Here is a 222,723-nt window from a genome sequence, read left to right on the forward strand (position 1 = left end):
GAACCGGCGGAACCGGAGCCGACGATGACGTAATCCGCCTCAAGCATGGCGTGTGCCTGGGTTGCGGGGCGGGAGTACGCTATTCAGGGGCGATGCTATGGGTCGCCGGCTGTCGAAAACCGTGCATGTCAGGTTACCCCCACCCCTAACCCCTCCCCACAAGGGGGAGAGGGATCTTGCTGCAGCCATGCCGGACAAAACCATTGAAGGCTGGGACCTGACGAACATGCAGCCGGGTCTTCCTCCCCCTTGTGGGGAGGGGTTAGGGGTGGGGGTAAATTGACGGACAAATCTCTCAAGCATCAGCGACATGCCTCCCGAAATCGGCGAGGGCGACGTTGCCGCCTGTGGCGATGACGACGACCGTCTTGCCGGCGACGTCGAGCCCGCCTTCGAGCAGCGCGGCGAGCGATGCCGCGCCGCTGGGCTCCAGCACCAGCTTCAACCGCTCGAAGGCGATCTTCATCGCGCGGCGCACGGCGGCGTCGGACACGGCGAGGCCCGAGACGCCGGAAGCCATGACGGCCTCGAACGGCGCTTTGCCGGGATAGCGCGACATCAGCCCGTCGCAGATCGAGCCCGGAGCCGCCGGCATGGTCTCGATCCGGCCGGCGTCGAGCGAGACGCCCATGCCGTTGAAGCCTTCCGGCTCGACAGCGATGATTTTCGTCGCCGGCGACAGATAGTGGAAGGCGAGCGCCACGCCGCCGATCAGCCCGCCGCCGCCGACCGAGCAGAAGACGTAATCGGCGCTGGCGTCGCGCGTCTTGAGCTGGTCGATCGCCTCGAGGCCGGTCCCGGCCTGGCCGGCGACGATCTCCGGGTCGTCGAACGGGTGGAGCAGCACCAGCCCTTCCGTCCCGGCGATCTCGCGCGCCCTGGCGGAGGCCACGTCCTCGCGCGGCCGCTCGCCGTGCTCGGTGAGGACGACGCGCGCGCCATAGCCGGCGGTCGCCTCGCGCTTGGCGGCCGGAGCATCCACCGGCATGACGATGGTGACCGGGATGCCGAGCGCCTCGCCGGCCGCTGCGAGCCCTTGCGCGAAATTGCCGGAGGAATAGGCGACGACGCCGCGCTTCGCCTCGTCGGGCGTCAGGCGGGTCAGCCGCCAGTAGGCGCCGCGCACCTTGAAGGAGCCCGCCCATTGCAGGGATTCCGCCTTGACGAACACGTCGGCGGCGCCGGTCAGCTTCGCAAGGGCCGGCGACCTGAGAAGCGGCGTGAGCTGGGTCGCCTGCGAGGTGACCGCGTAGGCGCGCCGGAGATGGGCGAGGTCGGGGATCATTTTGCGCGCAGGCTCTCGTAGGAGACCATGGCGTGCCTCGCGTAGGCCGGCCGCTCCGACAGGCGGTCATAATAGGCGCGAAGGTGCGGGGTCCCGGCCCGGTCGAAGTCGAGCGTGAAGTAGCGGTAGAGCAGCGTGCCGACGATGATGTCGGCGAAGCAGATGTCGTTGCCGCCGAGATAGTCGCCCTCGGCGAGGCGGGCGTCGAGCATCGACGCGAGCGGCTTCATCTTCTGCGTGGCCGCTGCAATCGCCGCCGTATCGCGCTGTGCGGGCGGCACGCCGATCAACGGCCAGAAGAGGCCGGTGAGCAGCGCGGGCCCGAACGTGGTCTTGATCCATTCCGCCCACATGTCGACGGGAGCGCGGGCGGCCGGGGAGGAGGGCCAGAACTGCTCGTCGCCATAGGTGGCGCCGAGATAGCGGACGATCGCCGCGCTTTCCCACAGGAACGGACCGTCGCCGTCCTGGATCACCGGCACGAGGCCGTTGGGGTTCATTACCTTGTATTCCGGCGTGTCATTGCCGCCGAATGCGCCGCCGACGTCCAAGCGCCGGTGTTCCAGCCCGAGTTCGGCGATCGCCCACATCGCCATCTGCACATTGCCGGACGTCGCGCGTCCCCATACCGTGATCATGTCATTCTCCTCTTGGAAAGCGCTTCTTCGCTTCGAGCGTGTCGAGATCCATATGATTGCGCATATAGCGCTCGGATGCTTGCCGGAGCGGCTGGAAATCCCAAGGAAAATAGTTGCCGTTGCGCAACGCCGGGTAGACCACCCAGCGGCGCGCCTGGCTTTCGCGCACCGCCGCGTCGAAGGCGGCCATGTCCCAGCGGGCGCCGACGCTCTCACGCAGCGCCGCCACCGCGCCGGCATGGGCCGGGTCGGCGGCGAGGTTCTTCAGCTCGTGGGGATCTGATTCCAGATCAAAGAGTTGCGGCGGGTCGATCTCGCAATGCACGAACTTGTAGCGGCCGCCGCGCACCGCCACCATCGGCGCATACGAGCCCTCGGCGGCGTATTCCATCAGGACGGGCGCGGTGCGTTCCTCGCCGTTGGCGACCGGCAGCAGCGACTGCCCGTCCGTCCACGGCGCGATGCCGGCCATGTCGATGCCGGCAAGGTCGCAAAGCGTCGGGCAGACGTCGAGGTTGGAGGTGGGCGCGTCGTGACGGCCGGCGGGTATCCCCTTGCCGGCGATCATCAGCGGCACGCGGGCCGAGCCTTCGTAAAAGCACATCTTGAACCACAGGCCGCGCTCGCCGAGCATGTCGCCATGGTCCGAGGCGAAGACGACGATCGTGTCGTCCGCCATGCGCGTGCGTTCGAGGATGGAGAACAGCTCGCCGATCTTGTCGTCCAGATAGGAGATGTTGGCGAAATAGCCTTGCCGGGCGCGGCGTACATGCTCCGGCGTGATCTCGTAGGAAGCATAGTCGCTGGCCCGGCAGAGGCGCTGCGAATGCGGGTCCTGCTCCTCGCAGGGGATGAAGCCGACCGCCGGTTCCAGCGCCGGGCAGTCCTCGTAAAAGTCCCAATATTGCCGGCGCGCGACATAGGGGTCGTGCGGATGGGTGAAGGAGACGGTGAGGCACCATGGCCGGCGCGACGGATCGTCCGAGGCGCGGGCGAAGTCGAAAAGCTTCTGGCCGGCGAGGAAGGCGACCTCGTCGTCATATTCCATCTGGTTGGTGATCTCGGCGACGCCCGCGCCGGTGACGGAGCCGAGATTGTGATACCACCAGTCGATGCGCTCGCCGGGCTTGCGGTAGTCGGGCGTCCAGCCGAAATCCGCCGGATAGATGTCGGTGGTCAGCCGCTCCTCGAAGCCGTGCAGCTGGTCCGGACCGACGAAGTGCATCTTGCCGGAGAGCACGGTGTGGTAGCCTGCGGCGCGCAGATGATGGGCGAAGGTCGGGAGCGAGGAGGCGAATTCGGCGGCGTTGTCGTAGACGCCGGTGCGGGACGGCAACTGTCCGGTCATGAAGGAGGCGCGGCCCGGCGCGCAGAGCGGCGAGGCGGTGTAGTTGTTGCGGAAGCGCGCCGAACGCGCGGCAAGCGCCTTCAGGTGCGGCGCATGCAGGAAGTCTGCCGGCCCGTCGGGAAACAGCGTGCCGTTGAGCTGATCCACCATGATGACGAGGATGTTGGGACGGGAATCGCTCTCAGTCATTGGCCGCCCGCATCTTCCTGAGTTTCGCCTCGACATAGTCCTCGACCAGCGCGGCCGCGCTTGCCGGGTTGGGCAGGCCGTCGCGCAGCGCCCGGCGGATGTAGAGGCCGTCGATCATCGCCGCGATCGCCTCGGCCATGCGCTCGGCCTCCGCGCGCGGCACGAGCGGCAGGAGCCCGCTCATGAGATTGGAATGCAGGCGCCGGGCGTAGACGCGCAGCAGGCGGCGCAGCTCCTGCGACTTCTGCGCCTCGACATAGAAGGCGAGCCACGCATGGACGATCTCCTCGCGGAACTGCCCGGCGGAGAAGTTCACGGCGATGACCGCGGCGAGCCGGGCGCGCGGGGTGGGCGCCTTGCGCAGCGTTTTGACCGCATCCGCGCCGAGATCGGCCAGCAGCTTGCGCATGGTGGCTTGCAGCAATTCGCCCTTGCCGCCGAAATAATGATGCGCCAGCGCGGAGGACACGCCGGCGCGGCCGGCGATATCGGACATGGTGACGTCCAGCGAGCCGCGCTCGCCTATGGCCGCGATTGTGGCGTCGATGAGCGCGCGCCGGCGCAGCGGCTCCATTCCGATCTTGGGCATGAAAGGCCTCGGACTCTCCCTGTTTCCTTAATTGACTGGCCAATCAAAAAAAGCGTGTCGAAAACCGGCGCGGAAAGAGCGGTTTGCGTCACGCTCTTCATTTGATTTCCGTTCAGACTTGAACAATATTGACGGAAGATCGAATTTGCGGCCCGGCCGCGAGGGAGAGTGTCATGACAGCATGCATCGTGGGCTGGGCGCATTCGCGTTTCGGCAAGCTGGAAGGCGAGACGCTGGAGAGCCTGATTACCAAGGTCGCCACCGATGCGCTGGAGCACGCAGGGATCGGTCCCGAGGATGTCGACGAGATCGTGCTCGGCCATTTCAATGCGGGCTTCTCGGCGCAGGATTTCACGGCGAGCCTCGTCCTGCAGGCAGACGACCGGCTGCGCTTCAAGCCGGCTACGCGGGTCGAAAATGCCTGCGCCACCGGTTCGGCGGCCGTTCGGCAGGGCATCCGCGCTCTCTACGCGAAGGCGGCGCGCATCGTGCTTGTGGTCGGCGCTGAGCAGATGACGACGACGCCCGGACCCGAGATCGGGCGGAACCTGCTGAAGGCCTCCTATCTGCCCGAGGACGGGGATACGCCGGCCGGATTCGCGGGAGTTTTCGGCAAGATCGCATCGGCCTATTTCCAACGCCACGGCGACCAGTCCGACGCGCTGGCGGCGATTGCCGCCAAGAACCACAGCAACGGCGTGGAAAACCCTTACGCGCAGATGCGCAAGGATCTCGGCTACGAGTTCTGCCGCACGGAGAGCGACAAGAACCCCTTCGTCGCCGGGCCGCTGAAGCGCACCGACTGCTCGCTCGTCTCCGACGGCGCGGCGGCGCTGGTGCTGGCCGATGTGGACACGGCGCTTTCCATGCGCCGCGCCGTGGCCTTCCGCGCCAACGAGCATGTGCAGGACTTTTTGCCCATGTCGAAGCGCGACATTCTGCTGTTCGAGGGCTGCGAGGAAGCCTGGGGACGCGCGCTGAAGAAGGCGGGCGTTGCGCTGGACGACCTCTCCTTCGTCGAGACGCATGACTGCTTCACCATCGCCGAGCTGATCGAATACGAGGCGATGGGGCTGGCGAAGCGCGGCGAGGGCGGCAAGATCGCAGTGGAAGGCCAGACCGAAAAGGGCGGCCGCCTGCCGGTCAATCCATCGGGAGGGCTCAAGTCGAAGGGCCATCCGATCGGCGCGACGGGCGTTTCCATGCATGCGCTGACGGCGATGCAGCTCACCGGCGAGGCCGGTGGCATACAGGTGCCGGATGCGAAGCTCGGCGGCATCTTCAACATGGGCGGCGCGGCCGTCGCGAACTACGTCTCGATCCTCGAGCGGATAAAATAGCGCCGGCCGCGCGGCTGGCGCTTTTGTGACCGGTCAAACTCTTGCCGCCTGCCTCGAATTGAATGAGGGAGGATAGGGGCGCGCACGGCAGGAGAATCGCGGCATGGCATCGAAACGGTTTCTCGCGACGGCTCTCCTCGCCGCAATGCTGCCGATGACCGCTTTCGGCCAGACCGAAACGCCTGCTGCGCCGGAAACGCCAGCGCCGCAGGCGCAGACGCCCGCGCCCGAAACGCCGTCTGCTGAAACGCCGGCACCGCAGGCGCCCGCCGCCGAGGCTCCCAAAGCACCGGCAGAGCCGATCACCTCGCAGGCTGCGATCGCGGCCGCCCAGAAATTCTGCGACACGCATCTGCCCGGCACGATCGAGGCCGAGAACGCCACGATGGAGCTTCTGACGCCGTCGCTGCGCGCCGCCATGGACGAGGCGACGAAGAAGAACGATGCATGGGAGGCGGCGCATCCGGGCGAAAAGCCGCCGCTCGGCGACGGCGTGCCGTTCCAGTCCTATCCCGACTCTCCGGAGAAATGCGTCGCCGGGCCGGCAATGGCCGACAATACCGAGGTCGATATCGAGTACCGTTTCGACGACCATCTGGCGAACTGGACGGACCGTGTGCGTCTCGAAATGGTCGACGGCAAGGTGCTGATCGACGACGTGTTCTATGGCGTGAACGGCTTCGAGGAGAGCCTGCGCAGCGCGCTCGAAAGCGTCGGACAGGACGTTGAAATCGAGGAATGACGCCTCAGGTCACGAGGGCCAGAGGTTCAGGCGGCCGAATGCGGGAATGAGCAGGCCGGGTTCCCGGAAGTCGACGCCTGCGACAAGCCCGAGGAACTGGAGTTCGACGCCGCTCAGCCCCGCGCTGAACCCCAGCAGTCCGGCGACGGAACCGTGCAAATCCTTCGTGCGCGGCAGCCATTCGAGGTTCCAGAGACCGGACGGAAAATCCCGTCCCACCGCATTGGACGGCATGCGCGCGCCGAGTTCCGGAACGGCATGCACGACATGGGCGACGAAGCTGTTCGAGTTCGGCCCGGGCCAGACGCGATAGTTTCCGGCTTTCGAGAACGGATAGGTGGCGATCGCGGTCTCGACCTGCGGGATCAGCCTCCCGGCCTCCGGCCCGCGCAGCGAATAGACCACCGCCGGCGCGTTCGAATACAGTATCCGTCGGCCGGGCGTGTGTTCTTCCGGACCGGCATGCCCCAGCCGACCTTGTCGTAGCGATCATAGGAATCCGCGCCCTCGCGCTTCAGCACGATCCATGTGTGGAGCGAGAAAGCGCCCTTGAGACCGCCGGTGCGCGCGCCGAGAATGTAGATCGCGGCGTTCCGGTCGGTGTCGGGTTGCGGCAGCAAGCCGCTCGACGACCAGTCCGCCGAGCGCCAGTTGGCCGGGCGGTCCGCCGAAATCCACCATGCGGCGGTCGCCAGCGCGGGCATGACGAAGACGATGAAGATCGCGAGGACGATGCGAAGCAGCCAGTGAACCAATCGAAATCCTTTGCCAGAAGTCATCGCGAAGATTAGGTGCACGGCAAATCAGCGCAGGCAATTTGGTGAAAGCATGGCCGATCCGGTTCTGGTCGAGGTCACACGCGGAACGAGCGTCGAGAGCGTGCATCGGGGCGCGGTGGCGGTGTGCGACGCCAGCGGCAAGATGGTGCTGCAACTCGGTAACATCGAGCGCCCGGTCTTCCCGCGCTCGGCCGTGAAGGCTATCCAGGCGCTGCCGCTGGTGGAAAGCGGCGCCGCCGACGCGCTGGGTTTCGGCAATGAGGAGTTGGCGCTGGCCTGCGCGTCCCATTCGGGCGAGCCGGCGCATGTGGAGACCGCGCGGGCCATGCTCATCAAGGTGGGGTTGAACGTCGGTGCGCTGGAATGCGGCGCGCACTGGCCGACGAACCAGAACGCCATGGTCGAGCTGGCGCGTGCGGGCGGCAAGCCCTCGGCGCTGCACAACAATTGTTCCGGCAAGCATGCCGGCTTCATCTGCCTGTGTTGCCATTCCGGCGTGGAGCCGGCCGGCTATGTGAAGCCGCAGCACTGGCTGCAGGAGACGGTGCGCGGCGCGATGGAGGATGTGACCGGTGCGCGCCACGGTGCGGAAAACCGCGGCACCGACGGCTGTTCGATCCCGACCTATGCCGTGCCGCTGAAAAGCCTCGCGCATGGCTTTGCCAGAATGGCGAGCGGCGAGGGGCTGGGCAGGCAGCGCGCCAGAGCGGCGAAACGCTTGATGGACGCCTGCATGGGGGCGCCGTTCCACGTCTCCGGCACCGACCGGATGGACGCCAGGCTGATGCAGGCCGCGCCGGGCCGTATCTTCGTCAAGACGGGCGCGGAAGGCGTCTACTGCGCTGCCCTGCCGGAGCTCGGTCTCGGCATCGCAGTGAAATGCGACGACGGCGCGGGCCGCGCGGCGGAAGCCGTGGTCAGCGCGGTGCTTGCAAAAATGCTCTCCGACGATGCCGAACTCGCGAAAAAGCTGCGCGCGCTTTCCCGGCCCACGCTGACCAACTGGAACGGCATCGAGGTCGGCGGCCTGCGGGTGACAGCCGCGCTCGGCTGAGTGTTCAGGCGACGCGGTTGCGTTCCACGACGAGGTTTTTGCGGCTCCCGATGCCTTCGAGCGCAAGGTCGCCGGTGACGGGATTGGCCCATTCGTGGCCGACGATTGCGCCGAGCGGCGTATCCTCGAAGACATTGTCGGAGATGACGGCGGACCCGGTGCCGCGCACGACGGAAACAGCCACGCCGGTGCGGGCGCGCCGCACGACGTTTCCCGTCGCCACCACATTGCGCATGAACGGTCCCCAGCCGATATTCATGCCGAACAGAGGCGCGCCCTCGATCACATTGCCGGTGACGGATGTATCCGCCTCCACGCTGATGCCGACGCCGAAGCCCGGCGCGTCGGCGGGATAGGGACCGCTGCCGGTAAGATTGCGCACGATGTTGGCCGAACAGACGGCCATGCGCCCGCCTTCGTTGAAGTTGACGATGGAGATGCCGTTCGCCGCGCCGTCAACAATGTTGCCGCTGATGATTGCGCCTTCGAAGGCGAATTCGGCATAGAGCGCGGTCTCGCCCGAGCGCAGGCAGGTGTTGCCGGAAATCTGGAGATTGCTGGCGCTGTTCGCCCGGATCGCCGAAAAGGCGCAGTCGGACACCATGTTGCCGGAAACGATGACGTTAGCGGCGCGGAAGACGTTGATGCCGTTGCCATGCTGCCCGGTGCCGCCGTTGCGCGCCGCGATGCGCTCCACCCGGTTGCCCGTCACCTGCGTGCCTTCATCGCCCGGTTGCCAGCGATGGACCAGTATGCCGCCATTGGCGCAATCCGACACTGTGTTGCCAGAAATGGCGAGCTGCGTGCTTTCGACGGCATAGATGCCGACATCGGCGGCGCCGGCGATCGTGGTGTTGGCGATGCGCCCGCCGCAGCGTTCGAGCGCGATGCCGCTCTTGCCCGAGCCGACGATCTCGCAATTGTCGATGACGACGCGCGCCGCGCTGCGCAGGTCGACAAGCGCCTGCGTCCGGTCGTCGAGCCACCCGTTGACCCCGTCGATCACGATGCCGGAAAGCTCCACGCGCTCCGCCCGCTCGGCGAGGAACAGGTGGCCGCCGCCGCCATAGACGATGCGGGTTGCACCCGGAACGCCCGAGAGCCGCACGCGCGGCGGCAGCTTGAGATTGGACACGACATAGGTGCCGGCCGGGAGGAACACCGGAACGTCCGTGTCCGACGACTTTTGCAGCATCTCCCCGAAGCCGCGGCTCTGGTCGTCATAGGCGACCGGACGCATGTCGAAATCCACCGCGTCGATCGAGCCGCGTAGCGGAACCGTCTGACCCGGGCCGGCATCTGCAACTGGCGGAGCGACGGCAGAACCCGCCAGCGCGCCGCCGGCCGCGGCAAGGAATGTCCTTCTGTCCAACATTGGCACACCTTCGCGTCGATCGATACCGCGATGCATGGCGTGTGCCAGATGTAACGACCCACCATCGGAGCTTGCGGCGGCCGGTTGAGTTCCATAAGTTGTCCGTATGAGCAGAGCCTTTACACGCGAAGACGACAACGAAGCGATTGTCGACATCGGCGACCTGCCAATCAGCCCGCACCGCAATCTGGTGACGGAAGAAGGCATCATGCAGATGGAAAAGCATGTGAACCGTCTGCGAAGGGAATTCGCGGAAGCCGAGAAGAAGCAGGAGCGCGAGGGGATGGCGATCGCCACGCGCAATCTGCGCTACTGGCAGACGCGTCGCGAGAGCGCCGAGCTTTCGGTGCCTGATCCCGACGAGAAAGTGGTCCGCTTCGGCATGACGGTGGGTCTCGAAGGCGGGGACGGCAGGCATGTGACCTGGAAGATCGTCGGAGAGGACGAGGCGGACCCGCATGCCGGTAAGATTTCGCATGTTTCGCCAATGGCGCAGGCGATGTTCGGCAAGGGCGTCGGCGACACGTTCACGTTGAACGACAAGGAATGGGAGATCGTGGCGGTGGGGGTTTAGGCGGGTGGCAGGGCGAGGCGCAGAGCGTTTTGCCATCGGCAGCGCCGAACTTCGACCCGACGTTCCAATGCTCGCTACGAGCCTATTTGGATAGAGCGCGATACACCGTACGATATTTCTCCATCCGCTCGCGCGCGACTTCCATCTTCCGTTGCAGTTCGGGACTGATCTCGTTTCCGGCAAGCGCCGACAGGGCCTCTCGATGCTTGTCCATGACTTGACGGGCAGCAATCATCTGCTGTGACAGCTTTTCATCGTCATCGTTCATTGCCGGGCTTCCCTTATGTGCAGTGATGCTCACGCGGCTTGCTGCGTCTGCTCGTAGTTCTCGATTGCCGCCAATTCCTTCGACTTGGCCTTGGCCTCGGTTGCCAGGTCGAATGAGCTCTGCATGTTCATCCAGAATTGCGCGGTAGTTCCGAAAAACTTGCCGAGCCGCAGCGCGGTGTCGGGAGTAACCGGAGTTAGTTCCGCCGCAAGACGCTCGATGCGGGTGCGGGGAACCCTCAGCCTTTTGGCAAGCGTGTACGCCTTCAGGCCGAGAGGGATCATGTACTCCTCGCGAAGGATTTCGCCGGGGTGAATGGCAACAAGTTCGAAGTTGCGCATGGCTGATCCTCTCAATGGTAGTCCACGATTTCGACATCCTCCGCATTTCCGCCCACCCAGCGGAAGCAGAGACGGTACTTATCATTGATCCGGATCGCGTGCTGGCCGTTTCGATCCTCCTTCAGAGGATGAAGCTTGTTGCCCGGTGGGGATCTGAGGTCATCAAACTCCGCGGCATTATCCAGCATGAACAGTTTGCGACGGGCAACTTTCAGCAGATCTTTGGGAAAGCCTTTTGGACTTTGCCCTTCCGCGATCGCTTGTGTCACTCTGTCCTTGAACGTCCGGATCACTAGCGTATCATGTAGTGATACGAAATGGTTGTCAAGTCATGCGTATCGCCAGATGATACGCAGTCCGGCAATCGTTCGGCAGCCATTCAGCCGGACAGCAGCCCATCCAGCAGCCTCTCCGCCGCTTCCGGGATCACCGTGCCGGGCGGGAAGATTTCCGCCGCACCGGCTGCGCGCACCGCGTTGAAATCGTCGGGCGGGATGACGCCGCCGGCGACGATGACGACATCGTCCCGGCCGAGCTTCTTCAGCGCTTGCTTCAATTCGGGGATCAGCGTCAGGTGGCCGGCGGCGAGCGAGGAGGCGCCGACGATGTGCACCGCATGCTCGTCGGCGAGCTTCGCGATCTCCTCCGGCGTCTGGAACATGGCGCCGACGACGACGTCGAAGCCGAGATCGGCGAAGGCCGTCGCGATGACCTTCTGGCCACGGTCGTGGCCGTCCTGTCCCATTTTGGCAACGAGGATGCGCGGCTTCGATCCGGTCTTCTTCGCGAAGAGATCGACCTTCTCCTGTACCCGGTCGACCACCGGATTTTCGCCCAGCGCCTTGCGGTAGACGCCGGAAATGGTCTGCACGGACGCGACATGGCGGCCGAAGGCCTTTTCGATGGCGAGAGAGATTTCGCCGACCGTGGCGTTGGCGCGCGCCGCGCGGATCGCGAATTCCAGCAGATTGCCGTCGCCTTCCGCCGCGGACCGCAGCGCGTCGAGCGCGCTCTCGACGGCGCCGACGTCACGCGTGCCCTTGAGCTGCTGGAGCTTCGCCAGCTGGCGGGCGCGCACGGCGGCGTTGTCGACCTTGAGCACGTCCACCTCGATGTCCTGCTCCGGCTGGAAGGCGTTGACGCCGACGAGCACCTGCTCGCCGGAATCGATGCGGGCCTGCGTGCGGGCGGCCGCCTCCTCGATACGCATCTTGGGAATGCCCTTCTCGATCGCGGCGGCCATGCCTCCGAGACTTTCGACCTCCTCGATATGCTGCATGGCGCGGCGGGCGAGATCGTGCGTCAGACGCTCGACGAAAGCCGAGCCGCCCCATGGATCGATCAGGCGGGTGATGCCGGATTCCCTTTGCAGCACGAGCTGGGTGTTGCGGGCGATGCGGGCGGAATGGTCGGTCGGCAGCGCCAGAGCCTCGTCGAAGGCGTTGGTATGCAGCGACTGGGTATGGCCCTGCGTCGCCGCCATCGCCTCGATCATGGTGCGGATGATGTTGTTATAGGGGTCCTGCGCGGTAAGCGACCAGCCCGACGTCTGCGTGTGGGCGCGCAGCGCCAGCGACTTCTCGTTTTTCGGCGCAAAGTTCTTCTGGATGAGCTGCGCCCAGATGAGGCGGCCGGCGCGTTGCTTGGCGACCTCCATGAAGAAATTCATGCCGGCGTTCCAGAAGAAGGAAAGGCGCGGCGCGAAGCGGTCGATGTCGAGCCCGGCGGCGACGCCCGCGCGGGCATATTCGATGCCGTCGGCGATGGTGTAGGCGAGTTCGAGGTCGACCGTCGCCCCGGCCTCCTGGATGTGGTAGCCGGAGATCGAGATGGAGTTGAACTTCGGCATGTTCTTCGCCGTATAGGCGATGATGTCCGACACGATCCGCATCGAGGGTTTCGGCGGATAGATGTAGGTGTTGCGGACCATGAACTCCTTCAGGATGTCGTTCTGGATGGTCCCGGCCAGATCCTTCTGAGCGACGCCCTGCTCCTCGCCTGCCACGATGTAGAGCGCCATGATCGGCAGCACGGCGCCGTTCATGGTCATGGACACGCTCATCTCGCCGAGCGGGATGCCGTCGAAGAGCTGACGCATGTCGAGGATGGAATCGATTGCCACGCCGGCCATGCCGACATCGCCCGCGACACGCGGATGGTCGCTGTCATAGCCGCGATGCGTGGCGAGGTCGAAGGCGACGGAAAGTCCCTTCTGGCCGGCCGCGAGGTTGCGGCGATAGAAGGCGTTGGATTCCTCGGCCGTGGAGAAACCGGCATATTGCCGGATCGTCCATGGCTGGTTGACATACATGGTCGGATAGGGGCCACGGATGAAGGGCGGCAGCCCCGGAAAGGTGTCGAGATAGGGCAATCCGCGCCGATCGGCGTCGCCATAGGCGCGCTTGACGGCGATGCCTTCCGGCGTCTGCCATTGCGCTTTGCCGACGGCCGCCGGAACGGATGCGGGCTCGCTCCAGTCGATCGTCGTGAAATCAGGGATCATGCGCGCTCCCCGAGACAATCGTCGATCCGTGCCGGCAGAAGCGGCTCGCATGTCGCTGCCGCCTCGATGGCGATTTCGGGTGCGGACGCCGACAGAACGGAGACGGGGCGTTCAGTGGCGGGCGGAAAGGCGGTCGTGCCGATGATGCTGCGCTTTCCTTCGCGGTAGCGCCGCGCGCGGGTCTCGCGCGCCTCGGCGACGCGCCGCTGGACATGGCCATCGGAAAGGCTCTGCAAGACGCCGCCTTCGCGCTCGATCTGCTGGAATTCGGCCCAGCCCGCGGCGCAGAGAGAGCCGGTCAGTCCCTCCACCGCGCCTGACCCTGCCGCCGGATCGCTGACGAAACCGGCATGGCTTTCATCCGCCATGATGATCTGCGTGTTGCGGGCGACGCGCCGGGCGAAGGCATCCGGCAGCCCGTGCGTGATCGTGTGCGGCAGGATGGAAATGGTGTCGGCGCCGCCGGCCGCTGCGGCGAAGCAGGCGATTGTGGAGCGCAGTATGTTCGTCTCCGGATCGCGTTTCGTCATCATGCGGTACGACGTTTCGGCATGAACGGCCGCGACCGTGGGCGGCACGCCGCAGCTTTCCTGCACCCTGGCCCAGAGCTTTCGCAATGCGCGGATCTTCGCCATCGACAGGAACTGGTCCTGATCGACGCTCAGCGAGAAGCCGATATGCGGCACAGCATAGACGAGCGGCTGGCGCGCTTCGGAGAACATGCGCAGGTAGAGCGCGGCCGAGGCGATCATCACGCCGAGTTCCTGCGCTTCGGTCGCGCCCGCATTGTGGAAGACGCGGCCGTCGGCTTCGAGCAGGATGCCCGGCGCGCCCATCGCGAAGAAATGGCCGAGCGACTGCGGCATCGAGGCCTGCAGCGCCGCGATCGACATGCGCAGCGCGCCCGTGCCGGCGAAGATCGCGGCAGGGTCAATGCCGAAGGAAAGGCTGAGCCTGGTAATATCGGCGCGCTTTCGGCCGAGCAGCACCGCCAGCATCTCCGCAGTCGTGCGGCTTTGCGGATGCGCGTCGATCCTCAGATGCACCTTGCCGGCCGGCAGATCGCCGAGCACCATGTTCAACGTTTCCTGCGTCGGCGGCAGCCCGTAGCCGAATGCGTTCGGCGCACCGGCGAAGACCATGGCCACGCCCGTCGCGCCATGCTCGACATCGTCGTGAAGCTGCGCCCTGGCGCGCGACAGGTCGGGATCGTCGACGCGCTGAACGATGGTCCATCTGGCGGCGTTGCGGGCAGAGGCGAGGGGCTTCGCGGCGGCGCGGTCGGACAGGGCTGCGACCGGCAATCCGTCGTCCGTGCGGGACGTCAAGGCTTCTTCGACGGACTGTCCGCCGAGCGCCTTCGCGGCAAGCGCCGCCCATTGCTCGCGCGTTGCAGGCGGAAACTCCGGTCCGCCGCTATCCGGACCGACGTCCATGAAGCCTCCTCACCGACTTTGCTCGGCATCGATTTCCTGACAAGTGTAGGGTGCTCGCAGGGTCATCGCAATGCGCCAAAGAGATTTGTGACGGCATTGTCGGCACGGCGGGGCGTAGACTATACCAGAGGTCACGAAATGCAGCGGGAATGAGCCGAGAGGTTGGAATGGCTGAAGACGACAGGATTTTCATCGGCGCCAGCCGCAAACCCGACGACTCGTACCAGCAGCCGGAAAACCTGCTGCTGAAATACGGCAACCGCCATGGACTTGTGACGGGCGCGACGGGCACCGGCAAGACCGTGACGCTGCAGATCCTCGCCGAAGGCTTTTCGAATGCCGGCGTGCCGGTGTTCTGCGCCGACATCAAGGGCGACCTTTCCGGCATCGCCATGATGGGCGAAGCCAAGGATTTCCTCGTCAAGAGAGCCGAGCAGATCAAGCTCGAACCCTATGAGTTCCAGGAATTCCCGGTCATCTTCTGGGATCTCTTCGGCAAGCAGGGCCATCCCATCCGCGCCACGGTCTCGGAGATGGGGCCGCTGCTGCTCTCGCGGCTGATGAACCTTTCGGAGGCGCAGGAAGGCATCATGAACATCGCCTTCCGCATCGCCGACGAGGAAGGCCTTCTTCTGCTCGACCTCAAGGACCTTCAGGCGCTCCTCGCCAACATCGCCGAGCGCGCCGACGAGATCGCCGGCCGCTACGGCAATGTGACGAAGCCGTCAGTCGGCGCGATACAACGCTCCCTGCTCATTCTCGAGCAGCAGGGCGCCGCCAACTTCTTCGGCGAGCCGGCGCTCAGGATCGCCGACATCATGCGCACGACGCGTGACGGCCGTGGCGCCATCAATGTGCTGGCGGCCGACAAGCTGATGATGAATCCGCGCCTCTACGCGACGTTCCTGCTGTGGCTGATGTCCGAGCTTTTCGAGGAGATGCCCGAGGTGGGCGACCCGGACAGGCCGAAGCTCGTCTTTTTCTTCGACGAGGCGCATCTGCTGTTCGACGACGCGCCGAAGGCGCTGGTGGAACGCGTCGAACAGGTGGTGCGGCTGATCCGCTCCAAGGGCGTCGGCGTCTATTTCGTCACGCAGAATCCGCTCGACGTTCCCGAAACGGTGCTGGCGCAGCTCGGCAACCGCATCCAGCACGCGCTGCGCGCCTATACGCCGCGCGAGCAGAAGGCGGTGAAGACCGCGGCCGACACGTTCCGGCCGAACCCGGATTTCAACTGCGCCACGGCCATCACCCAGCTCGGCACCGGCGAGGCGCTGGTCTCGACGCTTCAGGAAAAGGGCGCGCCTTCCATGGTGCAGCGGACGCTGATCCGACCGCCATCGTCGCGGCTCGGCCCGATCACCGAGCAGGAGCGCCAGAAGCTGATCAACGAAAGCCCGGTCGCCGGACAGTATGACCAGACCGTCGACCGCGAATCGGCCTTCGAGATCCTGCAGAAGAAGGCGCGTTCGCAGCAGCAGGAACAGGCTGAACAGCAGGAAACGGGACAGGGAGAGGGCGGCCGCTGGACCTTGCCGGATTTCGGCAACGGCAGCAGGCAGCGAACCGACGACGGCTATGCGCCGACCCCCCGCCGGCAGCAGCGCGACACCGGCTATCGTGCGCCGCGGCCGTCCAACCGGCAAACCGTGGCGGAGGCGGCGATCAAGTCGGTCGTGCGCTCCGTCGGTTCGCAGGTCGGCCGCGCCATCGTGCGGGGGATTTTGGGCAGTTTGCGGCGGTGACAGGCTCGGCGGGCTCTTCGCAGTGAAAGGCTTTTCCGCTTGCCTGGCGCTTATCCCGCCTGCGAGTGGAAAACCGCCTCAGGTCTGTCGGGCGATGCGGCAACGGCTGCCGATCCGTGCTGAAGGAGGCTACGACGCCTCTTCTCCCGATAATTCGAAGAGCGGACCGGCGCGTTCAACGATGGGTTTGGGAAAGCTCTTCAGCGCGTTGGATTCGAACGGCAGGTGTTGAAGATATCGAGCAGTGATTTGCGCCGCCGTCTCGGCTTGCTGACGGTCGCGCCTGCGCTTCGCGGGGTTTCGGTCAGACTGCTCTGAAAGCCACAATTTGTGCACCGCGAATGCCCGCGGGTCCGGTACGACCAGACGCACCGGAAAGCCACGTGCGTCGATCGCCAAAGCTTCGAAGGGCGGCGCACTTTCGTGCCATGCCAAGCCGTCGATCGGCGAAGCCTCAAGATCGAATCGATCATCCGATATCGAACTCGCTTCAATCGTCCAAGGCGGATTTCGCTCGGGTTTGATCAGATCCACCAGGTAGCCTTCCGCGTTTGCGGCCTGGAAGGTTCGTGATGTTCGCGCGAACGATTTGTCCGCCTGGCGAAGCAGGCCGAGCAAGGTCCGTTCCTCGACGCCTTCCTCCAATGCCAGCCGGATGCGCGCCCGCGCGTCGAACAGCATGTCCATGTCTTCCGTGGTGGTCAGTTCGGAGGCAAGGTGGACCCCGGCGGCGGCTTCATAGGCAAAAAGAGCATTTGTGCCGACGATCTTGATGCCACGACCCAGCAAACCTGCTTCCTCCAGTTCGCGTGCGATCCTGGCGGCAATTTCCGGCACGCGTCCAAGCCGCAGGGCTCTGTTGACTGCCGCCTGTCGCTGTAGCGTGTCTGATGCGGCACGCCTTCGATCCGCGGATTCGACCTTGCCCTGCGTGAAGGCTTCGAAGATTCGTTCCGTCGAGGAATCCCGCCGGCCCAGCGATTTCTGCCGACGCACGCCCGATTTCGGATCATAATAGTCGCGCAACAAGTACTCGACGCCATTCCGAGTGACGAAGGACATGGAGCCGCGATAGCCTTCGTAACGCTTTCGCGCCTCGGCCCAGACGGAATAGCGTTGCGCCGTATTGATCAGTTCGCGGCTTTGGTCTCCATTAAGCTCTTGTAATTGCATGATTTCAGCAATTTATTCAGAATTAAGGGGGAATTGCTGAAAACAGAGAACCATCAATTGCCCAAGAGCGCAATAGCGCCAGCATTACACCCGTCCGAGCAGCACCGAGCCCAGCGGCACGCCGGAATCGATCGGGATGCCCTGACCGTCGAGCGGCTGCGACGCCATCGGCGCGCCGACACCGCCGGTCACGATGATCGGCGATTGCTGCGGGACACGGTCGTAAAGATCGATCACGTCCTGGTTGATCATGCGCACGCAACCTGACGAGACCGACTTGCCGATGGACCACCATTCCGGCGAGCCGTGGACGCGATAGAGCGTGTCCTCGTCGCCCTGGAAGATGTAGAGCGCGCGGGCGCCGAGCGGATTCGTCAGCCCGCCAGGCATGCCGCCATTGTCGGCGCTCCACTTGGCCAGCGAGGGATCGCGCGCGATCATCGTGTCCGGCGGCGTCCATTTCGGCCATTTCTGCTTCCAGCGGATTTCGGCGCGACCGGCCCATTCGAAGCCGGCGCGGCCAAGCCCCACGCCGTAGCGGATGGCATAGCCGCCTTCGCGCACGAGATAGAGGAAGTGCGAGGACGTATCGACCACGATGGTGCCGGGGCGCTCGCCGGTCGGATCGTCCACGACCTGCCGCAGGAATTGCGGCGGAATCTTCTCGACGGGTATGGCCGGCAGGTCGAAACCGTTGTCCGATACCGGCCCGTACATCATCATATAGTCTTCCCCGACTTCCGGGCGCGGCGGGCGTGCCGGCTGAGGCGGCACGTCCCTGCTCGCCGTGGTGCAGGCGCTGAGGACGGCGCCGGCGGCGACCGCGGAAGCTCCGCCGAGGAAACGACGGCGGGAGAGGACGGGAGAACGAAAGGTCATGGGGCAGTCAATCCAGTTCACAGGTTCAGGCGCCGCAACGCCATTCAGTCGCGATCCCCTCCCATAAGGATCGCCGGGCATACGTGGTTCCGAATCTGTCCCGAGAGTGGATAAAGAAAGGCAAACGTGTGGCCGGACGGCACTGTGGCGATTTCGCCACAGTGGCGCTTGGCGCCGGCTAGCTGCCGAGCAGGCCGCCGAGCGAAGGCAGGATGAGCGCGGGCGGATAATCCCGATATTCGTCGGGCTGGTCGCTGCGGTTGATCCACACCGTCCTGAAGCCGAACTTCGTCGCGCCCGCCACGTCCCATCTGTTGGAAGACTGGAAGGATACGGCATTGGGATAGAGCCGCCAGTTCGTCGTCAGCAGGTCGTAGACCGCAGGATCGGTCTTGTAGCGTCTCACTGCATCGACCGAGATCACGTCGTCCAGAACCTGATCCAGCGCGGCGGACCTGACGGCCGAATCCAGCATCGCCGGGGAGCCGTTCGAGAGAATGGCAAGTCTCGCGCCATCGGCCTTCAGCGCCTTCAGGACGGCCGGAACTTCCGGATAGCAGTCCAGCCGCCAGTAAGCCTCCAGCAGCTTCGTGCGCAGGGCCGGATCGACGCTCGGCACCTTCTTCAGGGCGAAATCGAGCGACTGTTCGGTGAGCTGCCAGAAATCGGCATAGGCGCCCATGAGCGAGCGGACCCACGAATATTCCAGTTGCTTGGCCCGCCAGAGCTCGGAAAGCAGCCCGCCCTGCGGGCCAGCCTCGTCGGCGTGACGGCGCACCGCTGCGTGCACGTCGAAGAGCGTGCCGTAGGCGTCGAAAACATAAGCCGTGTAGCGCATGGACTCCCGCTTCCTTCACGCAAAGTTCAACCCAGAGTTATCCGGGGGTCAAGCGCGGACCATTGCGCCAACGATTCTTCCCGGCAGACGGTTGACGCGTTGCCGTCAAAGGTATTTTCCATACCGGCGAAACGGAGCCGTTGAAACAATGAGCCTGATCGAGCCTGCGCAATCCGTCACCTGGACCTATGCCGGCGGTGACTGGCACGAGGGGAACGTCGCGTTGATCGGTCCGCGCAGCCACATGATGTGGCTGGCTTCGAGCGTCTTCGACGGCGCGCGCTGGTTCGAGGGCGTCGCTCCGGACATCGAGCTGCATGCGGAGCGCGTCAACAATTCCGCCATCGCTCTCGGCCTCAAGCCGACGCAGACGGTCGAGGAGATCGTCGGACTGACCTGGGACGGCCTGAAGAAATTCGACGGCGGGACAGCCGTCTATATAAGGCCGATGTATTGGGCCGAGCATGGCGGCTATATGGGCGTGCCGCCCGAACCCGCGTCGACGCGCTTTTGCCTGTGCCTCTATGAAGCCCCGATGATCGCGCCTAGCGGCTTTTCGATCACGGTCTCGCCATTCCGGCGGCCGACGCTCGAGACGATGCCGACCAACGCCAAGGCGGGCTGCCTCTATCCCAACAACGGCCGCGCCGTCGTCGAGGCGCGCATGCGCGGCTTCGACAACGCGCTGGTTCTCGACATGCTGGGCAATGTCGCCGAAACGGCGACGTCGAACATTTTCATCGTCAAGGACGGCCAGATCTGCACGCCGGCCGCCAACGGGACGTTTCTCGCCGGCATCACGCGCGCCCGCACGATCGCGCTTCTGACCGAAGACGGCATGCGTCCGGTCGAAAAGGCGCTTTCCGTGCGCGATTTCCTGGAGGCGGACGAGATCTTCTCCACCGGCAACCATTCCAAGATCGTTCCCGTGGTCAAGATCGAGGATCGCGACCTGCAACCCGGCCCGGTGGCCCGGCGGGCGAAGGAACTCTACTGGGATTTCGCGCATGGTCGCCGCAGGCATTGACGAGAATTAGGGCGCGCCGGCCGTTGTCTCCATGCGGCCCGAACCTATGTAATCTGGATATTCAAGCCCGGATCTATCGAAGAGGGAGTACATTCCATGGCTTTTGAACTGCCCCCGTTGCCTTATGATTACGAGGCGCTCCAGCCCTATATGTCGAAGGAGACGCTGGAGTATCACCACGACAAGCACCACAAGGCCTATGTCGACAACGGCAACAAGCTGGCTGCCGAAGCCGGGATGGACGGGCTGTCGCTGGAAGAGATCGTCAAGCAGTCCTACGGCAAGAATCCCGGCCTCTTCAACAATGCCGGCCAGCACTACAACCATATCCACTTCTGGAAATGGATGAAGAAGGGCGGCGGCGGCAACAAGTTGCCGGGCGCGTTGCAGAAGGCGGTCGATTCTGATCTCGGCGGCTACGACAAGTTCAAGGCGGATTTCATCGCTGCCGGCACCACGCAGTTCGGCTCCGGCTGGGCCTGGCTTTCGGTGAAGAACGGCAAGCTGGAGATTTCCAAGACCCCGAACGGCGAGAACCCGCTGGTTCATGGCGGGTCGCCGATCCTCGGCGTCGACGTGTGGGAGCACTCCTATTACATCGACTATCGCAATGCGCGCCCGAAATATCTCGAGGCCTTCGTCGACAACCTCATCAACTGGGACTACGTCCTCGAAATTTACGAGAAAGCGGCCTGACCGGCTGCAGCTTCGGACGCGGCAAGCCCCGGTTTTACCGGGGCTTTTTCGTGACGATAACGCAGGCGTGAAGCGATTTCCGGGAAGAGATGAGGCAGCCTGCGCGTTGCAAGCCTGAGGCAGCATTTCGCAACCGGAGGTCATTTCGTGAGAAAGTTCGCAGTCGTCCTGTCCCTCGTCGCGCTCGGTACGGGCGTTGCCATCGCCGATCCCGCAGAGGATCGCGAGGCTCTGATGAAGACCTTCGGAAAATCGATGGGCGATCTTGGACCGTATGCCAAGGGCGAAAAGGCCTATGATGCGCCTGCCGTGCTCGCCGCCTTGACGACGCTGAACGAGAATGCGCAGAAACTCGACGTCGTGGCGCTGTTCCCGGAGGGCGTGACCGGCGAGCGGGCGTCGCCGAAGATCTGGGAGAACTTTGCAGACTTCCAGGCGCATGCCGAGAAGCTGAAGGCCTCCACCGCGGCGGCGGTTGCGGCGGCGCCGGCCGATCAGGCAGCTCTCGGCAAGGAAATGGGCGCCATCGGCGGCGTCTGCGGCACCTGCCACGAACTCTATCGCATCAAGAAATAGACTGTGCTCGGGCAACTTGGCGTTGCGGCAATCGTGCTGGTGGCCGTCGGGGCCGCCGGCTTCTGGTTCCTGACCGCCCCCCAGCGCATCGGGGCGCAAGAGGTCGCTGCGCTGGGCAGCGGCGACGCGACGCGCGGGGAACGCATCTTCTATGCGGGAGGCTGCACGTCATGCCATGCGAAGCCCGGCGCGCAAGGCGACGAGGCGCTGCAGCTTGCCGGCGGGCTGGAACTGAAGACGCCCTTCGGCACTTTCGTCGCGCCGAACATTTCCAGCGACCCGAATGACGGGATCGGCGCGTGGTCGGCCGAAGATCTCGCCAACGCCATGCTGAAAGGCACGTCGCCCGACGGATCGCACTTCTATCCGGCCTTTCCCTATGCGTCCTATGCGCGGATGCAGCCTTCCGACATCGGCGATCTCCATGCCTTCATGAAGACGCTGCCGGCGGTCGCCGGCAAGGCGCCGGACCATCAGCTCGGGTTTCCGTTCAACATCCGGCGCGGTCTCGGGCTCTGGAAGCTGCTGTTCCTGAGCGACGAGCCGGTCGTCGCGCTGCCGGCCGACGCATCGGATGCTGTGAAGCTCGGCCAGTACCTGACCGAGGGGCCGGGCCATTGTGGCGAGTGCCACACGCCGCGCAACGCCATCGGCGGCACGGACAAAGGCCGCTGGCTGGCGGGCGCGGTGGCGGCGGAGGGCGAGGGCAAGGTGCCGAACATCACGTCGGGCGAAGGCGGCATAGGCGACTGGTCTGAAAACGACATCGCCTATTTCCTCGAATCCGGCTTCACGCCAGAGTTCGACACGGTCGGCGGCTCGATGGCGGCCGTCCAGCGCAACATGGCGAAGCTGCGTCCAGAGGACCGGGAAGCCATCGCCGCCTATCTGAAGGCCGTGCCGCCACATCCGAACGGATATTAGGCTTGGCATAGCGTCCGTGTGAAAGCTGCGGCACAATGGATCGCGATACAGGCCCACCTTGGCTGCCTACTCGACGATCTTCCAGTACGAGTCCTTGAGGATCACCTTGCCGTCGCGAAACACGTAGAAATCGCAGCCCCGGACCTCGATGTTCTTTCCATCGCGCGTACTGCCAGTAAGGGTCCATTTCGATATGCCGGTGCTGCCGGCTTCATCCACGAAATGCTCGTCATTGCCGTAGTGGACGTCAGGCAGTCCCTCGAAACGTGTCGCAAGCGCCGCCCGCACATCCGGCTTGCCCTCGAAACGCGCACCCCAGGGCTTGCTGCCCCTCGGCATCTGCAAGACGCAATCCTCGGCGAAGAACGTCATGATGCGGTCGAGGTCATGCGCGTTGAAGGCTTCGCAGAGCTGCTTCAGCGTCGATCGAATGTCCATCGCCGGTTTCCCTCCGATGCCCGTTCGCCTGGAGTTCGAGTAGGTCACTGACGACAGGACAGGTCAAGATCGGGTTCTTGGGATCACCGACGGCAATCCGCCGGCCATCGGGCCGGCAGCAACCTTCGGCATGACGAAGGAGCGGAGCCCCGGGCCGTCAGGCGCCTGCCTTGCCTGTCACCTTCAGCGCGAAGGCATGGGTGAAGGCGACCTCTTCCAGCCGAGAGAAGCGGCCGGACGCGCCGGCATGGCCGGACTTCATGTTGATCTTGAAGAGCACCGGATTGTCGTCGGTCTTCATGGCGCGGAGTTTCGCCACCCACTTCGCCGGCTCCCAATAGGTGACGCGCGGGTCGGTGAGGCCGGCGACGGCGAGGATCGGCGGATAGGCCTGCGCCGACACATTGTCGTAGGGCGAATAGGCGGCGATGGTCCGATAGTCCTCGGCCGAGGCGATCGGATTGCCCCATTCGGGCCATTCCGGCGGGGTCAACGGCAGCGTGGCGTCGAGCATGGTGGTCAGCACGTCGACGAACGGAACTTCGGCGATGATGCCGCCGAAAGCTTCCGGGGCCATGTTGGCGACAGCGCCCATCAGCATGCCGCCGGCCGAGCCGCCATGTGCGACGATGCGATCATGGCTGGTGAAACCTTCGCGGACCAGATGCCGCGCGACCGCGATGAAGTCCGTAAAGGTGTTCATCTTTTTCGCGCGCTTGCCGTCCTCGTACCAGGCGTAGCCCTTGTCCTTGCCGCCGCGGATATGGGCGATGGCATAGACGAAGCCGCGATCGACCAGCGACAGGATGTTGGTGTTGAAGGAGGCCGGGATCGAGGAGCCGTAGGAGCCGTAGCCGTAGAGCAGGGCAGGGGCCGTGCCGTCGAGCGGCGTGCTACGGTGGTAGACGATGGAAACCGGCACCAATTCGCCGTCAGCGGCCGGCGCCATCAGACGGCGGGTGACGTAGTCGTCAGGATCGTGGCCGGAGGGCACTTCCTGCGTCTTGAGCAGCGTCCGCTCGCGCGTGCGCATGTCGTAGTCGAAAAGCTGCGACGGGGTCGTCATCGACGAGTATGAGAAGCGGATCGTCTCCGTGTCGTATTCGTATGAGCCCGACAGGCCGAGGGAATAGGCTTCCTCGGCGAAATCGATCGCATGTTCCTCGCCGGTCGCGCGGTCGCGGATGACGATGCGCGGCAGGCCGTCCTTGCGTTCGAGGCGGACGAGGAAATTCTTGAAGGCGAGGATCGACAGGATGAGCCGGCCTGGCTCATGCGGCACCAGTTCCTTCCAGTTGGCCGGATCGGGATCGGACACCGGCGCGGTGACGATCTTGAAATCCTTGGCGCCGTCGGCATTGGTCAGGATGAAGAAGACATCGCCGCCTTCCTCCAGATCGTACTGGCGTTCGGTCAGGCGCGGCGAGACGATCCTCGGTTCCGCCAGCGGATCGTCTGCCGGGATGATGCGGTACTCCGATGTCTCGTGATCGTGGATCGAGATGAAGATACAGCGGTTGTCGCGCGTGCCGCCGACGCTGACGAAGAAGCCGGGGTCGGTCTCCTCGAAGATCAGCCGGTCTTCCGACGCAGGCGTGCCGACCTTGTGCAGGAAAACCTTGGACGGCCGATGGTTCTCGTCCATGCGCGTGTAGAAGAACGCGCTGTTGTCGGCTGTCCACACGCCGTCGCCCCCGGTGTCCGGCACCTCGTCGGAACCGTCCGCGCCGGTGGCGAGGTCGCGCACGCGCAGCGTGAAGAACTCCGATCCCTTGTCGTCAAACCCCCACAGCAGCCGCTTGTGGTCGCTCGAGTGGCCGACGCCGCCGATGCGGAAATAGGGATGCCCCTCGGCCTCCGCGTCGCCGTCGAGGAAGATGGCCTGCTCGCCGCCGTCACGCGGCGTGCGGAAATAGCGCGGATGCTGGCCGCCGAGCTTGAACGACGTGCCGTAGGCATAGGGGCCGTCCTTCATCGGCACGGAGGAGTCATCCTCCTTGATGCGGCCCTTCATCTCCTGGAACAACTTCGCCTGAAGCTCGGTCGTGTCGGCCATCAGCTTTTCCTGATAGGCGTTTTCGGCCTCAAGATGCGCGCGGATGTCGGACGCCAGGACGTCTGGATCGCGAAACACCTCCTGCCAGTTGCCGGCGCGCAGCCATGCATAGTCGTCCGTGCGACGGATGCCGTGATGCTCGTCCACGACGGGTCGACGGTCGGTTCCTGGAGCCGCCGGGGAAGCAAAGATGTGTCGAGGGGCCATTGTGCTCCTGCCGTGGTTTCGATCTGAACGCGTGGTGAACGGCGAGATCAGGAAGGGTTCAAGCAAAACCGTTTAGGCGTTTGCCGGAGCAATAGATAGCTATGAGGATCAACCAGATGAAGACCACCCTTTTTCGAACCGCCGCCGCGCTCGTCGTCGCTTCGACGGTGGCCTTCCTCGCCGGCCATGTGCAGGCGTCGGCTTTCGCGGCATGGCAGGTGAAGAACGTGGCGTGGGGCGACACGCTGAATGTCAGAAAATACCCGTCGAGCGGATCGCAGAAGCAGGCGGCCTATCCGAACGGCACGGTGTTGCAGATGACGGGAAAATGCACCGGCGGGATCGACCTGTTCGACATTTCCGGGCTGCCCGACCACAAGCAAAGGCAGCTTGTCCGCTACGAATGGTGCCAGATCTGGCACGATCCGAGGAATGACGGCCACTACGTCACGGGATGGGTCTACGGGCGATACATCGCGCCATACTGACTGCCGGCCCGCACACAAAAAATGGCCGCAATTTCGCCTCAACTATGACAACCGGAAGTCTGACGGCCATATGCCGCCCGCATCTGCGACGACGAGGTTTGTCTGTCCAAGATGAACAAGGCGGATTTGATGATCTGATTTCGTTCCGACCGCTGAGGGGATGTTGTCGCGGCAAGGCTACTTGATCTCGATATCTATATCGACGCGCGCCCATGTAGTCCCTTGCCGACAGATGAATGCTCTCAGAAACTTCATGTGCCTTTTCGAAACAGACGTATGAGAACGACCAAGTATATTTATCGGAAGAACAAAAAAAATCAGTGCTTTCATGACGAATTTGCATATCGAGCAATTGACTTGACGCCGGGCTCACTCCATTGAGTGGAGCGCGCGTGATTCAAGCCAACAAGCACATAGAGCGTGCATCCCCCTAACTGCCGGGGGTCAACTGCAACTTCCTTATATTGGGGCCAACCAACATGGAAACGTCAGAACCCTCTGCAGCGGATTCGGAGATGCTGATCGAGTTGACGGCGGATGTCGTAGCCGCCTATGTCAGCAACAATCCCGTGCCGATCGGCGAATTGCCCAACCTCATCGCCAATGTTCATATCGCGCTGGGCCGCGTCGGCGGCGCGCCCGAACAGCCCGCGGCGGAGAAGCTCAAGCCGGCGGTGAACCCGAAGCGCTCCGTCCATGACGACTATATCGTCTGTCTCGAGGATGGGAAGAAGTTCAAGTCGCTGAAGCGCCACCTGATGACCCACTACAATCTGACGCCCGAGCAGTATCGCGAGAAGTGGAATCTCGACCCCACCTATCCGATGGTCGCGCCGAACTATGCCGCCGCGCGTTCGCAACTGGCGAAGAAGATGGGCCTCGGCCGCAAGCGCAAGGGCCGCTGATTCCGGCCTCGCATCACCTGCGACGGCGCCTTCGGGCGCCGTTTTCGTTTGCGGCGATGCTCTGGGCGCCACCTGCAAGTCCGAGCGCGCGTTCGATCTCGTCGCATGCCTCCTTCAGCGCAATATGCCGATCGAGATCGTAGCTCCAGTGCCTGTGGAGCGCCTTCATTCTCTCCCGTTTCATCGCACGTCTTGCCTTTCCGAGCGCGTCCATCGTCGTCGCACGGTCCGCCTGCGCCGGATCGGGCAGATCCATGCCGCATGAAAGCCGCAGGGCGACCCGCCGCCGCGCTTCCGACAATTCGGCAGCCTTGCGCTCCGCGAACGCGACGATTGTTGTTGGACACTTGGTTCTGACAGGCGGGATTAGGTGGGATTTACCGGGAACAGCCGAGAAAAGGTGAGGAAAACCGGGCGGTTGCGGGGCGTCGCGGGTGTCTAAATGGGCGGGCGCCTTAGACACTTGGTTTTGACAGCCGGCGGCGCGGCGGACACTTGGTTTTGACAGCCGGCCGGCAGAGCGGGGAGGCGTTCAAAGGCCTTTCAAAAACCCTTCAAACCGCAGAAATCCGCCTTTTAAGGGCTGGCCGATTGCCCGGCGTAGGGCTCGAATCAACCAAGTCGCAAACTGCTAATCGTGGAAATGATTGCCGCGATCACCGGCGAAGGCCAGAACAGGCGGCTTATCTAGAAAAATCAATGCGCTAGCTGAAAGCGAGGGCGGTCGCGATCGCGGAACAAATTTTCTACCGGCGAATGCACCGCGTTATTGCCACTCGGCCGGAAGGTCGCGGTCGTAAACGACCCGGAACAACTGGCCGGCCTGTGCCCTGGCTATCGCGAATTCGGCCGGATCGAGCTGGCCGGCACAGGAGCGCAAGTTCATGAGGTCGGTATCGTCGACCTTGGCGCTGCCGGACGCGGCGATGACGATTCGCCACGCACATCCAAGCGTCTTTGCGGGCTGGATGGCGCCCTGGCAGCCGTCCCAGAGACAGTAGCTGACATTGCGCTGCGCCTGATAATTGCCCTTGTAGGCGAAAGGCAGCTCTATCGCCAAGGTTGCCTGGGAATAGTGGCATTGCGAGTCATCGTCCTCGCAGGAGCCATAGCTGAACGCGAAACCATCAGGAACTTCAGGCCACCGATGCGCGTCATCCTCAAGGTAGGAAATGGCAGCTTCTATGCTGTTGATCTGCTTTCGAGCGTCATCGAGTTCGTCGGCCATCGCGTTGGCAAAAGCGGTGAAAACGGCCGCCAACGCGAACAGTCCGATAGCAGTAGCGCGATGCATTAATTCTCCTCCTGCGCTAACCCACCGCGCCGCTGCCATGCTGTCAAGGGTTCCCTCAGCGTCGGCGGGGGCACCGGGCCGTTGCAGGTTGCGGCCCAGGGCGGCGGGCCTTCGCCGAAGACGGCGCGATGCGCGTGGGTGACCGCCACGCAGAGGTCGCGAAACGCGGCATAGTGGGGCGAGCCGACGCGAACACGGGAACTGTGCGCGCAAGCGATGTTCATCATCTTGATGAGATCGTCCTGCAGTTCACGGGTTGCGAGGAGGTACGGCGGCAGTCGACGGCGTCCCATGTGAGCCTCCGTCAGTGAATCGTGTCGAGCGCCGGCACTTCGCCGAGCTGGTGGACGATCGAGACGTCGAAGCTCTCGCCGGTGACGTCGTCATAGCGGAATTCAACGGTCGCGACGCCGGCATAGCGCGCCGCCATGGCCTTGGCGCGACGTAACGCGCTCTCTCGCGTCTCGGCTCGGATAGACTGGTCGGGCTGCAGGCGTCCGCGCAGCTTGCGGAAAGGCAGGATAATAACGCGCTTGTCCTCGGACATTTTGTTCTCCCTATTGCTGATGTTCCTATTTTGTTCACCATGGTGACCGGGAGTCAACGGGGAGAGGAAAAGATTCTTATCGACCGAAAGCACGGGGCTTCCCGCCAGCGAAAAACACCATGCCATGGATGCGGACACGATGCTGGATGTCATCGTAAGGGATCGTCTCCGGCGCATAGGCGGGATTGTCGGAAATCACCTTGAGATCGCCGTTCATCAGCACCTGCAGGCGTTTCAGCAGAAGGCGCTCGTCGTCGAGAGAGAAGACGAAGATGCCACCGCGCTCGACGATGCGCCACTCGACGTCCTGCACAACCATCAGCACATCGCCGTCACGGATAGTCGGCTCCATGGAATCGCCGGACCCTTCGAGTACGCCCACAACAGCGTTGGGCGGCGCCCAGGCCGGCAGGTTGCGGCGAAGCCAGTCTCTGCCCACCGCGAAATAATCACTGATGTCCTGCTTGGGGACCAAGCCCCCACCTGCCGAGGCGCGCGCCTCATATCGTGGGAGCATCACCATGTCGCCCACCGATCCGACCAAAACCATTTCCGTTGAACGGGAGGTTTCCTCGCCCGTCAGCAACCAGTGAATATCTGTGCCGAATCGTTCTCTCAAACGTACGAGAAAATCTACGTCGGGAGCCCGATCGCCCCGCTCATAGTTACCTAGAGTGCTGTCAGAAACACCCAATTCCTTCGCGAACTGCAGGCGGGAAACACCTGGGTGAAGGCTCTTAAGTCGATGCCCAATATCGCGTTTTTGGGTTTGAGCTTCCTCGTCCATCCTTTTGATGCACATTTGGGACAATTGTAATTGAAAATTATCCCAAACGTGCGTATTCTCCGTCCCCATAGTGATTTGACACCCCGAAAAAACCCGCGTGGCGGCGGGTCAAACGGAGACGAGGATGCAGAGCACCGGACGTGTCTGGGACAGGCACGCAATCCGCGAGGAAGTTTGGCGGCGCGGATCGACCCTGAACCGCATCGACCGCAAATACGGTCTCACCCCTTCATCGGCGCGCGTCGCGCTTCGCAGACCGAACAAGGCCGGCGAGCTAGCGCTCGCCGACTTCCTCGGCGTGCCTGTCGAAGACCTGTTCCGGTACCGGACCGCCTCTTCGCCGGAAAACGGTAGCGCGAGCGAACACGGCAAGTCGAGTCGAAACGGCAACTCCGTTTCGACAGGGGGGCGTTGATGCCGGTGAACGTCGCCAGCAGTCTGCTCGTCGGCTCACTTCTCGTCGCCTTCGCAATCGGCGGCGCGGCAATCCTCGGAGTGTGGTGATGCGCCGTCCCCAAAACCATCGCTGGCCCGACCGCCTGCCGCTCGACGACGATGCGGCGATCGCCGCGCGCCTGCCGGAGAAGGCTTTCGCAGCCACTGTCGCGGTCATTCGCGGCGTCAGCCCGCCCATGACCCACGAATACCTGATCTGCGGACCTCGGGCCGGTACGGCGACCACCGACTGGCTCCGCCAGTGCGTCATCTACATGATGGTGGGCCGCCTCGGCCACACGCTCGCCGATTGCAGCCGGCTGATGCGCCGTGATCGGAAGAGCGTCCGCTACAGCGTCTACCGTGTCCTGGAAGCCGTCGAGGAGTCTCCGGCTACAGCGCAATTCCTCGATTACCTCGAAGGCCAGCTCGTCGGCGAGTTGCGCCGCATGACCTATGACGGAGAGATTTAGTGGCAGCGTTCAAAACCATCCCGTTGGCCGATATACGGGTGCCCGAGCGCCTGCGTGCGGTCGAAGACGATCATGCGCTGGCCATCCAGGCGTCGATCGTCCAGCACGGCCTGCTCAATCCGATCACGGTTCGCCTGCTTGAGGGCGGCACGGCGTATGCGCTGGTCGCCGGCGCGCATCGGTTGCGTGCCATAGAGCTTCTCGGCGAGGCCGAGATCGACGCCGTCATCGTCGAGGCAGACGACGACGAAGCCGTCATGCTTGAGGTCTCGGAGAACCTCTTCCGCAACGAGCTTTCCGCACTCGACCGGGCCGTGTTCGTCCTATCCTATCGCGAAGCGTGGGAGCGGAAGCACGGCAGGGTCAGACGTGGAAATCCCAATTCCGCCAAGTTGGCGGAATTGCCGGAAAGCCCGCTCGACCAAGTCCAGCAAGAGGCAGCAACGGGCTTTTCGAAGCACGTCGCAGAGAAACTCGGCTTATCTCCGCGCGCCGTGGAGCGCGCGCAATTCCTCGGGCAGCACCTGCATCCGGATCTGCGACGAGTGCTTCGCGGTACGGCCGAAGCTGAGAACCAGAGCCTTCTGGAGAAGCTCGCTCGTCTCGGGGAGGGCATGCAGCTGAAGGTGGTCGCCGACGTGAAGGCGTCGGTGCCGCTGTCCTACGTCCTCGAACACGCGATGGGCCGGCCGGCCGCCGTTGATCCCGATCGCGACTACACGGCGCTCGTGGCTGCATGGGAGCGGGCGGGCAAAAAGGACCGCGACCGTTTCCTTCTGGCGATCGGCGCCGCCATCAAGACGACGCGCAACCGTCTGCCGACGCTGTCCGACCTGATGTCGGAGGTGGAAGACTGACGATGTCGCCGCGCCGGACACAAAAAGCTGGGGGCGGTCAAGGCGATCTCTTCGCCGGGATCGATCCCTCGCAATTGTTTCCGGTGCGCCGGCCGGCCGATGCATGCCGCCCGCTCGACGTCTCGCTGCGCATCAAGACCGCGCTCGGCAGGGCACTGAAGGAATGCCCGGACAGCGCCAACGTCATCGCCGCGCGGATGAGCGACATACTCGGCCGCGAGCAGAGCGTGGACATGCTCTACGCCTATACGGCGCCGTCGAAGCCGGAACACGACATCCCGGTGACGCGGCTGATCGCCTTCGTGCGCGCGACCGGCGCGACGTGGCTCTACGACGAGATCGTGCAGGACGAAGGCCTGATCGTCATGGGCGGGCGCGAGGCGGAACTCGCGCAGCTCGGTCTGCTCCGCCAGGAGAGCCAGGCCATCCAGGATCACATCAAGCAAATCGAGAAGAAGCTCAAAATCGAGCCGATCAGGGGCACGGACGCACGTCGTCCGGCGGGCGGGGGCAGCGCGTGCGCGAATTCTACACGATGAACGACCTCCTCGCATTGGGTCACCCGTCGTTGCCGAGCAGCTACCGGGGATTGAATGCCTTCGCCGACCGGAACGACTGGCGCAAGGACCCGCGCCGCTTTCGTATCGAGCCGGGCAGGGGGGATGCTGGCGGCACGTTCGCCTATCACATCTCGCTATTCCCGGCAGATGTGCGCTCTGCGCTGACGGCGCAAACCGCCAAACCCACCGCGCGGCCGGAGGTGCTTTCCGAGGCATGGCTCGCCTATGACAGCCTTCCGGAAAAGGCGAAGGTCGAGGCTGAAAGCCGGCTCAAGGCGGTCGACCGCGTCGAGTTCCTGCAGCGCAGCACCGTGCTCGAAGCGGCTCTTGCACTGGTGTCCTCCGAGATCGGTGTTTCGGCATCGACGCTGCGGGGGTGGCTCCGCGCCGTGAAGTTTGTCGCCAAGGCCGACCGCCTGCCGGCGCTCGCTCCCCGATACAAGGGCAGGACGGCAACGGCGGATTGCGACCCGCGCGCCTGGGACTTCATCGTCGCCGACTATCTGCGGCCGGAGGAGCCCTGCTTCTCGGCATGCTTCGGCCGGCTGCAGGACGCGGCCAAACTCAACCGATGGTCGCCGGTACCATCTGCGAAGACGCTGCAGCGCCGGATCGAGAAGGAGATCCCGCGTGGCGCCCGCATGCTGGCGCGCAAGGGCCGGTCGGAAGCGCAACGGCTGTTTCCGCACCAGACGCGCGACCGCTCGGTGTTCGCACCCATGGAGGCGATCACGGCGGACGGCCACAAGTTCGACGTGTTCGTGCGGATGTCGGACGGCGAAATCGGACGCCCGGTGCTTCTCGCCATCCAGGACCTCTATTCCGGCATGATCGTCGGGTGGCGGCTCGGCGAGACCGAATGCTGGCCGCTCGTCCGGCTAGCCTTCCTCGACATGATGGAGAATTTCGGCATCCCGACCGATGCCTATCTCGACAACGGCCGCGCCTTCGCCAGCAAATGGCTGACCGGCGGCATGGTCAACCGCTACCGCTTCAAGGTGAAGGAAGGGGAACAGGAGGGCCTGCTGCGATCGGTCGGCATGGAGGTCCACTGGTCGACGCCCTACCATGGCCAGGCCAAGCCGATCGAGCGCGCCTTCCGCGATCTTTGCGAGGAAATCGCGAAACATCCGCGCAATGCCGGGGCCTATACCGGCAACAACCCCAACGCCAAGCCCGACAATTACGGCTCCCGCGCGGTGCCTTTCGAGGATTTCGAGGCGCTCGTGGCCAGCGAGATCGCCCGGCACAATGCGAAGCCGGGGCGCGCGGCCGCCAATTGCCGGGGTCGCTCCTTCGCCGAGACGTATCGCGTCGCGGCCGAGACGGCGATCATCCGCCGGGCGGGTCGCGAGCAGCTGCGCCTGTTCATGCTCGCTTCGGACTTCATCAAGTGCCGCGAGCCTTCCGGCGAGGTCCAGATCGGCGGCAACCGCTATTGGTCGGAGCCGCTGGTGGAGCTTGCCGGCAAGCGCGTCGTCGCCCGTTTCGATCCGCAGGACCTGCATGCCGGCATCGCCATCTACAGCGTCGACGGGCGGTTTCTTGCCGAGGCCGCCTGCATAGAGGCGACCGGCTTCAACGATGCCGAGGCGGCCCGCCGTCATGCGGCCGACAAGCGGCGGCTGATGAAGTCCTACGCGGCCATGCTGGACATGGAGCGGCGCCTGACCATCGAGCAGGTCGCCGAGCTGATGCCGCAACCGGCGGCGCCCGAGACCGAACCCGTTCGCCCTGCCGCCGTGCGTCTCGTCGCCAGCGGCGGCTCGCGGCCCGTCATCGAAGATTGGAGTTCCGATTTCTCACGCGCGATCGACCTGATCGACCGCGGCGTGATCCCCTTTCCGGGGCGCGACTAGCCCCGGAAGCAGTGCGGCCCACGGAGGGTGAGAGCTCCGCAGGCCGCCTGAAAAATCCGCCCCGCAAGGGGCGAAGCAACGCGAGGACAGTAGCATATGAGCAACGACACACAACCCAACTGGCAGCCGCCGCGCTCGACGCCCGGCGGCCAGATTTCCGCCGAGCAGCTCGACGAGTGGCGCAAGACCACCGCCGATCTGCGGGAGCTGGCGATCGCCGAGGGGCTGACCCGCTCGGAAGCGAGCCGGCGCGCCGACGTGCCGCTAGGCACGCTCTCGCCCTGGTACGACGGCACCTATAACGGCGTCTACGCCAACGTCACCGAGCGGGTGCGCAAGTGGCTGAACGCCTATGCGGAGGCGAAGGCCGCCCAGCTGTCCCTGCCGACCGGGCCGGGCTTCATCCAGACGCCCACGGCGAAGCGGCTGACCGAAGCGCTGCTCTATGCGCAGACCATGCCGGAATTCACGGTCGCCACTATGGGCGCCGGCGTCGGCAAGACCATGACGGCGCGCAACTACGTCGCCACGCGGCCCCATGCCTATCTCGTGACGATGCGTCCGAGCACGGCGGCACGGCACGCCATGCTGCAGGAGCTGGCGCTTTCGCTCGACGTGTTCGAGCGCAACCCGGCCCGGCTCGACCGCGCGATCGGCGCGAAGCTGAAGCGCAACGGCCGGCACACCCTGCTGATCCTGGACGAAGCCCAAAACCTCAGCGACGAGGCGGTCAACCAGCTGCGCTATCTGAACGACGAGTTCGGCTGCGGCATCGCCCTGCTCGGCAACGAGGCGGTGTATCGCCGCTTCGGCACCATGCTGCACGACGACCGGCATGACGATGCCAGCGCACAGATCCAGCGTCGCATCGGTCTCCGCATCCTTCAGCGCCAGGCGATCGCAGGCGACGTCGACGCGTTTCTGGACGGCTGGTCGATTGACGATCCCGAATGCCGTCGTCTCGGCCACGCGATCGCCCGCAAGCCCGGCGCCATCGGCCAGCTCGACAAGGTTTTGCGCCTCGCTCACATGATCGCGGTCGGCGCCGACGAGAGACTGTCGGCCATCCATATCCGGAAGGCCTGGTCGAACCGTAGCGGGGAGGAACTCCGCTGATGGCCAAGTTTTCCCTCGCCCTGTCGGACGGCCTCCGCGATCTGTCGGCGCTGTTCGACGACTACACCCACGAGCCCCGCACCCTCGATCCCGCTGACGCGCGCGCCTTCAAGGAGTGCATCAAGCTGCTCTACCGGGAAGCCCGCAACCTCGAAAACGAGCTGTCCCGGCGTCACTGGAACGAGATCGCCAGCGATGAGCAGGCCACAGACGCGGTGCTGTCGGAGGTCTACCGGCCCGGCAGCAACGTCCGGCTGTTTCCAGTGATCGCTCGGCCTTTCCATGACGGCCGTCCTGCCGGAGGCCGCCGGTGAAGCACGAGCGCCTCGACACCGCACAGGTCCGCACCACGCTGCTCGTCGAGCAGCTGCAGCCGCTCATCCTGCGTGAGATCGCGGCGGCGGAGCGGCGTGCGGCGGATGCCGAGGCGGAGACACGGGCGATGATGGCCGTCTGCAGGGAGGTCGGCAAAGCGACCGACCGGCTGCTGCAGGCCATGCATTCCCGCCAGGAAAGGCCGGCCAGGGCGGCGCTGGAGCGCGCCGTCTTCCGGCTGCGCGAACAGATGAGGAAGACCGATGGCCGATGAACGCTTTTCGCAGGCCGTGGCCTCGGTCGACGTGCTCGACCTCTGCGGCCGCATCATCGCCAATCCCGACCGGGCGATGGTCAGCCTCGCCGGCAAGGTGGCGATGGCCCACGCCGTCGAGCGGCTTTGGGAGGTCTGCCTGGAGGCAGAGCTGCTCGTGCGGGCGCTCGCCATGCCGCCGACGCCGGATCTGATCGGCGAGACACAGTTCACCGCGCGCGTGCACGCCATCCAGACGCAGGCCGACACGGTCGCACGCCTGCTGGCCGCGCTGCGCGGGGAAACAAACACCGAAACAAACAAACAGGAGACGGAAGATGGAAGCTGCAATTCTTGAGGACCGGCCCGAGGCCGGCGTCACGCTGATCAACGGCAAGCCCTACATGGCCGACGCTAAGGGCGGCTTCGTGCCGGCCGAGCTGGTGAAGCCGGCGGAGAAGCTCGAAGACGAAACCGTGCGTAAGATCATGGCCTATGCCCGCGATCTCTCCGCCCAGGTCGCGCGGTTCAAAGGGCATACCTTCGATGACCTCGGCGCTTTCGAGGCCTTGCTTGCCCAGGAATACGGTGCAGCGAAGGGCGGCGCGAAGGGCAACAAGACCTTCATGACCTTCGACGGCTGCCAGAAAATCCAGGTGCAGGTCGCCGACGCGATCGACTTCGGCGCGCAGCTCCAGATCGCCAAGGGCCTGATCGACGAGTGCCTGACCGAGTGGGCGGCTGATAGCCGGCCGGAGATCCGCGCGATCGTCACGCGCGCCTTCAACACGGACAAGGAAGGCCAGATCAACCGCGCGGCGATCTTCATGCTGCTGCGGCTCGACATCGAGGACGAGCGCTGGCAGCGCGCCATGTCCGCAATCCGCGACGCCATGCGCGTCGTCGGCTCGAAGCTCTATGTCCGCTGCTACGAGCGCGACCGGCCGGACGGCGAATGGCGCGCCGTCACCATCGATCTGGCGAAGGCGTGAGGGGGCGGCGATGAAGGTCCATTCCTCACACGATGTCGAGTTCGACATTGCCCGCTGGGACAGAAGCGCCCGCTCCACCAACAGGCTGTTCTTCCGCGAACAGATCGCGACGGCCGACCTAGGCGACGTAGTGCTGGACATCTCTCAGTCGGCGAACCGGATGGTCTTCTTCGTGGAACACCCGAACGGAGACATCGTCCTCTTCAACATCAAGCCGCTGCTCGACGTCGCTGCGCACATCCTGCTCGAAGGCCATCCGGCTGAACGCTCCGATCCGATCAATCTGGCGGGCTCCGGCCCCGTACCAATCGAGCCAAGGGAGAATTGAAATGGACGATATGGCGATGACGGCGGATTTCGACGAGGCGATGGCCGAGATCGAGAAGGAAGGTTTTCAGCAGCCGCTCGGCGACGAAGTCGAGCAGTTCCTGGACGAACAGCAGCGCACCGTGCTGCGGGCCGAGCAGCGCATGGTTCATGCCCGCCGCCGGGGCAACAGCACGCTGTCGGCGATCGCGGCGGAGAAGAAGCGGATCGAGGCGGAGTTCCTCGCGGCGAGCACACGGCTCAACGAGGCCGAGGCGAAGGCCCGCGCGGACATGCAGCGTGAGATCGCGACGGCGCAGAAGCTGGCTGCGGCAGGGCGTGCGGCCCTGCAGGCGGTGCAGCCGTGAACGATATCCGTGAACTGCAGAGATTGGCGCGGCTCGTGCAGCAGAAGCTGATCGATGCCGACGACGAGATCGGAGACCTTCCCTCCAGCCGCTATCACGAATGGCGCCAGCGCCGGGACCGTGCCGATGCAGGCCTCATGTCCTTCTTCGTTTCGCGCGCGGGCGCGAAATTCACGTCGCGGCCGGGCGGCGAGTTCACGGTGAAGATGGCCGGTATCCGTTCAAGCTCAACGGGTGGCTGGTCGGCGGCGCTGCGGAACTGGCAGACGGCGGCACATAAGAAGATCGATGCCGGACAGGAGGGCTGAGGGATGGCCGATCTCTCCTGCGTGCTGCACCCCATGGGCATCACCAATCCGGCCGACGCGCTCGTGATCCTCAACGCGATCGACCTCCTGCGCGAGGACGAGGGGAACACCGTGACCTTCGTCTGCGACAACCCGGATTTCAACGGGCTGCCGAACGCTCGGATCGTCTGCAACGGCAACTGGACCGGCTGGGAAGACAGGGTCTTTTCCGCCGATACCGTGATGGCCGCGCTGCAGATGGCCGTCGCCGAACAGATGAAGGGAGGCTGAGGCGATGAAGCCTTCGTTCTTCCAGATCGAGCAGGCCCTTATCGAAACAATCGGCCGCAGCGGAAACGTCGATCTCAGAAACGAGGACGGCGAACACATCGCTCGAGTGCTGGATTTCAGCACTGTCTCTGACGAGCTGGGCGGCTTCGCCTTCGGCCAGATCAACCTGACGCGCATCGCACGCGACATGGAGCGCTATTTTTCATGAGCAAGCAGAAAATCCGCGACCGCATCCGGCAGCTGCGCGAGATGACCTCCGCGCGCGGCTGCACGGAGGCCGAGGCGCTGGCGGCGGCCGACAAGGCCGCGCAGCTCATGCGCGACCACGGCCTGTCCGAGGCCGACATCATTATGGAGGAGAAGCGCTCCGGGCGGGCCGGCGCGGGCAAGGCGATCAGGGCCAAGCTCTGGCCGGTGATCGCCACCTGCACCAACAAGGCGGCCATCATCCTCGAAGATGCAACCGGAACGACCGTCAGCTTCATCGGCGTGACGCCCGGCCCGGACATCGCCGTCTATCTCAGGGACGTGTGCGAGCGCGCCCTCGACCGGTCGATCCGCGAGTTCAAGGCCGGCAAGTTCTACCGACGGCGTCGCGGCCTCGCCTCGAAGCGGGCGGCTGTGGCCGACTTCTCGGCGGGCTTCGTCAACCGGTTGTCCTATCGGCTGATCGACACCTTCAGGCCGGTGATGGATCGCGCGGCGCGCGATACGGCGATCGCCACCCGCGACCAGCGTTATAGCGGCGGCGTCAGCGTTGCACCGGCATCAGCGCCGCTGCGCCACAACGAGGCCCGCGCGGCAGGCTGGATCGCCGGGAAGGACGTCACGCTTGCGCATGGCGTCGGCGGAAGCGCGGCACCGCTGCAGATCGGAGCCAGATCATGACCGATCGTCGCTGCCGCGAGTGCGGCATCACCCATATCGAACCCGGCATGGAGATCGACGGCGAGCCGCTCTGCTGGTTTGACGTCGATCTTTGCTCGCGCTGTCAGGACTTCCTGCATGAGCAGCTGGTGAAGGATGCGGCGCGGTATCGCCATCTGCGCAACCGGCAGACGCGACCCGTGGACATCGCGCTGGGCGGCGTGTTCGGCGGACGGGTGCCGGAGAACCTGATCCTCGGCGGCGAGGACCTCGACCGCGCCATCGACGCCGAAATGGGCGCGGCCGTGCCGGAGATCGAGCCGCTGGAAAAGCGGCTGGCGGAATGCCTCGCCGCAATTGTCGACGAGCCGCTTCTTTCCGGCCGGGACGAGTGCGGCGATTTCAGGTCGCCGCTGGAAATCCGTCTCGGCTTCTTCAAGCCGGAGCTTTCCTGTCGCGCGGCCGAGTTGGTTGAGGAGGCCGGGGTATGATCCATGCCGGGACGGAAATCGAGAGCGACATCCTTGACCTGTTGGCGGATGAGGACGGTGAACTTGATCTCGGAAACTCACTGACGGCACTGCTCTATGTCACCGCCGGGCTTTGCTGCCAAGCGACGGAGCAACGTCCCGCCGACCTCGCGATCGAGTTCGCCACCAAGCTCTTCCGACTGATCGAGCAGGAACAATCCAAGCCGAGGCTGGTGTCATGAGCGCGATCGCCGCCATCCACGCCGGCCTGCGCCAGCTCGGCATCGACCAGGATGATGCGCGGGATCTCTACGAGCGTCAGACCGGCAAGCGCTCGCTGCGCGAAATGAACGGCCGGCAGCATCAGGCCGTTGTCGACGAACTGCGCCGGCTGGGCTTTCAGAAGGCTTCCAGACCCGGTTCGAAGCCGCTTCAAGGCCCGTTTGCGAAGAAGCTGCAGGCGCAGTGGATCGCTCTCTGGAACCTCGGCGTCGTCGCCGATCGCACCGACGCCGCGCTGCTGGCCTTCGTGAAGCGCCAGACCGGCATCGACCACGTCAACTTCCTTCGCGACCCGGCTGAGGCCCGCAAGGTCATCGACGGTCTGAAGGGCTGGATGGCCCGCGAAGGCGGCGTCGAATGGGGGTGGTCGCACGGATACGACTTCCTGAAGCACGATGCCGGCAAGGTCGCCTGGGCGCAATTCCGCAAGATCCTGCCGGGCGCCACGCTTATCGGCAACAAGCTGGATTTCGCGCGCGCCGTGGAGGCGATCGTCGGCGACCATCCGGCCGGGCTCGGCTCGCTGACGCCGGCAGAATGGCGGGCAGTGATGAACGCGTTCGGCGAGCGCATCCGCAGGGCGAAGGCGGTGGCGTGATGGTGGCCTACAGCTTCCACAAGATCTTCGCCCCGCAGGTCGCCGCTCTGACGAAAAGGCAGACGATTCGCGCCAATCGCCGGCGGCATGCGCGGCCAGGCGAGCCGGTCCAGCTCTATACCGCGATGCGGACCCGTCACTGCCTGAAGCTCGTGGACCGAGATCCGCTTTGCACGGACGCGTTGCCGATCGTGATCGAGGTGACCACGCTGATCGACGAGTTCATCGCGTCGATCGAGATTGACGGGCGATCCCTGCATCGCGACGAGATTGAACCGTTCGCGGCGGCAGACGGGTTCGCGCCTATCGATTTCGGATGGTGGTTTCCTCCGGCCTTTGCAGGACAGCAACTGCGGGCCGCTACGGCACGCTCGAACATGGGCGTCTTCTGGCTGAAGACCCACGGTGTCGGTCGGTTCACCGGCGTGCTCATCAAATGGGAGCCGGCGCCATGACCGGGATGCGCGTCTCCGACCACGCCGTGCTCCGCTATCTCGAACGCGTTGTCGGGCTCGATGTCGAAGCGCTGCGCGCGCAGATCGCGCTGGACTGCGCGCGAGCCCAGGGCGCGCCATGCGTGCGCACCGAACATGCCCGCTATCTGGTGCGCGGCCGTCTCGTCGTCTCCGTGCTGGACGGCGAGACGGTGCCGCATTTCAAGATTCTCGCCAGCCTCCTGCGAAGTGGAGTGCGGCGATGAACAGGCGCGATTCGACTGCTGTCATGGCGAGGCGCGCCAACAACAAGCAGGCGCTCGACTTCTTCCCGACGCCGCCGTGGGCCGTCCGTGCCCTCGTTGAAGAGGTTCTGCGCCGGCATCTTGTGCAGGACTCCGGCATGACCTGCTGGGAGCCGGCCTGCGGTGCCGGCCATGCTGCGATTCCATTGCAGCGCTATTTCCGCAGCGTCCATGCGACCGATGTCGCGGACTGGGGATTCGGCGATCGTCGCAATCTGGACTTCACTTTCTGCAGCGCGGCGGACGCTCCATGGCCGGTCGACTGGGTCATCACGAATCCGCCTTTCAATATCGCCGAGCAGTTCTTCGATCGCGCATACAGCATCGCCCGTGTCGGCGTCGCGCTTCTCGTGCGCCTGCAATGGCTGGAATCGGAAGGTCGCTACAACCGGATCTTCGGGACCAACCTGGCGCCGCATTTTGTCTGCCCCTTCGCCGACCGCGTGCCGATGATCGAAGGGGCCTGGGATCCGGAAGCGAGTTCGGCAACAGCCTATGCATGGTTCGTATGGATCCGCGACGAACAGGACGACATGGGCGCCCGGCTTTCGCAGATCCAGCATATCCGTCCCGGCGCCAGTTGGCGGTACTCGCGTCTCGGTGACGAGGCGCTCGCCAGCCCCGGTGAGGCCGCGCGCCGGAAGCGCCAGCGAAAGGCCGCGGAGGGATGATGGCTCGCGGCGCAGAGACCACCCCGATCCTGCCGCTTCTCGTCTGGCACGAGCTGGCGGCGATCGAGGATCTGCGTCGCGAGCGGTCGGAACTCAAACGCCGTCTCGACCTCTACCCGCCGCACGCGCATCGCCGTGTCGTGCTAGAGGCGCGGCTGCGGGAACTCACCCACCGGCTGATCACGGCCGAAGCGGCGATCGGGTTGAAGCCGTGAGCGCCGCCGAAAAGCATTCGTCGTTGCCCGGATTCCTGGGCGAAGTCGCGGAGATTGCTGGCGTCGACGCAGCATATGCGATCCTTGACACCTGCGGCGGCACGCGCGTGGACATCCCGGCGAAAGCCCGTCCGGACCACTGGTTGAGCCGGCTGGTCGGCTTCGAGACTGCTGATCTGATCTGCAAGCACTTTGCTGTGCAGCAGGTGAAAGGCGTGCGGCATGAGATGATTCCGCTCGCTCACCGATCGCATGCCCGCCAAGCGCGCAAACACATCGCCCAGGCGATTGCGAGGGGCGTCGACGTGCGCTCCGCCGCACGTCAGGCCGGCGTTCACGAGCGGACGGCATGGCGCGTAAAACAGCGAATGAAGGGCGATCCGGACGGCGACCAGGGCGAACTGTTCTAGTCCTCTTGCGGCGAACGCATTTTCGGAACAGCATAGCTGCATGGATGGCGTCGGGCTGACAAATGTCAGCCACACGCGGTTGCGGCGGCGCGACCATGGTGACCGGGAACAATCCCGGTGAGAACCATGGCAAACCCCGCCTCGAAATGGCCGCTGCAGCGCGATTGCGATACCTTTTATGGCAATCCGCGCAATGGTGCGAAATACTCCCTGACCTGGTACCGCCAGAACATCGTGATGGTGGTCCCGCCGTTCCGCATGGCGATGGGCGCGATCCCGATCACGCGGATCCCGTTCCATCGCAAATGCGCCGGTGCGCTCGAACAGGCGCTGGCCGACATCTGGCAGCGCTCCGGTCGCTCGCAGAAGGTTATCGACGACTGGGGCATGTCGGTCTTCTCCGGCTCGTTCAACTATCGGCCCATGCGTGGCGGCACGGCTTTGTCGATGCACGCCTATGGCTGCGCCGTCGATTTCGATGCGCCCCGCAACGGCCTTGGCAATCGCCGTCCGAGGTTCGCGACCATTCCTGCCGTGTTGTCGGCCTTCGCTTCGGCCGGCGCTGTGTGGGGCGGCGACTGGAACGGCAATGGCGACACGCTCGACGAGCGCCGCTGCGACGGCATGCACTGGCAGTTCGCGAGGCTCGGCTGAGATGGCCGCGCTCTCGTTCCTTCTTCTCGTGGTCGGCAGCCTCATGCTGCTGGTCGGTACGGTGCTGGGCGCGTTTGTGTGGTTTGCCGGCGCCAACCATCCGCTGGGCGGTGGAGCCGACGAGACCGTTTGCTCCGTGCGCCGGGACGCAAATCTGCTCATCTGCCTCGGCACTGCCTGCCTGCTCCTCTTCCTCTTCATTCCGGCTTCCGCGCGCGCCCATGATGCTCCCACAGGCTGGCGCTATCCGTGGGCGTGCTGTTCGAACCAGGACTGCCGCATGGTGCCGTACCAGGCCATTCGCGAGGGCGGGCATGGTTATGTGATCGAAGCCACAGGGGAGGTCATTCCCTACGCCGACAAACGCGTTCGCGAGTCGCCGGACGGCGAGTTTCACTGGTGTTCCGAAGCGGGAGGCGAGCACAGCCGCACGATCTGCCTCTTCGTGCCGCCCAGGAGCTATTAGGTGGGGGATCAGGCGGGACAGACGATCGCCGCGATCGGTCGGCCACCCTGGAAGGTGCGCCGGCTGATCGTCTATCTGGCGCTCTTCTTCTGCGCGGCCATGGTCGTGATCGTGTTCGTCACTTCCAGCTTCGCTCAGTTCGGCGGCGTCGCGGTGGACAACGAACTGAACCGGACGATCGTCACCAGCTGCTTCTTCCTCGCCGGCAGCGTGATCGGCGCGTTCGTGTTCGGGGCGGTATGGGACGATCGCAACGTGATGCAGATCCTCGGCCCGCAAGCCTATCAGGATCAGCTGCCTTACCAGACCTATGGCTATGGCCCGTCGACGGGCGGGTATCCGGTCGGACCCGACCATGACGGCTACGGAGCCCGGCAATGATCGGCGCGCTGTTGTTCTCGAAGGCAGCCGCCTTGCTGCGGTGGCTGGTCATGCTGACGATCCCGGTCCCTGTCGTCGTCATCGGCGCAGGCGTCGTCTGGGCGAAGCTCGACAAGGCGTCTGCGGTGCGGCGCGCGGTCGACGAGGCGACCGTGGAGTTGGTTGCCGGAGCGCGCATCAAAGCGCTGGAAGCAACGGCCGACGCGGAGCGGCGGCTGCGGATGTATGCCGAGGGGAAGGCGGCAGCGGCGGCATCCGCCAACGAAGCCTTCCTCGACAAACTCACGATCGCGGAACGCGAAAAGGAAGGCCTGGTTGATGAACTGGCAGAGCTGCAGAAGCGCCCTGCGCCTGACGGCTGCGTCGTCACTGACGATCTGCTTGGCCGCCTGCGCAAGTGATCGCGCCGTGCTGGAAAGGGCGGCGGTCGACATGGCGAAGTCCGACATCGTCGACGCGGCGATCGCGGTGGCGGAGCGGCAGCCGGAACGCCCGGCCGATTGCCGCAAGAAGGAGTGGAGCGGCGTCGCCAGCGGCGAGCGGCTGGACGTCGCCTGGCTGAAGGCGGAGCGGGCCCTGGAAAGAACGCGCGCCCGGCAGAACCGGTGCAACGCCTGGGACGAAGATCGAAAGACCGGTGCATACGATGATTGATTTGTCAGTGCTGACGCAATGGCTGGGCGCAGCCGCGCTCGTGATCTCGCTGGTCACCACGATCTACACGCTGATGACGCAGAGCTCGAAGAAGACGGGCGCCGCGCTTGAGGCGTTCCAGAAGAGAACGGGCGAAGTGCTGGAGAAGCTGGAAGGCAGCCTCAGCGCGCAGGCAAGCCGCATCCAGGCGCTCGAAAGCGAGATGAAACACCAGCCGGACAAGGATGACGTCCATCGGCTGGAGATGAAGCTCGGCGAAATCCAGCTCGACATGGTGCGCATCGGCGCCGTGGCGGAGCAATCCGCGCGTACGACCCAGCGGATGGAGAATTTCCTTCTCGAACAGGCAAAAGCAGCATGAGCTACGCATCATTCATGGAAGAGGACGCGCGCCTCGTCATCCTCCGGGAACTCGCAAAGCAGTTCGACGGCCGCCTCAACGAAACCGTGTTGACCACCGTGCTGGAAGCCTTCGGCTATCGTCGTTCGCGGGAGTGGGTGCGCACGCAGCTGCGCAAGCTTGAGGAGCTGGGGGCCGTCAGCATCCGCGCGATCGACCGGCCCGAGGCCGATCCGATCCTGGTCGCCACCATCACGCGAGCCGGCGCCGATCATGTCGAACGCCGCAGCGTCATCGTAGGCGTTGCCCGTCCGTCACTCGGAGGCTGACCATGGCTGGTCGCGGCCGTCTGTCGTCGATCGACCTGCTTCCCGAGGAAGCGGCCGACGATATCGTCTGGGCATGCGAGCAGCTGTACCAGCGTGAACGCACGCAGGCCGACATCCTCTTCGAGCTGAATGACCGGCTGGAGGCAAAAGGGCTGGAGCCGGTTTCGAAGTCCGCCTTCAACCGCAAGGCCATGCGGCTTGCCGCCGCCCAGCGGCGCATGCAGGAAGCGCGCGCCATGTTCGACGGCCTTTCCAGCCAGTTCACGGCCAGGGACGTCGATGACAACACCGTCATCCTCGGCGAGTTCATCAAGACGCTGATCGTCGAGCTGATCGACGACAGCGCCGGGCGAAAGAGCCCGAAGGATGCGATGGAGCTGGCGCGCGCTTATCAGGCCACAGTTTCCGCACAGAAGATGTCGACTGATCGGCGGCAGAAGGTGGAAGCCGAAGCCCGGAAGAAGCTCGACCATGCCGTTGAGAGCGCGACAGGCGCCGTGGAAAAGGCCGGGCATCAGGTCAATGCCTTCGAAGTGCTCGAAATGATCCGCAAGGCTTACGAGAACGGGGCATGAGCCGCGCGCCGATCCTTTACCCGTATCAGGCGCGCTGGTTCAAAGACCGGCGGCGCTTCAAGCTGGGCAAGTTCGCCCGCCAGACGGGCAAGACCTTCACGACCACGCTGGAAACGGTCGACGACAGTTTCGAGCATGTCGTCAAACAGGCGCGGACACGCTGGGTCATCCTCTCGCGCGGTGAGCGGCAGGCCAAGGAAGCCATGGACGAGGGCGTGAAACTGCACGCAAAAGCCTATGGCGTGCCGTTTGAGTACACCGAACCGGAGTTCGACATCGGTGCGGTGAAGTACAAGGCGCTGGAGGTCGAGTTCCCTCACGGCTCCCGCATCACGGCGCTGCCGGCCAATCCGGACACGGCTCGCGGTTTCTCGGCCAACGTCTTCCTAGACGAGTTCGCGTTTCACAAGGATTCGGGTGCGATCTGGAAGGCGCTCTTTCCCGTCATATCCGCCGGCTGGAAGCTGCGCGTTACCTCGACGCCTAACGGCAAGTCCGGCAAGTTCTATGAACTAGACACTGCCGTCGACGACACATGGTCCCGCCACGTGGTCGACATCTACAAGGCCGTCGCGGATGGCCTGCCGCGCAACATCGAGGAACTGCGTGCCGGCCTCGCCGACGAGGACGCCTGGGCGCAGGAATACGAGCTCAAATATCTCGACGAGGCGAGCGCCTGGCTGTCCTACGATCTCATCTCCTCGGTCGAGGACGAGAAGGCCGGCGACCCCGATCTCTACCAGGGCGGGCCATGCTTCGTCGGCGTCGACATCGGCCGGCGCAACGACCTCTTCGTGATCTGGGTCTTCGAGCTGATCGGCGACGTCCTGTGGACGCGCGAGATCGTCGAGCTGAAGCGGGCCACCTTCGCCTCGCAGGATGCGGCGCTGGACGAGGTCATGCGTCGCTACCATGTCGCGCGCGTCTGTATGGACCAGACCGGCATGGGCGAAAAGCCGGTCGAGGATGCGCAGCGCCGTTATGGCGCCGGTCGCGTCGAGGGCATCCTGTTCACCGGGCCGAACAAGCTGGTGCTGGCGACGGCCGGCAAGGAACGGTTCGAGGATCGTACCGTCCGGATTCCGGAGGGCAAACCTGCCTTGCGCGCGGATCTGCACAAGCTCCGCAAGGTTGCCTCGGCGACCGGCGCGCCACGCTTTGTCGCGGAGCGCGACGACGATCACGCCGACCGGACGTGGGCTGGATTCCTCGGCATCCATGCGGCCGGAACACCGCGCACCTACGGCTACATGACGCTGAAAGACCTCGGCCGGCTGCGCGCCGACGATGACGATGACGACGGGTCCAGCTTCGGGAGACGCCTGTGGTGAAGTCCACCATCCTCGGGCCGGATGGCCGCCCGATCGAAAAGAAGCTGCTTGCCAGGGAAGTGGCCGCGCCGACGATCTCCGGCGTGCGGCGTGTCCATGAGGAGCGTGTCGCCACCAGCCTCACGCCCGAGCGCCTTGGCTCGCTGCTGCGCGATGCCGCGCTCGGCCAGGCGCGCGCCTATCTGACGCTCGCCGAGGAGATGGAGGAGCGATACCTCCACTACGCCTCGCAGCTGCAGACGCGCCGGCTGGCGATCGAGAGCGTGGACGTGACTGTCGAGGCGCCCAAGGGCGTGCCGTCCAAAATCATCGAAGCCGTCGAGGAACTCACCGAGGAGAGCGCCTTCGAGGAAGCGATCGGCGCGCTGACGGACGGCATCGCCAAAAGCTACGCCGTCTCGGAAATGATGTGGGAATATGAGCGCGGCGCGCTCCGCCCGGTCGAGTACATCTGGCGCGACCAGCGCTTCTTCCAGTTCGACCGGCTGGCGCTCTCCGAATTGCGGCTGGCCGTCGACGGCTCGATTGAGGGCGAGGAGCTGCCGCCCGCGAAATTTCTGCGGCATCTGCCGCGATCGAAGATGGGCATTCCGCTCCGGCGCGGCGTCGCCCGGCCGGCGGCATGGGCCTACATGATCCAGCAATTCGCGCTGCAGGACTGGGCTGGTTTCGCCGAGGTCTATGGCATGCCGCTCCGCGTCGGCAAATACAATGCCGGCGCTTCCGAGAGCGACAAGCGGACCCTGCTGAAGGCAGTCGCTTCGATCGCCAACGACGCCGCCGCGATCATACCGGACGGCATGGCCATCGATTTCCACGAGGTCAAGGGATCGCAGGGCTCGGACGTGTTCGGCGGCTTGCTCGAATATGTCGACAAGCAGATCTCCAAGCTCGTCGTCGGGCAGACCATGACGTCCGACGACGGTTCGTCGCTCGGGCAGGCGAAGATCCACAATGAGGTGCGGCTGGACATCTTGCGGGCCGATGCCAAGCAGCTCGCGGCGACCGTCAACCGCGATCTCGTCCACGCCTTCGTCGCCATGAATTTCGGGCCGCAGGACGTCTATCCGCAGATCAAGATGCCGGTCCCGGATCCCGAGGATCTGGAAGTGCTGACCAAGGCGGTGCAGGCGATGGTGCCGCTGGGCCTCAAGGTCAAGCAGAGCGAGATGCGCGAAAAGATCGGCCTCTCGGAACCATCCGACGAAGACGAGCTGCTCTCGGCGCCTAGACCGGCCGCGTCGCCCAATCCGGAGGATGACGACGAGGAGCCCGCGAAGGTTCCCGCTCCGAAGCCCGGCAAGGACAAGGCGAAGGAACAGCCGAAGAAGATCGCCGCCCTGTCGGCCGAGGTGGCCGATCACAAGCGGTCGTGCCGCTGCCGCTCCTGCGTGTCGCTGCTGGCGGCCGAGACGGTCGCGGCCAGAGCAGACGCCCAGGACGATGTGGATGCGCTCCTCGAGGAGGCGTTTGGAGATTGGGAGCAACTCACGGCGCCGATCGTCGATCCGCTCTTCGCCATTATCGAGAAGGCAACCAGCTTCGAGCAGGCGCTCGCCATGCTCCAATCCGCCGGGCCGGATGCGACGAAGCTCGCGGAGCGGCTGGCGGTATTGACGGCGATCGGGCGCGGCATCGGCGACACGAAAGACTGACGTGGCCGAGATCGCCAAGGGCTTTTCCACGCCGCCGGAGGTCACAGCCTATTTCGACGGCAAGAGCCTGCGACCGGCCTTCTCCTGGCTGGACGTGTGGGCCGAGGAGCATGCCTACGCCTTCACCGTCGCCAAGGCGACCGAGCTGGAGCTGCTCACCACGTTTCGCGATTCGATCGGCAGCGCCATCCGCAAAGGTCAGGGTTTCGAGACGTGGAAACAGGACGTCCTGAAAGACCTCACGCGGATCGGCTGGGCAAGGCCGCGTATGGTGTCTGACCCCGAAGGCATCGATCCCGACCGGATGGTGAACTTCGGCTCGTCGCGCCGGCTGAAGACGATCTTCTGGTCGAACGTCAATTCCGCCCGCGCGGCCGGCCAGTGGGAGCGCGCCCAGCGGACGAAGCGGGCGCTGCCCTATCTGCTCTACGTCCGCACCACGTCTGCGGATCCGCGCCAGGAGCATCTCGGCTGGGTCGGCATCATTCTTCCGATCGACCATCCGTTCTGGCGGACACACTTCCCGCCCAACGGCTGGCTGTGCAAATGCCAGGTACGCCAGATCTCGGCGCGGGAGGCGGAGCAACTGCTCGGCCGCGCGCCGGCGGAAGGCGGCGTCATCTATCGCGACACGCCGCCGGACCTCGGGCCGGACATCCCGTTCGTCAACCGCCGCACCGGCGAGGTGACCATGGTGCCGCCGGGCGTCGACGCGGGCTGGCACACCAATCCCGGCCTCTCACGATCTTCGACGTTGCTGCAGAACCTCGAAGCCCGCCTTCGGACGGCTGACGCCGGCGACGCGGAGCGGGCGTTGGGCGATCTTTGGGCTGACCCGTTCCTGCGCGTCGCGCCGAAGCTGCCGGAGAAGACCTGGTTGCCGGCCGGCGTCTCGCCCAGGCTGGCGTCGGAGTTTCCGGCGGCGCGTAACAGCATCGTGTCGATCGCGACCGAGGACATCGTATCGCGCAACGTGCGGCACGGCATGACACTGGACGAGTTCGCGCTGCTGCCCAGGATCATCGCCGATGGCGCCATCCTCCCGGATGAGCGTGGTGACGGCAGCGTGCGGACCATACTGGGCCGCATCGGCAAGACGTGGTGGCGGTTGTTCATCAAATTCTCGTCGGGTGGGTATCTGCGTGTCACCAGCATGCACCAGCGACGGTTCCAGGACATTCAGAAGACGCTTGATCGTTTCGGCCTGACCGTCGACGACATCAATGATCTGGGCAAGGAATGACGCGCGGCGGGGAGGGTCGGCAACTCCTCCAGCGGCCATCTAGGGCACCCGAATTCGCCGCCGCGCTGCGTGAAAGATGCGCCTTCCGCGTCAGGATTTCAAGCGATCGTAAAGGAGCCTCGTAGAGCGCGTTCATCGATCCGGACGGCCCGTCATGGCTCAAGACGTTGCAGCGCGCGCTAGCGGCCTTTTAATCGCCTTCTAATTTGATGTTTGTCGGCGTCGCTCGGTCTCGATCGGCCATTGTGGCGGCGGATCAGAGCTGACAGCTGTCAGCCACATCAGGCTCGCTGACTTCGGCAATTGTGCGCCGATGACGCGAGTTTCCGCAAGCCTGAATTTGAGACTGGTCAATCTCGCCGGTGAGCCGGCCGAGCCGATCGCCACGGGCGTGACCGTGTTCGACGTGATGACGCTCGACGCGGCCGCCAATCCCGAGGTCGGCCCGGCCTGGATCATGCTGGCGCCGCGCGGTCGGTTCACGGCCCGCGACGGTCGCTCCTTCGAGGTCAACCCGGAGCAGCTCGTCGAGCGCTTCAACGCCGAGCGCGTCGATGTCCCGATCGACATCGACCACGCCACCGTCAAGAAGGCGATGTTCGGCGACGCGGCCCCGGCCATCGGCTGGATCAAGGAACTCGCGGCAAAGCCTGACGGTCTCCATGGTCGCGTCGAATGGCTCGCTGCCGGGCTCGCAACGCTCGCCTCCCGCAGCCACCGTTACGTTTCCCCGTCGCTCAAGGCGGATGAGAACGGCGTGGTGAGCTGGCTGCATTCCGCCGCCCTGGTCGCGGCGCCCGCGCTCTCCATGCCGGCCGTCGCGTCGGTAGACCCGCACAAACCCACGAAGGACACTCCCATGCTCAAGAAGATCGCCGTCGCGCTTGGCCTCGCTGAAGATGCGGGCGAAACCGCCTGCCTCAACGCCATCGCTGGCCTTGCCACGCGCGTCGACAAGACGGTGCATGAGCAGACGCTGGCGACGCTGTCGGCGACCACGGCCGAGCTGGAAGCCATCAAGAAGGCCGGCCATGACAAGGAGGTCGCCGATCTGCTCGACGGGGCGTTGACGGCGAAGAAGATTACGCCGGCGCAGCGCGCCGAGCTGGAGCCGCTCTGTGCGACGGTGGACGGCTTCGCCCAGGTCAAGAAGCTGATCGATGCCACCGCCGCCGGCCTCGGCGCATCCGGGCTCGATAAGAAGCCGATGCCCGGCGAAGTCCACACGCTCTCGGCCGAGGATCGCGCCATCATGAAGGAAATGGGCCTGACCGAGGAAGCCTACCGCAAGGCCAACGGCCTCGCGGCCGCCTGACTTCGCCACCGCCTGAACGAAACCGGAGAGTTTTTCGATGACCGCATTGTCTGGCCCGCGCGTCCCGACCCGCAGGGAAGGGAACAAGAGCAGCCCGCCCATGAAGGGCTCCACCAAGATCTGGAACGGCGCCATCGTCGTCATGGACAGCGGACTGGCGGTCCCGGGCAAGACGGCCACCGGCCTTGTTACGCTCGGCATCGCGACCGACACGGTGGACAACACCGGCGGCGACGGGGCGGCGAAGATCACGGTCGAGCGCGGCACCTTCAAGTTCGCCAACTCCGCCTCGGGCGATGCGATCGCCGGGGCCGACATCGGCAAGGATTGCTACGTCGTCGACGATCAGACCGTCGCCAAGACCAACGGGTCGAGCACCCGATCGATCGCAGGCAAGGTCATTGATGTCGACAGCGACGGCGTCTGGGTCGCGCTCGGCTAGTCCAGGCGCGGTCTTCACCTTTCACCCACCTTTCAACGGAACCTAGAACATGGCCCGCGTGATAACCGCAGCTCTTCTCGAGGCCGCACAGCGCGGCTTCAAAACCTCCTTCCAGATCGGCTTCGACGGCCACAAGGCGTTGCTCGAAAGTGTCGCCACCGTGGTGCCCTCGACTGCCGGCGTGGAAGACTACGGCTGGCTCAACACCATCCCGAAGCTGCGGGAATGGATCGGCGACCGCCATGTCCACGGCCTCGGCACCAAGCAGTACTCGATCCGCAACCGCAAATTCGAGCTGACAATCGGCGTACTGCGTGACGACATCGAGGACGACAAGCTCGGGCTCTATTCCAAGCGATTCGAGATGATGGGGCAGTCGGCCTCGTCGCATCCCGACGAGATCGTATTCGAGCTGATCAACAGCGCCTTCGCCACCAACTGCTATGATGGGCAGTACTTCTTCGACACGGACCATCCGGTCGGCAAAGACGGCAACGTCGCCTCCGTTTCCAACATGCAGTCGGGCTCGGCCGAGAAGTGGATCCTCGCCGACCTGTCGAAGCCGCTGAAGCCCTTCATCTTCCAGAAGCGCCGCGACTACGAGTTCAATTCGCTCGACAACGCGAATGCGACCGAGAGCGTGTTCATGCGCGACGAGTACAAGTACGGCATCAACGCCCGCGTCGCCGCCGGCTTCGGCTTCTGGCAGATGGCCTTCGGCTCCAAGGCGACCCTCGACGCCACGAATTTGCGCGCGGCCTATACGGCCATGACCAAGTTCGCCGACGATGAGGGCCGGCCGCTCGGCATCCGCCCGACGCACCTGATCGTCGGCCCAACCAACCAGTTCACGGCCCGCGACATCCTCCTGTCCGAGCAGATCAGCGGGTCGACCAACACCAACCGCAACCTAGTGTCGCTCATCGAAGCGCCGCTGCTCACCTGACACGCCCTCCTAGACGCGATCCGCCGGCCTCGGCCGGCGGGTCTTTGAAAGCCGGCACCCCTGCCTCCCACGGGCGCCCGCTCTCCAAGACCCGAGAGGACCATCATGGCCAAGACCCCGAAAAAGACCTTCGCCCAAGGCGAACTCGATCCGATGCTGATGCGCGTGCGCATCGTCGCGCCGCAGGGCGAACGCCGCCGCGCGGGCATTTCCTTCACGTCCGTGCCACGCGAACTTACCTTCGCCGACCTGGGCGACGACGTCGAGGCCGCCCAGGAGACGCTGAAGATCCTGATGGCCGACCCGCATCTATCGGTTTCACCGGTGATCGAAGAGGGCTCGATCGAGCCGAAGGACGAAGAACCGGCCGCCTGATTTTCCGAACACGCCGCGCCTCGCGTCGCGGCAGTGTGGCGGGAGGCGGCGAAAGTAGGGGGTAGCCGCCTCCCGATTTCCCCGACGCGAGATGACGCGAGGACATGACCAGCTACGCCACCCTTTCCGATCTGCAGTCGCGCTATCCGAACGAGCTGACGCTTCTGGCTGCGAGCGAGGCGACCGGCCTGCGCGATGATGTGCGCATCGGCCTGGCGCTCGCCGACGCCTCGTCGGAGATCCGCGCCATCCTGCAGGCCCGCTATTCGCCGGCCGATCTCGCCGCGCTCGACGCCCCGTCGCTCGATCTGCTCAAGATCTACTGCATGGACATCGCGCTCTACCGCATCTCGCTGTCCTTCACGCGGTCCAACGAGGCGATCAAGGAACGCTACGACGCCTCCATAAAGCGGCTGGAGGCGATCGCCGCCGGCAAGGGCGCGTTGACCGCCACGACGGGCGGCAATGGCGGCGGATCGGGTACCGGACCCGATGTCGGATCGGTTGGACAGAACGAAGTCGTGGTCGTGGCTCCGGAGCGCATGTTCACCCGCGAGCGGCTGGGGCGCGTCTGATGAGCGTCCAGATCGTCGTCGACGTCGGGGATTTCGACCGCGCCTTCCGGGCGCTGCGGCCGATCTTCGATTTCCAGCCGGAAGAGCTGATGTCCACCATCGGGGCTCTTGGCGAGAGCCAGACGCGACGGCGCATTTCCGAGGAGAAGACGTCGCCGGACGGCGAGCCATGGGCGCCCAACCGGAAGGGCACGTCCATCCTGATGGAGTCCGGCCAGCACCTTCTCGCTTCGGTCGCCTGGACGGCCTCGGCCGACGAGGCGGTGTGGGGCGCCGCCTGGGAATTCGCCCATGTGCATCAGTTCGGCGCGACCATCGTGCCGAAGAACGCGGAATTCCTCGCCGTGCCCAACCCGGCCGGCGGCATCTTCCGCTCGAAGGAAGTCACCATCCCGGCGCGCGAGTTCGTCGGCATCTCGGCTGAGAACGCAGCCGAGATCATCGACGTCGTCACCGATCATTTCGGGATCGCGCAATGATCTCCGCACGCACCATCGGCCAGATGCTTGCCAGCAATCCGCTCGCCGACACGCATGACGCGATCGTCGCGACGCTGAGGGCGCTGCTACCGGACGTTTCCATCCGCAAGCATCCTGGCAAGGTCGACCTCTCCGAACTCGTAGCGAAGGCGGTTGTTCCGGCGCCCGGCATCGGCCTCGGCTGGAGCCAGGTGAAGTATGTCGGCATGGCGGACGGTTCGTTCTGCATGGCCGTAGGCTGGACCGCCTACATCGTCGCCGAGGCGATGGTGAACAACGATCGCCGCGTCGAGAAGGAACAGGTCGGCATGGCGATCGGCTCGCAGCTGATCAAGATCCTGGGCGACGACGAGGCGCAGTTCTGGAACCGCACCGGCGTGCTCCCGATCGGCGTCAACGGGCTGCCCGAACCCGAGCTGAAGCCGTTCTTCACGGTGCGCGACGCCGCCCAGGGGACGGCCTACTACGTCGTCACCTGGACGCAGATCGTCGCCGATGTCGGCGAGACGACGTTCCCGACCGCGACCGGCCGCGTCCGCTCGGCCGACGACATGGTCATCGACTATCAGTCGGAGGCCGATCTGGAGCATGTCGGCCACTGGATTCCGGCGCGGCAGGTCCCGGAGGATGAGGATGCGTGACCTCTACGCCTCCGAGATCCGCCGTCTGCGCCAGCACCTCGCGCGCGCCGAGCGGCGCATCGCCGTGTCGATGCTGCCGGGCAAGGTGAAGCAGAAGGATCCCGACAAGCGCCAGCTCCGCCTGCAGATCGGCACGTCTTCGAACGGCACGCCTGTGTTCGGGCCGTGGTCGCGCTGGCAGGAGGCGACGGCGGGTCAGGGGCGGTGGCATGCCGAGCCGGACATGGACGAGCAGATGGTGCTGTGGAGCCAGTCCGGCACGGTGGGCGCGCAGTCGATGGCCGTTCCCTCGACCTACGACAAGGACCACGGCGCGCCGTCGACCGCGTCGGACAAGGCCGTCTTCATGTGGGGCGGCGGAGGATTCGAGGTCGGGGATTTCGGCGTCCGCTTCTTCGGCGGAACGCTGGAGCACAACGGCGTCTACATCGGCGAAGACCACGTCCACACCAGGGTTGAGACGGGCGGAGGACTTTCCGGTCCGCCGCCCGGCAGTTGAGGAGCGCACATGGAAAAGAGACCCTACCAGATAACCGAACATGCCGGCACGCATGTCGCCGGCCGGCGGATCGAGGATCGCGACGCGCCTCTCCACCTCACCGAGGCGGAGGCGGCCTACGAGTTGCAGATCATGACGATACGGCCATGGCCGGAGGGCCTGCACATCGGCGAGGCCACCGGCGTCGAGAGGATCGGCATCGAGGCGCCGGCCGACGGTGTCGTGCGCGAAGTGCAGCTCGGCGAACCCGGCGCCCTGCCGGCGCTCCCGGCCGCGCCCGTCAAACCCCGTTCGAAGAAGCGTTGAAGGGGCTTTGAACGCATGGCGCGTGCCATCCGATACAGGGTCGACATCGACCGCAGGACAGGCGCGGTGCTTGTAGGCATCCCCGCGCTGCTGCAGGCGCTCGACGTCATCTGGATGACCAGGACGAACCTGCGCGTCATGCTGCTCGACTTCGGCTCGAACCTGCGCTCCTGGCTCGCGGAGGATCTGACGCCGGCGCTGGCGCTGCAGATCTACGGCGACCTCGCCTCGACGGCGCATCGATGGGAGCCTGAGTATCGGGTCAGGGAGTTCCAGTTCGTGCGCATGAGCCAGAGCGGCACGCTCGGGCTGAAGCATGGCGGGCTGTATTTCCCCGAGGGCCGTTTCGGCAATTACGACATCGCCATCCCGCTCAACGCCACGCCGCGCAATCTCGGCCGGTATATCCCGGAACTGGCGGCATGACCGACTACACCGCCGAGACGCTCGATCTTTCCCGGCTGGATCTCGGGCCGCTGTTCGACCTCGACTATGAGGCCTGGCTGCAGGCCCGCATGGCGAAGTATGTCGAGATCTGGAACGGCAAGCGCGCGATCGACCCGACGCTGCCCGAACTCGACCCGGCGCGCCTGGAGGCGTCGACGCGGCAGATCATCCAGGAAGAAGCGGCCGACGCCGACACGAAGATCATCGCCATGATCAACGATGCGGCGAAGGCCTTGCGTCTCGCCCAGGCGAACAGCGACGCCCTCGACCATCTCGCGACCACTTTCCACCGGACCCAGCGCAAGGTGCTGATCCCGGCGACCGAAAGCACCGCCGCCGTGATGGAAAGCGACGACGATCTGCGCAGCCGCGCCCAGCTCGCGCCCGAGGCGCTGGCGGATCTCGGGCTGACCGCCGGCGGCTACATCTATTTCGTGCGCAGCGCCTTCGCCGCGCAGATCAAGGGCGTCCGTCCGATCCGGCGCGGCGGCGGCGCGGTGGAGCTGCGCCTGCTCGGCCGGACAGGCAACGGGCATGTCGACAGTCCGCTGCTGGCGGAGGTCATCCGGGCTTTCCAGCCCGAGGATATGACGCAGTCGACCGACATCCTCACCGTGTTCTCGGCGGAGATCGACGAGCTGGTGCCGGAGATCCGGTTGCGCATTCCACGAGGGCCTGATCCGGAGGAGGTCAAAGCAGCGGCCCGCAAGTCGCTGCTCGCCTATCGCGACGACGTCCACAGGATCGGCGCCAGCGTCTGGCTCGAAGCGCTGGCTGCAGCCGCGAAGGTCGGCCCGGTCATCCGGCCGATCGTGGTCTATCCGACCGCCCATGTCATCGGTGCGCCGGAGCGGGCGCCGTGGCTCGCCGACTTCGTCCTGACGACGGAGGTGGCGTCATGACCGTCTTCGTTCCTCAGCTTCCACGGCCGGCGGCGTTCGAGCACACGCATTCACTGGTCAACGCCTGGTTCAAAGCGCAGCTGGCGCTCTATGCGGAAACGCTGCGGACGCTCTGGTCGCCCTGGGATTGCCCGGTGGACATGCTGGACGAGCTGGCCTGGGCATGGTCGGTCGACTTCTGGCGCGACGAATGGATGGAGTTCCGCAAGCGCCAGGTCATTGCCGAAAGCCGCGCCTTCCATCGCCTCAAATCGACGATCGCGGCCGACCGCATGGCCTGCCGCTACGCCGACGCCGAGCTGATCTCCTACCACCTGCCGCGCGACGGCTTCGCCATCGGCCGGGGCGTGACGCCGGAAGCCTTTGAACGCTGGGTGGCCGGCTTGCCGGAGATCCGCGTCTACCAGTTGCCGCCGCGCGAGAACAGGCAGGGCGACCGCATCGTGCCGCTCGTCGTCTCCGGCGAGACTACCGGCACGGACGGCGAGACGCTGTCCGACATCGAGCGCGTCTCCGTTCCGAAGCCGCCGGCCGCGACGCTGGCGGTCGGTCGCGGGCCGTTCTCGCTGCCGATCGGCAAGGCGCCGTCGACCCGCCGCGTCTTCTCCTTCCGCTGGCGGCCGACGTCGCGCGATCCGTTCGACCTGGTGCCGGGCGTGCCGTCGCTGATCCCGGTCGAGGCGACGCCGCGCAAGGTCGGCCTCTTCCGTCCCCATCGGCCGTGGCGCTTCGTCGTCGGGCGCACGCCGGTGACCGGCTCCTTCGGCTATCCGCGCCCTGACGACTGGTATCTGGCGCTCCGCGTCGCGGACGGCTCGGGGCCTTCCGGCACGCGGCCGCGATCGGGCGCCATCGGCCGCGATCGCCTGCCGCGCGAGCGCTATTCGAAGGAACTGGCGGTGCTGCTCACGCGGCCCGCACGGCGGGGCTTTCCCTTCGCCTCCGCCCGCATCGTTCCGTCGCCCGACGCCAAGGTCGCCGACATGCTGGAGGCGATCGCCTCGGCGCAGGCGCTGCGCGACCAGGTCGCCGTGAACTTCAACGTGTACCGGCCGCTCACCGTGGCCGACCTCGACACCGTCACCGACGAAACCCGCGTCGGCGACTACCGCCTCATGACCAGGAGATAGAGCATGTTCCGTCGCGTCGTCGCCGAGCAGGACCAGCATTTTCGCATTGACGATGTCACCAACCTCAACAAGTTCCCGCAGGAAGGCGCGGAGCAGACGACGAAGGACTGGCTGGGGACGCTGCGCTATCGCGGCCTGACCGTCGTCAAGGACAATTCCAACCAGGTCACCGTCGCGGTGGGCGCGGCCTATATCGACTATCGCCAGTTCGCGTTGACCAGCTCATGGCAGGTGACGCTGACCGACGAGAAGCCGCTGATCGCCGGCCAGAAGCGCGTCGTCATCCTTTGCGCGCAGGGCAGCCCGGACGTTCCCGCCCCGGCCGTCACGCGCGACAAGACCGTCGAGGTGCCGGACGGCAATGGCGGCTCGGTGGTGCAGGACACGACGCAGTCGACGGCGCCCTATGTCGAGAACAAGGTGCTGGTCGCCAAGGTCGCCGGCGGCCTGTCGACGCAGGAGGTCGAGCCCTCGGTGCCGGCGAACGTGGTGCCGTTCTGCCGCATCGTGCTCGATCTGAACGGCATCGTCGGCGATCCGGCCATGCTGACCGCGCACCGGATCAACACGGTGTCCGAGATCGACGCCATGCTCAACCAGGCGAACCGGCGCATCGACAATATGTGGGACGAGGTGCTGGCGCTGCGCAACGACGTCGTCGGCCTGCAGGGCTGGCTCCGCTCGACGGTCAGCCACGAGACGCTGGGACAGCTCATCTACGACGTCGCCACGCTCAAGGACATGCAGGACATCGACGATGCCGGCGCGCCCTACGCCATCGACCGTTTCGACAGGGCCAGCGAGAGCGCGACAGGGCACCCCGATTTCAAGGGCCGCGTCACCGACCAGGGCTTCCAGCTGCCCTACGCCAACGAGAACCGCTCGGCGCTGGCGCTCTACAACGTCAACGACCCGCGTTTCATGCACGCCAATGCCGGCGTGCTGTTCGCGGCCTACGATCCGGTCGTGGGCTTTGCCGTCCACTCCTCCGGCGACACCGCGCCGCTCGGCGGAACGGTAACGCAGACGCTCGAACTGGTGCAGATGACCCGGACGCGCGTCCGCGTCCGCTACGGCGGATATTTCCACTACCACTACCTCAACGTCGTGGCCTACCACCCGCTGCGCGGCACCACCGATGTCGTTCACCAGGTCTTCCGCAAGCACAACGAGGTGCTGGCCTATCCGGTCGGCTTCTTCGCCACGGCCTATCTGCTCTGGGCGTCGATCTTCCGGCCGCGCGTCATCGTCGACACCTATCAGGAGCCCTACGACGTCTGGCAGAAGTCCGACGTCACCATGAACGGCGTCATCAAGGCGCAGTCCTTCCTGCAGAGCCAGGAGCGATATGTGCCGGCGATCCGTCTCGGCATCACCGCCTGGGAGCCGGGCTCGGAGGTGACGCTGGCGCTTTGCGAGTGCCGCGAGGACGGCACTCCCGATCCGAAGAAGGTGCTGGCGACCAAGACGGTGGCGGCTGCGGCCTTCCAGAAGTACACGGCGGGCAATGTCGACAGCATGACCCGCTTCGCGTTCGCGGTGCCGGTGTTCACCAAGCGCGCGCGCTTCGCCGTCATCTCGTCCGTGACCGGGCAGGTGACGATCGCGCAGGCGTCCGGCGATCGCTTCCTTGGCGGCAACAATTTCGAGAGCACGGACGGCAATCTGTTCGTGGCCTCGATCCTGAAGGATTGGGCCTTCGCCGTCGAATATTGCAACTTCCGGCTGACGTCCTTCGAGGGCCGTCTCACCAACCTCAACCTCGACGGCGGCATCCAGAACGTCGACATCGTGGTGCCTGCCACCATCCCCGACAACAACAGCGCCAAGTTCCGCGCGTTCAGCACGGGGTCGTGGAAGCAGGTGGCCGAGGTGCCGGAGGACCCGAACGCCGTCGCCGCGGAGACGGACGAGGTCTTCGGCAACGGCCTGACCGCCACCTACGACTTCCAGGTGGTGCTGTCGGGCAACGAATGGGTCATGCCGGTGCTCGACCTCGGCAACTCGGAGGTGACGGTCTTCCGTTCCGACGACGACTGGCACCATGTCGGCATCGTCCGCGACGTGCCGTCCGGCCCGACATGGGTGCGGGTCCGGGCGCGCGCCCGCATCGCCGGCTACGATCCGGCCCGCCACACGCTCGACGCCTGGATACAGCATGGCGCGACGCTGGCGACGCAGACCCTGAAGGACGGCGCGCCCACCATCACGCCGGTGCCGGGCAACAATGCCGTCGATGTCGAATGGACCTTCACCGCCGATCCGGCCGACAACAAGTACCAGCTCCACGTCACCGGCGCGACGAACAACATCGCCTTCCCGCTGACCATGCTCCAGATCTACTCGACGGTTGAAGACTAATGGCGAAGAACCCGGCCGAGAGGTTCGCGGCCAGCACCGCGAACCTCCGGCAAGCCCTCAGTGCTGCTTTCACCGACGTCCACGAGCGGCTGATCGCCAGCGAGACGAGCGTTGCGTCTCTGCTCGCAAACCAGTCGGACGTCGTGGACAGCCTGGTCGGGCAGATCACGCAGAACTTCTCGGAACTGTTTACCTCGGCCGACGAACTGGTGACGGCGATCCGCAACGCGGACTTCCTGACGGCCACGACGGCGACGCCGGTGACCTTCACTGTCGGCGCGGAGGCGACGCTGCTGCTCGACGCCGGCGACAGCTTTCCGTTCGTGCCGTCGTCGGTCGTCGGCCTTTCGCTGCCCGACAACATAGATGACTACGCCTTCGCCAGGGTGACGGCGTGGGCGCCGTCGACGCGGTCGCTGTCGATCGAGATCTTCGCCGCCTCCGGCGCGGCCGGCCCGCACACCGGCGTCGCGGTAGAGATCGCGGCGATCAACACGCTCGCGATGGAGGCGATGCGGGCAGAGATCGAGGCCAAGCGCGCGCTGATCCAGGGCTATGCGACCCAGATCGCCATAGACCGGGGGCTCATCCATGACGACATGGAGGCGATCGACGACGATCGCGCCGCGATCGCGGCCGACAAGGCCGCCATCATCCTGCTCAAGGCCGCCGCAGAGGCCGCAGCCGCAGCCGCGGCGACCTTCGATCCGGCGAATTTCTGGACCAAGGCGCAGTCCTACTCGGCCGCGCAGATCGACGCGCTGCGCAGCCTCGACCGCGATCCGCTCGACCGGCTGGCGATCCAGCCCGTCAGCTATCTGGATTTCAGCGGCGATTATGCGGTCGCATCCGGATGGTTCACGCGCTCGGGGAGCGCGCTTTCGCGCAAGGTCAACGGCCTGCTGGCTTCCGTCGCGGCCAATACGCTGCGCATCGACCATGCCCAGGGCAAGGTGAAGGGCGCTCTGCTGGAGCCGGCCGCGACCAATCTGGCATTGCACAGCCAGGACCTGTCGGACGCGGCATGGGCGAAGGTCCGGTGCTCGATCTCGGCCAATACCGGCCTCGCATCGGACGGCGCCACGACGCTCGACAAGATCGTAGAGGACGGCACGGCCGGCAACACCCATGTCGCCGAGCAGAGCGTCAACTTCGGCTCGGCCGGCTACAAGACCATCAGCGTCGAGGCGCAGGCGGGCGAGCGGACATGGTGCTACCTATCCGCCTTCGACAGCACGTCGGCCACCGTGGCAGGCGTCTATTTCGATCTCGCCAACGCCGTGTTGGGGACCGTCGTCTCCGGCAGCGGCGTGATCGAAAGGCTCGACAACGGCAACTGCCTGATCAGCGTGTCCGGCAACTTCGCGGCCGGCACCGGCGGCGTGGACATCATGCTTGCATCAGGCGACGGCGCGGCCGTCTACAGCGGCAACGGTTCGTCGGGCACATATTTCGGGGAGGTCCAGGTCGAGGACGGCCGGGCCGCCACCTCCCGCATCCGCACGGCCGGCGCGACGGCCACCCGCAACGCCGACGTCCTGACGATCTCCGGCACGGATTTCTCCGAGGACTGGAACGCGCTGGAATGCAGCGTCGTCATCGACTTCGAGGTCCGCACCAGTCTCGGCGCGTCCGTCGCCTACATCTGGTCGATCACGGACGGCACCGGCGGCAATCTGCTCGGCCTGCGCATCAACGGCGCGACCGGCAACCTTGAGCTGATCGTCCTTCAGGCCGGCAGCGCCAACGCCTACCTGCCGGTCTCGGCCGTCGCGCCGGGCCAGCGCCATCGCGTCGCCGCGTCGTTCGCCAAGGACGCCTACCACGTTTCGCTGAATGGCGGCGCGGTGCAGTCCGACACAGCCGGCGCCATGCCGGCCGGGCTCAGTCAGGAGTGCATCGGCCATCTCAACGGCGGCACGCATCTTTATGGCGGCGGCCATATCCGTCGCCGCGCCCGCTACGGCAAGGCGATCCCGGCCGTCGATCTTCCGAAGGTGTCCGCGCTATGACGAACCGGATCGCGACCGCGAAGAACGCCGGGCTGTTTTCACCCGGCCTCTGGCAAAGGGTGTTCGACACCTACCGCAAGGGCGAGGCGGACGCGCTGCTGGCAGCGCGCATCGCCACCTCGGCGCTGGCGGCGATCGGCGACGTCCGCGCGGCCGCCGCCGGCAAGGTGCTGACCGCCGACCTGCTGGAAGCCGCGAGCGCGCCGGTAAGCCTGACCGACGCCGCCACCATAGCCATCGACTGGGACGCCTTCCTCTTCGCCGATGTCACGGTGACCGCGAACCGCGCCTTCGGCAACCCGACCAACGTCCAGCCCGGCACCAGCCGCTCGATCGTGGTGAAGGGCAGCACGTCGACCATGCGCACGCTGTCCTATCCGTCGAACTTCAAGGGCGCGCTGCCGGTGCAGACGGTGAACGACACGAGCTGGCTCCTGCTGGTGCTGTCGGCCTACACCACGTCGCACGTCATCATCTCCTACGCGCGGGCGCTCTGATGTTCGGCCTGCCCGCGCCGCTCGTCGAGGCGAAGCCGTTCGTCGGCGCTGTCGGCACGCCGGCCGAGGGCTCCGGCACGTCCGTCAGCGTCAGCCCGCCGGCGGCGCACCGGCCGGGCGACCTGCTCGTCTACGGCATCTCGACCGAGGTCGGCTTCGCCACGGAGGCGAGCGGCTACACCGATCCGCAGGGCAGCTCGGGCAACGGCGTCGGCGCGGCCAGCGCGCGCGTCAACGCGCTGCTGAAGACGGCCGGCGTGTCTGAGGGCGCCGTCAGCGGCGGCCTCGGCTCCTCGCATGTGCTCGAACAAGTCCTCGCGCTGCGCGACGTCGACGCCACGCCGAACGCCATGGGCAAGGCCGGCGGCAGCGGCGCGACCGTCAATTTCCCGACGATCACGACGACGGTCGACGGCTGCCTGATCCTGCTCGTCGCCGCCCACACGCTGGCCAGCCCGATCTCGGCCTGGGCGGGCGCCAATGTCGGTAACGGCATCTCCAGCATCGCCGAGATCGCGAACAACGTGACGCTGGTCGATGACGACGGCGGGCTGGCCTTCGCCATCGCCTATCAGGAGAAGGCGGGTGCGACCGGAACCTTCACCGCGACGCTGGCCTCCAGCTCGAATTGGGGCGGCCACATCTACGCCTTCAAGCTCGCCGGCACATAGGAGACACCATGCCGCTTTTCCGAGAGACCGAACCCGAAACCTTCGTCCAGTGGCTGGGCGAGCCTCTGTCGACCACGCTGCAACGCGAGGTGCCGGTGCTGGACGGCGAGGGCGAACCCGTCGTGGACGACGACGGAAAGCCGCTCATGGAGATTGAGGACTATCTGGACGACGTCCGTCATCCGCTCGCCGTCGAGCAGCTCTGGAGCGACGAGGAGTTGCTGGCGATCGGGCTTTACCGGCCGGCGGCCGCCGATGCGGTCCCGGAGGGCAAGAGCGTGATCGCGACTGGCGTCCAGCGCGTCGCCGGCGTCGTGAAGTATTTGCATGAGCTGGCGGACGCTCCAGCGCCAACGGCCGAGCAGGTCGACATGGAGCGCGATCGCCGCGTTGCAGGCGGCTTCGACTTCTCGGGAGTGCGCTACCAGTCGCGTCAGGGCGACCGCGAGAACATCGCCGGAGCATCGGTCGCGGCGCTCGCCGCGATGATGGCCGGCGTCCAGCCGGGGAACCTGCGCTGGCATGGCGGCGATTCGGATTTCGCCTGGATCGCCGAGGACAATAGCCTCACGCCGATGGACGCCCAGACCATGTTCGTGTTCGGCCAGGCCGCCATGGCGCACAAGCAGCGGCTCATCTTTGCCGCGCGAGCGCTGAAGGACGCCGATCCGATCCCGGCCGACTACACCGATGATGCTTGGTGGACCGCGTGAATCCAGCGGAAAGGATGATCAGTTGCCGCCGAGAATCTCGCCGCGTCGGGACACTGGCAAATCGTGTAGATGCATTCTCAAGGCCTCGATCGCGGTGACTGCAGCTTCGCGCTCGGCCGCGAAGGCGCTTTCGTTCTGGGCGATGGGCAGCCTGCGGCTGTAGCCGTCCGCGACCGCATCGCAAGCCTCGACGACGCGTCCGGCAAGCTGCTGCGCGGTGGAATCCGCATTAACCCAAACAAGCGCATTTTCCACGTTCGCGCGTGCATTCTTCCGCAGCGACTTGGGCGAAAGAAGGTTCGATTGCTCGACATTCCTTCTCAGGATGTTCAATATCGGGTCAAAGCTGCGGCTGGCCATTTGTCTCCTACGTTGCAAAAGGCGGCAATGCGGCGCATCATTTCGAGATTCCTCACATACGGCAAGTAGGGCTGACAGCTGTCAGCCACATGCTGCTCATCCGACCCTGCCAATGTCCGGTGAAACTTCGTCACCGTTCCGCAGGGTCTTTTCATGGCTGGTGCAACCACGAATTTCGTCGGCGTACGCGTCTTCACGGATCTGACCGGGACGCTCGCCAGGATCGACACGCGCGACGGCACCATCATCGGCCTGACCGGGCCGATGCCGCTGGCCGACGCCAGCGTTTTCGGCCTTAACGCCAAGGTCCGCTTTACCACCGACGACGCGGCCAGGGTCCTCGCCATGGGTGCGGGCCTGATGCAGGACGCCATCAAGCAGATCGGCTCCGAGGGCATCGTCACCACCGTCCAGGTGGTTCGCACACAGCATTCGACGCTGCTCGACGCCAACGCCAGGCGCGCCGCCGAGATGTCGGCGGTCGTCGGCTCGGCCGCTCTGCACACCGGCGTCTGGGCGCATGCGCAGGTCGATGCGGACGGACGCTATCCCGGCCTTCTGATCAGCCCCGGAAATACCGAACACCGGCCGACCACGGGCGTCGCCGGCATCACGCTGTCGGATGGCGGCGAGGATTACACCGAAGCGCCAACTGTCGAGATCGTCGGCGGCGGTGGTGCTGGCGCGACCGCCATCTGCTCCATCAACGAGGCCGGCCAGGTCGAGGCGATCGCGATTTCCAACCCCGGCGTCGGCTATCAGAACAGCGCTGCCAAGGCGACGGGCGAGATCACCTTCGTTTCCAACCCGGTCGCCGACACCACGGTGACGATCGCCGGCACGGCGGTGACCTTCAAGGCGTCAGGCGCGGCCGGCAACCAGGTCAATATCGGCGTCGACCTCGCCGCCACGCTCACGGCGCTTGCGCTGATGCTGAACGGCTCTGCCGATGCCGGGCTCGTGACCGTCGACTACACCGCGACCCCGACGAGGCTCCAGCTCACGGCCGCTGCTGCCGGCGCGGCGGGTAATGCGATCGCGTTTTCCACCACGGTGGCGGGCGCCACCGTTTCCGGCGCGACGCTCGCCGGCGGATACGATGCGCCGTCCGTCGTTTTCTCGGGCGGAGGCGGAAGCGGCGCGACCGCCACGCTGACGCTCGGCACCGTGCGCAACCCGGTTATGGTGGCGATGGATGCAGTCGCCACGCGCCTGATCGACTGCTTCCCGATCGGCGACGCCGACCAGTCGAGCGAGGCGGCAGCCAAGCAGTGGGCCATGGACTTCAAGCTCTCGACCAACGTGCAGGGCATGTATCCGGCGGCGATCGTCAATCTCGGCGCCGGCAACGTCACCCGCCCCCTGTCTCCGCATGTGGCCGCCGCCATCGTGCGGCGCGACAAGGAAGCCGGCAACCCCTACAAGGCTGCCTGGAACCGGCCGCTGAAGGGTATTCTCGGCACCTCCGTGCCGATCGGCTACACGGACGGCGATCCGAACTCGCAGGCCAACCAGATCGTCCAGGCCGGCCTCGGGACCGTCATCGAGGGCAATCTGTTGTGGTCGCCCTATACGACCGCGACCGACCCGACCACGATCGGCTACCGCTCGCTCAAGATGATCCGCACCCGCCGCACCGCCGACAAGGCCATGCTGCGGCCGATGCGGAAGTACATGGCCAGCGATATGAGCCCGCACGAGGCGACGCAGGTCTATCTGTCGCTGGACGCGTTCTACAGCGACCTTTTGGTGCTCGGCCCGATCGTCGGATACGAGATCCTGTGGTCGCCGACGATGAACCCCGGCGAGCTGCTTCAGGCGGGCGCCATGCGCGTCAAGGTGCGCTACGCCGAGACGCCCGACCTCACCGACCTGCAGATCTACAGCGAGACGATGCCGGAAGCCTACGACGCGCTCGCCGCCGCCATCGCCGCCGCCATCAACGCACTCGGCCGACCCAACATCCGCGTCGCGGCCTGAAGCTAGGAGCCTTCCATGGACAATATCATCCGGGGCAAGAACTGGTACTGCGACGAGATCAACATGCGCCTGCGCGCCGACTCGACGAAGCTGCCCGTGCTAAGGCGCGAGATGGTGCAGTACATGCTCGGCGGCGGGTTTTTCGGTATCGAACTCCCCGCAGAAATCCAGCCGCTCACGGCCGAGATGTCGCTCAACGCGACGCCACCCGAAATCCGCTCGCGCTTCGGCCGCGAGCCGGGCGACTGGACCACGATCACCTACTACGAGAGCCTGCTCAACGTGTTTCCGAACAGCGCCAACGGCAGCTCGACCGGCGCGACCACGGGCGGTCCGAAGCTCAAGGGACGCGTCGTCATCCTCAAGGGCCTGTTGAACGAGGTCGAGCAGCCGAGCGTGAAAGGCATCAAGCCGGATGGCCCGGCACGACTGCGCTGGTCGAGCATCATCCAGTACCAGGACGTGGTCGACGGAACGACCGTCCACAAGTTCGACGTGCAGAACAACACGCTCATCATCAATGGGGTGAACTACACGGCCGAGCACAACAGGCTCATCGCGGCGTGAGCCGTGGTCTCGCGGGATAGCTCAGCCTGGTAGAGCACGAGGCCCATAACCTCGCCGTCGGCGGTTCAAATCCGCCTCCCGCAACCAGAATAAAAGGGGAAGCCGCTGCGCCCCGTATTTCGGACCCGAGGCCCCCAGGCGGCACAAGCCGTGTCAGGGCGGGCCTCCCAGCGGACAGCCGGGCGGGAGACCGGCACCTCAACGCGAGACCCTCATGACCAAGAAATCCATCACGATCCAGACGCCGGTCACCCTCGATCCGAAAGGGCCGACCGTCTCGGAAGAAATCCCGCTGCCGCCCGAGCATATGTGGGCGGAGCTGGAGAACGGCGCGACGCCGGAAGCGCCGGCGGCACCCGCAGAAACACCCGCCGCGTCGGCCGCGACGGCCGCCCGGCCGGTCGTCAAGGTGCCGGTGCGCGAGGTGGCCGAGCTGGAATTCACCGGCGCGAAGAAGCCCTGGCGGGACATTCCACTGGAATATCCGTTCCCGTTCGGCGGGCGGGAGGTCACCGAGATCCGCGTGCGCCGGCTGACGGTGAGCGAGGTTGGGGACCTGCTTGAGACTGTACCGGATGACCGGCCCGATAATTTTGACATCTATGCCGTGATGGCCGGCCTTCCGGCGCCGGTGCTGCGCGGGCTTATCGACGTCGACGGTGAGCGGGTCGTGGGGGCCTGCTGGGATTTTTTGCCCCGATCGTTCCGTCCGGCCCAGGCGCCGGCGGACGTGTCGTCATAGAGCTGCGCGACTGGCGGTCGTTCATGGCGCGCATCTCGCACACGCTGAATACGGCGCTGCCGGACCTGCTCGCCTTGTATTGGGACGAGGCACTGCTGTGGTGGCCGCACGCCCGCGCCATCCATGAGGAACTGAGGGGCCGTCCATGAGCGATCTCGACGTCGCGCTCCGCCTTCGCTTGGTCAACCAGCTCTCGGGGCCGGCCGAGCAGGCCGAGCGCGACCTGAAAGAGCTGCATCAGGCGGCCGAACGCCTCGGCCGGACGCGCGGCGGCGATCAGCTCGGCGCGGAAATCCGCAAGATCGGCGCTGCAGCCACCGGCGCGAAAGCCGACGTCGCCTCGGTCGGCGCCGAGGCCGATCAGCTGCGCCGCGCCCTCGGCCGGCTGAACAGCACGGCCGGCATGTCGGCGGTCGGCGTCGATGCCGAAACCGCCAAGCGCAAGATCGGCGAGGTCGGCAGCGCCGCCAGCGAGTTGCGGCGGCAGCTCGGACGCCTCAACGACACCGGCGGCATGAGCGGGCTGAAGGGCGATGCCGACGCGGCAAAGCGCGCGCTCGAAACCATTGGAACGGGCGCGAGGGAAGCCCGGCAGAAGATCGAATGGCTGGACGCTGCGCCCCTCGACAAGCTGAAGGGCGAGGCGGCGTCGGCCGAGGCGGCGATCAAGGAGATCGGCCAGGCCGCAGATGCCGCCCAGGGCAAGCTCAAGGGGCTCGGCACCGGACAGCCGGCTCCGGGTACACGGCCCGGCGACGTCGTGACGCCGCACCCGGACGCGCGGCGGCGTGTCGGCAAGGTGACGGGCGGCGTGGAAGGTTTCGTCGACCGCTCCGGCCTCGACGCCTACGTGCCGATCGGCGTTGGCATCGGCGCGGGCTATCTCGTTGGCGGTGGCGCCGGCGCTGCCGCCATGGGGGTCGGCCGTTCCTACAAGCGCTTTGCCGGTGATGACCGGGAGACCGAGTACATCCTCATGAACATGGGCGTGTCGGAGGCCGATTCGGACGAGCGCCGGAAACAGGTGCGCAACATCGCCCGCGATACGAAGGCTCCCTACGCCAAGGTGATCGCGGGGCTCGACACGCTGGCTGCGACTGGCCAGCCCGTCAACGACGTCATGGACCTGCTGCCGCCGGTGATGCGCACGGCAATGGCATCCGGCGCGGAGCCTTCCGACGTCGCCAAGGCGGCGTTCACCATGAGCACCAAAATGGGCGTCGCACCGAAGGACATCCAGCAGGCGCTCGATCTCATGGTCGCGGGCGGCAATGCCGGCATGTTCGAGGTGCCGGCGATGGCGGCCAAGCTGCCCGACATCCTGACCTATGCTTCGGGCGCCGGTTTTAAGGGGTTGGAAGGACTGAAGAAGGTCATCGCCCTGATGCAGGGCGCCGCCGAATCGACCGGCGGCAACACCGATGCCGCCGCCACCAACCTGCAGAACGTCTTCGCGAAGATGCGCTCGGAGGAAACCGAGCGGAATTTCAAGGAGTACGGCGTCAACCTGCCGAAGGCGTTCAAGACGGGCCGAGCGGAGGGAAAGGATGATATCCAGATCCTCTACGACGCCGCCATGAAGGCGTCCAAGGGCGGCAATCCCGACATCCTTGCACGGCTCTTCACCGACATGCAGGCGTTCCTCGGCTTGCAATCACTGATCCAGCAGCGCGGCAAGATCGAGAGCACCGAGGCCGAGCTGGCGGAGGCGGGCGGCACGTCGCAGCGCCAGTACGACCGCATCAGGAACGATCCGCAGGCCTCGCTCGACAGTCTTGCCAACGCCACCGATCGGGCGTCCGTCGCGCTGGGCGGGCTGGCGGACAAGCTCGGCATGACGCGCGAGATAAACAATCTCGCGGAAGGCACCGAAAACCTGCTCGACGATCCGGCCCGCCAGTTGAAGCTGCTGCTGCTCGGACCTTCCGGCACGACGATGCGCGACCTCTGGGACAAGATCTTCGTCGGATCCGCCCATGCACAGGAGCGCGAACGCGACGACAGCCTGTCCGGCTACGTCGCCACGCCCGGCGCAGGCGGCATCCATGCCGCGACCGGAGCCGACGCAGCCGAAATCCAGAATCTCAAGCAGAAGCTCGGCGCGCCGATGGACGCTGCGGCCGAGCAGTCCATGGACGGCTACAACAAGGCGCTGCAGGCCGAAGGCCAGGAGGCGGTCAGCATCGCCCAGAGCATCGCCGACAGCATCCGGTCCATGCTTGGCTTCACCGTCTCGCCGACCATCCAGCCGCGTCTCGTCGCGCCGGGCGGTGGCGGACAGGCTGGCGGCGCCGGCAATGGCGGCGCCCCGCGCGGTGTCGGCGGCAGGCAGACGGCGTCGGCCTCGCCGGGCGTCACCGTGAACAACAACATCCGGACGTCGAATCCGCAGCTCGCCGCGCGCCGGTCCCAGGCCGAAGCCAATCGCCGCGTGCGCCTGGCGCAGTGGAATGGCATCGGCGACATGGGGAACGCGTTCGGATGAGCGTCTTTCGGCCAGTCGGAGCCCTGTTCTCGATCGGCGGCGCCGTGCTCTACACGGTCGGCGGCCTCAACCCGCAGCGCGTCCGCAAGGCCAGCGAAAGCCGCGTGCCCGGTCACGCAGTCCAGGGCGGCATGGAGTATCAGAAAACGGGCATGGGCGAGCGCGCCATCACGGTCGAGGCGCGCACCGTGCCGCAGGTCATGGGCGGGCTGGACGCGTACGCCATCCTGGAGGCGCAGCACGAGATGCAGGCCGAGGTGCCGTTCATCCGCCTGCACGGCAATTACCTCGGCATCAGCGGCGGCCTGGTCCTGATCCGGTCGCTCGACGCGGACGAGGATCGGCCGCATCCTTTCGACGGCGTCGGGCGCGTCGTCGACGTGACCATGGATCTTGTGCAGCTGCCGGGCCTCGGCGGCATCGCCGTACCCGACCTCGCGAGCCTGCTGCGATGAGCGCCTACACCGTCGAAGCTCTTGACGGCGAGCGTCTCGATCGCATCGCCCGCAAGGTTTACGGCACCGAGAAGAACGGCACGGTGGAAGGCTTGCTCGCCGCCAATCCGGGGCTTGCCTCCCACGGCACCATCATCCCGCTCGGCACCGTCATCCGGACGCCCGTCGAACTGGCGGTGAAGCCGGCGACAACCTACCAGCTGGCGTGGGAGTAGGGCATGGCGCGGAAGCCGATCGTCCAGATCCTGACGCCGAGCGGTGCCGATCTCGTCGGCCGCCTCGGCAGCAACCTTGCCGGCGTCACCATCGTCGATCAGGCCGGTGGCGAGAGCGACACGATGGAGATTCGTGTCCGCGTTCCGATGCCCGCGCCGGCGGGGCCGGCCAAGGGCATGAAGTATGCGCCGCTTGTCGGCTGGGAGCTGGGCGGCATGCGGCCGTCCGGCGTCTACACCGTCCAGACGACGTCGCTCGGCGGCGATCCGGACAGCGGCTACGAGATGACCATCTCCTGCCGCGCCGCCGATTTCGTCGACAAGCTGAAGGAGGTCGACAGCGAGCATTTCGACGAGATGACCGCCGGGGCTATTTTCTCGCGCATCGCAGCCAGGGCCGGCACCACGGCGATCGTGGATCCGGAGCTGGCCTCGATCCAGATTCCTTACCGGCTACGCTGGAAGGAGCCGGCCGGCGAGTTCGCCGAGACGCTCGCCCAGGAGCTGGGCGGCACTATCAAGGTCGCCGGCGGCAGGATGGCCGTGCTCAAGCGCGGGGCGGGCCGGGCGGCTTCGGGTGCGCTGCTGCCGCCGATCCGGATCGACTTTGCGTCGTGCCACCGCTTCGACGTCTCGATCGAGCAGCGCGGCCTGTTCGCCGAATCGGATGGCGGGTGGTTCGACTTTGAGGACGGCATCGAGAAGCTGGAGCAGGGCAAGGGCCTCGGCTCGGCAAGCCGCTATCTGCCGGTGCACATCTTCTCGACCCAGCCGCAGGCGAAGCTGGCGGCCGACGCCGGCGGCCGTGAGGAAGGCCGCAAGAGCATCTCGGGCAGCTTCGACGTCGCCGGCAACCTCTCCGCCACGGCCGAGGCGCCGGTCATCTGCAGCGGCTTCGGGCCGGACATCGATGGCGCCAGCATGGTGGCCGCCTGCGTCACCCACGAAATCACGTTCGACGAGGACGGGGGCTGGATCACGACCGTCGAGGTAGAGGCGAAGGAGGCATCATCGTGAATTGGTAGCAGCGGAGGCCGCGTCGTTTCGCGGCTGCGGGTCCGGCGCCAACCAAGGCCCGCATGGCTAGCTCAACGCATCATCGCCACCCCGGCGGCCGAGGCCGCAGCGGCAAGGTGGCGCGAGTCGGATGCAGGACACCATGACGAAATACGAGATGCGGGACGTTATCCCCGTCAAGCCCGCCGCACCTTGGGTTGGCGGCAAGAAGCAGCTGGCAAGGCGGCTTGCCTGGATGATCGAGGCCGCGCCGCACGATGCCTATGTCGAGGTCTTCGCCGGCATGGCCGGCGTGTTCCTGAAGCGTCGCCGGGCGCCGAAGACCGAAGTCATCAACGACCTCAACCGCGATGTGGCGAACTTCTTTCGAATCCTGCAAAACCACTACGAGGCGTTCATGGACATGCTTCGGTGGCAGCTTACGAGCAGGGCCGAGTTCGAGCGCTTGAACGGCATGGATCCTGAGCGCCTCACCGATCTTCAGAGGGCAGCGCGCTTCCTTTACCTGCAGAAGACGGCCTTCGGCGGCAAGGTCGCCGGCCGGAGTTTCGGCGTCTCCGACAATGGCGGCCGCTTCGACGTGACCAAGCTGGCCGAAATCCTCGCGGCCGTGCACGAGCGCCTCGCCGGCGTCGTCATCGAGTGCCAGCCCTGGTTGAAGCTGATCGACCGCTGGGACCGGCCGGGCACTCTCTTTTATCTGGACCCGCCTTACTACGGCACGGAGCACTACTATGGCCGTGGCATGTTCGAGCGGTCGGAATTCGAGGCGATCGCGGCCCGTTTGAAGACCCTTCGAGGGGCCTTCATAATGACTTTGAACGACCTTCCAGAGGTCCGCGCGATCTTCGACGGCTTCTCGATCGAGCGCGTCGAACTCACCTATACCGTCGCCGGCAACAACAACGCCAAGCACGCCGGCGAGATCATCATCACGGGAGGCGGCGGTGCCTGACACCCGGCGCTGTAGGACATGCGATGACGAGGGTGTCGTGACGGACATTCTCGGCAATCCACGGCCGTGCAGCCGGTGTCGCTCTGACGACTTCCATGCGTGGTATCGAGCCCGTGTCGAGACCGAGCGCAAACGAGACGTGAGGAAGGAAAGTGCCTAGCTATCAGCGTTGCACCTATTGCGGGTCGAGCCTGCATCCGGCGAGCCATTGTCCGGGGACATGGGAGGGCAGCATGCGCCGCGCCGATCTCCGCTGCCACTACTGCGGCGGCACCGACCACAACTATGAGGGCTGCACCAAGCATGCCGGCGGCGGCAGGATGAAGGGCGCGGTCAGGATCGGGGACCGGTGGCGGCGACGCTAGCGCTGCCGCCGCGTGCTACAAAACCAAGTGTCCGAGGTGTCAAAACCAAGTGTCCGGCTACAACGATCTCCTGTTGAAACGCGTGCATTCCCGTTCTCCTGTCGACTTGCATCGCAGGATGATCGCCCGGCTTTCGGCGGCGGGGAGAAAAGTTGCCAAAAAATTCCAGCGGAAAAGAAAAGAAACAAAATATATCAGATAGTTAGATTTCCACGGCGATTCATTTTGTTCTTATTTTGTTCCCATGTGCCGATGAAGCCCTTATAAGAAATCCTTCCTATCGGTGAAGGAGTTCGTTGGCGGTGGCGGCTGCGGTTCGGAGGATTGAAGTGGAGGGGCCGCCGGCTGACAGTCCGGCTGCCGGAACGGGGGTCCTGCTCCGCAAGGAAGAGATCGCGCTCGAACTGTGCGAGGGGATGACCGACCTGGCCGCGGCATTTTTCAACGTCTCCAGCAAGGAGATGCGCCGGCCGGGCCGCTCGGCTCTGGAGGTCTCAAGGGTCCGGCAGGTGGCGATGTATGTCGCTCACGTCACCCTTCGCCTGACCATGGCGGAGGTCGGCCGCGGCTTCGGCCGGGACCGCAAGACCGTTCAATATGCCTGCCACACGGTCGAGGATCTGCGCGAGGATCGCGAGTTCGACGGGATCATCAGCCAGATGGAGCGCGTGGCGACAGCCATGCTCGGCAATCGTACCACGGGGTGAAAGATGACGGAGACAGCGGAGATCAGCAGGGACATGCGTCGCGTCGCGCGCTTCATCGGGACGGGCAAAGCCTCGGCCTCACGCGCCGCGAGCGCGCACATGATGCTCATCGAGGCAGCCGACAAAGGCGCGATCTCGGTGCCCGGAAGGGTGATCGAGATGATGGTCGGCAACAGCCTGATCGAGGCCGGCGGCGGAACGCTGACTCTCACCCCGGCCGGGCGCGCGCTCGATGCGAGCCCGCGAAGCGCGGACGTGGTGCCGGAAGGCATCGGCGATCTGGCGCTGATCGTCGTCAACGACGGTTCGGGCGGGCAGCAGACGATGGTCGACCTTTCGGAATCGCCGCTCGCGCAGATCGCGCGTCACCGCACGCGCGACGGCAGGCCGTTTCTGGACGTCGGCGAGGTCAATGCAGGCGAGCGACTGCGTTCGGACTATACGCGCGGACAGATCATGCCGCGCCTCGGGGCCAACTGGATCGCGTGCGTGGCATCGGGCCGTCGCGCCGGCGCCGGCGGCTCGGTGGAACTGACCGAAGCAGCGCTCGCGGCTCGCATGCGCGTTGAAAGGGCGATCGCCGCCGTGGGGCCGGAGCTTTCCGGCGTGCTGATCGACGTCTGCTGCTATCTCAAGGGCCTGGAGCGGGTGGAAGCCGAACGGGGCTGGCCGGTGCGGTCGGCGAAAATCGTGCTCAAGTCCGCTCTCGGAGCGCTGAACCGCCACTACGATCCCCGCGCGGGCCGTTCCATGCGACCGCGAGCGCTTCACTGGGGAACGGAGGATTACCGCCCGAGCATGAACGGCTGAGCGTCAGGCCGCAACGCCCAGCGCGACCTGCGCGTCGCGCTGGATGCGCCTGACCATCGACCGCAGACCGTTGGAGCGCTGCGGCGTCAGATGTGCGTCGAGGCCGAGTTCGCGCAGCGTGGCCTCGGCATCCGTCGCGAGGATCTCGCTGGCGCGCCGGCCGGAATAAAGCGCCAGCAGGATTGCCACCAGGCCGCGAACGATATGCGCATCGGAATCGCCGTCGAAATCGAGAACCGGGTCGGCGCCCTCGCCGCGTCTCGTATTGAGCCAGACCTGGCTGACGCAGCCCGGGACCTTGTGCGCGTCGTCGCGCGCCGCCTCGGGAAAGGGCGGCAGCTCCTGGCCGAGCTCGATCACATAGCGATAGCGGTCCTCCCAGTCTTCGAGGAGGGTGAAATCGTCGCGAATGGTGTCGATGGCCGTCATTATGATGCGCATATAGGCCTGAGACGCGTCAGCGTCACCAAAAATGCGATTCGGGGGAGAGTGCAGGCCTATTCGGTCGGGCGTGCCGTTGGCAGAACCATTTCCTCGGCAGGCAGCACGCTGCCGGTCGGGATGTCATCCGTCTCGACCGGCTTTCCGGCTGTCTGCTGCGCGTCCGCCTTGCCCTCGTCGAGCGTCTCATAGGCGATGCGCGACACCTCGCGGGCGCGGACGCCAATGGTGGAGATGGCCGAGCGGCCCGTCTCGCATACGGCCGGCTTGCGCTCGCACATGCCGGCGATGTCCGTCACGGCCTCGCCGGCGGCGATGATCGCCTCGATGGCGTTCACCTGCCGCTGTCCTTCATTCTGCCCGGCGCTGTCCAGCGGCAGTGCCAGCAGCACCAGAGAGAACCAGAAGGTGGTCCGGATCAGAAAACCCATGCCCGTTTCCTCATGCCGCGTCCCCGGCGGCATACGTCTTTTCCCTGGCATCACCTTCGCACGAACGCACAAAGCAAGTGTTGCGGGCTTGAGGCAAATTTTTCGGGAATTTGATTCGAATTTTACCGATTCGGTTTGCGCGAAAATTCGCCGCAAATGCCGGCGTCGGAATTGACGTTTTCGAAACCATCCAACTCATTGTAATAATTCGCGAAATTTTTGCGCCTAGGCGACTGTGGGCGGATGCGGCGCAAAAATGCCGGACGTGCGCGCCTAACCCGTCGTTTACCATGCGCGGAAAAGGCCGCGCCGGGCGAGGCCCGATCCCCAATATTTGCCGCAGCGCGGGCGTCAAATCGTCGGGCCTTATCCATTCTTTAAAAGCTGGATGCGAGGTTCAGAATTAACCAAGAGGACCCGGCGAGCGGGCGTGTCGCGAGTGCGTTGAGTTGAATCCTGTCCCGACCAGATACGACGATCTGTCGAGCGCGATTGCCTCGGCCTGCGATCGTTTCGTGCCTCCGCAGGTGGAGGGCGAAGAGGCCCGGCTCCGGACCCGCCGCCTTGTCGGCGTGATGCTTTTCGCCCCTATACTGATCGCCGCTTCTGCGGTGGCGCTTTTCAGCAACCATCTGGGCGCTTCGGCGACCCTCGCGACGGTGCTTTTCATCTTTGCGGCGAGCTGGCTCGGCGTGCTGGCCGCCGCAAACATGGGAGCCGGCCGCTGGCTGGGGCCCATAGCGCTGTCTTGCGGCACCGCGATCGCGGCCTCGATCCTGTTCGCGGCGGGAGGATTGGCATCGCCGGCTGCCCTGCTGCTCCTCGCCCTTCCGATCGAGGCGTGCTGGGTGGCGCGCAGCCGTGTCGCCGCCATAGCGGGCGGGGTTGCGGTGGCGCTCGCCGGCGGTCTCGGCGTGATGGCCGATCTCATGTGGCCTTCGATGGCGGGTACGGCGGCACCGTGGCATTGGCTCCTGCCGCTGGCCTATGCGGCGACGGTTCTGCCGCGCGTCCTCAGGCCGGCTGCCCTGACCGTCGGGCCGGATGAGTTCCTCGCAGTCGACCGCGCCGCGGCGATCTGCGGGGGTATGGTGCTGGAACTGGCGCGCGGCGGCGATGTGGTCGGCGTGCGCGGGGGCGACGAGACCGTGTCCGGCCTGACCGCCGATCTGGTGCGCGGCGCCGGGCTGTTCGAGCGCATCCACGTCGCCGATCGTGTCGGCTATATGTGCGCGATGAGCGAAGTGCGCGATGGCCGGAGCAAGGCGGCGGCCGCAATCCGGCTGCGGGTGCCGCGAAGCGCCGAGACTGTCGGCCCCGACGACTATCAGCCTTTCGCCATCGAACTCCATGCGACAGGCGAGGGCGGCGGCTTCATCGCCGTGCTGCGCGACAACGCGGAGATCGAAGGACTGCGCGCCGCACTTCACGACGCGAAGGAGGAGAACGCGGCGCTCGAGGTGGCGAAAGGCCGCTTCCTGGCGGCGGTCAGCCACGAGCTGCGCACCCCTCTCAACGCCATCATCGGCTTCTCCGACATATTGCTGCATCGCGAATTCGGCGGCTTCATAGACCAGCGCCAGCGCGAATATGCCGAACTGATCAAGGAATCCGGCCACCATCTGCTCGGTATCGTGAACTCGATCCTCGACGTATCGAAGATCGAGGCAGGCACCTACGCGATCCAGACGGAGGCCTTCGCTTTCGGTGAAGCGGTCGACATGTGCCGCTCGATGATGTCGCTGCAGGCCGAGAAGAAGCGCGTCGATTTGCGCACGGAGATCGGCCGCACCATCGGCGACATTGTCGCCGACCGTCGCGCGGTGCAGCAGATCCTCATCAACCTCGTCTCGAATGCCGTAAAATTCACGCCGGAAGACGGTTCGGTGACCATCGGGGCGCGGCGCGTCGGCTCGCGCCTGCATTTCTGGGTGGAAGACACCGGCATCGGTATTTCCGAGGAGGATCTGGAACGCATCGGCAAGCCGTTCACGCAGGTCCGCAACGACTATACGCGGCAATTCGAGGGCACCGGACTTGGATTGTCGCTGGTGAAGGGCCTGGTCGCCCTGCATGAAGGCACGATGTCGATCGAAAGCATGCCGGGCGAGGGGACCAAGGTCGCGATCAGCATGCCGGTCGAAGGTCCGAGGAAGGCCAGCAACGACAGCGCGCCTGCGGCTGCGCCGCAAGAGGTGAAGCATGACACGCTCCGCAAAACGGCCTAAACGCCAGCCGGAGCCATCCCGCCCGCTCGCAGCGGCGGCCTCGGGCGTGGCGGGCGCGATCTCGCGCAACCCGGCGCTCGTCGGCGGCTCGACCGCGTTTCTCGTCGCGCTTTCCTTCGTCTCGGCGAATGCGCTCTGGTACCAGCCCTTCGCGCATCCCGACGCGTTCTTCTCGACCCGCGAGATCGAGCATGGAGAGGCGCTTCCCAGGCTGTCGGAAACGACCATCAACATCGAACGGCCGGAAGAACCGGTGGTGCGCAAGATCGAAGGCGATCCGGTCACCAAGTCCGTTCAGGCCGTGCTCAAGGAGCTCAATCTTTATCAGGGGACGGTCGACGGACTGTCAGGCCCGAACACGCGCAAGGCGGTCGAGGCTTACCAGCGCACGGTCGGGCTGCCGGTGACCGGCACGATCGACCAGACGCTCCTCGAGCAACTGGACACCAATCCGACCGCCGCCATCAATCCCGTACCGGCCGCCAAGCCTTCGGCGGCGGTCAAGCAGCAGCCGAAGCGGGCTTCGATCGAGGATATCATCTCGGAGCCGCTGGCCGCGCGTTTCGAGGGGCCGGACAATTCGGAAGCCGGGCGGATACGCAAGCTGCAGGCGGGTCTCAAGCAATCCGGCCGAAAGGACATCGAGGTCGACGGGATAATGGGCAGCCGCACCCGCTCCGCGATCGAGGATTTCCAGGCCAGGAACGGCCTGCCAAAAACCGGCCTGCCGGATGAGGCCGTGTTCGCGGCCATGCGGAAAAAGGGCCTGATCGACTGAGAGCCAATTCTGCTCGGGTTTGGCAGCGAATTGTCGAACGGGCTCCGGGGCGCTTGCATCCGCACGCGCGGCGTCGCACATCGGCCTGATGCGTCTCACCACCGACTTCTGGGTATCCGCGCTCATGCGCAACGTCTTCAGGCAGGGCGGCTTCGCGGCCATCGTCCGCCGGGGCGCGACCGAGGCCGGCGCGGTATTCGTGACGGTGCGTAACCGGCTTGGCCAGACGACGCTCTACGGCCCGGCGCCGCAGGCAAGCTACGACAGCGCCCGGCCCGAAGACCGCCTGTTCTCGGTATTGATGCGCGACGAGGAGGGCGAGGCGGTCGAGCAGCGCCTTGCCAGGGAAGCGCGGTTCGATCCCGACATATGGGTGGTTGAACTCGAACCGGGTGATCGCGACGCGGCGGAACTTATTTCCATCGCGCCGTCATAGGCGCCTCACGAGGCGCGCAGATGATCGGGCTTCTGCGGCTTTTCGTCGGAATTGCTAGCGGCCGGCGGCTGGGCGCGCAGGAAGTGACGCGCCGCCGTTTCGGCCCGCCAGCCGCGCAGCATTTCGAGTGCGGCTTCCCGGTGGAGCAACTGATAGCGCTCGACGAAAAGGCGCACGGCTTCCGCATGCGAAAAGAACGTCGGATAGATCGCCGAGGTGATGAGATAGGCCTGTTCGTCGTTTAGCCCGACCGCTTTCAGGGCGGCGATCAGGCTGCTGTAGCCGCCGCTCGTCGTGATGTCGCGGGCGATCGAGAACTCGATGTCCAGTGCGTCGGCCAGCGCCGTCTGGAAGAAAGCCGGATTGCCGGTGAGGGCGGTCATCTTCAGGCGCGCGAAGATCTTCTCGCGGTGTCCCGTCTCGGGCGCAGCAGGGCCGGGCAACCGGGCGGCCGGAACCATGAAGCCGCGCAGGCGGTCGCGCATGCGTTCGGCCGCTTCGCCGGACGGCTGGGGCTGCGGAGCGACCGGAGGCTGCGCGCTCGCGCTTGCGGGTTGGACGAGTTCCAGCGTCGGGCGCTGCGGGCGGATGTCTCGCAACATGGGGGCCTCCTCTATCTGTTCGTTGACGGGCGTATGCTGCGCTTCGAGCGCGCGGATGAGCGCGGCGATCGTAGGATGCAGATGGTCGCGGCGCGCGATGGCGCGCGCATGGGAAAGGCCGTGGCGCCCGATCAGCGCGATCAGGTCGATGTCGGTCAGCGCCTTGCAGCGGATGAGCAGCGGCGCGGAGACGTCAACGCTCTCGTCGCACAGCCTGTGGATCAGCGCGTTGGAGGTCTGGGCGGCATCCGAGAGCGCTGCCGCGGCGAAGCGCTTCGCGTCCTTCGGCTGCGCGTCGAACAGCCGGAGGCCGAGTTCCTCGAACTGCGCGATCTCGCTTCGGCCGGGACGCGTCAATGCACAGAAAGCGGAGACGGCAGCCCGGAAAAGGCGCTCCGACCTCTGCACTTTGCCCCTGACGGCAATATGTCTGAAATCAGCAGACGACACGCACGCTACGCCAAACGCTACACTCCCGCGCCGGTGCTGCCGAAGGCATCTCCCGCGCGTGGCGTCCAGACTAGCGCCGACCGGTTAGCGGACCGTTAACAGTGTGTTAAGGCGTGAGGCGGAATTCGAACGATGCAAGGATGCCACACATGCCCGCTGCGCCCCGGTCGCATCGCGCGCTTCTGCATTTTTCTGCAAATGAACGGTATCTCGTAAACCTGTCGTTAACCTGTGCGGCGCGTTGATGTCAAAAAGGGAGGCGTTGCGTTCTTTGCTCCGGTGAAACCGAGAGGGGTTTACGTAACATGGGCAAGGTCCTGTCTTTCCAGCCGAGACGCAAGTCGGTTTCGAAGCCGCTTGCAACCAAGCCATCCGCGTCGTCCGTCGTGATCTTTCCGGGAATCCGCTACGAGCGGCTGACGTCAGCGGAAACCGTCGCCTCGAAGCTCAGGCTTCCGGATCTCGGTCCGATGCCGTCGCCGGTGGCGCCATAGCGGCAACTCGCGGGGATCATTCGCGGCGGCAGATCAGGCCGTCGATGTAGCGTGTCATCTGCGGCGCCCAGCTCGCGTCCGGGACGAAGACGCGGACAAGCGCGATGCCCTGGTCGATATCCGCTTCGACGAACACCGACGACACCAGCGCCTCCGGCAACTCCTTGCGCACGTCGATCATCTGCGGCGGGGTGAGCACGACGAAATCGAGTTGTCCGCTCGTCGCCGTGCGGTCGTTGAAGCTGTAGATGTTCTGGCCGCTGCGGTCATAGACGGACACGGACCAGTAAGGCACGCGACCCGGCGCCGTGATGTGCGCATAGCCCTCCTCCAGGTCGAAGCGGCAGGCGGCAACATAGAACAGAGGATCGGCGGAACGGTGGATGACCTCGGCGGCGGCGGGCGTGCCGTCGATGCGAATCATCCGATAGAGCTCGCCGCGGCTCTCCAGCCGGGACCAGGCGTCGCGCTCCGAAAAATCGGGCAGGAGCAGAAGCACGACGATGTGGACGATGCCGGCGCCCACGAGACCGACCGCAACGGCATAAAGCAGCCTACGCATCGCAGCCCTGCCGGATGACCTGCGGCATCTCGATATCCGTCAGCGCGCTGCCGCCGGCGATCTGCGTGTCGTAGAGCGTCAGCACGATCGCCATGCCGCCGCTGCCCGATGTCGCGATCCAGTTGCCCGGCGCCGCCGAGCGGCTGAAATTGACGGAGACGACATTGCCGGGAAGGCGCAGAACCTGCTGCGAGTGCAGCGCCTGCGGGCGCTTGTCCTGCACGGGAAGCGGCGCCAAAGCCCCGTCGGCGGCGTGGAGCGTCCAGAAGCGCGCCGGCGGTATCGTGCCTTCGACCACGTACCGGCATTCGCGGCGCAGGCCGACGCCGGTCGAATCCGTCGTCGCGGTGAAGATCAGGCCTTCTGCGCGGCCAAGCGCCAGCTCGCCGTCGCGCGCCACGCGCGCCTTGGAATAGGGATCGGCGTTCGGGCTGCCGAGATCGGGAAAGCTCGTCCAGGGCCCGATGGAAAGCGCGCCGATGCCGTGTTCCAGACGCAGGAGGTACCAGACGCTGCCCGCGCCGCCGAAGATCGCGATCGCAACGGACAAGGCGGTCAGGAATATTGTGCGGAGCATGCGCGCGCCTTGCGGCCAGACAGGCCAGAGGCCCGGGACGGATCAGATACGGGATAACGTCTGGAATGCGGGAGGTGCAAGCGCCTTGAGCCGTTCTGTCCGTTCACAGACGGGAGAGCGTTTCGGACTTGCCGGGCAAGTCGATCGGCGCGGCGGAGCGGAACGTCTCGCTCATCTGCCGCAACAGCCGCGTGGTGGCGGCGGAAAGGACCGGCGGGCGCTCCGCCTCGGCGGCGTTCGGCTGCTCCGCATCGCCCGCCGGTTTCTTCGCGGCGACGGCGTTGGCGGGCGACGCCTTGTCGACGCCCGGTATCGGCTTCAGCTCGATGTTCTGGTGGGCATATGTCATCAGCCGCTTCCACGTCATGGCGGGAAGCGAACCGCCCGTCATGTTGTTGGTGACGGAGAAGTCGTCGTTGCCGAGCCAGACGGCGGCCGTGTAGTTGCCGGTGTAGCCGACATACCACGCATCGCGATAGGACTGCGTGGTGCCGGTCTTGCCGGCCGAGCGTATGCCGTCGAGGGCCGCGCGGCGGGCCGTCCCCCATTCCGGCACCTGCACCAGCATCGAATTCATCTCGGCGACCGACTTCTCCGACAACACGCGACGCGGCGGCGCCGCGTCCCTATTGTGGTCCCATACGACCTGTCCGCCATGCGTCATGATCTGCGATATGCCGTAGCGGGTTCCGGCATAACCGCCGTTGGCGAAGACCTCATAGCCGGTGGCCTGATCCATGACAGTCATGCCGGACGTGCCGAGCACCATCGTCTTGTGCCCTTCCAGCACGGATTCGACGCCCATCGCCTCGGCCATGGCCTTGATCGGCGGGATGGAAAGGTGGTCCTTGGCGAGGCGTACGGGCACGGTGTTGATGGATTTGACCAGCGCGGTGGTCAGCGTCATCTTGCCGGAATAGCTGCGCCCGTAGTTCTTCGGCTGCCATCCGCCCCAGTTGATCGGGCCGTCCGAGACGACGGAATCGGGCGTGAAGCCCGCCTCCATCGCCGTGGCGTACACATAGGGCTTGAAGGACGAACCCGCCTGCCGGAGGGCCTTTGTGGCACGGTTGAACTGGCTGGCGCCGTAATCGCGGCCGCCGACGATGGCGCGCACCGCGCCGTTGTTCTCGATCAACACGATGGCGCCTTCGCCGACGCCGTATTCCTTGCCGTAGGTCCGCAGGTGATGCTCCAGCGTTTCCTCCGCGGCGCGCTGCAGGCCGAGATCGACCGTGGTGCGCGCGACCATGGTGCGGACGCCGATCTTCTGCCCGATCTCCTTGGCCTGGTCGAAAGCCCAGTCGAGGAAATAATCGGGGCTCTTGGTCGCTCCCCGGTCGACGATGTCGGCTGGATGGAGCCGCGCCGAAAGCACCTGCCCCTCCGACATGAAGCCGCCCTGCACGAGGTTCGTCAGCACCTCGTTGGCGCGGGCGCGCGCCGCCGGCAGGTTGATATGCGGCGCGTAGCGGGCAGGGGCCTTGAACAGGCCGGCCAGCATCGCCGCCTCGGCCAGGTTCACCTCCTTGACGCTCTTGCCGAAATAGAAGTCGGCAGCCGCCGCGATGCCGAACGTGCCGCCACCCATATAGGCGCGGTCGAGATAGAGCTGGAGGATTTCCTTCTTGGAAAGGTTGGTCTCCAGCCAGAGCGACAGGAAGGCCTCCTTGACCTTGCGCTCCACCGTGCGCTCGTTGGAAAGGAAGAGGTTCTTGGCGAGCTGCTGCGACAGGGTCGAGCCGCCCTGCACGACGGAGTTGGCGCGCACATTCTCGCTGACGGCGCGGGCGAGGCCGAAGAAATCGATGCCGTAATGCTCGAAGAAGCGCCGGTCCTCGGTGGCGAGCACCGCCTTGATGACGTGATCGGGCATTTCGTCCACCGGCACGGAATCGAGCTGGAAGACGCCGCGCCGGCCGATCTCGTTGCCGTAGCGATCGAGGAACGTGACAGCAAAGTCGCCCTGCGTGCGCCAGTCGCCCCTGGTGGCCTCGAAAGCGGGGATGGCGAGCGCCAGCATGACGACCGATCCGGCCGCGCCCATGGTGAGGCCTTCCGAAAACAGTTCCACCAGAGCGCGCCTGAAGCCGGTGACGCGAAAACGCCGGAAGAAAATGGTAAGCGATTCCCATAATTCGGAAAGCCGGAAACCGGCGCTCCAGACAGTGGAATCGATCCAGGCATCGAGCGCCAGCAGGCGCGATGCAATCGGTCCTCTCGCTTTCTTTTGTTCGAACGGACTTTCCATCCGACCTGCGCCCCACCCGTGGCAACGACGAAGACCTGACGCGCCATAGCGGCGCTTTCAGGGCAAGCCGGGCCCGTCCATCCGGCACCCCGAAGGGTTTGGCGGATTCCGCAGAAACGGGCAAGCGGAAAGGGGTTAATGGGTTAGCGGCGCAATGCCGAAGGTGGAGGGGCGCGACAGATCGGCCACATAAGCCGGATACGGTGTAGCGTGCCGGTCTGATGACGACAGGCAAGGTAAAATAGGAAAATAGTCCTAATTATATACTTGACGTACCGAGATGGAAAAAGTAGGTGATTCGGCTGACAGGCCGGCAGGACATACGCAATGGGATGAGAAAGCCGCCGAGGTGTTTTGGGTGTGGCTTTCCGAGAACAAAGAGGACGTTTGCGACTTCCGCGGCGAGCCTAATTTGCGTTCACTTTACGAACGCCTTGATGGCCTCACAGTATGACCCAAGATCGGCGTCCGTTAAGCCGATCAAGTGCTGTAGATCGACAAGCGCGTCGTTGAGTGTCTTGAAGTGGTCCTGCATCTCGACGCCGGAGAAAACGAGCTTACGGGCCACCAGAGACCCGCTTGCAATCTCTCTCTTGAAAAACGTGAATTCGGTCATCGCGGCGTTTGCCGCGAGCAGGCTGTGGGTAATGTGGTTCCGTCTGGCGATGTTCGGAATCCGGCGGATGCACTTGATGATCTCGTCGCGATTGGCGCGCGTCGAGATCGACACTAGATTAATCGCGATCTCCTGCTTCGCGGCCGCACTAAGCGAAGAGAGTGTGATGTGAGCGCGGTGGTCGTCTATGCCGAGTTCATCGCGGCACAGAACCTCAAGGATGAGTTCGAAGCTAGACCACGAATAGTAGAAACCTCCGAGATAGTGAGCGTGTGTCGGCATGGCCGAGACCCCCAAAGACAAAGACCAGGAAAAGGGCGACGAGGTATTGCGCCGCCTGTTGAGGACACCGCCAGACCCCAAGGCGAAGCCTCAAACGAAGAAGCGGCAGGCCGAAGCCCGCCGCCCCCCGCTAGAACAACCATCTCACAAGAAGGGCGAGTAGTGACACCACCAGCCCGACTTTGGGAGCCGAGAGTTCCAACTGCACGTTTATCGAAAGCCTAATCATTGGCTTTTGCCTCTGAATCAGGCCTACGGCGCCGTAGGCTGTGAAAACCTACGAAGTATGTTTTTCGTGCCCTTGCTGGCACTAGCTCGGCCCAACCTAGGATTGATTCCGAACATTCGGCCCGCGTCCCGTATGAGGGGACGTAGCCATTAGCCGCCCGTGGCGTCGGGCGACACAGACCCCGCCAAGGGTCTAGCTGGTGCGGTCCTAACGGCTCGGATTGTCCGCGCACGGGTTCCGGCGGTCAGGCCGCACCAGATCATTTTAGGATAAGCGATTCCGCTACTTTGAGTCGAATCGCTTGTTCTTGCGCTTGTGGATGAACCGGCGCGCCTTCTGCTTAGGCGTAACTGGCTTCACCAATCCGCCGATAGGTCAGGCGCTTGTCGCGGGCCATGCGAAGAAGGTCTTCGGCGCGCTCGGCATCGCTGACCTTGAGCGCGGCGCGGCGGTTGTACCTGAAATCGAACTCGGCAAGGTAGCGGTGCAAGTGCGCTTCACCGCAATGCTGATAGACGCCGATCATGCCGCGCTTGAAGACTGAGAACACGTTCTCGATCGTGTTGGTGTGTACGACGACTTCGCCCTCACGACGAGCGTATTCCTTGCCGGAATGCTTCACGGTGCGGTGGATGCCGAACTCCTTGCCGGTTTCTGTGTAGAGGCGGCTTTCGTCGGTGTAGAGCGTGGACGTGCGCGGCACGTTGCGCACCAGAACCTCGCGCACGGTGGAGGCCGTGGCGTCATTCAGGTGGAACATGCGGGCCTTGCCGCCGCGCTCGACCAGACCGACGACGATGCGCTTCTGCGCGCCGCCGGACTTGCCCTTCTTGGTGAAGGTCGGGATGCGGTTGCGGGCGTACTTGCGGGGCGTCTCGCGCTTGCCGATGTAGGTTTCGTCGGCCTCAACGGTTTTGCCCTCGCCGCCGATAGGACCGGAGGACTTAACATCCTCCTTCATGGCCTCGCGGATGCGATGCGCCATGAACCAAGCGGTCTTGTAGGTGACGCCAAGCATACGGTGGAGCTGATGAGCGCTCATGCCCTTCTTGGACGCAGCAAGAAGGTGAGACGCCAGAACCCACTTGTTGAGCGGGATATGCGAGCGTTCAAAGACCGTGCCGACCGTCACCGAAAAGGGCTTGCGGCAGTCGTAGCACTTGTAGACGCCGGGGCGTGTGGACTTGCCCTCCAGCTTTTTGATGCGGTCAGGATTGACATTGCCGCAATGCGGACAGAACGGACCATGCGGCCAATGGATGGACTCCAGATGCTCGCGGGCCTTCTCGGCGTCGGTGTAAATCGCATTCGTGATGTCAAACATGGCCTTAGCTCCTGCGATAGAAACTATCGATTGAAGGCCGGTACGTCAAGTATATAATTAGGAAAATAGTCCTTGACACCGTGACGGTGGTTTGGTAGCTTTTGGCTATCGTCGGAAAAGTGCGACTGAAGCAGCCGGTGCTGGTTTCGGCGATATGGAAAAGGCGGCGTTCGAAGACGGACGGCCGCCTTTGTTTTTCGGCCGATCGCGCCGTCGCGTTCTGTGGACGTGGCTAGAATTCCGACCTTGACGACAACCCATCGGGAGAGACCGCGTGTTCGTTGCTGCCGAGGAGCGATGGCGGGAGATGCGCACCCTTTACGAGAGGGAAGGAGTGGCGCCCCGGCGGCTGGCCACCATCGGGATGTTGACCGAGAAGGCCGTTGTGCAAAGGGCTGCGCGGGAAGGCTGGATCGCGCCGGAGAACCGTGGCGTCGCCGATCTCACGCGAATCCGGGCCTTGCAGGCGATCGCCATGGCCGAGGTGGACGCGGCGATGAACGTGGGCGAAGGCGCAGCGTTCGACAAGGTGCGGATAGAGACCGCCGCGTCCGCGCTGAAAGTGGTCGAGAAGCTGCTGGACACGACGCGGGCGGCACTTCTGGCGCAGCAGCAGGTCGAGCGCGCACGGCTGGCCGAAGAGGGTAACGCGGAATGCACCGCAAAAGAACAAGAAGAGCGAGATGCCGAAATCGCCGAAATCCTCGAAAGCATCGAAGACCAGATCGATCGTCTTGCCCGAGACTACGCGGCGGAACTGGCGGGAAATCAGGACGGACGGCAAGAAGCTCGCACTGATTTCGGATGAATGGGTCCGCCACGCGCGGCCGGAGCAATATTGCTTTCGAAAATTCCCGACGATCTGGCTGGTGATGGGCGGGCGCGGGGCCGGCAAGACGCGGGTGGGCGCGGAATGGGTGAACGCCATGGTGCGCGGCCTGCCGACCTTTGCCGGCGGCATGCGGCACGGACTGATCGCGCTGGTCGGCGAGACGCTGGCCGATGTGCGCGAGGTGATGATCGACGGGCCGTCGGGCATCGTCACCATCTCGCGGCATGACCGTCCGCGCTTCGAACTCGGCCGGCGGCGGCTGGTCTGGGCGAACGGCGCGGTGGCGCAGTTCTTCTCGTCGGAAGACCCCGAAAGCCTGCGCGGCCCGCAATTCGATGCGGCCTGGAGCGATGAGGTCGGCAAGTGGAAACATGCCGAGGCGTGCTTCGACATGCTGCAGTTCGGGCTGCGGCTGGGTGCGGAGCGTCCGCGTCAGGTTATCACCACGACGCCGCGTCCGACGCCGCTGATGCGCCGGCTGCTCGCCGATCCGTCGGTGTACGTAACGCGGATGGCGACGCGCGACAACGCCGCAAATCTCGCAGCAGGGTTCATCGAAGCGGTCGAGCGGCGTTATTCAGGGACGCGGCTTGGGCGGCAGGAACTCGACGGCGAACTGATCGAGGATCGCGACGACGCGCTGTGGACGCGGAGCGCGCTGGAGGCGGCGTTCGTGGAAAACGTGCCGGAAATGTGGCGCATCGTGGTGGCGGTAGACCCGCCGGCGACCTCGCGAAAGACGTCGGATGCTTGCGGCATCGTGGCGGCGGGTCTGGCCGAAGACGGGCGGATCGTGGTGCTGGCGGATGCCTCGATGAAGGCCGCGCAGCCGCACGCCTGGGCGGGCGCGGCGGTGGGGCTGTTCCACAAATTGCAGGCGGATTGCATCGTCGCCGAGGTCAATCAGGGCGGCGACATGGTGACGAGCGTCATAAGCAGCGTGGACGGCGCGGTGCCGGTGCGCGCGGTGCGCGCGCGGCGGGGCAAGTGGACGCGGGCCGAGCCGGTCGCGATGCTCTACGCGCAGGGCAAGGTGAAGCATGCCGGGCGGTTCCCGTAGCTCGAGGACGAGATGTGCGATTTCGGCCCGAACGGCCTGTCCAGCGGACGGTCGCCGGACCGGGTCGACGCGCTCGTCTGGGCCGTGACGGAACTGACGGCGGAGAACATGGCAAAGCCGAGGGTGCGGAAGCTGGGCTGAGCGGCTTTCGCCCGAACAAAGGATGATCCGAATGGCATTTCGATTTCCGTGGCGAAAGCCGGCGGGCGCTCCCGCCGCGCCCGAACGCAAGGCTGCGGGCTACGGCTTCGTCGCGCTGCATATGGAGGGCGAAGCGCGGTGGACGCGGCGCGATTATGCCGGGCTCGCCCGCGAAGGTTTCATGCGCAATCCGGTCGCGCACCGGGCGGTGCGCATGATCGCGGAGGCGGCGGCCGCGATGCCGTGGCTGGTCTATGAGGGCGCGGACGATCTGGCGGCGCATCCGCTGCTCGACCTGCTCGAGCGGCCGAACCCCGCGCAGGCGGGCGCGGCCTTCATGGAAGCGCTCTACGGCTATCTGCTAATTTCCGGCAACGCCTATGTGCAGCTGATCGACAGCGGCGCTGAGGCGCGGGAACTGCATCTGCTGCGGCCCGATCGGGTGACGGTCGCGACCGATGCCGGCGGCTGGCCGGTGGCGCTCGACCATCGCGAGAACGAGCGGCGGCAGTGCATTCCGCTCGGCGAGGGCGGGGCGCTGCACCTGAAGCTTTTTCATCCGCTGGACGAGCATTACGGCTTTCCGCCGCTGGAGGCAGCGCTGATGGCGCTGGACATCCACAATGCGGCGGGGCGCTGGAACAAGGCGCTGCTCGACAATTCCGCCCGGCCGTCCGGCGCGCTGGTCTACGCGCCTAAGGAAGGCGGCAATTTGACCGACGAACAATATGAGCGGCTGAAGGCGGAACTGGAGGACGGCTATTCCGGCGCGACGCGGGCGGGACGGCCGCTGCTGCTGGAAGGCGGGCTCGACTGGAAGGCGATGGGCCTGACGCCGAAGGACATGGATTTCATGGAGGCGCGGAACGGCGCGGCGCGCGACATCGCGCTCGCCTTCGGCGTGCCGCCCATGCTGCTCGGCATTCCGGGCGACAACACCTACGCCAACTATCAGGAGGCGAACCGGGCCTTCTACCGCCTGACCGTGCTGCCGCTGGTGATGCGCACGGCCCGGGAACTCTCGGCATGGCTGTCGCCGCTCTTCGGTGACGGCGTTCGGCTCTGGTTCGACGCCGATCAGGTTTTCGGCCTGACCGGCGAACGCGACGCGCTGTGGGCGCGCGTCGGAGCCGCGGATTTCCTCAGCGAGGACGAGAAACGGGAAGCGGTGGGGTATGGGAGTAAGGGAGTAAGGGAGTAGGGCAGTATGTTCTGGCCCTCTGCCTAGCCGACCCTTCGACATCCACCTACTCCCCTATTCCCTTACTGCCCTCCCTAAGGAGCTTCATCATGTCCGACATCAATGACACGGCCTGGCTGTGGGCGGCCAAGGGCGCGGGCGCGCTGGCCGGTTCGGCGATCTCGCTCGCTTACCTCCTGCCGCGGGGACGGCGCGAGGCGGCGCTTCGCTTTGCAGTGGGCGTGGTTTCCGGACTGGTATTCGGCGGTACGGTGGGCGTGAAGATCGCCAAGGAACTCGGCATCGACGGCGTGCTGAACTCCAGCGAAATCCTGATGATGGGGTCGGCAGCGGCGAGCGTCACGGCATGGTGGGCGCTGGGCTTTCTCATGCGCGGCTTCGAGCACGGATTTTCTGACAGATGGAAGGATCGCTATGGGCGCTGACGCGGCATTCTTGAGCAGCGAACGTAAATTCGCCGAGCTCGGGCTGGGTGAAGTCGAGGAGGACGGATCGTTCTCCGGCTATGCCAGCCTGTTCGGCAAGGTCGATCTGGCAAAGGACGTGGTGGAGCGCGGAGCCTTCGCGCAGTCGCTCCGGCGGCGAAGGGCGAGCGGCATCCGCATGCTCTTTCAGCACGATCCCGGTGAGCCGATCGGCACATGGACGGACATTCGCGAGGATGCGCGCGGTTTGTTCGTGCGCGGCCGGCTGGCGAAAGATGTCGGCCGCGCGCGCGAGGTGCTGGCGCTGATGCGCGGCAAGGCGCTGGACGGCCTCTCCATCGGCTTCCGCACCGTGCGGGCAAAAGCCGATCCGGCGAAGGGCGTACGGCGCATCCTTGAGGCCGATCTCTGGGAAATCTCGGTGGTCACCTTTCCCATGTTGCCCGAAGCGCGGGTGGCGCAGGTGAAGGGAAGACTGCCGACGATCCGCGAATTCGAACGCTGGCTGACGCGGGATGCGGGCCTGACGCGAAGCGATGCCCGCACGGTGATTGCCAGGGGCTTCGCAAATCTCACCCGCGAGCGGGACGCCGCACGAAAAGACGCCGGCGACCTTGCCGGCACCATCCGCGCGGCGACGCGCCTGATGCAGCACAAGGAACTTCGTTGATGACGGAAGCAGGATTGAGATGCGCGCCCGAGGTGAAATCAGCCGGCGGTGACGTGCAGGACGCGTTCCACGAATTCATGTCCACCTTCGAGACGTTCAAGGAGGACAACGACCGCAGGCTGGCCGAGATCGAGGCGAAGTCGGCGGATGTGGTGACGGTCGAGAAGGTGGACCGCATCTCGCGGGCGCTGGACGAGCAGAAGCGGGCGCTCGACCAACTGACGCTGAAGAAGCTGCGTCCCGGGCTCGGACGCGCCGGACAGGCCATGCCCAGCGAGCACAAGCAGGCTTTCGAGGCCTATGTGCGCAGCGGCGACGACCGGCAGCTGAGGTCGCCGGACACCAAGGCCATGTCCTACGGTTCCAGTCAGGACGGCGGCTATCTGGTGCCCAACGAGACGGAGACCGAGATCGGCAAGCGGCTTGCCGCACTGTCGCCGATCCGCTCCATCGCCTCGGTGCGGCAGGTCTCGGCGGCTGTGCTGAAGAAGCCGTTCGCGATCACCGGCCCGGCGACCGGCTGGGTGGCGGAAACCGCCTCGCGCGCGCAGACCAACACGCCGACGCTGGCCGAACTGTCGTTCCCCACCATGGAGCTCTACGCCATGCCGGCGGCGACGGCGACGCTGCTGGAAGATGCGGTCGTCGATCTCGACCAGTGGCTGTCCAGTGAGGTGGAGGTCGCCTTCGCCGAACAGGAGGGCACGGCCTTTGTCAATGGCGACGGCACCAACAAGCCGCGCGGCTTCCTCGACTACGAAACGGTGGCGGAGGCGAGCTGGGCCTGGACGAAGCTGGGCTATATCGCGACCGGCGTTTCGGGCGCGTTCGCGGCCAGCAACCCGTCCGACACGCTGATCGACACGATCTACGCGCTGAAGGCTGGCTATCGCCAGAACGCGAACTGGGTGCTGAACCGCAAGACGCAGGCCGCGATCCGCAAATTCAAGGACGCCGACGGCAACTATCTGTGGCAGCCGCCGGCGACGCCGGGCGGTCGCGCCATGCTGATGGGTTTCCCGGTGGTCGAGGCCGAGGACATGCCGGATATCGCGACGGACAGCTTCGCTATCGCCTACGGCGATTTCGGACGCGGCTACATGGTCGTCGACCGTACCGGCGTGCGCGTGCTGCGCGATCCGTATTCCGCCAAGCCGTACGTGCTGTTCTACACGACCAAGCGCGTCGGCGGCGGAGTGCAGGACTTTGATGCGATAAAGCTGGTGAAGTTCGGAACCGCATGAAGCTGGTCTGCAAATAGCGGTCTTCTGCGCTTCCGGTGCTCACGACCAGAACGGTCGCTCCGCTCCGGTTCTCGAAGTCCGCCATTTTCGACTCAGCTTGATGCGGTTCGGCGCTGGCGCGTGAATAAGGCGCTGCTCCAGCTTGGGTTCCTCTCCCCCCGTGGCGGGGGCGAGGAACTGAAGTGGGCGGCGTTTCACCCAGCCGCTTTTTTTTATCCCCACAATCTGGAGTGCGCATGACGCTTTTCCGAACCGTTGATCCGGCGGTGGAGCCGGCGACGCTTGCCGAGGCGAAGGCGCATCTGCGCCTCGATCACGACAGCGAGGACGCGCTGCTCACCGGCCTGATCCGCGCCGCGCGCGACGAGGTCGAGAAGTCCGCCGGCCTCGCGCTGATCGACCAGAGCTGGCGGCTGGCGCTCGACCGCTGGCCGCGCAACGGCTGCGCGCTGATCGCGAAACATCCGGTGAAGGAGATACTTTCCGTCACCGCCTACGGACCCGATGGCGAGGCGAGCCTGATCGACCCCGGCACTTACGAGTTCGACAGGCTTTCGCGGCCGGCTCGGCTGCATTTTTCGGCGCGGGCAGCGCCGCTCCGGGCCATGAACGGCGTCGAGATCGATTTCGTCGCAGGGTTCGGCGAGGCGGGACCGGACGTGCCGGACCTTCTGAAACGCGCGATTCTCGTGCTCGTCGCGCACTGGTTCGAGTTTCGCGCGGCGTTCGGGCCGGACGACCAGCCGGTCTCGTTCCCGGTCGGCTACGAGCGCATGCTTGCCGGCTATCGCGCGAGGAGGCTTTGATGCGGTCGGCCTTCATCGATCCCGGCCGGCTGCGCACCGAGCTCGCGCTGGAAGCGGCGTCGCTCACGCCCGACGGGCAGGGCGGGCATGCGGAGACCTGGAACGAAGTGGCGGTGGTATTCGCGCAACTGGAGCCAGTGTCAGCCACGGCCCGTTTCGGCGCGGACCAGTCGCTGGAAACGGTGACGCATCGCATCACGCTGAGGGCGCGGGACGGCCTCGCAAGCGGCATGCGCTTCCGCAAGGGCGGTCGCATATTTGAAATCGTGACCGTTCACGATGCCGACGAGAGCGGTCGTTACATGATATGCCGGACGCGCGAGGTGGGTCGGTGAAGGTGGCGGTGAGATTGACGCTCGACGGAATGGTCCGCGCCCTGCGCTGGCAGGCGCACCGCATGGCCGAGGAGGCCGAGGGCGGTTATCCGGTGCGGGCTTCGGAGGAGGCAGCGCGGCCGATGCGCGTGGCTGCCAGAGGCGAGGAGCTTGGCGATGACCGCATCGGCGAATGATCTGCAGAAGGCGGTCTTCACGGCGCTGTCCGGGGATGCCGCGATCGTCGGGGCGCTCGGCGGGGCGAAAATCATCGACCATGCGCCGGCCAACGTCGCCTTTCCCTACATCACCTTCGGCCGCACCAGCATCTACGACTGGAGCACCGGCACCGAGATCGGCACGGAGCAGCTTTTCACGCTGCATGTCTGGTCGAAGGCGAAGGGCAAGCAGGAGGCGCAGAACATCATGGAACTGGCGCGAGCGCGGCTGCACGACCAGCCGCTCGCGCTGGACAGCCATGCGCTGGTGAATTGCCGGCTGGAATTCGCCGAGGTGCGCTACGACGACGACCTCGCCGTCTATCACGGGCTGCTCAGGTTTCGGGCGGTGGTGGAAGGGTAGGGCAGTAAGGCAGTAGGGCAGTATGTTTCGCGGGGGGTGGTCGCCGCTCTGATCCCCACATATTGCCCTTTGCCCTACTGCCTTACTCCCCCACTCCCCTCAACATTTCAAAGGACAATCGATGGTCGCTCAAAAGGGCAAGGACCTGCTCCTCAAAATCGATGGGGACGGGGCGGGAAACTATGTGACGGTGGCGGGGCTGCGCTCGAAGCGCATCGCCTTCAACAGCGAGACTGTGGACGTGACGTGCTCCGGCTCGGTCGGGCGCTGGCGCGAGCTGCTGGCCGGCAGCGGCGTGCAGCGCGCTTCCGTCAGCGGCGCGGGCATCTTCAAGGATCAGGCGTCGGACGCCAATGTGCGCTCGCGTTTCTTCGCCGGGGAGATCGTGGCCTGGCAGGTCGTCGTGCCGGATTTCGGCACGATCCAGGGGCCGTTCCAGATCACCTCGCTGGAATATGCCGGCAATCACGATGCCGAGGTCACGTTCGAGATGTCGCTGGAATCGGCCGGCGCGCTGACATTCACGGTGGCGTGATGGCGAACAGGCGACGCGGAGAGATAGCGGCCGTGTTCGACGGCCGCGAGCAGCGGCTCTGCCTGACGCTCGGCGCGCTGGCGGAGCTGGAGGCGGCCTATGCGGCAGACGACCTGACGGCGCTGGTGCAGCGCTTTTCGAGCGGCAGGCTGGCCGCGCTCGACCTGATGCGGATCATCGGGGCCGGGCTGCGCGGCGCGGGCGCGGATGTCACCGACGGCGATGTCGGGCGCATGCAGGTGGAAAACGGCGCGGCGGGTTTCGCGGCGATTGCCGCCGAACTGCTGACCGTGACCTTCGGCGCGTCCGGGCCGGCGGAAGGGGCGGCACCGCAAAACCCTTAGCGGCCGCAGCGACGCCGGCCGATGCCTCATCTGATGCCTTCCCCTGGGACGAGGTGATGGCGATCGGGCTCGGCGTGCTGCGGCTTTCGCCGAGCGCCTTCTGGGCGATGACGCCACGCGAATTCGAGCGCGCGGTGAATTTCACAATGCCGAAGCGCGGCGAAGCGCCCGGCCGCGCCGTGCTTTCGCGCCTGATGGCGGCGTTTCCCGATAGAATGGAGTAGCAACCCATGGCCGAGGACATGCGGGTCGGCATCTATGCCGACACCGAACCCTTCATCGCGTCTCTGCAAAACCTTGAGCGCCTGTCGCAGAGTTTTGGGACGCAGCTGACCGGCGCGCTGAAAAGTGCGGCCGTCAGCGGCAAGAGCCTTGAGGATGTGCTGCGGCGCATCGGACTGAACCTCGGCGGCATGGCGCTGGAGCAGGGGCTGAAGCCGCTGCAATCGCTGGCCGGGTCGATGTTCTCCGGGCTTCTGGGTGGGCTGGCGGGAGCGCTTCCCTTCGCCAGGGGCGGCGTGCCGGGCCATGTCGTGCCTTTCGCGAGCGGCGGCGTGGTGTCCTCGCCCAGCTATTTCCCGATGGGCGGCAGCCTCGGCCTGATGGGCGAGGCGGGACCGGAAGCGATCCTGCCGCTGCAGCGCGGTGCGGATGGACGGCTGGGCGTCGCGGCGGCGGGCGATGGAGCCGGCATCAACGTCGTCTTCAACGTGACCGCGACCGACGCCGCCTCGTTCCGCAAATCCGAAGCGCAGGTGTCGGGCATGCTGGCGCGGGCGGTGTCGCGCGGATCGAGATTCGTGTGAGGCGGACCGCCTGTTCAACATCTTCGGCCTGAGCAAACTGTTTGAGAGTTACCCCCACCCCTAACCCCTCCCCATAAGGGGGAGGGGGACCTGGCGGGCGGCAGCTAACCCCCACCCCACAAGATGGAAAGGACCCGGCATGCGGCGGCTTCCCCTCCCCCTTGTGGGGAGGGGTTAGGGGCGGGGGGGGGGGGTAGCCTTTCGATATCGACAAGGCCGGATGGGCGGACCTGCTCATGGGGTGGGGGTAGCCTTTCCCACTCTGCCTCCTTCTTGAGAATACCGGGCTCCGCCAGATCGTTCGCGGCTTATCGAAACATGGAAAATCGAACAAATGACCGAACTCGCCAGCTTTCACGACGAGCTTTTTCCGCCGGACGTCTCCTTCGGGGCGACGGGCGGGCCGGAACGGCGCAACGAGATCGTGCTGATGAGTTCCGGCAGGGAGCGGCGCAATCTGCGTAGCGCGCATTCGCGGCGCACCTATGACGCCGGAACGGGGGTCAGGTCGATCCAGCATATTTACGACGTGCTCGCCTTCTTCGAGGCACGGCGCGGGTCGTTCCATACCTTCCGCTTCCGCGACCCGTTCGACAACCGCTCCTGCCGGCCGGAACAGATTCCGGCGGCGGGCGACCAGTCGCTCGGCATCGCGGACGGCAGCCGCACGCGCTTCGCGCTGACCAAGACCTACGGGACCGGGGCGGACGCCTACAGAAGGCCGATCCGCAAACCGGTCGTGCCGGGCCTACTGGTGGCGCTCGACGGCAGCTTGCAGGAACAGCCCGGCGACTGGCAGTTCGACGATGCGACGGGCGAGATCGTCTTTGCCGCGCCGCCGCCGGCGGGCGTGGAGATCACGGCCGGCTACCAGTTCGACGTGCCGGTGCGCTTCGATGCCGAGCGCATGTCGGTCAGCCTGACCTCGTTCCGCGCCGGCCAGATCCCCACCATTCCGCTGATCGAGGTGCTGTTGCCGTGACGCATTATCCCGAAGCCCTGCGGGCGCATCTGGCGCGCGACTGCACCACCGTCTGCCATGCCTGGAGGCTGACGCGGCGTGACGGAGTCGTGTCCGGCTATACCGATCACGACCTTGCGCTGACCGTCGACGGAACGGCTTGCGAGCCGCATGCCGGTTTCAGCGCCAGCGAGGCGAAGGAGACGCTCGGCTTCGCCATCGACACCGTGGATGTGCAGGGCGCGCTGTCTTCCGCCGGGCTGGTGGACGAGGAGATCGAGGCGGGCCTGCTGGACGACGCGGCGGTCGAGACGTTTCTCGTCAACTGGCGCGATCCGGCCGACTTCGCGCTGATCCGCAAGGCGACGATCGGCAGGATCGCGCGGCGCGACGGCGCCTTCGTCGCCGAACTGAAAAGCCGCATGCACGCGCTGGACCAGCCGAATGCGCGCTATCTGACGCGGGCCTGCGGCGCGGAACTGGGCGACGGAAGCTGCGGCTTCAACCTCGCGGCGTCCGGCTTTTCCGGGGCAGGCGCGCTGCTGGACGCGGTCGCGCCGGACGCCTATCGCGTGACCGGGCTCGGCGGGTACGAGCCGGACTGGTTCACGCATGGCGTGCTGAACTGGACGAGCGGACAAAGGGCCGGTCGCACGGAGCGCATCGTCGATCATCGCAGGCAGGGCGACGCGGCAATCCTCTATCTCGTGCCGATCTCCGGCGCGCCGCCGCAGCCGGGCGACACGTTCGCCATCGTCGCCGGCTGCGACAAGACCTTTGCGGCCTGCAAGGAAAAGTTCGGCAATCACAAGAACTTCCGCGGGTTTCCGCATCTTCCGGGAAACGATTCCGCCTATGCCTACGTATCGGACGGGCTGGTCTTCGACGGCGGGCCGATCGTTCCATGAGCGGCGGCGGGTGTGACGAAACGCGCGCGGCGGTGATCGCGGAGGCGCGGGGCTGGCTCGGCACGCCCTACCGGCATCAGGCGAGCGGCAGGGGCGTCGGTTGCGATTGCCTCGGGCTGGTGCGCGGCGTGTGGCGGGCGCTCTATGGCCGCGAGCCGGACGCGCCGCGCGCCTATGCGACGGACTGGGCGGATTCCGAACCCGGAGAGCCGGTGCTCTTCTATGGCAGGCGCAATTGCGCCGAACTGCCGGGCGGGGAGGCGAGGCCGGGCGACATGCTCGTCTTCCGCTGGCGACCGAACGCGGCGGCGCGGCATCTCGGCATCCTGATGCCGGAGAACCGCTTCGTCCATGCCTATCAGGGAAGCGCGGTGGTTTCGTCGGTGCTGGTGCCGCAATGGCGGCGGCGGATCGCGGGCGTTTTCGCCTTCCCGCCTCTTTCCGATCATCGCTGAGGGACTTCCTGCATGGCGACAATCCTGTTGCAGGCCGCCGGCGTGGCCATCGGCGGCGCGCTCGGGCCGATCGGCGCGGCCGTCGGATCGGCGGTCGGCGCGCTGGCCGGCTACGCCATCGATACCGCCATCATCAACGGCATGCAGCGCATCGAGGGGCCGAGGCTTTCGGGCGCGCGGCCCTTCAGCGCCGAGGAAGGCGTCGCCATTCCGCGCGTCTACGGCGTGGCGCGCATGGGCGGGCTGGTGATCTGGGCGACGCGGTTCGAGGAGGCGCGCGAGACGTCGCGGCAGGGCATGAAGGGGCCGCGCGTCACCGAATATTCCTACTTCGCCAATCTCGCCTTCGCGCTCTGCGAGGGCGAGATCGCGGGCGTGCGGCGCATCTGGGCGGACGGCAAGGAACTCGACCAGACGCTGCATGAGATCCGCGTCCATCGCGGGACGGAAGCGCAGGAGCCCGACCCGCTGATCGAGGCCAGGCAGGGCGCGGGCAATGCGCCCGCCTATCGCGGCACGGCCTATGTCGTGTTCGAGCGGTTTCCGCTGGCGGAATACGGCAACCGCATTCCGCAATTGCAGTTCGAGGTGCTGCGGCCGGTGGGCGAGTTCCACAGGCGGGTGAAGGGCGTCGCGCTCATTCCTGGCGCGACCGAATACGGCCTGTCGCCGACGCTGGTGACGCGCGAGATCAAGCCCGGCGAGACGCAGGCGCTGAACCGTCATGTGCTTTGCGGCGCGACGGATTTCGCGGCGGCGCTGGACGAATTGCAGATGCTCTGCCCGAACCTCGAACATATCGCGCTGGTGGCGAGCTGGTTCGGCGACGACCTGCGGGCCGGCGAATGCAGGATCAGGCCGATGGTGACGGACAACACCTCGACCGGTTTCTCCGCGCCGTGGGTGGTGTCGGGTCTGGCGCGCGAAAGCGCCTTGCAGGTCTCCTATTATGACGGCGGCGCGGCCTATGGCGGCACGCCATCTGACAGGACGATCATCGACGCCATCGCCGCGATCAGGGCGCGCGGGCTGAAGGTGACGCTCTATCCCTTCATCATGATGGACGTGCCGCCCGAAAACACGCTGCCCGATCCGCATGGCGGGACGGCGCAGGCGCCGTATCCGTGGCGCGGGCGCATCTCGTGCTTTCCGGGGCCAAGACAGCCGGGTTCGGCCGACAAGACGGCGGCGGCGCGTGCACAGGTCGAGGCGTTCTGCGGCGTTGCGGCGGCGGGGGATTTCGCGCCGTCGCCGGAGGAGGGCGCGACGACCACGATCGCGTTCAACGGCGCGGCGGAGGAATGGAGCTATCGGCGCTTCCTGCTGCATTTCGCGCATCTCGCGGCGGCGGCGGGAGGCGTGGACACGTTCCTGATCGGCACGGAACTGCGCGGCCTGACGACGCTGCGCGACGAGGCGAACGCATTTCCCTTCGTGGAAGCGCTCTGCCAGCTGGGGGACGAGGTGCGCGGCATTCTGGGGCCGGCGACGAAGCTGACCTACGGCGCGGACTGGAGCGAATATTTCGGGCACCAGCCGCCGGATGGCACCGGCGACGCCTTCTTCCATCTCGATCCGCTCTGGGCGCATCCCGAGATCGCGGCCATCGGCATCGACAATTACATGCCGCTTTCCGACTGGCGCGACGCCGATCACGGCGGCGGCAATGCCGACGGTTTCGAGACGCCCTGCGACATCGACGGCATGATGGCGGCGATTGCCGGCGGGGAGGGTTTCGACTGGTATTATCCGGACGAGGCGGCGCGGGCTGCGCGCGAGCGCGCGCCGATCACGGACGGTTCCGGCAAACCGTGGGTCTACCGCTACAAGGATCTGGTCAACTGGTGGTCGAACCCGCATTTCGACCGGATCGGCGGCGTGGAGGTTTCGACGCCGACCGCATGGACGCCGCGCTCGAAACCGATCTGGTTCACGGAACTCGGCTGCCCGGCGGTGGACAAGGGGCCGAACCAGCCCAACGTCTTTCCCGACCCGAAATCCTCCGAGAGCGCGTCGCCCTATTTCTCCAGCGGCGGCCGTTCCGACATCGCGCAGCGCAATTTTCTGGAGGCGCATCAGCGCTACTGGGACCCGTCGCTTCCGGGCTTCGAGGACGCACGCAATCCGCTTGCGCCGGGCGGTTTCCTCATGCTCGACCATACGCGCACGCTGCTCTGGGCGTGGGACGCGCGGCCGTTTCCGGCATTCCCGCTGCGCAGCGACGAATGGCGCGACGGCGGCAACTGGCATCTCGGCCACTGGCTGAACGGAAGGCTCGAAAGCTCCAGTTGCAGCGATCTCATCAACCGCATCCTGGCCGATCATGGCGTGGAGGAGGCGGATACGCGCCACGCCGAGGGCATGGTGCAGGGCTATGTGCTTCAGGACCCGACGACGGCGCGGGCCGCACTTGAGCCGATCACCGATCTGTTCGGCATCATGGCGGTGGAAGAACCGGACCGCATCGTCTTCCGATTGGAGGGGTCGGGCAGTGGCGGCGCGATGCCGGTCGAAGACATTGCGCTGACGGACGACGCGGCGCTGGAAATCCAGCGCGTGCCCGACCATGAACTGCCGCGCGAGGCGATTCTCACCCTGCGCGAGCTGTTCCTGGAATTTCAGGCGACATCGCCGCGCAGCCGGCGGCTGGGAGCGATGGGAAGCCGCCAGCAGGCGGTGAATTTTCCCGGCACCGTCGAATTCGGGCAGGCGCAGTCGCTGCTCGACGACTGGATGAAGCGGGTCTGGACCGAGCGGGAGCGCGTGACGTTCTCCGTCTCGCCGGCCGATGTCGGGCTGGAGCCGGGTACGGTCATCCGGTTGCCGAATGCCGGTCTCTCTTCCGACTTCATCGTCACCGGCATCGAGGAAGGATTGCTGCGGACGGTGAGCGCGAAGCAGATCGCGCGCGGCGTGCCGGCGCCTTGGCGCGGGGCGGGCTTTGCGGCCGGGACCATCGTGCAGCCGATCCTTGCGGGAAAGCCCGACGCGCATCTGCTCGATCTGCCGATGATGGCGGAGGAGGCCGCGCCCGAAACGCGCCTGCGCGTCGCCGCGTGGCAGAAGCCGTGGCGCAGCCAGTCGGTCTACGCTTCCGGCGACACGAGCGGGTTCACCGCGCGGACGGTGCTGACGATGGCGGCGATCATCGGACGCCTGACCGCGCCGCTGCCGACAGGCGGGTTCGAGGGGCGCATCGACCGTCGGACGGAGGTGTTCGTGGCGCTTTCGTCGGGCGAACTGTCGAGCGTCAGCCGACTGCAATTGCTCAACGGCGCGAACATGGCCGCAGTGGAATCCGCCGGCGGGTGGGAGATCTTGCAGTTCGAGGAAGCGGAGGAGATCGCGCCGGATAGCTGGCGGCTGCGCAAACTGCTGCGCGGCCAGTTCGGGACGAACGACGCCGCGAATGCAGGGACGGCGGCTGGTGCGGTGTTCGTTCTTCTCGATCAGGCGGTGGTGGCGGCAGGGCTTGCCGCCGCCGAGGTCGGACTTGAACGCAACTGGCGTATCGGACCGAGCGGCTACGACATCACGCCGGCGAATTTCGTCGAACTGACCAGAACGGGCGGCGTGCGCGCGCAACTGCCATTGTCTCCGGTGCATCTCGGGGCGAAGCCGGACGGTGCGGGCGGTCTGCTGATTTCATGGGTGCGCCGGGGTCGGATCAATGCCGACGACTGGCAGCAGGCGGAAATCCCGCTCGGCGAGGCGCTGGAGGAATATGAGATACGGATCGCGGCGGCCGGCGGCGGCGTGGTCCGAACCGCGACGTCGCCCGCGTCGCAATTGATCTACACGGCGGCGGACATCGCCGCCGACTTCGGCGCCATGCCGGCCGCCATCAAGGTGACGGTGCGACAGCGCAGCGCCGCCATCGGCTGGGGCATTCCGGCGACGCGCCGGATCGCCGTCATCTGACTTTTCAAGCAAGCAAGGAGTATCGCATGACCAGCGCAAAACCCTGGTATCTCTCGCGTACCATCTGGGCCTCGCTCATCACCATCATAAGCGCCGTGGCGAGCCTGACCGGCCTGCCTGTGGACGGGATCGACAACACCGCGCTCACCGACACGCTGCTTCAGGCGGTGACGGCGGTCTCGGGTCTTATCGCCATTCTCGGCCGTATCGGGGCTCGGGACAGGATCGGATGACAGACGCAGGCCGCGCCGCTATTGTATCGACCGGGCGCGGGAATGCCGGGAAATGTTCATGCCCTGTTCAGCCGGCGACCGCTAGATGAGGATCATGGGCAAGAAAACCGCACGATTCCGCAAACTGGGCGCCGCGCTGATCGCGGCGCCGCTGGCATTTGCCATGACGTTCCCCGCCGGCGCGGCAGGGCAGGGGCAACCGGTGCTCGTCGCGCAGGCCGATTGCTATGCCGTCGGGCAGCGGGTCGCGGCGGAAAATGGCGGCACGCTGGCAAAGGCGCAATCGGCCAATCGCGGCGGGCAGGAAGTGTGCGTGATCGTCGTGCTGGTGCCGGGCAAGGACGGCCAGCGTCCGCGCCGGACCGAGATCGTGGTGCCTGCGAACTGATGCTGTTCCCGGACGGCGCCGTTTGCGCCACACTGCCCTTTCGATCCATGACAGGCATCTGATTCCATGCGCATATTGGTCGTCGAGGATGACAAGGACCTGAACCGGCAGCTTTCGGAGGCGCTGACGGATGCCGGCTATGTCGTGGATCGCGCCCATGACGGCGAGGAAGGGCATTTCCTCGGCGATACCGAGCCTTACGACGCGGTGGTGCTCGACATCGGCCTGCCGCAGATGGACGGCATCAGTGTCGTGGAAAAATGGCGGCGCGAGGGCCGCAAGATGCCCGTCCTCATCCTGACCGCGCGCGACCGCTGGAGCGACAAGGTGGCCGGCATCGACGCCGGCGCGGACGACTACGTGACCAAACCGTTCCACATCGAGGAGGTATTGGCGCGGGTGCGGGCGCTCATCCGCCGCGCGGCGGGTCACGCCTCCTCCGAACTGACCTGCGGGCCGCTTCGGCTGGATACGAAAGCTTCCAAGGCCGACATCAACGGCATGTCGCTGAAGCTGACCTCGCACGAGTTCCGGCTGCTTGCCTATCTCATGCATCACATGGGCGAGGTCGTCTCGCGCACGGAACTGGTCGAGCATCTCTACGATCAGGATTTCGATCGCGATTCCAACACGATCGAGGTTTTCGTCGGCCGGCTGCGCAAGAAGATGGGCGTGGACATGATCGAGACGGTGCGCGGCATGGGCTATCGCATCCGCGAGCCCGACAAGTGAGACGGCGGAAGGTTTCCGTTTCCGCTGTACGCCGGGTCCTTCGATGAACTTTCGGCTGCGCTCGCTCACCCTGCGCGTCATCGCCTTCTCCACCGCCTGGGCGGTGCTGGCGCTGATCGTCATCTCGACGGTGATAACCACGCTCTACCGGCAATCGAGCGAGCGCGGGTTCGACAGCGTGCTCTCGGCGCACCTGTTCAACCTGATCGGTTCGGTCGGCGTGTCGGAGGCCGGTTTCCTCACCGGCAGTCCCGATCTCGGCGATTTGCGGTTCTCGGAGCCCCAGTCCGGCTGGTACTGGTCGGTCGAACCTGTGTCGGGCGAACTGAAAGGCTCGCTGCGCTCATCCTCCATGACGGGGTCGATACCCTCGCCGAGCGCGACCGACGTGCCGTTCAATCCGAGCTTCCAGCGCAACTACATCACGGACGGCATCGACGGCGAGAGGCTGGAAGTCTTCGAAAGCGAGTTCGTTCTCGACAACGCCAACCGTGTGGCGCGCTTCCGGGTGATGGGCAACCGCACGGAACTGGAGGACGAGATCGCCGGCTTCGAGCGGCGGCTTTTCCTCTATCTGGCGATCTTCGGTTTCGGCATGATCGCGATCAACGCGCTGGCTATCCTTGTCGGCCTGCAACCGCTGCGCAGGGTGAGCGCCGCACTGGCGCAGGTGCGCGAAGGGACGGCCAAGCGGCTGACGGGTTCGTTCCCGGCCGAAATCGAGCCGCTGGCCAATGAGACCAACGCGCTGATCGACAACAACCGCCGCATCGTCGAGCGCTCCCGCACGCAGGTGGGCAACCTCGCGCATTCGCTGAAGACGCCGCTGGCCGTGCTGCTCAACGAATCGCGCACGATCGGCGGCGACAAGGGGCGGCTGCTGGCCGATCAGGCGACGGCGATGCAGCAGCAGGTGGAGCATTATCTACAGCGGGCGCGCATCGCCGCGCAGCGAGAGAGCGTCGTCTACCGGACGCCTGTGGTCGAGACATTGACGCCCATAGTGCGCGTTTTCCAGAAATTGAAACCGGATATCAAGGTCGTCTTCGTCAAACCCCGGCGCGATGTGCTGTTCGGCGGCGAAAAGGCGGATCTGGAGGAAATCGTCGGCAATCTGCTCGAAAACGCCTCGAAATGGGGGAAGTCGCAGGCGCGCCTTTCGGTCGTCGCCCCGACAGACGGCGAGGAACAAAAAACCTTCCAGCTCCGTATAGAGGACGACGGCCCCGGCATACCGGAGGAAAAGGCGCGGGAGGTGCTCCGGCGCGGAGCACGGCTGGACGAGACCAAACCCGGAACCGGCCTCGGTCTCGCCATCGTTTCCGATCTGGTCAAGGAATATGGCGGCACGCTCGGCCTCGACCGCTCCGACCTTGGCGGGCTGCGGGTGACGGTCGAACTTGCCGCGGTCACCTGACAACGGTATGGCATTTGCAGCGAATCCCGGCATAGATACCGGGAACGCTCGCCATCACGTGGCGTTCAAATGCCGGTGAAGACGATGAAATTGAAAGCTCTTTTGATTGCCGGCGCGGTCGCGCTTTCCGGGTGCACGACGACCGGCATCGGTACGCCCTCGATCCCCCGCACCGGCGGGTCGGGAACCGGCAACAGCGGCAAGGTCGCAGCCGCCATCATCGCCGCGATGAACGGCGGGCTGGTCGGCGGCAAGATCGGCGCTGGCCTCAGCGAACGTGACCGCGCCGCGGCGCTCGAGGCGGAGTATCGCGCTCTCGAGTACACGCCGAGCGGCCGTCCGGTGTCCTGGAAGGGCGCACGGGCGGACGTCTACGGCGAAGTCACCGGCGGTCAGCCCTATCGGGTCGGATCTCAGGACTGCCGCCAGTACACCCACACAATCTATGCAGGCGGCCAGCCGCGAACCGCGCGCGGAAGCGCCTGCCGCAACGCCGACGGCAGTTGGACCCCGCTGACGTAGGGTCAAATGAGCAGGTCCTGACCCTGACCGCGGAATCCGATTGATCTGGCGCAGGTCGGCGTCGTCAAATCGTCGCATTGGTGGCCAATTGGCACTGGGACCAACGGCGGTTATTTAGACCTCATGCTTTTCTGGATCGTCGCAGCACTGTTGACGCTCGCCGCGAGCCTCGTCGTGCTCGTGCCGCTCAGCCGTGAGCGCGTGACGGTCCGGTCCACCGCCGACAACGACCTCGAAGTCTATCGCGATCAACTGGCGGAAGTGGATCGCGACATCCAGCGAAACCTGATCGACAGGACGGAGGCCGAGCAGGCGAAGGCGGAAATCGGAAAACGCATCCTCCGGCTCGCCGGGACTGGCGGCGTGGCGCAGCCTGCTGCGCGCCGCGCTTCGGCGCTGGTGGGCGGCCTGGCCGTGCTGGCGATCCCGCTGGTCAGCTGGGGCGTCTACGGGCTGCTCGGCTCGCCCGACCTGCCGTCGCAGCCGCTCGAAGCCCGTCTCGAAAAGGCGCCGTCGCAAAGCACTCCTGACGAGCTGGTGGCGCGCGCCGAGCGGGCGCTTCGCAAAAGCCCCGGCGACGGTCGCGGCTGGGATGCGCTGGCGCCGGTCTATCAAAGGCTCGGCCGCGCCAACGAGGCCGTGTTCGCATACCGAAACGCGATCCGGCTTCTCGGCGACAGTCCCGAACGCCATGCGGGCCTCGGCGTGGCGCTGAGCGATGTCGCCGGAGGCACCGTGACGGCGGAGGCCCACGCCGCATTCGAGAAGGCGCTGGCGCTGGAGCCGGGCTTTGCGAAGGCGCGCTTCTATCTGAACATTGCGGCGGCACAGGAAGGCCGCCTGGACGAAGCCATCGCCGGATGGACGGAACTGGCTGCCGGCCTGCCAGACAATTCCGAGTGGCGGGAAGCGTCCCGACAGGCAATCGCGCTGGCCGAACAACGCAAATCGGTTGCAAGCGCTCCGGCTCCGTCTCAGGAGGATATAACGGCGGCCGAAGGCATGTCGAACGAGGACCGCAACGCCATGATCGAGGCGATGGTGGCCTCGCTCGACGAAAAACTGCGGGCGAATCCGGACGATCCGGAAGGATGGAAGCGTCTGGTGCGCTCCTATGTCGTACTGGGCAATCAGGATGCTGCGCGCGACGCCCTTGCGCGCGGCAGGAAGGCGCTGACGAAGCCGGACGCGGCGAACGATCTGACGGCGTTCGCGTCTTCTCTCGGCGTGACGGTGACGGAATAATGACGATGACGCGCAAACAGAAACGGCTGTCGGTGATCTTCGGCGCGCTCGCCTTTCTGGGAATGGCGACGGGCCTGACGCTGTTCGCGCTCGGGCAAAAGGCGTCCTACTTCTATATGCCGGCCGACCTGACGACCGCGTCGATCGAACCCGGGCAACGCATTCGTCTCGGCGGCCTCGTCGAGAAGGGCACCATCGTGCGCGGGCAGGGAACCGAGGTGTCCTTCGCCGTGACCGACGGCGAGAAGTCGGTGGAGGTCGCCTATACCGGCATTCTTCCCGATCTCTTCCGCGAGGAACAGGGCGTCATTACGGAAGGCACGTTCGAGCCGGACGGAGTTTTCCGCGCCGACAGCGTGCTGGCCAAGCACGATGAGAGCTATATGCCGCGAGAGGTGGCCGAGAGCCTGAAGGAGAAGGGCGTCTGGCAGCCCAACTGAGCATGGTCGAGATCGGACATTTTTCCCTGGTTCTGGCGCTGGCGATCACGCTGGTGCAGTCGGTCGTGCCGGCGGTCGGCGCGCGCAACGGAGACGCGCGCCTGATGGCCGTGGCCCAGCCGGCGGCGGTCGCGAGCTTTGCCTTCACCGCGCTCGCCTTCGCGATTTTGGTCAATGCCTACGCGCAGTCCGACTTCTCGGTCCTCAATGTCTGGGAGAACTCCCATTCGTTGAAGCCCATGCTCTACAAGATCACGGGCGCCTGGGGGAACCATGAAGGCTCGATGCTCCTCTGGGTGTTGATCCTCACCCTGTTCGGCATGCTTGTCGCGCTGTTCGGCGGCAATCTCCCTGCGACGTTGCGCGCCAATGTCATCGCCGTGCAGGGCTGGGTCGGTACGGCCTTCCTGCTCTTCATACTCACCACCTCCAATCCCTTCACGCGGCTCGATCCGGCGCCGATCGAAGGTCAGGACCTGAACCCGATCCTGCAGGATATCGGTCTCGCGGTGCATCCGCCGCTGCTTTATCTCGGCTATGTCGGCTTCTCCATCTGCTTCGCCTTCGCCGTGGCGGCGCTCATCGAGGGCCGCATCGACGCGGCATGGGCACGGTGGGTGCGGCCGTGGACGCTCGCCGCCTGGCTCTTTCTGACCGGCGGCATCACCATGGGCTCCTACTGGGCGTACTACGAGCTCGGCTGGGGCGGGTTCTGGTTCTGGGACCCGGTGGAAAACGCCTCCTTCATGCCGTGGCTCGCCGGCACCGCGCTGCTGCACTCGGCGATCGTCATGGAAAAGCGCGCGGCGCTGAAGATATGGACGCTGCTACTGGCGATCCTGACCTTCTCCCTGTCGCTGCTCGGCACGTTCCTCGTCCGCTCCGGCGTGCTGACCTCCGTCCACGCCTTCGCAACCGATCCCGGGCGCGGCATCTTCATTCTTTGCATCCTCGTCCTGTTCATAGGCGGCTCGCTGGCGCTGTTCGCGTTCCGCGCCTCGACGCTGACGGCGGGAGGCCTGTTCCATCCGGTGTCGCGGGAAGGCGCGCTGGTGCTCAACAACCTCTTCCTGACCACGGCGACGGCGACCGTGCTGGTCGGGACGCTCTACCCGCTGGTGATCGAGGCGGTCGGCGGCGACAAGATTTCGGTCGGCGAACCGTTCTTCAACCTGACCTTCGGGCCGCTGATGGCGCCGCTGCTTTGCGCCGTGCCGTTCGGACCGCTGCTGGCCTGGAAGCGCGGCGATCTTCTCGCCGTCTCGCAACGCCTGATGGCGGCCTTTGCCGGGGCGCTGGCGATCGTGCTCGTCGTCTATCTGTTCGTCGACGGCGCTTCGGTGTTCGCCGCGCTCGCCTGCGGGCTCGCGGCGTGGCTGATCCTCGGCGCGCTCACCGACCTTTGGATCAAGGCAGGCTTCGGTTCGGCCGCGGCCGGCACGGCTCTGCGGCGTCTCGCCGGCCTGCCCATGTCGATGTTCGGCACGGCTGCGGCGCATCTCGGGCTTGGGCTGACATTGCTGGGCATCGTCGGCACGCTGGCTTTCCAGCAGGAGCGGATCGTGGAGATAAAGCCCGGCGAAGCGATCGAGATCGCCGGCTACAGACTGGTCTATGAAGGCCTCGGCCCCTTCAAGGGCGCCAACTACGACGAGGAGCAGGGCACGTTCCGGATCATGAGCAGCGGCGGCGCCGACATCGGCACTGTCGTATCGGCGAAGCGCTTCTATCCCGCACGCCGCATGCCGACGACAGAGGCCGGCATTCGCACGATGGGCTTCAGCCAGCTCTATGTTTCGCTGGGCGACCAAACGACGTCCGGCGGCATCGTCGCGCGCGTCTGGTGGAAGCCGATGGTGACGCTGATCTGGATCGGCGGGCTGGTGATGATGGCTGGCGCCGGCGTCTCGCTGTTCGACCGCCGCCTGCGTGTCGGCGCTCCTGCGAAACGTCGCGCCGCGAAACCGGCAGTGCAGGGCGGGGCGGCCTGATGCGTCGCTTCGCTCTGGCGCTGTCGATGTTTGTGGCGCTGTCTGCGCCGGCCTTCGCGGTGCTGCCCGACGAGGTGCTGTCGGACCCGGCGCTGGAGGCGCGTGCGCGCAATCTGTCGCATGAACTGCGCTGCATGGTCTGCCAGAACCAGTCGATAGACGATTCGAACGCCGAGCTGGCGCGCGACCTGCGCTTGCTCGTGCGCGAACGGATAGAGGCCGGCGACACGGACGAGCAGGTGATCGGCTATGTGGTCGCGCGCTACGGCGAATTCGTGCTTCTCAAGCCGCGATTCAGCCTGCGCAACGCGTTTCTGTGGGGCACGCCGGTCGTGCTCCTGCTCGCGGGCGGGATTTTCATCCTGCTCAATACGCGGCGGAGGCAGCGGCACGAAACACGCCTTTCGGCAGAGGAAGCCGAGGCCGTGGAACGGCTTCTCGGCAAGTCCGAGGGCTGACGGTCGAAGGGCGCCTGGGCGGCTGGCGTATCCTAGATAGTGCCGCGCGACATTACAAAAGTTTCATTTTGCGGAAATGGCGCGGTAATGTGCCGTTTCCTATTTCTCGGTCCAAGGATGCGGCCCCCCGCGCATCTCTTTCTAGAGGACCAAGAAGATGAAAACTCCCTCCAATATCCCTTCGCGCACCCGGGCCCGGTTGCTCGCGGCGGTCGCATCGGTGGCCATCGCCGGCTCGATCGGTCTGGGCGCCGCCGTCACCGGCACCGCGCCGGTTCTGGCCGAGGCTGTCCGCGTCGAAGCGCCTCAGGCTCCCGGCTTCGCCAATGTCGTCGAAAAGGTTTCCCCGGCCGTCGTCAGCGTCCGGGTCAAGTCCAGGATCGAGCCGGCCTCGGACGACAGCGCCCAGATGTTCGGGGGCGACGGCCTCGAAAACCTGCCGCGTGACCATCCGCTCTATCGCTTTTTCCGTGAATTCCGCGGCGATCGCAACGATCAGGATCGCAAGGCGCCGCGCTTCGGCCGCCGTGACCGCGACCACGACCGGCGCGTGACGTCGCAAGGCTCCGGCTTCTTCATCTCCGAGGACGGCTACCTCGTCACCAACAACCATGTCGTCGAGAACGGCACGGCCTTCACCGTGGTCACCGATGACGGCAAGGAACTTGACGCGAAGCTCGTCGGTACCGATCCACGCACCGATCTCGCAGTCCTGAAAGTCGACGGGGACCAGAAGTTCACCTACGTCGCCTTTGCTGATGACGCCACGGTGCGCGTCGGCGACTGGGTCGTGGCCGTCGGCAACCCGTTCGGCCTCGGCGGCACGGTGACGGCGGGTATCGTCTCGGCGCGCGGCCGCGACATCGGCGCCGGGCCCTATGACGACTTCATCCAGATCGATGCCGCGGTCAACCGCGGCAATTCCGGCGGTCCCGCCTTCAACCTCAATGGCGAGGTCGTCGGCATCAACACCGCGATCTTCTCGCCATCCGGGGGCAATGTCGGCATCGCCTTCGCCATTCCGGCGTCGACGGCGCAGGAAGTCGTCAACGATCTGATGAAGGACGGCACCGTGTCGCGCGGCTGGCTCGGCGTCGAGATTCAGCCGGTGACGCAGGACATCGCCGATTCCATCGGCCTCGAAGGCACGAAGGGCGCGCTGGTGTCCAACGCACAGGACGATGGTCCGGGCAAGAAGGCCGGCATCAAGGCGGGCGACGTCATCACTTCGGTCGATGGCAAGGAAGTGACCTCGCCGAAGGAACTCGCCCGCCTGATCGGTGCGATGCAGCCGGGCAAGGCGATCGACGTCGTGCTGTGGCGCGGCGGCAAGTCGGAAACGCTGAGCCTTACGCTCGGTGAACTGCCCAGCGGCGACAAGCAGGCTTCCGCCAGCCAGCCCGGCCCGGTCGAGCCAGGTACGCTGGAGGACATGGGCCTGACTGTCACGCGCGCCGAGGACGGCAAGGGTCTGGTCGTGACGGATGTCGATCCGGGCAGCGATGCCGCCGATCGCGGCATCCAGGCCGGCGACGTCATCACCTCCATCAACTCGATGGAGGTGAACGGCACGCAGGATATCGAGAAGGCGCTCGCCGAGGCCTCCAAGGCGGGCCGCAAGGCGGTCCTCTTCCAGATCACCCGCGACAGCAACAACCGCTTCGTCGCGCTGCCCCTGGCGCAGGGCTGATACCCGGCCGCGCTCTCCGCGATCCGACACCCCCCGGATCGCGGAGAGGAAAGGCGGGGCCGAGGCCGGAGCGTTTGTCAGTTCCACTCCGGCCTTGCGGCAGCGGCCTCCCAAACAGCCGCTGCCGCACCCACACAGGATGCCGCCATGAACATGCGTGCCGCACCGCATCGGGAATTGTCGTATAACGACGCAATGAAGATTCTTGTGATCGAGGACGACCGCGAGGCTGCGGACTATCTGCGCAAGGCGCTCGACGAATCGGGGCACAATGCGCATGTCGCTTCCGATGGCGAGACAGGTCTCGTCATGGCCGAGAGCGGCGACTACGACGTGCTGATCGTGGATCGCATGCTGCCGCGACGCGACGGCCTCTCCGTCATCACCGAACTCAGGGCGCGCGGCAACCGGGCGCCGGTGCTCATCCTTTCGGCGCTGGGGGAGGTCGACGACCGCGTGACGGGCCTGCGGGCCGGCGGCGACGACTATCTCACCAAGCCCTACGCGTTCTCGGAGCTTCTGGCGCGCATAGAAGTGCTCAACCGCCGCGGCGGGGCGCGGGATGCCGAGACCGTCTACCGCAGCGGCGACCTCGAACTCGACCGGCTGTCCCATACGGTGCGCCGCGCCGGCAAGGAGATCGTGCTGCAGCCGCGCGAGTTCCGCCTGCTCGAATATCTGATGCGCCATGCCGGGCAGGTCGTGACCCGCACCATGCTTCTCGAAAATGTCTGGGACTATCACTTCGACCCCCAGACCAACGTCATCGACGTTCATATCTCGCGGCTGCGCGGCAAGATCGAAAAGGGCTTCGAAGGTCCCGTGCTGCATACCATCCGCGGCGCGGGCTACATGCTGAAGGCCGGCCAGTGACGCGCTTCGCGGATTTTGCCCGGTAGACATGGCGACCGCGCTCCCGCCCATCCTGCGAACGACGGCGTCCCGGCTTTCCGCGCTTTATCTCCTCCTTTTCGCGGTCTGCGCGGTCGTGCTCGTCTTCTACATGACGTCGCTGTCGGCGCGCATGCTGACGGCGCAGACGATGGAGACCATCAACGAGGAAGCAAGCGATCTCGGCCGCGCCTACCAGCGCGGCGGCCTGCCTCTGCTGGTGCGGATGATCGGCCAGCGCTCGCGCCAGCCCGGCGCCAACCTCTATCTGATCGCGGACGCCAACGGCCGCATCCTCGCCGGAAACGTCGAAAGCCTTCAGCCGGGCATCCTCGAGACGGAAGGCTGGACCGAGGTGCCGTTTCGCTATGAGCGGTACGGTGAGAGCGGCGAGCGCAGCCAGGCGCAGGAGAACGCCACTTTCCCGGAGGCCAGGATCGATCCGCGCGCCAGCCACGATGCGATCGCGCTGGTGCTGAGATTGCCCAACCAGATGATTATTCTTGTCGGCCGCGATCTGGGCGAGCCGCAGCGCTTCCGGGACGTGGTGCGGCAGTCGTTGATGATCGCGCTGGGCATGATGGGTCTGGGCGGCATCCTCATCTGGTTCCTCGTCGGACGCCGGGCGCTCATCCGCATCGACAACATTTCGCGCGCCGGTCGCCGCATCATGGGCGGCGACCTCAACGGCCGTCTCCCCGTAACCGGCGCGGGCGACGAGTTCGACCGGCTGTCGGAGAACCTGAACGCCATGCTGGCCAAGATCGCCAGCCTGAACGACGGCCTGCGTCAGGTCTCCGACAACATCGCCCATGATCTGAAGACGCCGCTGACCCGCCTGCGCAACCGCGCGGAAGGCGCGATCAGCGCCAATGCGACGCCGGAGGAGTACCGGGCCGCGCTCGAACAGACCATCCGGGAGTCCGACCAGCTCATCAAGACGTTCAACGCGATCCTGATGATCTCGCGGCTGGAGGCCGGCTATTCGTCCGAACAGACCACCTCGATCGATCTGTCGGCGACGGTGCGCGATGTTGCCGAATTGTACGAGCCGCTGGCGGAAGAGGCCGGCGGGAGGATCGAAGTCGCCGTGGATGACGGCGTCACGATCGAGGGCAATCGCGAGCTTGTCGCCCAGGCGCTTTCCAACATCGTCGACAACGCCATCAAATACGCTTCCGCCGATGGCGCGAAGCCGGAAGTCCGCATTCATCTCGAAAAGACGGCCGGCGAGGTTCGCCTCTCCGTGAGCGACAACGGACCGGGCATTCCCGATGAATCCGACCGGAAACTCGTGACGGAACGGTTCGTGCGGCTGGAGAAAAGCCGGTCGCAACCGGGCTCCGGCCTCGGGCTCAGTCTCGCCAAGGCGGTGATGAAATTTCACGGCGGCAAGCTTGACCTGACCCCTGCGAATCCCGGATTGACCGTGATCATGAGTTTTCCGGGGAGGGAAAGCGGATGACGAAAGCGGGCCGCGAGGCGAAGGGGGGGTCTCCGTGGTTTGCCGGATCGCCACGCCCGCTCACGCCGCTCGACCCCGCCGATGCCCGGAACGCGCTCGCCGAATTCGGCGAATTGACGGAAGAAAACGGGCTGGCCCGCCTGTCGGAACTCTGCGCCTCGGGAAGCGGCGATGCGGCGTTCCTCGGCAGCGTGTTCGACCTGTCCGAATTCATGCGCGATACCGCCCGCCGTCAGCCGGAGGCGCTGGAACGCCTGTTCGACACGTCCGTGGCGAAGCGGCTGGCCGAGATAGAGGCGGCCATCGCGGAGCTGCCCCATGGCGACGACGCAACCGAGAGCGGCCTGATGAAGAACCTGCGCCTGTTGAAGGGCGAGGCGCATTTCCTCATCGCGCTCGACGACCTGGCCGGCGAGGCGGATGTGTCCGAGACCGTCGCGCGGCTAAGCCGGCTGGCCGATGCTTCCGTCAAGGCGGCAATCGATTTCCTGCTGCGGGACGCGCATGAGCAGGGCAAGCTGAAGCTTCCCGATCCCGCCAATCCCGCGAAGGATTCCGGCTTCATCGTGCTCGGCATGGGCAAGCTCGGCGCGCGGGAGCTCAACTTCTCCTCCGACATCGACCTGATCGTCTTCTTCGATCCCGAAGCGCCGGCAATTCTCGATCCCTGCGATGCCGGCGACATGTTCGCGCGGCTGACGCGGCGTCTCCTGCGCATCCTCCAGGATCGCACAGAGCACGGCTACGTCTTCCGCACGGATCTCAGGCTGCGGCCCGATCCCGGCTCGACGCCGCTCGCCATCCCCGTACTGGCGGCGCTGCATTACTATGAGAGCCGGGGCCAGAACTGGGAGCGCGCGGCGATGATCAAGGCGCGCGCGATCGCGGGCGACCTGAAGGCGGGCGAGGGGTTTCTGAAGGAACTGCAACCCTATGTCTGGCGCAAGTATCTGGACTATGCGGCCATCGCCGACGTCCATTCGATCAAGCGCCAGATTCATGCGCACAAAGGCCATGGCGAGATCGCGGTGCTTGGCCACAACGTAAAACTCGGGCGCGGCGGCATCCGCGAGATCGAGTTCTTCGTGCAGACGCAGCAGCTTATCGCCGGCGGTCGCTTCCCGGAGCTGCGCGGCCGTGAGACCGTGGCGATGCTCGGGGAGCTTGCGGAGCATAACTGGATCACAGCAGACGCGCGCGACGTGCTGACCCGGCAATACTGGTTCCTGCGCCGTGTCGAACACGCGCTGCAGATGATCGCCGACGAGCAGACGCATACGTTGCCGGACGACGAGGAAGAACTGGAACGCGTGGCGCGCCTGCTCGGCTACGCCGACGCGGCCGGCTTCTCCGCTGACTTCCGCGCTTCCCTGCACGCGGTCGAAAAGCACTATGCCGCACTGTTCGAGACCGCGCCGGAACTGTCGTCCGGCATCGGCAATCTGGTCTTCACCGGCGACGTCGACGATCCCGACACGCTGGAGACGCTGCATAATCTGGGCTTCGAGCGGCCGAGCGACATCTGCCGCGTCATCCGCACCTGGCATTTCGGCCGCTATCGCGCGACGCAGTCCGCCGAAGCGCGCGAGCGCCTGACCGAACTCACGCCGGCCCTGCTCAAGGCCTTCGGCGGCACCCGGCGCGCGGACGAAGCGCTGATCCGCTTCGACGAGTTTCTTGCCGGTCTTCCAGCCGGCATCCAGCTTTTCTCACTGTTGCAGTCCAATCCGGCGTTGCTGCAACTGCTTGCCACCATCATGAGCGCGGCGCCGCGTCTGGCGCAGATCATCACGCGCCGCCCGCATGTGTTCGACGGGCTGCTCGACCCGTCGCTGCTCTCCGAACTGCCGAACCGCGCCTATCTCGCCGAGCGCCTGGAAACCTTCCTCGGCGGCATCGTCGCCTACGAGGAAGTTCTCGACCGTCTCAGAATCTTCGCCTCGGAGCAGAAATTCCTGATCGGTGTGCGGCTCCTCGCGGGCGCCATCGATCCGCAACGCGCCGGCAAGGCGTTCTCCGATCTCGCCGACCTGACCATCGGGGCGGCGCTCGACGCTGTCTGTGATGAGTTCGCCGTCCGCCATGGGCGCGTGCAGGGTGGGCGGGTGTCGGTGCTCGGCATGGGCAAGCTCGGCAGCCGCGAACTGACCGCCGGTTCGGATGTGGACCTTATCCTGCTCTACGATCACGACCAGCGCGCCGAGGAATCGGACGGCGAGAAGCAGCTGGCCCCTTCGCATTACTATTCGCGGCTCACGCAGCGCCTGATCGCCGCGGTTTCCGCCCCCACCGCGGAAGGCGTGCTCTACGAACTCGACCTGCGGCTGAGGCCATCCGGCAACAAGGGGCCGGTTGCAACTCATGTCGACGCGTTCCGCAAATACCAGCGCGAGGAAGCCTGGACGTGGGAGCACATGGCGCTGACGCGCGCGCGGCCGGTCGCCGGAGACGCGTCGCTTGCCGCCGAGATCGAGGCAGAGATCGCCGGGGTGATGGCCCGGCCGCGCGACTTCGGCAAGATCGCCGCCGAGGCTGCGGAGATGCGCCAGCTGATCGAGACGGAAAAGCCGCCGCACGATCTGTGGGACATAAAGCTCATCCCCGGCGGGCTCATCGACCTCGAATTCATCGCGCAGGTGGCGCGGCTGACCGGGCGGGTGGACGCCGATGCTCACACCACATCGACCCTCGGATTGCTGCGCCATCTGGCTCCTGATTTCGCGTCAGAGCAGGTCCGCGGCGAACTCGCCGATGCGTATTCGCTCTATCTGGCGCTGACGCAGATGATAAGGCTGTGCCTCACCGGCGCCTTCGAGCGCGACGACGTGCCGCCGGGGTTGGCGGACCTGCTGCTCGGCGTGACCGACCTGCCGGACTTTGGCGTGCTGGAAGCGCATCTCAAGGAAACGTCGCAGACGGTGCGGCAACATTTCGACCGGCTGCTGCCCGCGAAGCGGTAGCGGTCCGGGCTCTTCGGTTCAGGCTGCGAGACGCATTTCCTGCGTCGGAATCCTGACCGATACGATGGTGCCGGAACCTTCCGTCGAACGGATCTTCAAAGAGCCGCCATGCAGTTCGGCCAGCGAGCGCGAGATGGCGAGGCCGAGTCCCGATCCGGCGTGGCTCTTCGAGAACTGGTTGGCAACCTGCTCGAACGGCTTGCCGAGCTTCTTCAGCGCGCGTTTGGGAATGCCACAGCCATTGTCCTCGATGGTGAGGCGCATGGCGCCTGCCACGTTGCGGGCGCGCACCGAGATGCGGCCGCCATGGCCGGTGAACTTCACCGCATTCGACAGGAGGTTGATGAGGATCTGCTTGACAGCGCGCCGGTCGGCGAAGACGGTCATCTCGTCGGCGATCTGCGTGTCGACGGTGATTTCCTTCTCGCCGGCCTGCAGCGCGATCACGCGCACCGTCTCGCTGATCAGCGGGTTGAGGTCGATCTCCTCGCGCTCCACCGAGAATTGCCCCGCCTCGATCTTCGACATGTCGAGAATGTCGTTGATGACGTTGAGCAGGTGCATGCCGGCGCCGTGAATGTCGTTCACATACTCGTCGTAGCGCGGTGACCCGATCGGCCCGAAGATGCGCGACTGCATCATTTCCGAGAAGCCGATGATGGCGTTGAGGGGCGTGCGCAGCTCGTGCGACATGTTGGCGAGGAACTCCGACTTGGCGCGGTTCGCCGCTTCGGCCCGTTCCGTCTCCTTCATGTATTTGCGGTTCAGATCGACCAGTTCCTTCGAGCGCTCGCCTTCGGATTTGCGGGCGACGCTGAGGTCGTGGATCGTCGCCATCAGGCGCCGCTCGCTGTCGACCAGCTTTTCCTGATGCTGTTTCAACTGGGTGATGTCGGTGCCGACCGACACGACGCCGCAGTCCTTGGTCTTCAGTTCGTTGACCTGGAGCCAGCGCCCGTCTTCCAGCAGGCGTTCATAGGTCGCCGCGCCCCGGCTGCCGTCGGCATTGGCCAGCCGGCGCTCGGTGACGAACGGCTTCAGGTGCTGCTCGATCTCCTCGCGCGGCGTGCCGGGCTTCAGATCCTTGCCGGCGACGCCGACATATTGCTGGTACTTCGTGTTGCACATGACGAGCTTCTCGTCGGCGTCCCACAGCACGAAGGTCTCGGAAATGTTCTCGATGGCCGTCCGCAGGCGCAGGTCGGCCACCTCGGAGCGCTGTGTCAGGTGATATTGCTCGGTGACGTCGATGGCGATGCCCATCAGGTGGATTTCCAGCGCATCGGGATCGACGACCTCGGCGCGCGCGCGAATCCAGACCCATTGGCCGTCGGCATGACGCATGCGGAAGACGCGGTCGATGCAGTCCGTCTCGCGTGCCGCAATCTGGCCGGCGAGATCGTAGAGGTCGGCATCGTCGGGATGGATGATTTCGGCCACGCGCCCGAAGGAGAGCATGGAATCGCAGGGCTGGTAGCCGAGAATGTCGTACATCGAACGCGACCAGTACATCTTGCCGCGCGCCATGTCCCAGTCCCAGAGGCCGCAGCGGCCGCGCATCAGGGCGAGATCGATGCGCTCATGCGCGCGGCTGTAGACGCGGTCCGCCGTCTGCGCGCGCGCCGCCTGTCCGAAATAGGCGTAGAGGATGACGAGCAGGACGCCAGCCGTCAGCACGAACATCGTCACGCTGAGCGACACCGCCTGGTTCCACTCGGCGAGCAGCAGTTCATGCGGCACCAGCGCCACGGCCGCCGCGGTGCGGCCGTCTGTCAGGTCGAGCGCCGCGTACCAGGGCTTGCCGTCGATCTTCACCTCGATGATGCCGGCGCGCTCGCCGAACATGAAGAGGGGCTGTCCGCCGGTGATGATGGCGTCCAGCGGACGCCTGTCCCAGCCGATCGACGACGGCGTGACGGCCACGATGTTGAAGTCGCGGTCGGTGATCGCGAGCACGTAGCTGTCCCTGATGTCGCCATATTGCAGCTCGCGCTTGAGGAGATCGGCGCTCAGATCGGCGTTCGGCGTGCTGCCGATGCCTTCCAGCATCAAGGCGTTGGACAACTCGCTGGTGACCAGCGCCAGCATGGCGCGCGCGTTGCGCTCGATATCGTCGCGCGAGGCGTCGAGCGATACCGCACGCGCGATGGCGATAACACCGAGGAACACCACGATGAGCACCGGAATGGCGCGTTTCAGCACCGGTTCCAGTTCCAGCAGGAACCGGTAGGTGGGTTCCGCGAAGAGCCGCGCGCCGACCGCAGGCGCACCCGGCTGCATGGCCAGATTCCTGACAAAGGACGACCGTCCGGGCGCGCGCCACGCGTCCGTGTTAGCCATTGCTCCGGCTCCCCAAGCTGGTTCTCTAATGAGTGATTCGGACCCCTGACTCCCGAATCTGGCCTAAAGAATCAGACGTGATTCGCCTTGTCCAGTGGTGTCTCGATAAAATCCGAATCACCGGCGTCCGGGCGCGCAGATCGGCGCCGCGGATCACGCCAATGTGCGCTCCACGATGTCGCGGAGATCGGCGGAGAGTTTCGGCGTGGCCGCGATGGCGAGCAGCGCCTCCCGTGCCTTGGCCTGCCGCTCCGGCTCCAGCGAGCGCCAGGAGCGCAGCGCCGTCGCGAGCCGCGCGGCGACCTGCGGATTGCGTCGCTCGACGGCGAGAACGGTATCGACGAACAGGCTGTAGCCGGCGCCGTCCGGCCGGTGGAAACCGGTCTGGTTCGCGCTGAAGAAGGTGCCGGCAAGCGACCGCACGCGGTTCGGATTGCCGATCGAGAAAGCCGGGTGCTTCATCAGCGCGCGCACCCGGTCGGCGGCGGCATGTCCCGGCACGCCGGCCTGGATCATGAACCACTTGTCCATCACCAGCGGGAAGCCTTCGAAGCGCTGCTCGAATTCCGCCAGCGCGCGCTGTGCGGCGTCGGTCCCGGCCTGGCGGTGGGCGAGCGTGGTGAGGGCTGCGGCGCGATCCGTCATGTTGGTGGCAGAAGCGAAATGCGCGTAGGCGAGATCCCCGCCTCCCGGCAGCGCAGCCAGATAGTCGAGCAGCGCGTTGCGCAGCGCTCGCCGGCCCGCGCTGGCGGCATCCGGCCGGAACGGTGCGTCGGAGCGAAGCGCGTCGTAGAGCGCGTGAAAGCTGTCCGCATTGCCGCTCGCGATGGCGCGCGCAAGCATCTCCCGCGCCTTCCAGATGGCGTCCGGATCGATGTTGGAGCCGATTTCGCGTGCCACGTCCGCTTCGCCGGGCAGGGTGAGCGCCAGCGCCCGGAACGCATGCTCCAGCGCGTCGTCCGCGGCGATCTTTCCGGCGACGGAGGGGATCTGCGCCGCGAAATCGGGCTCCTTGTCGCCGCGCAGCCGGCGAAACGCGCCGATCAGCTCGTCCGTCAGCAGGCCGTTGAAGGCCTGCCAGCGGCCGTAGGTGTCGCTGTCGTGACCGGCGAGGAAGACGCGGTCGTCGTCGCTCATCTCGATGCTCATGGTGACCGGGGCTGAAAACCCGCGATTGAGCGAGACCACGGGACGTTCGGCGATGCCGGTGAACCGGACCGTGTGGCGCCGTTTCTTCAGGTGGATGACGCCATCCTCGACACCGGCGCCGCTGGCGGACCGGTATGCCATGTCGCTGCCGTCCGGGCCGACCAGCCCGAAGGCGAGCGGGATGTGCATAACCTTCTTGCGCGATTCCGACGGAGTCGGCGGAGACGACTGCTCGATCTCCAGCGTCAGTTCCTGCTGGGCGGCGTCATGGTTCACGGTGACCGTCAGGTTCGGCGTTCCGGCCTGATGGTACCACAGCGCGAACTGGGCGAGGTCGCGTCCGGAGACGTCCTCGAAGCACTTCAGGAAATCCTCGATGGTGACGGCCTGACCGTCATGACGCTCGAAATAGAGATCCATGCCGCGCCGGAACAGATCGGCGCCGAGCACGGTGCGGATCATCCGCACGACCTCCGAACCCTTCTCGTAGACGGTCGCTGTGTAGAAGTTGTTGATCTCCCGATAGCGGCGCGGCCGCACCGGATGGGCGAGCGGACCCTGATCCTCCGGGAATTGATGCGCCCTCAGCGTCCGCACCTGGGCGATGCGGGCGACGGCGCGCGAGCGCTGGTCCGAGGAGAACTCGTGGTCACGATAGACCGTCAGCCCTTCCTTCAGGCAAAGCTGGAACCAGTCCCGGCAAGTGATTCTGTTGCCTGTCCAATTGTGGAAATACTCGTGCGCGATGATCGCCTCGATATTGGCGAAGTCGGCGTCGGTAGCGGTCTCTTCATCCGCAAGCACGTATTTGTCGTTGAAGATGTTGAGGCCCTTGTTCTCCATCGCGCCGAAGTTGAAGTCCGAGACGGCGACGATGTTGAAGGCGTCGAGATCGTACTCGCGGCCGAACACCTCCTCGTCCCATTGCATCGAGCGCTGCAGCGCGTCCATGGCGTAGCGGCACTGGTTCTCCTTGCCGCGCTCCACATAGATGCCGAGATCGACCGTCCTGCCGGATGCGGTGACGAACCGGTCCCTTATCTGCCCGAGATCGCCCGCAACCAGCGCGAACAGATAGGACGGCTTCGGATGCGGATCGTGCCAGACGGCGAAATGCCGGTCGCCGCCGAGTTCTCCACGCTCTCCGGGATTGCCGTTGGAAAGCAGGCAGGGAAGGGCGCGCGGCGCCTCGATGCGCACCGTGTAGACGGAGAGGATGTCCGGCCTGTCGAGGAAATAGGTGATGCGCCGGAAACCCTCAGCCTCGCACTGCGTGCAATAGACGCCATTCGAGAGATAAAGCCCCATCAACGCCTGATTCTGCGAAGGAGCGACGACCGTCTCGATCATCAGGCGGAAACGGTTCGCGCGCGGGGGCTTCATGATCGTCAGGTGCTCGGCATCGACCGCATAATCCACGCCGGCAGGCGGCTTGCCGTCTATCTCCAGCCGCTTCAGCGCCAGTCCTTCGCCGTCGAGCACCAGCGGCGCATCCTCCGCTGCGCCCGCCCGCCGTTCCACGGTGAGTTCGGCCCGCACCAGAGTGTCGTCCGGCGAAAGGCGGAACGTCAGTCGCGTTTCGGGAATGAGGTAGTCGCTGGGCCGGTAGTCTTCGAGCCGGAAAATCTGTCCGGTGTCAGTACGCATGGATTTTCGTTGTCCGATCGTTCTTCTGTCTGGGAGACCGCCGTATTCCCGCGTGATGCCCCGATATGGCGCAACAAAATACGGATGGTGCTCTTTACACGAAAGCGCTGGTCGACAAAACTGAAAGCCGGCCTATTTCCTGCGCCACAATCCAACCGTACCGGAGCAGTCATGACCCTCGTCACACCGAAGTTCGGGATGGGCGCGTCCGTCCTACGCGTCGAGGACCAGACCTTCATCAAGGGACTGGGCCGCTATACCGACGACATCAAGCAGCAGGGGCTGCTGCATGGCTACGTGCTGCGCTCGCCCGTCGCCAAGGGCAGCTTCCGCATCCTGTCGACGGACGCCGCCAAGGCCGCGCCCGGCGTGCATCTGGTGCTGACGGGCGCGGACATCGCCGACCTCAATCCGCTGAGGTCCGGAGCGATGCCGCGCCAGCCGGACGGCACCAAGGCGCCGACGCGCGACATCCACATCCTTTGCCGCGACCGCGTCCAGTATGTGGGCGACGCGGTGGCGTTCGTCGTCGCCGACACGCGGGCATTGGCGCAGGACGCGGCCGAACTCATCGAGATCGAGTTCGACGCCGAGGACGCCGCGCCTTCCGCCGCCACGGCGCTGGACGAGGGCGCGCCGCTCGTCTGGCCGGAACTCGGCACCAATCGCGCCTACACCTATCACATCGGCGACCGGCAGAAGGCGGAGGCGGCTTTTGCCGACGCGGCTCATGTCACGCGGATCGAATTCCGCAACAACCGTCTCGTCTGCAACTACATGGAGGCGCGCGCCGCCATCGGCGAGTGGGACCGGGCCAAGGACCGTCTGGTACTGACGACCGGCTCGCAGGGCGTGCATTCGATGCAGAAGATCATTGCGAAGCAGGTCTTCGGCATCGACCAGAAGAAGCTGCGCGTGATCACACCCGACGTCGGCGGCGGTTTCGGACCGAAAGCCTTCGTCTATCGCGAATATGTGCTGGTGCTGGAGGCGGCGCGTCGTGCCGGCCGGCCCGTCAAATGGACCTGCGACCGCACCGAGCATTTCCTGACGGACGCGCAGGGCCGCGACAATGTCGTCACGGCCGAGATGGCGCTCGACAAGGACGGCCGTTTCCTCGCGCTGCGGGTGGACCTCAAGGCGAATATGGGCGCGTATCTTTCCCAGTATGCGCCCGATATTCCCGTCATCGGCGTCTCGATGACCACCGGCGTCTACGACATCGGCGCGATCGACGTGTCCGTGACCGGCGTCTACACCAACACCTGTCCCGTCGACGCCTATCGCGGGGCCGGCCGTCCGGAAGCCGCTTTCCTGATCGAGAAGATGGCGGATGCCTGCGCCCGCGACCTCGGCCTGACCTATGACGAGATCCGCCGCCGCAATTTCATCAGGCCGGAGCAGTTCCCGTACAGGACGCCGACCGGACGTAGATACGACGTCGGCGAGTTCGAGGGCCATATGACCCGGGCGATCGAACGCTCCGGCTGGAAGACTTTCGACGAAAGGCTGGCGGCTTCGAGGGCGGCCGGGAAAATTCGTGGCCTAGGCATGGCGACCTATATCGAGGCCTGCGCCTTTCCGGGCTCGGAACCGGCTCGTGTTGAGCTCAATGGCGACGGCACCGTAACGCTTTTCATCGGCACGCAGACGAACGGGCAGGGCCATGCGACCGCCTATGCGCAGTTCCTTGTCGACAAGCTGAACATCGGCATCGACCGGATCAGGGTGCATCAGGGCGACACCGACGAGCTCAATGACGGCGGCGGCACCGGCGGCTCGCGCTCGATCCCGCTCGGCGGCGTTTCCACGGCGCGCGCCGGCGAGGACCTTGCCGAGAAGATCAAGCGCGTCGCGGCCGACGAGCTGGAGGCCTCGGCGGCCGACATCGAGCTGGTGGACGGCTCCGCGCGCATCGTCGGCACCGACCGCTCCATCAGCTTCGCCGATGTGGCCAAGGCCGCGAAGAAGCCCGAAGACCTGCAGGGCTTCGGCGAGTTCGTGCAGGACGAGGCGACCTATCCGAACGGCACGCATATCTGCGAGGTGGAGATCGATCCGCTGACAGGCGAAACCGAGATCGTCCGCTACACCATCGTCGACGATTTCGGTGCAACGGTGAACCCGGTGCTGCTCGCCGGTCAGGTGCATGGCGGTGTCGTGCAGGGCATCGGTCAGGCCCTCACCGAGGATACGGTCTATGGCGAGGACGGCCAGCTGCTGACGGCGAGCTTCATGGACTACGCGGTGCCGCGCGCCGACAACGTGCCGTCCTTCAGCTTCGAGACCCGCAACGTGCCGTCCACCACCAACGCCATGGGCATGAAGGGCGCGGGCGAGGCGGGCACGATCGGCTCGACGCCGGCGGCGATGAACGCGGTGACGGACGCTCTCTACCGCGCCTACGGCATCCGTCATATCGAGATGCCGGCGACCCCGTCCCGCGTCTGGGCAGCCATACGGGACGCCGGCCGCTAGGTCCTGATCCTAGTGAGCGGCGGTTCGCAGGCGCAGCAGGACAACCCACTGACGGGAATCGCCTTCAAGGTGCTCTCCGTCGTGGCGTTCATCGGCATGACCTCCCTCATCAAGGCATCGGGACAGGTGCCCGCCGGGCAGATCGTCTTTTTCCGCTCCTTCTTCGCCGTGCCGCCGATCCTGCTGTTCCTTGCCTATCAGCGGGAGCTGCGGACGGCGTTCCATACGAAAAGGCCGTTCAACCACTTCGCGCGCGGGCTGGTCGGCGTCACCTCCATGGGGCTCGGCTTCTTCGCCCTGACACGCCTGCCGCTGCCCGAGGCGATCACGCTGAACTACGCCCAGCCGCTGCTGGTCGTGGTGTTCTCCGCAATCTTTCTTGGCGAGACCGTGCGCGCCTATCGCTGGACGGCCGTCGTGATCGGCCTCGTCGGCGTCATGATCGTCTCGTGGCCGAAGCTGACGCTCTTCGGCAGCAGTGCGGCACTCGACTCCGAGGAGGTGCTGGGCGTTTCGGCGGCACTGGGCGCCGCCGCCGTGTCCGCGGTCGCCATGCTTCTCATACGCAGCCTCGTACACACGGAACGCACCGCGACCATCGTGCTGTGGTTCTCGCTGACCGCGAGCGTATTGTCGCTGCTCACGATACCCTTCGGCTGGGAGCGCCTCGGCTGGCAGCAGGCGGCGCTGCTTGTCGGGGCCGGTGTCTGCGGCGGTGTCGGCCAGATCCTGATGACGGAAGCCTACCGACATGCCGAGGCGTCGACCGTCGCGCCCTTCGAATATACCTCGCTGATGCTCGGCGTGGCGATCGGCTATTTCGTCTTCAGCGAGGTTCCCACGATCCACGTCGTCGTGGGCGGCGCGATCATCGTCGCCGCCGGCATCTTCATCATCTGGCGGGAGCGCCAGCTCGGCCTGCAGCGCGCGGCCGCGAAAAAGGCCGCGCCGCCGCAGTAGAGCGATCGGGATTTCGCGGGAATTGCTCTTAAAGCGTGTCGCATCGAACCGGAATCAGGCGACACACGTTAAGTTATTGTTTTTCGCATGTCGTTGTCCCGAAGCCGGTTTCCACTTTCGGGCGACATGCTTTAGCTTCAGGGCGTTGCGGATTGCAGCATGCGCAGCTTCGCCTTGACCTCGAGGAAGTCCCGCCAGGCGAGCTTCTTGTGCGCCGGCGTCCTCAGCAGATAGGCCGGATGCAGCGTCGGCATGGTCGGGATCTCGACGCCCGCGGCCGTCGCGTGTTTGCGCCAGTTGCCGCGCAGCCTGAGAACGCCTTCCGTCGTCTTCAGCAGCACCTTCGCCGACGGCCCGCCAAGCGTCACGAGCAGCTTTGGCCGTACAAGCTCGATCTGCCGCTCGATGAAGGGGCGGCAGATTTCGGTTTCCTGCGGCGTCGGCGTGCGGTTTCCCGGCGGCCGCCACGAGATGACGTTGGCGATGTAGGCGCTCGTCCGGTCGATCCCGATGGCCGCCAGCATGCGGTCCAGCAACTGGCCGGAACGACCGACGAAGGGTCGTCCTTCGATGTCCTCGTCGCGGCCGGGCGCTTCCCCGACAAGCATCAGGTCCGCATCAGGATTGCCGTCCGAGAAGACGAGATTCTTCGCTGTGAATTTCAGATTGCAGCCGTCGAAAGACGCGAGATGCGCGCGCAGCTCTTCCAGAGACCGGGCGCTCTGCGCCAGTTCGCGCGCCAGCATGATCTGGCGTTCGTCGGGGACGGCGGCCGTCGCGACCGGCCTGTCCGGCACCGCGTCGTAGAGCCGCCGATCCTCATCCGAGGGCGCCGGAGGATTGGGTTTCTCCTCGCTGGGGGAGGGCGGCATCCGAGACGGGGCCGGAGGCGGCATGCCTCGTACAACCGTCTCCGCTATGGTGCGCTTCTCGCTGAGCGCCGCTGCGCTGAGCAGCCGGTTGGACGGGGTTTCCTCCAGCGCGTCGTCCACGCCCGCCTCCCGATAGAAGGCGAGAATGTCGCGCAGCGCTTCCCGGGACAGAGTTTCAGCCATGCCATGACCTACCGCGTCACGGGCATGCGGCGCAACGTCATGACAGCGGAATGCGGGGGTCCTGCACCAGATAGAATTCCGGTCGCGGTGTGAAATCCGTGATCATGAACTCGAACGAACCGGTTTTCAGCGGGTCGATCCGGCCGTCGGTGAAGCGCAGCCGGTCGTAGGGTTCGAAATTCCTGCTGAAGCTGGCGAAACTGTCGGATGAGATGTTCCGGCCGTCGTCGCGCCTCTGGTCGAAGGAAAGGCCGTCGCTGAAGATGCTCGCCTGACCCTTGCGCTCCTGCAGCTCGAATTCGAACTCGGTCCAGGCCTGTCCGCTGTTGTTAAGCGTTTCCAGTCGTATGCGCAGTGTGCCCGTGGCGAACTCCCGGGGATCGTCATAGGTCAGCCCCAGCTTGATCGCGCGGATCACCAGCGTCACCGGACTGGACGACGTGAACTCCTGCGTGACGACGATCGGATCTTCGCGCAGCCCCGTTCCGGTGACCGAGGTGATGGTGAAGCCGCCAAGCTCGTCCGACACCGAATAGGGGCCGGCGGCCCAGACCTTGTGCTCGTCGGCCCGCGCCTGCGCGGCGAGCAGCAGGACGAGCGCTATGGCCAGCCTTTTCCTCAAATCACGGCTCCTCACCGGATCGAAGACAGTTTCGCGGTCCGACTATGAACGAGAACATCGCGGCCGGCCATACAAATCGATTCAGCTGTCTGCGGAGTGCGCTGGTGCATTGACCCTCCTGCCAACGGAACGTATGGCGTCGCGCGTGCCATTCCATGATGCCGGCAAAGCTGCGCTCCCCGCGTCGCCGTGGCCGGTTTCCCGATTTGGCGGAATACGCTAAGCAACCGAAACGCCAGCATGATTTTGGGTCAGCCAGCCAGGAGTGAGCGATGAGCGAAGTCGAACGGGAAAGCATGGAATTCGACGTCGTGATCGTCGGGGCCGGTCCCGCAGGCCTCTCCGCCGCCATCCGTCTCAAGCAGCTCAATCCCGATCTGTCGGTCGTCGTTCTGGAGAAGGGCGGCGAGGTCGGCGCGCATATCCTCTCCGGCGCGGTCGTGGACCCGATCGGCATTGACCGGCTGCTGCCCGGCTGGCGCGAGGAAGGCGACCATCCGTTCCAGACTGAGGTGACGGACGATCATTTCCTCGTACTGGGTCCCGCCGGCTCGGTCCGCCTTCCGAACCTCTTCATGCCGCCGCTGATGAACAATCACGGCAACTACATCGTCTCGCTGGGCAATGTCTGCAAATGGCTGGCCGGCAAGGCCGAGGCGCTGGGCGTCGAGATCTATCCGGGCTTCGCCGCCGCCGACCTGATGTTCGACGATAACGGTGCGGTGATCGGCGTCGTCACCGGCGACATGGGCGTCGAGCGCGACGGCACGCATGGCCCGGCCTATGCGCCTGGCATGGCGCTGCTCGGCAAATATGTGCTGATCGGCGAGGGCGCCCGCGGCTCGCTCGCCAAGAAGCTGATTACTCGTTACGGCCTTGACCGGGACCGCGATCCCGGCAAGTTCGGCATCGGCCTGAAGGAGCTCTGGCAAGTCAAGCCGGAGAAACACAAGCGCGGCCTCGTGCAGCACTCCTTCGGCTGGCCGCTCGGCATGAGCACCGGCGGCGGCTCGTTCCTCTACCATTTCGACGACAATCTGGTCGCCGTCGGCTTCGTCGTCCACCTGAACTACAAGAATCCGTGGCTCTCGCCTTTCGAGGAGTTCCAGCGCTTCAAGACCCACCCGGCGATCCGCGACACCTTCGAGGGCGGCAAGCGCATCTCCTACGGCGCCCGCGCCATCACCGAGGGCGGCTGGCAATCGGTGCCGAAGCTGTGTTTCCCCGGCGGCGCGCTGCTCGGCTGCTCGGCCGGCTTCGTCAACGTGCCGCGCATCAAGGGCTCGCACAATGCGGTGCTGTCCGGCATGCTTGCCGCGGAGCATGTGGACGAGGCCATCGCCGCCGGCCGCGCCCATGACGAGCTGCAAAGCTACGAGAATGCCTGGCGCGAGAGCGATATCGGCCGGGACCTGAAGAAGGTGCGCAACGTCAAGCCGCTCTGGTCCCGCTTCGGCACGGCGGTGGGCATTGGGCTGGGCGGCCTCGACATGTGGACGAACACGCTGTTCGGCCTTTCCCTCTTCGGGACGCTGAAGCACGGCAAGAGCGATGCGACCTCGCTTGAGCCCGCCGCGCAGCACCGGAAGATCGACTATCCGAGGCCGGACGGCGTGCTGACCTTCGATCGATTGTCGTCGGTGTTCCTGTCGAGCACCAATCACGAGGAAGACCAGCCCGTTCACCTGCAGGTCGGCGACATGGACCTCCAGAGACGCTCCGAGCACGACGTCTTCGCCGGCCCCTCGACACGCTACTGCCCGGCCGGCGTCTACGAATGGGTCGACAAGGACGGCAATTCCGCCGCCGATCCGGACGTCAAGGATGTACGCTTCGTCATCAACGCGCAGAACTGCGTCCACTGCAAGACCTGCGACATCAAGGACCCGAACCAGAACATCAACTGGGTGCCGCCGCAGGGCGGCGAGGGACCGGTCTATTCCGGCATGTGAGTTGTGCCGGCTGTTGCCCCGTGGCGACAGCCGGACAACGATTCCACGCCTCACCCGATTATGCGTTGAACGTGCGTTTTCCCTGTGTTTTCGTGGTGAAAACAAGGAACATTGCCCCATGCGCACGGCGCTTTTCGCCGCAATGGCCGCCATTTCCTGCCTGGGCGCAGTCCAGCCCGCCTTCGCCGGTATCACCGTCAACACGACGACGACCACCTATGCGATCTCCGGACAGACAGGCTACGACCTGCTGAAGCAGATGGACCGCAAGGGGCCGAAGCACGGATTCCTCACCCGCGCCATCGCCCAGACCCGTTATGCCGTGAAGTGGGACATTTCATGGAAGGTGAAGGGCTCGACCTGCCGTGTCGACAAGGTGGCGGCCGTGCTCGAGGTGAACTACAGCTATCCGCGCGTCACCTCGCGGATGAGCCCGGCGCTCTCGAAGCGCTGGAATGCCTTCATGCGCGGCGTGAGGAAGCACGAGGAGGTTCACGGCGCGCTCGCCAGGCGCATGGTGGTGTCGGCGGAAAGTTCCGTCCGCAATCTTTCGGTGAAGCGCGATCCGAACTGCCGGCAGGCCCGCGCCGAGGTGAAGAAGCGCGTCAATGCGACCTATGCGAAATTCGAGGCGCAGCAAATCGCGTTCGATGAGCGTGAGCACCGCGACGGCGGTACGGTCGCCGAACTGGTCGAGCGGCTGGTGCGTTAGACGTTACAACCTGCGAGCCGATGCCGCGATCGAAAGCTCCGTCAGCACAGTGATCTGTGCGCCGGGCGCCTGTTCCGGCGCGCGGATGCCGAATTCGATCAGGATCGGCAGGTGATCCGACCCGGCTTCGGGCAGTGTATGGCCGGAATAGAGCACCACGTCGCCTTTCGCGAAGACATGGTCGATGGGCAGGCCGATCCATGGCCGCCACGCGGCCGGAAAGCCGCTTGAGAGCCAGGTCGGTCCCGGCGACTCCATCGGCGTCAGCGCACCCGCCGCCATCACCCGCCGCGCCGTCCGGCTCCACGGCGCCGCATTGAGGTCGCCGGCGAGGATCGCGTTCTGTCCGAGGGATGCGAGGTCGGGCGTAAGCCTCGTTACCTGCCGCGACTGTCCGAAAGGCCATGGCCAGCCGAGATGCAGCGCTGCGAGATCGACCGCGACGCCGTCCAGTTCCACCTGCGCGATCGCCAGCGAGCCGTCGCCCGCGCATTCCGTCATCCTGCCGATGCCGAACGGCTCTTGCGACAGGATCGCGGTGCCGCCGACGCCGGAGGTTCGACCGCATCTCAGCTGGTACGGGTAGAGGTTCGTGAGGCCGCGCAGCTTCCCGGCCCACATGTCCGAGACCTCCTCGAGCAGAACGAAATCCGGCCTGAGTTCGTCCAGCAGAACGACGACGCGCTCCGGGTCCGGATGGTCGTAGCGAAGATTGAACTGCATCAGCCTGTAGCCGCGCGCCGCCAAGGGCTTGCGCTCGAAGCCGGCATGCACCTGGCCGACGCCCAGGGCGGGCAGGCCGAGAGCCGAGACGATCGCGGCTCCGCCAAGCACCAGCGCCATGATCCCATGCGCCCACCAGCGCGACAGGAACAGCGGCAGCGCCGCAGGCATCATCAAGGCGGCCAGATGCACGCGGAAATGCGCGAAGGAATCGAACGCCGGGTGCAGCGCGCCCAAAAACCCCGCCACCAGCGGCAGCGACAGGAGAAGCGTCGTCACCAGCGACACGCGCATCGCGACAGGTCGGGACATCATGGCCGCTATTGCGGCAGGAAAATCGGCAGGATCAAGGCCGCGATGCGCAGATCCCGCTGTTCGTCACTGGAACGCAGTCTCGGAAAAACTCCGCAGCTTGCGCGAATGCAGGCGTTCCACGGGCATTTCGGCCAGCTTCTCCACGGCGCGGATTCCGATGGTGAGGTGCTGCGCCACCTGCCGCTTGTAGAATTCGGTCGCCATGCCGGGGAGTTTCAGCTCGCCATGCAGCGGCTTGTCGGAGACGCACAGCAACGTGCCGTAGGGCACGCGGAAGCGGAAGCCGTTGGCCGCGATCGTCGCCGATTCCATGTCGAGCGCGATGGCGCGGCTCTGCGACAGGCGCTGCACGGGGCCGCGCTGGTCGCGCAGTTCCCAGTTGCGGTTGTCGATGGTGGCGACCGTGCCGGTTCGCATGATGCGTTTCAGGTCGTAGCCGGTCAGCCCGGTGACTTCGGCGACCGCCTCCTGAAGCGCGACCTGGATCTCGGCGAGCGGCGGGATCGGCACCCAGACCGGCAGGTCGTCGTCGAGCACATGGTCCTCGCGCACATAGGCGTGCGCCAGCACATAGTCGCCCAGCGCCTGCGTGTTGCGCAGCCCGGCGCAGTGGCCGAGCATCAGCCAGGCATGCGGCCTGAGCACCGCGACATGGTCGGTGATCGTCTTGGCGTTGGACGGGCCGACGCCGATATTGACCATGGTGATGCCGCCATGGTCCGGCTTGACGAGATGATATGCCGGCATCTGCGGCATGCGCGGCGGCGTCGCGCCCTCCTGCGGCGCGGCATCGCCGACCGGCGTGACGACGTTGCCGGGCTCGATGAAGGCAGTGTAGCCGCCACGCGAATTGGCCACCATGTCGCGCGCGTAGACGCAGAACTCGTCGACATAGAACTGGTAGTTGGTGAACAGCACGAAGTTCTGGAAGTGCTGCGGGCTGGTCGCCGTGTAATGCGACAGGCGGTGCAGCGAATAGTCGATGCGCTGCGCCGTGAACGGCGCCAGAGGCCTCGCCTCGCCGGGCATCACCTCGAACGTGCCGTTGGCGATGTGGTCGTCCGTTCCTTCGAGATTGGGCACGTCGAAGATGTCGCGGATCGGCCGTTGCAGGCGGTCGGCGATGGTGCCGTCGACATAGGTGCCTTCCAGGAAGGCGAAATGCAGCGGGATGGGCGTGCGCGATTCACCTACCGTGATCGGCGTGCCGTGGTTGCGCATGATGAGCCGCAACTGCTCGATGAGATAGCTTTCGAAGAGATCGGGCCGTGTGATCGTGGTGGCGAAGGACCCGGGATTCGGCACATGACCGTATGCTTGGCGGGAGTCGACCTGGGTGTAGGAACTGGTGGTGATGCTGATTTCGGGATAGTAGGCCCGAAAGCGCCGGTCCGTCGCACCGGTCTGTCCGAGCGACATGAAGGCGTCGCGGAGGAACCTGGTGTTGCGGTCGTAGAGTTCCTTCAGGGCTTCGACCGCCGCCCGGGCGTCCGTGAAATTCCGGGGAGGGCGAGGCTCCGGGCTCTCGACCGTTTCGATTGCGCGTGGATAGATTCTCTTTTGCATATCCCATTATAGGGATTGTCTGTGACAAGCGGGAGGTGGGGTTTCGCGCAGCCGGGAAAATCCTTGCGGGGACAGGGAAGCGCCGTGCTAGAGCCTTTCAGGGTTACCCGGAATCGTTCTGCCGGAGAGCATTTGGTCCCAAGGTCGAGGGTTTCGGCGAAGGGCGTGGTGGCGCCACGGCCGAGCCGAAAGCCGAAGGAAATGGGCCAAATGCACCCGGCCCGAAGGGTTTGCCGCTGGCGAACGCCCGCCTTGTCGGCCGGATTTGGCCGTACCCCCGGTACGACCTGCACCGGCCTTCGCACGGATCGTCCCGCCATCGGACAAACAGAACCGTTTCCGGGTAGCCCTGAAAGGCTCTAGCGACGCTGCAGGCTGACCAGCAGGACGAAGCCCATGCCGGTGTTCTTGATCGCCGGGGCCTCGATCACCGCGTCGCGCTGGCCGGCGATCGAGGGGACCGCCAGCACGGGCGCGCCGATCAGCATGGCGATCATCGCGGCGCGCGGCAGCATGCGCAGCGTCTTTGCGATGGCTTTGGTCAGGCGGTTCCTGGTCATGGTCTTGCGTCGATCCGTCGGCCGTTCAGAGACAGTTCGCGGACTGCTCGAACAGGCAGGCGATGCCCGCATTCGGCTGCCAGCTCCGTTCGCTGCGCCCATGCGCCACGATGCTGGCGAAGAACATGCTGAAGAGCGTGAGCAGCAGGCAGACGATGGTGAAGCGGCGTGCGAGCATCGAGGTGTCCTTTCGATGGCTCGCACAATCGCTGAACGCGGCTGAACTCTCCCTGAGAGGGCCGTTCATCTGCCGTTCAAGAAGGTTTACGCGCGGGAGGACTTGCCTTCGTCGAACCCCCGCTGCCTGGCGACATCCGCGATCGCTTGCGCTATCGCACGGGTGCACTCGGCCAGATCCTCGCGCGTGGCGATCAGCGCCGGCGCGATCTCTATGGCGGTGCCGATCGGGCTGACGATGACGCCCAGTTCTCGCGCCCGCCTTGCGATCGCCACCACCGTATCGTCGGTGAAGGCGGCCCGGCTGGCTTTGTCTGCGGTGAAGTCGATGGCCTGCCAGAAGCCCCGCCCGCGTATGTCGCCGACGATCGGATGGTCGCCGAAGGCATCCTTCATGGCCTGTTGCCATTCAAGGGCGAGCGCGTCCGAATTTTCGACCAGCCTTTCGCGCTCCATGATCTCGATCACCTTGAGCGAGGCGGCGCAGCAGATTGCGTGACCGGCATAAGTATGGACATGACGGAAATGGCTGATGCCGTCGGCGATCTCGTCTCGGGTCATGACCGCGCCGATCGGCGCGTAGCCTGCGCCCATCGACTTGGCCATGTTGAGGATGTCCGGCTCGATGCCGAGCTGCTCGGTGGCAAACCAAGTGCCGGTGCGCCCGAAGCCGGTGATGACCTCATCCATGATGAGCATGACGCCATATTTGTCGCAGAGAGCGCGCACCTTCTTCCAGTAGCTCGGCAACGGTATCTGCACGCCGTTGGCCTGCTGGAACGGCTCGCCGATGAAGGCGGCGACCAGTTCGGGGTCTTCGAGCAGGATCTGGCGCTCCAGATGGGCGACGCAAATATCGGAATAGGTTTCCTCGTCCAGCCCGTAAGGGTTGCGGTAGCGCGTCGGATTGGCAACGAAGCTGTGGCCGGGCACGCGCGGGTCGGGCACGTCGCGCACCGCCAGCCAGTCGGTGCAGGACAGCGCGCCCATGGTCGCGCCGTGATAGGAACTCCAGCGCGAAATGACCTTGAAGGCGCGCGGCTTGCGGCCGCTTTGCTGGAGATATTGCTTGGCGATCTTCAGCGCGGTTTCGGCCGCTTCCGAGCCGCCGGAAGTGAAAGTCACCCGGTTCAGCCGTCCGGGCGCGATCTCGGCCAGCTTCTCGGCCAGTCGGGCAGCCGCCGCGCTGGTGTTCCGCCCGGTGCCGGAATAATGCATGGTGATCGCCTGATCGTACATCGCCTGCGCGATCTCGCGATTGCCGTAGCCCAGCGAACCGGCGCGCGTCGTCGCGCTCATCATGTCGAGCATGGTCGCGCCATGATGGTCGGTGACGCGAATGCCGCTGCCCGACATCAGGATGCTCGGACCGTAAGTGTCCATGTCTTCCCGCGGCACGAGCGGGAAGATCAGATGTCGGGCGCCCGCTTCGGCGTCATGTGCGGAATTTCTCAGCATCTGCGTGTCCATCGGATCGTCCCGGCTCCAGCTGGTCCTGTTCTTGATGCCGGAACGATAGGAGACTACTGAGCGTATCAAAATCACCAGAAATGGATAAAGTGAGGATACCAGTTTGGGCGAGCCGATCCGCGATATCGCCATCGATCCCACCGGCTTTGATCAGCAGGGTCCGGTTCCGATCTTCCAGCAGCTCTATCGCCAGATCCGCGATCAGATCGCGACGGGTGTGCTGAGAAGCGGCTCCCGACTGCCGTCCACGCGAGCACTGGCTGCCGATCTCGGCCTGTCGCGCACCACCACGATCGCGGCGTTCGAGCAACTGGAAACGGAAGGCTACATCGAGACCCGCAAGGGGGCGCGCGCCAGAGTGTTGCCGCTGCCTTTCGCCGGCGACGGGCGTGATCCCGAGCCCCTGCCGCAACTCCAGGACAATCTTTCGCGTCGCGGTCAGGCGCTGGTGACATCGCGTCATGAAACGGGTGTTCGGGGAAACCACTCGCTTCAACCGGGCCTGCCGGACGCCGGCTCCTTTCCCTTCACCATCTGGCGCCGGCTGCTCTCGAAGCATATGCGCCCCAAGGCGGGCGAGACCTTCGGCTATCACAGCTATGGCGGCCATGAGGGGCTTCGCGAGGTGATCGCGCAGTACATGCAATCGTCGCGCGGCGTGAAATGCCAGCCAGACCAGATCATGGTGACATCAGGTGCGCAGAGCGCTTTCACGCTGCTGGCGCACCTGCTGATCGACGCGGGCGATCCGGTGATGATCGAGGAGCCCGGCTATACAGGCGCGCACGGAGCCTTCGTCGCGGCGGGCGCCCGCATCGAACCGCTCACCGTGAGCGGGCGTAACTGGGATCTGAAGGCGATCGCCGCGTCACGGCCGAAGCTGATCTATCTCACCCCATCCTGCCAGTTCCCGCTCGGCTCGACCATGCGCATCGAACAGCGTCTGCGTCTGTTGCAGCACGCGGCCGCGACCGGAGCATGGGTGATCGAGGATGATTTCGACAGCGAGTTTCGTTTCAGCGGCAACCGCGTGCCGACGCTGCAGTCACAGGACACCGATCATCGCACCATCTATGTCGGCTCGTTCGCCAAGACCATGCTGCCGGATTTGAGGCTGGGCTTCATCATCTTTCCCGGCGAAGTGGTGCGGCCGGTGCGCAAGGCGAATTTCCTGATGGGCACGGCGGCGTCTCTCGTCACCCAGGCCGCGCTCGCCGACTTTATCCGGAATGGGGATTTCGCGAGACACACGCGACGCATGAAGCGCCTCTATGCCGCAAGGCGCGCCATGCTGGTCAAGCGCGCCCACACACTGCTCGGCGACGTGATGGAGCAGGTGGATGAAGGCAACGGCCTCCAGACAAGCTGGCGCTTCCTGCGCGAAGCAGACGACGTTCTGATCGTCCGGCGCGCGCTCGAAGCGGGCGTCTGCATAACGCCGTTGTCGGTGCACTATATCCACGGCAAGCCCGAACAGGGCCTGATGATCGGCTATGCCGCAACCGAGGAAAAACAAATTCCCCGGGCCATGAACAAGCTTAATCAGGTCATCCGCCAGCATCTCGGCTGACGCGGGAAACCCGCGCGGGTGTTGGACGTGCCGTCCGCCCGCGCCGGAATTGCGGGAGCGGTTACTGCCGCTTCCAGTTCTGCGAACGGCAGATCAGGCCGCCCAGCACGCATCCGCTCATCTTGAGGCTGTTGCCCGAGAGCGTCGCGCTGCCGGAATAGGTCTTGTCCTTGGCCGGATCGGTGATCTCGCCGCTATATTTGCCGCCGCCATCCGCATTCATGGTGCCGATGCGCTTGCCGGCATATTTGCCGGTTTTCAGCCGGATCGAGAAGGGACCGCCGCCGGTGATCGCGGCTGTCTCGCCGGAATCGGTGCGCCAGTTCCCGACGATGGCATCCCCCGCATAGGCGGAGCCGGACATGCAGAGGGCGACCAGTGCCGCTACGGCAGCTTTGCGAAACATGATTCCTCCCGGTAGTTTCGAGCCTTGCGTCAAGCTAATCCAGAGCGCGCCGTCGCAAAAGCTCTGTTTTTTGGCCGTCCGCGACCGTCGTATCGGCCTTTCCGGCGCCGCTGCGGCCGCCGGAATCGGCACACCTTCGAATTCGTCACCGTTTCGCGTGGTTATCAAAGGCTTGAATTCGGCAGCACGTATTTTCATCGATTTTTTTGCGAATCCGCGGAATCCCAAGCCATCCGATGCTTAACGAATTCGCGCGTTTACCCATTGTTTTAGCTTTGTTTTCCGCAAATTAAGCAAGGCGTTTAACGACGAATTCAAGGCTCGGCGGCACTCTCGGAAGCATAGACGGAGCGGCTCGGGGACAACGAGACGGATCTCTCGGGAGACAGGGACAGGGACGACGAAAATGGCACGTTTTGAGATGCTTGACGCGAATTTCGGCACCATGGGCTCGACCGCTCAGGCCGACATCCTTTTCGAGCTGGGCATGATGTATGCGACCGGCCGCGACTGCGAGATCGATCTCGTCGCCGCCCACAAATGGTTCAACATCGCGGCGATCAAGGGATCGCCCCGCGCCGCCGAACTCCGCTCGGAACTGTCGGGCACGATGTCGAAGCTCGAGATCGCCCGCGCGCTCCGGGAAGCGCGCGAGTGGATGACGCTTCACTGAGGAATCCAGTGCATACGGGGAACGTTGCGCCTCAGGCGACGTGACGTCGGGTGCGGCCGCGGGAAGACGGCCGGCGCCCCAAGACCGAGAACGCGGCGGTCCTGACCAGACCAGCCGCGCCGAGATGACAGGGAACAGGTGACAGGGGACCAGCGAAAGCCGCGACCGGCAGGGACAATGCCGGCGCGGCTTTTGCTTTGCATCCGAGGCCCAACGTCCGCGACAACCATGCGCCTATACAAATGTCGGCAGCAATGAGATTGTCGCAACCCTGACGGCTCGGCCGTGGAACAGGGAGTAGACAGTCATGAAGTTGAGGAATGTCCTAGCGGCCTCGATCGCCGCGCTCGCGATGAGTGCGGCCGCCGCCTATGCTCAGGAGATCCAGATCGCCGTCGCCGGCCCGATGACCGGGCAGCTGGCTACCATCGGCGACCAGTTCAAGCAGGGCGCGGAAGCCGCGGCCAAGACGATCAACGAAAAGGGCGGCGTCGCCGGCAAGCAGATCAAGATCGTCATCGAGGACGACGTTTGCGATCCGAAGCAGGCGGTGTCCATCGCCAACCGCATCGTCGCCAACGGCATCAAGTTCGTCGACGGTCATGCCTGCTCGGGTTCGAGCATCCCGGCCTCGGCCGTCTACGCCGAAGCGGGCGTGCTGATGATGAGCCCCGCCTCGTCCAACCCGGAAATGACCGACGCCGCCGCCAAGAACGGCTGGTCGACGATCATGCGCCTTTACACCCGCGACGACGCGCAGGGCGCCTTCATCGGCCCGTGGATCGCCCAGAAGTATGCCGGCAAGAACGTCGTCGTTCTGCATGACAAGAGCGCCTACGGTCAGGGCGTCGCCGACGCCGTGAAGGCAACCATGAACGCCGGCGGTCTGAACGAGGTGCTCTATGAAGGCATCAATGCCGGCGAGAAGGACTATTCGGCGCTCGTCACCAAGCTGAAGGACCTCAAGGCAGACGTCGTCTATTTCGGCGGCTATCATCCCGAGGCGGGTCTGATCCTGCGTCAGTCGGCCGAGCAGAGCCTCAAGTTCCAGCTCATCATGCCGGACTCCATCGCTTCGCCGGAATTCTGGCAGATCGCCGGCCCGGCCGGCGAGGGGACGATGTTCGTGTTCCCGTCCGATCCGCAGGCGAAGCCGGAGGCCAAGGAGGCCATCGAGGCGATCAAGGCCGGCGGCTTCGTGCCGGAAGGCTTCACGCTGTTCTCCTACGCCACCATCCAGGCGATCGCGCAGGGCATCGAGCGCGCCGGCACGGATGAGGACGCGGCCGCTGTCGCAGCCGCGCTGAAGGACGGCAAGCCGATCCAGACGGTGGTCGGCGAAGTCGTCTTCGACGAGAAGGGCGACCTCAAGAACGCCAGCTACGACATCAACCAGTGGCACGACGGCAAATACGCGCCGATCCAGCCCTGATTGCGGTTCTTCTCAGGCGACAATCGACATGGCCGGAGGCGACTCCGGCCATGTTCGTTTCGGCCCCCGCTCGTCAGCTCATGCCGACATAGCGGCCCTTGCGGTGGTTGATGGCGATGACGAGGTTGAGCGCAACGGCGCCGACCACCGACAGCGCCACCTGATGCCAGTCGAGCACGGTGAAGGACGCCGCCAGGATGGTGAGGTCGACGGCAAGCTGGAAGTAGCCGGCGCGGATGCCGTAATTGTCCTGGAGATACAGCGCGAGCACGTTGAATCCGCCGAGCCCCGCCCGGTGGCGAAACAGGATCAGCAGGCCGATACCCATCAACCCGCCGCCCATCACGGCTGCATAGATGGGATGGATCGCCTCGATGTCGATCCATCCGGGCGCCAGTCGTGACAGGATGGAGAACAGGCCGACCGCCAGAAATGTGCGGATGGTGAAGGGCCAGCCCATCTTCTTCACGGCGAGATACCAGAAGGGCAGGTTGATGACGAAGAAGATGAGGCCGAAACCGTACCCGGTCGCGTAGCTGATGAGCAGCGCGATGCCTGCCGAACTGCCCGTCATCAGCATCGCCTTCTGGTAGATGACGAGGCCGAGCGCGACGAAGCTGGTGCCCCAGAACAGCGCCATCGCATCCTCGGCGAGGCTGTGCTTCTCGACGGCTGTTTCCGGAACGGCGGTCAGTTTCATGCGTCTTCCGAAAACCGGACCAGAACCGTGCCCTCGCTCACCTGCGCGCCTTCATCCGCGATTTCGGCGATGGTGCCGTCGTGGCTGGCGGCAATCGTATGTTCCATCTTCATCGCTTCGAGGATGAGCAACGGCTGGCCTTTCGTGACCATGTCGCCGGCCTGGGCGCGGACGAGCTTCACCAGTCCCGGCATGGGCGCGCGCATCGAACCGCCTTCCGCTTCTGCCGAGACGTCGAGCGGATCGGGCAGGGCGAAGGTGAAGGCTCGGCCGCTTTCGAACACCGTCACATGACCGGGCCATCGGACGGCGTGCACCGCGTCACGCCCGGTGTCCCTATCGGCCCGGCTTTCATGTCCCGCGAACCGGATGGCCCCTTCCCCTGTCTTTAGCAATCGCGCTTCGTAGATCTCGTCTCCATATGTGATCGACGTGCGACGGCCCAGCGGATGAAAGTGGGCATAGCTGCCCAGCGCCGCCCACGGATCGTCCGAAGCTATCTTCGCTTCCATGCCGGAAGATGCGACCAGCGCTTCGGCGATGGCGCTCGCCGTGGGCAAGGCTGCTGCCGTCAACGTCTCCTGCTTGCGCGCGATCAGGCCGGTGTCCACATCGCCCGTCGCGAAGTCGGCATCCGTCGCCAGCGCGAACAGGAAGCCGGCATTGGTGACGGAGCCGGCGATCTCGGTAGCACGCAGGGCGTCGGAAAGGCCGTCGAGCGCCGTTCCGCGATCCGCGCCGTGCACGACCAGCTTGGCGATCATGGGATCATAATAGGGAGAGATCGCATCGCCCTCACGGACGCCGGTCTCTACCCGGACAGATCCGGAAGGCGTCACAGCGGGAAAGCGCAGATGGTGCAACGTGCCGACCGCGGGCAGAAAACCTTTTGCGGCATCCTCGGCATAGATGCGGGCCTCGAAGGCGTGGCCGTTGAGACGGATGTCCTCCTGACGCTTCGGCAGTGGCTCTCCCGCTGCGACACGCAACTGCCATTCCACAAGGTCGATGCCGGTGACCATCTCGGTCACCGGATGCTCGACCTGCAGGCGCGTGTTCATCTCCATGAACCAGAAACGGTCGGGCCGCAGCCCCTCCGAGGCGTCGACGATGAATTCGATCGTGCCCGCGCCGGAATATCCGATGGTCTTCGCCGCCCTGACGGCGGCGCCCGTCATCGCGTCGCGCATCTCGGCCGTCATGCCGGGGGCAGGGGCCTCCTCGATGACCTTCTGGTGCCGCCGCTGCGCCGAACAGTCGCGCTCGAAGAGGTGGACGGCGTTCCCATGGTTGTCGCCGAACACCTGCACCTCGATGTGGCGCGGCTTCTCGACATATTTCTCGACCAGCACCGCGTCGTCGCCGAAAGCCGCCTTTGCCTCGCGCTTCGCCGCGGACAGCGCGTCGGGAAAATCGGCAGGATCGTCGACGCGGCGCATGCCCTTGCCGCCGCCGCCGGCGCGCGCCTTGATCAGCACCGGATAGCCGATCTCGCTGGCCTTTCCGGCGAGCACGACGATCGCCTGCGCTTCGCCGTGATAGCCCGGTACCACCGGCACGTCGGCTTTCTCCATCAGGCGCTTCGCCGCGTCCTTCAGCCCCATGGCGCGGATGGAATCGGCGGTCGGGCCGATAAAGGTCAGTCCCGCCGCCGTCACCTGATCGACGAAATCCGGATTCTCGGAAAGAAAACCATATCCGGGATGAATCGCCTCGGCGCCGGTCTCCAACGCAGCCGCGACGATCCTGTCGCCACGCAGATAGCTGTCGCTTGCGGCCGCAGCGCCGATATGCACGGCCTCGTCGGCCATGACGACATGCAGCGAAAGCCGGTCGGCATCCGAATAAACCGCGGCGGTGGCGATGCCCATGCGCCGCGCCGTCCGGATGATCCGGCAGGCGATCTCCCCGCGATTGGCAATCAGAATCTTGGCGAACATGCGTGCGAGCGACGAACCATCTCGCACGAAACTGTCACGTCTGGCGGGTCAAAGCCAGAGCCAAGACGCATGCGATCGAAGGCGGTGCGGCGGCACCGCGCTTCGATCGCCCGTGCTACCGTTTCGGCGCGGAAAGCGCGAACCAGGCGCCCTGAGGATCGGTGCCCTGCAGCACCCAGCCGTCCGGAACCTCCATCGGCTCCAGCATGATCTTGCCGCCATTGTCGATCACCCGCTGGCGTGCGGCATCGATGCTTTCAACGTTGAAGTAGAACAACCAGACCGGGAAAGGCACTTCGGACGGCTTGTTGAACATCGCGCCGACGAGTTCGCCGTCGACGGTGAACAACTGGTACGTGCCCATCTCGCCCATATCCATCGGCTCGCCCTTTTCCCAGCCGAACTGCGACGCGTAGAAGTCGAACGCACTCGGCCAGTCGGCGGCATGAAGCTCGTGCCAGCTGATATTGCCGGGAGCGTTGCGCGGAAGCGGCGGCGTGTAATCGCCGGTCGGCTGCAGCAGCATGAACATCGCACCCTGCGGGTCCGCGACAACGGAAAAGCGTCCGACTTCCGGGATATCCGCCGGCTCACGATGAACCATGCCGCCCGCGTTCCGGATGCTGGCCGTCGTGGCATCGGCATCCGCGGAATAGATGTAGCCCGCCCACATCGGCGGCACGCCCTTGACATCTTCCGGCGTCGCCATGATGCCGCCGATGCCACGGTCACCCGCCTTCACCACGATGTAGTCCACGCCCGCGCCGCCGAACGGTTCGGAATTCCACCCGACAACGGCTTTGTAGAAAGCCTCCGCCGCAGGAACATCCGTCGTCATCAGTTCGTACCAGAAAAAGCCTGCCGGTTTCGTCATCTCACTCACCTTTGGTTGATCGGATGCTGGAACCACATGCTAACCGCGACGATATGACCATACTATCTGCTCCTGCGCCCACTACTGACAACATGATGGCAGGAGCTGACATCCCCGCAGGCCGAATGGGCAGTCCGTTCGATTGTTCCCCTGGACAGCGGCTGCACCTCTCGCGCGGAAGAAATTTGCACAAATTCCCTGATTTCAGGTCGTATTTTCCAGTATTTTCCCAGACTGGCGATTTGCGCGCCTCATACAAACGCCAAATGACCGCTATTTTCCAGCCGGATCACACACTCCTTCCGTACGGGGATTCCATGAAGCGCCTTCTTCTCATCGGTGTCGCACTGGCGACGCTTCTCGCCGGGCCTGCCTCGGCCCAGTCGCCGGACAAGCTGCTCAACGCCTCCTATGACGTCGCGCGCGAACTGTTCGTTCAGGTCAACGCCGCTTTCACGGCCGGACATCCGGGCGTCACCATCGACCAGTCGCATGCCGGCACCTCGAAGCAGGCACGCGCCATCGTCGAGGGACTCGAGGCTGACGTGGTCACCTTCAACCAGGTCACCGACATCGATTTCCTCGTCAAGAACGGCTTCGTCAGCGAGGACTGGCAGAGCGATTTCCCGAACGCTTCCTCGCCGTTCTATTCCCTTCCGTCCTTCCTCGTGCGCGCCGGCAATCCGAAAGGTATCAAGGACTGGGGCGACCTCGTGCGCGACGACGTGAAAGTCATCTTCCCCAATCCGAAAACCTCGGGCAATGCGCGCTACACCTATCTGGCCGCGACGGCATACGCCAGGGAGGCGTTCGCCAACGACGAAGCCAAGGTGAAGGAGTTCGTCACCAGGCTGTTCGACAATGTCCCGGTCTTCGACACCGGCGGACGCGCGGCGACGACGACCTTCGTGGAGCGCGGCATCGGCGACGTGCTCATCACCTTCGAGTCCGAAACGACCGGCATCCGCAAGGAATTCGGCGAGGACAAGTTCGAGAGCATCGTGCCGTCGGTCAGCCTTCTCGCCGAATTCCCGGTCGCGATCGTTGACAAGGTCGTCGACAAGCGCGGCTCGCGCGAGCTGGCGAAGAACTATCTCGACTTCCTCTACACGCCCGAGGGCCAGAAGATACTCGCCGAGAATGGCAATCGCGTGAATGACCCGGCAGTCGCAGCCGGGTTCAAGGACAGGTTCCCTGAAGTGCGTCTGGTCAAGGTCGAGGACGTCTTCGGCGGCTGGCCGACCGTTCAGAAGGAGCATTTCGCATCCGGCGCGCTCCTCGACCAGATCTACGGCGAACGTTGACCTGAGTATTTATTTCCGCCAGATGGCCGGCGTGCGAAAGCTCGCCGGCCATCTGCTCGTTCCGATTGAAGGATGCCTCTGTTGAAGCATCGTGTGCTGCCCGGGCTCTCGCTGTCGCTCGGGATAACTCTGTTTTACGTCTGCCTGATCGTCGTGCTGCCGCTCGGCGCGCTGATCTTCAAGGCGGCCAGCCTCGGATCGGAAGACTACTGGCGCATCGTGTCGTCGGGCCGGGCGGTCGCCAGCTATCGCGTCACCGTCCTTGCCGCGCTGGCCGCCACCGCCTTCAACCTCGTGTTCGGGATGGCGCTGGCGTGGGTGCTCGTGCGCTACGAATTTCCCGGCCGGCGGCTGCTCGACGCTATCGTCGACCTGCCTTTTGCGCTGCCCACTGCTGTTGCCGGCATCGCGCTTACCGCCCTGTTCGCGCCAAACGGCTGGTTCGGCAGTCTTCTCGGCGAGATAGGCATAACGGTTGCCTACACCCAGATCGGCATCATGGTCGCCATGGCCTTCACCAGCCTGCCCTTTATCGTGCGCACGGTTCAGCCGGTGCTGGAAGATCTCGACCCGGCGCTGGAAGAGGCGGCGCAGTCGCTCGGCGGTTCGGATCGGGCGATCTTCCGCAAGGTGATCCTGCCACTACTTACGCCCGCGCTTCTGGCGGGCGTTTCCCTTTCCTTCGCGCGTTGTCTCGGCGAGTTCGGCGCGATCATCTTCATCGCCGGCAACCAGCCGATGGAGACCGAGATAACGGCGCTTCTCATCTTCATCCGGCTGGAGGAATACGACTATCAGGCCGCCGCCGCGATCGCTTCCGTGCTGCTGATCGCCGCCTTCCTGATGCTCGCGGTCACCAATTTCCTGCAGGCGAGGGCGTTGCGCTATACGGTGAGGGTCGCCTGATGAGCGCTCGCGTCCATCGCAGGCCGCCGTGCGTCGGCGACCGCCCGGCGACACGCTACGCCTTGCTCGTCTTCGTTCTGACATGTGCGGCGCTGCTGATCGTCGCGCCCCTGCTCGTCATCTTCGCCCAGGCGTTTTCCATGGGCATCGACGCCTACGCGGCGGCGATCCGCCATCCTGATACGCGACATGCGATCTTCCTGACCGTGGTGACGGCCCTGATCGCCGTTCCGGTCAACACCGCCTTCGGCATTGCCGCCGCGTGGGCGATCACGAAATTCGACTTCCGGGGCAAGCGCCTCCTGCTGGTGGTGATCGAAATACCGTTCTCCGTCTCGCCCATCGTCGCCGGCGTGGCCTATCTGTTCGTCTACGGCCTTCAGGGGCTGTTCGGACCGCTTCTGGACAGTGCGGGACTAAAAATCCTGTTCGCGCTGCCGGGCATCGTGCTGGCTTCCATGTTCGTCACGGCGCCGTTTGTGGCGCGGGAACTCATCCCGCTGATGCAGGCGCAGGGCAGGGATCTCGAGGAGGCGGCGACCTCGCTCGGCGCTTCTGGCTGGCGCACCTTCTTCTCGGTGACGCTGCCGAACATTCGTTGGGCCATGCTCTACGGCGTCGTGCTCTGCAACGCGCGCGTCATGGGCGAATTCGGCGCGGTCTCCGTCGTGTCGGGCAACATTCGCGGGCAGACCAACACGCTGCCGCTGCATATCGAGCTGCTTTACCACGACTATCAGACGGCCGGCGCGTTTGCGGCCGCTTCCATCCTGACCGTGCTGGCGGTCTTCACCATTCTCGCCAAAGTCCTTCTGGAACGCCGTGGCGCCGGCCGGGCCACGCGCCCGGCGCTCGCTGCCCCTGTCACGAACGTCGTGGAAACCGTCCGATGAAGATCGCCCTTGAAAACGTCGAGAAGACCTTCGACACGTTCCGCGCCGTGCGTGGCGTTTCGCTGGACGTGGGCAGCGGCGAACTTGTGGCGCTGCTCGGCCCCTCGGGATCGGGCAAGACGACGCTGCTGCGCATGGTCGCCGGCCTGGAATATGTCGATGGCGGAACGATCCGCTTCGGCGATCAGGACGCGACCGACATTCCGGTGCGTGATCGCGGCATCGGCTTCGTCTTCCAGCACTACGCGCTGTTTCCGCACATGACGGTGGCTGAAAACATCGCTTTCGGCATGGAAGTGTCGAAGGTGCAGCGTACGCGCACGGAGATCGATGCCCGCATCGCCGACCTGCTGCGGCTGGTGCGCCTCGAAGGATTGGGCAAGCGCTTTCCCGCGCAGATTTCCGGCGGGCAGCGGCAGCGCGTCGCGCTCGCCCGGGCGCTCGCCGTCGATCCGAAGGTGCTGCTGCTCGACGAGCCTTTCGGCGCGCTCGACGCCAATGTGCGCCGCGACCTCCGGCGCTGGCTGCGCGAGATCCATGACGAACTGGGCATCACCACCCTGTTCGTGACCCACGATCAGGAGGAGGCGCTCGATCTCGCCGACCGTGTCGTCATCCTGAACGAAGGCCGCATCGTGCAGCAGGGCACCCCGCAAGAAGTATGCCGCGCACCGAATTCGGCTTTCGTCACGCGTTTCCTGGGCGACGCCAACCGGCTCGAAGGACGTGTATCCGGCGGCCGGGCGCATATCGGAGGCATCGAGCTTCCGGCTTCCGGCGTCGCCGATGGTGCGGCCGAAATCTTCGTGCGCCCCGCCGATCTCGGCTGGAGCGTTTCCGGCGGAGGCATGCCGGCGGTCATCACCCGGGTCATAGACCGGCCTGACGGGCGTCGTCTGCTGGCGCGACTCGATGACGGCACGGGCGTCGAGCTCGACGTGCCGCCGGAGACCGAGGCTCGCGCAAAGCATCGCGGCGTCATACAGATCAGGCGCGCCAACGTCTTTGCGCTGGCGGAATGATCGCGGCGGACCTCGCCCCTACATCCTGAACACGCCGAATTTCGTGTCCGGTATCGGCGCGTTGAGCGCGGCGGAAAGCGACAGGGCAATCACCTCGCGGCTTTTCGCCGGGTCGATGATGCCGTCGTCCCAAAGCCGCGCCGACGAATAGAGCGGATGACCTTCGCGCTCGTATTTTTCCAGGATCGGGCGGCGAAACTCGGCTTCTTCCTCGGCTGACCAAGCGCCGCCCTTGCGCTCGATGCCTTCGCGCTTGACCAGCGCCAGCACTGTCGCGGCCTGCTCGCCGCCCATCACCGAGATGCGCGCATTCGGCCACATCCACAGGAAGCGCGGCGAATAGGCGCGACCGCACATGCCGTAATTGCCGGCGCCGAACGAACCGCCGACGATCATCGTCACCTTCGGCACCTGCGCCGTCGCCACTGCCGTCACCAGTTTCGCGCCGTCCTTGGCGATGCCGCCCGCTTCATATTTCCGGCCGACCATGAAGCCGGTGATGTTCTGCAGGAACACCAGCGGAATCTTGCGCTGGCAGCACAGTTCTATGAAATGCGCGCCCTTTAGCGCGCTTTCCGAGAACAGCACGCCGTTGTTGGCGAGGATGCCGACAGGCATGCCGTGGATATGCGCGAAGCCGGTGACAAGCGTCGTGCCGAAACTCTGCTTGAACTCGTCGAGTTCCGAGCCGTCGACGATGCGGGCGATGATCTCGCGCACGTCATAGGGCTGTCGGGTGTCCTGCGGCACGATGCCATAAATCTCATCCGCTGCGTGAAGCGGCTGAATCGGTTTCTGCAAGTCGAGGCTTACCGTCTTCTTTCGATTCAGGTTTCTGACGATGCGCCGGCAGATCGCCAGCGCGTGCTCGTCGTTCAGGGCGTAATGGTCGGCGACGCCGGACTGGCGCGTGTGGACATCCGCCCCGCCCAATTCCTCCGCCGTCACGTCCTCGCCGGTCGCCGCCTTCACCAGCGGCGGCCCGCCAAGAAAGATCGTTCCCTGATTGCGCACGATGACACTCTCGTCGGACATCGCCGGCACATAGGCTCCGCCGGCCGTACAGGAGCCCATCACGCAGGCGATCTGCGGGATACCGGCCGCGCTCATATTCGCCTGATTGAAGAAGATGCGGCCGAAATGCTCGCGGTCGGGGAACACCTCGTCCTGATTGGGCAGGTTCGCGCCGCCGGAATCGACCAGATAGACGCAGGGCAGGTTGTTCTGCGTCGCGATCTCCTGCGCGCGCAGATGCTTCTTCACGGTCAGCGGATAGTAGGTGCCGCCCTTCACCGTGGCGTCGTTGACGACGACCATCACTTCCCTGTCTTCGACACGGCCGATGCCCGCGATCATGCCGGCCGCGGCTATGTTGTCGTCATACATGCCCCATGCGGCGAACTGACCGATCTCCAGAAAGGGCGAGCCGGCATCGAGCAACTGCGCCAGCCTTTCGCGCGGCAGAAGCTTGCCGCGCGAAACGTGGCGTTCGCGCGCTTCGTCCGAGCCGCCGCGCTGCACCGCCGCCGCCTTTTCAGAAATGTCCGACACCAGCGCCCGCATCCGCTCGGCATTGGCGCGGAACGTCTCGGAAGACGGCGAAATCTGCGACTGGATGATGGGCATAGCGGCTCCCTGAACCCGTCTTGCGACGGCTCCGTCCGATCTAACAGCGATGCGGGGGCCGCGCCTAGTCCTCTTGAAAGATCGTCGGTCACTGCATTTTCGCGGGACATCGCCTTGATTTGGCCACGAGCGCCGATCATGTGGCGCGCCCGTTTGACCCGAAAGGAGATCGCCGTGACCCCGCAACCGAGATCGACACATTCCGTGCCGACGCTCGCTTTGCGTTCGGCTCACAGCACTCCATTCAGGTTGAACCACCATGGCACGCTCGTTCATCAGGCGTCGGCAGGAGGCCGAACGCCAGCGTCTTGAAGCCTATGAGGCATCGCTGCGGCGGGTGTCGCAGCAGGCGCGGCCCGCGCCCGATATCCGCAACGCGTTGGCCGAAGCCCGCAGGGGCTTCGAAAACGAGATCGTTCGCGATCCGCAGTCCTGGCGGCCGAAGCTCAAGACCCGCAACGCCTCGCGTCTGCGACTGGCGGCGGCGCGTCACCTCTTCGCGCGCTATCCCGTTCCCGCGCATCTCGAGCAGATCTGGCTGGAGAGCGAGGGGCTGGATGCCGAGGAGATCAGGCTACGCAAGCGATGGTATATCACCGTCGCCGGCGGAGTGTCGCTCTACAAGGCGCAGGCCGTCCAGTGGCTTTCCCGCAAGGAAGTGCACTGGTTCCTGAACTCTCCGGGCGAGATCGATTTCTGCGGCGCCTTCTGGGTTGCGATCGCGCGCAGCTATACGGACGATCCCGGTCTGGCCCTGCGGGTCGCGCGGTCGAAGATCGCACGCACGCCGCGCGCTGCTCTCGCCTTCTGGCGCGAGGCGGCGCGCTTCTTCGCGGCGAATCCGACGACGCTGGAGGAAATCGACGACCTGTGCGACTTCCTCGACGCAGCCTGTCACCGCGACCGGCAGTATAGCCTGAAGGGGCGTACACTCGCCTCGCTGCGTCGCCAGATGGAGGATTGGCACCGCGACCTTGCCGCCATCGAGCGCATCGAGGCAATGCGTCGGCGGGCCGAAGCGCGAAACCGCACCGCACCGGCTTCGTCCTCGGCTGGCGGTTCGTGGCCCGGTTCGCCGCTCGCCGACTGGGAATGGCAGCCATCCGCGAAGGAGGCCACGGCGCGCGGCGAGCGCTTTATCGTCCGGCAACTGCGAAAGGCCGACGACCTCGTGGCCGAAAGCCGGGCGATGCGGCATTGCGTTTCGACCTATGCGGCGAAGTGCATCGCCGGAAATGCGTCGATATGGGCGTTGCGCCGCACCGCGCTCGGCAAGGTCGACCGGCTGCTGACGATCGAACTCGACCGCCAGCATCGCGCCGTGCAGGTGCGTGGGTTCGGCAACCGCGTCGCCCTGCCGGACGAGCGCAAGATCCTCGAGCGCTGGGCCAAGGCGCGCGGGATCATGCTGTTCTGACAAGATGTTCCGTGCGTCTGAAACGGCGCACGGAACGGCGTCAGCCTTCCGCCATGATCTCGCGGCCGATCAGCCAGCGGCGGATTTCGCTTGTGCCGGCGCCAATCTCGTAGAGTTTGGCGTCACGCAGCAGGCGGCCGGTCGGATAGTCGTTGATGTAGCCGTTGCCGCCGAGCAGCTGGATGGCGTCGAGCGCCATCTGCGTCGCTTTCTCGGCGGCGTAGAGAATGCAGCCGGCGGCGTCCTTCCGGGTCGTCTGGTGGCGGTCGCAGGCGGCGGCCACGGCATAGACATAGGCGCGGCAGGCGTTTGTCGCCGTATACATGTCGGCGAGCTTGCCCTGCACAAGCTGGAAGTCGCCGATCGCCTGCCCGAACTGGCGGCGCTGCTGCACATAGGGCACCGCGACATCGAGACAGGCGGCCATGATGCCGAGCGGACCGGCGGCAAGCACGACGCGCTCGTAATCGAGCCCGGACATAAGCACTTCGACGCCCTTGCCTTCCTCGTGCAGCACGTTCTCGAACGGCACCTCGACATTTTCGAACACGAGTTCGCCGGTGTTCGATCCGCGCATGCCGAGCTTGTCGAGTTTTTGCGCAACCGAGAAACCGGTCATGTCGCGCTCGATCAGGAACGCGGTGATGCCGCGCGAGCCCATGGTGGGCGCGGTCTTGGCGTAGACCACGAGCGTATTCGCGTCCGGACCGTTGGTGATCCACATCTTGGTGCCATTGAGAACGTAGCGGTCGTTCAGCTTTTCCGCGCGCAGCCGCATCGAGACCACGTCGGAGCCCGAGCCGCTTTCCGACATGGCGAGCGCCCCGACATGCTCGCCGGAACACAGGGCCGGTAGGTATTTCGCCTTCTGTTCCGGCGTGCCCCAGCGGTTGATCTGGTTGACGCAGAGATTGGAGTGCGCGCCGTAGGAAAGGCCGACCGAGGCCGATGCGCGCGAGATTTCCTCCATGGCCACGACATGCGCCAGATAGCCCATGCCGGAACCGCCGAATTGGGGATCGGCCGTCATGCCGAGCAGGCCGAGCTCGCCCAGTTCCTTCCACATATCCGCCGGGAACTCGTTCGAACGGTCGATCGCGGCGGCCTGCGGCGCGATGCGATCCTGCGCGAAGCGCCGCACCATATCGCGCAAAGCCCCGATTTCCTCGCCGAGGCCGAAATCTATGCTGTTCTCGTACAAGGCGTAGTCTCCCTGCTTGCCGCACAACCGGCAGTTTTATCGGGAGGCAATACGCTTGACGAGTACCGTCCGTTCCACGAGCGGATGACGGAACGGAAGACGCTTACGCGCCTTCGACAACCGAAAAGCCCTCGAACTGCGGATGGCCGATATAGGTGGCTTTGGTGCTCCCGGCATTCTTGTGGGCGGCACGGAAATTCTCGGACTTCGTCCAGGCGACGAAATCCTCCTTGCTCGCCCAGACCGTATGCGAGGCGAACAGCGTGTAGCCTTCTTCCTCGTTCACCGGTCCGCGCAGCAGATGGAACTCCTTGAAGCCTGCCATTTCGGAAAGGCTGGAATCGCGATTCTTCCAGATGGTCTCGAATGCCTCCTCGGAGCCCTTCTGCACCTTGAAGCGATTCATGGCGATGTACATGGAAAAATCCTCTCGTCTTGGGCGGCCGCGTCAGGCGATCGCCCCGCATCGGTCTTCGAGCAACTATTAAAGCGGATTTCGTCAGTCAAGAATGCAGCGCGAGGCTGCGACCTCCTGGGCGCTCATGCCACAGGATACGGACCTTCGGAAAACGTCCCGGCGTGATAGCCCTTGCTCCCGATTTTCCGGGCGAGGGGGCTGCGGAAATCCACGCCTTCGCGCAGGCTGCTGAGGACATGGGCGAAGTCGTATTGCGGCTCCCAGCCCAATTCCTCGCGCGCCAGCGCGTTGACATAGACGCGATCCAGTTCGGGGAACATCGACCAGCCGCGTGAAGCGTAAAGCGCCAGGAAATCCGGAAACAACCTTGCGACCGCGCCAGGCGCGTCCCCGCGCAATTCCGCAAGGTCGCCCTTGCTGAAAGGCGTGGTGGCCGAGACGATGTAGCGGGCGAAACCTCTCGCCGGCGCCTTGTCCGCTGCGAGAAGATGCGCGGATACCACGTCGGCGATGTCCGCCCGCCGATAAAGCAGTTCATTCGCCTGCGTGTTGTCGAGGCTACGGCTTGCGCGCCGTTCTGGATCGTCGTCGTCCTCCGGGAAGAAGCGCGAGGTGCGCAGCACGATCACGGGCAGGCCGTGCCTGCGTGCGAAGAGCTCGCAAAGGCTCTCGGCGGCCGTCTTGGTAGCGCCATAGATGTTCTTCGGCACCGGCGTGACGTCTTCGGTGATCCACGTCGCCGGTTCGCCCGGCCCGGGCGTCAGCGCCGAGCCAAAAGTGCTCGTCGTGCTGGTGAAGACGAAGGCCTTCGCGCCGACTTCCAGCCCCGCCTCGAGAAGCACCAGCGTTCCGGTCACGTTGGTGTCGACGAAATCCTGGTAGCTGTGCGTCCCGACATGCGGCTTGTGCAGCGTAGCCGGATGGATCACCGCATCGACGCCATCTATGCACTGCGCCACGAACGCCCGATCCGTGATGGAACCGACGGCGTCGGTGAAAGGCGAGGCCTTGATGTCGATGCCGCGTGCGGTCCGCCCCGCCGCCCGCAACGTGCGCATCAGGGCTTCGCCGAGATGCCCCGCGCTGCCGGTGACGAGGATCGTCATCCCACGCTCTCTCAATTGCCTCGCGCCGCCGCCAGAGCGCCCGGCAACTCCTCGGCGAAAATGTCGAGTTCGTGGTCGAGGCCGACGCTGACGCGGATGCAGCGGTCCAGCCCCGCCGCCATCGGCTTGCGGATGAAGACATCGCGAGACAAGAGGTGCTGCATGACCTTCAGTGCGAAGGCGCCGTCCGACCCGCAATCCATCGTCACGAAATTGGTGGCGGAGACGATCGGCCTGAGCCCGTTGGAGCGCGCGATCTCGCTCAGGCGGTCGCGCCCCGCCGCGACGCGCTCGACGACATGAGCCAGCCAGTCCTGATCCTGCAATGCAGCCAGACCGGCAATCTGCGCCATGCGGCTGGTGCCGTAGTGATTGCGGATCTTTTCGAAGTCGCGGATCAGCGTCTCCTCGCCGATGGCATAGCCGCAGCGTATGCCGGCGAGCCCATAAGCCTTGGAGAAGGTACGCATCACGAGGAGGTTGGGCCTTGAGACGTCGATGGGCAGGCGCGCGGAGACCGGCGCGGTTTCGCCATACGCCTCGTCGAGGATGAAAAGCACGTCTTCGGGCAGCGCATCGGCGAGGCGCAGAACGTCTTCGGCCTCCCACCACGTTCCCATCGGATTGTCCGGGTTGGAGAGGTAGACGATGCGCGCCTTCTCCCGTTTGACGGCGGCGAGCAGCCCGTCGAGATCCTCCTTGTCGTCGCGAAACGGCACGGCGATCAGGCGTCCGCCGACGCTGGCGACATGGAAGTTGAAGGTCGGATAGGCGCCGAGCGATGTCACGACGCCGGTTCCCTCGCCGATATGCATCCGCACGGCGAGCCCCAGAAGGCCGTCGATGCCTTCGCCGACGACGACACAGCCGATCGGAATGCGGAGATGCGCCGCAAGCGCTGCCTTCAGGTCGTGATTGTCGGGATCGCAATACATCCACTGATCGGCCGCTACCTTCTGCATCGTCGCGATGACGCCGGGCGACGGGCCGAAACTGCTCTCGTTGGCGCCGATACGGGCGCGGAACGGGCGACCGCGGCTGCGCTCTTGCGCCTCCGGACCGACGAAGGGCACAAAGGAGGGCAGGGCGTCGACGACGGGCGTTAATGGAGGGCGTTGTTTCATGGTCTCGCCGTCAAAAACCAATTGGCTAAAGGGCTTTGGCGATCTGCGCAAGCACGTCGAAGTCGGCGACGCTCGCGGGATCGTCGCTCGGGGCCGGGAAGGATGACAGCTTGGCGATCGCGACGCCGCTCGTCGGATCGACCCACAGGCGCTGGCCGTGGATGCCTTCCGCCGCGAAACCGCCTCGGCCGTCATTGGCGACGTACCAGCAGGATCGATAGTTGCCGGCCGGGAAGAATCCCGGAAAACCGCCGGCTTTCCAGGCTGCGTGATCACCGTTGCTGCGCATGTCGGCGATCCAGGCGGCCGGGATCACCTGCCTGCCGGCCCGCGTGCGTCCGTCGTTCATGACGAGGTCGCCGAGCAGCGCGAGGTCGCGGGCCGTGATCGAAAGCCCGCCGGCCGCTCGCGCCGAACCTTCCCGATCGACGGTGATCCGCGCCGTGCCCGTCGCGCCCATCGGCAGCCAGAGGCGTTCGCGCAGGAATTCGTGATAGCGGCGGCCGGTCGCGGCTTCGATGACGAGTCCGAGCATGTCGGTGTTCGGCGAGGCGTAGAAGAAGACTTCGCCGTGCGCTCCGGCGCTGCGCGGCAGCGCTGCGAGCACTTCGCGCATCGTTTCCTGAACGGTGCCCGGCCGCTCGGGATTCCAGAGCATGGCGCGGCGATAGCGGTCGAACGGGCCGTCCCGGTTGAGATAATCCTCCGCGAAGTCGAGCCGCACCGTCATGTCGAGCAGGTCGCGGACCCGCGCCGAGGCATAGGCGCAGTCCGGCGGCGTCGGAACATAGTTGCCGACGGGAGCATCCGGATCGAGGAGCCCGTCGCCCCACGCGATGCCGGCCAGCATGCCCGTGACGGATTTCGTCACGGAAAACACGAGATGGGGCGCTTCGGGCGAAGCATGCGGAGTATGCCAGTCCGCGACCGGCTCACCATTCTTGAGAGCCACGAGAACGTCGCCATGGGTGCGGGCCAGAAAATCCGCCACCGACACCCTGCCGAGGGCATTGTGCGTAACGGTCAAACCGTCGAGCGCCCGCAGCCCGAGGTATGGCGCAGGGCCTTTTCCCGCAGCTATTTCCGCGCTCGGAACAAATTCCGCGACGTGCTGGAAACTGTAGGTGTTGAAGGGATGCTCGCGCCAGTTGGCGAGCGAGATGTCACGACGCGAAAATACTGCCGACATGGAAAGCTCCGGACTGTGTCCGGTAGCCTTAGGCGGTTTTCATGGCGCCATGAAGCGGCAAGGCCGAGAGGCGGATGGCCCAATTCAAGTGGGAAGGGCGCCATGCGGCGCCCTCCAGACTGCTTGTGGACAGATTACTGGAATGTCTTCAGCCCTTCACAGAACGTGTCGCGCGGAGACGTGCTGTTCAAGCACTCGTCGCGCAGACGCTGCTGGTCTTCCGCCGACATGGCCTGGAACGCTGCCTTGAACTCGTCGCCGGTCTTCAGCGTGGTCATCGCCTCGTCCGAATAGAACGGCGCCATCTTGGCCTTGTCATTCATCAGGACCTGGGTCTGTGGCTCGGGGCTGCCCTGCGTGCCGGTCGACTGCGTGGTGGTCGTGTCCGCGGACTGGGCCAATGCGGCCCCGGAAAGCAGCGTTGCAGTCACAGCCGCGAGGGCGAGGGATTTGAATGTCATGACTCTTTCCTTCCGTTGAACGTTTGGATCGTCATTGCGATCGCTTAGGCAACGGAAGGAAAACCCAAATGTTCCGAGAAAATTGGAATGGAATCGCCATCGCGGTCTGCTTTGGGCTCGATTGACATCGAGCCTTTGCAAAGGATCACCGGAACGGATTTTCCACGCGCGGCCAGATCGCCCTGTTGAGCTTGCGGTAGTCGGTCGTGCGCGGATCGCTCGGATAGAAGCTCGGCGCAGCGACATAGATGATTTCGGCCGCGATCGGCTGGAAACCCGCATAGAAATGGTTGGTGGACTTCACCAGCAGCAGTTCCTTGGCCATCGGGTCGATGCCGAGATTGGAGAACACGTCCGGCTCGAAAGTCTGAGTGCGGTTGGTGTTTAGGATAATGTCCACTTCGGTGCCGTCGATCCGCATCACCGCGGATGGACCGAGCGTCACGCGGCTGCGCCCGAAACTCTGCCAGCCCTCGGCCAGCGTCTTCATGACCGTCACGCGCGCGTCGATCGGCTCGCCGGCCATGGCGCCGGACTTGCCGCCGAAGCGCAGCATGATCTCCGCGCCTTCGCCGGCGGCGTGGCAGATATTGACGGCGATGGGATCCCAGATGGTGGCGACGCCGACCTTCTTCGGACCGGATTTCAGGATTTCACGCAATACGATCGTGCCGTCGCCGGGCACGCCGCCGCCCGGATTGTCCCATACATCGGCGATGACGGCGGGCTTCTCCGGGAGCGCCGCATGCGCTTTCGCCGCCAGCGCGAGCCCTTGTGCAGGCGGCACCATCGCCATGGCAGTCTGCTCGCGCAGCGCGAAAAGCTCCATGCCGAGCTTCTCGGCCAGCGCGTCACCCTTCGCCTTCTGATTGTCGGTGACGACCATGATCCGTGTGCCCATTTCGGGAACGTCCGCCGCCATGAAACCATGGATGACCGATATGGAAAGCACGTCGTCCTTGCCGTGCAACGCCTTGATGCGGTCGACGAAGGAACGCATCGGCTCGCGGCTGGTGGGGAACACCTGGATCATCCGGCAGTCGAAGGTGGATATCACCGGCCTGATCTCGCCGCGCGCCGCCCGCAGGCCGAGATCCACCACATGCTCGCCGCGCTCGTAAAAATCCGTGTGCGGGAATTCGAGGAACGAGGCCAGAATGCTCGCCGCCGCGACGCGCTTCGGCGTGAGGTGGCTGTGCGGATCGAGTTCGGAAGCGATGATGATGTCCGGCCCGACGATCTCGCGGACGCGCGAGAGCAGGTCGCCCTCGCAATCGTCATAGCCCTGCGCCACCATGGCGCCGTGCAGGCCGAGGATGACGGCATCCACCGGCATGGCGGCGCGCAACTGGCCGAGGATTTCGTCCCTCAACTCTTCATAGGCCCGCCTTTGCAGCAATCCGCCGGGTTCCGCCCATGTCGCCGTGCCCTCGATGACGGTCAGCCCGTCCTGTTTGGCCCGCGCACGCAACGCCACGATGGGCGACGAGCAGAGAGTTGGGGTGTCCGGATGCCGTCCCGGTCCGGCGTAGAACGCCATCTCGAACGATGCGCGGTCGGTCGGCACCGGCGAGAAGGTATTGGTCTCGGTCGCGAGCGAGGCTGTGAAGATGCGCATGTTCGCGGCGGCGCTCAGCCCTTGGGAGCGTAGGCAATCGCCTCGATCTCGACCTTGATGTCGAGCATCAGTCGCGACTCGACCGTCGTACGGGCCGGTGGCTCGCTCGGGAAGAATGTGCCGTAGACCTTGTTCATGCCGCCGAAGTCGCGGGCATCCTCGATCCAGACGGTGGTCTTCACCACCTGGTCCATGGTCGCGCCGGCCAGAGCCAACGCCGACTTGACGTTTTCGAGCACCTGCCGGGTCTGCGCTTCGATGTTGCCGCTCTCCATCGAGCCGTCCGCTTTCACCGGCACCTGCCCGGAGACGTAGACCATGTCGCCCGCGCGGACGGCTGGCGAGAGAGGAACATGCGACGAACCGAAAACCTGCTTCCTGGACATTGGGGGAACTCCTTGGGCTGCTACTTGACGGCGCCGAGCGCCAGCCCGCGAACGAGGTAGCGCTGAAGCCACATGAAGAGGATCGCCACCGGCACTGTCGCGAGCAGCGTCGCGGCCATGACGTGATGCCATTCGATCGTGTAGCGACCGGCGACCAGCGAGAAGACCTGGATCGGCAGCGTGTAGCTCTCCTGTCGGCGCAGCATGGTGAGCGCCACGACGAATTCGTTCCACGCATTGATGAAGGTGAAGATCGCCGTCACCGCGATGGCCGGCACGCCGAGCGGCAAAAACACCTTCCGGAGCGTCAGCCAGCGGCTGCCGCCTTCCATCCACGACGCTTCCTCGAGATCCTTCGGAATGGTGTCGAAATAGCTTTGCAGCATCCAGACGGTGAAGGCGATGTTGAAGGCCATGTAGACGAAGCCGACGGCGGTCGTGCTCTCGATCAGACCCCATGCGGCGAGCAGCCGGAAAAGGCCGAGCACCAGCACGATCGGCGAGATCATCTGCGAGATCAGCAGGAACTGGCGGAACGCCCCGTGGCCGGCGAAACGGAAACGCGACATGGCGTAGGCGGCGGGGATCGAGAAGACGATCGCACCGACCGTCGCGATGACCGAAACGTAGAGCGAGTTGAGCAGCGCCTGACCGAACTTGGTCACCACCCACATCTCGGCAAAATTCGACCAGCGGAACTCGCTCGGCCACCAGGTGGGCGACAGCACCTCGGTTTTCGGCTTCACCGCCGTCAGGAACATCACCGCGAACGGAAACAGCGTCACGACGATGAGCGGCGCGAGAAGCAGCCAGGCGATCAGCGTCCGTTTGACCTTGGGGCTCATGCGCGGTTCTCCCGCATGGCGAGGCGGACATAGATGAAGGTGAAGACGAGCAGGATGGCGAACATCACCAGCGATACGGCAGAAGCTTCGCCGAGCTTTCCGATGCGGAACGCCAGCTTGTAGAGATGCGTGACGAGGATGTCGGTGGAGTTTGCCGGCCCGCCCTGCGTCATCACCCAGATGATCGGGAACGAGTTGAACACGTAGATCGTGTTGAGCACGATGGCGATGTTCACGAAGGGCTTGAGCAGCGGAAAGGTGATGTGCGTGAATTGCTGCACCGGCGACGCTCCCTCCAGCGCCGAGGCCTCGTAAAGATCGTCCGGGATGGAGGACAGGCCGCCGAGGAAGATCGTCGTCGTGAAGGGGACGGTGACGAGGATGCCGATCAGCACCTGCATGGGGAAGGCGGTCGCCGCGCTCGCCAGCCACTGGATATTCTGGTCGATGATGCCGAGATTGCGCAGGGCCGAATTCAGCATGCCACTTTCGCCGTTCAGCGCCCAGCGCCAGACGATCGCCGTCATGGTCAGAGACACTGCCCATGGCAGCATGATGATGACGCGGGCGATCCCCCGCCCGTAGAAATCCATGTTGAGGATCATCGCCACCGGGATCGACACCAGCAGCGCGCCTCCGACGACAAGCAGCGTCCAGAGGCCGGTCCTGAGCAATGCGTTGATGAAATCGGGGTCCCTGAACAGCGCCGTGTAATTGGCAAAGTCGTTGAAATCGCGCAACTGACCGAAGCGGCTGACCTCGTGCGTGGAGATCTGGATCAGGTCGTAGACCGGCCAGAAGATCACCACAGCCGCAAGAAGCAGGCTCGGCAGGGTCAGCAGATAGGGCAGGGCCCGGTTGTTCATCGGTCTCGGCAGGTTGAGGGCTGCGATAGGCTGTCTTCGCCCCGTTTACGGGGAGAAGATGCCGGCAGGCAGATGAGGGGCGGCGCAAAAGGTCGCAAACGAGCGCATCGCCCCTTATCCGTCACTTCGTGACACCTTCTCCCCGCTAACGGGGAGAAGGACAGGGACCAATCCTACTTCTTCAGAATGGCGTCGGCCTTGGCAGCCGCGTCCTTGAGCGTCGCCTCGATCTCTTCCGGCTTGCCGAGATAGATCTTCTGCATCGCATCGGACGTTATCTGCGCGATCTCTTCCCAGCCCGGGATGACCGGCGCGAAGCGTGCGTCGGGCAGCAGCGCGGTGAACGCGGCCAGATCGGCGTTGTTCACGTAGTAGTCCATCTTGGCCTCTTCCTTGTTCACCGGCAGGAAGCCTTCGCCCTGCGTGAACTTGGCGCGCTGTTCCGTGGTGAACAGGTAGTCGAGGAGCTTCCAGGCCTCTTCCTTGTTCTTCGAATTCTGGAACATGATGATGGAGTCGGTGACGCCGTAGGTGCCACGCGCGCCCGTCGGGCCGGCGGGGATGGCGGCCACGCCGTAATTGAGGTTCGGCGCCTCTTCCTTGATCTGGTTGGAGAGGAACGGCGCGGTGATCATCATGCCGACCTTGCCCTGCTTGAACAGGTTCTGCACGTCCTCGCGGTTGAGCGAGGTGACGCCCGGTTCGGTCAGTCCCTCATCGATCAGCGACTTGTAGAGCTTGGCGGCCTCAAGCGCGCCGGGGGTGCCGAGTCCCGATGAGCCGTCTTCGTTGAGGATTTCCGAGCCCATCGACCACATGGCGTAGTAATAATAGACGTCGGTCTCGATCTCCTTGCCCTGGAGGCCGAATCCGAACACGTCGCCGCCGGATTCCTTGATCTTCCTCGCCGCATCCTGCAATTCAGCCCAGGTCGCGGGCGGATTGGCGACGCCGGCCTTCGAAAGGATGTCCTTGTTGTAATACATGGCTCGGGCCGACGCCGCGATCGGCAGGCCGTAGGTCTTGCCTTCCATGACGGACGGCGACAGGAACGTGTCGATGAAGCGGTCCTTGAACTCCGGCGTGATATAGCCGTCGAGCGGCTCGGCGATGCCCTGCTGCACGAAATCGATCAGCCAGCGCGTGCCGATGATCGACAGGTCGGCATTGGTGCCGGCTGCGATGTCGGTGGTGAGCTTCTGCAGAAGCACGTCCCACGGCACGATCTCGATCTGGACGTCGATGCCGGGATTGGCGGCCTCGAACTCCTTCTCGACGTCGGCGAAGTAGGGAGCCGTCTTGGTGCTGTATTCGGCGACCGTGACACGCACCTCGCCCGCGCTGGCCTGCGCGGCGAAGGCTAGCAGGCTCATGCCGCCGAGAAGGGCGGATTTCCAGATTGATGACTTCATGTCTGCGTCTCCCATTGTCGTTAGTTCGCGGGCGTTCTGCGAGTCCGTGCGGCAGGCCCAGAAATTGCGTGACTTTCTTACATTATCCCACAAAATCGGGAATGCAAGAGCAATTCGAATGTTGCTAACTTACAAAATCTGGAGTAGGTGACAGCATAGCCACCCAGCGCCACAAGGGATTTCGCATAGTGACCGAAGGCGAATTTGTCGGCAAGAAGGTTCTTGTCACCGGTGCCGCCGGCGGCCTCGGCTCGGCGCTGGTGAAGACTTTCGAGGACCGGGGCGCGGATATCATTCTTTGCGAGCGGTCGGTCGATGCGCTGGAGGCGTCGCGCTGGCCCGTGCATGCCTTCGATCTGCTGGATGCGGCCTCGATCGAGAGCGCCGTGCGCGATATTCTCGCAAGGCATGGCGCGCCTGATGTGGTCGTCAACAATGCCGGCTGGACTCGCGCCGAGACCGTGGGCGATCTCACCTCAGAAAACATCGACGCGGAAATCCGCCTCAACCTGACGGGCGTCGCGAGTTTCACCAACGGATTGCTGCCGGCTATGATGGCGCGCGGCTCCGGCGCCTTCGTTTTCATCTCGTCCGTCAATGCGCTGGTGCATTTCGGCAATCCGGCCTACGGTGCGGCCAAGGCCGGCATCAACGCGTTCTCGCGCGGCGTGGCGGTCGAGTGTGGCCGCAATGGCATCCGTTCCAACGTCGTCTGTCCGGGTTCGATCCGGACGCCCGCCTGGGCGCACCGCCTGGAGCGCGATCCCGGAATCATGGACAAGTTGAAGGGGCTTTACCCGCTTGCACGGATCGTCGAGGCTTCGGAAGTGGCCGAGGCTGTCGCGTTCCTTGCGTCGCCGCGCGCCAGCGGCATAACCGGGACTGTGCTGCCGGTGGACGCCGGCGTGAGCGCGGGCATGTTGCCTTTCATCGACAATGTTCTCGGAGGGTAAGCGATGACCGACGTCCAGTTCCGCAACCTGACCAAGGCCTTCGGCAATCACAAGGTGCTGGACGACATCAACCTCGACATTGCCAGCGGCGAGTTCGTGGTGCTCGTCGGTCCTTCCGGCTGCGGCAAGTCCACGCTCCTGCGGATGCTGGCGGGGCTTGAGCCGATCACCGGCGGCGAGCTTTTCATAGGCGGCGTGCGCGCTAACGACCTGCCGCCGCAAAAGCGCAACATCGCGATGGTCTTCCAGTCCTACGCGCTTTTCCCGCATATGAAGGCATCGGAGAACATTGGCTTCGGACCGAAGATCCGGGGTGAAACCGCCGCCCGCACCGGGGAGAAGGTCAAGAACGCGGCCAACATCCTTAATCTGTTCTCCTATCTCGATCGCTACCCGCGCCAGCTTTCGGGCGGCCAGCGGCAGCGTGTCGCCATGGGCCGCGCCATCGTGCGGGATACGTCCGTGTTCCTGTTCGACGAGCCGCTGTCCAACCTCGATGCCCAGTTGCGCGTGCAGATGCGTGTCGAGATCAAGGCGCTGCATCAGCGGCTGAAATCCACCATCGTCTACGTCACCCACGATCAGATCGAGGCGATGACCATGGCCGACCGCATTGTCGTCATGAATCAGGGCCGCATCCTTCAGGTCGGCCCGCCGCTCGAGCTCTACGACCGCCCGGCCAACAAGTTCGTCGCTTCCTTCATCGGCTCGCCGTCGATGAGTTTCGTCAGCGGCAAGGTGGCGGCGACAGGAGAGGGGGCCGTGTTCGAGGCGCCCGGAGACGTGCATATCCGGTTGGGCGAGACCGGCAGCAGGGCAGTCGGCAAGGAAGTCGAGATCGGCGTTCGGCCGGAACATTTCCGCATCGACGAGGCCGCTCCTTCGGCGCGCATCGAAGTCGATGTCGTCGAGCCGACCGGCGCGGAGACCCATGTCTACGGCTCAATCGGCGCGGAGAAGGTGAGGGCGGTGTTCCGCGACCGCGTCCCCGTCAGGCCCGGCGACCGGCTGCCGGTGACGGTCGATCCGAAAAACGCCCATCTCTTCGACAAGGCGAGCGGCCTCGCCCTATGAGCGCGCAGATAGCGGACATCATCACGCGGCTGCAGATGATGACGCAGGAAGGCTCGAAGTCCGACCGGCGGCTGGCAGCGCTGGTGTTGTCGGACCTCGATTTCGCCTCCAAGGCGGCGATCTCTGAAATCGCGGCGCGTGCCGAGGTCAGCGAGCCCACGGTCACGCGCTTCTGCCGCAATCTCGGCTGCGAGGGCGTGCGCGATTTCAAGTTCTGGCTGGCGCAGGCCATCGCGATAGGCGGACTCTACCTGATGCCTACGCCGCTCAGTCGCGACGTGCGCGAACAGCGCATCGCCAACGCGATCACCGCCGGCGCGACGCAGGCCATCGAGCGCATCGCCGCCGGCCTCGACATGGCGACGCTGATGTCGGTGGCGGAGCTTCTCTCGGCCTCGAAGCAGATACTCTGCATCGGTTCCGGCGGCACCTCCTCGATGATGGCCACGGAAATGCAGAACCGCCTGTTCCGGCTGGGGCTTTCGGTGGTATCGCAGGTGGACGGCCAGTTGCAGCGCATGTATGCGGCCGTCGTGACGCCGGAGACGACGGTCGTCTCCTTCTCGATCTCGGGCTACGCCAAGTCGATCGTCGATTCCGTGGTCCTCGCGCGCCAGTATGGCGCGCGCACGGTCGCGATCACCGCGCCGGGCTCGGCGCTGGCCAAGGCGGCCGAGACCGTCATCCCCTTCCAGCACATGGAAGACAGCAACATCTACAAGCCGACCTCATCGCGCTATGCGCTTCTCGCCATCGTCGACATGCTTGCCACCGCGACCGCCGAAAGCCGCGACGGCAAGGTGCTGGAATCGCTGCGGCGTATCAAGCAAAGCATTAACATGCTGAAGGTGGACGACCCTCGTCTGCCTCTCGGAGACTGAAATCATGACCGCCCCGAAGACGATCGACGACCTCGAAACACCCTGCGTCCTCATCGACGTCGACCGGGCCTCCGCCAACATCTTGCGCGCGCAGGCCTATGCCTACAAGCATGGCAAGAAGCTCCGGCCGCACATCAAGACGCACAAATTGCCCTACTGGGCGAAGAAGCAGATGGAAGCCGGCGCGACTGGTATCACCTGCCAGAAGATCGGCGAGGCCGAGGTGATGGCCGATGCCGGGCTGACCGACATCTTCCTTCCCTACAACATCATCGGCAAGGCGAAGCTCGCCCGGCTGCTGGCGCTGCACAAGCGGGCAAAACTGTCGGTGACCGCCGACAGCCGCGAGACGATCGATGGTCTTGCCGCGACCTTCACCGATCCTGCCCGGCCCCTTTCAGTGCTGATCGAATGCGACACCGGCATGGGCCGCTGCGGCGTACAGACAGCGACGCAGGCGTTGGACCTAGTCAAGCGCATCTCTGCGGCGCCAGGGCTGAAATTCGCAGGCCTGATGACCTATCCGGCCGCCGGCAAGGCACCCGAAGCGAATGTATGGCTGAAGGAAGCGCGGGATCTGCTCTCCGCCTCCGGCATCGCCTGCGAGCGGATCTCCAGCGGCGGCACGCCTGACATGTGGCACGCGGCCGACAGCGACGTGGTGACCGAATACCGTCCCGGCACCTATATCTATCTCGACCGCTATCAGGTGGCGAAAGGCGTGGGCACGAATGACGATTGCGCCCTGACCGTGCTGGCGACCGTCGTCAGCAAGCCGACCTCCACCCGCGCCATTCTCGATTCGGGTTCCAAGGCGTTGACCAGCGACACGCTCGGCATGGAAGGTTTTGGCGAGATCGTCGGCGTGCCGGGAGCCCTTGTCGCCGGGCTCAGCGAAGAGCACGGCAACGTCGCGCTCAAGGAAGGCGCGGATCTTGCCATCGGCGACCGGGTCCGCATTCTGCCCAACCATGCCTGCGTGGTGTCGAACCTCTTCGACGAGGTGCATCTGGTTTCCGGCGACAGGGTGATCGACACGCTGCCTGTCGCCGCCCGCGGCCGCGTGACGTGATCCAAAGCTTGCGGCACCCGAAAAGGATGCCGATTGCTCGCGAAGAGCCCTGGTGATCGCGCTATTTCGCGCGGGAACGCTTCGGCTTCGGAGCCGGCGCGTTGGCGGCGTCGGCCGCCTCCTTTGCCAGCCTCAGTTCCCGAAGCCGCGCGGTTTTCGCGGCTTCAGCCTTCGCGGCGGCGGCATCTTCCGCCTGCACCTGCTGCCATGCATCGGCGCGTTTCTGGAGCGTCACCTCGCGAAACAGCGTCCGTTCCGATTTTTCCTTTGCCATGATGGCTTCGCCTTTGATCATTGTTGGCGTCTATCGTGCGACGCGCTTGGGCGCCGGCAGCAGACCCTCGCGCTGCGCGAGCTTTCGCGCGGCTTTCCGCGAGCGTCTGACCGCGTCGGCTTTCTCGCGCACGCGGCGCTCCGACGGCTTCTCATAGGCACGTCTCGCCTTCATCTCGCGAAACACGCCTTCGCGTTGCAATTTGCGCTTCAGCGCACGAAGGGCCTGTTCGACATTGTTGTCTCTGACCAATACTTGCAAAGCAATCTCCTTCCAGAAAAGCAAAAGGGGCCGGATGTCCGACCCCTCCCAGATGCTCATCACGCCGCCAGTACATCCGTGGTCGGCGCGAGACGCAAATTCGTGTGGCTTATGCCGCGGACAGATTCGTCGCGGCGCTCTTGCCGCTGCGGCGATCCTGCTCGACGTCGAAGTTCACCTTCTGGCCTTCGGCAAGCGAGCGCATGCCCGCGCGCTCCACGGCCGAGATGTGGACGAAAACGTCCGCGCCGCCGGCGTCGGGAGAAATGAAGCCGAAGCCCTTGGTGGTGTTGAAGAATTTCACGGTACCTGTGTTCATGACGATTTCCTTTCAAATCGGCAGATAAGACAAAGCACGCAAAGCGACATGCGATGCGGCGCGAGAGATCGATTTTGAAGGGAAGATCGGCAGAGCGCTGAAGCGCGAAGACAAACTATTCGGCAAGATCGATAGGGGTTACATAAGGCATACGCCCTGTGTTTACAAGGGGCGTGGATTTGTGTCCTGGAATGAACAGTCGAGCTGCACGGAAGAACTGATGGCACGCACACCGAACTACAATTTCGAACGGAAGGAACGCGAAAGGCTGAAGGCCGAAAAGAAGGCCGAGAAGCTCGCAGCGAAAGCAGCGGAGGGGATGGGCCTGGCGTCCAACCTTCTCTGGCATCTAAGCTATTGTTTTACATGGCGCAGATGATGGTTTGAATGGTCATCTGGTTCAGTCGCGACTGGCAGCGAAACGGATGACTGTGGTCCCTATGCTCTCACGCGGAGATCAACGGACCCGTCCGCTGCGGCGCGCCGTGGATTCACGACGGCCGTCTTCCGTCCCGCACGATTCTGGTCTTCCCTGAGAGGGGTGCCAAAATGTAGGCATGTCTCATCACATTGACATGACGGCAATTTTTTAAGCGCCGTGGTGGAGCCCGGCAAGATGAATTCGACGCTCTCCTTCCTTCTGGTCCTCCTGACCCGGCTCTTCATGCCGCGGCACAACGCGCAGATGCGGCTGCTCCGGGCGCAGATCCATATTCTACGGGCCCGCATCCCGGCGCAAAGGATCATCCTGTCCCCGGCCGAAAAATCCGAGCTGCTGCGCATCGGGGCGGAGTGCGGACACGATATCGCCGGGCTCATGGAGGTGGCCAAACCCGCGACCTACAAGCGCTGGCTCGCCCAGATGCGCGCCGGCCGCGCGTTCAAGGCCGTGGGCAGGCCGCGCCTGACGCAGGAGCTGCGCGATGTCGTCATCCGCATCGGGTCGGAAAACCTCCTCTGGGGCTACAAGCGGATCGCCGGGGAGCTGAAAAAGCTCGGGCTTTACGCCGGCGCCAATTCGGTCAGGCGCATTCTCAATGAGGCGGGCATCCACCCGAGCCCGGAGAAGCGGAGAAAGAAACCGGCCCTGCCGTGGACCACGTTCGTTCGGGCGCATATGGAAAGCATGGTCGCCTGCGACTTCTTCACCAAGACCGTGTTGACGGCCCGCGGGCCGCTGACGGCCTATGTGCTGATCTTCATCCATCTCGGCAGCCGTCGCGTGTTTTGCAGCGCCCCGACCTATACTCCCGACTCGGCATGGGTGACGCAGCAGGCTCGCAACACACTGATGTGGTGCGCGGAGCAAGGGATCACGCCGCGGTTCCTGATCCGCGACGCCGACACCAAGTTCAGCGCCAGCTTCGATGCCGTCTGGGTCTCGGAAGCCGCCCGGGTCATCCAGATCCCGCACAGGGCGCCCAACGCCAATGCCTTCGCCGAATCCTTCATCGGCACCATCAAGCGCGAATGCCTGGATTTCTTCGTCTGCTTCAGCCGGTCGCAGCTCGACTACATCCTGCGCACATGGGTGCGCCATTACAACGTCGAGCGCCCGCATCGCGGCCGGGACATTGGGAACAACGTGCTTCAGGTCGATTTCCGCCCCGCCCGCGACGGCCCGATCCGCTGTCGGCGCCAGCTTGGCGGCATCATCACGTCCTACAGCCGCGAAGCGGCATGATCCGCGGTAAGGACGCGAGCCGCAGAAGGCTTGACGGCTTTGACGCCGAGGGCATCCGCCAGAGGCTCCCATGGCAGCCACCTCGGCCAGTCGCTGCCTCGAGACCGTGTGTCTGGTACATCGCGATGCCGTCAGGGGAGTGCGGCATTCACCCCATCTCTACATTAAGGCATTGATTTCTTTAGACCAGACCCCATCGGTTCTCGCTTCAGATCACGAACACCGGCGCGAATCCGCCCCCTGACGTCCTGAAGTTCGTGGTCTGACCTTCATAAAGGCGCGCGGCCACCAGAAGCACCTGCCCATCATAGGTATACAATCGCACGTCCATTTTGCGCGTCTGGGGTGCCTCGTCGATCTTGATCATGCGCTCGCTGGGGCGGACCAGTGTCTGAGCAACGTATCCGCCCTCCGCGATTTCCGCCCAGACTCCTTTCGTCAGCTTGTCGCCACGATAGACCGCCTTGCCGCCATGTCCTCCGGTCGGCTTGAAGAAGAGATCCTTGCGGGATTTCCAATGTGCATCAGCATTGTCGGGATTGACCAGGACCGTGCGTGGCACGGCATCAAGCAGGGCGCGAAATCGCGGCTCCACTCCCCATGCCTCAAGCGTCGCGGAATTCGAAAGAAGCGAAAGGTTGCGCTTGTCGGCAAGGAGTGCGTGGTTGTGCGGATTGGGTGTCACGACCACCGCGCCATCCTGGTAGGCCTCCCGCAGGGCCTTGTGCCCGGGCTGATCGAAGGCGAAATCGGTGACCCGGTTGTAGACGAGATCGATCGCCATTCCGTCGACGCTGAGCCGACCATTTTCATAGCGAAGGTGACCGGCGTCGGCGATGACCGCGTCTATCCCTCGAGCCGCGAAAACCTGCCGTGCGAGCAGGAATTCAGGATAGAGATACTGTTCGGGCGGACTGTCATCGACGATGGCGATGCGTTGTGGCGCGCCCGCTCCCCGCTGCCGAGTCCATTCGTTCTGGAACATCCGGAACGCCGCGTCCTCAAAGGATAGCAGCGTCGGGGGGATGTCCATTTCGGCGCAACACGCGCGCTGCGCCCTTGCAAGAAAGGCATTGAGAAATGCCCCGCCGGCATTGGTATTGATCTCGATCAGCCGGGGGCCGTCTTCGCCAAGATGAAAGTCGTAGCCCATCAATGCCCCGAGCGGGCCGTGATCCGCCCGCGCGATTTCCGGCGCCCAGGAAAGGACCGCGGATTTGTATGCAGCAACCTGCGCGGTGGTCTCGACCGCCACCGCGATATCTTGCATCTCGGTCACCGCTGCGGCCGAAAGAAACACCGGCACCTGCGAGAAAAGGTGGGCCTTGGGGAGGATGAGCGTCTCGAAGAACGCCGGCTCACCGGCCTCCTGTTCCAGCGCTTCGCGGAGCAACGGAAGGTCCAGCGTGACGCAGAAGCAGTTCTTGTTGAGCCGGTCCGTGCGGTCCTGAATTCGTTCCGAGGAACCGGAGCCCGGATTGTTCATCGAGAGAGAACCCGAGGCTGCTCCCAGGTCCGGCGCGCTCCAAGTGCAAGGCAAGCCATGAATACCCCCACAAACATCATTCCCCAGGATTCTCACATCAGACGAACCCAATATGCCGCTTCTGTTGGGCAGCCTCAACGGAGGACACCGACTGTTGCGAACCCGGTCCTTGCTCTTCATCCCCAACATCATCCGGCCCGTGCGTCGCCAGCATGCCCTCCGCCATCATCGCTCAGCGTGCTTGCGACACGTTCTCCTGGTAGGCCCGCTCGCGTTCCGGCCAGGTGCTCTTGATATAGGCGAGCACAGCCCGGATCTCGGTCTCGCTGAGGACATCGGCAAAACCGGGCATGTCGCTTTCATAGCCGCCCCCGACGATGGCGGCCGTGCCTTCCTCGACGATGCGGAACAGGACCTCATCGGCGTGGTGCCATGTGTGGCCGCTCTCATCATGCGGTGGCGCAGGCAGTCGTCCGGAGGGAAGCGGCGAGCGCCAGTCAGGCTGTCCCTCCAGATCGGCGCCATGGCATGAGGCGCATTGGTCCGCGTAGACCTGCCGGCCCTGTTCGATGACTTCTGCGGATGCCGGGGCGGTGGATGCGGTCCGGGTATAGTGCCTTCCAGCGAAAACCGCCAGGATCAAGCCTCCGGCGAGCAACCCGAGCCACACAATATTACCGAGATTACCGAGTTCTTTTCGCTTGAGTTGCATGATCGGTGGTGAGGAATTTCAATTGGCTACATGCCGAGGATGAATACCTGCCAGAATCATGACGCTGGCGGCAATGGACATTCCTGTGACCAGCGCCTATCTTTCCGGCATGTTCGCGCGCCTCGTCACCATGCTTGCCGTACTCGTGATCGCCGTCATGACGACGGTGACCTCCGCGCACGCGGCGCGCTTGAGCGCGGAACTAGATCACACAGCGCATGCCAGCGAGATGATGCACGTCGCTGCCGGCAGCGAAAACCCCTGTGATGGCGACCAGCACTGTGGCTCAGGTGACGCCGAATCCTGCGAGGTGCTTTGCGCTGGTCTTTCGGTCTTTTTGAGCTCGCCGAGCGACAGCTCTGGCAGCAATTACGCGCCCGCCAGCCATGACCTGCCCACCGGTGCAGTGCTTGCCAGTCGGGCACCGGGGTTGAACGAACGACCTCCCAAGATCCGTCTCCTCTGATCGTGCGCCCGGGCCGAGGCCCGCGACGCCCTGTCGGTTTTGATGAACGGGACAGGCTGTCCCGAGGAGACGACCATGAATACCCTCTCACGACGCGGCTTTCTCGCCGCCGGCGCAGCCGTGCTGGCCTATGCGCATCTGCCCCGGATCTCGGCGGCGCAGGATGTGGTTCCGCTGTCTCTGCACGCCGCCAGCCGGGTGCTGGACATCGACGGTCGCGCCGCCACTGTCTGGGGTTTGGCTGGGCCGACAGGACAGGGCCTGATGCTCGACCCCAGCGCGCGCTTCCGGGTGGATCTGCGCAACGATCTCGATACCGCCACGCTGATCCATTGGCACGGCCAGATCCCGCCCAACGCACAGGATGGCGTGCCCGACATGCCCTTGCCGATGCTCGCCCCCGGCGAGACACGCGCCTATGACTTCGCGCCGCTGCCCGGCACCTACTGGATGCACGCGCATGTGCCACTGCACGAGATGCGCCTTCTGGCCGCGCCGCTGATCGTGCGCAGCGCCGAGGACATCAGCACTGACCGGCAGGAGGTAGTGCTGTTCCTGCATGATTTCTCGTTCAAGGCGCCCGAGGATGTGATGGCCGAGATCCTCGGCGGCCACGGAGGTGGTCACGGCGCGGGCATGGCTGGCATGGACCACGGAGCGATGGGGAACATGCCGATGGGCGGCATGGATCACGGCGCCATGGGTGGCATGATGGGGATGGGTGCCATGGGCGGCATGGCGATGGACCTCAACGACTACGATTGGGACGCCTATCTTGCCAATGACCGCACGCTTTCGGACCCCGAGGTGGTGCCGGTCGAGCGCGGCGGGCGCATCCGCCTGCGGGTGATCAACGCCGCCGCGGCAACGGTGTTCTGGATCGAGACCGGCGAAGCGCAGGCCCGGCTCGTCGCGGTGGACGGACATTCGGTTCAGCCGGTCCCGGGCACGCGCTTCGGCCTTGCCATGGGCCAACGACTCGATCTGGAGATCGACCTGCCGTCCGAGGGCGGCGCATGGCCGATCCTCGCGCTGCGGGAAGGCGCGCGTGAGCGCACCGGCCTGATCCTTGCCACGCAGGGCGCCGAGATACGGCGCATTGATGCCATGGCTGAGGCCGAAGCGCCTGCCTTCGACACCGACCTTGGGCAGGAGTCGCGCCTGATCGCCGCGGAGGCCTTGCCGGATCGGCCGGCGGACCGCAGCCACATGGTGATGCTGGGCGGCACGATGCAGCCCTATGTGTGGACGATCAACGGGGCCGTCTGGGGCCAGCATCGCCCGATTGCCGCACGAAGCGGAGAGCGGGTCGTGCTGTCCTTCCACAACATGTCGATGATGGGCCACCCGATGCACCTGCACGGGCATGTGTTCCAGGTCGTCGGGCTGAACGGACGTGCGGTCGCGGGCGCGCGGCGCGACACGGTCTATGTGCCGCCGATGTCGATGGTCGATGTGGCACTCGACGCCGGCGAGGCCGCGCGCTGGATGCTGCATTGCCACCACATGCCGCATCTCGAAACCGGCATGATGACCGAGTTCGCGGTCGGCACATGACCGCGCGATGCCGGGGGCGCCGCATGTCAGCGCCCCTCGGCGGAAAACCTGCAAAGGGCAGTATTTCAAGCTTCCCGATCGCCTCTTGACCTTCCAGCGGTTGGAAAGCGCAGAACAGGTGAAACGCAAGCTCAGGATGAAACGCCGAGGAGGCGTGGAAATGACCAGCAAGACCGAACACGATCACCAGAAACATGCGCACGCTCATTCGACCCACGGGCATGTGCACGATCACGCGCATGACCACGCGGCCGCCGCGCCGGACACAGCCCACAAGGTCAAGGACCCGGTCTGCGGCATGATGGTCGATCCCCACACGACCGCGCACAAGGCCGAGCATGGCGGCCGGCCCTATTACTTCTGCTCGGCCGGATGCCGAACGAAGTTCCTGGCAGACCCGGACCGCTATCTGGATCCGGAAGCGGCGACCGAGAAGGCCGAGCCGGTTCCCGAGGGGACGATCTACACCTGCCCGATGCACCCCGAGATCCGCCAGGTCGGGCCGGGGTCATGCCCGATCTGCGGCATGGCGCTGGAGCCGGTGCTGGTCAGCCTGGAGGCCGGACCCAATGAGGAACTGATCGACATGACGCGCCGGTTCTGGATCGGGCTGGCGCTGACGATTCCAGTGGTGATCCTCGAAATGGGCGGCCATTTTCTTGGCCTGACTCACTATATCGGCCAACTGACCTCGAACTGGTTGCAACTGATCCTCGCAACGCCGGTCGTGCTATGGGCTGGTTGGCCGTTCTTCCAGCGCGGCTGGCAGTCGCTGGTCAACCGCAGCCTCAACATGTTCACCCTGATCGCCATGGGCACCGGGGCGGCGTGGATCTACAGCGTCGTCGCCACGCTGGCGCCCGGCATCTTTCCCGACGCCTTCCGAGAGCACGACGGCTCGGTCGCGGTCTATTTCGAGGCGGCGGCGGTCATCACCGTCCTAGTCCTGCTCGGGCAGGTGCTGGAACTGCGCGCGCGAGAGAGCACCAGCGGCGCGATCCGCGCGCTCCTGGACCTTGCCCCCAAGACCGCCCGGATCATTCGTGACGACGGCACCGAGGAGGAAGTTCAGCTCGACAGTGTGCAGGTCGGCGACCGCCTGCGGGTGCGTCCCGGCGAGAAAGTGCCCGTCGATGGCGAGGTGCTGGAGGGCCGCAGCGCCGTCGATGAATCGATGGTGACGGGCGAGTCGATGCCGGTGACCAAGGAGGTCGGCGCCAAGGCCATCGGCGGCACCATGAACCAGTCGGGCGCGCTGGTGATCGAGGCGAAGAAGGTCGGCCGCGACACCATGCTGTCGCAGATCGTCCAGCTCGTCGCCGAGGCGCAGCGAAGCCGCGCGCCGATCCAGCGGCTCGCCGATCAGGTCTCCGGCTGGTTCGTGCCGGCGGTGATCCTGGTCGCCATCCTCGCCTTCGTCGCCTGGTCGATCTGGGGGCCGGAGCCGCGCTTCTCCTTCGGTCTCATCGCGGCGGTCTCGGTCCTGATCATTGCCTGCCCCTGCGCGCTGGGGCTGGCGACGCCGATGTCGATCATGGTGGGCGTCGGGCGCGGCGCGCAGGCGGGGGTGCTGATCAAGAACGCCGAGGCGCTGGAGCACATGGAGAAGGTCAACACCATCATCGTCGACAAGACCGGAACCTTGACCGAGGGCCGGCCCGCCGTCACCGCCATCGTGCCGGCGGCGGGCTTTACCGAAGGTGAGGCGCTGCGCCTTGCCGCCAGCGTCGAACGCGCGAGCGAGCATCCCCTCGCGCTTGCCATCGTTCGCGCGGCGGACGAACGCGGGATCGCGGCCGCGCCGGTCGCGGATTTCGATTCGCCCACCGGCAAGGGCGCCTATGGCACGGTCGAGGGCAAGCGCATCGCGCTTGGCAACGCAAAATTCCTCGCCGAACATGGGGTCGATGTCGCGCCGCTGGCCGATGAGGCCGACCGGCTGCGCGAGGACGGGGCGACCGCGATCTTCATGGGCGTCGATGGTCGCGTCGCGGCAATCTTTGCCATCGCCGATCCAGTCAAGCCCTCGACGCCCGAGGCGCTGGCCGCGCTCAAGGCGCAAGGCATCCGTGTGGTCATGCTGACGGGGGACAACTGGACGACGGCGAAGGCCGTCGCCCGCCGGCTCGGCATCGACGAAATCGAAGCCGAGGTTCTCCCCGATCAGAAAAGCGCGGTCGTCGCGCGGCACAAGGCGGCGGGCGAGGTGGTGGCGATGGCCGGCGACGGCGTCAACGACGCGCCGGCGCTGGCTGCCGCCGATGTCGGCATCGCCATGGGCACCGGCACCGATGTGGCGATGGAAAGCGCCGGCGTCACCCTGCTCAAGGGCGATCTCAACGGTATCGTCCGCGCCCGCCGGCTGTCGGAAGCGGTCATGGGCAACATTCGCCAGAACCTGTTCTTCGCCTTCATCTACAACGCGCTTGGCGTGCCGGTCGCGGCGGGGGTGCTCTATCCGTTCTTAGGCATCCTGCTGTCGCCGATCATCGCCGCTGCCGCCATGGCGCTGTCCTCGGTCAGCGTGATCGCCAATGCCGCCCGGCTGCGGAGGGTGAAGCTGTGATCGCCGTGCGGCATCAACAGCCGAACCCGCGCACGCACATGCCGACGTCGTGCCGCGGCAGATGCGTACCTGCTCACCCCTTCGTGCGTCGCGCCCCGACCGTGACGGCGAGACAATGCAATCCATGAAACGAGGTGTGACGATGAGAAACGATCACAACATTAGCCGGCGCACCATTCTGGCCGCTGTCGGAGTGCTGCCCTTGCTGATGTCGATGCCGGGGCGGGGACATGCCGAAGCGCTGCCGCTGGTGAGCGTCAGCAAGGATCCGTCCTGCGGCTGCTGTGACGGCTGGGTCGCGCATATCGAGGCGGCGGGGTTCCCTGTGCGGGTGGTGGAGTCCGCCGACATGGACAGCCTCAAGCAACGCCTCGGCGTGCCGGCCGATCTGGCATCGTGCCACACCGCCGAGGTGGGCGGCTATGTGGTCGAGGGCCATGTCCCCGCCGAAGCAATCCGCCGCCTTCTGTCCGAGCGGCCCGAGGCGACAGGGCTGGCCGTTCCCGGCATGCCCGCCGGTTCGCCTGGCATGGATTTTCCGGGCGTGGATCCCGAACCCTACGAAGCGTTCCTGTTCGGCCAGACCACCCGCAGCTTCGGGCGCTTCCTCGGTTCACGGGAAATCTGACACAGGCAGGCCCGACATGACCGCCCAGCTTGCGCATGATCGAAAGCAGCACCTGGCCGAGGCGACTTGCCTCCGTCAGCGGAGCGGTCTCGTCACGGCTGGTGGCGCGCGACGGGAACGCGGCAACGCATCGGTCTCGCGGGGCACCGAGAAGGCAGGTGGCGCATGAGCGAGCGTGCACGAGTTGCTTTTCGGGCGGGGTATGGCCGATTGCGCCAGGTTGCAGTCTGCATCCTGCTGCTTGCCATCGGCGCCCTGGTTCTGCAGGCGTCGGCACATGCCGGCCCAGCCGGACACGCCATCCACCAGCAACAAAGCGCCGCCACGGCAGGCCACTGCACCCAGCATCACATGCTGGTTGACCATGGCGCTGGTTCAACTGCTGGCTGCGTCAGTGCTGACAGCGGCGTCAGTCTGGTGGACTGCTGCCAAGCCTGTCTGATCGCCGCCGTTCCCGTCGAGCCGCCGGCGTTGGGCGTATCCGCAAGTAGTGAGGTTTTTCTCGGTCTGCGCCGTGACTTCTGCGGGCGATCCCCCGCAGGAATCCTGAAGCCGCCCCGTCTGATCGCGGCGTGAGCGCCGGGAATTGTCGGGAGATCCCGAGATGTCTCCGGCCGCCCCGCGCCAACCCGAGAAACCGACGAACAGAACGGAGAACCGCGTCCGCGAATCCGGGCCGGGGCTCTCGGAACCAAAGGATGAAATCAATGAATCGAACCGTAATCGCCCTTTGCGCCAGCATCCTCTCCGGCCTGGCGGGCGCTGCCTTCGCTCAGGCCGAGCATGACACCCACCACCCGGCAACCCCGCCCGCACAGGCGGAGCAGGTGCCCGCGCCGACGCCTCCCACAGGCCAGATGTCCCGCATGCAGGGCATGACCGGCATGCAAGGGATGATGCCCGAGCAGTGCCAGGCCATGATGCAGGCCATGACTCCTGAATGCATGGGCGCGATGCAGCAGATGATGCAGGGCGGGATGATGGCCACGCCGCACGCCGAGGCGGCCCCGGCGAAGGAAAGCCTTCCCGACTTCACGCAGGCCAACATCGACGCCATGAATGCGATGCACGGGCCGATGATGGACGGCGTCATGGCCGACGATGCCGATGTCGCTTTCGTCCGGGGCATGATCCCGCATCATCAGGGCGCGATCGACATGGCCCGGATCGTCCAGCAATACGGGGACGATCCGCAGACGAAGGCATGGGCGGACCAGATCATCGCGGCGCAGGAGCGCGAGATCGCCGAAATGCAGGCCTGGCTGGCGGCGAACGCCGGGGAGACAGCGGCGACCTTGGGTCAGACAGTTGGAACCGTCTGGTCCGCCAATGAAGGCGGCAATTCCATCAGCGCCATCGATCTTGGCACCGGGGCGGTCGACACCGTTTCCATCCCGGTCGCGCCGCACAACGTCGATCTGACGCCCGATGGCAAGCTGCTGCTGGCGGTCGGTGATCCTGCCGTCGATGGGGATCACGGGTCGGACGGGCACGGGCACGGCGCGGAAGGCGCGGCCGAGGGTCTGCTGGTCATCCTCGATCCACAGAACCTCTCGACGCCTAAGGCGACCGTCGCAGTAGGCTCGCACCCGGCCCATGTGGTCGCCGACCGGCAGGGGCGCGCTTTTGTCTCGCTGGCCGGCGGCGACGAGATCGCCGTGGTCGATCTTGCACGGGCCGAGGTCATCGGGCGCATCGCGACGGGCGAGTATCCGCACGGCCTGCGGCTCAGCCCGGACGAGACGCAGCTTTACGTCGCCAATGTCGAGGACGGGACCGTGTCCGTCATCGACACGCAGGCGCTTTCCGAGGCGGCGCGCATTCCGGTCGGGACCGCGCCCGTTCAGGTCGGGTTCACACCCTCGGGCGATCAGGTCTACGTCTCGCTTCGCGACGAAAACCGTGTGGCGGTCATCGACACCTCTACCCGCGAGGTGACGGACAGGATCGACGTCGGGCCGAATCCGATCCAGATGTTCGCGACCCCGGACGGAGTCTATGTCTATGTGGCCAACCAGGGCACCGACGCGGAGCCGAACGACACCGTGTCCGTGATCGACACCGCGACCGGTCAGGTGGTGAAAACCCTCACCACCGGTGGCGGCGCACATGGCGTCTCGGCATCGGCGGACGGTGCCTTGGTGTTCGTGACCAACATCGCCGATGACAGCGTGTCGATCATCGACGTCGCGAGGCAGGAAGTGGTGAGCACGGTACCGGTCGGCGATCGTCCGAATGGCATCGTCTACGGCGGATGAGCCGTTGAGCAATCGGCGCCGGAGATCTCTCCGGCGCCAGTCGTCGGCCGGGGACTGAGCGCGACTCCCGGCCGCCGTCGAAGATCTTGAACTTGATGATGATGCCGGTCAGCAGCGCCAGCACTACGCCGGCCGAGATCCCTGAACGCTGTCGGGGTGCTGCTCGCGCTGCTTGCCCCGCCGCTGCAACGAGCAGCAATCCAATGGTCTGGTCGTGGGTATTGGGGCTGAATCGGCTGCAATTGACTGAGCTGCTTGGCGCGACAAGTTCACAACTTGTCACTGCTGGCATCAGTGAAGCTTAGAAGGTGCAGGGTGCACAATTGTGCCCATCGCCGCACGGGACAGATGTGGCATAGACGTGCCACCATTCCGGCGCAGCGAATCCCTGCCGCTCTTTGAATCTGTGAACCTGTGATCCGGGCCGGGCGTGTCGCTCCGGTCGAGGCGTCTGGCGCTTCCCGAAGCGATGCCGCCCGGCCCGGCATTCACACACGCTGGCGTTCATGCCTGCAGATCAAAAGTCCGTCTCGACATAGACCCCGGCGCAGTCGAAGGCGACGGCGGCGGCCGTGGCGCCGAAGCCGTGGCGACAGGAACTGCGTCGCGGCGGGCAGGTCAGCGGTGATCTCCTGGTCGAACGCTGCGCCTGAGACCTCATCCACCACCCGAACCCAGACGGAACTGCCGTTCGGTGGTGCCGCGATGAACAGCGTCAGCACCCCGCCCGTCGTGATGGCGAAACTCGCCCCCATGTCGGTCAGCGTCGGCGCGCCGGTGCCGTCGTTCGCAACCATCTGCCATCGGGTGTGCGTGCCGCGCTGGAAGCCGATGCCGATGCAGTTGATGGCTGCGGCCAAGGTCAACGTCGTCGCCAGCGCGGCCGTGGATCCGTAGAGACCGAAGAACCCCATCCCGGTCGCCTGCAGGGTCGTCAGGGATAGCCGCGTGACAAAGGTCCAGCCGCCAAGCCCCGCCGCATTGCCGCGCCAGCAGGCCCAGCCTGCGGAGCGCTGATCCGCCACTGAGTCAACGACTGCCGCCGAGGTGAGCCGCCAGCGTCGCATGGAGGTGGCGAGGTTCGTCGCGGCGAGCGTGGGCGTGGAAACGGTGCCGACCGAGGTGATCGGCAGGCCCTCGCTGTTGATCGTGGTGCCGGTCGATGGCGACCAGTTTGCGATCCGGTTGACCCCAAAATGCGGCTGGAGCGGGAAGTCCCGCCCCGAGGGGCGCATGACGTCGATCCATGGTGCCCCGGCGCGGCTGCGGGCGTAGATGGCGGCCTTGCCTGCGGGTGGGGGCGATGGCGTGGCGCTGAGGCCCGGAAGAACGGTTGGCTGCGGCAGTTCCACCTGGCCATTGGTGCGGTCAATCCTGATCGCATCGAAGAAGGCTGAACCATCCGGGCTGACCTTGAAGCTGAAGTCGTCCGACCCGAGAAGACCGATCAGCGCCCTTGCCGAAAACCCGGTCTTGAAGGCGAACGCTGCGTCATTCGCCGGGGCGGCCTTGTTCACCGTCGCCTCGATCCCCGCGATTGTTTTGCGTGACCGCGTACCAGGCGCAGAAATCAAGACAAAACGACAACAGGTCTGTCGCACAGGTGAGTTTCTGGTTGCCGAGATTGATGCCAAGCTTGGGGGTTATGGCATAGTTCCCATGGAGCTCGACGGCGCAATCGTCAGCAGCCACTATTTCCTGTTTGAGATCGACGAAGCGAAGCTGCATCGCGGATTTCTAGATTGGTATTCGCGGACACCAGACTTCCTCGAACAAGTTAAAGCGCGCGGTTCTACCAACTACGCAGCGATTCGACCGTCTAACGTGCTCGGCTATGTAATCCCCCTTCCACCCCTCGCCGAGCAGCAGCGCATCGTGGCGCGGCTGGATCGGGTAGCGGGGCTGGTCAGGGCGCGGGCAGAGGCCGCCGCCGCGATGGAGGCCGACCTGCAGGCGATGCTGGCTAAGGCTTTCGCTCGCTGCATCGACGCCGCCCCCCGCCGCCCCATGGCCGAAGTCGCCCCCCTGATCCGCCGACCGGTCGAGATCGAGCCGGACGGCGCCTATCCCGAACTCGGCGTCCGCTCCTTCGGCCGCGGCACCTTCCACAAGCCGGTGCTACGCGGTGGCGATCTGAGTTGGCAGAAGCTGTTCGGGATCGAAAAGGGCGATCTGGTTTTCAGCAACATCAAGGCATGGGAAGGCGCCTTTGCCGTCGCTGGTGTCGATGACCACGGCCGCGTTGGCTCGCATCGCTACCTGACCTGCGTTCCGAACCCGGAAACCGCCACCGCCGATTTCCTCTGGTTTTACCTCCAGTCACCCGAGGTCTTGAGCGCGGTTCAATCGGCATCACCCGGCAGCGCCGACCGCAACCGCACGCTGGCCGTGAAGCGGCTGGAAACCATCGAAGTCCCCATGCCCCCGCTGGAAACCCAACGCTGGTTCGACCGCCTTCAGGCCCGCGCTCGCCGCATCCGCGCCATCCGCGCCGCCTCGGCCCGCGACGCCGACGCCCTGATCCCCGCGCTTCTGCATCAGGTCTTCGGCACCGGGGACAAGGCCGCATGACGCGCGGCGATGACCAGCCCGATCTGCTGTCTGACCTGACCGATCTGGACTTCGCCCGCCATCTGCTGGCCGAGATGCACGACGACCTGCACGGCAAGGTCTCGCGCTATCGCATGCTGACCGATCTCAGCCGCGATCTCGGCCCGAACGGCACGATGATTTTCGGCGGCCAGGCCGCCCACTTTGCCTGGATCGAGGCACGCTCGTCCTTCGTCCACGGCAACTTCGCCGCCACAATCCTGCTGTGCCAGGGGCTCGTCGAGCATCTGCTGGCGGCATATCTCCACGCCGGCCTCCTGATCGATGACATCCCCGACCGTATCCCGTTCCGCGAAACCCTGCGTCGCTGCCGGGAGCGGGACGTGATCTCCGATCATGACGTGACCGACCTGCAAAAGCTGATGGGCCTGCGCAACCCGCTGTCCCATTTCCGGCACGTCGATGATGCCGGCAATCTCGACCGCCGCTCGCTCGACACCGGCCAGCACGCCGCCGACGTCGTTCGCCACGACGCCATCTTCGCCATCGGCCTCGCCGTCAGAATGCTGGCCAAGCCCGCTTTCCGCCTTGGACCGACCGCCTGAGCCGGGTGCCGCGACGCGATTACGGTTCGACTCCGGTTCCATCTCGCTAACGCCCCTCTCGTCGAAGTGCTCAGCCGGGTCGGAAAATAATCAATACCTGCCAATGCTTTGCAGAGCTTTACCAAATCCGCGCAGTCAACAGGTCCGGAGAATATCGGCCCTGAGAGACCGCTTCCGGGCCTCCCGGCACCGGTGCCAGTGCTCAGCCCCACCCGCATAACCCCCGAAAACAACGGAAAAATCCGGCCGCAGCCGGATCGGGAGAACGCTTTCGCGGGGGCAAGTGGCGGAGGGGATGGGCCTCAAATCCAACCTTCTCCACCCAGAAACCCAATAATTGCTACCCAACCGTGACGCCAAACACCGCTCCCACCGCTGCTGTCGCAGCCATTGCGAGAGCGCCCCAGAGGGTGACCCGCGCGGCGCCCCGAACGACACCAGCGCCGCCGGCGGAGGCGCCCAGACCGCCGAGGACCGCAAGGCCGACGATCGTCGATGCCGCCACGAACAGCGCGATCGACGTTTCGGGCGCCAATAGAACGACGATCAGCGGAACGACCGCACCCAGGGCGAATGTTAGAGCCGAGACCAGCGCCGCCTGGATCGGGCGTGCCGTCACGGTCTCGGAGATGCCGAGTTCGTCGCGGGCATGCGATCCGAGCGCGTCGCGTTCGGTCAGCTGGTGGGCCACCTTCTCCGCCAGGTCGCGATCCAGCCCCCGGTCAACGTAGATCCGGGTGAGCTCCTCGAGCTCTGCCTCAGGCGTTTCCGCCAGCTCGCGGGTCTCGCGGGCAAGATCGGCTTGTTCCGCATCGGTCTGGGAACTGACCGAGACGTATTCTCCTGCCGCCATGGACATCGCACCGGCCACGAGGCCAGCCAGCCCCGCGATCAGGACCTCCGGCTTTCCCGATCCTGCCGCGGCGACGCCGACAACGAGGCTCGCAGTCGACACCAGTCCGTCGTTGGCTCCGAGAACGGCGGCCCGCAGCCAGCCGATGCGATGCACCATGTGGATTTCGGAATGCGAGAGGCGGCTCATGGCGTGGCTCCTTGCGCGATGTCGGCCTGCCCGGAGGAGACAGCCTTTGGATTCGGGATAGTGGGCTCATGGGGCGCGATGCGCAGCGCGCGCAGGGCGTTCAGGATCACGGCGACGTCGATGATCTCCTGCAGGAGCGCCCCCTGCACCGGAGTGAGATAGCCGAAAGCCGCGGCGATCATGCCCATGACCGACAGGCCGATTCCGGCGACAACGCTCTCGACAGCGATGCGGCGCGCACCGCGCGCAATCTCGATCCCCGGCCCGAGCCGGTCGATACGGTCGACGAGCAGCACGACGTCTGCCGCCTCCGCCGATGCAGCGGCTCCGCGTGCGCCCATCGCGACACCCACATCGGCCGCTGCGAGAGCCGGCGCGTCGTTGACGCCGTCGCCCACCATCATCACGGGCCCGCGCTTGCGCTCGGAGAGAACCAGCAGAACCTTCTGGTCGGGCGTGAGCCCGGCGCGCAGCCCGTCGAGGCCAAGCCCCTCGGTCACGCGCTCAGCCACGTCCGCGCGGTCGCCGGTGGCGAGCAGGATACGCGCGATGCCCTCGCGGCGCAGACCGTCGAGCATGGCGCCCGCACCCTCGCGCAGCGGATCGGACATCACGAGGTGCCCTGCCATTTGCCCGTCGACGGCGACGGCGACGAGAACCGAACCGGCGGCAATGGCGGAATGATCGCCCGGCTGGCGCCCCACGCGCGCGGCCACGAAGCCGTCGCCACCGACGATGACCTTCCGGCCCTCGACATGGCCCACGACGCCTTCACCCGGGATCTCAGCCACGTCCGACGGAACCGGCAGCGTGAAGCCGCGCGCCTTCGCGGCCGCAACGATGGCCTGCGCCACGGGGTGCTTGGACGCCTGGTCGAGCGCTGCAGCGAGGCGCAGTATGTCGTCCTCCGCCATCCCGTCGTGGCTATCGATCGAGACGATCTGCGGCCGGCCGTCCGTCAGCGTGCCGGTCTTGTCGAGGATCAGCGTTCGGATGCGCGCCATCGTCTCGAGCGGTCCCGCGCCCTTGATCAGCACCCCGAAATGCGCGGCACGCGACAGCCCGGCCACCAGCGCCACCGGCACGGCGAGGATCAGCGGACAGGGCGTGGCGACAACGAGCACGGCGACGGCCCGGATCGGATCGCCGGTGAACCACCAGGCCGCGAAGGCGATGCTGACCGTGACCGCGAGAAAGCCCAGCGACCAGCGGTCGGCCAGCCGCGACATCGGCGCCTTCGAGGCCTGCGCCTCCTCGACCAGCCGGACGATCCCGGCATAAGTGCTGTCCTTGGCTTCTCTCGTCGCCGTCAGATCGAACGCCTCGCCTGCGTTTGTGGAGCCGCTCATGGCTTCGGCGCCGTGGGCGAGGCGCACTGGCAGGGACTCGCCCGTCAGCGCTGAGGTGTCGACGAAGGCCGTCTCCGAGGCCACCGTGCCGTCCACCGGCACCACGTCGCCCTGACGTATCAGGAGGCGGTCGCCGGGCGCGATGTGGTCGAGCGGGATCTCCTCCAGCCCGCCGTTGCGGTGCCGGGTCGCGGTCCGCGGCACGCGGGAGAGGAGGTCGTGCATCTCGCGCCGGGCGCGGCCTTCGGCGAAGGCTTCGAGGAATGTGCCGCCGGAATACATCACCGCGACCACCGCCGCGGCGAGGGTCTCGCCGAAGACGAGCGCCGCCGACATCGACAGCGCTGCGACGATATCGAGGCCCACCTCGCCGGAGCGCAGGCTGCGCAGGATCTCGACCACGAGCGCGGCGAGCGCTGGAACGACGCCGGCGATCCAGATCAGGTTCGCAGCGTTGGGTCGGCCGGAAAAGTAGAACGCAAGTCCCGCAAACAGGCCGGTCGCGGCAATGAGCAGGATAGCGGTCTTGAAGCGGTCAGTCCTTGTCGTCTCCATGCGGCCTATCTCCCCTCTGCAGGGGTAATCGCCGCTGGCTCTTCGGAAAAAAGTCGTCCGACTCCCACGCCCCTCACGCTCCCGCAATCTTCGCGCAAGAGGAACAGGGCGTCGAGCCCTTCTTTTCTTGCGAGTTCGGCCCCTTTGCCGAGACCGAGCACCATGAGCGCTGTCGCCCAGGCATCGGCCTCGGCACAGCTGCGGGCAACGACGGTGACGGAGGCCGGCGATGCGATCAGCGGCGCACCGCGCCTCGGGTCCATTGTGTGCGACAGGCGTCGTCCCTGAACCTCGACCCAGTGGCGATAATCGCCGGAGGTGGCGACGGCGGCATCCTGCAGCGCGAGGATCGAATGCGGCGTCCGGCGTTCCGCGTCCGGCGCCTCGACCGCAATGCTCCAGGCCTCGCCGTCAGGCCGGAGACCCATCGCGCGCATCTCGCCATCGACCCCGACGAGGGCGTCGGCGATCCCGTAATCGCGCAGGGTTTCGGCCAAACGGTCCACGCCGTAGCCCTTGGCTATGCCGTTCAGATCCAGCGCTATGGGAGCGACCTTGCAGATGCGGTCGCCTTCGAACTCCAGAGCCTGATCCGCCGGGCGGCGCGGGGTTTTCATCGCGGCGCGGATGCCCTCGGGCGCGGCCGTCTTCGGCCCGAACCCCCAGGCCGTCACCGCGTCACCCATGCCGATGTCGAACGCGCCGCCGGATATGCGCCCGATCTTTAGGCCGAGTCGCAGCACCTCGGCGAGCCGCGCGGGAAGCGCGATCCATTCGCCCACCGGCGCCGCGTTGAGCCGCATCAGGCCGCTGTCGGGCTTCCAGGTCGACATCTGTCCGTCCACTTCGTCCACGGCCGCCTGCAGCGCCGTGCGGATCGGCGCCGTGTCGAGACCGGGCCCTGCGAAGAACAGCGCCGACCAGCGCGTGCCCATGGTCGCCCCATTCAGGGCGTGCCTCGTCAGCTCAGTAGACATCTTCGACATACCGCCCCTCCGCCTTCAGGACCGCCGGCGTCAGCCCGGCCGGTGCGAGGATCTCGGCCAGCGCCTCGGCCACGCCGGCGGCCATGTCCCGTCCGCCGCAGACCATCACGCGCGCGCCATTGCGGATGAGCTCTGCGACCTGAGTGGCCTCGCTGCGCAGCGCGTCCTGGACGTAATGGGGACGCGCCCCGCGCGAGACGGCGGTGACCAGCCGGCTTACACGCCCTTCGTCCTGCCATCCGGGGAACTCCTCGCCGTAGAAGAAATCGCTGTCGGGATGGCGCATGCCGAAGAACAGGTGGATCGGCCTGCGGCGCGTATTGCCGCGCACAAAGCCCGCTAGCGGCCCGATGCCGGTCCCTGCGCCGATCAGGATCAGGGGCGCCCGGCTCCGCCCCGGACGGAAACCGGGGTTGGGGCGCAAGAAGGCGCTCACCGTGTCGCCAGGTTCCAGCGCTGTGAGCTGACCCGAGCAGAGGCCGCCGGGATGCTTCTTGACCACGATCTCGATGAAGCCGTCGCGGCGCCCAGAGGCGAGCGAATAGAGCCGCGGGACGGTCCCGCCTTCGGGCAGAATGCCGATCAGGTCACCCGCCTGGAACCGTGCGAACCCGCCCCCGAGCAGCCGTTGCCCGAGCGAGACGCGGGGAAACGCGAAGCGGAGGATCGCCGTCGGGGCCTGCACCTCAGCGCCGTAGTCGCGCCGCGAGACGAGGGTCAGCGTGGTCGTTTGCGGCTGGACCGGCTGGTGCGTCAGTTCGAGCGCAATGCCGAGCACGTCTCCGAGCGCCCGGCCCCAGCGCGCGAAATCCTGCGGCGATTGCCGGTCGATTGTGTCGAGCGGCAGAAGCTCGGGCCAACCCTTCGCCTGCGCCGCTGCCGCGACGTCCCTTGCGAAGGCGCAATAGGCCGGAAAGCTGCGGTCGCCGAAGCCGAGCACCGCCAGAGAAATGTCCGGCGCCCTGTCGGAAGCGTTTAGCCGCTCGAGAAAGCCCTTCGCCGAGGCGGGCGCCGCGCCGTCGCCATAGGTTGCGGCGAGCAGGATGATCCGCTGGGCCGTAGCGTAGCGTTCTGGCGCGAAGGCCGACATCGGTGCTGTGTGTACCTTCTGCCCGGCTTGCGTCAGTGCGGTGTGGAGCGTGGCCGCAAATCCCCAGGTGCTGCCGCCCTCGCTGCCGACGAGCAGGATCGTCTCGGCACGTCCCGCGGGCTGATTGCCTCGGATGCGCGGCCGACCGCGCCGCCCGGCGAGCCAGATCAGCACGCCGGTCGCGCCCATCGCGGGCACGCCGAGCGCCATGAGGCCGAGCACCAGGCCGAGCGTCGCCGCGCCCTGTCCGGTGTGCAGCATGTAGATGGTCTCCGAGACGCGCTCCCATCCCGTGAGGTCGGCCCAGGCCAGGAGGTCTCCGTCGCCCTGGTCGAGATAGCCGGTGCCCCGGTCGGTCTTGAGCGTGAACACGTCCGTCGCGTCGCCGGGATAGGGAAAGCTCAGTTCGCGCAACTCGGCGACGGGCGTCTGCTGCAGCGTGGCCATTCGGTCCGGCGCAAACCCCGTCGCTCCACTGACCTCGGTCGGCATGGCCGGGATGGCGCTGCCATCCGGCAGGAGATCGAAGGTCGACGCCGTCATCCAGAGGGCGGTCGTGGAAGACAGAACGAAGCCGACGACGGCGATCCGGGCGATCTCGACGTGCAGCCTGCCCGCGAGCGGACCGCGCAGGCGCGCGAACCAGTGCCGCCAGCCGCCCGTCCGCCGCGCGACCAGCGCCGCACCGGAGAGCGAGAGGATCAGCATCGCGGCAGCCCCTGCAGCCATGGCTATGCGCCCGCCGTCCCCGAGGAACAGCGACCGGTGCAGGTTGGTGAGCCAGCGTTCGGCCTGGTTCGGGTCGGCCGAGGCCACGCCCTCACCGGTCACCGGGTCAATCACGGCAGCGCCCGGCGCGCCCTGGTCGAACCAGTAGGCGGTGATCCGGCCCGAGGGTGATCGGCGGATCTGCTCGACGCCCGGATAGACCGTCTGGATGCGGTCCGCGAGGGCGGCGACGGTCAGTCCGGCTTCCGCCTGCGGTGCGGCAAGCCGTTCGGCCGCTGGGAAGACCGACAGCGCCGCGCCGCTCAGACTCAGGATGGTGACGAGCGCAAGGGCCAGAAGACCCGGCCAGCGATGGAGTGCACGGATCATGGCCCCGCTCCTCACATGTCGTAGGCGAAGCTGGCGATGTAGCGGCGGCCCTGCACCGGCGTGCCGGCGCCGTCGGTCGTGAGCGGGACGGCCACCTCGTTCGGGCTGTCGCGCATGTCCTCGACGGCCGCGTCGATGTGGAGCGTGTAGCCCGCGTCGAAGAGCGCGTCGGCCAGGTCGAGCGTGATCTCGAGCGTGCGGCCCGCGCCGACGCTGGCGCCGGTGATGCCGTTCACCTGCGCGGTGTCGCCGCCGGTGGCGCGGTACCAGTCGCTGAGGTGCTCGTAGTACTTGGACTTGCCGCCAGCCATCCAGAGACTGCCGACATAGGCGCCCGAGGTGTCGGTGACGTAGAGCGCGAGATAGGCCCCGTCGCCGCCGTAATTGTTGAGGATCGTGGTGAGCGTCACCGGACGCGCCATGGCGAGGCCGGGGAGCGTCAGCGCCGTGGTCAGCGCGAGCGTGGCGAGAAGCGATTTCATCGTATGGATCCTTGTTCGGAGAGGAACTTCGGAGCGGTTCAGTTCACCTGAACCTGCGGCGGCGCACCGTTGCCGAAGAGGCCGTTCTGCGGAGGGGCGACCGTGCCGGCGGGCGCGGGATTGCGAGCGCCGCCCTGACAATCGTCGTCGTCATCATCGTCGTCGCAGTCATCGTCGTCATCGTCGTCATCGTCGTCGTCGTCGTGGCCGCGACGAGAACCGTCCCGCCAGCGGTCGTCATCGTCGTCGTCATCGTCGCTTGCGAGAACGAGCGGCATCGCTTGCGGGGCGTCATCGAAGAGAGCGGCGACGGGCCGAAGGACGCCGGGCGGGGATTGCATCGCGCTCCAGGCGGGGACGCCGATCGCGGCGGTCAGCGCCGTGGACGCAACCAGAAGTGTCAGGGTCTTCTTCATGGCAGGGTCTCCTTGTCATCTGCTGAGGACAATCTGGAGACACGACCTGAGGGCTTCCTGACGCGTCGGCGATTCCCGCTTCAGCTTGCCGTCAGGAAGAGAGCGGCTTCGGACGAAAAAGGCCCCGCCCGTGAGGGCGAGGCCAGGCGGGACCGAAGGGACGGTCGGCCTTGGGGTTAGGTGCCGTCAGGCGATGTCGCCGGGACCGGCGCCGCGCTTGTCGCCCGTCACCATGGCGCGCGCCAGGTTCTCGTGGTGCCTGAAGGAGGCTAGGACGACGCCGCCAACATGCAGCGCGGCAAGCAGCAGCATCAGGTTGGCGAGCGTCTCGTGGACCTCCTTCAGCGGTCCCTCGATCTCGCCCCGCCCGCCGTATTCCCGCTCGTCGCCGTCGTCGTCGGCCCAGGCGAGCGCCACAATTGCGGGCATGGACGGAAGTATCGCCAGACGGGCCTCATCCTCCATGAGCCAGCCGGTGAAAGCCGTCCCGGACAGCGTGACCAGCAGCGCCACGACCATCGCCGCGCCCGCCGGGTTGTGGCCGAGGTGGCGCCGCTCGCGTCCGCGGGTCATGTCCCCGAGATAGGCCAGCGTCTCGCGGGGGCCTTTCAGGAACTGGGCGAAGCGCGCGTAGCGACTGCCGATGAGGCCCCAGACCAGCCGGAAGGCCACAAGTCCGGCGACGGTATAGCCTGCGACCTCGTGGACAGGTTGCAGCTCGTCCGCAGTCAGCCATGCGGTCGCGAAGGCCGCGACCAGACCCCAATGGAAAACCCGGACCAGCGGATCCCAGACACGGACCTTGCTGCTCGGCGCCGTGTTCATCTCTGGCGCCTGGTGTGAGATTGCGTCAGTCATCGTCGCCTGCTTCGCGATCCCGGCGGGGGCGATCGCCGTCGTCCTTGTCCTCGTATTCGAACTCGATCACCTGGAGCGTCGCCGGATGAACGGTCACCTCGATCCGGCGCCCCTCGGCGTCGCGGCCGTCGATTTCGTAGCAGCCGTCGTCGATCTTGATCCGGCGCACCGTCCAGCCGTTCTCCTCGGCCAGCCGGGCGACGGCGTCGCGCGGCTGCCAGTCGGCCATCGGCACGAAGCAGTCGTCGTCCGCCAGCGCGGCACCGGCCGGAAAGACCGCGAGAAAGCCGAGAATTGTCAATGTCTTCTTCATGGGCCAAACTCCTCGCTGCGGCCATCTTGACGAAATTCATGCGCGGCGAAGCTGACGGCAGCCTGAAGGGACGCAGCCACCCGCTTCAGCTTCTTGTCAGCCAGACGGATCATGGAGGGTCATCGGAAGAGGACGGGGACGAGGATGCGCATCCTGCTGATCGAGGACGACACGGTGCTTGGCGCGGCGGTGCGCGACCAGATCACGGCCGATGGGCAGTCGGTCGATTGGGTGATGCGCCTCGATGCGGCCGGCGGCGCTGCGAAATCCACGTCTTACGACCTGATCCTGCTCGACCTGATGCTGCCGGACGGTCGCGGGATCGGGTTCCTCAAAGGCTTGCGCGCGCAGGGCGACGTGACGCCGGTCATCATCCTGACCGCGCTCGACCAGGTGTCGGACCGGATCGAGGGGCTGAACGCGGGCGCCGACGATTATCTCGTGAAGCCCTTCGATCTCGCTGAGTTGTCCGCGCGGATCGGGTCTGTCGCTCGACGCTACAGCGGCAACCCGAACCCCATCGTCACCCACGGGCCGCTGGAAATCGATCTTGCCGCCCGCAGCGTTCACCGCGACGGCAAGCCGGTGCAACTGACCGCAAGGGAATGGGCGCTGTTCGAAGCCTTTCTCGCGCGCCCCGGTCAGCTGCTGTCAAAGGCACAGCTGGAGGAGAAGCTTTACGCCTTCGACGCGGAGGTGGAGAGCAACACCATCGAGGTCCATGTGAGCCGCCTGCGCAAGAAGCTCGGGGCTTCGGTCATCGAGACCGAGCGCGGCATGGGCTACAGGCTCGGCAAATCATGAGATGGCCCGCGAGCCTTCAGGGCCGACTCGGCCTGTCGCTCGGCCTGGCGCTGACGGTGCTGTGGCTGCTCGCTGCGACGGTGACGGCCGTAATCGTCCGGGGCGAGCTGGACGAGGTCTTTGACAGCGCCCTGCAGGAGACAGCGGAACGCATCCTCCCGCTGGCGGTGACCGATATCGTGGGCCGCGAAGATCAGGGCGTGACGCAGCGGCTCGCGCCCATCCGGGAGCACGACGAGTTCTTCACCTACCTCGTGCGCGATGGCGAGGGGCGCATCCTGCTGCAATCTCATGCGGCCGACCCTGCCGTGTTCCCGCCTTGGGACGGACCCGGTTTCCGTCAGACCGCCACCCACCGGTTCTACAGCGATGCAGCGCTTCAGGACACGATCCGGATCACCGTGGCCGAGCCGCTGGCCCATCGCGCGTCGGTTGCGCGGGAGATCCAGATGGGCCTCGGCCTGCCGCTGCTCATCGTGCTGCCGATCGCGCTGGTGGCGATCATTCTTGCCGTTCGCTTCAGCCTCGATCCGCTGCGTCGGTTCCGTGCTCGGCTGGAGGCGCGCGGCGCCCGCGACCTGTCGGAGGTTCCTGCCAGCGATCTGCCGACGGAGATTGGTCCACTGGCCAAGACGCTCAACGGCCTTCTGGCCCGCTTGCGCGCGGCGTTCGAGGCCGAGCGCAGTTTTGCCGCGAACGCGGCCCACGAGTTGAGAACGCCGCTGGCCGGAGCAATCGCTCAGGCGCAGCGGCTGAGGGCGGAGACGCACGAGCCGGCCACCGAAGTGCGTGCCGCCGAAATTGAGGCGACGCTCAAGCGCCTGACCCGGCTTTCCGAACGCCTCATGCAGCTTGCGCGGGCCGAAGGCGGGCGGCTGCGGATGGACCGGAGCGCCGACCTGAGGGCGGTCGCCCGTGTGGTGGTGGACGATCTCGGACGCGCGACCGCGCCTGGCCGCATTGGGCTCACTCTTCCCGACGCGGCTGTCCAGTCGGACATCGACCCCGATGCCTTCGCCATCCTGTGCCGGAACCTTGTGGAGAACGCCCTCCGTCACGGGGCGGAGAATCTGGCAGTCGAGGTGACGCTGACGGCGGACGGCCGCCTCGTTGTCGCTAACGATGGTCCCGTGGTGCCGCGCGAGATGCTCGACCGCCTGACGGCACGTTTCGAACGGGCGAACGCAAGCACCGATGGCAGCGGGCTTGGCCTCGCCATCGTCGCCGCCATCGCCAACCGGATCGGAAGCTCGCTCGTTCTGAAATCGCCGCGACCTGGCGCAACCTCCGGCTTAGAGGCATCACTCATCTTGCCGACCGATAGCCCCAGGTTCGGCGCCGGGCGCGACGCGTAATCCGCGACAAGTGCCGGAGGATCAGCACACCCGCGCCTGTTCCCGCAACACCGCATAGTCGCTCATCATCTCTGCGATCGCCGAGCCCTCCGGCAGGAGGTCCAGCTCCCCTGCCGCTCGCGCCTGGAACTTCCTACTGTACTCGACGACCGGCGGACACGCCCCTGGCCCGCTACCGTCAGAACCGACCGTCGCGCAGCCGCTCAGCCAGATCGTCGCGAGAACGAGGACGGCGCGCCGCTGCCTCGAGCATTCGCTTTTGGGCGTCATAGGTTTTCTCCATGGTTTCGAGCTGCTCGGTCAGTCGGCCGGCGCGCTCGCCGGAGCGGCGCAGGGAAAGCAGGAACAGCAGGATCGCGAGTGCGATGACGCCGTAGCGGAGCCCAATGCGCGCCCATGCCGATCCGGCGCTCCCGGTGAGCAGCCCGGCGATCACCGTCGCCCCCTCTTCCAGTCGTCGAGCCGGGCGTAGATCGTGACCGCGATACCGCCGAGAGCCACGGCGATGAACACCCAGCGCAGGGTATCGAGATACGGCACAAGCGGCAGGATTGCGGATTGGGTCTCGGCGAGGACGCTCTGCGCCACCTCGACCCCAGCTGCGCCCAGCGTCGCCACGCCTGCCGCACCACCCGCCTTCATGGTGCGGCTCTCGGCCAGCACTTCGCGCGCTGGAGGGGCTTCTTCGGCGAAGGCGGTCGCCCGGACCGGGAACCGCTCGCCCCACTGCCGTGCGGGCCCGAGATCGACATGGATGAACCCCGAGCGCGGATAGAACCCGAAGCCGAGGAACCCGACCTCCCGCGCCGCGGCCTCGAACGCCACCGGGTCGTGGTTCGCCATGGCGATGTCAAAGGCGGCGCCGTCGAGGTGCTTGGAGCGGGTCGCGCCGCCCATGGCGCGGTTGTGCTCGGGGCTGCGATAGGCGGAGCGGACGATCATCGGTTTGCCCAGCCGGTCGCGCAGCGCCTGCAGCTTGTCGAGCGCCGGTTCGTTGATGAGCAGCTTGCCGGTGCCCCGGCAAGCGATCTCGGCCGGGCTGAAGTTCGGCCAAGGCCAAGTGCTTTCAGGCACATCGCGCCAATGGCGGTGGAAGGTCGTCGTCATGGGGGTCCTCCGAAAACGAGTTTCCGGCCCCTCGCTGGGGCTCGGTGCGTTCGCCGCTCGGGAAGGTCCACCGGACCTTCCCGTCTGCCTGTCAGGCAGACCACGGCTCACCCCGCCTCGAGGGCGGGTCATTGCGGGCTGATGAATGGGGATGGGGCGCGGTTACGGGCTGCCGCCGAAGATCTTGAGCTTGATGGCGATGCCCGCGAGCAGCGCCAGCATGACGCCGGTGGTGATCATGCGGACGGCGGTCTGCATGGCGGTGCGGCGCACCAGCCGGATGCAGTCGACCAGGGAGCGCAGATCGCGGATGTCGAGCGCGGCTTCGTCACCGTCGAGGCCGACATCGGCGAGCGCACGCTTCGCGCCTTCCTCGGCCGCCCGGGTCAGGATCGCCTCGAACTCGGCGTCGGGCATGCGCACGAAACCCTCGGATCGGGGTGGGTTCATCGGGATCCTCCTTCCGCCGGTCAGCCGATCTTGCAGCCCCAGAAGGAGGTGTGATCGGCGGCGAAGTAGCCGTCCGCGACCCGGAAATACCCCTGCATTTCGACGGTATCGCCTGCCGTCAGCGGGACCATGGTCTGCAGCCAGATCGCGGTGGCGAGCGAGACGTGGGTGGCGGAGATCTCCCCGAAGGAGCCGCGGATTTCGGTTGTGCCGTTCAGAACGAGCCGCCCCCGCATACGCGCGGTCGTGCTGGAATTGACCTTGTAGAGCAGCGTGGCGCCGAAGAGGTAGGTCCCGTCCACGGGCGCCACGAAGTGGTTATTCGCGGCGTCGAACGCGCCTTGGTCGTTGTAGTCGGTGTTGTTTAGGCCAATCTTCGTCCAAGCCCCCACTCCAACATAGTTGTCGTAGTTGGTGTAAGCCTTGAAGCGCGGCAGCCGGGGCTGATCGACGACGCCGGTGGCGTTGTCGACGCTCAGCCCGTCGAAGAAGGTGCTGCCGTCAGCAGAGACCGCGAGCCGAAAGCGGTCGGAGCCGAACAGCCCAACCAGCGCCTTGGTCACGAAGCCGGTCTGCAGGGTCAGCCCGAGATCGTCTGCGGCGGCCTCCTTGTTCATGGTGTAGAACAGATCGCCGGTGCCGCCCTCGGCCACGGTTTTCGCCGTCCAGAGCGCGGCGTTCAGCTTGGCCGAGAACGGGTTCGAGGCATCCGCTGTCGTGCCGACACCCAGCAGCGCCATGTTTTGCAGCGCCGCGGGCGTGGTGCCGATCCAGCTCGCGCCGTCATAAACGAGCAGCAGACCTTCGTCCTCGACCCATGCCCGCCAGCCGTTGCGGGGCGGCAGGCGAAGCCAGGCGCCGTCGGTCCAAAGCGCGACGTTCAGGTCCCAGCCGGCCCAGTCGCCCGTCGCGCCCGAGCCGACGATGTAGCGGTCGCCATCCGTGGGAGAACCGGGCGGCGCCGTCAGATCCCGGTCCAGGACGGAGAGCTGGACGAGCCCGTCGAGGAACCGCAGCGCCTCGTTGTGGGTGACGTGCTTCTGGGCCTGCGCGGCCAGGATGTACGGCAGCAGGAGATGGGTCGTGGCGTCGGACATGAGATGGCCTCAGATCGTGAGCGTGACGGTCTTGGGCGCGCCCCGCCCCACGAGGGCGGAGAGCTGGGAGATGCGGATATCGAGCGTGCCGCCGGGGCCGAGCGGTGCGCCCAAATCGGCGCTCTGCTGGGCGGCGGTGTAGATGGCGCTGGTGGTGGTCGCGCTCAGCACCCGCTTCACGGCGGCGCCGTCGAGGATCTCGACCTCGTAGGCTTCGAGTTCTTCCGCCAGCGGCACCTCCAGCCCGCCCCAGCTGTCGGCCGTGAGCGACCGGGACCGGCGTGTCCAGCGGATAGTCAGATCGCCGGGAACGCGTGGCGTGCGCCACGGCTGCTCGACATGGGCGACCGAGAACGGCCGCAGCCCGACGCCCTCAGGCGTGAAGGCCTGCACCACATAGGTCTCGTCGCTGACCGGACGGCTCGCCGGGCCGATGCGCCAGTTCCACGGAAGGGCGAGATCGGCCTCCGCGATCGGCAGCGACGCGAGGCTGTCGTCCAGCACGACTACGCGGGCGCCAGCGGGCGCCGGGTTGCCCATCGCACCCTCGGTGCCGCGCTGGCCGCGCAGGAGCCGGGTCAGCCGATACCGGCCGGGCGCGAGCAGCTCCGCCGCGCCCGCCTGCACGATCTCCCAAACGCCTGGCGCGCTCTCGATGGCCAGCGCGTTCGCACCGCCGAAGAGCGTCAGGTCGGTGACGCTTTCCAGCGTTCCGGTCAGCAGATCGACCACCAGCGCATTGCCGAGGTCGAAGCGCGAGGTGGGGCCCGCGAAGAAATCCGAGACCAGCGTCCCGATCCGGGTACGACTGCCGAACGTGGTCAGCAGCTCGAACCCATCGGTCGAAGGGCTGCGGAACACCGCCATCTCGCCCGGCCAGGGCACCGCGTGCGCGGCGACCAGCGGTCGATGCGCGGGCTGGTCCTCGGTCAGCTGCGGCAGGTCCATCAGCACCGCGTCCGGCGCGCCGAACACGACCGCCCGCGTCAGCGACGCCGCACGCGGATCGCCGGGCGGCAGGTCGTAGGTCGCGCGGTCCTGGCGGACCGCGTCGATGCCGCGCGCCTCGGCGTCGGCGATGGAGATGAGCCGCAGATCGACCAGCCGCCCGTCATGCTCAAGTCGGATCGCATCAGCCGGATCGAGCGCGAGCCGCGAGGGCGGCAGACGGAACGCCGCCATCTCCCGGCCCACCCACGCCTCCATCAGCGCGCGGCGGCAGCGCCGCTCGGCCTCCTCGGGCGGCACCGCCATTGGAAAGCTCTCCGAGGCGATCCGGGTCGTGTCCACGGTGATGCGCCGCGCCTCGACGAGGGCCGCGTCGTAATCCTCGTCGGCACGGGCGACCTGCCACTTCAACGCCTGCGGCAGCTCCGTCTCCTGGCCCCGCGTGAGCTCCAGCACGTCGCCCTCGCGAGGGGCCACAAGGTCCTCGGCAGCGAGGGTGGCGACGGAGGCCCGGCCGCGCAGGACGAAGCGGATCACGCCCTCGGTCTCCACCGCGTCGAAGCCGAAGTGGCGCGACAGCGTGGTGATCGAGGCCCGCGGGCTTTCGAGCGCCGTGATGGCGTAGCCCTCGACCGCGCCCCAGAGGCCAGTGACGTCTATCCGTTGCTCGGGAAGCCCGGCGCGCAGGCAGAGATGCCGGACCAGCGCCGCAAGCGACACCGCGCCGAGCCGCCCCGTCAGCCAGTGGCCGAGCCGCCAGTTCGCCCCGTCCGTCCAGACATCGGTCAGCGCCGGAAAGAACGGATAGGGCCGCGCGTCCCATGTCCAGGCGGCGCATTCGGGGACGAGCACCATCCGGCCGCCGTAGACCGAGGACAGCGGGTTGTTCCGAGCCTCGCCCCACCAGAGATACGTCGCCTCGAGATAGGCGCGCTGGATCGCGTCGTCACGCCAGCCCCGCGAGAAATGCGGCGTGAAGCTCTCCGAGGACTTCGGATCAAAGAAGACGTTGGGCTGGTTGGTGCCTCGGTCGATGGCGGGACAGCCGAGCTCGGTGAACCAGATCGGCTTCGACTGCGGCGCCCATGCCGTCGGCGCGCCGCTCTCCACCCCGCCCGGGCGGTCGTAATGCGGGTTCGCCCACCAGGCCCGCAGATCCTTGTAGCGGAACACCCATGCCTTGCCTGCGGCGCCATCCGTGATCGGGGTGCGGGCTTGCGCGCTTCGGTCGGCCGCGCTGGCATAGAACCAGTCGAAGCCTTCGCCGCCCGCGATGTTGCCCTGCAGATAGGCGCGGTCGTAGATCGCGGGCCAGCCCTCGGCCGCGTCCGCATGCTCGAACCCATCGCGCCAGTCCGACAGCGGCATGTAGTTGTCGATCCCGATGAAATCGATCTCCGGATCGGCCCAGAGCGGATCGAGGTGGAAGAACACGTCGCCGCTGCCATCGCCCGGCTGGTGCCCGAAATACTCCGACCAGTCGGCGGCATAGCCGATCTTCGTCCCGGCCCCGAGGATCGAGCGCACATCCGCGAGCAGGTCCCGGTAGGCCTGCACCGCCGGATAGGTGCTGACGCCCGAGCGGATCGTGGTCAGCCCCGGCATCTCGGTCCCGATCAGGAACGCATGGACCCCGCCCACCGCCGCGCAGAGATGGGCGTAGTGCAGCACCATGCGCCGCAGGCCCCAGTCGCCGGGCGTGCCGGTCCACGAAACCGACTGACCGGTGACACTGAAGCTCGCGGGCGTCGCCGCGCCGAACAGCGCCGCGACCTGGCTTGCGGCCGTGGCGGTCTTGTCCACGGTCCCGGCGAACCCCGCCGCGGGAGAACAGGTAATCCGCCCCCGCCACGGGAACGCCGGCTGGCCGATCGCGGCGGCGTTGTCGGAATAGGGGTTCGGCAGCGTGTTGCCGGGCGGCACGTCCATCAGGATGAACGGATAGAAGGTCACCCTCAGCCCGCGCGCCTTCATCTCCTGGATCGCCTGCACCACCGCGAAGTCGGACGGCGTGCCGCCATAGACCGGGCGATCCTCTGCATCCCGGCTGACGAGGAAGGCGTTGGCGCGGCTGACGCCACTCACCGCCCAGCTGGCGGGCGTGGTCGACTTCGCCGACACCTCGACGCCGGGCCGCACCTTGCAGGATCCCACGCGCAGATCGTCGCCGAACCAGGCCACGACCAGAGACACGCTCTCGACCGCAGGCGCCATCGCCTGCAGCCGGTCGAGCGCCTCCACCATGTCGGTGGAGTCGGCCAGCGCGTTCAGGTTCTCGGGCACCGTCGCGCCGCCATCGGTCTTCCGGATCGCCTGCGTCGCGTAGGTGAACTCGCCCGAGGCGGGGATCATGGTGACGGCGCGGGTCAGCCCCTCGGCGGTGTCGGGATCGGCGAGCGGGCGGAACACCTCGAAGGACAGCTGCGGCAGGCGGTTGCCATAAGTCGAGAGCGCCAGTTCTTCGAAGACGACATAGGCGGTGCCACGATAGGCGGGCGTGCTGGCCGCGCCCATCCTGGCCGCGATGAGGGGATCGGCGGTCTGGGCCTCGTCGCCGGGATACCAGCGCCAGGTGACGCCGGAGAGGTCCATCGGCTTGCCGTCGGCCCAGATGCGCCCGATCCCGGTGATCGGCCCCTCGCAGAGCGCGACCGCGAAGGAGGCGTAGTAGAGATACTCGGTCGTCTTGACCTTGCCGCCCCCGCCGCCCTTGCCGCCACCTTGAGTAGTGGTCTTCGTCTCCTCGCGGAAATCCGTCGCCCAGATGATGTTTCCGCCCATCCGCATCCGGCCATAGAGCCGCGGGATCACCGCGCCCTCGGTGGCCGAGGTGATGCGCAGCGTGTCAAGCCGCGCACCTTCGATGCGTTGCGTAGGCGCCAGCGACGAGATGACCCAGCTGTCCACGACCGAGCCGATGGTCGAGCCGATGAAGCCGCCGATGGTCGCGGCGCTCACTCCGAGGATCGCGCCGCCGATCGAACCGCCAATGGCGGCGCCAGCGGCACCGAGAACGAGGGTGGCCATGTCGGGGTCTCAGCGTTGCGGGAACAGGAAGGCGAAGGCGATGCGCCGTCGCCAGGATTGCGTGAGCGGTTCCTCGATCACGCCGAGCCGCTCGTAAGCGTGGAGGAAGCTGTCGGGGCCGGTCAGAATCCCGACATGCTTGGCGATGGCGCGGGGCTTCATGCGGAAGAGGACCAGCGCGCCGGGTCCGGCTTCACACGGGGCAATCTCAGTCATCATGCCCCGCGCGCCCTCGGCCAGCACCTCGCGCGGGCCGGTTTCGCCCCAGTCCCGACTGTAGGGCGGGATCGGGAACGGCTCGGGGCCGACGACCTCGCGCCAGACGCCCCGCGCCAGCCCGAGGCAATCGCAGCCGACACCGCGCAGGCTGGCCTGATCATGATACGGCGTTCCGAGCCAGGACCGCGCAATGGTGATGACGTGCTGGGGATCAGCGGCGTTCACAGCACCGACCCCTCGTGCCCGCCGTCCTTTGTGGCGTATCGCAGCACGGCATCCTGGCCCGGGATGTGCGGGAAACCCCGGAAGTTGACGGTATTGGCGAACTTCGCCCCGCAGGTCTCCATGCGCTTGTCGCAGCCCGCGCGGATGGTGAAGGCATCGCCCTCGGCGATGGACCGCACCGGCGCCTCGAGCAGGGTCAGGATCGCGACGCCGTCCGTCACGTCATGGCCCAGCACTTCCGCGCGACGCCCCGCATTCGCGTCGCTCGTCCATTCGATGGTGCCGAAGGTGAACCAGCCGGAAGCGAACCCGCCGAGCCCCGAGGCGGTGAAGGCCCTGTCGCGCAGGAGATCGATGACGGCGCCCGTGCCCTTGAATGCGGGATCCTCCAGATCGACGCCGCAGCGCGCATCGCCAAGCGCGGCGTCGCAGGTCGCCTGGAACGTCCGCCCGACCGTCTGGCCCAAGACGTGGGCGAGCGAGCGGACCTCGGCGACGAAGGCGAGCCGCCCGCGCCGGATCTGACCTATGGCGCCGCGCCGCATCAGGACGCGCTGGCCGGTGTCGGCCCAGTTCACGCGCCAGACATCGACCTCCGCGTTGTCCCAGCGGCCGTCGAGGATGTCGGTCTCGGTGATGCGGTCCGAGGTCAGCACCCCCTCGGCATCCTGCGCATCGACCGACAGGTCCGATCCCGACCGCACCTCGGATGCCGTGAGCCCGCTCTCGGGCTCGAAGTCGGTCCCGTCGAAGCTGAGCGTCCGGTCGTGGTCGGTGAAGCCGAAACTCGCGCCATCGGCGCGGGCGATACGCCAGCACCAGGCAAGCGTCGTCGTGCCCTCGTCGAGATGGGCCTGCAGGGCGGGGTCGAGGGTCTTCATCGGCGCAGTTCCAGCAGCGGGATGGAGGTGATCGAGCCGAGCCGCTCGAGGTCGAGCGTCACGTCGAGCACGTCGGTGTCGAAACGGACCGGCACGTCGAACTCGAAGCCCGCGGTGATCGCGAGGCCGGAGCCCGGCGCCGCGGTGAAGGTGATGACGCCGGTCGTGGTGTCGACCGACCAACCGGAGGGCTGCTCAGCCCCGGCGAGCGCGATGCGCACACTGCCCGCCACCGGCTTGGCGATGGCGCGCGTCCAGGATTGCGCGCCCGAGGAGTAGCGCTTCACGAGTTGGAACGCGGTCGTCGCGCCGTCGCCGGTGCCGATCGCCTGGTCGGTGGGCGATGCCGTGCCCGAGGGTAGACAGGACTTGTGGTCGCCCCAGTCCTTGAAGCGGAAGCCATGGAGGCGGCCATTCCGCGCCTCGAAGAAGGCAACCACCGCCGCCAGATCGTCAGCGCGGCGGATGCCGTAGGCGACATCGTAGCGGCGGCGCGAGTTGGCCCAGCTGGCGTTGCGCTCCTCGTCCCCGGAGGCGAGCTCGACGATTTGCGTGCGCCGCTCGGGCCCGCCGCGCGCGCCCCGGCTGATGTTGTCCGGGAACCGCACCTCATGGAACGCCATCACATGCCCCTCCGCCCGAGCGAGACCGCGCGGGCGATATCCGCCGCGACCTGCGTGCGCGATTGCCGGAAGCTCTCGGCGTCGCGCGCCACGATTGTGACGTTGATCCCGCCGCCCGTGCCGTAGCCTTGCGCATCGCGGCGCGAGAGCACCCGCTCGCCCCTTTGCAGGATTGCAGGCACCTCGTCGTGCCGAAGCCCCACCGCGCCGCCCGAATGCATCCGGGGCGCGGCTGCGAAGGCCATAGCCGGGACCATGCGCGAGGGGCCGGACGATCCGACCATGCCGCCCGCGTGCAGGATGTTGGCGAAAATCCCGCCCGCGCCGCCGAGCGCGCCCGAGAGCGCGTTGGCGATGGGGCCAAGGATGAAGCGCCGCGCCGCCAGCTTCGCCAGATCGGCGATGAGTGAGGTCACCAGATCGCGGAAGTTCAGCTTGCCGGTCTTCACGAACTCACCGACCGCGTCCTCCGCCGACTGAAACGCGCTGACGAGGCTCTGGCCGATATCGCCGCCGATCTCCCGGGCCCGGCTTGCATAATCCGAGAGCGCCGCTGTCACGGCCTGCCATCCGGTCAGCGCGCGCTCCGCCCCTTCGCCAGCGGCGGTTCCGGCGTCGCGGGCAGCACTTCCGGCGCCATTGGCGGCGGCTGCGGTATCGCCGAGCCCGGCCGCTAGTGCATCGGCGGAGGTCGCGGCGTCCGTCAGCGCGGCCTCGGCCTCCGCGCCGGAGCCAGTCACGGCATCCTTCAGCGCCAGCCAAACAGAAAGCGGCCGGGTCGCGGCATCGGTCAGCATGCCAGCGGCCTCGCGATAGGCATCGGCACGCGCGCGCGCGTCATCCGCCATCGCGCCGAGACCTAGATCCGGCGGTGCGATATAGGTCCGGGCGAGCGCGGCCGAAAACGCATCGGCTGCTGCGGTGCCCGCCGCCGTCGCAGCCCCTTCGAACGGGTTGTCGATCCGGCTCAGGTCCACCGCGTCGAGCGTGCCGATCCGCACGCCGCCTTCGCCGGTGGCCCATTCCGGCAACAAGGCCAGCGCGGCGTTCAGGGTTTCGATGAAGCTGTTGATGCGGGTTACGACGCCGTTCAGCATCGCCTCCACCCCGCCGATCAGCCCGTTCGCGGCCTGGTAGGCGAAATCGCCGATGGCGCCTGGCAGGCTGCCCCAGATCGCCACCGCGCCGCCATAGGCGCCCCGGAAGATTGCGACAGTGCGGTCCCCGAACCCCACGACGCCCGCCACGGTACCGTCGAGCGCCGAAAGCGCGGCGGCCTTCAGCCCCTCCCAACCGGCCGCCATACGGGCCAGCGCGGCATCGAGCGCGAGCCCGATGCGCGACCAGACCTCGGAGGCCAGATCGGAGAGCAGCCGGAAGGCTTCGCCGACGCCACCCACCCGGGCGACGAATTGGGACAGCTGGTAGATCAGTTCGCCCACGCCGACGATCAGCGCGCCGATGCCGGTGCGGATCAGCGCCCCGCGCAGCACGACGAGTGCGGTGGCGAACCCACGGACCGAGAGCGCGGCAGCGGCCAGCCCGGCGACCCAGCGGCCCGCGAGGAAGGTCGCGAAGGTTACGGCATAGGTGGTCAGGCGGCCGATATTGTCGAAAAGGCCGCGAATGGCGATGCCGAGTGGCCCGGTACGGCTGGCGATGGCCGCCATGGCATTGGCGACCGCCTCGAGGGCCGGGGCGGCAGCAACGGCCAGCTGGTTCGACAGCCCGCGCCAGATCAGCCCCAGCCTTGAGATGGCGTCGTTCGTCCGCTCGATCTGATCGGCATCCTGTTCGGAGACCACGACACCGAAGGCAAGCACGTCCTCCGTCGCCTGGCGCAGCGTCGCGGTGTCGATCCGTGACATCGCGATGGAGCCTTCCTCGCCGAAGAGCTGCCCGGCGACAGCTGCGCGCTCGGCGGCAGGCACGAAGTCCTCGATGGCGGCGTTGATCGCGCCGACCCGCTGATCCAGCGGCAGCGCAATCAGGTCGGTGGCGGATAGGCCCAGCCGGTCGAGCGCGTCAGCGGCAGGGCCAGTCCCGGCAGCCGCCTGGCTGAGACGGCGCGTCAGATCCTTCGTCGCCTGCTCGATGCCGGACATGGAGACGCCCGCCAGTTCGCCCGCACGCTCCAGCGTCTGGATCGAGGCGGCGGTGGTGCCGAGGGACTGCGCGAGCTTGGCCTGCGCATCGACCGTCTGCAGCCCGGAGCGGATCATCGCCACGCCAGCAGCGGCAGCGGCGGCCACGGCAGCGGCTGCCGCAACCCGCACCCGTCGCGAGAAGGCCGCGAGCCGGGCGTTCGCAGCCTCCATCTCGCGGCTCAGCCGTCCGAAGCTGCGCGACCCGGCCTCGCCCACGCCTTCCAGTTCGGCGCGCACTTGCCGTCCGCCCACGGCCGCGAGGCGGACGCTGACCCTCTTCTCAGCCATGGGAGTCATCCATCTGTTCGTTGAGCTTGGCGACCATCACCGCCTCGATGACGGGCAGCAGTTCGGCCGTGACGAGCGGCGGTACGCCGAGGGCGTCACCGAGCGCGAGCGCGGCCGACATATCCCAGCCGATCACGGCGCCGGGCAGCACGCGGAGCTGCCCACCAAGGCGACCGGCGAGGTCCCAGACCTGCCAACCCTCCGGTGTTTCCGGACGGTTCAGCCGCGCCGGGCAGTCCGGGCAGGCTTGCGCACAGGCTTCGCAGTAGCGCTCGCCCCCGCCGAAGGACCATTCGGCGAGGGCGCGGAGGCGTTTTTTTCCTGCTCCAGCAGCAGGCTTTTCGAGACGTAGGTCAGCTGGAAGGCCTCGAAGATCGGCCAGACATCGAGCAGCGCGTCGATGGCCTCCGGGCTCGGGTCGATGGGATTGTCGTCCGCGTCGCCGATGCCCTCCCAGGCGAGCACCGCCCGCCGCGCCAGCGCTTTGGCGAAGGCGACGGCGCGTTCCTCGTCGGAGGCATCTTCTCGAACAGCTTCCACGGCCGGATCGATGCGCGTCGCCACCATCAGGGCGGTGGTCAGCGGGCGCAGCTGCATCCGGACGCCGGGTGCGAGGTCATGCCAGCGCGGCGCGTTCGTCAGGTCGAGCGTCAGCATCAATAGGTCTCCACAGCGTTCACGAGGGTGGCGGTGCACATCCGGCCGACGACGCTGTCGCGCGCGGCCTGCCAATCGAACGTCGCCTGCACGCCCTGCGGCCCGGAAATCTCGATCCGGGGGCGCGGCAGGTAGACGGCGTGCACGGTGAAGGTGAAGCTCTCGCCGGACGGAAGGACGTAGGCGAACTCCATCTCGCAGGCCTCGCCGTTGATGGCCTGCGTCACCAGCGTCTGGTCGGCGAAGCGCACCTCGATCCGGCCGGTCAGCGCGGCGATGGACGGGTCCGCGCCGTCGATGCGGCCGTCGCTCCGGATCGTCTCGATCCGGTCGAGGTTGTTGGCATAGGTGATCTCGGCCGAGACCACGTTGCCGAGGGCGGAACCGTTCCGCGTGATCGCCCCGTTGAAATGGCCGAAGCGCTTCAGCTCCAGCGCAGCGGGCGTTCCGGCGCTGGTCGTCGTGCCCACCGTCTCGCCCTGCGCCACCAGCCGTGCGGTGGCGGTCAGCAGACCCGAGCGCTGCATCTGCCAGGTGATCTGGTCGAGCACGCAGCCCGAGTACATCGCATAGCGGGGCACCTCGGGCATACCGGTCTCGATCGACATGCTGGGCAGCGTCCAGGACCCTGACTGGAACTCGTGGGTGTAAGGGGCATCCACACCTGTGGTCGTGGGCGCGCCGAAGGCCGCCTTCAGCCAGAAGCCGAAGGCCTCTGCGTCGAGCGGCACGACGACATCGCCGTCTGCCGTCACCGCGTCCTTGATCGGCGCCAGCGGATCGCGACCGTAGCCCAGCAGTTCGGAGTTCAGAAGCGGCTGCTCTGCCCCGAGCGAGGTGCTGGCGAAGGGCATGCGGGTGAACCCGCCAACCGGCGGCGTTCCATAAGTGGTCTCGAACGCAAGCGCCATCAGCGCCCGCGCCCCTTGTGCGCGTGCCATTGTCGTCTCCTTAGGTTGTCGGGGTCAGGCCAGCGGGTCGGCCGTAGAATAGTGCAGCACCACCGGGATCACGGCGGCCTTAAGGCTGGCCGCGCCCTCGACGGGCAGATCGACCGGTCTCGGCGCTTCGGCCTCGACCCAATCGCAGAGACCGCCCAGCGTGCGGTCGGCGGCGAGCGCCGTGCCGATGCTGGCGGTCAGCGTGTCGAAGGCGGCGTCACGGTCGGAGCTCTGCACGACCGCCTCGATCTCGGCCCGGTGCTGGTAGTGGTAGCGCAGCGGCGAGAGCGTGACCTCAGGCTCGCCCGGCTCGCCGTCGCGCAGGATCAGGAGGCCGGCAGTTGGCACACGCTCGGGCAGCACCTCGCCGCGCAGGGCCGTGGCGGGCAGCGCCGAGAGCCGCGCGTACAGCTCGGTGAGGATGGTCTCGCGAGGGGTGGGCATCTTGGAAAGCCCTTCGGTTACAGATACTTCATTGATCGTCAGCGGAGGATCGAGATTGCAGCCTGTTCTCTACCCGAAATATCGACACGTGATTGAATCACGAGGCGCTTCGGCTTCAAATGATCCGGCACTCGTCGTGGATCAAAGAGGACGAGATACTGTCTTCTACATGCCATTCGAGTACGTAAATGAGCGCGCCAGGATTGTGATTGTCGGCATTACGCCGGGACCGAACCAGATGGCGCTCGCATACGATGAAGTGAAGGCGCTCTCTTCCAGAGGAATGAGCGAGGACCAGATCCTGTATCAAGTGAAGAGCCTCGCGGCGTTCGGGGATGAATCGATGCGCCCCAACCTTGTGAAGATGCTCAATGCAACGAAGATCAACGAGTTGCTGGGCATCCGAGACGCGGGTGAGCTGTGGTCAACTTCGTATGATGCACTCCATGCCACCTCGGTCATTTCACATGCCGCGTTCAGGAATGGGAAGATGTTCGCTGGAAGCTTTGACCAAGTTATGCGATCCGAGGCCTTCGCTGCCGGTTTCCGAAGGGATTTCTTGCCATCCTTGCAAGCCTTGCAAAACAAGGCCTTCTTCCTTGCGCTTGGGCCTACGCCCCTTGAAGCGCTCCAATGGTGCGTCGCGCAGGGGCACATTCAGGAGGAACAACTTCTCGGAGCACTCGCGCATCCCTCACGATCCAGCGGAAGCCAAGTCGACATCTATCTTGGCTTGAAGGATCCGCAGGATCTGAACCCGAAGGATCCAGTCCGTTATCGCGTCGACTGGCTGCAACGCGCATCACAGTCGCTGAGACAGAAGCTTCGGAAACTCGCTATGTAGGCACCTGCCAAGGAACCGGCTCGTCGAAGTTTCCTACAGCTTCCCCTCCACCCAGTTCGCCACGATCAGCCCTGGCATACTGTCCAACGCCCGGTCTGCATCCCGCGCGAGGTCCAGCCGCTTCGGCAGTTTGACCTGCGGCACCAGCAGGAAGATCGGTGCGGTGACCTTGCCGCGCCCGGTCTTCGAGCGCGACACCACTGCCTGGCCCTTGGTGTTCAGCCGTCCCTCCGCCACCAGCAGGCTTGGGCCAGTGCGGCGGTAGACGAAGCGCAGGCGCAGCCCGCGTCGCCGCTCCCACTCGCCGGGCGTGATACGGCCGCCGCGCAGGGATTTGCCCGCCGCGGGCAGTGGGATCGCCAGCCAGAACCCGTCTTTCGACCGGATCAGCGGCCCGGTGTCATGCGCGCCGACGATGACCGGCGCCTTCGACCAGACCAGCGCTGCCGCATCAAGGCTCTCGCCCGACCTCGGGAAGTTCTGGCTCCGGATCGAGTTGGCCAGCCGTGTGCCGAGCCCCGCGCCGGTGATCTGCAGCCGCCATGCGGTCTTCAGCCCGTTCCCGGCCTCGCGCATTGCAGCGGTGACAGCGCGTTCGCTCGCCGCGACCTCGGCCGCCATCATCGCGACGATGTCGGGATCGATGTCGAGCTTCAGTTTCACGCGGGCCTCAGATCGACGGTCCAGACCAGCCGCTCGCGGTCGCGAACGGGCTCGCCCTGGATCAAGAAGGCATCGCCGTCGATCTCGATGCGGTCGCCGGGACGCGGGTTCGCCACCTCGGCCACGCGAAGGTCGATCCGTGTGGTCTCGGACCAGAGCCGCGCTTCGCCAAAATCGCTGATCGCGTCAGCACGCCGCGCGACGGCACGCACCAGCACGGGCGCGCCGCCGTCGGCGATGTAGACCGCGTCCCGACCGATGTTAGGATCGGCGAAGAGCGCGCTGACGGCGGCGGCGAAAGCTGACATCAGAAGGCCGCGTTCAGGCGCACCCGGCCGATGGTGTCGCCCGCGCCGCTCGCCACCGCCTCGACGGCCACGCCGATGAGCGTGTTGTCGGTCGCCACCGTGGTGCAGCGCTTGTTGGTGTCATCCCAGTAGACCTTGGCGCCGACGGTCCAGGCCTGGGAGCCGACCTTGGTGATGTCGAAGACGCCGGTGAGCGCGGTCTCGACGGCTTCGCCGAGGGCGGCGGCGCCCGAGGCAACACCGAAGATGGAGCCGACGAGAAGACCATCGCCGGAGGCGACGGCATAGGGCGCAGTCAGGGTGATGGTGTTGCCGGGCTGGACGAAGTTTTTCATGGTGGGGATCCTTGTGGAAAGACGAAGGGCGGCCCGTCAGGACCGCCCGCTTGTCAGGGTTCGGCATGGGGTGCGGGTTACGCGCCCGGGTTCTTGTAGAGACCGCGCCAGTCGATGGCCTTGGCGCCGAAGTCGAGGCGGCACTTGATCTCGACACCGTCGACGTCGAAGCCGTTGCGGGTCTCGATGTAGGCGCCCTGCTGGCCCTCGAGATAGGCGTACTCGATGGTGTCGATCTGGTTCGGCGATGCCGCCAGATACCAGGCCGTCTCGCTGGCGGCGTCGAGGCGCGGCTCGCTGATCGGCGCGAGCGTGCGGATCGACTGCGGCACCACGCTGGACGTCGCGGCGGGTACAAGGTTCTGGGCGACCAGCTGCTCGGCCTTCAACTCCAGCGAGGCAGGCACGATCAGGAAGGCGGGGCGGACGTTCAGCACCGTCTTCTTGTCGAGACCCGTCTGCTTGGCCATGGCGGCGCGGGCCGCGCCGACGCTGCTCACATCGAGCGCCGCGCCGGTGCCCGCGAGGTTCTTGTGCGTGGTGTGGAACAAGGCGTTGCCGTCGGCCATCGCCGGGTTGGCGGTGATGATGCCCCAGACCACGTCCGACTCCAGCTGAGCGATGGAGTTGCCGTACATCGCCGGGATCCGGGTGAAGGCGTCGAGATCGTCGTTGATCAGCGTCTGGCGGGTGATCGCGACCACCCGGCCATAGGTCTTGACCTTGTAGCTCTCCTTGCTCTCGCCGAGCGTGCCGCGCTTGAACTCGCCGCTCTCGCCGACCTCCAGCAGCTGCGGCGCTTCCCCGAGCTGCACCCGGTGCATCGCCTTGAAGTCGGTGGCGAGCACCTGGCGGCAGAACAGCATGAAGGTGCGGGGATAGGCCTCGTAGGCCTGCCGCAGGGTCTTGTTGGTGACCGCCGAGAGGATCTCGGGGAAGTCCGAGGTCGAGTGCAGCGCCCGCGTCGCCACCTCGTCGCGCGACAGGCCGCGCGTGTTGACCCCGGCATTGCCGAGGCTTTCGCGGGCGAGTTCCAGCAGCGTCATGCCGCGGTACTGGCGCGCTGCGTCCTCCAGCTGGAACAGCGTCGGGCTGTAGCGGTGCAGCAACGCGTTTGCCACGGCGTCGCGGCGGGTGATGCGCTCGTCCCGGCCGCCGAGGGGGACGGAGACATGAGGGAAGGTCCGGGTCTCGTCGGACTTGGCGGCGACCTGATCGAGGATCAGTCGGCGGGACTCGTCCACGCTGACGCCGCGCTTGACCAGATCCTCGGCGAAGCCGCGCTCCAGGTTCAGGCGGCCGGCCAGATCGTAGATGGTGGAGACGCGATCCCGCTCCGCTTCGCGGGCGCGGGTTGCGATGGCCTCGGTGTCGGGCGCAGGAATTGCCTGCGTCTTCGGCTGGGTGCGGGTTTCCACTGCGCCGACGTTGGGTTCGGACGCAGCCGCTTTCGGCTCGGTCATGATGGTGTCCTCGGTATCATTCGGCTCGGTCGGCTGGTTGCTGGCGGGGTTCGCGGCATCACCCGCCGCGGGGCTGGCCTTGTCGGTCATCGGGGATGCTCCTTCGCTGGTTTCGGCGTCCCGGCGATGGAGGACGCAGTCGTGATGTTCGCCCGTGGTGCGGAAACCGGCAGCGGGGTCGGCCCCGACCGGCACGGCGGAGACCTCGAAGGGCGTCCAGTCCACGGCCCGCCAGAGCTCGCGCCCGCCATCCGGTTTCGAGATGTCGAAGCGGTGGACCTGGTAACCGATGGAGACCGCCCGGATGTGCCCGGCCTGGATGTCGCGCCAGATCGGCTCGACATCGGCCCGCTCGCTGATCCGGACCTGCGCGATGCCGCGCCCGTTCTCGATCCGCGCCGATCCCGGCACGACCGAGCCGATGACGGCATCGAGCGTGTCGATCTCATGCACCTTGAGGAAGGGCGCGCCCGCGTTCAGGCGTTCCAGCCGCACATGGGCGGGGTCGAGGCTGAGTTCCTCGTCATAGGGCTCGCCGAAGAAGCTGGCGCGGCGGACGCGGGCGCCGGCCGACCAGACCACCTCGACGGTGCGGGCGTCATTGTCGACGCTGTTCGGTGCAAGCTCCGCCGACCGGCGAAGCGCCGGCAGTTCGATCATCGTATCCATGAAAGTCAGTCCTGTTGGGCAGCGTCGGGTTGCGCCGGATCGATTTCCGGGGCTGCGCCCGGATCACTGCTCTGGGCGCTGCCGGTCTTGGTGACACGGCGCGGATCGCTGTCGAGCACCAGGCCCAGTTCGTCGAGCCTGGCGTTGGTCGCGGCGATCTCGGCCAGCACCGCGTCGGGATTGTGGCCCTGCCGGGCGATGGCCTGCGCCAGCGTCATGGTGCCGGAGCGGATTGCCAGCAGATCGGCCATCGCGTCCTTGTAGGGATCGACCGCGTCGAATTTCGGCGGCGACCATTCGACCGGTACGTCCGGCGTCGGGATCTGGCCTGCCGCCCATGCGGCCTCAAGGAACCAGCGCCAGACCGGCTGACACAGCATCGGAATGAACAGCTGCCACTGCACCGCGTCAATCATTCGGCGGAACTCGACCAGCCCGGCCCGGATCGAGGAATAATTCACCTGGCTGAGGTCGCCGGTCAGCAATTCATAGGGCACGCGGAACCCGGCCGAGATCGTGTGCAGGCTGGCCCGCTTGTATTCGCCATAGCCGCCGGTGGCCGAGGGTTGGTTGAAGCGGATGTCCTTGCCGCCACGGGCATAGGCGATCAGCCCCGGTTCGAACTGCTCGACCCGGTTGCCATCGGCATCGACCACCGAGGGCGCGATGCCCTGTTGCGCCTCGTCGTCGCCGAAGACGATGGCGGTGACGCAGGCCTCGGTCTTCTTGCGGACCAGTTCCGCCACCTCGTAGTCGTCGAGATCGCGCAAGCTGCGGATCACCGGCGCGCCCCAGGGAACCCCGCGCGCCTGCGTGCGCTGTTTCTCGTAGACATGGGCGATCTCGGTCGCCGGGACTGGGCGGCTCTGCAACCCGTTCTGCAATGCCCCGTAGGCATCGCCGGGATGCTCGGCATGCAGCCAGTAGGCCCGGCGCTTGCCGACCGGGTCGAACTCGATCCCCTGCACGAGGCGGCCTGCGCCAAGGGCGCCGGATTTGGTGGCGTCGAGGAAGTCCGCTTCCAGCACCTGCAACTGCAGCGGCACCGGCAGGGCATCGCTCGACCGCCGCAGCCTGCGCCGCACCAGCACCTCGCCCGCCTCGACCATCTCGCGGCAGATCAGCGTCTGCAGACCGTAGAAGTCGAGCTGGCCATCGGCGTCGCACTCCGCCGTCCATCTTTCGAAGAGCGCATCGACCTTGCGGTCCAGCGTGTCGTCGCCGCTGGCGGCGCGCGGCATGATGCCCGCACCGATGATGTTGTTCACCAGCACCGCCACGGCCTTGGCCGCATGCGGGTTGTTGCGCACGAGATCGCGCATCCGGTCGCGCAGCAGGGCCCCGGCGACGCCGATCTCGGTGTCGGCCGAGGAGCCCGGCGCGCGCCAGCCCGCGGTTCGCCGCCCGCGTGCCGCGCCGTCATAGCCCCGCGTCAGGGTCTCGAAAGCCTGACGCGCCAGCACGCGACGTGCGGCCATGCGCGGCGCCACCGATGCGATGGCGTGATCGAACCAGGTCGCTGACATCACCGGTCCCCGCGCGAGAAGCCCGCGAGCCCTGCCACTGGCAAGGGCCGTGTCGTGCCCGCAATAGCCCGCTCGATAGTGCGGATGCGGGCGAGCAGATCCTCGGCCGAGCCGTAGTCGACGGATTTGCCGTCATAGCTCACCCGGGTCGTGCCGCTGGCATAGGCCCGGCGCAGCGCCGAGAGCTCGGTTTCCGTCCAGTCGGTCATGTTCAGAACCATCCCTCCCGCCGCCCGAGCCAGTCGGAGCGGCGCTTGCCCTGCGGGGCCTGTCCCGGCCGGTTGATCTGCCCGGCGAGATCGCTGTCGGTGGGGGCGGCCCCTAGCTGATCCTCGAGGTCGCGCCATTTCTCGTCGGGCCAGCGGTCCGCGCCCGCGATCCAGGCGGCGGCGCGGGCATAGACCCGGCAATCCAGCGCCTCGTTGCGCTCGCGCAGCTTCTGCCATTCCAGCCGGGCGAAGCCGCGCTTCGTGCGGACGGTTACAAGCTGCTCGGCCACGAACTGCTTCAGCCATTCGTTCTCGACCCAGTGCGGCAAATGCACCGAGCCAGGCGGGAATGCGGCTCCGTCGGCAATCTCCTCCTCGGTCGGGCGCGCCAGCCGCAGGAAGCGGTAGGTCTCGGCCTTGAAGGTCGACACCGCTACGGTCCAGAGCCGCGCGCCGCGCCGCAACCGCTTGCCGCCCTCGGTCGCGTCGACGAAGGTCGGCCCAGACACCGGGCTCGAGCGGTTGAACCCCTCGACGCCCTTCACCGGCGACACCTGCGCGAAGCCTTGCGCCCGCGACCAGGAATAGACCGCCGGGGCCTCGTAGCCGGTGTCGATGGCAAGCCGCGCGATCCTGAGATGCGCGCCGCGTTCGTGGAGCCAGCTTCGGTCCAGCAGCGCGGTCAGCTCCGACCACGCGTCGTGCCGGTCGGGTCCGCCCTCGATCACGACATGATCGACGAGCCAGCTTTCCAGCCCTCGACCCCAGGCCCAGACGTCGAACTCGATCCGGTCCTTCTGCACGTCGGCCCCAGCGGTCAGGAACAACCCGCCCGCAGGCACCGTGCCGGATGTCCAGCGCTCGCGCCGGTCGTAGAGCCGCTGCCAGTCGGGGGCTTCCCCGGTCTCGACCCAGGTCTCGCCAAGGATCGTGTTGCGGAACGCCTTGATCGCCTCGTCCGACCCTTGGGCTGCCTCCCAGCCACGGGCAATGCGGGACCAGCTGAGCCAGCCCACCGGCGAATAGAGCGCCGAGAGGTGGTAGCCGACCGTCGTCGGATCGGCGGCCGTGGCAGTCGCCCGCCATTGGCCGCCCTCCAGCATCGCCGTCTTGTGGTGTTCCGCGATGGGCTGATCACAGTCCTCACAGTGATAATCCGCTGTCTCCGGGCGGCCCTTCTGCCAGCGCAGCCGGTCGAACTTCAGCCATTGCATCGCGCCGCAATGCGGGCATGGCACGAAGAACCGGCGCTGGTCGGACGCCTCGTATTCCCGCTCGATCCGGCTCAGCCCCCGGATCGTCGGCGTCGAGACCAGGAACACCTTGCGCCGATGGGCGAAGGTCAAGGATCGGGCCTCGGCCAGCGTGACCGGATCGCCTTCCTCGTCGGCCGAGGCCGGATAGGCGTCGACCTCGTCGAGGAAGATGTACCGCGCCGGCGTGGACCGCAGCCCGACCGCCGAGTTCGCGCCCGTCATGATCAGGATACCGCCCACGAACTCCTTGGACAGCATCGTGTTGCCCGCGTCGCGCGAGCGCGCCGGTTTCACCCGCTCCCGCAGCTCGGGGCTCTCGTCGATCAGCGGATCGATCCGCTGGCGCGAGTTGCGCTTGGCCAGTTCCACCGTCGGCTGGACCGCCAGCATCGGCCCCGGCGCCTGGTGGATCGCAAAGCCGATCCAGTTGTTGCCGGCCTCGGTCGCCCCGACCTGCGCCGCCTTCATGAACACGACCCTTTGCGTGGGATCGCCGGGGCTCAGCCGGTCCATGATCTCGCGCATGTAGGGCGTGCGCACCGTGCGATACCGCCCGGGCTCGGCCGAGGCACGGCCCGAGAGCATCCGGTGCCGGTCCGCCCATTCCGAGACGGTCAGGTCCGGGTCGGGCCGCAGCCCGTTGCCCCAGGCGCGCAGGATCTCGCCCGCGCCGTCGAAGTCCGTCAGTGCGTCATCATCACCTGAAGTCGGGCCGGACCTCGGCAAGCTCGTCGAGGTGGGCGCGTACATGTCTCTCCAGCACCTTCTGCATCGCGGCTGGCTCCACAGTGATCTGCTGGCCTGTCGCGTCGCTGAACGAGGCCGAGAGCTCAGCCGCCATCAGCGCCGCCGCGCGTGCAGGCCAGTTGACCCACGTGTCCCGTTCCTCCCGCGCCAGCCGGAACACCAGCGCCAGCGCGCGGGCCCGCTCGATCAACTCCCCCTTCAGCTTCTGAAGCCGGATGCGCCGCTCCTGCGCCTTCAATACTTCGTTCGCGGTCTTCGCCTGCAGGAAGGTCGTGCCACCACCCACGGCGGGAACCGCCAGCCCCTGTTCGCGCAGTGTGTCGCCAACAGCGACCACCGCCGCCTCGGGGACGGGCTTCAGCTTCGGCGCGGGCGGCTTGCGGGTCTTGGACGGGTCCGTCGTCTCGGCACGCCGGGCGTCGCTGGCCGCCGCGTTGATGCTGCCGTCGGGATAGAGGACCAGCCGTTCGGCGGTCTTCGCCTTCTGGATCGCGCCCCGCGACAGCCCGACATGCGCGGCGTACTGGCGCTCGCTCATGCCCTGCATCGGCGGCTCCGATTATCATTTTGAATCATCTGCTTATCGAGTTGATAAGCGCGCCGGAGAGAGCGAACGTCACTCCAACGAAGCGATGCAACTCGACCCAAGGAGCCAGCCCGATGACCCGCCGCGCGACCGACAACACGAAAGCCCTCGACGCCTTCCTCGCCGCCAAGTTCGAGATCGACGCGATGCTGGAGCGGCTCGCCGCCCTCAGCGCCGACCACTTCGAGACCAGCCCCGACGAGATCAACTGGGGCCATGTCGGCACCCTGAACCACTACCGCGCCAAGCTGCGCGAGATCACCGACATGGCCTTCAGCGAAGGCGAACACGCCGAGTAAGACGACCCGCTTCTGGTCCCGCCCGCCGACTGGCGGGCTCGACCTAGTAGAAGGGCCCGCATTCCGCGCGCCCCGATACGGGAGACGACGATGACCAAGCTTTCCGATACCCAAGCCCTGATCCTGAGCGCCGCCGCCCAGCGGCCCGAGCACATCGTCCTGCCGCTGCCCGACAGCCTGCGCGGCGGGGCCGCCGCCAAGGTGGTGGGCGCGATGCTCGCCAAGGGCCTCCTGCAGGAGGTCGACGCCGACCTGCGCAAGGGCGAACCCGTCTGGCGCGAGACCGGCGACGGCCACGGCGTCACACTGATCGCCACCGACGCAGGGCTTGCCGCCATCGGGATCGAGCCTGAGGACGCGAACACCGCGCCAACGGGCGCGACGGACGCGCCGACCCACGAGCCCGCGCCAGACACGCCCACCGAGACCGAGCCCGCGCCCAAGACGCGCACGCCGCGCGAGGGCACCAAGCAGGCGACCATGATCGCCATGCTGCGCGCGCCGGACGGCGCGACCATCAAGGAGATCATGGTCGCGACGGGCTGGCAGTCGCACACGGTGCGCGGCGCGATGGCCGGGGCGCTGAAGAAGAAGCTCGGGCTCGAGGTGACCTCGGAGAAGGTCGAGAACCGGGGGCGCGTGTACAAACTCCCTGCCGCCTGACGCACCGGACCCCGACAAGTTGATGGCCGCCGTCCCGCCGGGGCGGCGGTCGATCATCTGGCGCTCCGCATCCGGATCGCCTCGAACACCCGCCGCAGGGCGAAGGAACGCGCTATCGACACGATGGTGAAGATGGCGCCCATCTTCAGGTTCTGCGCCAGCGTCGTATGCAGCCCGAAGACCGGGAAGATCAGGATCTGCGTCACTACCGCGACGCCGTAGCCGACCATCACGTTGGCGACGGATTCGACCAGAGACATGGTGCGCGACTGCTTCATGTCGCAGCCTCATCCATCGGCCAGCAAATCAGCCGCGAGAGTTCGCAGCGCATGCGCCGCAACCAGCGGGACCACTCCGTTGCCACAGAGCCGAAGCCGGTCCACCCGGTGGGCCAGCCCATCAGCGCCTCGACGAACAGCGGGTTCAAGGTCCGGCGCGGCTCGGAGGCATCGCTCCCAGCCATCGACGTCACCAGGACCTGGCGGCCAAGCAGGCCGTTCACCGGCGTGTTGGCAAGGCTCGTCGCGCCATCCTTGTGATCGCGGGCCGTCGGCGTCATCCACATCCCAGCCAAATGGGTCAGGTCCGCTGTCCGCCGATTGCCCGCGCTCGGCTTGCACCCATCGTTCGCCATCGGCGTGGGCCACATTGCGGCCGTCGTCGCGAGGTTCATGCCGTGCTGCCCCGCGGCCTGCGATGGCGTCGGTTTGGTCTGCCGGTTCTCGTTGGCGCTGGCCCTTGGCGTCGGCCAGAGCCGCAGCAGTTCCGTCCGGTTCCCGCCACTCGAGCGGGTGCCAGAGCAGGCGCGCGGGGTCGGCCAGTTCGTCCCCCTCGCGGATGGCGAGAATGAAGAGGCGCTCGCGCTTGTGCGGCGCGCCGACTTCCGCCGCCGTGAAGAGGCCTGCCGCAAGGCGGTAGCCCATTCCGACCAGTCCGCTGGCGACTTCGGGGAAGCCGAGGCGGAGATGATGGGCGACATTCTCGAGGAAGACGAAGGGCGGTTCGACCTCGCCGATGATGCGGGCGACATGGGGCCAGAGGTGGCGCGGGTCGTCCGCGCCCCGGCGTTTGCCCGCGACGGAGAATGGCTGGCACGGATAGCCCGCAGTGACGATGTCCACCGCGCCGCGCCACGGGCGGCCGTCGAAGGTTCCAACGTCGTCCCAGACAACAGCCTGATCCAGGGACGCGTCTTCCATCCGCGCCACGAGAGTGGCTGCAGCGAAGGTTTCCCGTTCGACATGGCCCACAGTTCGATATCCGGGCAAGGCGATGGTGAGCCCGAGGTCGAGTCCGCCAGCGCCGGAGCAGAGGGAGAGGCCGAAGAGGCATGCGTTTCCGGCTCCGGAAGCGTGTCCGGAGGAAGGTAAAGCCAGGTCATGCATGTCACGCGGCGGTCTTGCGCTTGCGCGCGGGTTCGGCGTCCGTTGCCGGAGGATCGGCCGGGGCGTCGGCATCGTCGCCGAGCCGCTCGGTTCTCACCTGCGCGAAGGTCCGCCCATCGCCATCGAGGATCGCGGCGCGGCCGGTCTCGGCCTGCCAGCGTTCCACGGCGACATCGACATAGGCCGGGCTGATCTCCATCGCGAAGACGCGCCGGCCGTTGGCCTCGCCAGCCATGATCTGCGAGCCGGAGCCCGAGAACGGCTCGTAGCAGAGGCCGCCACGGGCGACGTGCTGGCGCATCGGGATGCCGAAAGCGTCCAGCGGTTTCGGCGTCGGGTGGTCCGGGCGCTCGTCCTTGGCGAAGGACGCCATCTCCCAGGTCGAGGGCAGCGTCTGCTCGGCGACCTTGGGTGGGCGGTTCGGGCGGCGCCAGCCCATGAAGCAGGGCTCGTGCTTCCAGAGGTAATGCGAGCGGGTCAAGACCCCGCGGTCCTTCACCCAGATGATCTGCTGATGGACGAAGGCCCCGGCCTTCTCCCAGCAGGCCTCGAGCATCGCCTGGCGACGCGAGGCGTGCCAGCAGTACCAGGCGGCGTCCTCGGCGATGGCCTCCGCCACGGCGGCCGCGATGAAGCCGTCGTAGAGTTCCGCGCCCTGCGAACTGTCGTCCCAGGTCGTGCCGTAGGACGCCGACCAGTCCTTGTTCCGCGTCGGATGGTTCGAGCTGTCGTAATCCACGAGATACGGCGGATCGGTCGCGAACAGGATCGCCCGCTCGCCGTTCATCAGGCGGCGGACGTCCTCGTGGTTCGTGCTGTCCCCGCAGAGCAGGCGATGGTCACCGAGGATCCAGAGATCGCCCGTCCGCGACGCAGGATTGCGCGGGGGTTCGGGGATGGTCACCGGCGGCACGGAGCCCCCGGCGCCACCTTCTTCCCCGTCGTCGTCCGCGACGTAGGCCAGCAGCTTGTCGAGTTCGCCGTCCGAGAAGCCGACCAGCGAAAGGTCGAAATCCTCGGCCAGCAGGTCGTTCAGTTCGGCCGAGAGCAGCGCCTCGTCCCAGGTGCCGAGCTCCGTCAGCTTGTTGTCCGCGATGCGGTACGCCCGGCGTTGCGCCTCGGTCAGGTGCCCGAGCACGATCACCGGCGCTTCTGTCAGTCCAAGCTGGGTTGCCGCCAGCACGCGCCCGTGGCCCGCGATCAACTCCCCGTCCTCGCCCACGAGGCACGGCACGGTCCAGCCGAACTCCGCCATGCTGGCCGCGATCTTCGCGACCTGGTCCGCGCCATGCGCCTTCGCGTTCTTCGCGTAGGGCTGGAGGCGCGACAGCGGCCACGTCTCGATCGCGTCCGGGGCGAAGCTCAGCGTCATGGTGGGCAAGGTTCCTCGGTCGGGTGGATGCCGGTGGCTTCCGGACTCCGGATGCCGGGCTGGACTCCACACGGGGTCCAGCGGCTACCAGCGGTGTCCGGTCGGAATGCCAGCATTCATTGGTGTTTGCGCGCGGCGTGAGTGGATCCGGCTTCCGGGTGGCTTCCCAAAAATCCGGCCCTGTCGCTGGCGACGTCCCGCGCTTCGCCCGCCAGCATACGAATGTCGCCAGGAAGGAACCGGAAACTGCCGTGGGCTGGGACCCGGCCGGACCCTTGCTGGATGCCGGGGTCCAAGCAAAGGGGAGAGCGAGCCCTTCGGCGCACTCTCCCCATCTTGCCTTCGGAATAGCATGGATCTGTTGCAGATGTCGAAGGAAAAAGTGTTGCAACACATTGGAGTCACTGCGCATTCAGGCGCGCAGCGATCTTGGTCAGTGCCAGCTGCCAGCGCCGCCATGCGGTCGTGCGGTCGCAGCCGAGTTCGCCGCTGATCTGCTTCCACGGCACGCGGGCCGCGCGCGACCAGACGAGCTTGCGCTCCGCCTCCTCGATCCAGAGCACCCAATCGAAGGTCTGCTCGAGGCGGGTGATCGCGGCGGCAGAGGGCCAGACCCGCATCGGCTGGGGTTCCATCGCCGCGATCTCTCGGCTGGTCCGCACGATGTCGGGCCAGGTGTTGAAGTAGCCCTGCGCCTTGACCGGCGGCAGCTTGCGCAGGGTGCGGAACGCCTCCTCGAAATGATCGGCGACGCAGTCGGCGGTCCATTCGCGATCAGCCATGACGCGCCTCCCTGTCGGAGGGGCGCGGGCCGTAGAGCTTCTCGCCGAGCTGGCGGACCAGTTCACGCTCGGGCCAGGTGAGGCGGTCGTCATCGGCGGAGACCGCGAGGACGCCCTGTTCCTGCCAGCCCTCGCGCTTGACCTGCTCGGGATCCCGGCGTCGGCCGCCGTAGCCGAGGGGATGCCACCTCATCCGACACCTCCCTGCGTCTCGATCGCCCAGAGCAGGATGGCGATGGCGTCGGCCTCGTTGTCGTCGGCGGGGCTGAAGCCGCGGGCGCGGACGGCGGCGACCATGGCGGCCTTGTCGGCGTTGCCCTTGCCCGAGGCGTGGCGCTTGATCGTGCCGACCGGGACGCCCTCGTAGGGCACGCCGCGCAGCTCGGCCCATGCCGTCAGCGTGGCCATGAGCCCGCCGTAGATGTGGCTCGCGTCGGTGCCTGCGTGGCGGCGAACTTCCTCGAACCAGATGGCGGCGATAGGACCGGAGAGCCGGTCGATCTCGGTCAGCCAGTTGGTGAAGCGCAGATAGCGCATGCCGCCGCCGTCGAAGCGGCCGGGGCGCAGCGAGACGGTGCCGCTGGTGATCAGACCGTCATGGCCGCGGATCGCCCAGCCGGTCGAGGTGCCGAGGTCGAGCGCGAGGATGCAACGGTTGCGGGGCGTGTCGAGCGGCAGCGATTCAAACCTTGCGCCGTCGCAATTGGGGATCAGAGTCGGCTGAGCCATGATGAGTCTCCTTTGCCGGGGCCTGTGGTGGTGGAAGACGACGGCGGTCTGGTGCTTGGCGGTACGGGGCCGCCGTCGTCGGACGGGGAAGCACAACTGGCCGTCACGGCGGCGCGCGCGGCTGGCCCGGACGTATGGGAGGAGTGGCCAACCCTGTGGGGTGGCCCTCCCATACGTAGTATGGGGGTTTGACACCTAACTGTTCCGGGGATGACAAGTAGCTGAAATCATTGGGGAATAAGACTTCAGGAAGTCTTCGGGCATGAGTTAGGGACTTAACTCTTATTTGCCCGTAACCCCTTGATTTCGTTGAGTGCACAGTTGGCGCTGTCATATGAGTCAGGCCTCACTCATATGAGTTGGGTCGTCCTCCAGCCCCTCCGGGTAGACCCAGACGGCGGGGTTTTCGACCTGCAGGCAGAGCCCGGATTGGGGGCATTTGAAGTGGCTGGGCAGGACCGGACGGGCGGTCGTGGTGACCTCGCCGGTGTCCGGATCGACATGCTCCTCGGGCGCGCCGAACTGCATGCCTTCCACGCAGAGGTAGCCAAACCGGGACCGGGTGACGGGGAAGCCGAACCCCGAGGGGTCGCGCAGGAACTTCACGAAGCCCTTGGTCGCCAGCACGCTGAGGCGCTCGCGGATCGTGTGCTTGCTGCCCAGACCGCCCCGGTTCTCGAAGGTCTCGGCGAATTGCATCGCGGTGTAGAGGCGCTCGCTCGCCGCCTCATCCAGCAGCATGCCGAGGATTACATCGTGCTTGCGCAGCCGCTCGGCATCGAGTTTGGCGCCGACCTCCTTGCGCACCAGGCGCTCGTTCAGCGGGTTCAACTCGACCCACTCGCCCTTCACCTTGTCGATCAGCTTGCCCGGCAACGCGGGGCCGTTCCGCAGCTCGATCTCCAGCCTGCGGACACTGCTGTCCTCGTCGGGCCGGTGCATGAGCAGCCCCGAGGTGTAGAAACCGCGCAGCGCGCTGGCGCCGGAGAGCGCGAGGAAGGGATCGTCCTTGACCTGATGCTTGCTGGCCTTGCGGGTGTGGTGGGCGAGGATGACGCCCGCGTCCGGATTGACCGCCTCGCGCAGGAGCTCGACCCGGTCCTTCAGGAAGAACATCATGGCGGTGTTGTCGTTCTCGCCGCCGCCCTCGGGGCCGCCATCGAAGAGATTGCGGATCGGGTCGATGACGATGATGTCGGGCGGCGCATCGGGGAATGTGCCCCGGATCGCCTCGGCCGCACGGGCGACGCCCTCCGCATCGAGCAGCAGCTTCAGCTTCGGCGTGGCGATGAAGGTGTCGCGCGCGGCGGCGATCACGGCGGCGGGCAGCGCGATCTGCTGCATGCGCTCGCGCAGGTAGTGATACTGGATCTCCGCCTGAAGGTAGAACACGCGCAGCGACCGGGGCGGCGTGAAGCCAAGGAACGGCACGCCAGCGGCCATGTGCACGAGCCAGCAGATCAGGAAGTCGCTCTTGCCGACTTTGGGCGCGCCGCCCAGCACCAGGAGCCCGCCCGGGGTCAGCACGCGGGGGCCGATGATGTCCTCGGGCATCGGGCTCGTGTCGTCGAGGAGCGCGCCGAGGCTGAAGGTCGGCAGCGGGCTGGCCGGGGCGTCGGCGTGGGCCGCGCGCAGGAGCGGCGGACCGTTGCGCTTCACATGCAGCGCCCAGAGGCGTTCGGACTCGGCCTGCAGCCGATCGAGCGGCCAGGATGGGCGCAGCATGGCGGCGTTGTAGCCGCAGATCGCCTCCCAGCCCGCGAAGGGGTCGAGGCGACCTTCGTGCACCAGGCGCACGTAGTGGCCGATGGCGGCGCTGGCCCCCTGGAACCGGGACCAGTCGTCGACCGCGCCTTCGCGCACCGGCGTGGTGAGCACATAGTCGATGCCGGGCTTAGCCTGCGGGGACGAGACGTCGCTGGCGAAGCCCACGCCGGGCAGCGGCGGCATCTCGGCGACCTTTTCGGCGAAATCCGCCAGGTCCACCTCGACGTCGCGATGTTCGCGGATCTGCACAAGGCGCTGGTGACCATGCTTGTGATAGACCGTGCCAGGCACCCGGATCGGCTGGTGCGCCGAGCGGAAATGCGTGTCGCCGCCGACTTTCACCGCGATCTCGCCGCGCAGGCGACAAAGGGTGACCAGATCCTCGCCCTCGGCCGGTTCGGTCAGTTTCCACCAGACGTGCAGCTTGGCAGCACCCTCGGGCGTCCGCCCGCCGCTTTCGATGATCAGCGTCGGCGTTCCGATGTGGCGAGTGACATGGTCCAGCTTGGCCGGGATGTCGCCCGCGTCGAGATCCACGACGATGGCCTGCATCTGCAGCACATCGGCGGCGCGGGCCTGGCCCTGCTCGGCGACGGTGCCGGGGATGACATAGACGGCGGCGCCCTCGCGGTTCGCCCAGGCGGCGAAGGTCGCGAGTTTCCCCGGCGCGGTGTCGTCGGCGGGGATCCAGATGTTGTGCGGCTTGCCGTCCCGGCCCTGACCCTTGTCGACGAAGCCGCGCAGCGGGATCAGCCCCTCGCACCAGCTGAACACGGTGTCGAGGAACACGGCGATCTGCTCGGGGTCGGGGTCGCAACCGAACGGGTTCTCCGACGGCGGCCCGTCGTTGAAGTCCATCCACGGGTTGAAATGCAGGATGCCGTCGTCGCTCATGCCGGCAGCCCCCAGCAGCGCTCGGACCAGGGGCAGAAGCGGCATTCGAAGAAGTCCGACGTGGTGGCAACGCGCGGCAGAAGCTCGCCCGCGTCGGTCGCCTGCAGGATCCGCACGCCCCGGTCGGACATGCGTTGCGCAAGATCGGCGTCGAAAGGCACCAGTTCGTGGTGCATCTCGGCCGTGTCCTTGTTGATCGCGGTGAAGAGCGCAGGCGCGGCCGAGATGCCGGGGACTGTCCCTTCCATATAGGCTTGGTAGAGCGCGATCTGGGCGGCGTAGACCGGCTTCGACTTCGTCACGCCATCCTTGACGCAGGCGCGCCAGTTCTTCGCGTTCATCGTCTTGCATTCCCAGAGGGCGGGAACCGTCAGACCGAAGCCTTCGGGCCCGGCCGCGATGATGCCGTCGACATGACCGCGGATGCGCCCGCCCGCGACCGAGAAGCCGAACTGGCCGCCATCGGGCCGGTTGCCCTTGCGGGTGTATAGGTCGAAGCCCGCGCCGCGCAGCCAGCCGACGGCCAGATCCTCGAGCGCATGGCCGATGGCGAAGATGCGCAGCGACTGGCCGCTGAAGTCCCGGCCCTCGTCCTTCGGCGTCGCCGTGAACTCGAACTGCAGGGCGCGCTCGCAGGCATGGCCGAGACGCGAGCCGCCGAGGTAGTCGCGGGGCGGCCGCATGGCCTGATCGGCGGTGAGCGCCTGATCGACGGCGGCGTTGACCTGCTCCGCGAAACTGGGCCGATGATTGTAATCGAGGGTCAAAACGGCACCTCCGGCGTCTGCGCCCGCGCGATGTCGGACATGGCCTCGCGGAAGCCCTCGACGGCTTCCTCGATCAGCGCGCGCACCTGCGGCTCGGTCAGATCGGCGAGCGGGGTGGCCCAGCCGATCTCGTCCATCAGCAGGGCGACGCGCTTCATGGTGGCGGTGATCGCGGCGCGCTCCTCCTCGGTCACGTCAACCATGGCGAAACGCTCCCTGGCCAAGCGCGTCCATAAGGACTGGCAGGGCATCGAGCAGAACCAGACCGAGGGCCGGGGCTGCTTCGACCGGTGCGGATCGAACCAGCCGAAACCACGGGTCGGTTGCCGGCAGACAGCACAGAGCGTCCCACGCGGATGCCAGAGCCGCCGCCGGTCCTCGGCCGTGATGGGGGTGATGGAGGCCATGGGTCATGCCGCCCTCCGTTCGGGCCGGGCGGCCGCGTCGATCAGCTGGCGGATGGCCCGCTTGTTGAAGCCGAAGGTCATCAGCGCCGAGGCGCGGTAGCGCGTCAGGCCGAAGTCATGGCGGCACTCGGCCGGCAGGTACTGAAGCTGCTTTTCGGTCGGCGGCTGGCGCAGCCAGGAGCGAGTCTTGAAGGCGCTTTCGTCGGTCTCGTGGGTGTTCAGCCAGTCGTCGGCCTGCGCGAGGCAGACGGTGCGCTCGCCGACACCCAACAGATGCGGGCGTTCGCCTTTGGCCCCGCCGATCGCGTACCAGACCCCGTCCAGCCAGAAGATGCCGCCCCAGGCTGCGAAACCCGTGGCCATCAGCGCGTCGTCCGTGCCGTAGAGGTCGACCCACGCGAAGCTGGACCGCTTCAGCAGGTCGATCTCGGTCATCATGAAGCCCGAGAGCGGCGCGGCGCCCCCGGCTTCGCCCGCATCCAGATCCTCGCGCGGGAACGCCTCGCCGCAGAGCGGGCACTCGGTGACAGCGAGCGGGATCTCCGCCTCGCAGGCAGGACAGGTCTTCGTCGGCGCTTCGCCGGTTTCGGTCTTGCCGTCGAGATCGACATCCTGTTCCAGCGTGCCGTGGATCAGGCTCGAGGTGCCGAAATCCAGAACCACGCAGTCGGTTTTCACGACACCGGGGTATTCCTCGGGATCAACGGTGCGCAGGCCGCGCCCGACCATCTGGATCATGGTGGACTTGTAGGAGCTGGGGCGCAGCAGCACGACGCAGGAGGTGGGCGGGTGATCCCAGCCCTCGGTCAGCACGGCGACGTTGACGACGACGCGGATGTCGCCCGCCGCGTAGCCAGCGAGGAGCGCCTTGCGGGTCTCGGCCGCCAGATCGCCGTGGATCAGCGCGGCGGAAACGCCCGCCGTCCTGAATGCGTCGGTGACGTGTTCGGCGTGCGCGACGGTGGAGCAGAACACCACAGTCTGCCGGTCGCCCGCCTTTTCCTTCCAGTGGCGTATCACCTCGTCGGTGACGGGGGCGCGGTCCATGATGCCCGCCACCTCCGCCATGTCGAAATCCGACATGGTCTTTCGGACGGAACGCAGCTCGTCTTGCACGCCCACGTCGATGACGAAGGTGCGCGGCGGCACCAGGTGGCCCGAGGCGATCAGTTCGCCCAGTCGCACCTGATCGGCGACATTGTCGAAGACCTCGCGCAGGCCCTTCCTGTCGCCCCGGTTCGGCGTCGCCGTGACCCCGAAGATGCGGGCGTCGGGATTGGCCTCGCGCACCCGGTCGATGATGCGGCGGTAGCTGTCGGCGACGGCATGGTGCGCCTCGTCGACGACCAGCAGGTCGAGGCGCGGCATGTCGGCGAGGTTCGAGGCCCGCGCCAGCGTCGGCACCATGGCGAAGGCGACCTCGCCGCCCCAGGACTTCTCCGTGGCGTCGATGACCGAGGTGGCGACGCCGGGCACCACGCGCTGGAACTTTGCGCGGTTCTGCGCCGTCAGCTCGTCGCGATGGGCGAGCACGCAGGCCTTGGCGCCGTCGCCGATCATCTTGCCGGTGACCGCCGAGAGCATGATGGTCTTGCCCGCACCGGTGGGCGCCACGCCCAGCGTGTTGCCGCGGGAAGCGAGCGCAGCCACGCTGCGCTCGACGAAGGTCTTCTGGCGGGGGCGCAGGCGCATGGCCGGTCTCCCCCTTACTGCGCCCAGCTCGGCCGACCGGCGGCGCCGGGGGCGGACGCGGGCTGGCCGGGCTGGGTGGTCGTGGCGGGCTGCTGCGGGGCATGGCCCTGCGCCGGGGCGGCGGCGAGCTGCGGCGCGACCGTGCCCATCAGCGCGGCATAGTCGCGGTGATCGGGGGTGACGGCGGCGCGGATCTCGTTCTTGTCCTCGCCGTTCGTGTCGGTGCCGATGTCGATGCGGGCGACGAACTCGACCCCGTCGAGATCGCCAAACCCGTTGATCCGGCGGCGGGCCTGCGCCTCGGGCGAGTTGTCCTTGTCGGACACGCCGTGCGCCGAGTTGAGGATGCCGCGGATCAGGCCGCGCCCCATGTTGGCCCAGTCCGGGCCCTTCGGGCTGTAGAGGCCGATCAGCGACCAGACCTTGCGGCGGGCATAGGGACCCTCGAGCACCGTGTACTCGGCGTCGAGATAGACGGCGCCGGTGGCGGCGCGGCGCGCCCAGCCGCCCGTCCAGCCCTGCGAGGGGTCGTCGAAGCCACCCGGGCGGAGCGTCAGGCGCACCTTGGCGAGCGTGCCCTTCGGGATGACGTTGGTGTTGGATTGGGCGGAGTTGAAGTCGTTCCAGGGTCCGGACATTGCGCGGCTCCTTTCAGTTGGAGAATGGGACGCGCAGCGGCGTCAGAGGGGAAAAGCCACCCCGGCGACCGGATCGGGACACGGGGCGTGGCGAGAGGCGCTCAGCCATGGCCGGGCTCCTCAGCGGGGGCGGGATCGGCCGGGGTCACCGGCGGCCAGGTCAGGCGTTCGGAGGCCGGCGCTGCGGGACGCTGGATCTTCTCCATCAGCCGGCCGAGATGCGGGGCCTCGACCCTGTCAAGGCGGCCGGAGCGGTCCTTGGCCGGATAGCCCCAGGGGTTCAGCGTCTGGCAGACGAAGGCGCGCTGCGGCTGGCCGTTGGCATCGGCGATGTCGGCCATAGTGATGACCTGATCCACGATGCCCGGCAGCTCGAGCCCGGTCTTCGAGCCGTCGATCTGCGGCTGGAACACCTTGCGATTGAAGTCGTCGAGCCGCTCGTCGAGAATGCCCACGAACCAGACATGCTTGCCGCGCGTGTGCTGCAGGTGGGTCAGCCAGCCGATCATCTCGCGGCCATGCAGACCGTAGGCGCCGCGGATATCGGGCTTGCCAGCCTTCTCGGAGAACGCTTCGGGCTGGCCGCGGCACCACTGGAAGCAGAGCCGCCCGGCTACGGTGATCGAGTCGATGAAGACGGTCTCGTATTTCCCGATCACCGCCGGATCGCCGTAGCGGCCGCAGACCTCGTCGAAATGCGCTTGGCTGTAGGGTTGGTCCTCGCGCAGCGCCGGGTTCGGCCCGCCGATGAACACCGCGAAGTCGCGGCATTCCTTCCAGGTGCGGGGCCGGAGCGTGTCGATCTCCAGCCCCTCGACCGCCAGATCACCGGCCTCGAGATCGAGGAAGAGCGTGGTCGAGGCGTTCAGCGTCCAGAGCAGGCTGGTCTTGCCGATGCCGGACCGGCCGAAGATGACGCCCTTGATGCCCTTGCGTTGGGCGAGCCGTTCGTCGGCGCCGATGATGGGAAGGGCCATCACTGGCCCTCCTTCTTCATCACTGCACTGGCGGCGCGATCGGCGCCGATGCACCCCGCCTCGCGGGCGAGCTTGTAGAGCCGCTTCAGCGCATCGGCGCGGCGGTAGGCGGCCGTGCTCTCCCGCTCCGCCTCCACGATCGCGAAGGCGATCTCGTCGACGGTCGCCTCGACGACCGGCAGCGGCTCACGCGGCTCGTCACCGGCGCGCTGCGGGAAGGCGATGGTTTCGGGGAGGTCTTCGAGGGCGTAGCTCGCGGCGCGAAGACGGGTGATGTCGTCCGGCTGGTCCGGCATGGCGGTTCTCCGTGAGATGATGTGATCGAGGAGGCGCATCAGGCCGCCTCGCGGACGTCGGGCGCGGGCTCGGCGACGTAGATCGCCAAGAGCGGCGTCCCGTCGGCGTGGGCGCCGGCGTCCTCGATCTGATAGTTGCGGTTGGGCTCGCAGACCTCGGTCAGCTCCCAGCGGCGATAAAGCCCCGGAAGACGCCTGAAATCCTCGAGCGACAGATCGGCAGTGCGGTTCATGCGTGTCTGCTTT

Annotated in this window: 242 protein-coding genes, 1 tRNA gene and 4 pseudogenes (1 of these 247 running past the window's edge); 141 read left to right on the forward strand and 106 right to left on the reverse strand. The window is 65.9% G+C overall.

Annotated elements, in window-relative coordinates:
* The 5 genes from betA to betI form a co-directional block, all read right to left on the reverse strand.
* Positions 1–47 carry the 5' portion of a choline dehydrogenase gene (gene betA / locus M9955_16910; protein ID MCO5083323.1) on the reverse strand. Its footprint begins 1,606 nt before the window's first position, so 47 of the gene's 1,653 nt are visible here — the first part of the coding sequence; the start codon lies at positions 45–47; its stop codon lies off the left edge, out of view.
* 248 nt (positions 48–295) lie between these two features.
* Positions 296–1,285, reverse strand: coding sequence for a threonine/serine dehydratase (locus tag M9955_16915; protein MCO5083324.1), 990 nt, complete (start codon positions 1,283–1,285; stop codon positions 296–298).
* A complete protein-coding gene (locus M9955_16920) occupies positions 1,282–1,923 on the reverse strand; it encodes a glutathione S-transferase family protein (GenBank protein MCO5083325.1) in 642 nt (213 codons plus the stop codon). The genes M9955_16915 and M9955_16920 overlap by 4 nt, the downstream gene beginning before the upstream one ends.
* Position 1,924: 1 nt before the next feature.
* On the reverse strand, positions 1,925–3,460 hold the full coding sequence (betC, locus tag M9955_16925; protein MCO5083326.1) for a choline-sulfatase: 1,536 nt from the start codon (positions 3,458–3,460) through the stop codon (positions 1,925–1,927).
* Positions 3,453–4,049 (reverse strand): transcriptional regulator BetI, encoded by a 597-nt coding sequence (betI, locus tag M9955_16930; protein MCO5083327.1) that lies wholly within the window; start codon positions 4,047–4,049, stop codon positions 3,453–3,455. The genes betC and betI overlap by 8 nt, the downstream gene beginning before the upstream one ends.
* Before the next feature lie 173 nt (positions 4,050–4,222).
* Between betI and M9955_16935 the strand changes: the two genes are divergently transcribed.
* Together M9955_16935 and M9955_16940 are read left to right on the forward strand one after the other, a co-directional pair.
* A complete protein-coding gene (locus M9955_16935) occupies positions 4,223–5,389 on the forward strand; it encodes an acetyl-CoA acetyltransferase (protein MCO5083328.1) in 1,167 nt (388 codons plus the stop codon).
* Positions 5,390–5,492: 103 nt separating this feature from the next.
* A complete protein-coding gene (locus M9955_16940) occupies positions 5,493–6,131 on the forward strand; it encodes a hypothetical protein (GenBank protein MCO5083329.1) in 639 nt (212 codons plus the stop codon).
* Between the two features lie 9 nt (positions 6,132–6,140).
* Here M9955_16940 and M9955_16945 read toward each other — a convergent pair.
* Positions 6,141–6,835: pseudogene (locus tag M9955_16945) on the reverse strand (DUF3750 domain-containing protein).
* A gap of 124 nt (positions 6,836–6,959) precedes the next feature.
* Between M9955_16945 and M9955_16950 the strand changes: the two are divergent.
* On the forward strand, positions 6,960–7,964 hold the full coding sequence (locus M9955_16950) for an asparaginase (GenBank protein ID MCO5083330.1): 1,005 nt from the start codon (positions 6,960–6,962) through the stop codon (positions 7,962–7,964).
* Between the two features lie 4 nt (positions 7,965–7,968).
* Here the strand turns inward: M9955_16950 and M9955_16955 are convergent, their stop codons facing one another.
* Positions 7,969–9,339 carry a TIGR03808 family TAT-translocated repetitive protein gene (locus tag M9955_16955; protein MCO5083331.1) on the reverse strand — a complete coding sequence of 457 codons (1,371 nt, stop codon included), beginning with the start codon at positions 9,337–9,339 and terminating at the stop codon, positions 7,969–7,971.
* Positions 9,340–9,445: 106 nt separating this feature from the next.
* Between M9955_16955 and M9955_16960 the strand changes: the two genes are divergently transcribed.
* Entirely contained in the window at positions 9,446–9,913 is a 468-nt protein-coding gene (locus tag M9955_16960) for a GreA/GreB family elongation factor (protein MCO5083332.1), read from the forward strand.
* 82 nt (positions 9,914–9,995) lie between these two features.
* Here the strand turns inward: M9955_16960 and M9955_16965 are convergent, their stop codons facing one another.
* The 5 genes from M9955_16965 to M9955_16985 form a co-directional block, all read right to left on the reverse strand.
* On the reverse strand, positions 9,996–10,181 hold the full coding sequence (locus tag M9955_16965) for a hypothetical protein (protein MCO5083333.1): 186 nt from the start codon (positions 10,179–10,181) through the stop codon (positions 9,996–9,998).
* 29 nt (positions 10,182–10,210) lie between these two features.
* Positions 10,211–10,522 carry a HigA family addiction module antitoxin gene (locus tag M9955_16970; protein MCO5083334.1) on the reverse strand — a complete coding sequence of 104 codons (312 nt, stop codon included), beginning with the start codon at positions 10,520–10,522 and terminating at the stop codon, positions 10,211–10,213.
* A gap of 11 nt (positions 10,523–10,533) precedes the next feature.
* Positions 10,534–10,815 (reverse strand): type II toxin-antitoxin system RelE/ParE family toxin, encoded by a 282-nt coding sequence (locus M9955_16975; GenBank protein MCO5083335.1) that lies wholly within the window; start codon positions 10,813–10,815, stop codon positions 10,534–10,536.
* Positions 10,816–10,901: 86 nt separating this feature from the next.
* Positions 10,902–13,025, reverse strand: a complete 2,124-nt coding sequence (gene scpA, locus M9955_16980; GenBank protein MCO5083336.1) for a methylmalonyl-CoA mutase — start codon at positions 13,023–13,025, stop codon at positions 10,902–10,904.
* The gene (locus M9955_16985; GenBank protein ID MCO5083337.1) at positions 13,022–14,461 is read right to left on the reverse strand and encodes a methylmalonyl-CoA mutase family protein; all 1,440 of its coding nucleotides are present in this window, start codon (positions 14,459–14,461) and stop codon (positions 13,022–13,024) included. Before M9955_16985 ends, scpA begins: the two co-directional genes overlap by 4 nt.
* A gap of 167 nt (positions 14,462–14,628) precedes the next feature.
* Here M9955_16985 and M9955_16990 point away from each other — a divergent pair, with 167 nt between their 5' ends.
* A complete protein-coding gene (locus tag M9955_16990) occupies positions 14,629–16,206 on the forward strand; it encodes a DUF853 domain-containing protein (GenBank protein MCO5083338.1) in 1,578 nt (525 codons plus the stop codon).
* A gap of 129 nt (positions 16,207–16,335) precedes the next feature.
* Here the strand turns inward: M9955_16990 and M9955_16995 are convergent, their stop codons facing one another.
* The 3 genes from M9955_16995 to M9955_17005 form a co-directional block, all read right to left on the reverse strand.
* Positions 16,336–17,379 carry a nucleotidyltransferase domain-containing protein gene (locus tag M9955_16995; GenBank protein MCO5083339.1) on the reverse strand — a complete coding sequence of 348 codons (1,044 nt, stop codon included), beginning with the start codon at positions 17,377–17,379 and terminating at the stop codon, positions 16,336–16,338.
* Positions 17,380–17,463: 84 nt separating this feature from the next.
* On the reverse strand, positions 17,464–18,258 hold the full coding sequence (locus tag M9955_17000; protein MCO5083340.1) for a L,D-transpeptidase: 795 nt from the start codon (positions 18,256–18,258) through the stop codon (positions 17,464–17,466).
* 178 nt (positions 18,259–18,436) lie between these two features.
* Entirely contained in the window at positions 18,437–19,096 is a 660-nt protein-coding gene (locus tag M9955_17005) for a haloacid dehalogenase type II (protein MCO5083341.1), read from the reverse strand.
* A 148-nt stretch (positions 19,097–19,244) separates the two neighbouring features.
* On the opposite strand from M9955_17005, the gene M9955_17010 reads away from it, so the two are divergent.
* The 4 genes from M9955_17010 (at position 19,245) to M9955_17025 (ending at position 22,319) form a co-directional block, all read left to right on the forward strand.
* A complete protein-coding gene (locus M9955_17010) occupies positions 19,245–20,123 on the forward strand; it encodes a branched-chain amino acid aminotransferase (protein ID MCO5083342.1) in 879 nt (292 codons plus the stop codon).
* A 96-nt stretch (positions 20,124–20,219) separates the two neighbouring features.
* Positions 20,220–20,819, forward strand: coding sequence for a superoxide dismutase (locus tag M9955_17015; GenBank protein ID MCO5083343.1), 600 nt, complete (start codon positions 20,220–20,222; stop codon positions 20,817–20,819).
* Positions 20,820–20,966: 147 nt separating this feature from the next.
* A complete protein-coding gene (locus M9955_17020; GenBank protein ID MCO5083344.1) occupies positions 20,967–21,395 on the forward strand; it encodes a cytochrome c in 429 nt (142 codons plus the stop codon).
* A 3-nt stretch (positions 21,396–21,398) separates the two neighbouring features.
* The gene (locus M9955_17025) at positions 21,399–22,319 is read left to right on the forward strand and encodes a cytochrome c (protein ID MCO5083345.1); all 921 of its coding nucleotides are present in this window, start codon (positions 21,399–21,401) and stop codon (positions 22,317–22,319) included.
* Between the two features lie 66 nt (positions 22,320–22,385).
* On the opposite strand, the gene M9955_17030 is transcribed toward M9955_17025, so the two are convergent.
* Complete coding sequence (locus tag M9955_17030; protein MCO5083346.1) at positions 22,386–22,757, reverse strand: nuclear transport factor 2 family protein; 372 nt, start codon at positions 22,755–22,757, stop codon at positions 22,386–22,388.
* 157 nt (positions 22,758–22,914) lie between these two features.
* On the reverse strand, positions 22,915–25,020 hold the full coding sequence (locus M9955_17035) for a S9 family peptidase (GenBank protein MCO5083347.1): 2,106 nt from the start codon (positions 25,018–25,020) through the stop codon (positions 22,915–22,917).
* A gap of 116 nt (positions 25,021–25,136) precedes the next feature.
* On the opposite strand from M9955_17035, the gene M9955_17040 reads away from it, so the two are divergent.
* Together M9955_17040 and M9955_17045 are read left to right on the forward strand one after the other, a co-directional pair.
* Positions 25,137–25,508, forward strand: a complete 372-nt coding sequence (locus M9955_17040) for an SH3 domain-containing protein (GenBank protein ID MCO5083348.1) — start codon at positions 25,137–25,139, stop codon at positions 25,506–25,508.
* 479 nt (positions 25,509–25,987) lie between these two features.
* The gene (locus M9955_17045; GenBank protein ID MCO5083349.1) at positions 25,988–26,413 is read left to right on the forward strand and encodes a MucR family transcriptional regulator; all 426 of its coding nucleotides are present in this window, start codon (positions 25,988–25,990) and stop codon (positions 26,411–26,413) included.
* Between the two features lie 13 nt (positions 26,414–26,426).
* Here the strand turns inward: M9955_17045 and M9955_17050 are convergent, their stop codons facing one another.
* The 5 genes from M9955_17050 to M9955_17070 form a co-directional block, all read right to left on the reverse strand.
* A complete protein-coding gene (locus M9955_17050; protein ID MCO5083350.1) occupies positions 26,427–26,876 on the reverse strand; it encodes a hypothetical protein in 450 nt (149 codons plus the stop codon).
* Between the two features lie 303 nt (positions 26,877–27,179).
* Entirely contained in the window at positions 27,180–27,674 is a 495-nt protein-coding gene (locus tag M9955_17055) for a hypothetical protein (protein ID MCO5083351.1), read from the reverse strand.
* Between the two features lie 32 nt (positions 27,675–27,706).
* On the reverse strand, positions 27,707–28,000 hold the full coding sequence (locus M9955_17060; GenBank protein ID MCO5083352.1) for a hypothetical protein: 294 nt from the start codon (positions 27,998–28,000) through the stop codon (positions 27,707–27,709).
* A gap of 11 nt (positions 28,001–28,011) precedes the next feature.
* A complete protein-coding gene (locus M9955_17065) occupies positions 28,012–28,254 on the reverse strand; it encodes a hypothetical protein (GenBank protein MCO5083353.1) in 243 nt (80 codons plus the stop codon).
* A 76-nt stretch (positions 28,255–28,330) separates the two neighbouring features.
* Entirely contained in the window at positions 28,331–29,041 is a 711-nt protein-coding gene (locus M9955_17070; GenBank protein MCO5083354.1) for an XRE family transcriptional regulator, read from the reverse strand.
* 124 nt (positions 29,042–29,165) lie between these two features.
* Between M9955_17070 and M9955_17075 the strand changes: the two genes are divergently transcribed.
* The 52 genes from M9955_17075 (at position 29,166) to M9955_17330 (ending at position 63,344) form a co-directional block, all read left to right on the forward strand.
* Positions 29,166–29,456 carry a helix-turn-helix domain-containing protein gene (locus M9955_17075; protein ID MCO5083355.1) on the forward strand — a complete coding sequence of 97 codons (291 nt, stop codon included), beginning with the start codon at positions 29,166–29,168 and terminating at the stop codon, positions 29,454–29,456.
* A gap of 88 nt (positions 29,457–29,544) precedes the next feature.
* On the forward strand, positions 29,545–29,949 hold the full coding sequence (locus M9955_17080) for a hypothetical protein (protein ID MCO5083356.1): 405 nt from the start codon (positions 29,545–29,547) through the stop codon (positions 29,947–29,949).
* The gene (locus M9955_17085; protein MCO5083357.1) at positions 29,949–30,806 is read left to right on the forward strand and encodes a ParB N-terminal domain-containing protein; all 858 of its coding nucleotides are present in this window, start codon (positions 29,949–29,951) and stop codon (positions 30,804–30,806) included. The genes M9955_17080 and M9955_17085 overlap by 1 nt, the downstream gene beginning before the upstream one ends.
* Positions 30,807–30,808: 2 nt before the next feature.
* Positions 30,809–31,345, forward strand: a complete 537-nt coding sequence (locus M9955_17090; GenBank protein MCO5083358.1) for a hypothetical protein — start codon at positions 30,809–30,811, stop codon at positions 31,343–31,345.
* Positions 31,324–33,225 (forward strand): Mu transposase C-terminal domain-containing protein, encoded by a 1,902-nt coding sequence (locus M9955_17095; GenBank protein ID MCO5083359.1) that lies wholly within the window; start codon positions 31,324–31,326, stop codon positions 33,223–33,225. The genes M9955_17090 and M9955_17095 overlap by 22 nt, the downstream gene beginning before the upstream one ends.
* Positions 33,226–33,321: 96 nt before the next feature.
* Positions 33,322–34,341: an AAA family ATPase gene (locus tag M9955_17100; protein ID MCO5083360.1), complete on the forward strand. Its 1,020-nt coding sequence runs from the start codon at positions 33,322–33,324 to the stop codon at positions 34,339–34,341.
* Positions 34,341–34,655 (forward strand): hypothetical protein, encoded by a 315-nt coding sequence (locus tag M9955_17105; GenBank protein ID MCO5083361.1) that lies wholly within the window; start codon positions 34,341–34,343, stop codon positions 34,653–34,655. Before M9955_17100 ends, M9955_17105 begins: the two co-directional genes overlap by 1 nt.
* Positions 34,652–34,930, forward strand: coding sequence for a hypothetical protein (locus M9955_17110; GenBank protein MCO5083362.1), 279 nt, complete (start codon positions 34,652–34,654; stop codon positions 34,928–34,930). Before M9955_17105 ends, M9955_17110 begins: the two co-directional genes overlap by 4 nt.
* Positions 34,920–35,267 (forward strand): hypothetical protein, encoded by a 348-nt coding sequence (locus M9955_17115; protein MCO5083363.1) that lies wholly within the window; start codon positions 34,920–34,922, stop codon positions 35,265–35,267. Before M9955_17110 ends, M9955_17115 begins: the two co-directional genes overlap by 11 nt.
* A complete protein-coding gene (locus M9955_17120; protein MCO5083364.1) occupies positions 35,248–35,901 on the forward strand; it encodes a DUF3164 family protein in 654 nt (217 codons plus the stop codon). Before M9955_17115 ends, M9955_17120 begins: the two co-directional genes overlap by 20 nt.
* A 10-nt stretch (positions 35,902–35,911) precedes the next feature.
* Entirely contained in the window at positions 35,912–36,229 is a 318-nt protein-coding gene (locus tag M9955_17125) for a hypothetical protein (protein MCO5083365.1), read from the forward strand.
* A 1-nt stretch (position 36,230) separates the two neighbouring features.
* Entirely contained in the window at positions 36,231–36,575 is a 345-nt protein-coding gene (locus tag M9955_17130) for a hypothetical protein (GenBank protein MCO5083366.1), read from the forward strand.
* Positions 36,572–36,883 carry a hypothetical protein gene (locus M9955_17135; GenBank protein ID MCO5083367.1) on the forward strand — a complete coding sequence of 104 codons (312 nt, stop codon included), beginning with the start codon at positions 36,572–36,574 and terminating at the stop codon, positions 36,881–36,883. The genes M9955_17130 and M9955_17135 overlap by 4 nt, the downstream gene beginning before the upstream one ends.
* A 3-nt stretch (positions 36,884–36,886) precedes the next feature.
* On the forward strand, positions 36,887–37,153 hold the full coding sequence (locus M9955_17140; GenBank protein ID MCO5083368.1) for a hypothetical protein: 267 nt from the start codon (positions 36,887–36,889) through the stop codon (positions 37,151–37,153).
* Positions 37,154–37,157: 4 nt separating this feature from the next.
* Complete coding sequence (locus M9955_17145) at positions 37,158–37,361, forward strand: hypothetical protein (protein ID MCO5083369.1); 204 nt, start codon at positions 37,158–37,160, stop codon at positions 37,359–37,361.
* On the forward strand, positions 37,358–38,041 hold the full coding sequence (locus tag M9955_17150; GenBank protein MCO5083370.1) for a DUF2786 domain-containing protein: 684 nt from the start codon (positions 37,358–37,360) through the stop codon (positions 38,039–38,041). The genes M9955_17145 and M9955_17150 overlap by 4 nt, the downstream gene beginning before the upstream one ends.
* Positions 38,038–38,511 carry a hypothetical protein gene (locus M9955_17155; GenBank protein ID MCO5083371.1) on the forward strand — a complete coding sequence of 158 codons (474 nt, stop codon included), beginning with the start codon at positions 38,038–38,040 and terminating at the stop codon, positions 38,509–38,511. Before M9955_17150 ends, M9955_17155 begins: the two co-directional genes overlap by 4 nt.
* Positions 38,508–38,732, forward strand: a complete 225-nt coding sequence (locus tag M9955_17160; protein MCO5083372.1) for a hypothetical protein — start codon at positions 38,508–38,510, stop codon at positions 38,730–38,732. Before M9955_17155 ends, M9955_17160 begins: the two co-directional genes overlap by 4 nt.
* Positions 38,729–39,370 carry a regulatory protein GemA gene (locus M9955_17165; GenBank protein ID MCO5083373.1) on the forward strand — a complete coding sequence of 214 codons (642 nt, stop codon included), beginning with the start codon at positions 38,729–38,731 and terminating at the stop codon, positions 39,368–39,370. Before M9955_17160 ends, M9955_17165 begins: the two co-directional genes overlap by 4 nt.
* Entirely contained in the window at positions 39,370–39,825 is a 456-nt protein-coding gene (locus M9955_17170) for an ASCH domain-containing protein (GenBank protein ID MCO5083374.1), read from the forward strand. The genes M9955_17165 and M9955_17170 overlap by 1 nt, the downstream gene beginning before the upstream one ends.
* Positions 39,822–40,070, forward strand: coding sequence for a hypothetical protein (locus tag M9955_17175; protein MCO5083375.1), 249 nt, complete (start codon positions 39,822–39,824; stop codon positions 40,068–40,070). Before M9955_17170 ends, M9955_17175 begins: the two co-directional genes overlap by 4 nt.
* Complete coding sequence (locus tag M9955_17180; protein ID MCO5083376.1) at positions 40,067–40,780, forward strand: SAM-dependent DNA methyltransferase; 714 nt, start codon at positions 40,067–40,069, stop codon at positions 40,778–40,780. The genes M9955_17175 and M9955_17180 overlap by 4 nt, the downstream gene beginning before the upstream one ends.
* Complete coding sequence (locus M9955_17185) at positions 40,780–40,995, forward strand: hypothetical protein (protein ID MCO5083377.1); 216 nt, start codon at positions 40,780–40,782, stop codon at positions 40,993–40,995. Before M9955_17180 ends, M9955_17185 begins: the two co-directional genes overlap by 1 nt.
* Entirely contained in the window at positions 40,992–41,405 is a 414-nt protein-coding gene (locus M9955_17190) for a hypothetical protein (GenBank protein MCO5083378.1), read from the forward strand. Before M9955_17185 ends, M9955_17190 begins: the two co-directional genes overlap by 4 nt.
* Before the next feature lie 126 nt (positions 41,406–41,531).
* Positions 41,532–42,059, forward strand: a complete 528-nt coding sequence (locus M9955_17195) for a M15 family metallopeptidase (GenBank protein MCO5083379.1) — start codon at positions 41,532–41,534, stop codon at positions 42,057–42,059.
* 181 nt (positions 42,060–42,240) lie between these two features.
* Entirely contained in the window at positions 42,241–42,525 is a 285-nt protein-coding gene (locus M9955_17200) for a hypothetical protein (GenBank protein ID MCO5083380.1), read from the forward strand.
* Positions 42,526–42,906, forward strand: a complete 381-nt coding sequence (locus M9955_17205) for a hypothetical protein (GenBank protein MCO5083381.1) — start codon at positions 42,526–42,528, stop codon at positions 42,904–42,906.
* Positions 42,903–43,307 carry a hypothetical protein gene (locus M9955_17210; protein ID MCO5083382.1) on the forward strand — a complete coding sequence of 135 codons (405 nt, stop codon included), beginning with the start codon at positions 42,903–42,905 and terminating at the stop codon, positions 43,305–43,307. The genes M9955_17205 and M9955_17210 overlap by 4 nt, the downstream gene beginning before the upstream one ends.
* A gap of 31 nt (positions 43,308–43,338) precedes the next feature.
* Positions 43,339–43,560 carry a hypothetical protein gene (locus tag M9955_17215; protein MCO5083383.1) on the forward strand — a complete coding sequence of 74 codons (222 nt, stop codon included), beginning with the start codon at positions 43,339–43,341 and terminating at the stop codon, positions 43,558–43,560.
* Positions 43,553–43,921, forward strand: coding sequence for a hypothetical protein (locus M9955_17220; GenBank protein ID MCO5083384.1), 369 nt, complete (start codon positions 43,553–43,555; stop codon positions 43,919–43,921). The genes M9955_17215 and M9955_17220 overlap by 8 nt, the downstream gene beginning before the upstream one ends.
* On the forward strand, positions 43,918–44,229 hold the full coding sequence (locus M9955_17225; protein ID MCO5083385.1) for a hypothetical protein: 312 nt from the start codon (positions 43,918–43,920) through the stop codon (positions 44,227–44,229). Before M9955_17220 ends, M9955_17225 begins: the two co-directional genes overlap by 4 nt.
* A gap of 2 nt (positions 44,230–44,231) precedes the next feature.
* Positions 44,232–44,804: a DUF3486 family protein gene (locus tag M9955_17230; GenBank protein ID MCO5083386.1), complete on the forward strand. Its 573-nt coding sequence runs from the start codon at positions 44,232–44,234 to the stop codon at positions 44,802–44,804.
* Positions 44,801–46,135 carry a terminase family protein gene (locus M9955_17235; GenBank protein MCO5083387.1) on the forward strand — a complete coding sequence of 445 codons (1,335 nt, stop codon included), beginning with the start codon at positions 44,801–44,803 and terminating at the stop codon, positions 46,133–46,135. Before M9955_17230 ends, M9955_17235 begins: the two co-directional genes overlap by 4 nt.
* On the forward strand, positions 46,129–47,790 hold the full coding sequence (locus tag M9955_17240; GenBank protein MCO5083388.1) for a DUF935 domain-containing protein: 1,662 nt from the start codon (positions 46,129–46,131) through the stop codon (positions 47,788–47,790). The genes M9955_17235 and M9955_17240 overlap by 7 nt, the downstream gene beginning before the upstream one ends.
* Before the next feature lies 1 nt (position 47,791).
* Entirely contained in the window at positions 47,792–49,033 is a 1,242-nt protein-coding gene (locus tag M9955_17245; protein ID MCO5083389.1) for a phage minor head protein, read from the forward strand.
* Between the two features lie 313 nt (positions 49,034–49,346).
* A complete protein-coding gene (locus M9955_17250) occupies positions 49,347–50,348 on the forward strand; it encodes a phage protease (GenBank protein MCO5083390.1) in 1,002 nt (333 codons plus the stop codon).
* A gap of 37 nt (positions 50,349–50,385) precedes the next feature.
* Positions 50,386–50,790 carry a hypothetical protein gene (locus tag M9955_17255; GenBank protein MCO5083391.1) on the forward strand — a complete coding sequence of 135 codons (405 nt, stop codon included), beginning with the start codon at positions 50,386–50,388 and terminating at the stop codon, positions 50,788–50,790.
* 49 nt (positions 50,791–50,839) lie between these two features.
* Positions 50,840–51,736 carry a Mu-like prophage major head subunit gpT family protein gene (locus M9955_17260; GenBank protein ID MCO5083392.1) on the forward strand — a complete coding sequence of 299 codons (897 nt, stop codon included), beginning with the start codon at positions 50,840–50,842 and terminating at the stop codon, positions 51,734–51,736.
* Between the two features lie 105 nt (positions 51,737–51,841).
* Positions 51,842–52,111 (forward strand): hypothetical protein, encoded by a 270-nt coding sequence (locus tag M9955_17265; GenBank protein ID MCO5083393.1) that lies wholly within the window; start codon positions 51,842–51,844, stop codon positions 52,109–52,111.
* Positions 52,112–52,215: 104 nt separating this feature from the next.
* Entirely contained in the window at positions 52,216–52,686 is a 471-nt protein-coding gene (locus tag M9955_17270; protein MCO5083394.1) for a DUF1320 domain-containing protein, read from the forward strand.
* Positions 52,686–53,165, forward strand: coding sequence for a phage virion morphogenesis protein (locus tag M9955_17275; protein ID MCO5083395.1), 480 nt, complete (start codon positions 52,686–52,688; stop codon positions 53,163–53,165). The genes M9955_17270 and M9955_17275 overlap by 1 nt, the downstream gene beginning before the upstream one ends.
* Positions 53,162–53,806, forward strand: a complete 645-nt coding sequence (locus M9955_17280) for a hypothetical protein (GenBank protein ID MCO5083396.1) — start codon at positions 53,162–53,164, stop codon at positions 53,804–53,806. Before M9955_17275 ends, M9955_17280 begins: the two co-directional genes overlap by 4 nt.
* Entirely contained in the window at positions 53,799–54,305 is a 507-nt protein-coding gene (locus M9955_17285; GenBank protein MCO5083397.1) for a phage baseplate assembly protein V, read from the forward strand. The genes M9955_17280 and M9955_17285 overlap by 8 nt, the downstream gene beginning before the upstream one ends.
* Before the next feature lie 9 nt (positions 54,306–54,314).
* Positions 54,315–54,611: a hypothetical protein gene (locus tag M9955_17290; protein MCO5083398.1), complete on the forward strand. Its 297-nt coding sequence runs from the start codon at positions 54,315–54,317 to the stop codon at positions 54,609–54,611.
* Positions 54,612–54,626: 15 nt separating this feature from the next.
* Complete coding sequence (locus tag M9955_17295) at positions 54,627–55,037, forward strand: integrase (protein ID MCO5083399.1); 411 nt, start codon at positions 54,627–54,629, stop codon at positions 55,035–55,037.
* Positions 55,034–55,960: a baseplate J/gp47 family protein gene (locus tag M9955_17300; GenBank protein ID MCO5083400.1), complete on the forward strand. Its 927-nt coding sequence runs from the start codon at positions 55,034–55,036 to the stop codon at positions 55,958–55,960. Before M9955_17295 ends, M9955_17300 begins: the two co-directional genes overlap by 4 nt.
* Positions 55,957–57,090: a phage tail protein I gene (locus tag M9955_17305; protein ID MCO5083401.1), complete on the forward strand. Its 1,134-nt coding sequence runs from the start codon at positions 55,957–55,959 to the stop codon at positions 57,088–57,090. Before M9955_17300 ends, M9955_17305 begins: the two co-directional genes overlap by 4 nt.
* A gap of 3 nt (positions 57,091–57,093) precedes the next feature.
* Positions 57,094–59,451, forward strand: coding sequence for a hypothetical protein (locus tag M9955_17310; GenBank protein ID MCO5083402.1), 2,358 nt, complete (start codon positions 57,094–57,096; stop codon positions 59,449–59,451).
* Positions 59,451–61,463 carry a hypothetical protein gene (locus M9955_17315; GenBank protein ID MCO5083403.1) on the forward strand — a complete coding sequence of 671 codons (2,013 nt, stop codon included), beginning with the start codon at positions 59,451–59,453 and terminating at the stop codon, positions 61,461–61,463. The genes M9955_17310 and M9955_17315 overlap by 1 nt, the downstream gene beginning before the upstream one ends.
* Positions 61,460–61,960: a hypothetical protein gene (locus M9955_17320; protein ID MCO5083404.1), complete on the forward strand. Its 501-nt coding sequence runs from the start codon at positions 61,460–61,462 to the stop codon at positions 61,958–61,960. The genes M9955_17315 and M9955_17320 overlap by 4 nt, the downstream gene beginning before the upstream one ends.
* The gene (locus tag M9955_17325; protein MCO5083405.1) at positions 61,960–62,631 is read left to right on the forward strand and encodes a hypothetical protein; all 672 of its coding nucleotides are present in this window, start codon (positions 61,960–61,962) and stop codon (positions 62,629–62,631) included. The genes M9955_17320 and M9955_17325 overlap by 1 nt, the downstream gene beginning before the upstream one ends.
* An 8-nt stretch (positions 62,632–62,639) precedes the next feature.
* On the forward strand, positions 62,640–63,344 hold the full coding sequence (locus M9955_17330) for a DUF4376 domain-containing protein (protein ID MCO5083406.1): 705 nt from the start codon (positions 62,640–62,642) through the stop codon (positions 63,342–63,344).
* An 18-nt stretch (positions 63,345–63,362) separates the two neighbouring features.
* On the opposite strand, the gene M9955_17335 is transcribed toward M9955_17330, so the two are convergent.
* Entirely contained in the window at positions 63,363–63,704 is a 342-nt protein-coding gene (locus tag M9955_17335; GenBank protein MCO5083407.1) for a hypothetical protein, read from the reverse strand.
* A 153-nt stretch (positions 63,705–63,857) separates the two neighbouring features.
* Here M9955_17335 and M9955_17340 point away from each other — a divergent pair, with 153 nt between their 5' ends.
* The 12 genes from M9955_17340 (at position 63,858) to M9955_17395 (ending at position 74,002) form a co-directional block, all read left to right on the forward strand.
* Positions 63,858–65,684, forward strand: coding sequence for a hypothetical protein (locus M9955_17340; protein ID MCO5083408.1), 1,827 nt, complete (start codon positions 63,858–63,860; stop codon positions 65,682–65,684).
* 15 nt (positions 65,685–65,699) lie between these two features.
* Positions 65,700–66,251 carry a phage major tail tube protein gene (locus M9955_17345; GenBank protein MCO5083409.1) on the forward strand — a complete coding sequence of 184 codons (552 nt, stop codon included), beginning with the start codon at positions 65,700–65,702 and terminating at the stop codon, positions 66,249–66,251.
* Positions 66,252–66,261: 10 nt separating this feature from the next.
* Positions 66,262–66,338, forward strand: a tRNA-Met gene (locus tag M9955_17350).
* 127 nt (positions 66,339–66,465) lie between these two features.
* A complete protein-coding gene (locus tag M9955_17355) occupies positions 66,466–66,993 on the forward strand; it encodes a phage tail assembly protein (GenBank protein MCO5083410.1) in 528 nt (175 codons plus the stop codon).
* Between the two features lie 145 nt (positions 66,994–67,138).
* Positions 67,139–69,478 carry a phage tail tape measure protein gene (locus M9955_17360; GenBank protein MCO5083411.1) on the forward strand — a complete coding sequence of 780 codons (2,340 nt, stop codon included), beginning with the start codon at positions 67,139–67,141 and terminating at the stop codon, positions 69,476–69,478.
* Positions 69,475–69,933, forward strand: coding sequence for a phage tail protein (locus M9955_17365; GenBank protein MCO5083412.1), 459 nt, complete (start codon positions 69,475–69,477; stop codon positions 69,931–69,933). The genes M9955_17360 and M9955_17365 overlap by 4 nt, the downstream gene beginning before the upstream one ends.
* The gene (locus tag M9955_17370) at positions 69,930–70,148 is read left to right on the forward strand and encodes a tail protein X (GenBank protein MCO5083413.1); all 219 of its coding nucleotides are present in this window, start codon (positions 69,930–69,932) and stop codon (positions 70,146–70,148) included. Before M9955_17365 ends, M9955_17370 begins: the two co-directional genes overlap by 4 nt.
* A gap of 3 nt (positions 70,149–70,151) precedes the next feature.
* On the forward strand, positions 70,152–71,165 hold the full coding sequence (locus M9955_17375; protein MCO5083414.1) for a hypothetical protein: 1,014 nt from the start codon (positions 70,152–70,154) through the stop codon (positions 71,163–71,165).
* A 130-nt stretch (positions 71,166–71,295) separates the two neighbouring features.
* A complete protein-coding gene (locus M9955_17380; GenBank protein MCO5083415.1) occupies positions 71,296–72,120 on the forward strand; it encodes a DNA adenine methylase in 825 nt (274 codons plus the stop codon).
* A gap of 152 nt (positions 72,121–72,272) precedes the next feature.
* On the forward strand, positions 72,273–72,485 hold the full coding sequence (locus M9955_17385; GenBank protein MCO5083416.1) for a hypothetical protein: 213 nt from the start codon (positions 72,273–72,275) through the stop codon (positions 72,483–72,485).
* 302 nt (positions 72,486–72,787) lie between these two features.
* Positions 72,788–73,192 (forward strand): chromosomal replication initiator DnaA, encoded by a 405-nt coding sequence (locus tag M9955_17390; protein MCO5083417.1) that lies wholly within the window; start codon positions 72,788–72,790, stop codon positions 73,190–73,192.
* A gap of 3 nt (positions 73,193–73,195) precedes the next feature.
* Entirely contained in the window at positions 73,196–74,002 is an 807-nt protein-coding gene (locus M9955_17395; GenBank protein MCO5083418.1) for a DUF6456 domain-containing protein, read from the forward strand.
* Positions 74,003–74,005: 3 nt separating this feature from the next.
* On the opposite strand, the gene M9955_17400 is transcribed toward M9955_17395, so the two are convergent.
* Both M9955_17400 and M9955_17405 read right to left on the reverse strand, forming a co-directional pair.
* Positions 74,006–74,431: a SufE family protein gene (locus M9955_17400; protein ID MCO5083419.1), complete on the reverse strand. Its 426-nt coding sequence runs from the start codon at positions 74,429–74,431 to the stop codon at positions 74,006–74,008.
* 68 nt (positions 74,432–74,499) lie between these two features.
* A complete protein-coding gene (locus M9955_17405; protein ID MCO5083420.1) occupies positions 74,500–74,874 on the reverse strand; it encodes a DUF5330 domain-containing protein in 375 nt (124 codons plus the stop codon).
* A 449-nt stretch (positions 74,875–75,323) separates the two neighbouring features.
* Here M9955_17405 and M9955_17410 point away from each other — a divergent pair, with 449 nt between their 5' ends.
* The 3 genes from M9955_17410 (at position 75,324) to M9955_17420 (ending at position 78,316) form a co-directional block, all read left to right on the forward strand.
* A complete protein-coding gene (locus tag M9955_17410) occupies positions 75,324–77,102 on the forward strand; it encodes a HAMP domain-containing histidine kinase (protein ID MCO5083421.1) in 1,779 nt (592 codons plus the stop codon).
* Positions 77,077–77,880, forward strand: coding sequence for a peptidoglycan-binding protein (locus M9955_17415; protein ID MCO5083422.1), 804 nt, complete (start codon positions 77,077–77,079; stop codon positions 77,878–77,880). The genes M9955_17410 and M9955_17415 overlap by 26 nt, the downstream gene beginning before the upstream one ends.
* Before the next feature lie 88 nt (positions 77,881–77,968).
* Positions 77,969–78,316: a DUF1491 family protein gene (locus tag M9955_17420; protein ID MCO5083423.1), complete on the forward strand. Its 348-nt coding sequence runs from the start codon at positions 77,969–77,971 to the stop codon at positions 78,314–78,316.
* 5 nt (positions 78,317–78,321) lie between these two features.
* Here the strand turns inward: M9955_17420 and M9955_17425 are convergent, their stop codons facing one another.
* Entirely contained in the window at positions 78,322–79,275 is a 954-nt protein-coding gene (locus M9955_17425) for a hypothetical protein (GenBank protein ID MCO5083424.1), read from the reverse strand.
* A 398-nt stretch (positions 79,276–79,673) separates the two neighbouring features.
* On the opposite strand from M9955_17425, the gene M9955_17430 reads away from it, so the two are divergent.
* Positions 79,674–79,862: a hypothetical protein gene (locus tag M9955_17430; GenBank protein ID MCO5083425.1), complete on the forward strand. Its 189-nt coding sequence runs from the start codon at positions 79,674–79,676 to the stop codon at positions 79,860–79,862.
* Between the two features lie 16 nt (positions 79,863–79,878).
* Here M9955_17430 and M9955_17435 read toward each other — a convergent pair whose 3' ends face one another.
* The 5 genes from M9955_17435 to M9955_17455 all read right to left on the reverse strand — a co-directional run bounded on the left by M9955_17435 (position 79,879) and on the right by M9955_17455 (position 85,703).
* On the reverse strand, positions 79,879–80,424 hold the full coding sequence (locus tag M9955_17435; protein MCO5083426.1) for a DUF1254 domain-containing protein: 546 nt from the start codon (positions 80,422–80,424) through the stop codon (positions 79,879–79,881).
* Positions 80,417–81,001 (reverse strand): DUF1214 domain-containing protein, encoded by a 585-nt coding sequence (locus M9955_17440; protein ID MCO5083427.1) that lies wholly within the window; start codon positions 80,999–81,001, stop codon positions 80,417–80,419. The genes M9955_17435 and M9955_17440 overlap by 8 nt, the downstream gene beginning before the upstream one ends.
* Positions 81,002–81,104: 103 nt before the next feature.
* The gene (locus tag M9955_17445; protein MCO5083428.1) at positions 81,105–83,252 is read right to left on the reverse strand and encodes a PBP1A family penicillin-binding protein; all 2,148 of its coding nucleotides are present in this window, start codon (positions 83,250–83,252) and stop codon (positions 81,105–81,107) included.
* Between the two features lie 418 nt (positions 83,253–83,670).
* A complete protein-coding gene (locus tag M9955_17450) occupies positions 83,671–84,150 on the reverse strand; it encodes a hypothetical protein (protein MCO5083429.1) in 480 nt (159 codons plus the stop codon).
* A 569-nt stretch (positions 84,151–84,719) separates the two neighbouring features.
* Positions 84,720–85,703, reverse strand: coding sequence for an IS1595 family transposase (locus M9955_17455; GenBank protein MCO5083430.1), 984 nt, complete (start codon positions 85,701–85,703; stop codon positions 84,720–84,722).
* A gap of 274 nt (positions 85,704–85,977) precedes the next feature.
* Between M9955_17455 and M9955_17460 the strand changes: the two genes are divergently transcribed.
* The 31 genes and pseudogenes from M9955_17460 to M9955_17610 all read left to right on the forward strand — a co-directional run bounded on the left by M9955_17460 (position 85,978) and on the right by M9955_17610 (position 115,340).
* Positions 85,978–86,511: a hypothetical protein gene (locus tag M9955_17460; protein ID MCO5083431.1), complete on the forward strand. Its 534-nt coding sequence runs from the start codon at positions 85,978–85,980 to the stop codon at positions 86,509–86,511.
* Positions 86,501–87,736: pseudogene (locus M9955_17465) on the forward strand (terminase family protein). The gene M9955_17460 and the pseudogene M9955_17465 overlap by 11 nt, the downstream one beginning before the upstream one ends.
* Before the next feature lie 31 nt (positions 87,737–87,767).
* Positions 87,768–88,937 (forward strand): phage portal protein, encoded by a 1,170-nt coding sequence (locus M9955_17470; protein MCO5083432.1) that lies wholly within the window; start codon positions 87,768–87,770, stop codon positions 88,935–88,937.
* Positions 88,938–89,026: 89 nt separating this feature from the next.
* Positions 89,027–89,299, forward strand: a pseudogene (locus tag M9955_17475) (DUF6107 family protein).
* A gap of 52 nt (positions 89,300–89,351) precedes the next feature.
* A complete protein-coding gene (locus M9955_17480; GenBank protein ID MCO5083433.1) occupies positions 89,352–90,032 on the forward strand; it encodes an HK97 family phage prohead protease in 681 nt (226 codons plus the stop codon).
* Positions 90,032–91,276 (forward strand): phage major capsid protein, encoded by a 1,245-nt coding sequence (locus M9955_17485; protein ID MCO5083434.1) that lies wholly within the window; start codon positions 90,032–90,034, stop codon positions 91,274–91,276. The genes M9955_17480 and M9955_17485 overlap by 1 nt, the downstream gene beginning before the upstream one ends.
* A 236-nt stretch (positions 91,277–91,512) precedes the next feature.
* Positions 91,513–92,082, forward strand: coding sequence for a head-tail connector protein (locus M9955_17490; protein ID MCO5083435.1), 570 nt, complete (start codon positions 91,513–91,515; stop codon positions 92,080–92,082).
* Entirely contained in the window at positions 92,082–92,417 is a 336-nt protein-coding gene (locus M9955_17495; GenBank protein ID MCO5083436.1) for a phage head closure protein, read from the forward strand. The genes M9955_17490 and M9955_17495 overlap by 1 nt, the downstream gene beginning before the upstream one ends.
* Before the next feature lie 14 nt (positions 92,418–92,431).
* Positions 92,432–92,593: a hypothetical protein gene (locus M9955_17500; protein ID MCO5083437.1), complete on the forward strand. Its 162-nt coding sequence runs from the start codon at positions 92,432–92,434 to the stop codon at positions 92,591–92,593.
* Positions 92,574–92,978: a DUF3168 domain-containing protein gene (locus M9955_17505; GenBank protein MCO5083438.1), complete on the forward strand. Its 405-nt coding sequence runs from the start codon at positions 92,574–92,576 to the stop codon at positions 92,976–92,978. The genes M9955_17500 and M9955_17505 overlap by 20 nt, the downstream gene beginning before the upstream one ends.
* Before the next feature lie 121 nt (positions 92,979–93,099).
* Entirely contained in the window at positions 93,100–93,513 is a 414-nt protein-coding gene (locus M9955_17510; GenBank protein MCO5083439.1) for a phage major tail protein, TP901-1 family, read from the forward strand.
* Complete coding sequence (locus M9955_17515; GenBank protein MCO5083440.1) at positions 93,513–93,857, forward strand: gene transfer agent family protein; 345 nt, start codon at positions 93,513–93,515, stop codon at positions 93,855–93,857. The genes M9955_17510 and M9955_17515 overlap by 1 nt, the downstream gene beginning before the upstream one ends.
* A gap of 56 nt (positions 93,858–93,913) precedes the next feature.
* Positions 93,914–94,081: a phage tail assembly chaperone gene (locus M9955_17520; GenBank protein MCO5083441.1), complete on the forward strand. Its 168-nt coding sequence runs from the start codon at positions 93,914–93,916 to the stop codon at positions 94,079–94,081.
* A gap of 6 nt (positions 94,082–94,087) precedes the next feature.
* Positions 94,088–94,663, forward strand: a complete 576-nt coding sequence (locus tag M9955_17525; protein ID MCO5083442.1) for a phage tail tape measure protein — start codon at positions 94,088–94,090, stop codon at positions 94,661–94,663.
* A 334-nt stretch (positions 94,664–94,997) separates the two neighbouring features.
* On the forward strand, positions 94,998–95,645 hold the full coding sequence (locus tag M9955_17530) for a DUF2460 domain-containing protein (protein MCO5083443.1): 648 nt from the start codon (positions 94,998–95,000) through the stop codon (positions 95,643–95,645).
* Complete coding sequence (locus M9955_17535) at positions 95,642–96,532, forward strand: DUF2163 domain-containing protein (GenBank protein MCO5083444.1); 891 nt, start codon at positions 95,642–95,644, stop codon at positions 96,530–96,532. The genes M9955_17530 and M9955_17535 overlap by 4 nt, the downstream gene beginning before the upstream one ends.
* The gene (locus M9955_17540; GenBank protein MCO5083445.1) at positions 96,529–96,987 is read left to right on the forward strand and encodes an NlpC/P60 family protein; all 459 of its coding nucleotides are present in this window, start codon (positions 96,529–96,531) and stop codon (positions 96,985–96,987) included. Before M9955_17535 ends, M9955_17540 begins: the two co-directional genes overlap by 4 nt.
* Positions 96,988–96,999: 12 nt before the next feature.
* Positions 97,000–100,908 (forward strand): glycoside hydrolase TIM-barrel-like domain-containing protein, encoded by a 3,909-nt coding sequence (locus M9955_17545; GenBank protein MCO5083446.1) that lies wholly within the window; start codon positions 97,000–97,002, stop codon positions 100,906–100,908.
* Positions 100,909–100,934: 26 nt separating this feature from the next.
* On the forward strand, positions 100,935–101,141 hold the full coding sequence (locus M9955_17550) for a hypothetical protein (protein ID MCO5083447.1): 207 nt from the start codon (positions 100,935–100,937) through the stop codon (positions 101,139–101,141).
* Between the two features lie 163 nt (positions 101,142–101,304).
* The gene (locus M9955_17555; protein MCO5083448.1) at positions 101,305–101,529 is read left to right on the forward strand and encodes a hypothetical protein; all 225 of its coding nucleotides are present in this window, start codon (positions 101,305–101,307) and stop codon (positions 101,527–101,529) included.
* A gap of 66 nt (positions 101,530–101,595) precedes the next feature.
* Positions 101,596–102,261, forward strand: coding sequence for a response regulator transcription factor (locus M9955_17560; protein ID MCO5083449.1), 666 nt, complete (start codon positions 101,596–101,598; stop codon positions 102,259–102,261).
* A 43-nt stretch (positions 102,262–102,304) separates the two neighbouring features.
* Positions 102,305–103,678, forward strand: a complete 1,374-nt coding sequence (locus M9955_17565) for an ATP-binding protein (protein ID MCO5083450.1) — start codon at positions 102,305–102,307, stop codon at positions 103,676–103,678.
* A gap of 84 nt (positions 103,679–103,762) precedes the next feature.
* Entirely contained in the window at positions 103,763–104,200 is a 438-nt protein-coding gene (locus tag M9955_17570; GenBank protein ID MCO5083451.1) for a hypothetical protein, read from the forward strand.
* Positions 104,201–104,323: 123 nt separating this feature from the next.
* Positions 104,324–105,445: a c-type cytochrome biogenesis protein CcmI gene (gene ccmI, locus M9955_17575; protein MCO5083452.1), complete on the forward strand. Its 1,122-nt coding sequence runs from the start codon at positions 104,324–104,326 to the stop codon at positions 105,443–105,445.
* 5 nt (positions 105,446–105,450) lie between these two features.
* Entirely contained in the window at positions 105,451–105,885 is a 435-nt protein-coding gene (gene ccmE / locus M9955_17580; protein MCO5083453.1) for a cytochrome c maturation protein CcmE, read from the forward strand.
* A gap of 2 nt (positions 105,886–105,887) precedes the next feature.
* Positions 105,888–107,876, forward strand: coding sequence for a heme lyase CcmF/NrfE family subunit (locus M9955_17585; GenBank protein ID MCO5083454.1), 1,989 nt, complete (start codon positions 105,888–105,890; stop codon positions 107,874–107,876).
* Entirely contained in the window at positions 107,876–108,334 is a 459-nt protein-coding gene (locus M9955_17590) for a cytochrome c-type biogenesis protein CcmH (GenBank protein MCO5083455.1), read from the forward strand. Before M9955_17585 ends, M9955_17590 begins: the two co-directional genes overlap by 1 nt.
* A gap of 157 nt (positions 108,335–108,491) precedes the next feature.
* Positions 108,492–110,024 (forward strand): Do family serine endopeptidase, encoded by a 1,533-nt coding sequence (locus M9955_17595; GenBank protein MCO5083456.1) that lies wholly within the window; start codon positions 108,492–108,494, stop codon positions 110,022–110,024.
* A gap of 195 nt (positions 110,025–110,219) precedes the next feature.
* Entirely contained in the window at positions 110,220–110,897 is a 678-nt protein-coding gene (locus M9955_17600; protein MCO5083457.1) for a response regulator transcription factor, read from the forward strand.
* Positions 110,898–110,925: 28 nt separating this feature from the next.
* The gene (locus M9955_17605) at positions 110,926–112,380 is read left to right on the forward strand and encodes a HAMP domain-containing histidine kinase (GenBank protein MCO5083458.1); all 1,455 of its coding nucleotides are present in this window, start codon (positions 110,926–110,928) and stop codon (positions 112,378–112,380) included.
* Entirely contained in the window at positions 112,377–115,340 is a 2,964-nt protein-coding gene (locus tag M9955_17610) for a bifunctional [glutamine synthetase] adenylyltransferase/[glutamine synthetase]-adenylyl-L-tyrosine phosphorylase (protein MCO5083459.1), read from the forward strand. Before M9955_17605 ends, M9955_17610 begins: the two co-directional genes overlap by 4 nt.
* 18 nt (positions 115,341–115,358) lie before the next feature.
* On the opposite strand, the gene M9955_17615 is transcribed toward M9955_17610, so the two are convergent.
* Together M9955_17615 and pepN are read right to left on the reverse strand one after the other, a co-directional pair.
* Positions 115,359–117,680, reverse strand: coding sequence for an ATP-binding protein (locus M9955_17615; GenBank protein MCO5083460.1), 2,322 nt, complete (start codon positions 117,678–117,680; stop codon positions 115,359–115,361).
* Positions 117,681–117,833: 153 nt separating this feature from the next.
* The gene (pepN, locus tag M9955_17620; protein MCO5083461.1) at positions 117,834–120,476 is read right to left on the reverse strand and encodes an aminopeptidase N; all 2,643 of its coding nucleotides are present in this window, start codon (positions 120,474–120,476) and stop codon (positions 117,834–117,836) included.
* 171 nt (positions 120,477–120,647) lie between these two features.
* On the opposite strand from pepN, the gene M9955_17625 reads away from it, so the two are divergent.
* Together M9955_17625 and M9955_17630 are read left to right on the forward strand one after the other, a co-directional pair.
* Positions 120,648–122,954, forward strand: coding sequence for a xanthine dehydrogenase family protein molybdopterin-binding subunit (locus M9955_17625; GenBank protein ID MCO5083462.1), 2,307 nt, complete (start codon positions 120,648–120,650; stop codon positions 122,952–122,954).
* Positions 122,955–122,966: 12 nt separating this feature from the next.
* Positions 122,967–123,914 carry a DMT family transporter gene (locus M9955_17630; protein ID MCO5083463.1) on the forward strand — a complete coding sequence of 316 codons (948 nt, stop codon included), beginning with the start codon at positions 122,967–122,969 and terminating at the stop codon, positions 123,912–123,914.
* A gap of 137 nt (positions 123,915–124,051) precedes the next feature.
* On the opposite strand, the gene M9955_17635 is transcribed toward M9955_17630, so the two are convergent.
* The gene (locus M9955_17635; protein MCO5083464.1) at positions 124,052–124,969 is read right to left on the reverse strand and encodes a uracil-DNA glycosylase; all 918 of its coding nucleotides are present in this window, start codon (positions 124,967–124,969) and stop codon (positions 124,052–124,054) included.
* A gap of 37 nt (positions 124,970–125,006) precedes the next feature.
* Positions 125,007–125,591 (reverse strand): hypothetical protein, encoded by a 585-nt coding sequence (locus M9955_17640; protein MCO5083465.1) that lies wholly within the window; start codon positions 125,589–125,591, stop codon positions 125,007–125,009.
* Positions 125,592–125,863: 272 nt separating this feature from the next.
* Here M9955_17640 and M9955_17645 point away from each other — a divergent pair, with 272 nt between their 5' ends.
* Together M9955_17645 and M9955_17650 are read left to right on the forward strand one after the other, a co-directional pair.
* Positions 125,864–127,543 carry an electron transfer flavoprotein-ubiquinone oxidoreductase gene (locus M9955_17645; GenBank protein MCO5083466.1) on the forward strand — a complete coding sequence of 560 codons (1,680 nt, stop codon included), beginning with the start codon at positions 125,864–125,866 and terminating at the stop codon, positions 127,541–127,543.
* A 118-nt stretch (positions 127,544–127,661) separates the two neighbouring features.
* Positions 127,662–128,255 carry a DUF922 domain-containing protein gene (locus M9955_17650; protein ID MCO5083467.1) on the forward strand — a complete coding sequence of 198 codons (594 nt, stop codon included), beginning with the start codon at positions 127,662–127,664 and terminating at the stop codon, positions 128,253–128,255.
* A 3-nt stretch (positions 128,256–128,258) separates the two neighbouring features.
* Here M9955_17650 and M9955_17655 read toward each other — a convergent pair whose 3' ends face one another.
* The 5 genes from M9955_17655 to M9955_17675 form a co-directional block, all read right to left on the reverse strand.
* Positions 128,259–129,293 carry an endonuclease/exonuclease/phosphatase family protein gene (locus M9955_17655; GenBank protein MCO5083468.1) on the reverse strand — a complete coding sequence of 345 codons (1,035 nt, stop codon included), beginning with the start codon at positions 129,291–129,293 and terminating at the stop codon, positions 128,259–128,261.
* 63 nt (positions 129,294–129,356) lie between these two features.
* On the reverse strand, positions 129,357–130,859 hold the full coding sequence (locus M9955_17660; GenBank protein ID MCO5083469.1) for an AMP nucleosidase: 1,503 nt from the start codon (positions 130,857–130,859) through the stop codon (positions 129,357–129,359).
* A gap of 359 nt (positions 130,860–131,218) precedes the next feature.
* On the reverse strand, positions 131,219–131,419 hold the full coding sequence (locus M9955_17665; GenBank protein ID MCO5083470.1) for a hypothetical protein: 201 nt from the start codon (positions 131,417–131,419) through the stop codon (positions 131,219–131,221).
* Positions 131,420–131,444: 25 nt separating this feature from the next.
* Positions 131,445–131,597 carry a hypothetical protein gene (locus tag M9955_17670; GenBank protein MCO5083471.1) on the reverse strand — a complete coding sequence of 51 codons (153 nt, stop codon included), beginning with the start codon at positions 131,595–131,597 and terminating at the stop codon, positions 131,445–131,447.
* An 86-nt stretch (positions 131,598–131,683) separates the two neighbouring features.
* Positions 131,684–133,054 carry an aspartate aminotransferase family protein gene (locus tag M9955_17675; GenBank protein ID MCO5083472.1) on the reverse strand — a complete coding sequence of 457 codons (1,371 nt, stop codon included), beginning with the start codon at positions 133,052–133,054 and terminating at the stop codon, positions 131,684–131,686.
* A 115-nt stretch (positions 133,055–133,169) separates the two neighbouring features.
* On the opposite strand from M9955_17675, the gene M9955_17680 reads away from it, so the two are divergent.
* Positions 133,170–134,636 carry a PLP-dependent aminotransferase family protein gene (locus M9955_17680; protein MCO5083473.1) on the forward strand — a complete coding sequence of 489 codons (1,467 nt, stop codon included), beginning with the start codon at positions 133,170–133,172 and terminating at the stop codon, positions 134,634–134,636.
* A 61-nt stretch (positions 134,637–134,697) separates the two neighbouring features.
* Here the strand turns inward: M9955_17680 and M9955_17685 are convergent, their stop codons facing one another.
* Complete coding sequence (locus M9955_17685) at positions 134,698–135,042, reverse strand: DUF2147 domain-containing protein (GenBank protein ID MCO5083474.1); 345 nt, start codon at positions 135,040–135,042, stop codon at positions 134,698–134,700.
* A gap of 406 nt (positions 135,043–135,448) precedes the next feature.
* Here M9955_17685 and M9955_17690 point away from each other — a divergent pair, with 406 nt between their 5' ends.
* Positions 135,449–135,715: a sel1 repeat family protein gene (locus M9955_17690; protein MCO5083475.1), complete on the forward strand. Its 267-nt coding sequence runs from the start codon at positions 135,449–135,451 to the stop codon at positions 135,713–135,715.
* Between the two features lie 307 nt (positions 135,716–136,022).
* Complete coding sequence (locus tag M9955_17695) at positions 136,023–137,147, forward strand: ABC transporter substrate-binding protein (GenBank protein ID MCO5083476.1); 1,125 nt, start codon at positions 136,023–136,025, stop codon at positions 137,145–137,147.
* A gap of 73 nt (positions 137,148–137,220) precedes the next feature.
* Here M9955_17695 and M9955_17700 read toward each other — a convergent pair whose 3' ends face one another.
* From M9955_17700 to M9955_17710, 3 genes are all read right to left on the reverse strand, one after another.
* Positions 137,221–137,847 (reverse strand): YitT family protein, encoded by a 627-nt coding sequence (locus M9955_17700; protein ID MCO5083477.1) that lies wholly within the window; start codon positions 137,845–137,847, stop codon positions 137,221–137,223.
* Positions 137,844–139,787: an acetyl/propionyl/methylcrotonyl-CoA carboxylase subunit alpha gene (locus M9955_17705; GenBank protein MCO5083478.1), complete on the reverse strand. Its 1,944-nt coding sequence runs from the start codon at positions 139,785–139,787 to the stop codon at positions 137,844–137,846. Before M9955_17705 ends, M9955_17700 begins: the two co-directional genes overlap by 4 nt.
* Positions 139,788–139,902: 115 nt before the next feature.
* Positions 139,903–140,661, reverse strand: a complete 759-nt coding sequence (locus M9955_17710; protein ID MCO5083479.1) for a VOC family protein — start codon at positions 140,659–140,661, stop codon at positions 139,903–139,905.
* Positions 140,662–140,978: 317 nt separating this feature from the next.
* Between M9955_17710 and cysP the strand changes: the two genes are divergently transcribed.
* From cysP to M9955_17730, 4 genes are all read left to right on the forward strand, one after another.
* Positions 140,979–141,965, forward strand: a complete 987-nt coding sequence (gene cysP, locus M9955_17715) for a thiosulfate ABC transporter substrate-binding protein CysP (GenBank protein MCO5083480.1) — start codon at positions 140,979–140,981, stop codon at positions 141,963–141,965.
* 81 nt (positions 141,966–142,046) lie between these two features.
* Positions 142,047–142,871, forward strand: a complete 825-nt coding sequence (gene cysT, locus M9955_17720; GenBank protein MCO5083481.1) for a sulfate ABC transporter permease subunit CysT — start codon at positions 142,047–142,049, stop codon at positions 142,869–142,871.
* Positions 142,871–143,764, forward strand: a complete 894-nt coding sequence (gene cysW / locus M9955_17725; GenBank protein MCO5083482.1) for a sulfate ABC transporter permease subunit CysW — start codon at positions 142,871–142,873, stop codon at positions 143,762–143,764. The genes cysT and cysW overlap by 1 nt, the downstream gene beginning before the upstream one ends.
* Positions 143,761–144,786 carry a sulfate/molybdate ABC transporter ATP-binding protein gene (locus tag M9955_17730; GenBank protein ID MCO5083483.1) on the forward strand — a complete coding sequence of 342 codons (1,026 nt, stop codon included), beginning with the start codon at positions 143,761–143,763 and terminating at the stop codon, positions 144,784–144,786. Before cysW ends, M9955_17730 begins: the two co-directional genes overlap by 4 nt.
* Positions 144,787–144,804: 18 nt before the next feature.
* On the opposite strand, the gene M9955_17735 is transcribed toward M9955_17730, so the two are convergent.
* Complete coding sequence (locus M9955_17735; GenBank protein ID MCO5083484.1) at positions 144,805–146,412, reverse strand: methylcrotonoyl-CoA carboxylase; 1,608 nt, start codon at positions 146,410–146,412, stop codon at positions 144,805–144,807.
* Between the two features lie 259 nt (positions 146,413–146,671).
* On the opposite strand from M9955_17735, the gene M9955_17740 reads away from it, so the two are divergent.
* Positions 146,672–147,829 carry a PcfJ domain-containing protein gene (locus M9955_17740; protein MCO5083485.1) on the forward strand — a complete coding sequence of 386 codons (1,158 nt, stop codon included), beginning with the start codon at positions 146,672–146,674 and terminating at the stop codon, positions 147,827–147,829.
* 40 nt (positions 147,830–147,869) lie between these two features.
* Here M9955_17740 and M9955_17745 read toward each other — a convergent pair whose 3' ends face one another.
* From M9955_17745 to M9955_17795, 11 genes are all read right to left on the reverse strand, one after another.
* Positions 147,870–149,030: an isovaleryl-CoA dehydrogenase gene (locus tag M9955_17745; GenBank protein MCO5083486.1), complete on the reverse strand. Its 1,161-nt coding sequence runs from the start codon at positions 149,028–149,030 to the stop codon at positions 147,870–147,872.
* Positions 149,031–149,133: 103 nt separating this feature from the next.
* Positions 149,134–149,448: an antibiotic biosynthesis monooxygenase gene (locus M9955_17750; protein ID MCO5083487.1), complete on the reverse strand. Its 315-nt coding sequence runs from the start codon at positions 149,446–149,448 to the stop codon at positions 149,134–149,136.
* A gap of 122 nt (positions 149,449–149,570) precedes the next feature.
* Complete coding sequence (locus tag M9955_17755) at positions 149,571–150,554, reverse strand: NAD(P)-dependent oxidoreductase (GenBank protein MCO5083488.1); 984 nt, start codon at positions 150,552–150,554, stop codon at positions 149,571–149,573.
* A gap of 11 nt (positions 150,555–150,565) precedes the next feature.
* Positions 150,566–151,678, reverse strand: a complete 1,113-nt coding sequence (locus M9955_17760) for a pyridoxal phosphate-dependent aminotransferase (GenBank protein MCO5083489.1) — start codon at positions 151,676–151,678, stop codon at positions 150,566–150,568.
* A 25-nt stretch (positions 151,679–151,703) separates the two neighbouring features.
* Positions 151,704–152,867 carry a beta-lactamase family protein gene (locus M9955_17765; protein ID MCO5083490.1) on the reverse strand — a complete coding sequence of 388 codons (1,164 nt, stop codon included), beginning with the start codon at positions 152,865–152,867 and terminating at the stop codon, positions 151,704–151,706.
* 134 nt (positions 152,868–153,001) lie between these two features.
* Entirely contained in the window at positions 153,002–153,328 is a 327-nt protein-coding gene (locus tag M9955_17770) for a hypothetical protein (GenBank protein MCO5083491.1), read from the reverse strand.
* 145 nt (positions 153,329–153,473) lie between these two features.
* The gene (locus M9955_17775; GenBank protein ID MCO5083492.1) at positions 153,474–154,946 is read right to left on the reverse strand and encodes a M81 family metallopeptidase; all 1,473 of its coding nucleotides are present in this window, start codon (positions 154,944–154,946) and stop codon (positions 153,474–153,476) included.
* Between the two features lie 14 nt (positions 154,947–154,960).
* Positions 154,961–155,332 (reverse strand): RidA family protein, encoded by a 372-nt coding sequence (locus M9955_17780; GenBank protein ID MCO5083493.1) that lies wholly within the window; start codon positions 155,330–155,332, stop codon positions 154,961–154,963.
* Positions 155,333–155,352: 20 nt separating this feature from the next.
* Positions 155,353–156,177 carry a carbohydrate ABC transporter permease gene (locus M9955_17785; GenBank protein MCO5083494.1) on the reverse strand — a complete coding sequence of 275 codons (825 nt, stop codon included), beginning with the start codon at positions 156,175–156,177 and terminating at the stop codon, positions 155,353–155,355.
* Entirely contained in the window at positions 156,174–157,043 is an 870-nt protein-coding gene (locus M9955_17790) for a sugar ABC transporter permease (GenBank protein ID MCO5083495.1), read from the reverse strand. Before M9955_17790 ends, M9955_17785 begins: the two co-directional genes overlap by 4 nt.
* A gap of 173 nt (positions 157,044–157,216) precedes the next feature.
* Positions 157,217–158,455 (reverse strand): sugar ABC transporter substrate-binding protein, encoded by a 1,239-nt coding sequence (locus M9955_17795; protein ID MCO5083496.1) that lies wholly within the window; start codon positions 158,453–158,455, stop codon positions 157,217–157,219.
* A gap of 185 nt (positions 158,456–158,640) precedes the next feature.
* Between M9955_17795 and M9955_17800 the strand changes: the two genes are divergently transcribed.
* From M9955_17800 to M9955_17815, 4 genes are read left to right on the forward strand one after another with little or no spacing between them, the layout of a single operon-like run.
* Complete coding sequence (locus M9955_17800; protein ID MCO5083497.1) at positions 158,641–159,408, forward strand: SDR family oxidoreductase; 768 nt, start codon at positions 158,641–158,643, stop codon at positions 159,406–159,408.
* A 3-nt stretch (positions 159,409–159,411) separates the two neighbouring features.
* On the forward strand, positions 159,412–160,482 hold the full coding sequence (gene ugpC, locus M9955_17805) for a sn-glycerol-3-phosphate ABC transporter ATP-binding protein UgpC (GenBank protein ID MCO5083498.1): 1,071 nt from the start codon (positions 159,412–159,414) through the stop codon (positions 160,480–160,482).
* On the forward strand, positions 160,479–161,363 hold the full coding sequence (locus M9955_17810; GenBank protein MCO5083499.1) for a MurR/RpiR family transcriptional regulator: 885 nt from the start codon (positions 160,479–160,481) through the stop codon (positions 161,361–161,363). Before ugpC ends, M9955_17810 begins: the two co-directional genes overlap by 4 nt.
* A gap of 4 nt (positions 161,364–161,367) precedes the next feature.
* Positions 161,368–162,435, forward strand: coding sequence for a D-TA family PLP-dependent enzyme (locus M9955_17815; GenBank protein ID MCO5083500.1), 1,068 nt, complete (start codon positions 161,368–161,370; stop codon positions 162,433–162,435).
* Between the two features lie 61 nt (positions 162,436–162,496).
* On the opposite strand, the gene M9955_17820 is transcribed toward M9955_17815, so the two are convergent.
* From M9955_17820 to M9955_17830, 3 genes are all read right to left on the reverse strand, one after another.
* Positions 162,497–162,709 (reverse strand): hypothetical protein, encoded by a 213-nt coding sequence (locus tag M9955_17820; protein ID MCO5083501.1) that lies wholly within the window; start codon positions 162,707–162,709, stop codon positions 162,497–162,499.
* A 30-nt stretch (positions 162,710–162,739) separates the two neighbouring features.
* On the reverse strand, positions 162,740–162,970 hold the full coding sequence (gene rpsU / locus M9955_17825; GenBank protein MCO5083502.1) for a 30S ribosomal protein S21: 231 nt from the start codon (positions 162,968–162,970) through the stop codon (positions 162,740–162,742).
* A 109-nt stretch (positions 162,971–163,079) separates the two neighbouring features.
* Positions 163,080–163,289 carry a cold-shock protein gene (locus tag M9955_17830; GenBank protein ID MCO5083503.1) on the reverse strand — a complete coding sequence of 70 codons (210 nt, stop codon included), beginning with the start codon at positions 163,287–163,289 and terminating at the stop codon, positions 163,080–163,082.
* A 220-nt stretch (positions 163,290–163,509) separates the two neighbouring features.
* On the opposite strand from M9955_17830, the gene M9955_17835 reads away from it, so the two are divergent.
* Both M9955_17835 and M9955_17840 read left to right on the forward strand, forming a co-directional pair.
* The gene (locus M9955_17835; GenBank protein MCO5083504.1) at positions 163,510–163,668 is read left to right on the forward strand and encodes a hypothetical protein; all 159 of its coding nucleotides are present in this window, start codon (positions 163,510–163,512) and stop codon (positions 163,666–163,668) included.
* Positions 163,669–163,905: 237 nt separating this feature from the next.
* Positions 163,906–164,973, forward strand: coding sequence for an integrase core domain-containing protein (locus tag M9955_17840; protein ID MCO5083505.1), 1,068 nt, complete (start codon positions 163,906–163,908; stop codon positions 164,971–164,973).
* Positions 164,974–165,181: 208 nt separating this feature from the next.
* On the opposite strand, the gene M9955_17845 is transcribed toward M9955_17840, so the two are convergent.
* Positions 165,182–166,459 carry a hypothetical protein gene (locus tag M9955_17845; GenBank protein MCO5083506.1) on the reverse strand — a complete coding sequence of 426 codons (1,278 nt, stop codon included), beginning with the start codon at positions 166,457–166,459 and terminating at the stop codon, positions 165,182–165,184.
* A 232-nt stretch (positions 166,460–166,691) separates the two neighbouring features.
* Positions 166,692–167,171 (reverse strand): cytochrome c, encoded by a 480-nt coding sequence (locus tag M9955_17850; GenBank protein ID MCO5083507.1) that lies wholly within the window; start codon positions 167,169–167,171, stop codon positions 166,692–166,694.
* 58 nt (positions 167,172–167,229) lie between these two features.
* On the opposite strand from M9955_17850, the gene M9955_17855 reads away from it, so the two are divergent.
* The 6 genes from M9955_17855 (at position 167,230) to M9955_17880 (ending at position 174,646) form a co-directional block, all read left to right on the forward strand.
* The gene (locus M9955_17855; GenBank protein ID MCO5083508.1) at positions 167,230–167,637 is read left to right on the forward strand and encodes a hypothetical protein; all 408 of its coding nucleotides are present in this window, start codon (positions 167,230–167,232) and stop codon (positions 167,635–167,637) included.
* A gap of 75 nt (positions 167,638–167,712) precedes the next feature.
* Positions 167,713–169,194, forward strand: coding sequence for a multicopper oxidase domain-containing protein (locus M9955_17860; GenBank protein MCO5083509.1), 1,482 nt, complete (start codon positions 167,713–167,715; stop codon positions 169,192–169,194).
* A gap of 298 nt (positions 169,195–169,492) precedes the next feature.
* The gene (cadA, locus tag M9955_17865; GenBank protein ID MCO5083510.1) at positions 169,493–171,760 is read left to right on the forward strand and encodes a cadmium-translocating P-type ATPase; all 2,268 of its coding nucleotides are present in this window, start codon (positions 169,493–169,495) and stop codon (positions 171,758–171,760) included.
* Between the two features lie 115 nt (positions 171,761–171,875).
* Positions 171,876–172,388, forward strand: coding sequence for a DUF411 domain-containing protein (locus M9955_17870; GenBank protein ID MCO5083511.1), 513 nt, complete (start codon positions 171,876–171,878; stop codon positions 172,386–172,388).
* Positions 172,389–172,553: 165 nt separating this feature from the next.
* Positions 172,554–172,964, forward strand: a complete 411-nt coding sequence (locus tag M9955_17875) for a hypothetical protein (protein MCO5083512.1) — start codon at positions 172,554–172,556, stop codon at positions 172,962–172,964.
* A 131-nt stretch (positions 172,965–173,095) separates the two neighbouring features.
* Positions 173,096–174,646 (forward strand): DUF305 domain-containing protein, encoded by a 1,551-nt coding sequence (locus tag M9955_17880; GenBank protein ID MCO5083513.1) that lies wholly within the window; start codon positions 173,096–173,098, stop codon positions 174,644–174,646.
* A 488-nt stretch (positions 174,647–175,134) separates the two neighbouring features.
* On the opposite strand, the gene M9955_17885 is transcribed toward M9955_17880, so the two are convergent.
* Positions 175,135–176,163, reverse strand: a complete 1,029-nt coding sequence (locus M9955_17885) for a hypothetical protein (protein MCO5083514.1) — start codon at positions 176,161–176,163, stop codon at positions 175,135–175,137.
* On the opposite strand from M9955_17885, the gene M9955_17890 reads away from it, so the two are divergent.
* Both M9955_17890 and M9955_17895 read left to right on the forward strand, forming a co-directional pair.
* On the forward strand, positions 176,156–177,217 hold the full coding sequence (locus tag M9955_17890) for a restriction endonuclease subunit S (GenBank protein MCO5083515.1): 1,062 nt from the start codon (positions 176,156–176,158) through the stop codon (positions 177,215–177,217). The two genes, M9955_17885 and M9955_17890, sit on opposite strands and share 8 nt — an antisense overlap.
* Positions 177,214–177,801 (forward strand): hypothetical protein, encoded by a 588-nt coding sequence (locus M9955_17895; GenBank protein MCO5083516.1) that lies wholly within the window; start codon positions 177,214–177,216, stop codon positions 177,799–177,801. The genes M9955_17890 and M9955_17895 overlap by 4 nt, the downstream gene beginning before the upstream one ends.
* A gap of 340 nt (positions 177,802–178,141) precedes the next feature.
* Here the strand turns inward: M9955_17895 and M9955_17900 are convergent, their stop codons facing one another.
* From M9955_17900 to M9955_17935, 8 genes are all read right to left on the reverse strand, one after another.
* Complete coding sequence (locus M9955_17900; GenBank protein ID MCO5083517.1) at positions 178,142–178,843, reverse strand: VIT family protein; 702 nt, start codon at positions 178,841–178,843, stop codon at positions 178,142–178,144.
* Complete coding sequence (locus tag M9955_17905; GenBank protein ID MCO5083518.1) at positions 178,840–180,747, reverse strand: heavy metal translocating P-type ATPase; 1,908 nt, start codon at positions 180,745–180,747, stop codon at positions 178,840–178,842. Before M9955_17905 ends, M9955_17900 begins: the two co-directional genes overlap by 4 nt.
* A 5-nt stretch (positions 180,748–180,752) precedes the next feature.
* Positions 180,753–181,733: an FAD:protein FMN transferase gene (locus tag M9955_17910; GenBank protein MCO5083519.1), complete on the reverse strand. Its 981-nt coding sequence runs from the start codon at positions 181,731–181,733 to the stop codon at positions 180,753–180,755.
* Positions 181,714–183,921, reverse strand: coding sequence for a PepSY domain-containing protein (locus tag M9955_17915; protein MCO5083520.1), 2,208 nt, complete (start codon positions 183,919–183,921; stop codon positions 181,714–181,716). The genes M9955_17910 and M9955_17915 overlap by 20 nt, the downstream gene beginning before the upstream one ends.
* 11 nt (positions 183,922–183,932) lie before the next feature.
* Complete coding sequence (locus M9955_17920; protein ID MCO5083521.1) at positions 183,933–184,403, reverse strand: DUF2271 domain-containing protein; 471 nt, start codon at positions 184,401–184,403, stop codon at positions 183,933–183,935.
* A 38-nt stretch (positions 184,404–184,441) separates the two neighbouring features.
* Entirely contained in the window at positions 184,442–184,819 is a 378-nt protein-coding gene (locus M9955_17925; protein MCO5083522.1) for a hypothetical protein, read from the reverse strand.
* 186 nt (positions 184,820–185,005) lie between these two features.
* Positions 185,006–185,677, reverse strand: coding sequence for a cytochrome b/b6 domain-containing protein (locus M9955_17930; GenBank protein ID MCO5083523.1), 672 nt, complete (start codon positions 185,675–185,677; stop codon positions 185,006–185,008).
* Positions 185,670–185,990 carry a PepSY domain-containing protein gene (locus M9955_17935; protein MCO5083524.1) on the reverse strand — a complete coding sequence of 107 codons (321 nt, stop codon included), beginning with the start codon at positions 185,988–185,990 and terminating at the stop codon, positions 185,670–185,672. The genes M9955_17930 and M9955_17935 overlap by 8 nt, the downstream gene beginning before the upstream one ends.
* A 144-nt stretch (positions 185,991–186,134) precedes the next feature.
* Here M9955_17935 and M9955_17940 point away from each other — a divergent pair, with 144 nt between their 5' ends.
* Together M9955_17940 and M9955_17945 are read left to right on the forward strand one after the other, a co-directional pair.
* Positions 186,135–186,794, forward strand: coding sequence for a response regulator transcription factor (locus M9955_17940; GenBank protein MCO5083525.1), 660 nt, complete (start codon positions 186,135–186,137; stop codon positions 186,792–186,794).
* Entirely contained in the window at positions 186,791–188,149 is a 1,359-nt protein-coding gene (locus M9955_17945) for an ATP-binding protein (GenBank protein ID MCO5083526.1), read from the forward strand. The genes M9955_17940 and M9955_17945 overlap by 4 nt, the downstream gene beginning before the upstream one ends.
* Before the next feature lie 178 nt (positions 188,150–188,327).
* Here M9955_17945 and M9955_17950 read toward each other — a convergent pair whose 3' ends face one another.
* The 13 genes from M9955_17950 to M9955_18010 all read right to left on the reverse strand — a co-directional run bounded on the left by M9955_17950 (position 188,328) and on the right by M9955_18010 (position 201,203).
* Positions 188,328–188,585 carry a hypothetical protein gene (locus M9955_17950; GenBank protein ID MCO5083527.1) on the reverse strand — a complete coding sequence of 86 codons (258 nt, stop codon included), beginning with the start codon at positions 188,583–188,585 and terminating at the stop codon, positions 188,328–188,330.
* On the reverse strand, positions 188,582–189,256 hold the full coding sequence (locus M9955_17955) for a D-Ala-D-Ala carboxypeptidase family metallohydrolase (GenBank protein MCO5083528.1): 675 nt from the start codon (positions 189,254–189,256) through the stop codon (positions 188,582–188,584). The genes M9955_17950 and M9955_17955 overlap by 4 nt, the downstream gene beginning before the upstream one ends.
* A 162-nt stretch (positions 189,257–189,418) precedes the next feature.
* On the reverse strand, positions 189,419–189,706 hold the full coding sequence (locus M9955_17960; GenBank protein ID MCO5083529.1) for a DUF6127 family protein: 288 nt from the start codon (positions 189,704–189,706) through the stop codon (positions 189,419–189,421).
* Between the two features lie 20 nt (positions 189,707–189,726).
* Positions 189,727–190,803: a DUF2793 domain-containing protein gene (locus tag M9955_17965; GenBank protein MCO5083530.1), complete on the reverse strand. Its 1,077-nt coding sequence runs from the start codon at positions 190,801–190,803 to the stop codon at positions 189,727–189,729.
* Positions 190,804–190,812: 9 nt separating this feature from the next.
* The gene (locus M9955_17970) at positions 190,813–194,778 is read right to left on the reverse strand and encodes a glycoside hydrolase/phage tail family protein (GenBank protein MCO5083531.1); all 3,966 of its coding nucleotides are present in this window, start codon (positions 194,776–194,778) and stop codon (positions 190,813–190,815) included.
* Between the two features lie 9 nt (positions 194,779–194,787).
* Positions 194,788–195,222 carry an NlpC/P60 family protein gene (locus tag M9955_17975; GenBank protein ID MCO5083532.1) on the reverse strand — a complete coding sequence of 145 codons (435 nt, stop codon included), beginning with the start codon at positions 195,220–195,222 and terminating at the stop codon, positions 194,788–194,790.
* Positions 195,219–196,103: a DUF2163 domain-containing protein gene (locus tag M9955_17980; GenBank protein ID MCO5083533.1), complete on the reverse strand. Its 885-nt coding sequence runs from the start codon at positions 196,101–196,103 to the stop codon at positions 195,219–195,221. The genes M9955_17975 and M9955_17980 overlap by 4 nt, the downstream gene beginning before the upstream one ends.
* On the reverse strand, positions 196,100–196,726 hold the full coding sequence (locus tag M9955_17985) for a DUF2460 domain-containing protein (protein ID MCO5083534.1): 627 nt from the start codon (positions 196,724–196,726) through the stop codon (positions 196,100–196,102). The genes M9955_17980 and M9955_17985 overlap by 4 nt, the downstream gene beginning before the upstream one ends.
* Positions 196,726–199,110 (reverse strand): hypothetical protein, encoded by a 2,385-nt coding sequence (locus M9955_17990; GenBank protein ID MCO5083535.1) that lies wholly within the window; start codon positions 199,108–199,110, stop codon positions 196,726–196,728. Before M9955_17990 ends, M9955_17985 begins: the two co-directional genes overlap by 1 nt.
* 43 nt (positions 199,111–199,153) lie before the next feature.
* A complete protein-coding gene (locus M9955_17995) occupies positions 199,154–199,312 on the reverse strand; it encodes a hypothetical protein (protein ID MCO5083536.1) in 159 nt (52 codons plus the stop codon).
* 68 nt (positions 199,313–199,380) lie between these two features.
* Entirely contained in the window at positions 199,381–199,818 is a 438-nt protein-coding gene (locus M9955_18000) for a hypothetical protein (protein ID MCO5083537.1), read from the reverse strand.
* Positions 199,818–200,759 (reverse strand): phage tail tube protein, encoded by a 942-nt coding sequence (locus tag M9955_18005; protein MCO5083538.1) that lies wholly within the window; start codon positions 200,757–200,759, stop codon positions 199,818–199,820. Before M9955_18005 ends, M9955_18000 begins: the two co-directional genes overlap by 1 nt.
* 24 nt (positions 200,760–200,783) lie before the next feature.
* A complete protein-coding gene (locus M9955_18010) occupies positions 200,784–201,203 on the reverse strand; it encodes a hypothetical protein (GenBank protein ID MCO5083539.1) in 420 nt (139 codons plus the stop codon).
* 55 nt (positions 201,204–201,258) lie between these two features.
* On the opposite strand from M9955_18010, the gene M9955_18015 reads away from it, so the two are divergent.
* Entirely contained in the window at positions 201,259–202,047 is a 789-nt protein-coding gene (locus tag M9955_18015; protein MCO5083540.1) for a hypothetical protein, read from the forward strand.
* Between the two features lie 33 nt (positions 202,048–202,080).
* Here M9955_18015 and M9955_18020 read toward each other — a convergent pair whose 3' ends face one another.
* From M9955_18020 to M9955_18055, 8 genes are all read right to left on the reverse strand, one after another.
* Entirely contained in the window at positions 202,081–202,710 is a 630-nt protein-coding gene (locus M9955_18020; GenBank protein MCO5083541.1) for a DUF6441 family protein, read from the reverse strand.
* Positions 202,707–203,018 carry a hypothetical protein gene (locus M9955_18025; GenBank protein ID MCO5083542.1) on the reverse strand — a complete coding sequence of 104 codons (312 nt, stop codon included), beginning with the start codon at positions 203,016–203,018 and terminating at the stop codon, positions 202,707–202,709. Before M9955_18025 ends, M9955_18020 begins: the two co-directional genes overlap by 4 nt.
* Positions 203,018–203,353, reverse strand: a complete 336-nt coding sequence (locus tag M9955_18030; GenBank protein ID MCO5083543.1) for a DUF2190 family protein — start codon at positions 203,351–203,353, stop codon at positions 203,018–203,020. The genes M9955_18025 and M9955_18030 overlap by 1 nt, the downstream gene beginning before the upstream one ends.
* A 77-nt stretch (positions 203,354–203,430) precedes the next feature.
* Positions 203,431–205,485 carry a Mu-like prophage major head subunit gpT family protein gene (locus M9955_18035; GenBank protein ID MCO5083544.1) on the reverse strand — a complete coding sequence of 685 codons (2,055 nt, stop codon included), beginning with the start codon at positions 205,483–205,485 and terminating at the stop codon, positions 203,431–203,433.
* A 5-nt stretch (positions 205,486–205,490) separates the two neighbouring features.
* Positions 205,491–207,011, reverse strand: a complete 1,521-nt coding sequence (locus M9955_18040) for a phage portal protein (GenBank protein MCO5083545.1) — start codon at positions 207,009–207,011, stop codon at positions 205,491–205,493.
* A complete protein-coding gene (locus tag M9955_18045; protein MCO5083546.1) occupies positions 207,011–207,220 on the reverse strand; it encodes a hypothetical protein in 210 nt (69 codons plus the stop codon). The genes M9955_18040 and M9955_18045 overlap by 1 nt, the downstream gene beginning before the upstream one ends.
* A gap of 2 nt (positions 207,221–207,222) precedes the next feature.
* Complete coding sequence (locus tag M9955_18050; GenBank protein ID MCO5083547.1) at positions 207,223–209,226, reverse strand: phage terminase large subunit family protein; 2,004 nt, start codon at positions 209,224–209,226, stop codon at positions 207,223–207,225.
* Entirely contained in the window at positions 209,174–209,770 is a 597-nt protein-coding gene (locus M9955_18055; protein MCO5083548.1) for a hypothetical protein, read from the reverse strand. The genes M9955_18050 and M9955_18055 overlap by 53 nt, the downstream gene beginning before the upstream one ends.
* A gap of 113 nt (positions 209,771–209,883) precedes the next feature.
* Between M9955_18055 and M9955_18060 the strand changes: the two genes are divergently transcribed.
* Positions 209,884–210,108: a hypothetical protein gene (locus M9955_18060; GenBank protein MCO5083549.1), complete on the forward strand. Its 225-nt coding sequence runs from the start codon at positions 209,884–209,886 to the stop codon at positions 210,106–210,108.
* 90 nt (positions 210,109–210,198) lie between these two features.
* Positions 210,199–210,771, forward strand: a complete 573-nt coding sequence (locus M9955_18065; GenBank protein MCO5083550.1) for a DUF3489 domain-containing protein — start codon at positions 210,199–210,201, stop codon at positions 210,769–210,771.
* Positions 210,772–210,824: 53 nt separating this feature from the next.
* On the opposite strand, the gene M9955_18070 is transcribed toward M9955_18065, so the two are convergent.
* The 15 genes and pseudogenes from M9955_18070 to M9955_18140 all read right to left on the reverse strand — a co-directional run bounded on the left by M9955_18070 (position 210,825) and on the right by M9955_18140 (position 222,710).
* Positions 210,825–211,049, reverse strand: coding sequence for a hypothetical protein (locus M9955_18070; GenBank protein ID MCO5083551.1), 225 nt, complete (start codon positions 211,047–211,049; stop codon positions 210,825–210,827).
* Positions 211,046–211,444 carry a hypothetical protein gene (locus M9955_18075; protein ID MCO5083552.1) on the reverse strand — a complete coding sequence of 133 codons (399 nt, stop codon included), beginning with the start codon at positions 211,442–211,444 and terminating at the stop codon, positions 211,046–211,048. The genes M9955_18070 and M9955_18075 overlap by 4 nt, the downstream gene beginning before the upstream one ends.
* A gap of 202 nt (positions 211,445–211,646) precedes the next feature.
* Positions 211,647–212,156 (reverse strand): annotated as a pseudogene (locus M9955_18080) (DNA cytosine methyltransferase).
* A gap of 1 nt (position 212,157) precedes the next feature.
* Entirely contained in the window at positions 212,158–213,528 is a 1,371-nt protein-coding gene (locus tag M9955_18085) for a site-specific DNA-methyltransferase (protein MCO5083553.1), read from the reverse strand.
* Between the two features lie 401 nt (positions 213,529–213,929).
* Positions 213,930–214,310, reverse strand: a complete 381-nt coding sequence (locus M9955_18090; GenBank protein ID MCO5083554.1) for a DUF6362 family protein — start codon at positions 214,308–214,310, stop codon at positions 213,930–213,932.
* Positions 214,303–214,503 (reverse strand): hypothetical protein, encoded by a 201-nt coding sequence (locus M9955_18095; GenBank protein MCO5083555.1) that lies wholly within the window; start codon positions 214,501–214,503, stop codon positions 214,303–214,305. Before M9955_18095 ends, M9955_18090 begins: the two co-directional genes overlap by 8 nt.
* Positions 214,500–215,039, reverse strand: coding sequence for a hypothetical protein (locus M9955_18100; GenBank protein MCO5083556.1), 540 nt, complete (start codon positions 215,037–215,039; stop codon positions 214,500–214,502). Before M9955_18100 ends, M9955_18095 begins: the two co-directional genes overlap by 4 nt.
* Before the next feature lie 339 nt (positions 215,040–215,378).
* Positions 215,379–217,700 carry a helicase RepA family protein gene (locus M9955_18105; protein ID MCO5083557.1) on the reverse strand — a complete coding sequence of 774 codons (2,322 nt, stop codon included), beginning with the start codon at positions 217,698–217,700 and terminating at the stop codon, positions 215,379–215,381.
* Positions 217,697–218,467, reverse strand: a complete 771-nt coding sequence (locus M9955_18110; protein MCO5083558.1) for a PD-(D/E)XK nuclease family protein — start codon at positions 218,465–218,467, stop codon at positions 217,697–217,699. Before M9955_18110 ends, M9955_18105 begins: the two co-directional genes overlap by 4 nt.
* Positions 218,464–218,874: a DUF6511 domain-containing protein gene (locus M9955_18115; protein MCO5083559.1), complete on the reverse strand. Its 411-nt coding sequence runs from the start codon at positions 218,872–218,874 to the stop codon at positions 218,464–218,466. The genes M9955_18110 and M9955_18115 overlap by 4 nt, the downstream gene beginning before the upstream one ends.
* Positions 218,875–218,877: 3 nt before the next feature.
* Positions 218,878–220,566: a DEAD/DEAH box helicase gene (locus M9955_18120; GenBank protein MCO5083560.1), complete on the reverse strand. Its 1,689-nt coding sequence runs from the start codon at positions 220,564–220,566 to the stop codon at positions 218,878–218,880.
* Between the two features lie 14 nt (positions 220,567–220,580).
* The gene (locus M9955_18125) at positions 220,581–221,204 is read right to left on the reverse strand and encodes a hypothetical protein (protein MCO5083561.1); all 624 of its coding nucleotides are present in this window, start codon (positions 221,202–221,204) and stop codon (positions 220,581–220,583) included.
* Between the two features lie 101 nt (positions 221,205–221,305).
* Positions 221,306–222,181: an ATP-binding protein gene (locus M9955_18130; GenBank protein ID MCO5083562.1), complete on the reverse strand. Its 876-nt coding sequence runs from the start codon at positions 222,179–222,181 to the stop codon at positions 221,306–221,308.
* The gene (locus tag M9955_18135; protein ID MCO5083563.1) at positions 222,181–222,477 is read right to left on the reverse strand and encodes a hypothetical protein; all 297 of its coding nucleotides are present in this window, start codon (positions 222,475–222,477) and stop codon (positions 222,181–222,183) included. The genes M9955_18130 and M9955_18135 overlap by 1 nt, the downstream gene beginning before the upstream one ends.
* Positions 222,478–222,515: 38 nt before the next feature.
* Positions 222,516–222,710, reverse strand: a complete 195-nt coding sequence (locus M9955_18140; GenBank protein ID MCO5083564.1) for a hypothetical protein — start codon at positions 222,708–222,710, stop codon at positions 222,516–222,518.
* Positions 222,711–222,723: the final 13 nt, after the last annotated feature.

This window comes from Rhizobiaceae bacterium (genome assembly GCA_023953845.1).
Lineage (GTDB): Bacteria > Pseudomonadota > Alphaproteobacteria > Rhizobiales > Rhizobiaceae > Arvimicrobium.

Bases quoted from the DNA above. Each gene is read 5' to 3' on its own strand.
- M9955_16915 (MCO5083324.1), bottom strand. From the start codon at position 1,285: ATGATCCCCGACCTCGCCCATCTCCGGCGCGCCTACGCGGTCACCTCG.
- M9955_16920 (MCO5083325.1), bottom strand. From the start codon at position 1,923: ATGATCACGGTATGGGGACGCGCGACGTCCGGCAATGTGCAGATGGCG.
- betC (MCO5083326.1), bottom strand. From the start codon at position 3,460: ATGACTGAGAGCGATTCCCGTCCCAACATCCTCGTCATCATGGTGGAT.
- betI (MCO5083327.1), bottom strand. From the start codon at position 4,049: ATGCCCAAGATCGGAATGGAGCCGCTGCGCCGGCGCGCGCTCATCGAC.
- M9955_16935 (MCO5083328.1), top strand. From the start codon at position 4,223: ATGACAGCATGCATCGTGGGCTGGGCGCATTCGCGTTTCGGCAAGCTG.
- M9955_16940 (MCO5083329.1), top strand. From the start codon at position 5,493: ATGGCATCGAAACGGTTTCTCGCGACGGCTCTCCTCGCCGCAATGCTG.
- M9955_16950 (MCO5083330.1), top strand. From the start codon at position 6,960: ATGGCCGATCCGGTTCTGGTCGAGGTCACACGCGGAACGAGCGTCGAG.
- M9955_16955 (MCO5083331.1), bottom strand. From the start codon at position 9,339: ATGTTGGACAGAAGGACATTCCTTGCCGCGGCCGGCGGCGCGCTGGCG.
- M9955_16960 (MCO5083332.1), top strand. From the start codon at position 9,446: ATGAGCAGAGCCTTTACACGCGAAGACGACAACGAAGCGATTGTCGAC.
- M9955_16965 (MCO5083333.1), bottom strand. From the start codon at position 10,181: ATGAACGATGACGATGAAAAGCTGTCACAGCAGATGATTGCTGCCCGT.
- M9955_16970 (MCO5083334.1), bottom strand. From the start codon at position 10,522: ATGCGCAACTTCGAACTTGTTGCCATTCACCCCGGCGAAATCCTTCGC.
- scpA (MCO5083336.1), bottom strand. From the start codon at position 13,025: ATGATCCCTGATTTCACGACGATCGACTGGAGCGAGCCCGCATCCGTT.
- M9955_16985 (MCO5083337.1), bottom strand. From the start codon at position 14,461: ATGGACGTCGGTCCGGATAGCGGCGGACCGGAGTTTCCGCCTGCAACG.
- M9955_16990 (MCO5083338.1), top strand. From the start codon at position 14,629: ATGGCTGAAGACGACAGGATTTTCATCGGCGCCAGCCGCAAACCCGAC.
- M9955_16995 (MCO5083339.1), bottom strand. From the start codon at position 17,379: ATGCAATTACAAGAGCTTAATGGAGACCAAAGCCGCGAACTGATCAAT.
- M9955_17000 (MCO5083340.1), bottom strand. From the start codon at position 18,258: ATGACCTTTCGTTCTCCCGTCCTCTCCCGCCGTCGTTTCCTCGGCGGA.
- M9955_17005 (MCO5083341.1), bottom strand. From the start codon at position 19,096: ATGCGCTACACGGCTTATGTTTTCGACGCCTACGGCACGCTCTTCGAC.
- M9955_17010 (MCO5083342.1), top strand. From the start codon at position 19,245: ATGAGCCTGATCGAGCCTGCGCAATCCGTCACCTGGACCTATGCCGGC.
- M9955_17015 (MCO5083343.1), top strand. From the start codon at position 20,220: ATGGCTTTTGAACTGCCCCCGTTGCCTTATGATTACGAGGCGCTCCAG.
- M9955_17030 (MCO5083346.1), bottom strand. From the start codon at position 22,757: ATGGACATTCGATCGACGCTGAAGCAGCTCTGCGAAGCCTTCAACGCG.
- M9955_17035 (MCO5083347.1), bottom strand. From the start codon at position 25,020: ATGGCCCCTCGACACATCTTTGCTTCCCCGGCGGCTCCAGGAACCGAC.
- M9955_17040 (MCO5083348.1), top strand. From the start codon at position 25,137: ATGAAGACCACCCTTTTTCGAACCGCCGCCGCGCTCGTCGTCGCTTCG.
- M9955_17045 (MCO5083349.1), top strand. From the start codon at position 25,988: ATGGAAACGTCAGAACCCTCTGCAGCGGATTCGGAGATGCTGATCGAG.
- M9955_17060 (MCO5083352.1), bottom strand. From the start codon at position 28,000: ATGGGACGCCGTCGACTGCCGCCGTACCTCCTCGCAACCCGTGAACTG.
- M9955_17065 (MCO5083353.1), bottom strand. From the start codon at position 28,254: ATGTCCGAGGACAAGCGCGTTATTATCCTGCCTTTCCGCAAGCTGCGC.
- M9955_17070 (MCO5083354.1), bottom strand. From the start codon at position 29,041: ATGGACGAGGAAGCTCAAACCCAAAAACGCGATATTGGGCATCGACTT.
- M9955_17075 (MCO5083355.1), top strand. From the start codon at position 29,166: ATGCAGAGCACCGGACGTGTCTGGGACAGGCACGCAATCCGCGAGGAA.
- M9955_17080 (MCO5083356.1), top strand. From the start codon at position 29,545: ATGCGCCGTCCCCAAAACCATCGCTGGCCCGACCGCCTGCCGCTCGAC.
- M9955_17090 (MCO5083358.1), top strand. From the start codon at position 30,809: ATGTCGCCGCGCCGGACACAAAAAGCTGGGGGCGGTCAAGGCGATCTC.
- M9955_17100 (MCO5083360.1), top strand. From the start codon at position 33,322: ATGAGCAACGACACACAACCCAACTGGCAGCCGCCGCGCTCGACGCCC.
- M9955_17105 (MCO5083361.1), top strand. From the start codon at position 34,341: ATGGCCAAGTTTTCCCTCGCCCTGTCGGACGGCCTCCGCGATCTGTCG.
- M9955_17115 (MCO5083363.1), top strand. From the start codon at position 34,920: ATGGCCGATGAACGCTTTTCGCAGGCCGTGGCCTCGGTCGACGTGCTC.
- M9955_17120 (MCO5083364.1), top strand. From the start codon at position 35,248: ATGGAAGCTGCAATTCTTGAGGACCGGCCCGAGGCCGGCGTCACGCTG.
- M9955_17125 (MCO5083365.1), top strand. From the start codon at position 35,912: ATGAAGGTCCATTCCTCACACGATGTCGAGTTCGACATTGCCCGCTGG.
- M9955_17130 (MCO5083366.1), top strand. From the start codon at position 36,231: ATGGACGATATGGCGATGACGGCGGATTTCGACGAGGCGATGGCCGAG.
- M9955_17140 (MCO5083368.1), top strand. From the start codon at position 36,887: ATGGCCGATCTCTCCTGCGTGCTGCACCCCATGGGCATCACCAATCCG.
- M9955_17145 (MCO5083369.1), top strand. From the start codon at position 37,158: ATGAAGCCTTCGTTCTTCCAGATCGAGCAGGCCCTTATCGAAACAATC.
- M9955_17150 (MCO5083370.1), top strand. From the start codon at position 37,358: ATGAGCAAGCAGAAAATCCGCGACCGCATCCGGCAGCTGCGCGAGATG.
- M9955_17155 (MCO5083371.1), top strand. From the start codon at position 38,038: ATGACCGATCGTCGCTGCCGCGAGTGCGGCATCACCCATATCGAACCC.
- M9955_17160 (MCO5083372.1), top strand. From the start codon at position 38,508: ATGATCCATGCCGGGACGGAAATCGAGAGCGACATCCTTGACCTGTTG.
- M9955_17165 (MCO5083373.1), top strand. From the start codon at position 38,729: ATGAGCGCGATCGCCGCCATCCACGCCGGCCTGCGCCAGCTCGGCATC.
- M9955_17170 (MCO5083374.1), top strand. From the start codon at position 39,370: ATGGTGGCCTACAGCTTCCACAAGATCTTCGCCCCGCAGGTCGCCGCT.
- M9955_17175 (MCO5083375.1), top strand. From the start codon at position 39,822: ATGACCGGGATGCGCGTCTCCGACCACGCCGTGCTCCGCTATCTCGAA.
- M9955_17180 (MCO5083376.1), top strand. From the start codon at position 40,067: ATGAACAGGCGCGATTCGACTGCTGTCATGGCGAGGCGCGCCAACAAC.
- M9955_17185 (MCO5083377.1), top strand. From the start codon at position 40,780: ATGGCTCGCGGCGCAGAGACCACCCCGATCCTGCCGCTTCTCGTCTGG.
- M9955_17195 (MCO5083379.1), top strand. From the start codon at position 41,532: ATGGCAAACCCCGCCTCGAAATGGCCGCTGCAGCGCGATTGCGATACC.
- M9955_17210 (MCO5083382.1), top strand. From the start codon at position 42,903: ATGATCGGCGCGCTGTTGTTCTCGAAGGCAGCCGCCTTGCTGCGGTGG.
- M9955_17215 (MCO5083383.1), top strand. From the start codon at position 43,339: ATGGCGAAGTCCGACATCGTCGACGCGGCGATCGCGGTGGCGGAGCGG.
- M9955_17220 (MCO5083384.1), top strand. From the start codon at position 43,553: ATGATTGATTTGTCAGTGCTGACGCAATGGCTGGGCGCAGCCGCGCTC.
- M9955_17225 (MCO5083385.1), top strand. From the start codon at position 43,918: ATGAGCTACGCATCATTCATGGAAGAGGACGCGCGCCTCGTCATCCTC.
- M9955_17230 (MCO5083386.1), top strand. From the start codon at position 44,232: ATGGCTGGTCGCGGCCGTCTGTCGTCGATCGACCTGCTTCCCGAGGAA.
- M9955_17235 (MCO5083387.1), top strand. From the start codon at position 44,801: ATGAGCCGCGCGCCGATCCTTTACCCGTATCAGGCGCGCTGGTTCAAA.
- M9955_17250 (MCO5083390.1), top strand. From the start codon at position 49,347: ATGACGCGAGTTTCCGCAAGCCTGAATTTGAGACTGGTCAATCTCGCC.
- M9955_17255 (MCO5083391.1), top strand. From the start codon at position 50,386: ATGACCGCATTGTCTGGCCCGCGCGTCCCGACCCGCAGGGAAGGGAAC.
- M9955_17260 (MCO5083392.1), top strand. From the start codon at position 50,840: ATGGCCCGCGTGATAACCGCAGCTCTTCTCGAGGCCGCACAGCGCGGC.
- M9955_17265 (MCO5083393.1), top strand. From the start codon at position 51,842: ATGGCCAAGACCCCGAAAAAGACCTTCGCCCAAGGCGAACTCGATCCG.
- M9955_17270 (MCO5083394.1), top strand. From the start codon at position 52,216: ATGACCAGCTACGCCACCCTTTCCGATCTGCAGTCGCGCTATCCGAAC.
- M9955_17275 (MCO5083395.1), top strand. From the start codon at position 52,686: ATGAGCGTCCAGATCGTCGTCGACGTCGGGGATTTCGACCGCGCCTTC.
- M9955_17280 (MCO5083396.1), top strand. From the start codon at position 53,162: ATGATCTCCGCACGCACCATCGGCCAGATGCTTGCCAGCAATCCGCTC.
- M9955_17285 (MCO5083397.1), top strand. From the start codon at position 53,799: ATGCGTGACCTCTACGCCTCCGAGATCCGCCGTCTGCGCCAGCACCTC.
- M9955_17290 (MCO5083398.1), top strand. From the start codon at position 54,315: ATGGAAAAGAGACCCTACCAGATAACCGAACATGCCGGCACGCATGTC.
- M9955_17295 (MCO5083399.1), top strand. From the start codon at position 54,627: ATGGCGCGTGCCATCCGATACAGGGTCGACATCGACCGCAGGACAGGC.
- M9955_17300 (MCO5083400.1), top strand. From the start codon at position 55,034: ATGACCGACTACACCGCCGAGACGCTCGATCTTTCCCGGCTGGATCTC.
- M9955_17305 (MCO5083401.1), top strand. From the start codon at position 55,957: ATGACCGTCTTCGTTCCTCAGCTTCCACGGCCGGCGGCGTTCGAGCAC.
- M9955_17310 (MCO5083402.1), top strand. From the start codon at position 57,094: ATGTTCCGTCGCGTCGTCGCCGAGCAGGACCAGCATTTTCGCATTGAC.
- M9955_17315 (MCO5083403.1), top strand. From the start codon at position 59,451: ATGGCGAAGAACCCGGCCGAGAGGTTCGCGGCCAGCACCGCGAACCTC.
- M9955_17320 (MCO5083404.1), top strand. From the start codon at position 61,460: ATGACGAACCGGATCGCGACCGCGAAGAACGCCGGGCTGTTTTCACCC.
- M9955_17325 (MCO5083405.1), top strand. From the start codon at position 61,960: ATGTTCGGCCTGCCCGCGCCGCTCGTCGAGGCGAAGCCGTTCGTCGGC.
- M9955_17330 (MCO5083406.1), top strand. From the start codon at position 62,640: ATGCCGCTTTTCCGAGAGACCGAACCCGAAACCTTCGTCCAGTGGCTG.
- M9955_17335 (MCO5083407.1), bottom strand. From the start codon at position 63,704: ATGGCCAGCCGCAGCTTTGACCCGATATTGAACATCCTGAGAAGGAAT.
- M9955_17340 (MCO5083408.1), top strand. From the start codon at position 63,858: ATGGCTGGTGCAACCACGAATTTCGTCGGCGTACGCGTCTTCACGGAT.
- M9955_17345 (MCO5083409.1), top strand. From the start codon at position 65,700: ATGGACAATATCATCCGGGGCAAGAACTGGTACTGCGACGAGATCAAC.
- M9955_17355 (MCO5083410.1), top strand. From the start codon at position 66,466: ATGACCAAGAAATCCATCACGATCCAGACGCCGGTCACCCTCGATCCG.
- M9955_17360 (MCO5083411.1), top strand. From the start codon at position 67,139: ATGAGCGATCTCGACGTCGCGCTCCGCCTTCGCTTGGTCAACCAGCTC.
- M9955_17365 (MCO5083412.1), top strand. From the start codon at position 69,475: ATGAGCGTCTTTCGGCCAGTCGGAGCCCTGTTCTCGATCGGCGGCGCC.
- M9955_17370 (MCO5083413.1), top strand. From the start codon at position 69,930: ATGAGCGCCTACACCGTCGAAGCTCTTGACGGCGAGCGTCTCGATCGC.
- M9955_17375 (MCO5083414.1), top strand. From the start codon at position 70,152: ATGGCGCGGAAGCCGATCGTCCAGATCCTGACGCCGAGCGGTGCCGAT.
- M9955_17380 (MCO5083415.1), top strand. From the start codon at position 71,296: ATGCAGGACACCATGACGAAATACGAGATGCGGGACGTTATCCCCGTC.
- M9955_17395 (MCO5083418.1), top strand. From the start codon at position 73,196: ATGACGGAGACAGCGGAGATCAGCAGGGACATGCGTCGCGTCGCGCGC.
- M9955_17400 (MCO5083419.1), bottom strand. From the start codon at position 74,431: ATGACGGCCATCGACACCATTCGCGACGATTTCACCCTCCTCGAAGAC.
- M9955_17405 (MCO5083420.1), bottom strand. From the start codon at position 74,874: ATGGGTTTTCTGATCCGGACCACCTTCTGGTTCTCTCTGGTGCTGCTG.
- M9955_17415 (MCO5083422.1), top strand. From the start codon at position 77,077: ATGACACGCTCCGCAAAACGGCCTAAACGCCAGCCGGAGCCATCCCGC.
- M9955_17420 (MCO5083423.1), top strand. From the start codon at position 77,969: ATGCGTCTCACCACCGACTTCTGGGTATCCGCGCTCATGCGCAACGTC.
- M9955_17430 (MCO5083425.1), top strand. From the start codon at position 79,674: ATGGGCAAGGTCCTGTCTTTCCAGCCGAGACGCAAGTCGGTTTCGAAG.
- M9955_17435 (MCO5083426.1), bottom strand. From the start codon at position 80,424: ATGCGTAGGCTGCTTTATGCCGTTGCGGTCGGTCTCGTGGGCGCCGGC.
- M9955_17440 (MCO5083427.1), bottom strand. From the start codon at position 81,001: ATGCTCCGCACAATATTCCTGACCGCCTTGTCCGTTGCGATCGCGATC.
- M9955_17445 (MCO5083428.1), bottom strand. From the start codon at position 83,252: ATGGAAAGTCCGTTCGAACAAAAGAAAGCGAGAGGACCGATTGCATCG.
- M9955_17450 (MCO5083429.1), bottom strand. From the start codon at position 84,150: ATGCCGACACACGCTCACTATCTCGGAGGTTTCTACTATTCGTGGTCT.
- M9955_17455 (MCO5083430.1), bottom strand. From the start codon at position 85,703: ATGTTTGACATCACGAATGCGATTTACACCGACGCCGAGAAGGCCCGC.
- M9955_17470 (MCO5083432.1), top strand. From the start codon at position 87,768: ATGGCATTTCGATTTCCGTGGCGAAAGCCGGCGGGCGCTCCCGCCGCG.
- M9955_17480 (MCO5083433.1), top strand. From the start codon at position 89,352: ATGGGCGCTGACGCGGCATTCTTGAGCAGCGAACGTAAATTCGCCGAG.
- M9955_17485 (MCO5083434.1), top strand. From the start codon at position 90,032: ATGACGGAAGCAGGATTGAGATGCGCGCCCGAGGTGAAATCAGCCGGC.
- M9955_17490 (MCO5083435.1), top strand. From the start codon at position 91,513: ATGACGCTTTTCCGAACCGTTGATCCGGCGGTGGAGCCGGCGACGCTT.
- M9955_17495 (MCO5083436.1), top strand. From the start codon at position 92,082: ATGCGGTCGGCCTTCATCGATCCCGGCCGGCTGCGCACCGAGCTCGCG.
- M9955_17505 (MCO5083438.1), top strand. From the start codon at position 92,574: ATGACCGCATCGGCGAATGATCTGCAGAAGGCGGTCTTCACGGCGCTG.
- M9955_17510 (MCO5083439.1), top strand. From the start codon at position 93,100: ATGGTCGCTCAAAAGGGCAAGGACCTGCTCCTCAAAATCGATGGGGAC.
- M9955_17515 (MCO5083440.1), top strand. From the start codon at position 93,513: ATGGCGAACAGGCGACGCGGAGAGATAGCGGCCGTGTTCGACGGCCGC.
- M9955_17520 (MCO5083441.1), top strand. From the start codon at position 93,914: ATGGCGATCGGGCTCGGCGTGCTGCGGCTTTCGCCGAGCGCCTTCTGG.
- M9955_17525 (MCO5083442.1), top strand. From the start codon at position 94,088: ATGGCCGAGGACATGCGGGTCGGCATCTATGCCGACACCGAACCCTTC.
- M9955_17530 (MCO5083443.1), top strand. From the start codon at position 94,998: ATGACCGAACTCGCCAGCTTTCACGACGAGCTTTTTCCGCCGGACGTC.
- M9955_17540 (MCO5083445.1), top strand. From the start codon at position 96,529: ATGAGCGGCGGCGGGTGTGACGAAACGCGCGCGGCGGTGATCGCGGAG.
- M9955_17545 (MCO5083446.1), top strand. From the start codon at position 97,000: ATGGCGACAATCCTGTTGCAGGCCGCCGGCGTGGCCATCGGCGGCGCG.
- M9955_17550 (MCO5083447.1), top strand. From the start codon at position 100,935: ATGACCAGCGCAAAACCCTGGTATCTCTCGCGTACCATCTGGGCCTCG.
- M9955_17555 (MCO5083448.1), top strand. From the start codon at position 101,305: ATGACGTTCCCCGCCGGCGCGGCAGGGCAGGGGCAACCGGTGCTCGTC.
- M9955_17560 (MCO5083449.1), top strand. From the start codon at position 101,596: ATGCGCATATTGGTCGTCGAGGATGACAAGGACCTGAACCGGCAGCTT.
- M9955_17565 (MCO5083450.1), top strand. From the start codon at position 102,305: ATGAACTTTCGGCTGCGCTCGCTCACCCTGCGCGTCATCGCCTTCTCC.
- M9955_17570 (MCO5083451.1), top strand. From the start codon at position 103,763: ATGAAATTGAAAGCTCTTTTGATTGCCGGCGCGGTCGCGCTTTCCGGG.
- ccmI (MCO5083452.1), top strand. From the start codon at position 104,324: ATGCTTTTCTGGATCGTCGCAGCACTGTTGACGCTCGCCGCGAGCCTC.
- ccmE (MCO5083453.1), top strand. From the start codon at position 105,451: ATGACGCGCAAACAGAAACGGCTGTCGGTGATCTTCGGCGCGCTCGCC.
- M9955_17585 (MCO5083454.1), top strand. From the start codon at position 105,888: ATGGTCGAGATCGGACATTTTTCCCTGGTTCTGGCGCTGGCGATCACG.
- M9955_17590 (MCO5083455.1), top strand. From the start codon at position 107,876: ATGCGTCGCTTCGCTCTGGCGCTGTCGATGTTTGTGGCGCTGTCTGCG.
- M9955_17595 (MCO5083456.1), top strand. From the start codon at position 108,492: ATGAAAACTCCCTCCAATATCCCTTCGCGCACCCGGGCCCGGTTGCTC.
- M9955_17600 (MCO5083457.1), top strand. From the start codon at position 110,220: ATGAAGATTCTTGTGATCGAGGACGACCGCGAGGCTGCGGACTATCTG.
- M9955_17605 (MCO5083458.1), top strand. From the start codon at position 110,926: ATGGCGACCGCGCTCCCGCCCATCCTGCGAACGACGGCGTCCCGGCTT.
- M9955_17610 (MCO5083459.1), top strand. From the start codon at position 112,377: ATGACGAAAGCGGGCCGCGAGGCGAAGGGGGGGTCTCCGTGGTTTGCC.
- M9955_17615 (MCO5083460.1), bottom strand. From the start codon at position 117,680: ATGGCTAACACGGACGCGTGGCGCGCGCCCGGACGGTCGTCCTTTGTC.
- pepN (MCO5083461.1), bottom strand. From the start codon at position 120,476: ATGCGTACTGACACCGGACAGATTTTCCGGCTCGAAGACTACCGGCCC.
- M9955_17625 (MCO5083462.1), top strand. From the start codon at position 120,648: ATGACCCTCGTCACACCGAAGTTCGGGATGGGCGCGTCCGTCCTACGC.
- M9955_17635 (MCO5083464.1), bottom strand. From the start codon at position 124,969: ATGGCTGAAACTCTGTCCCGGGAAGCGCTGCGCGACATTCTCGCCTTC.
- M9955_17645 (MCO5083466.1), top strand. From the start codon at position 125,864: ATGAGCGAAGTCGAACGGGAAAGCATGGAATTCGACGTCGTGATCGTC.
- M9955_17650 (MCO5083467.1), top strand. From the start codon at position 127,662: ATGCGCACGGCGCTTTTCGCCGCAATGGCCGCCATTTCCTGCCTGGGC.
- M9955_17655 (MCO5083468.1), bottom strand. From the start codon at position 129,293: ATGATGTCCCGACCTGTCGCGATGCGCGTGTCGCTGGTGACGACGCTT.
- M9955_17660 (MCO5083469.1), bottom strand. From the start codon at position 130,859: ATGCAAAAGAGAATCTATCCACGCGCAATCGAAACGGTCGAGAGCCCG.
- M9955_17665 (MCO5083470.1), bottom strand. From the start codon at position 131,419: ATGACCAGGAACCGCCTGACCAAAGCCATCGCAAAGACGCTGCGCATG.
- M9955_17670 (MCO5083471.1), bottom strand. From the start codon at position 131,597: ATGCTCGCACGCCGCTTCACCATCGTCTGCCTGCTGCTCACGCTCTTC.
- M9955_17675 (MCO5083472.1), bottom strand. From the start codon at position 133,054: ATGCTGAGAAATTCCGCACATGACGCCGAAGCGGGCGCCCGACATCTG.
- M9955_17685 (MCO5083474.1), bottom strand. From the start codon at position 135,042: ATGTTTCGCAAAGCTGCCGTAGCGGCACTGGTCGCCCTCTGCATGTCC.
- M9955_17690 (MCO5083475.1), top strand. From the start codon at position 135,449: ATGGCACGTTTTGAGATGCTTGACGCGAATTTCGGCACCATGGGCTCG.
- M9955_17695 (MCO5083476.1), top strand. From the start codon at position 136,023: ATGAAGTTGAGGAATGTCCTAGCGGCCTCGATCGCCGCGCTCGCGATG.
- M9955_17700 (MCO5083477.1), bottom strand. From the start codon at position 137,847: ATGAAACTGACCGCCGTTCCGGAAACAGCCGTCGAGAAGCACAGCCTC.
- M9955_17705 (MCO5083478.1), bottom strand. From the start codon at position 139,787: ATGTTCGCCAAGATTCTGATTGCCAATCGCGGGGAGATCGCCTGCCGG.
- M9955_17710 (MCO5083479.1), bottom strand. From the start codon at position 140,661: ATGACGAAACCGGCAGGCTTTTTCTGGTACGAACTGATGACGACGGAT.
- cysP (MCO5083480.1), top strand. From the start codon at position 140,979: ATGAAGCGCCTTCTTCTCATCGGTGTCGCACTGGCGACGCTTCTCGCC.
- cysW (MCO5083482.1), top strand. From the start codon at position 142,871: ATGAGCGCTCGCGTCCATCGCAGGCCGCCGTGCGTCGGCGACCGCCCG.
- M9955_17730 (MCO5083483.1), top strand. From the start codon at position 143,761: ATGAAGATCGCCCTTGAAAACGTCGAGAAGACCTTCGACACGTTCCGC.
- M9955_17735 (MCO5083484.1), bottom strand. From the start codon at position 146,412: ATGCCCATCATCCAGTCGCAGATTTCGCCGTCTTCCGAGACGTTCCGC.
- M9955_17740 (MCO5083485.1), top strand. From the start codon at position 146,672: ATGGCACGCTCGTTCATCAGGCGTCGGCAGGAGGCCGAACGCCAGCGT.
- M9955_17750 (MCO5083487.1), bottom strand. From the start codon at position 149,448: ATGTACATCGCCATGAATCGCTTCAAGGTGCAGAAGGGCTCCGAGGAG.
- M9955_17755 (MCO5083488.1), bottom strand. From the start codon at position 150,554: ATGACGATCCTCGTCACCGGCAGCGCGGGGCATCTCGGCGAAGCCCTG.
- M9955_17760 (MCO5083489.1), bottom strand. From the start codon at position 151,678: ATGAAACAACGCCCTCCATTAACGCCCGTCGTCGACGCCCTGCCCTCC.
- M9955_17765 (MCO5083490.1), bottom strand. From the start codon at position 152,867: ATGTCGGCAGTATTTTCGCGTCGTGACATCTCGCTCGCCAACTGGCGC.
- M9955_17770 (MCO5083491.1), bottom strand. From the start codon at position 153,328: ATGACATTCAAATCCCTCGCCCTCGCGGCTGTGACTGCAACGCTGCTT.
- M9955_17775 (MCO5083492.1), bottom strand. From the start codon at position 154,946: ATGCGCATCTTCACAGCCTCGCTCGCGACCGAGACCAATACCTTCTCG.
- M9955_17780 (MCO5083493.1), bottom strand. From the start codon at position 155,332: ATGTCCAGGAAGCAGGTTTTCGGTTCGTCGCATGTTCCTCTCTCGCCA.
- M9955_17785 (MCO5083494.1), bottom strand. From the start codon at position 156,177: ATGAGCCCCAAGGTCAAACGGACGCTGATCGCCTGGCTGCTTCTCGCG.
- M9955_17790 (MCO5083495.1), bottom strand. From the start codon at position 157,043: ATGAACAACCGGGCCCTGCCCTATCTGCTGACCCTGCCGAGCCTGCTT.
- M9955_17795 (MCO5083496.1), bottom strand. From the start codon at position 158,455: ATGAAGTCATCAATCTGGAAATCCGCCCTTCTCGGCGGCATGAGCCTG.
- ugpC (MCO5083498.1), top strand. From the start codon at position 159,412: ATGACCGACGTCCAGTTCCGCAACCTGACCAAGGCCTTCGGCAATCAC.
- M9955_17810 (MCO5083499.1), top strand. From the start codon at position 160,479: ATGAGCGCGCAGATAGCGGACATCATCACGCGGCTGCAGATGATGACG.
- M9955_17815 (MCO5083500.1), top strand. From the start codon at position 161,368: ATGACCGCCCCGAAGACGATCGACGACCTCGAAACACCCTGCGTCCTC.
- M9955_17820 (MCO5083501.1), bottom strand. From the start codon at position 162,709: ATGGCAAAGGAAAAATCGGAACGGACGCTGTTTCGCGAGGTGACGCTC.
- M9955_17830 (MCO5083503.1), bottom strand. From the start codon at position 163,289: ATGAACACAGGTACCGTGAAATTCTTCAACACCACCAAGGGCTTCGGC.
- M9955_17835 (MCO5083504.1), top strand. From the start codon at position 163,510: ATGGCACGCACACCGAACTACAATTTCGAACGGAAGGAACGCGAAAGG.
- M9955_17840 (MCO5083505.1), top strand. From the start codon at position 163,906: ATGAATTCGACGCTCTCCTTCCTTCTGGTCCTCCTGACCCGGCTCTTC.
- M9955_17845 (MCO5083506.1), bottom strand. From the start codon at position 166,459: ATGAACAATCCGGGCTCCGGTTCCTCGGAACGAATTCAGGACCGCACG.
- M9955_17850 (MCO5083507.1), bottom strand. From the start codon at position 167,171: ATGCAACTCAAGCGAAAAGAACTCGGTAATCTCGGTAATATTGTGTGG.
- M9955_17855 (MCO5083508.1), top strand. From the start codon at position 167,230: ATGACGCTGGCGGCAATGGACATTCCTGTGACCAGCGCCTATCTTTCC.
- M9955_17860 (MCO5083509.1), top strand. From the start codon at position 167,713: ATGAATACCCTCTCACGACGCGGCTTTCTCGCCGCCGGCGCAGCCGTG.
- cadA (MCO5083510.1), top strand. From the start codon at position 169,493: ATGATGGTCGATCCCCACACGACCGCGCACAAGGCCGAGCATGGCGGC.
- M9955_17870 (MCO5083511.1), top strand. From the start codon at position 171,876: ATGCAATCCATGAAACGAGGTGTGACGATGAGAAACGATCACAACATT.
- M9955_17875 (MCO5083512.1), top strand. From the start codon at position 172,554: ATGAGCGAGCGTGCACGAGTTGCTTTTCGGGCGGGGTATGGCCGATTG.
- M9955_17880 (MCO5083513.1), top strand. From the start codon at position 173,096: ATGAATCGAACCGTAATCGCCCTTTGCGCCAGCATCCTCTCCGGCCTG.
- M9955_17895 (MCO5083516.1), top strand. From the start codon at position 177,214: ATGACGCGCGGCGATGACCAGCCCGATCTGCTGTCTGACCTGACCGAT.
- M9955_17900 (MCO5083517.1), bottom strand. From the start codon at position 178,843: ATGAGCCGCCTCTCGCATTCCGAAATCCACATGGTGCATCGCATCGGC.
- M9955_17905 (MCO5083518.1), bottom strand. From the start codon at position 180,747: ATGGAGACGACAAGGACTGACCGCTTCAAGACCGCTATCCTGCTCATT.
- M9955_17910 (MCO5083519.1), bottom strand. From the start codon at position 181,733: ATGTCGAAGATGTCTACTGAGCTGACGAGGCACGCCCTGAATGGGGCG.
- M9955_17915 (MCO5083520.1), bottom strand. From the start codon at position 183,921: ATGATCCGTGCACTCCATCGCTGGCCGGGTCTTCTGGCCCTTGCGCTC.
- M9955_17920 (MCO5083521.1), bottom strand. From the start codon at position 184,403: ATGAAATCGCTTCTCGCCACGCTCGCGCTGACCACGGCGCTGACGCTC.
- M9955_17925 (MCO5083522.1), bottom strand. From the start codon at position 184,819: ATGAAGAAGACCCTGACACTTCTGGTTGCGTCCACGGCGCTGACCGCC.
- M9955_17930 (MCO5083523.1), bottom strand. From the start codon at position 185,677: ATGACTGACGCAATCTCACACCAGGCGCCAGAGATGAACACGGCGCCG.
- M9955_17935 (MCO5083524.1), bottom strand. From the start codon at position 185,990: ATGAAGAAGACATTGACAATTCTCGGCTTTCTCGCGGTCTTTCCGGCC.
- M9955_17940 (MCO5083525.1), top strand. From the start codon at position 186,135: ATGCGCATCCTGCTGATCGAGGACGACACGGTGCTTGGCGCGGCGGTG.
- M9955_17945 (MCO5083526.1), top strand. From the start codon at position 186,791: ATGAGATGGCCCGCGAGCCTTCAGGGCCGACTCGGCCTGTCGCTCGGC.
- M9955_17955 (MCO5083528.1), bottom strand. From the start codon at position 189,256: ATGACGACGACCTTCCACCGCCATTGGCGCGATGTGCCTGAAAGCACT.
- M9955_17960 (MCO5083529.1), bottom strand. From the start codon at position 189,706: ATGAACCCACCCCGATCCGAGGGTTTCGTGCGCATGCCCGACGCCGAG.
- M9955_17965 (MCO5083530.1), bottom strand. From the start codon at position 190,803: ATGTCCGACGCCACGACCCATCTCCTGCTGCCGTACATCCTGGCCGCG.
- M9955_17970 (MCO5083531.1), bottom strand. From the start codon at position 194,778: ATGGCCACCCTCGTTCTCGGTGCCGCTGGCGCCGCCATTGGCGGTTCG.
- M9955_17980 (MCO5083533.1), bottom strand. From the start codon at position 196,103: ATGAAGACCCTCGACCCCGCCCTGCAGGCCCATCTCGACGAGGGCACG.
- M9955_17985 (MCO5083534.1), bottom strand. From the start codon at position 196,726: ATGGCGTTCCATGAGGTGCGGTTCCCGGACAACATCAGCCGGGGCGCG.
- M9955_18000 (MCO5083537.1), bottom strand. From the start codon at position 199,818: ATGCTGACGCTCGACCTGACGAACGCGCCGCGCTGGCATGACCTCGCA.
- M9955_18005 (MCO5083538.1), bottom strand. From the start codon at position 200,759: ATGGCACGCGCACAAGGGGCGCGGGCGCTGATGGCGCTTGCGTTCGAG.
- M9955_18010 (MCO5083539.1), bottom strand. From the start codon at position 201,203: ATGCCCACCCCTCGCGAGACCATCCTCACCGAGCTGTACGCGCGGCTC.
- M9955_18025 (MCO5083542.1), bottom strand. From the start codon at position 203,018: ATGTCAGCTTTCGCCGCCGCCGTCAGCGCGCTCTTCGCCGATCCTAAC.
- M9955_18030 (MCO5083543.1), bottom strand. From the start codon at position 203,353: ATGAAAAACTTCGTCCAGCCCGGCAACACCATCACCCTGACTGCGCCC.
- M9955_18035 (MCO5083544.1), bottom strand. From the start codon at position 205,485: ATGGATACGATGATCGAACTGCCGGCGCTTCGCCGGTCGGCGGAGCTT.
- M9955_18040 (MCO5083545.1), bottom strand. From the start codon at position 207,011: ATGTCAGCGACCTGGTTCGATCACGCCATCGCATCGGTGGCGCCGCGC.
- M9955_18045 (MCO5083546.1), bottom strand. From the start codon at position 207,220: ATGACCGACTGGACGGAAACCGAGCTCTCGGCGCTGCGCCGGGCCTAT.
- M9955_18050 (MCO5083547.1), bottom strand. From the start codon at position 209,226: ATGTACGCGCCCACCTCGACGAGCTTGCCGAGGTCCGGCCCGACTTCA.
- M9955_18055 (MCO5083548.1), bottom strand. From the start codon at position 209,770: ATGCAGGGCATGAGCGAGCGCCAGTACGCCGCGCATGTCGGGCTGTCG.
- M9955_18060 (MCO5083549.1), top strand. From the start codon at position 209,884: ATGACCCGCCGCGCGACCGACAACACGAAAGCCCTCGACGCCTTCCTC.
- M9955_18065 (MCO5083550.1), top strand. From the start codon at position 210,199: ATGACCAAGCTTTCCGATACCCAAGCCCTGATCCTGAGCGCCGCCGCC.
- M9955_18070 (MCO5083551.1), bottom strand. From the start codon at position 211,049: ATGAAGCAGTCGCGCACCATGTCTCTGGTCGAATCCGTCGCCAACGTG.
- M9955_18075 (MCO5083552.1), bottom strand. From the start codon at position 211,444: ATGAACCTCGCGACGACGGCCGCAATGTGGCCCACGCCGATGGCGAAC.
- M9955_18085 (MCO5083553.1), bottom strand. From the start codon at position 213,528: ATGACGCTGAGCTTCGCCCCGGACGCGATCGAGACGTGGCCGCTGTCG.
- M9955_18090 (MCO5083554.1), bottom strand. From the start codon at position 214,310: ATGGCTGATCGCGAATGGACCGCCGACTGCGTCGCCGATCATTTCGAG.
- M9955_18095 (MCO5083555.1), bottom strand. From the start codon at position 214,503: ATGAGGTGGCATCCCCTCGGCTACGGCGGCCGACGCCGGGATCCCGAG.
- M9955_18100 (MCO5083556.1), bottom strand. From the start codon at position 215,039: ATGGCTCAGCCGACTCTGATCCCCAATTGCGACGGCGCAAGGTTTGAA.
- M9955_18105 (MCO5083557.1), bottom strand. From the start codon at position 217,700: ATGAGCGACGACGGCATCCTGCATTTCAACCCGTGGATGGACTTCAAC.
- M9955_18115 (MCO5083559.1), bottom strand. From the start codon at position 218,874: ATGGCCTCCATCACCCCCATCACGGCCGAGGACCGGCGGCGGCTCTGG.
- M9955_18120 (MCO5083560.1), bottom strand. From the start codon at position 220,566: ATGCGCCTGCGCCCCCGCCAGAAGACCTTCGTCGAGCGCAGCGTGGCT.
- M9955_18125 (MCO5083561.1), bottom strand. From the start codon at position 221,204: ATGTCCGGACCCTGGAACGACTTCAACTCCGCCCAATCCAACACCAAC.
- M9955_18130 (MCO5083562.1), bottom strand. From the start codon at position 222,181: ATGGCCCTTCCCATCATCGGCGCCGACGAACGGCTCGCCCAACGCAAG.
- M9955_18135 (MCO5083563.1), bottom strand. From the start codon at position 222,477: ATGCCGGACCAGCCGGACGACATCACCCGTCTTCGCGCCGCGAGCTAC.
- M9955_18140 (MCO5083564.1), bottom strand. From the start codon at position 222,710: ATGAACCGCACTGCCGATCTGTCGCTCGAGGATTTCAGGCGTCTTCCG.